This window comes from Comamonas sediminis, assembly GCF_041107495.1.
In the GTDB taxonomy this organism is placed as follows: Bacteria; Pseudomonadota; Gammaproteobacteria; order Burkholderiales; family Burkholderiaceae_C; genus Comamonas; species Comamonas sediminis.
Genome location: NZ_JBGBDC010000001.1, coordinates 1 through 230,686 on the forward strand (window position 1 = coordinate 1; position 230,686 = coordinate 230,686).

Annotated in this window: 193 protein-coding genes, 5 tRNA genes and 3 riboswitches (1 of these 201 cut by a window edge); of the genes, 103 read left to right on the plus strand and 95 right to left on the minus strand. The window is 63.7% G+C overall.

Going from position 1 to position 230,686, the window contains the following annotated elements; genetic code table 11:
* Position 1: 1 nt before the first annotated feature.
* The 7 genes from AB7A72_RS00005 to folC form a co-directional block, all read right to left on the minus strand.
* Positions 2-77: transfer RNA gene (locus AB7A72_RS00005), tRNA-Ala, on the minus strand.
* A gap of 63 nt (positions 78-140) precedes the next feature.
* Positions 141-1,541, minus strand: coding sequence for a glutamate--tRNA ligase (gene gltX, locus AB7A72_RS00010; protein ID WP_369458634.1), 1,401 nt, complete (start codon positions 1,539-1,541; stop codon positions 141-143).
* Positions 1,538-2,752 carry an O-succinylhomoserine sulfhydrylase gene (locus tag AB7A72_RS00015; RefSeq protein ID WP_239811681.1) on the minus strand — a complete coding sequence of 405 codons (1,215 nt, stop codon included), beginning with the start codon at positions 2,750-2,752 and terminating at the stop codon, positions 1,538-1,540. The genes gltX and AB7A72_RS00015 overlap by 4 nt, the downstream gene beginning before the upstream one ends.
* Before the next feature lie 30 nt (positions 2,753-2,782).
* The gene (gene purF, locus AB7A72_RS00020) at positions 2,783-4,294 is read right to left on the minus strand and encodes an amidophosphoribosyltransferase (protein WP_239811680.1); all 1,512 of its coding nucleotides are present in this window, start codon (positions 4,292-4,294) and stop codon (positions 2,783-2,785) included.
* A gap of 19 nt (positions 4,295-4,313) precedes the next feature.
* A complete protein-coding gene (locus AB7A72_RS00025; RefSeq protein WP_239811679.1) occupies positions 4,314-4,853 on the minus strand; it encodes a CvpA family protein in 540 nt (179 codons plus the stop codon).
* Between the two features lie 127 nt (positions 4,854-4,980).
* Positions 4,981-5,862: an SPOR domain-containing protein gene (locus AB7A72_RS00030; protein ID WP_407064937.1), complete on the minus strand. Its 882-nt coding sequence runs from the start codon at positions 5,860-5,862 to the stop codon at positions 4,981-4,983.
* Between the two features lie 165 nt (positions 5,863-6,027).
* The gene (gene folC / locus AB7A72_RS00035) at positions 6,028-7,347 is read right to left on the minus strand and encodes a bifunctional tetrahydrofolate synthase/dihydrofolate synthase (protein ID WP_369458636.1); all 1,320 of its coding nucleotides are present in this window, start codon (positions 7,345-7,347) and stop codon (positions 6,028-6,030) included.
* A gap of 46 nt (positions 7,348-7,393) precedes the next feature.
* On the opposite strand from folC, the gene AB7A72_RS00040 reads away from it, so the two are divergent.
* The 4 genes from AB7A72_RS00040 to argG all read left to right on the plus strand — a co-directional run bounded on the left by AB7A72_RS00040 (position 7,394) and on the right by argG (position 10,720).
* Positions 7,394-7,756, plus strand: a complete 363-nt coding sequence (locus AB7A72_RS00040; RefSeq protein ID WP_369458637.1) for an ArsC family reductase — start codon at positions 7,394-7,396, stop codon at positions 7,754-7,756.
* A gap of 208 nt (positions 7,757-7,964) precedes the next feature.
* Positions 7,965-8,753 carry a glycine zipper 2TM domain-containing protein gene (locus AB7A72_RS00045; protein ID WP_369458638.1) on the plus strand — a complete coding sequence of 263 codons (789 nt, stop codon included), beginning with the start codon at positions 7,965-7,967 and terminating at the stop codon, positions 8,751-8,753.
* Between the two features lie 181 nt (positions 8,754-8,934).
* Complete coding sequence (gene ppnP, locus AB7A72_RS00050) at positions 8,935-9,252, plus strand: pyrimidine/purine nucleoside phosphorylase (protein WP_369458639.1); 318 nt, start codon at positions 8,935-8,937, stop codon at positions 9,250-9,252.
* 130 nt (positions 9,253-9,382) lie between these two features.
* Complete coding sequence (gene argG, locus AB7A72_RS00055; RefSeq protein ID WP_239811673.1) at positions 9,383-10,720, plus strand: argininosuccinate synthase; 1,338 nt, start codon at positions 9,383-9,385, stop codon at positions 10,718-10,720.
* Between the two features lie 98 nt (positions 10,721-10,818).
* Here the strand turns inward: argG and AB7A72_RS00060 are convergent, their stop codons facing one another.
* Positions 10,819-11,196 (minus strand): cupin domain-containing protein, encoded by a 378-nt coding sequence (locus AB7A72_RS00060; protein ID WP_312408805.1) that lies wholly within the window; start codon positions 11,194-11,196, stop codon positions 10,819-10,821.
* 156 nt (positions 11,197-11,352) lie between these two features.
* On the minus strand, positions 11,353-12,684 hold the full coding sequence (gene aceA, locus AB7A72_RS00065) for an isocitrate lyase (protein ID WP_116924135.1): 1,332 nt from the start codon (positions 12,682-12,684) through the stop codon (positions 11,353-11,355).
* A 407-nt stretch (positions 12,685-13,091) separates the two neighbouring features.
* On the opposite strand from aceA, the gene AB7A72_RS00070 reads away from it, so the two are divergent.
* The 8 genes from AB7A72_RS00070 to hemP all read left to right on the plus strand — a co-directional run bounded on the left by AB7A72_RS00070 (position 13,092) and on the right by hemP (position 19,009).
* On the plus strand, positions 13,092-14,048 hold the full coding sequence (locus AB7A72_RS00070) for a DMT family transporter (RefSeq protein ID WP_369458640.1): 957 nt from the start codon (positions 13,092-13,094) through the stop codon (positions 14,046-14,048).
* Between the two features lie 249 nt (positions 14,049-14,297).
* Positions 14,298-14,585, plus strand: coding sequence for an SWIB/MDM2 domain-containing protein (locus AB7A72_RS00075; protein ID WP_133855525.1), 288 nt, complete (start codon positions 14,298-14,300; stop codon positions 14,583-14,585).
* Positions 14,586-15,087: 502 nt separating this feature from the next.
* Positions 15,088-15,360 carry a (2Fe-2S)-binding protein gene (locus AB7A72_RS00080; RefSeq protein WP_239811670.1) on the plus strand — a complete coding sequence of 91 codons (273 nt, stop codon included), beginning with the start codon at positions 15,088-15,090 and terminating at the stop codon, positions 15,358-15,360.
* A 102-nt stretch (positions 15,361-15,462) separates the two neighbouring features.
* Positions 15,463-16,191: an energy transducer TonB gene (locus AB7A72_RS00085; RefSeq protein ID WP_369458641.1), complete on the plus strand. Its 729-nt coding sequence runs from the start codon at positions 15,463-15,465 to the stop codon at positions 16,189-16,191.
* Positions 16,192-16,214: 23 nt separating this feature from the next.
* The gene (locus tag AB7A72_RS00090; protein ID WP_239811668.1) at positions 16,215-16,940 is read left to right on the plus strand and encodes a MotA/TolQ/ExbB proton channel family protein; all 726 of its coding nucleotides are present in this window, start codon (positions 16,215-16,217) and stop codon (positions 16,938-16,940) included.
* Positions 16,941-16,942: 2 nt separating this feature from the next.
* Positions 16,943-17,356 carry an ExbD/TolR family protein gene (locus tag AB7A72_RS00095; protein WP_239811667.1) on the plus strand — a complete coding sequence of 138 codons (414 nt, stop codon included), beginning with the start codon at positions 16,943-16,945 and terminating at the stop codon, positions 17,354-17,356.
* Positions 17,357-17,600: 244 nt separating this feature from the next.
* Positions 17,601-18,641, plus strand: coding sequence for a Bug family tripartite tricarboxylate transporter substrate binding protein (locus tag AB7A72_RS00100; RefSeq protein ID WP_369459086.1), 1,041 nt, complete (start codon positions 17,601-17,603; stop codon positions 18,639-18,641).
* A 167-nt stretch (positions 18,642-18,808) separates the two neighbouring features.
* Entirely contained in the window at positions 18,809-19,009 is a 201-nt protein-coding gene (hemP, locus tag AB7A72_RS00105) for a hemin uptake protein HemP (protein ID WP_369458642.1), read from the plus strand.
* 131 nt (positions 19,010-19,140) lie between these two features.
* Here hemP and AB7A72_RS00110 read toward each other — a convergent pair whose 3' ends face one another.
* Positions 19,141-19,602 (minus strand): Lrp/AsnC family transcriptional regulator, encoded by a 462-nt coding sequence (locus tag AB7A72_RS00110; protein WP_043341700.1) that lies wholly within the window; start codon positions 19,600-19,602, stop codon positions 19,141-19,143.
* Between the two features lie 383 nt (positions 19,603-19,985).
* Here AB7A72_RS00110 and AB7A72_RS00115 point away from each other — a divergent pair, with 383 nt between their 5' ends.
* From AB7A72_RS00115 to AB7A72_RS00160, 10 genes are all read left to right on the plus strand, one after another.
* Complete coding sequence (locus tag AB7A72_RS00115; RefSeq protein WP_239811664.1) at positions 19,986-21,110, plus strand: sterol desaturase family protein; 1,125 nt, start codon at positions 19,986-19,988, stop codon at positions 21,108-21,110.
* A gap of 48 nt (positions 21,111-21,158) precedes the next feature.
* Positions 21,159-21,914, plus strand: a complete 756-nt coding sequence (locus AB7A72_RS00120; protein ID WP_369458643.1) for a nucleotidyltransferase family protein — start codon at positions 21,159-21,161, stop codon at positions 21,912-21,914.
* Positions 21,915-22,225: 311 nt separating this feature from the next.
* Positions 22,226-23,203, plus strand: a complete 978-nt coding sequence (locus tag AB7A72_RS00125) for a TRAP transporter substrate-binding protein (RefSeq protein WP_369458644.1) — start codon at positions 22,226-22,228, stop codon at positions 23,201-23,203.
* A gap of 162 nt (positions 23,204-23,365) precedes the next feature.
* Positions 23,366-23,860: a TRAP transporter small permease gene (locus AB7A72_RS00130; RefSeq protein ID WP_313330192.1), complete on the plus strand. Its 495-nt coding sequence runs from the start codon at positions 23,366-23,368 to the stop codon at positions 23,858-23,860.
* The gene (locus tag AB7A72_RS00135) at positions 23,857-25,131 is read left to right on the plus strand and encodes a TRAP transporter large permease (RefSeq protein WP_239811660.1); all 1,275 of its coding nucleotides are present in this window, start codon (positions 23,857-23,859) and stop codon (positions 25,129-25,131) included. Before AB7A72_RS00130 ends, AB7A72_RS00135 begins: the two co-directional genes overlap by 4 nt.
* Positions 25,132-25,233: 102 nt before the next feature.
* A riboswitch (glycine riboswitch) is annotated at positions 25,234-25,353 on the plus strand.
* A 17-nt stretch (positions 25,354-25,370) separates the two neighbouring features.
* Positions 25,371-25,482: riboswitch (glycine riboswitch) on the plus strand.
* A 51-nt stretch (positions 25,483-25,533) separates the two neighbouring features.
* Positions 25,534-26,667 carry a glycine cleavage system aminomethyltransferase GcvT gene (gene gcvT, locus AB7A72_RS00140; RefSeq protein WP_369458645.1) on the plus strand — a complete coding sequence of 378 codons (1,134 nt, stop codon included), beginning with the start codon at positions 25,534-25,536 and terminating at the stop codon, positions 26,665-26,667.
* Between the two features lie 70 nt (positions 26,668-26,737).
* Positions 26,738-27,112: a glycine cleavage system protein GcvH gene (gcvH, locus tag AB7A72_RS00145; protein ID WP_239811658.1), complete on the plus strand. Its 375-nt coding sequence runs from the start codon at positions 26,738-26,740 to the stop codon at positions 27,110-27,112.
* Between the two features lie 165 nt (positions 27,113-27,277).
* The gene (gcvP, locus tag AB7A72_RS00150) at positions 27,278-30,178 is read left to right on the plus strand and encodes an aminomethyl-transferring glycine dehydrogenase (protein WP_369458646.1); all 2,901 of its coding nucleotides are present in this window, start codon (positions 27,278-27,280) and stop codon (positions 30,176-30,178) included.
* A gap of 118 nt (positions 30,179-30,296) precedes the next feature.
* Positions 30,297-31,067, plus strand: a complete 771-nt coding sequence (locus AB7A72_RS00155) for a sulfite exporter TauE/SafE family protein (RefSeq protein ID WP_239811656.1) — start codon at positions 30,297-30,299, stop codon at positions 31,065-31,067.
* Between the two features lie 183 nt (positions 31,068-31,250).
* Positions 31,251-33,269 carry a diguanylate cyclase domain-containing protein gene (locus AB7A72_RS00160; protein WP_369458647.1) on the plus strand — a complete coding sequence of 673 codons (2,019 nt, stop codon included), beginning with the start codon at positions 31,251-31,253 and terminating at the stop codon, positions 33,267-33,269.
* A 72-nt stretch (positions 33,270-33,341) separates the two neighbouring features.
* On the opposite strand, the gene mltG is transcribed toward AB7A72_RS00160, so the two are convergent.
* A complete protein-coding gene (gene mltG / locus AB7A72_RS00165) occupies positions 33,342-34,367 on the minus strand; it encodes an endolytic transglycosylase MltG (protein ID WP_369458648.1) in 1,026 nt (341 codons plus the stop codon).
* A 10-nt stretch (positions 34,368-34,377) separates the two neighbouring features.
* On the opposite strand from mltG, the gene ygfZ reads away from it, so the two are divergent.
* Positions 34,378-35,298: a CAF17-like 4Fe-4S cluster assembly/insertion protein YgfZ gene (gene ygfZ, locus AB7A72_RS00170; RefSeq protein ID WP_369458649.1), complete on the plus strand. Its 921-nt coding sequence runs from the start codon at positions 34,378-34,380 to the stop codon at positions 35,296-35,298.
* Positions 35,299-35,301: 3 nt separating this feature from the next.
* Positions 35,302-35,571 carry a hypothetical protein gene (locus tag AB7A72_RS00175; protein WP_369458650.1) on the plus strand — a complete coding sequence of 90 codons (270 nt, stop codon included), beginning with the start codon at positions 35,302-35,304 and terminating at the stop codon, positions 35,569-35,571.
* Between the two features lie 30 nt (positions 35,572-35,601).
* Here AB7A72_RS00175 and AB7A72_RS00180 read toward each other — a convergent pair whose 3' ends face one another.
* The 3 genes from AB7A72_RS00180 to AB7A72_RS00190 all read right to left on the minus strand — a co-directional run bounded on the left by AB7A72_RS00180 (position 35,602) and on the right by AB7A72_RS00190 (position 38,620).
* Positions 35,602-36,513, minus strand: a complete 912-nt coding sequence (locus AB7A72_RS00180) for a YbgC/FadM family acyl-CoA thioesterase (RefSeq protein WP_369458651.1) — start codon at positions 36,511-36,513, stop codon at positions 35,602-35,604.
* Between the two features lie 57 nt (positions 36,514-36,570).
* Entirely contained in the window at positions 36,571-37,521 is a 951-nt protein-coding gene (locus AB7A72_RS00185; protein ID WP_455423816.1) for an alpha/beta hydrolase, read from the minus strand.
* Positions 37,522-37,732: 211 nt separating this feature from the next.
* On the minus strand, positions 37,733-38,620 hold the full coding sequence (locus AB7A72_RS00190; protein WP_369458652.1) for a 2-keto-4-pentenoate hydratase: 888 nt from the start codon (positions 38,618-38,620) through the stop codon (positions 37,733-37,735).
* Between the two features lie 223 nt (positions 38,621-38,843).
* Between AB7A72_RS00190 and AB7A72_RS00195 the strand changes: the two genes are divergently transcribed.
* Both AB7A72_RS00195 and AB7A72_RS00200 read left to right on the plus strand, forming a co-directional pair.
* Complete coding sequence (locus AB7A72_RS00195) at positions 38,844-39,413, plus strand: putative signal transducing protein (protein WP_369458653.1); 570 nt, start codon at positions 38,844-38,846, stop codon at positions 39,411-39,413.
* Positions 39,414-39,660: 247 nt separating this feature from the next.
* Positions 39,661-41,517 (plus strand): AMP-dependent synthetase/ligase, encoded by a 1,857-nt coding sequence (locus tag AB7A72_RS00200; protein ID WP_369458654.1) that lies wholly within the window; start codon positions 39,661-39,663, stop codon positions 41,515-41,517.
* Positions 41,518-41,627: 110 nt separating this feature from the next.
* Here AB7A72_RS00200 and AB7A72_RS00205 read toward each other — a convergent pair whose 3' ends face one another.
* Together AB7A72_RS00205 and AB7A72_RS00210 are read right to left on the minus strand one after the other, a co-directional pair.
* Positions 41,628-42,665, minus strand: coding sequence for a TRAP transporter substrate-binding protein (locus tag AB7A72_RS00205; RefSeq protein WP_239811647.1), 1,038 nt, complete (start codon positions 42,663-42,665; stop codon positions 41,628-41,630).
* A 500-nt stretch (positions 42,666-43,165) separates the two neighbouring features.
* Entirely contained in the window at positions 43,166-44,317 is a 1,152-nt protein-coding gene (locus AB7A72_RS00210) for a saccharopine dehydrogenase family protein (RefSeq protein ID WP_369458655.1), read from the minus strand.
* Between the two features lie 245 nt (positions 44,318-44,562).
* Between AB7A72_RS00210 and AB7A72_RS00215 the strand changes: the two genes are divergently transcribed.
* Both AB7A72_RS00215 and AB7A72_RS00220 read left to right on the plus strand, forming a co-directional pair.
* On the plus strand, positions 44,563-44,922 hold the full coding sequence (locus tag AB7A72_RS00215) for a hypothetical protein (RefSeq protein ID WP_369458656.1): 360 nt from the start codon (positions 44,563-44,565) through the stop codon (positions 44,920-44,922).
* Positions 44,923-45,229: 307 nt separating this feature from the next.
* A complete protein-coding gene (locus AB7A72_RS00220) occupies positions 45,230-47,674 on the plus strand; it encodes a membrane-bound PQQ-dependent dehydrogenase, glucose/quinate/shikimate family (RefSeq protein WP_369458657.1) in 2,445 nt (814 codons plus the stop codon).
* Between the two features lie 212 nt (positions 47,675-47,886).
* On the opposite strand, the gene AB7A72_RS00225 is transcribed toward AB7A72_RS00220, so the two are convergent.
* The gene (locus AB7A72_RS00225; RefSeq protein WP_312454984.1) at positions 47,887-48,309 is read right to left on the minus strand and encodes an acyl-CoA thioesterase; all 423 of its coding nucleotides are present in this window, start codon (positions 48,307-48,309) and stop codon (positions 47,887-47,889) included.
* A 244-nt stretch (positions 48,310-48,553) separates the two neighbouring features.
* Between AB7A72_RS00225 and AB7A72_RS00230 the strand changes: the two genes are divergently transcribed.
* The 5 genes from AB7A72_RS00230 (at position 48,554) to AB7A72_RS00250 (ending at position 54,233) form a co-directional block, all read left to right on the plus strand.
* The gene (locus tag AB7A72_RS00230) at positions 48,554-50,260 is read left to right on the plus strand and encodes an electron transfer flavoprotein-ubiquinone oxidoreductase (protein ID WP_239811643.1); all 1,707 of its coding nucleotides are present in this window, start codon (positions 48,554-48,556) and stop codon (positions 50,258-50,260) included.
* A gap of 354 nt (positions 50,261-50,614) precedes the next feature.
* Positions 50,615-51,112: a lipocalin family protein gene (locus AB7A72_RS00235; protein WP_239811642.1), complete on the plus strand. Its 498-nt coding sequence runs from the start codon at positions 50,615-50,617 to the stop codon at positions 51,110-51,112.
* 343 nt (positions 51,113-51,455) lie between these two features.
* Positions 51,456-52,424 (plus strand): ABC transporter substrate-binding protein, encoded by a 969-nt coding sequence (locus AB7A72_RS00240; protein ID WP_239811641.1) that lies wholly within the window; start codon positions 51,456-51,458, stop codon positions 52,422-52,424.
* 116 nt (positions 52,425-52,540) lie between these two features.
* Entirely contained in the window at positions 52,541-53,425 is an 885-nt protein-coding gene (locus AB7A72_RS00245) for an ABC transporter permease (protein ID WP_239811640.1), read from the plus strand.
* A gap of 13 nt (positions 53,426-53,438) precedes the next feature.
* The gene (locus AB7A72_RS00250) at positions 53,439-54,233 is read left to right on the plus strand and encodes an ABC transporter ATP-binding protein (RefSeq protein WP_239811639.1); all 795 of its coding nucleotides are present in this window, start codon (positions 53,439-53,441) and stop codon (positions 54,231-54,233) included.
* A gap of 74 nt (positions 54,234-54,307) precedes the next feature.
* Here the strand turns inward: AB7A72_RS00250 and AB7A72_RS00255 are convergent, their stop codons facing one another.
* Positions 54,308-55,705, minus strand: coding sequence for an MFS transporter (locus tag AB7A72_RS00255; protein ID WP_369458658.1), 1,398 nt, complete (start codon positions 55,703-55,705; stop codon positions 54,308-54,310).
* A 133-nt stretch (positions 55,706-55,838) separates the two neighbouring features.
* Between AB7A72_RS00255 and AB7A72_RS00260 the strand changes: the two genes are divergently transcribed.
* Positions 55,839-56,477 (plus strand): helix-turn-helix transcriptional regulator, encoded by a 639-nt coding sequence (locus AB7A72_RS00260; RefSeq protein WP_312408745.1) that lies wholly within the window; start codon positions 55,839-55,841, stop codon positions 56,475-56,477.
* Between the two features lie 15 nt (positions 56,478-56,492).
* Here AB7A72_RS00260 and AB7A72_RS00265 read toward each other — a convergent pair whose 3' ends face one another.
* A complete protein-coding gene (locus tag AB7A72_RS00265) occupies positions 56,493-57,971 on the minus strand; it encodes an MFS transporter (RefSeq protein WP_369458659.1) in 1,479 nt (492 codons plus the stop codon).
* A 163-nt stretch (positions 57,972-58,134) separates the two neighbouring features.
* Here AB7A72_RS00265 and AB7A72_RS00270 point away from each other — a divergent pair, with 163 nt between their 5' ends.
* Positions 58,135-59,025, plus strand: coding sequence for a LysR family transcriptional regulator (locus tag AB7A72_RS00270; RefSeq protein ID WP_369458660.1), 891 nt, complete (start codon positions 58,135-58,137; stop codon positions 59,023-59,025).
* A 209-nt stretch (positions 59,026-59,234) separates the two neighbouring features.
* Positions 59,235-59,834, plus strand: coding sequence for an NAD(P)H:quinone oxidoreductase (wrbA, locus tag AB7A72_RS00275; RefSeq protein WP_116924166.1), 600 nt, complete (start codon positions 59,235-59,237; stop codon positions 59,832-59,834).
* Between the two features lie 136 nt (positions 59,835-59,970).
* Here wrbA and ppsA read toward each other — a convergent pair whose 3' ends face one another.
* The gene (gene ppsA, locus AB7A72_RS00280) at positions 59,971-62,364 is read right to left on the minus strand and encodes a phosphoenolpyruvate synthase (RefSeq protein WP_239811634.1); all 2,394 of its coding nucleotides are present in this window, start codon (positions 62,362-62,364) and stop codon (positions 59,971-59,973) included.
* A gap of 290 nt (positions 62,365-62,654) precedes the next feature.
* Here ppsA and ppsR point away from each other — a divergent pair, with 290 nt between their 5' ends.
* A complete protein-coding gene (gene ppsR, locus AB7A72_RS00285) occupies positions 62,655-63,467 on the plus strand; it encodes a posphoenolpyruvate synthetase regulatory kinase/phosphorylase PpsR (protein WP_239811633.1) in 813 nt (270 codons plus the stop codon).
* Positions 63,468-63,617: 150 nt separating this feature from the next.
* Positions 63,618-64,073 carry a hypothetical protein gene (locus tag AB7A72_RS00290; protein WP_239811632.1) on the plus strand — a complete coding sequence of 152 codons (456 nt, stop codon included), beginning with the start codon at positions 63,618-63,620 and terminating at the stop codon, positions 64,071-64,073.
* A 116-nt stretch (positions 64,074-64,189) separates the two neighbouring features.
* Here AB7A72_RS00290 and AB7A72_RS00295 read toward each other — a convergent pair whose 3' ends face one another.
* The 4 genes from AB7A72_RS00295 to AB7A72_RS00310 all read right to left on the minus strand — a co-directional run bounded on the left by AB7A72_RS00295 (position 64,190) and on the right by AB7A72_RS00310 (position 66,907).
* Entirely contained in the window at positions 64,190-64,978 is a 789-nt protein-coding gene (locus AB7A72_RS00295) for a transporter substrate-binding domain-containing protein (RefSeq protein ID WP_239811631.1), read from the minus strand.
* 160 nt (positions 64,979-65,138) lie between these two features.
* Positions 65,139-65,687, minus strand: coding sequence for an outer membrane lipoprotein (locus AB7A72_RS00300; RefSeq protein WP_239811630.1), 549 nt, complete (start codon positions 65,685-65,687; stop codon positions 65,139-65,141).
* Between the two features lie 80 nt (positions 65,688-65,767).
* On the minus strand, positions 65,768-66,217 hold the full coding sequence (gene dut / locus AB7A72_RS00305; RefSeq protein ID WP_239811629.1) for a dUTP diphosphatase: 450 nt from the start codon (positions 66,215-66,217) through the stop codon (positions 65,768-65,770).
* A 183-nt stretch (positions 66,218-66,400) separates the two neighbouring features.
* Positions 66,401-66,907, minus strand: coding sequence for a hypothetical protein (locus AB7A72_RS00310; protein ID WP_369458661.1), 507 nt, complete (start codon positions 66,905-66,907; stop codon positions 66,401-66,403).
* A 257-nt stretch (positions 66,908-67,164) separates the two neighbouring features.
* Between AB7A72_RS00310 and trxA the strand changes: the two genes are divergently transcribed.
* Together trxA and rho are read left to right on the plus strand one after the other, a co-directional pair.
* Positions 67,165-67,497 carry a thioredoxin TrxA gene (gene trxA, locus AB7A72_RS00315; protein WP_027010832.1) on the plus strand — a complete coding sequence of 111 codons (333 nt, stop codon included), beginning with the start codon at positions 67,165-67,167 and terminating at the stop codon, positions 67,495-67,497.
* A 354-nt stretch (positions 67,498-67,851) separates the two neighbouring features.
* Positions 67,852-69,114, plus strand: coding sequence for a transcription termination factor Rho (gene rho, locus AB7A72_RS00320; RefSeq protein ID WP_239811627.1), 1,263 nt, complete (start codon positions 67,852-67,854; stop codon positions 69,112-69,114).
* A 53-nt stretch (positions 69,115-69,167) separates the two neighbouring features.
* On the opposite strand, the gene AB7A72_RS00325 is transcribed toward rho, so the two are convergent.
* Genes AB7A72_RS00325 through AB7A72_RS00335 form a run of 3 tightly spaced genes read right to left on the minus strand, consistent with a single transcriptional unit; the run spans position 69,168 to position 73,713 of the window.
* Entirely contained in the window at positions 69,168-70,571 is a 1,404-nt protein-coding gene (locus tag AB7A72_RS00325; protein WP_369458662.1) for an efflux transporter outer membrane subunit, read from the minus strand.
* A 3-nt stretch (positions 70,572-70,574) separates the two neighbouring features.
* The gene (locus AB7A72_RS00330; protein WP_369458663.1) at positions 70,575-72,524 is read right to left on the minus strand and encodes a MacB family efflux pump subunit; all 1,950 of its coding nucleotides are present in this window, start codon (positions 72,522-72,524) and stop codon (positions 70,575-70,577) included.
* 1 nt (position 72,525) lies between these two features.
* Positions 72,526-73,713: an efflux RND transporter periplasmic adaptor subunit gene (locus tag AB7A72_RS00335; protein WP_369458664.1), complete on the minus strand. Its 1,188-nt coding sequence runs from the start codon at positions 73,711-73,713 to the stop codon at positions 72,526-72,528.
* Between the two features lie 726 nt (positions 73,714-74,439).
* On the opposite strand from AB7A72_RS00335, the gene AB7A72_RS00340 reads away from it, so the two are divergent.
* The 3 genes from AB7A72_RS00340 to AB7A72_RS00350 all read left to right on the plus strand — a co-directional run bounded on the left by AB7A72_RS00340 (position 74,440) and on the right by AB7A72_RS00350 (position 77,977).
* Positions 74,440-74,685, plus strand: a complete 246-nt coding sequence (locus tag AB7A72_RS00340) for a type B 50S ribosomal protein L31 (RefSeq protein WP_021026595.1) — start codon at positions 74,440-74,442, stop codon at positions 74,683-74,685.
* Between the two features lie 191 nt (positions 74,686-74,876).
* Positions 74,877-76,589 (plus strand): hypothetical protein, encoded by a 1,713-nt coding sequence (locus tag AB7A72_RS00345; protein WP_369458665.1) that lies wholly within the window; start codon positions 74,877-74,879, stop codon positions 76,587-76,589.
* Positions 76,590-76,597: 8 nt separating this feature from the next.
* Positions 76,598-77,977, plus strand: coding sequence for an MATE family efflux transporter (locus AB7A72_RS00350; RefSeq protein ID WP_369458666.1), 1,380 nt, complete (start codon positions 76,598-76,600; stop codon positions 77,975-77,977).
* Here AB7A72_RS00350 and phoR read toward each other — a convergent pair.
* The 7 genes from phoR to pstS all read right to left on the minus strand — a co-directional run bounded on the left by phoR (position 77,974) and on the right by pstS (position 84,704).
* On the minus strand, positions 77,974-79,323 hold the full coding sequence (gene phoR, locus AB7A72_RS00355; protein WP_312408712.1) for a phosphate regulon sensor histidine kinase PhoR: 1,350 nt from the start codon (positions 79,321-79,323) through the stop codon (positions 77,974-77,976). The genes AB7A72_RS00350 and phoR overlap by 4 nt on opposite strands.
* Before the next feature lie 105 nt (positions 79,324-79,428).
* Positions 79,429-80,136: a phosphate regulon transcriptional regulator PhoB gene (gene phoB / locus AB7A72_RS00360; protein WP_021026591.1), complete on the minus strand. Its 708-nt coding sequence runs from the start codon at positions 80,134-80,136 to the stop codon at positions 79,429-79,431.
* 10 nt (positions 80,137-80,146) lie between these two features.
* Positions 80,147-80,848: a phosphate signaling complex protein PhoU gene (gene phoU / locus AB7A72_RS00365; RefSeq protein ID WP_239811620.1), complete on the minus strand. Its 702-nt coding sequence runs from the start codon at positions 80,846-80,848 to the stop codon at positions 80,147-80,149.
* A 43-nt stretch (positions 80,849-80,891) separates the two neighbouring features.
* Complete coding sequence (gene pstB, locus AB7A72_RS00370) at positions 80,892-81,683, minus strand: phosphate ABC transporter ATP-binding protein PstB (RefSeq protein ID WP_239811619.1); 792 nt, start codon at positions 81,681-81,683, stop codon at positions 80,892-80,894.
* 19 nt (positions 81,684-81,702) lie between these two features.
* Complete coding sequence (gene pstA / locus AB7A72_RS00375) at positions 81,703-82,584, minus strand: phosphate ABC transporter permease PstA (RefSeq protein ID WP_239811618.1); 882 nt, start codon at positions 82,582-82,584, stop codon at positions 81,703-81,705.
* Positions 82,581-83,552, minus strand: coding sequence for a phosphate ABC transporter permease PstC (pstC, locus tag AB7A72_RS00380; RefSeq protein ID WP_239811617.1), 972 nt, complete (start codon positions 83,550-83,552; stop codon positions 82,581-82,583). The genes pstA and pstC overlap by 4 nt, the downstream gene beginning before the upstream one ends.
* A 114-nt stretch (positions 83,553-83,666) precedes the next feature.
* Positions 83,667-84,704 (minus strand): phosphate ABC transporter substrate-binding protein PstS, encoded by a 1,038-nt coding sequence (pstS, locus tag AB7A72_RS00385; protein WP_239811616.1) that lies wholly within the window; start codon positions 84,702-84,704, stop codon positions 83,667-83,669.
* 416 nt (positions 84,705-85,120) lie between these two features.
* Between pstS and AB7A72_RS00390 the strand changes: the two genes are divergently transcribed.
* A complete protein-coding gene (locus tag AB7A72_RS00390) occupies positions 85,121-86,629 on the plus strand; it encodes a Ppx/GppA phosphatase family protein (RefSeq protein WP_369459087.1) in 1,509 nt (502 codons plus the stop codon).
* 47 nt (positions 86,630-86,676) lie between these two features.
* Here the strand turns inward: AB7A72_RS00390 and AB7A72_RS00395 are convergent, their stop codons facing one another.
* The 6 genes from AB7A72_RS00395 to AB7A72_RS00420 all read right to left on the minus strand — a co-directional run bounded on the left by AB7A72_RS00395 (position 86,677) and on the right by AB7A72_RS00420 (position 94,012).
* Positions 86,677-87,651 carry a 2-hydroxyacid dehydrogenase gene (locus tag AB7A72_RS00395; RefSeq protein ID WP_256460966.1) on the minus strand — a complete coding sequence of 325 codons (975 nt, stop codon included), beginning with the start codon at positions 87,649-87,651 and terminating at the stop codon, positions 86,677-86,679.
* A gap of 195 nt (positions 87,652-87,846) precedes the next feature.
* Entirely contained in the window at positions 87,847-88,599 is a 753-nt protein-coding gene (locus AB7A72_RS00400) for a GNAT family N-acetyltransferase (protein ID WP_239812674.1), read from the minus strand.
* Positions 88,600-88,864: 265 nt separating this feature from the next.
* On the minus strand, positions 88,865-90,199 hold the full coding sequence (glmM, locus tag AB7A72_RS00405; protein WP_239811614.1) for a phosphoglucosamine mutase: 1,335 nt from the start codon (positions 90,197-90,199) through the stop codon (positions 88,865-88,867).
* 107 nt (positions 90,200-90,306) lie between these two features.
* The gene (folP, locus tag AB7A72_RS00410; protein WP_394680991.1) at positions 90,307-91,164 is read right to left on the minus strand and encodes a dihydropteroate synthase; all 858 of its coding nucleotides are present in this window, start codon (positions 91,162-91,164) and stop codon (positions 90,307-90,309) included.
* A gap of 67 nt (positions 91,165-91,231) precedes the next feature.
* Positions 91,232-93,154: an ATP-dependent zinc metalloprotease FtsH gene (gene ftsH / locus AB7A72_RS00415; RefSeq protein ID WP_239811613.1), complete on the minus strand. Its 1,923-nt coding sequence runs from the start codon at positions 93,152-93,154 to the stop codon at positions 91,232-91,234.
* A 189-nt stretch (positions 93,155-93,343) separates the two neighbouring features.
* Positions 93,344-94,012 carry an RlmE family RNA methyltransferase gene (locus tag AB7A72_RS00420; RefSeq protein WP_239811612.1) on the minus strand — a complete coding sequence of 223 codons (669 nt, stop codon included), beginning with the start codon at positions 94,010-94,012 and terminating at the stop codon, positions 93,344-93,346.
* A gap of 32 nt (positions 94,013-94,044) precedes the next feature.
* Between AB7A72_RS00420 and AB7A72_RS00425 the strand changes: the two genes are divergently transcribed.
* Together AB7A72_RS00425 and AB7A72_RS00430 are read left to right on the plus strand one after the other, a co-directional pair.
* Positions 94,045-94,518 (plus strand): YhbY family RNA-binding protein, encoded by a 474-nt coding sequence (locus tag AB7A72_RS00425; protein WP_369458667.1) that lies wholly within the window; start codon positions 94,045-94,047, stop codon positions 94,516-94,518.
* Positions 94,519-94,543: 25 nt separating this feature from the next.
* Positions 94,544-95,263 carry a glycosyltransferase gene (locus AB7A72_RS00430; protein ID WP_239811611.1) on the plus strand — a complete coding sequence of 240 codons (720 nt, stop codon included), beginning with the start codon at positions 94,544-94,546 and terminating at the stop codon, positions 95,261-95,263.
* Positions 95,264-95,350: 87 nt separating this feature from the next.
* Here the strand turns inward: AB7A72_RS00430 and AB7A72_RS00435 are convergent, their stop codons facing one another.
* From AB7A72_RS00435 to rpsB, 22 genes are all read right to left on the minus strand, one after another.
* Positions 95,351-96,235, minus strand: coding sequence for a Kdo hydroxylase family protein (locus AB7A72_RS00435; protein WP_312408687.1), 885 nt, complete (start codon positions 96,233-96,235; stop codon positions 95,351-95,353).
* Positions 96,236-96,281: 46 nt separating this feature from the next.
* Positions 96,282-96,701 carry a DUF4149 domain-containing protein gene (locus tag AB7A72_RS00440; RefSeq protein WP_239811609.1) on the minus strand — a complete coding sequence of 140 codons (420 nt, stop codon included), beginning with the start codon at positions 96,699-96,701 and terminating at the stop codon, positions 96,282-96,284.
* Positions 96,702-96,731: 30 nt separating this feature from the next.
* Positions 96,732-97,208 carry a transcription elongation factor GreA gene (greA, locus tag AB7A72_RS00445; protein WP_027010824.1) on the minus strand — a complete coding sequence of 159 codons (477 nt, stop codon included), beginning with the start codon at positions 97,206-97,208 and terminating at the stop codon, positions 96,732-96,734.
* Between the two features lie 180 nt (positions 97,209-97,388).
* Positions 97,389-100,637, minus strand: a complete 3,249-nt coding sequence (gene carB / locus AB7A72_RS00450; RefSeq protein ID WP_239811608.1) for a carbamoyl-phosphate synthase large subunit — start codon at positions 100,635-100,637, stop codon at positions 97,389-97,391.
* 64 nt (positions 100,638-100,701) lie between these two features.
* Positions 100,702-101,061, minus strand: coding sequence for a hypothetical protein (locus tag AB7A72_RS00455; protein WP_239811607.1), 360 nt, complete (start codon positions 101,059-101,061; stop codon positions 100,702-100,704).
* A gap of 61 nt (positions 101,062-101,122) precedes the next feature.
* Positions 101,123-102,310, minus strand: a complete 1,188-nt coding sequence (gene carA / locus AB7A72_RS00460; protein ID WP_312455453.1) for a glutamine-hydrolyzing carbamoyl-phosphate synthase small subunit — start codon at positions 102,308-102,310, stop codon at positions 101,123-101,125.
* 308 nt (positions 102,311-102,618) lie between these two features.
* Positions 102,619-103,407, minus strand: coding sequence for a TrmH family RNA methyltransferase (locus AB7A72_RS00465; RefSeq protein ID WP_369458668.1), 789 nt, complete (start codon positions 103,405-103,407; stop codon positions 102,619-102,621).
* 45 nt (positions 103,408-103,452) lie between these two features.
* Positions 103,453-104,088: a ribonuclease HII gene (gene rnhB / locus AB7A72_RS00470; protein ID WP_369458669.1), complete on the minus strand. Its 636-nt coding sequence runs from the start codon at positions 104,086-104,088 to the stop codon at positions 103,453-103,455.
* Entirely contained in the window at positions 104,060-105,241 is a 1,182-nt protein-coding gene (gene lpxB / locus AB7A72_RS00475; protein ID WP_369458670.1) for a lipid-A-disaccharide synthase, read from the minus strand. Before lpxB ends, rnhB begins: the two co-directional genes overlap by 29 nt.
* Positions 105,241-106,041 (minus strand): acyl-ACP--UDP-N-acetylglucosamine O-acyltransferase, encoded by an 801-nt coding sequence (lpxA, locus tag AB7A72_RS00480; RefSeq protein ID WP_239811602.1) that lies wholly within the window; start codon positions 106,039-106,041, stop codon positions 105,241-105,243. The genes lpxB and lpxA overlap by 1 nt, the downstream gene beginning before the upstream one ends.
* Positions 106,042-106,047: 6 nt before the next feature.
* Positions 106,048-106,488, minus strand: a complete 441-nt coding sequence (gene fabZ, locus AB7A72_RS00485) for a 3-hydroxyacyl-ACP dehydratase FabZ (protein WP_021026566.1) — start codon at positions 106,486-106,488, stop codon at positions 106,048-106,050.
* 12 nt (positions 106,489-106,500) lie between these two features.
* A complete protein-coding gene (gene lpxD, locus AB7A72_RS00490; RefSeq protein WP_312455536.1) occupies positions 106,501-107,487 on the minus strand; it encodes a UDP-3-O-(3-hydroxymyristoyl)glucosamine N-acyltransferase in 987 nt (328 codons plus the stop codon).
* A 13-nt stretch (positions 107,488-107,500) separates the two neighbouring features.
* The gene (locus tag AB7A72_RS00495) at positions 107,501-108,022 is read right to left on the minus strand and encodes an OmpH family outer membrane protein (protein WP_021026564.1); all 522 of its coding nucleotides are present in this window, start codon (positions 108,020-108,022) and stop codon (positions 107,501-107,503) included.
* Positions 108,022-110,262 carry an outer membrane protein assembly factor BamA gene (gene bamA / locus AB7A72_RS00500; RefSeq protein ID WP_373450593.1) on the minus strand — a complete coding sequence of 747 codons (2,241 nt, stop codon included), beginning with the start codon at positions 110,260-110,262 and terminating at the stop codon, positions 108,022-108,024. The genes AB7A72_RS00495 and bamA overlap by 1 nt, the downstream gene beginning before the upstream one ends.
* Positions 110,263-110,366: 104 nt before the next feature.
* A complete protein-coding gene (gene rseP, locus AB7A72_RS00505; protein ID WP_369458671.1) occupies positions 110,367-111,728 on the minus strand; it encodes an RIP metalloprotease RseP in 1,362 nt (453 codons plus the stop codon).
* A gap of 55 nt (positions 111,729-111,783) precedes the next feature.
* Positions 111,784-112,962: a 1-deoxy-D-xylulose-5-phosphate reductoisomerase gene (gene ispC / locus AB7A72_RS00510; RefSeq protein ID WP_369458672.1), complete on the minus strand. Its 1,179-nt coding sequence runs from the start codon at positions 112,960-112,962 to the stop codon at positions 111,784-111,786.
* Between the two features lie 8 nt (positions 112,963-112,970).
* Positions 112,971-113,825, minus strand: coding sequence for a phosphatidate cytidylyltransferase (locus AB7A72_RS00515; protein WP_312455593.1), 855 nt, complete (start codon positions 113,823-113,825; stop codon positions 112,971-112,973).
* A 61-nt stretch (positions 113,826-113,886) separates the two neighbouring features.
* Positions 113,887-114,600 carry a polyprenyl diphosphate synthase gene (gene uppS / locus AB7A72_RS00520; RefSeq protein ID WP_312524887.1) on the minus strand — a complete coding sequence of 238 codons (714 nt, stop codon included), beginning with the start codon at positions 114,598-114,600 and terminating at the stop codon, positions 113,887-113,889.
* A gap of 27 nt (positions 114,601-114,627) precedes the next feature.
* Complete coding sequence (gene frr / locus AB7A72_RS00525; protein WP_021026558.1) at positions 114,628-115,188, minus strand: ribosome recycling factor; 561 nt, start codon at positions 115,186-115,188, stop codon at positions 114,628-114,630.
* 49 nt (positions 115,189-115,237) lie between these two features.
* Positions 115,238-115,957 (minus strand): UMP kinase, encoded by a 720-nt coding sequence (gene pyrH / locus AB7A72_RS00530; RefSeq protein WP_230771098.1) that lies wholly within the window; start codon positions 115,955-115,957, stop codon positions 115,238-115,240.
* Between the two features lie 78 nt (positions 115,958-116,035).
* Positions 116,036-116,926, minus strand: a complete 891-nt coding sequence (gene tsf / locus AB7A72_RS00535; protein WP_239811594.1) for a translation elongation factor Ts — start codon at positions 116,924-116,926, stop codon at positions 116,036-116,038.
* 113 nt (positions 116,927-117,039) lie between these two features.
* Entirely contained in the window at positions 117,040-117,792 is a 753-nt protein-coding gene (gene rpsB / locus AB7A72_RS00540; protein WP_239811593.1) for a 30S ribosomal protein S2, read from the minus strand.
* 414 nt (positions 117,793-118,206) lie between these two features.
* Between rpsB and AB7A72_RS00545 the strand changes: the two genes are divergently transcribed.
* Positions 118,207-119,463 (plus strand): NAD(P)/FAD-dependent oxidoreductase, encoded by a 1,257-nt coding sequence (locus tag AB7A72_RS00545; protein WP_369458673.1) that lies wholly within the window; start codon positions 118,207-118,209, stop codon positions 119,461-119,463.
* Positions 119,464-119,511: 48 nt separating this feature from the next.
* Positions 119,512-121,089, plus strand: a complete 1,578-nt coding sequence (locus tag AB7A72_RS00550; protein WP_369458674.1) for an NAD(P)H-hydrate dehydratase — start codon at positions 119,512-119,514, stop codon at positions 121,087-121,089.
* Positions 121,090-121,105: 16 nt separating this feature from the next.
* Here AB7A72_RS00550 and AB7A72_RS00555 read toward each other — a convergent pair whose 3' ends face one another.
* Positions 121,106-121,864, minus strand: coding sequence for an SDR family oxidoreductase (locus AB7A72_RS00555; RefSeq protein ID WP_312524893.1), 759 nt, complete (start codon positions 121,862-121,864; stop codon positions 121,106-121,108).
* Positions 121,865-121,957: 93 nt separating this feature from the next.
* The gene (rnr, locus tag AB7A72_RS00560; protein WP_369458675.1) at positions 121,958-124,267 is read right to left on the minus strand and encodes a ribonuclease R; all 2,310 of its coding nucleotides are present in this window, start codon (positions 124,265-124,267) and stop codon (positions 121,958-121,960) included.
* A 19-nt stretch (positions 124,268-124,286) separates the two neighbouring features.
* Here rnr and AB7A72_RS00565 point away from each other — a divergent pair.
* The 4 genes from AB7A72_RS00565 (at position 124,287) to AB7A72_RS00580 (ending at position 125,297) form a co-directional block, all read left to right on the plus strand.
* Positions 124,287-124,371: transfer RNA gene (locus tag AB7A72_RS00565), tRNA-Leu, on the plus strand.
* Positions 124,372-124,486: 115 nt separating this feature from the next.
* Positions 124,487-124,571 (plus strand) — tRNA-Leu (locus AB7A72_RS00570).
* 384 nt (positions 124,572-124,955) lie between these two features.
* Positions 124,956-125,040: transfer RNA gene (locus AB7A72_RS00575), tRNA-Leu, on the plus strand.
* 172 nt (positions 125,041-125,212) lie between these two features.
* Positions 125,213-125,297, plus strand: a tRNA-Leu gene (locus AB7A72_RS00580).
* Positions 125,298-125,480: 183 nt separating this feature from the next.
* Here AB7A72_RS00580 and AB7A72_RS00585 read toward each other — a convergent pair.
* A complete protein-coding gene (locus AB7A72_RS00585) occupies positions 125,481-128,234 on the minus strand; it encodes a DUF349 domain-containing protein (RefSeq protein WP_369458676.1) in 2,754 nt (917 codons plus the stop codon).
* 390 nt (positions 128,235-128,624) lie between these two features.
* The gene (locus AB7A72_RS00590; protein WP_369458677.1) at positions 128,625-132,599 is read right to left on the minus strand and encodes a DUF748 domain-containing protein; all 3,975 of its coding nucleotides are present in this window, start codon (positions 132,597-132,599) and stop codon (positions 128,625-128,627) included.
* A gap of 1,191 nt (positions 132,600-133,790) precedes the next feature.
* On the opposite strand from AB7A72_RS00590, the gene AB7A72_RS00595 reads away from it, so the two are divergent.
* From AB7A72_RS00595 to nrdR, 3 genes are all read left to right on the plus strand, one after another.
* Positions 133,791-134,762: a lytic transglycosylase domain-containing protein gene (locus tag AB7A72_RS00595; protein ID WP_239811586.1), complete on the plus strand. Its 972-nt coding sequence runs from the start codon at positions 133,791-133,793 to the stop codon at positions 134,760-134,762.
* A gap of 126 nt (positions 134,763-134,888) precedes the next feature.
* Positions 134,889-135,051: riboswitch (ZMP/ZTP riboswitch) on the plus strand.
* Positions 135,052-135,108: 57 nt separating this feature from the next.
* The gene (gene glyA / locus AB7A72_RS00600; RefSeq protein ID WP_369458678.1) at positions 135,109-136,353 is read left to right on the plus strand and encodes a serine hydroxymethyltransferase; all 1,245 of its coding nucleotides are present in this window, start codon (positions 135,109-135,111) and stop codon (positions 136,351-136,353) included.
* A 20-nt stretch (positions 136,354-136,373) separates the two neighbouring features.
* Positions 136,374-136,865, plus strand: a complete 492-nt coding sequence (gene nrdR, locus AB7A72_RS00605) for a transcriptional regulator NrdR (RefSeq protein ID WP_313335543.1) — start codon at positions 136,374-136,376, stop codon at positions 136,863-136,865.
* Positions 136,866-136,946: 81 nt separating this feature from the next.
* Here the strand turns inward: nrdR and aroC are convergent, their stop codons facing one another.
* Entirely contained in the window at positions 136,947-138,050 is a 1,104-nt protein-coding gene (gene aroC, locus AB7A72_RS00610; RefSeq protein WP_369458679.1) for a chorismate synthase, read from the minus strand.
* Between the two features lie 48 nt (positions 138,051-138,098).
* The gene (locus AB7A72_RS00615) at positions 138,099-139,574 is read right to left on the minus strand and encodes a CoA transferase (protein ID WP_369458680.1); all 1,476 of its coding nucleotides are present in this window, start codon (positions 139,572-139,574) and stop codon (positions 138,099-138,101) included.
* 112 nt (positions 139,575-139,686) lie between these two features.
* On the opposite strand from AB7A72_RS00615, the gene AB7A72_RS00620 reads away from it, so the two are divergent.
* Positions 139,687-141,042, plus strand: a complete 1,356-nt coding sequence (locus tag AB7A72_RS00620) for a citrate/2-methylcitrate synthase (protein ID WP_369458681.1) — start codon at positions 139,687-139,689, stop codon at positions 141,040-141,042.
* A gap of 99 nt (positions 141,043-141,141) precedes the next feature.
* Here the strand turns inward: AB7A72_RS00620 and AB7A72_RS00625 are convergent, their stop codons facing one another.
* Entirely contained in the window at positions 141,142-141,594 is a 453-nt protein-coding gene (locus AB7A72_RS00625; RefSeq protein WP_230771119.1) for a CBS domain-containing protein, read from the minus strand.
* A 139-nt stretch (positions 141,595-141,733) separates the two neighbouring features.
* Here AB7A72_RS00625 and AB7A72_RS00630 point away from each other — a divergent pair, with 139 nt between their 5' ends.
* From AB7A72_RS00630 to AB7A72_RS00645, 4 genes are all read left to right on the plus strand, one after another.
* Entirely contained in the window at positions 141,734-143,032 is a 1,299-nt protein-coding gene (locus tag AB7A72_RS00630) for an O-acetylhomoserine aminocarboxypropyltransferase (RefSeq protein WP_369458682.1), read from the plus strand.
* Positions 143,032-143,454, plus strand: a complete 423-nt coding sequence (locus tag AB7A72_RS00635; protein ID WP_369459089.1) for a GNAT family acetyltransferase — start codon at positions 143,032-143,034, stop codon at positions 143,452-143,454. Before AB7A72_RS00630 ends, AB7A72_RS00635 begins: the two co-directional genes overlap by 1 nt.
* A gap of 17 nt (positions 143,455-143,471) precedes the next feature.
* Positions 143,472-144,305: an alpha/beta fold hydrolase gene (locus tag AB7A72_RS00640; RefSeq protein WP_312524911.1), complete on the plus strand. Its 834-nt coding sequence runs from the start codon at positions 143,472-143,474 to the stop codon at positions 144,303-144,305.
* A 231-nt stretch (positions 144,306-144,536) separates the two neighbouring features.
* On the plus strand, positions 144,537-145,400 hold the full coding sequence (locus AB7A72_RS00645) for a PoNe immunity protein domain-containing protein (protein WP_312524913.1): 864 nt from the start codon (positions 144,537-144,539) through the stop codon (positions 145,398-145,400).
* 106 nt (positions 145,401-145,506) lie between these two features.
* Here AB7A72_RS00645 and AB7A72_RS00650 read toward each other — a convergent pair whose 3' ends face one another.
* Positions 145,507-146,904: a YihY family inner membrane protein gene (locus AB7A72_RS00650; protein WP_369458683.1), complete on the minus strand. Its 1,398-nt coding sequence runs from the start codon at positions 146,902-146,904 to the stop codon at positions 145,507-145,509.
* A gap of 20 nt (positions 146,905-146,924) precedes the next feature.
* Here AB7A72_RS00650 and AB7A72_RS00655 point away from each other — a divergent pair, with 20 nt between their 5' ends.
* Positions 146,925-147,368 carry a DUF2069 domain-containing protein gene (locus tag AB7A72_RS00655; RefSeq protein ID WP_239811576.1) on the plus strand — a complete coding sequence of 148 codons (444 nt, stop codon included), beginning with the start codon at positions 146,925-146,927 and terminating at the stop codon, positions 147,366-147,368.
* A 32-nt stretch (positions 147,369-147,400) separates the two neighbouring features.
* Complete coding sequence (locus AB7A72_RS00660) at positions 147,401-148,822, plus strand: FAD-binding oxidoreductase (RefSeq protein ID WP_369458684.1); 1,422 nt, start codon at positions 147,401-147,403, stop codon at positions 148,820-148,822.
* 69 nt (positions 148,823-148,891) lie between these two features.
* Here the strand turns inward: AB7A72_RS00660 and AB7A72_RS00665 are convergent, their stop codons facing one another.
* Positions 148,892-149,365, minus strand: coding sequence for a hypothetical protein (locus AB7A72_RS00665; RefSeq protein WP_369458685.1), 474 nt, complete (start codon positions 149,363-149,365; stop codon positions 148,892-148,894).
* A gap of 342 nt (positions 149,366-149,707) precedes the next feature.
* On the opposite strand from AB7A72_RS00665, the gene AB7A72_RS00670 reads away from it, so the two are divergent.
* Positions 149,708-150,688: a thymidylate synthase gene (locus tag AB7A72_RS00670; RefSeq protein WP_369458686.1), complete on the plus strand. Its 981-nt coding sequence runs from the start codon at positions 149,708-149,710 to the stop codon at positions 150,686-150,688.
* Positions 150,689-150,739: 51 nt separating this feature from the next.
* Here AB7A72_RS00670 and AB7A72_RS00675 read toward each other — a convergent pair whose 3' ends face one another.
* From AB7A72_RS00675 to AB7A72_RS00725, 11 genes are all read right to left on the minus strand, one after another.
* The gene (locus AB7A72_RS00675) at positions 150,740-151,156 is read right to left on the minus strand and encodes a DUF4124 domain-containing protein (RefSeq protein ID WP_369458687.1); all 417 of its coding nucleotides are present in this window, start codon (positions 151,154-151,156) and stop codon (positions 150,740-150,742) included.
* 69 nt (positions 151,157-151,225) lie between these two features.
* Positions 151,226-152,218 (minus strand): tripartite tricarboxylate transporter substrate binding protein, encoded by a 993-nt coding sequence (locus tag AB7A72_RS00680; protein ID WP_369458688.1) that lies wholly within the window; start codon positions 152,216-152,218, stop codon positions 151,226-151,228.
* A 299-nt stretch (positions 152,219-152,517) separates the two neighbouring features.
* A complete protein-coding gene (locus AB7A72_RS00685; protein WP_369458689.1) occupies positions 152,518-153,507 on the minus strand; it encodes a Bug family tripartite tricarboxylate transporter substrate binding protein in 990 nt (329 codons plus the stop codon).
* Between the two features lie 120 nt (positions 153,508-153,627).
* Positions 153,628-154,620, minus strand: coding sequence for a Bug family tripartite tricarboxylate transporter substrate binding protein (locus AB7A72_RS00690; protein WP_369458690.1), 993 nt, complete (start codon positions 154,618-154,620; stop codon positions 153,628-153,630).
* A gap of 23 nt (positions 154,621-154,643) precedes the next feature.
* Entirely contained in the window at positions 154,644-155,342 is a 699-nt protein-coding gene (locus tag AB7A72_RS00695; RefSeq protein WP_369458691.1) for a carboxymuconolactone decarboxylase family protein, read from the minus strand.
* Positions 155,335-156,615, minus strand: a complete 1,281-nt coding sequence (locus AB7A72_RS00700) for an SDR family oxidoreductase (RefSeq protein ID WP_369458692.1) — start codon at positions 156,613-156,615, stop codon at positions 155,335-155,337. The genes AB7A72_RS00695 and AB7A72_RS00700 overlap by 8 nt, the downstream gene beginning before the upstream one ends.
* A 12-nt stretch (positions 156,616-156,627) precedes the next feature.
* Complete coding sequence (locus AB7A72_RS00705; RefSeq protein WP_369458693.1) at positions 156,628-157,398, minus strand: SDR family NAD(P)-dependent oxidoreductase; 771 nt, start codon at positions 157,396-157,398, stop codon at positions 156,628-156,630.
* Positions 157,395-158,366 (minus strand): acyl-CoA dehydrogenase family protein, encoded by a 972-nt coding sequence (locus AB7A72_RS00710; RefSeq protein ID WP_369458694.1) that lies wholly within the window; start codon positions 158,364-158,366, stop codon positions 157,395-157,397. Before AB7A72_RS00710 ends, AB7A72_RS00705 begins: the two co-directional genes overlap by 4 nt.
* Before the next feature lie 4 nt (positions 158,367-158,370).
* Entirely contained in the window at positions 158,371-159,570 is a 1,200-nt protein-coding gene (locus AB7A72_RS00715) for an acyl-CoA dehydrogenase family protein (protein WP_369458695.1), read from the minus strand.
* A gap of 37 nt (positions 159,571-159,607) precedes the next feature.
* Positions 159,608-161,743 (minus strand): acetate--CoA ligase family protein, encoded by a 2,136-nt coding sequence (locus AB7A72_RS00720; RefSeq protein WP_369458696.1) that lies wholly within the window; start codon positions 161,741-161,743, stop codon positions 159,608-159,610.
* A gap of 2 nt (positions 161,744-161,745) precedes the next feature.
* A complete protein-coding gene (locus AB7A72_RS00725) occupies positions 161,746-162,516 on the minus strand; it encodes an enoyl-CoA hydratase/isomerase family protein (RefSeq protein WP_239811537.1) in 771 nt (256 codons plus the stop codon).
* Positions 162,517-162,820: 304 nt separating this feature from the next.
* Here AB7A72_RS00725 and AB7A72_RS00730 point away from each other — a divergent pair, with 304 nt between their 5' ends.
* Positions 162,821-163,699: an SMP-30/gluconolactonase/LRE family protein gene (locus AB7A72_RS00730; RefSeq protein ID WP_369458697.1), complete on the plus strand. Its 879-nt coding sequence runs from the start codon at positions 162,821-162,823 to the stop codon at positions 163,697-163,699.
* A 9-nt stretch (positions 163,700-163,708) separates the two neighbouring features.
* Here AB7A72_RS00730 and AB7A72_RS00735 read toward each other — a convergent pair whose 3' ends face one another.
* On the minus strand, positions 163,709-164,632 hold the full coding sequence (locus tag AB7A72_RS00735) for a LysR family transcriptional regulator (protein ID WP_239811535.1): 924 nt from the start codon (positions 164,630-164,632) through the stop codon (positions 163,709-163,711).
* Between the two features lie 104 nt (positions 164,633-164,736).
* On the opposite strand from AB7A72_RS00735, the gene AB7A72_RS00740 reads away from it, so the two are divergent.
* Genes AB7A72_RS00740 through AB7A72_RS00750 form a run of 3 tightly spaced genes read left to right on the plus strand, consistent with a single transcriptional unit; the run spans position 164,737 to position 167,492 of the window.
* Positions 164,737-165,801, plus strand: a complete 1,065-nt coding sequence (locus tag AB7A72_RS00740; protein WP_239811534.1) for an LLM class flavin-dependent oxidoreductase — start codon at positions 164,737-164,739, stop codon at positions 165,799-165,801.
* Positions 165,802-165,813: 12 nt separating this feature from the next.
* A complete protein-coding gene (locus AB7A72_RS00745; RefSeq protein WP_312525043.1) occupies positions 165,814-166,608 on the plus strand; it encodes a flavin reductase family protein in 795 nt (264 codons plus the stop codon).
* Positions 166,608-167,492, plus strand: a complete 885-nt coding sequence (locus AB7A72_RS00750; protein WP_369458698.1) for an SDR family NAD(P)-dependent oxidoreductase — start codon at positions 166,608-166,610, stop codon at positions 167,490-167,492. Before AB7A72_RS00745 ends, AB7A72_RS00750 begins: the two co-directional genes overlap by 1 nt.
* Positions 167,493-167,498: 6 nt before the next feature.
* Here AB7A72_RS00750 and AB7A72_RS00755 read toward each other — a convergent pair whose 3' ends face one another.
* The 3 genes from AB7A72_RS00755 to AB7A72_RS00765 are packed head-to-tail and all read right to left on the minus strand — an operon-like array spanning position 167,499 to position 170,894.
* Positions 167,499-168,431 carry an N-carbamoyl-D-amino-acid hydrolase gene (locus tag AB7A72_RS00755; RefSeq protein ID WP_369458699.1) on the minus strand — a complete coding sequence of 311 codons (933 nt, stop codon included), beginning with the start codon at positions 168,429-168,431 and terminating at the stop codon, positions 167,499-167,501.
* Positions 168,428-169,864 carry an N-acyl-D-amino-acid deacylase family protein gene (locus AB7A72_RS00760; protein ID WP_369459090.1) on the minus strand — a complete coding sequence of 479 codons (1,437 nt, stop codon included), beginning with the start codon at positions 169,862-169,864 and terminating at the stop codon, positions 168,428-168,430. Before AB7A72_RS00760 ends, AB7A72_RS00755 begins: the two co-directional genes overlap by 4 nt.
* Before the next feature lie 46 nt (positions 169,865-169,910).
* Complete coding sequence (locus tag AB7A72_RS00765; RefSeq protein ID WP_369458700.1) at positions 169,911-170,894, minus strand: Bug family tripartite tricarboxylate transporter substrate binding protein; 984 nt, start codon at positions 170,892-170,894, stop codon at positions 169,911-169,913.
* 14 nt (positions 170,895-170,908) lie between these two features.
* On the opposite strand from AB7A72_RS00765, the gene AB7A72_RS00770 reads away from it, so the two are divergent.
* Positions 170,909-171,961 (plus strand): LysR family transcriptional regulator, encoded by a 1,053-nt coding sequence (locus AB7A72_RS00770; protein WP_369458701.1) that lies wholly within the window; start codon positions 170,909-170,911, stop codon positions 171,959-171,961.
* An 87-nt stretch (positions 171,962-172,048) separates the two neighbouring features.
* Here the strand turns inward: AB7A72_RS00770 and AB7A72_RS00775 are convergent, their stop codons facing one another.
* Positions 172,049-172,282: a hypothetical protein gene (locus AB7A72_RS00775; RefSeq protein WP_239812669.1), complete on the minus strand. Its 234-nt coding sequence runs from the start codon at positions 172,280-172,282 to the stop codon at positions 172,049-172,051.
* 281 nt (positions 172,283-172,563) lie between these two features.
* Here AB7A72_RS00775 and AB7A72_RS00780 point away from each other — a divergent pair, with 281 nt between their 5' ends.
* The 3 genes from AB7A72_RS00780 to AB7A72_RS00790 all read left to right on the plus strand — a co-directional run bounded on the left by AB7A72_RS00780 (position 172,564) and on the right by AB7A72_RS00790 (position 176,825).
* The gene (locus AB7A72_RS00780) at positions 172,564-173,955 is read left to right on the plus strand and encodes an aminotransferase-like domain-containing protein (RefSeq protein WP_369458702.1); all 1,392 of its coding nucleotides are present in this window, start codon (positions 172,564-172,566) and stop codon (positions 173,953-173,955) included.
* Between the two features lie 21 nt (positions 173,956-173,976).
* On the plus strand, positions 173,977-175,077 hold the full coding sequence (locus AB7A72_RS00785) for a GNAT family N-acetyltransferase (RefSeq protein WP_369458703.1): 1,101 nt from the start codon (positions 173,977-173,979) through the stop codon (positions 175,075-175,077).
* A gap of 218 nt (positions 175,078-175,295) precedes the next feature.
* Positions 175,296-176,825 (plus strand): FAD-dependent monooxygenase, encoded by a 1,530-nt coding sequence (locus AB7A72_RS00790; protein ID WP_407064938.1) that lies wholly within the window; start codon positions 175,296-175,298, stop codon positions 176,823-176,825.
* A 28-nt stretch (positions 176,826-176,853) separates the two neighbouring features.
* Here the strand turns inward: AB7A72_RS00790 and AB7A72_RS00795 are convergent, their stop codons facing one another.
* Positions 176,854-177,252, minus strand: coding sequence for a hypothetical protein (locus AB7A72_RS00795; protein WP_239811526.1), 399 nt, complete (start codon positions 177,250-177,252; stop codon positions 176,854-176,856).
* 35 nt (positions 177,253-177,287) lie between these two features.
* A complete protein-coding gene (locus AB7A72_RS00800; RefSeq protein ID WP_369458706.1) occupies positions 177,288-177,806 on the minus strand; it encodes an O-acetyl-ADP-ribose deacetylase in 519 nt (172 codons plus the stop codon).
* Between the two features lie 592 nt (positions 177,807-178,398).
* Between AB7A72_RS00800 and cobW the strand changes: the two genes are divergently transcribed.
* From cobW to AB7A72_RS00820, 4 genes are all read left to right on the plus strand, one after another.
* Complete coding sequence (gene cobW, locus AB7A72_RS00805) at positions 178,399-179,475, plus strand: cobalamin biosynthesis protein CobW (protein ID WP_369458707.1); 1,077 nt, start codon at positions 178,399-178,401, stop codon at positions 179,473-179,475.
* Positions 179,475-183,293, plus strand: coding sequence for a cobaltochelatase subunit CobN (gene cobN / locus AB7A72_RS00810; protein ID WP_369458708.1), 3,819 nt, complete (start codon positions 179,475-179,477; stop codon positions 183,291-183,293). Before cobW ends, cobN begins: the two co-directional genes overlap by 1 nt.
* Entirely contained in the window at positions 183,290-184,396 is a 1,107-nt protein-coding gene (locus tag AB7A72_RS00815; protein ID WP_369458709.1) for an ATP-binding protein, read from the plus strand. The genes cobN and AB7A72_RS00815 overlap by 4 nt, the downstream gene beginning before the upstream one ends.
* Positions 184,397-184,527: 131 nt before the next feature.
* Positions 184,528-185,034 (plus strand): vWA domain-containing protein, encoded by a 507-nt coding sequence (locus AB7A72_RS00820; protein ID WP_369458710.1) that lies wholly within the window; start codon positions 184,528-184,530, stop codon positions 185,032-185,034.
* Between the two features lie 327 nt (positions 185,035-185,361).
* On the opposite strand, the gene AB7A72_RS00825 is transcribed toward AB7A72_RS00820, so the two are convergent.
* Entirely contained in the window at positions 185,362-187,044 is a 1,683-nt protein-coding gene (locus tag AB7A72_RS00825; RefSeq protein ID WP_369458711.1) for a hypothetical protein, read from the minus strand.
* 480 nt (positions 187,045-187,524) lie between these two features.
* Here AB7A72_RS00825 and AB7A72_RS00830 point away from each other — a divergent pair, with 480 nt between their 5' ends.
* The 4 genes from AB7A72_RS00830 to AB7A72_RS00845 all read left to right on the plus strand — a co-directional run bounded on the left by AB7A72_RS00830 (position 187,525) and on the right by AB7A72_RS00845 (position 195,371).
* Entirely contained in the window at positions 187,525-187,860 is a 336-nt protein-coding gene (locus AB7A72_RS00830; RefSeq protein ID WP_369458712.1) for a hypothetical protein, read from the plus strand.
* Between the two features lie 373 nt (positions 187,861-188,233).
* On the plus strand, positions 188,234-190,402 hold the full coding sequence (locus tag AB7A72_RS00835) for a TonB-dependent receptor family protein (protein ID WP_369458713.1): 2,169 nt from the start codon (positions 188,234-188,236) through the stop codon (positions 190,400-190,402).
* 82 nt (positions 190,403-190,484) lie between these two features.
* Positions 190,485-192,656 (plus strand): TonB-dependent siderophore receptor, encoded by a 2,172-nt coding sequence (locus AB7A72_RS00840; RefSeq protein WP_369458714.1) that lies wholly within the window; start codon positions 190,485-190,487, stop codon positions 192,654-192,656.
* Between the two features lie 42 nt (positions 192,657-192,698).
* A complete protein-coding gene (locus tag AB7A72_RS00845) occupies positions 192,699-195,371 on the plus strand; it encodes a PepSY domain-containing protein (RefSeq protein ID WP_369458715.1) in 2,673 nt (890 codons plus the stop codon).
* Between the two features lie 151 nt (positions 195,372-195,522).
* Here the strand turns inward: AB7A72_RS00845 and AB7A72_RS00850 are convergent, their stop codons facing one another.
* Positions 195,523-196,455: a LysR family transcriptional regulator gene (locus AB7A72_RS00850; protein WP_369458716.1), complete on the minus strand. Its 933-nt coding sequence runs from the start codon at positions 196,453-196,455 to the stop codon at positions 195,523-195,525.
* A gap of 160 nt (positions 196,456-196,615) precedes the next feature.
* Here AB7A72_RS00850 and kduD point away from each other — a divergent pair, with 160 nt between their 5' ends.
* The 8 genes from kduD to AB7A72_RS00890 all read left to right on the plus strand — a co-directional run bounded on the left by kduD (position 196,616) and on the right by AB7A72_RS00890 (position 203,412).
* Entirely contained in the window at positions 196,616-197,392 is a 777-nt protein-coding gene (gene kduD / locus AB7A72_RS00855) for a 2-dehydro-3-deoxy-D-gluconate 5-dehydrogenase KduD (RefSeq protein WP_312462623.1), read from the plus strand.
* A 28-nt stretch (positions 197,393-197,420) separates the two neighbouring features.
* Complete coding sequence (locus AB7A72_RS00860) at positions 197,421-198,407, plus strand: Bug family tripartite tricarboxylate transporter substrate binding protein (RefSeq protein ID WP_369458717.1); 987 nt, start codon at positions 197,421-197,423, stop codon at positions 198,405-198,407.
* Between the two features lie 38 nt (positions 198,408-198,445).
* On the plus strand, positions 198,446-199,198 hold the full coding sequence (locus tag AB7A72_RS00865; protein ID WP_369458718.1) for an SDR family NAD(P)-dependent oxidoreductase: 753 nt from the start codon (positions 198,446-198,448) through the stop codon (positions 199,196-199,198).
* 60 nt (positions 199,199-199,258) lie between these two features.
* A complete protein-coding gene (locus AB7A72_RS00870) occupies positions 199,259-199,876 on the plus strand; it encodes a glutathione S-transferase family protein (RefSeq protein ID WP_312462627.1) in 618 nt (205 codons plus the stop codon).
* 3 nt (positions 199,877-199,879) lie between these two features.
* Positions 199,880-200,662, plus strand: coding sequence for a 3-oxoadipate enol-lactonase (gene pcaD / locus AB7A72_RS00875; protein WP_369458719.1), 783 nt, complete (start codon positions 199,880-199,882; stop codon positions 200,660-200,662).
* Between the two features lie 38 nt (positions 200,663-200,700).
* Entirely contained in the window at positions 200,701-201,468 is a 768-nt protein-coding gene (locus AB7A72_RS00880) for an enoyl-CoA hydratase/isomerase family protein (RefSeq protein ID WP_369458720.1), read from the plus strand.
* 130 nt (positions 201,469-201,598) lie between these two features.
* Entirely contained in the window at positions 201,599-202,405 is an 807-nt protein-coding gene (locus tag AB7A72_RS00885; RefSeq protein ID WP_369458721.1) for an alpha/beta fold hydrolase, read from the plus strand.
* Positions 202,406-202,443: 38 nt separating this feature from the next.
* Positions 202,444-203,412 (plus strand): Bug family tripartite tricarboxylate transporter substrate binding protein, encoded by a 969-nt coding sequence (locus AB7A72_RS00890; RefSeq protein ID WP_369458722.1) that lies wholly within the window; start codon positions 202,444-202,446, stop codon positions 203,410-203,412.
* Positions 203,413-203,859: 447 nt separating this feature from the next.
* Here the strand turns inward: AB7A72_RS00890 and AB7A72_RS00895 are convergent, their stop codons facing one another.
* Complete coding sequence (locus AB7A72_RS00895) at positions 203,860-204,054, minus strand: hypothetical protein (protein ID WP_369458723.1); 195 nt, start codon at positions 204,052-204,054, stop codon at positions 203,860-203,862.
* A 297-nt stretch (positions 204,055-204,351) separates the two neighbouring features.
* On the opposite strand from AB7A72_RS00895, the gene AB7A72_RS00900 reads away from it, so the two are divergent.
* Complete coding sequence (locus AB7A72_RS00900; protein WP_369458724.1) at positions 204,352-204,540, plus strand: DUF3606 domain-containing protein; 189 nt, start codon at positions 204,352-204,354, stop codon at positions 204,538-204,540.
* Positions 204,541-205,105: 565 nt separating this feature from the next.
* Here AB7A72_RS00900 and AB7A72_RS00905 read toward each other — a convergent pair.
* A complete protein-coding gene (locus AB7A72_RS00905) occupies positions 205,106-205,696 on the minus strand; it encodes a hypothetical protein (protein ID WP_369458725.1) in 591 nt (196 codons plus the stop codon).
* Between the two features lie 430 nt (positions 205,697-206,126).
* Here AB7A72_RS00905 and AB7A72_RS00910 point away from each other — a divergent pair, with 430 nt between their 5' ends.
* The 7 genes from AB7A72_RS00910 (at position 206,127) to AB7A72_RS00940 (ending at position 214,308) form a co-directional block, all read left to right on the plus strand.
* On the plus strand, positions 206,127-206,300 hold the full coding sequence (locus AB7A72_RS00910; RefSeq protein ID WP_256460965.1) for a hypothetical protein: 174 nt from the start codon (positions 206,127-206,129) through the stop codon (positions 206,298-206,300).
* A gap of 39 nt (positions 206,301-206,339) precedes the next feature.
* Entirely contained in the window at positions 206,340-206,540 is a 201-nt protein-coding gene (locus tag AB7A72_RS00915; RefSeq protein ID WP_369458727.1) for a hypothetical protein, read from the plus strand.
* 212 nt (positions 206,541-206,752) lie between these two features.
* On the plus strand, positions 206,753-206,992 hold the full coding sequence (locus AB7A72_RS00920) for a hypothetical protein (RefSeq protein WP_369458728.1): 240 nt from the start codon (positions 206,753-206,755) through the stop codon (positions 206,990-206,992).
* Positions 206,993-207,348: 356 nt separating this feature from the next.
* Complete coding sequence (locus tag AB7A72_RS00925; protein ID WP_369458729.1) at positions 207,349-207,876, plus strand: sigma-70 family RNA polymerase sigma factor; 528 nt, start codon at positions 207,349-207,351, stop codon at positions 207,874-207,876.
* A gap of 1 nt (position 207,877) precedes the next feature.
* Positions 207,878-208,927, plus strand: a complete 1,050-nt coding sequence (locus AB7A72_RS00930; protein ID WP_369458730.1) for a FecR domain-containing protein — start codon at positions 207,878-207,880, stop codon at positions 208,925-208,927.
* 216 nt (positions 208,928-209,143) lie between these two features.
* Positions 209,144-211,660 (plus strand): TonB-dependent siderophore receptor, encoded by a 2,517-nt coding sequence (locus AB7A72_RS00935; protein ID WP_369458731.1) that lies wholly within the window; start codon positions 209,144-209,146, stop codon positions 211,658-211,660.
* Between the two features lie 569 nt (positions 211,661-212,229).
* Positions 212,230-214,308 carry an autotransporter outer membrane beta-barrel domain-containing protein gene (locus AB7A72_RS00940; RefSeq protein ID WP_369458732.1) on the plus strand — a complete coding sequence of 693 codons (2,079 nt, stop codon included), beginning with the start codon at positions 212,230-212,232 and terminating at the stop codon, positions 214,306-214,308.
* Between the two features lie 190 nt (positions 214,309-214,498).
* Here the strand turns inward: AB7A72_RS00940 and AB7A72_RS00945 are convergent, their stop codons facing one another.
* The gene (locus tag AB7A72_RS00945) at positions 214,499-214,855 is read right to left on the minus strand and encodes a PRC-barrel domain-containing protein (RefSeq protein ID WP_239811495.1); all 357 of its coding nucleotides are present in this window, start codon (positions 214,853-214,855) and stop codon (positions 214,499-214,501) included.
* 701 nt (positions 214,856-215,556) lie between these two features.
* Between AB7A72_RS00945 and ribA the strand changes: the two genes are divergently transcribed.
* Positions 215,557-216,234, plus strand: coding sequence for a GTP cyclohydrolase II RibA (gene ribA, locus AB7A72_RS00950; RefSeq protein ID WP_407064945.1), 678 nt, complete (start codon positions 215,557-215,559; stop codon positions 216,232-216,234).
* A complete protein-coding gene (locus AB7A72_RS00955; RefSeq protein ID WP_369458734.1) occupies positions 216,231-217,913 on the plus strand; it encodes a WD40 repeat domain-containing protein in 1,683 nt (560 codons plus the stop codon). The genes ribA and AB7A72_RS00955 overlap by 4 nt, the downstream gene beginning before the upstream one ends.
* Positions 217,914-218,109: 196 nt before the next feature.
* Here the strand turns inward: AB7A72_RS00955 and AB7A72_RS00960 are convergent, their stop codons facing one another.
* Positions 218,110-218,247 carry a hypothetical protein gene (locus AB7A72_RS00960; RefSeq protein WP_369458736.1) on the minus strand — a complete coding sequence of 46 codons (138 nt, stop codon included), beginning with the start codon at positions 218,245-218,247 and terminating at the stop codon, positions 218,110-218,112.
* A 124-nt stretch (positions 218,248-218,371) separates the two neighbouring features.
* Between AB7A72_RS00960 and AB7A72_RS00965 the strand changes: the two genes are divergently transcribed.
* From AB7A72_RS00965 to AB7A72_RS00990, 6 genes are all read left to right on the plus strand, one after another.
* Positions 218,372-218,893: a hypothetical protein gene (locus AB7A72_RS00965; RefSeq protein ID WP_369458737.1), complete on the plus strand. Its 522-nt coding sequence runs from the start codon at positions 218,372-218,374 to the stop codon at positions 218,891-218,893.
* A 1,961-nt stretch (positions 218,894-220,854) separates the two neighbouring features.
* On the plus strand, positions 220,855-221,313 hold the full coding sequence (locus tag AB7A72_RS00970; protein WP_369458738.1) for a hypothetical protein: 459 nt from the start codon (positions 220,855-220,857) through the stop codon (positions 221,311-221,313).
* A 1,353-nt stretch (positions 221,314-222,666) separates the two neighbouring features.
* Positions 222,667-224,775 carry an autotransporter outer membrane beta-barrel domain-containing protein gene (locus AB7A72_RS00975; protein WP_369458739.1) on the plus strand — a complete coding sequence of 703 codons (2,109 nt, stop codon included), beginning with the start codon at positions 222,667-222,669 and terminating at the stop codon, positions 224,773-224,775.
* 105 nt (positions 224,776-224,880) lie between these two features.
* Positions 224,881-227,040 (plus strand): autotransporter outer membrane beta-barrel domain-containing protein, encoded by a 2,160-nt coding sequence (locus AB7A72_RS00980; RefSeq protein ID WP_369458740.1) that lies wholly within the window; start codon positions 224,881-224,883, stop codon positions 227,038-227,040.
* Positions 227,041-227,215: 175 nt separating this feature from the next.
* A complete protein-coding gene (locus tag AB7A72_RS00985; RefSeq protein WP_369458741.1) occupies positions 227,216-229,078 on the plus strand; it encodes an autotransporter outer membrane beta-barrel domain-containing protein in 1,863 nt (620 codons plus the stop codon).
* Positions 229,079-230,413: 1,335 nt separating this feature from the next.
* On the plus strand, positions 230,414-230,686 hold the 5' portion of the coding sequence (locus AB7A72_RS00990) for an autotransporter outer membrane beta-barrel domain-containing protein (protein ID WP_369458742.1). It continues 1,491 nt past the right edge of the window; only the first 273 of its 1,764 coding nucleotides appear in the window; it begins with the start codon at positions 230,414-230,416; its stop codon lies off the right edge, out of view.

The window sequence follows — 230,686 nt, forward strand, 5'->3', positions numbered from 1 at the left end:
TTGGTGGAGGTAAACGGGATCGAACCGATGACCTCTTGCATGCCATGCAAGCGCTCTCCCAGCTGAGCTATACCCCCGTATCGGCAAGTTTTACAATTACTTGTTGCTGCTCACCGAAGACTCGAATTATAGGGCGTATTTCAGCGCTTTTGCAGTCTTTCGATAATTTTTTCACGACCGAGTAATGCAAGCACTGCGTCCACCGACGGCGTATGGGCGGTACCTACCGCCAAAACACGCACCGGCATCGCCAGTTGGGGCATCTTCATGCCGTGTGTCTTGAGGACTTGCTTGAAGCCGGCGCTGATCGCTTCCTTGCTCCAATCACCTGCCTGCAGCACCTGCAGCAGCTCGTCGAGCACCGGAATGATCTCGGGCGTCACATGGGCAGCCAGGTCTTCTGCGCTGGGCTGCACGTCCTTGTAGAACACTTGGGCCCATTGCGCCAGGTCTACCAGGGTGTCGCAGCGGTCTTTGAACAATGCACAGATGCGTGGCAGGCGGCCATCACCGACGGTGATGCTGTCCAGACCCAGGTTCTTCAGGAACGGGGTCAGCATGGCTGCCAGTTCGTCATCGGGCGTCAGCTTCATGTGCTGGGCATTGACCCAGCGCAGCTTGGCCTCGTCGAACTGGCCCGCGCTGCGGCCCAGGTGGTCGAGGTTGAACCACTCAAGGAACTGCTGGCGCGAGAAGATTTCGTCATCGCCGTGGCTCCAGCCCAGGCGTGCCAGGTAGTTCACCATGGCATCGGCCAGGTAGCCTTCGTCGCGGTACTGGGTGACGGCCTTGGCGCCATTGCGCTTGCTCATCTTCTCGCCCTGCTCATTGAGCACGGTGGGCAGATGGGCAAACACCGGCACATCGGCGCCCAGCGCTTCGAAGATGTGGATCTGGCGGGGCGTATTGTTGACATGGTCGTCACCCCGGATCACGTGGGTGATGGCCATGTCCATGTCATCGACGCAGACGCAGAAGTTATAGGTCGGCGTGCCATCGGGACGGGCGATGACCAGGTCATCCAGCTCCGAGTTCTGGAACTCGATGCGGCCCTTGCACTTGTCTTCCCAGGCCACCACGCCAGTCAGCGGGGTCTTGAAGCGCAGCACGGGCTTGACGCCTTCGGGCACCGGCGGCAGCACCTTGCCCTCTTCGGGGCGCCAGGTGCCGTCATAGCGGGGCTTTTCCTTGTTGGCCATCTGCTTTTCACGCAGCGCGTCCAGCTCTTCCATGCTCATGTAGCAAGGGTAGACGGCGCCCTTCTCTTGCAGGGTGGCCAGCACTTCCTTGTAGCGGTCCATGCGCTGCATCTGGTAGAACGGGCCCTCGTTGGGGTCCAGCTGCAGCCAGGCCATGCCTTCCAGAATCACATCGACGGAGGCCTGGTTGGAACGCTCCAGGTCGGTGTCTTCGATGCGCAGGATGAAATCACCCTGGTTGGCGCGTGCGAAGGCCCAGGGGTAGAGGGCCGAGCGGATGTTGCCCAGATGGATAAAGCCGGTCGGCGATGGGGCAAAACGGGTACGTACTTTGGTGCTCATGTCAGGGTATCCAGGCCGCGCAACAGGTCGGCTTTCAAATCATCCAGGTGTTCCAGGCCGACGGAAATGCGGATCAGGCCCTGGCCCACGCCTGCGGCCTGGCGCTGCTCTTCGGTCAGGCGGCCATGCGAGGTGCTGGCCGGATGGGTGATCGTGGTCTTCACATCACCCAGGTTGGCCGTGATCGAGCACAGCAAGGTGCTGTCGATCACATGGAAGGCTTGGGCGCGCAGCTGCTCCGCACCCTCACCCACCACGTCAAAGGCCAGTACCGCCCCGCCCATGCCGTTTTGCTGGCGCATCGCCAGCGCATGCTGCGGGTGGCTTTCCAAGCCAGGGTAGTACACCCGGGCAACCTTGGGATGCGACTCCAGCCAGCGTGCCAGCTCCAGCGCTGCGGCGCTTTCCGCCCTCACCCGCAGGGCCAGGGTCTCCAGCCCCTTCATTACCACCCAGGCGTTGAACGGAGAAAGGTTCAGTCCACCGCTGCGCAGAAAGGTGCCCATGACCTTGTCGACCAGCGCGACAGTGCCGCAGACGGCGCCTGCCATCACGCGGCCCTGGCCATCGAGGAACTTGGTGCCCGAATGCACCACCAGATCAGCGCCGAGCTTGGCAGGTTGCTGCAGCACGGGCGTGGCAAAGCTGTTGTCCACCGCGAGCAATGCGCCATGCGCATGGGCGATCTCGGCCAGCGCGGCGATGTCGCACAGGTCGGTCAGCGGATTGGTCGGCGTCTCGGCAAACAGCATGCGCGTATTGGGCCGGATCGCCGCCTTCCAGGCCTGCACATCGGTTTGCGGCACAAAGCTGGTCTCCACGCCAAAGCGGGCCATCTCGGTACCCAGCAGCTTGATCGTCGATCCGAACATGGACTGCGAGCAGATCACATGGTCGCCCGTCTTCAGCACGGTCAGGGCCACCAGCAAGATGGCGGACATGCCGGTCGAGGTGGCGATCGCACACTCGGTACCTTCCATCGCCGCCAGGCGGCGCTCAAAGCTGGTCACCGTCGGGTTGCCGGTGCGGGTGTAGGTGTAGCCTTCTTCGAGCGCGGCAAAGCGGCGCGCGGCCGTCTCGGCATTGGGTTGCACAAAGCTGCTGGCCAGGTACAGGGCTTCACTGTGTTCGCCCCACTGGCTGCGCTCGATCGCCTCACGGACCGCCAAGGTATCAGGGTGCAGGCCTGGCGGCAATTTCTTTTCAGTCATTCTTCTTCCCTAGCAGTGCGCAGACCGCCATCAAGCCGCATCGGTCACATCGGCATTGCGCAGCGACAGACGCGAGGTATCGAGATCGTCCTCTTCGGTGGTGACACGGCCTTCATTGACCTGCGAGATGCCTTCAGGCGTGATGCCGGTCACATAGATGCCATCGAAACACGAAGCCTCGAAGCCATGCACGCCGGTATTGAGCTTGCCCACGGCGTTCTTCATGCCATCGACGTCCTGGTAGATCAGCGCATCGCAGCCGATGTACTGGCGGATCTCTTCGAGGCTGCGGTCATGGGCCACCAGCTCCTTGGCGGTAGGCATGTCGATGCCGTAGACGTTCGGGAAGCGCACCGGTGGCGCAGCGCTGGCCAGATAAACCTTGTTGGCACCAGCGTCGCGCGCCATCTGCACGATTTCCTTGGAGGTCGTACCACGCACGATGGAGTCATCGACCAGCAGCACATTGCGGCCCTGGAACTCGCTGCCGATGGCATTGAGCTTCTGGCGCACCGATTTCTTGCGCGCACCCTGGCCCGGCATGATGAAGGTACGGCCCACATAGCGGTTCTTGACGAAGCCTTCGCGGTAGGGCTTGCCCAGCAGCTGGGCCAGCTGCATGGCGCTGGGGCGGCTCGATTCAGGGATCGGGATCACCGCATCGATTTCGTTGGGCGGCACCATCGAGATCACGCGCTTGGCCAGCGTCTCACCCAGGTTCAGACGTGCCTGGTAGACCGACATGCCATCGAGCACCGAATCCGGGCGGGCCAGGTAGACAAACTCGAAGATGCAGGGGTGCAGGCTGGGGTTTTCGGCGCACTGCTCAAAAGTCAGCGAGCCGTCGTCGCCGATGAACACGGCTTCGCCCGGCGCAATATCACGGTCCAGTTGCTGCATCGTGCCTTCCAGCGCCACCGATTCGCTGGCCACCATGACGGTGCCATCGGCGCCACGGCCAATGCACAGCGGGCGGATGCCATTCGGATCGCGGAAAGCCACCACGCCGTGACCGGCAATCAGTGCGATCACGGCATAGGAGCCCTGCACACGCTTGTGCACCGCACGGATGGCGTTGAACACATCCTGCTTTTGCAGCGGGATGCCATGCGTGGCGCGCTCGAGCTCATGGGCGAACACGTTGAGCAACACTTCCGAATCGCTCTCAGTATTGGTGTGGCGGTGGTCGGTGGAGAACAGCTCCTTGCGCAGCTGCACCGCATTGGTCAGATTGCCGTTGTGCACCAGCACGATGCCAAACGGTGCATTGACGTAGAAAGGCTGGGCTTCCTCTTCGCTGTAGGCATTGCCTGCGGTGGGGTAGCGCACCTGGCCCAGGCCGACATTGCCCGGCAATGCCCGCATATTGCGGGTACGGAACACATCCTTGACCATGCCTTTGGCCTTGTGCATGAAGAACTTGCGCCCCTGCTGGGTTGCAATGCCTGCTGCATCCTGTCCACGGTGTTGCAGCAGCAACAGCGCGTCATAGATCAATTGATTGACCGGCGTGCTACTGACGACTCCGACGATTCCACACATATTGAGCGTTCCAAAAACGTTAACGCGGCTCAGCCGCGATGCGTGCACCAGCCTCGGTGAGCTGGTCCACCAGTGAAGACCAATGTCTTCCCATTTCCTGCGGCATCCACGGCCGCAACACTGACACTGCCGACACCAGATGCGGTGCGAAGACTGAAGTGTTCCAGATTTGCGATTCCCGCATCGATGTCAGCATGAAAACCAGAGCGATCAACACAAGTAGTAACACCCCACGCAAGGCACCAAAAAGTGCGCCCAGCGTGCGGTCAAAGGGCCGCAAACCCACTATCTGAACCAGCTTGCCGATGATGCGGATCACCAGACCCAAGCTGAAGATGGCGGCAACAAAGACGATCACAAGGCCTGCGGCTATGCGCACGCCCTCGTCCATCTCCTGCATCGGCAACCACATGCCGACCTGTGCGCCCCACAGCCGTGCGGCAAAAAACGCCAGCACCCAGCTGATCAGCGACAGCACCTCGAACACCAGCCCACGCAAGGCGCCGATCAGCACCGATCCCACCAGAATCAAGACAAACACCCAGTCCAGTGCCGACATGTCAATGCTCCGTCCACAAGGACCCGGGCGCGGCGGCCAAGGCCAGCACCCGGCAAAGGGTGCTGGGCGATGGCCAGGCGCGGTAGAAAAGTGTCACAACGGAACGCAGAGGCCAGCAGCGCCAGCCTTACAGCGGCAGCAGCGCAGCTGGCAGGCCCTGGGCACGTACCTTGGCTGCGGCACTGTCGGCCTCTTCCTTGCTGTTGAAAGGACCCACGCGCACACGGATGCGGGTGCCCGATGCCGTCTTCACCGACTGGGTAAACGCGGGCACGCCGGCCATCTGCAGCTTGGCACGCACCTCGGCGGCCTTGCTCTCTTCGGCAAACGCACCCACCTGGATTGCGTAGCGGCTGGTGGCTGCTGCCGGCTTGGCTGCGGGCGCAGCCGCTGGTGCTGCTGCAGGCGCGCTGGCGGTTCGGCCCTCCATCATCGCACGCACCCGGTCGGCCTCATCATCACGCTTGGGCTTGGAGGGTTCTGCCGGCTTGGGCTTGGGCTCTTCCTTGGGCTTGGCCTCAGGTTTGGGCTCGGGCTTGGGTTCGGGTTTAGGTGCCGGCTTGGGCTCAGGTTTGGGTTCTGGCTTGGCAGCGGGCTCTGGTTTGGCCGCTGGCTCGGGCTTGCTGGTCGTAGTGGCAGGCTTGTCGGCGGGTTTGCTGGCGGCAGCCGTTGCTGCGGCGGCGGTCGCGGCTGCTGCTGCGGTGGCGCCAGCCGCTGCAGAGGCCGTGGGGGCCGTGGCAGCGGAGCTGGCCGCATTGTTTCTCGCGCCAACGATCTCTTCGCCGGCATCCAGGCCATTGTCATTGCCCGAATGGCTGCCATGCGGCGCTGCAGCGTTCGACGCAGGCGGCACAGCCAGCGCAGCGACACGCTCGCGGTCCGGAATCTCAATCGAGGCATTGACCGGCACAGGGCGTGGTTGCGTGTCAAACAGCATCGGAAAACCGATGATGGCCGCCAGCACCAGCACCGTGGCACCGATCAGGCGATGGCGCGCGCGGCGTCGCATGGCCTCCACGCTTTCGGCAGGATTGCTGCGCGGCGCACGAATGACGCGCGGGCTCTCCGCTTCCTGTTGCTTTTTACCGGGCCATCGAAGATTGAAAATTGCCATGGACGATTGGAGGTCGAGCTTGAAAAATGCGGCTGCGGAGCGCCCCACCTGGGGCCGCCATCAGTTCAGGTGCTTGGCATCGAGCCGTGGCACCCCATCCTTCAACACCCCGCCTACCGTGTAGAACGAGCCGAAAACGACGATTCTATCAGCGGGCCCCGCCGCTTCGACAGCCGCCTGGAATGCGGCCATCGGGTCAGGGTAACAAGCTGTAGCCACTTCGCGGCGCTGGTCCGACAGCAGGTGCACCGCATTCCATTTGGACTGCAGATCCACCGCTTTCTCGGCGCGGTCGGTGGGCAGGTCGCAGAAATACCAGCGGTCCACCAGAGGGCCAACCTTGCGCAGCATCGGCGTCAGGTCCTTGTCATGCATGGCGCCAAAGACGGCATGGGTGGTGGGGAAGTAGCCCATCGCATCGAGGTTGGCGGTCAGCGCAGCAATCGCATGCGGATTGTGCGCCACATCCAGCACCAGGGCCGGCTGGCCGGGCACGATCTGAAAGCGGCCTGGCAGCTCGACCATCGCCAGGCCATTGCGCACGGCCTGGGCGGTGACCGGCAGCACCTGGCGCAGCGCCTCATAGGCGGCCAGCACGCCGGAGGCATTGACCAGCTGGTTGGCCCCGCGCAGCGCCGGGTAAGCCATGCCAGCATAGCGGCGGCCCCGCCCTGCCCAGCTCCACTGCTGCTTGTCGCCTTCATAGTTGAAATCGCGGCCAAAGCGCCACAGGTCTGCGCCAATGCTTTGCGCATAGTCGATCACGCTTTGCGGCGGCACCGGGTCGCTGACGATGGCCGGTTTGCCCGGGCGCATGATGCCGGCTTTTTCGCGGCCGATCGATTCGCGGTCAGGGCCCAGCAGGTCCATATGGTCCAGATCGATGCTGGTGATGATCGCGCAGTCCGTGTCGATCATATTGGTGGCGTCGAGCCGGCCGCCCAGGCCAACCTCCAGAATCGCCACATCCAGCCTGGCCTGGCTCAGCAGGCGCAGGATCGCCAAGGTGGTGAACTCGAAATAGCTCAGCGAGATCTCGGGTGCCTGCAGGCGGACCGCTTCAACCGCCTCGAAATGCGGCAGCAGATCGGCCGCCGAGACAATCTCGCCATGCACACGGCAGCGCTCTTCGAAATGCACCAGGTGCGGCGAGGTGAACACGCCAGGGCGGTAGCCGGCCTCCAGCGCCACCGCTTCCAGCATGGCGCAGGTCGACCCCTTGCCGTTGGTGCCCGCCACCGTGATCACTGGGCAGGCAAAGCGCAGCGCCAGGCGCTCGGCCACCGCCTTGACGCGGGTCAGCCCCATGTCAATGGTTTTGGGATGAATCTGCTCGCAGTGGCTCAGCCACTGGTCCAAGGTATCGAAACGGGTTTGCATGGGACCAGATTGTCGCGTAATTGCGGCTGTGTCATCATTGTTGCCCATGAGTAACCACACCATCGCCGTCTACGGCATTCCCAACTGCAGCACCGTCAAAAAAGCCCGCACCTGGCTCGATGCGCACGGCGTTGCGTACCAGTTCCACGATTTCAAGAAAGCCGGCGTACCGGCCAGCCATTTGCCCGACTGGATCGCGAAGGCCAGCTGGGAAAAATTGGTCAACCGCCAAGGCACCACCTGGCGCAAGCTGGAACCTGCGGTGCAGCAGACCGTGGCGGATGCCGAAAGCGCCAGTGCGCTGATGATTGCCAATCCCAGCGTCATCAAGCGCCCCGTGGTGGAATGGGCTGATGGCTCCGTCACCGTGGGCATTGATGAGGCGGTCTGGAGCAGCAAGATCGCGTAGCGGATGCAGATGGGGACTTTGCCGCGTTGACAGGCGCTTTACGCTGCGACATGGCGCAGATACACGGCAGGGGCAGCATCTGCGCATGCTGAACTAAATGCCTGCGGCGCAGTCTTAGATATTTGTGCATGTGGTGTAAAGCGTGTCGCCGAGTCCTGGCACTCGCGCGTTGAGCACCCAGCTACTTATTGCTTTTTTGGAGGCATTCATGCCACATCTGCTCTCGGCCCGCCTGCTTGTGCTGGCTGCCCTGTCCACCATGGCGGCAACCAGCCCGTCGGTCTGGGCCCAAAATTACGCGCCTTCGCCTGATCCCTTCTTGCCCCAGCAAGCGCCTGGCGCACAGCCACCGCTGCCTGCGGGCGAGCAGCCTTATGGCCGCGTGCTGTCGGTCACGCCAGCCTACCGCCAGGTCAATACGCCGCAAACCGTCTGCAATGACCAGCAGGTGTATGCGGGCCAACGCACCTCCGGCGTTGGCGCCATCACCGGCGCCGTCGTTGGCGGCCTGCTGGGCAATGGCATTGGCCATGGTTTTGGCCGCGCTGCGGCCACCGGCGCGGGCGTGATCGCCGGCTCGGCCATTGGCAACCAGCTCGAAGGCGGCACCCCCAGCTACCAAACGGTACGGCAATGCGCCAACCAGTACACCACGCAGAACCAGCCCGATGGCTACAACGTGGAGTATGAATATGCAGGCCGCCGCTACAGCACGCGCACGGCCACGGCCCCCGGCGAATGGCTGCCGCTGAGCGTGCAGCCGGCCGCAGCAGCCTACGACAACCCACCGCCCCAGGACTATGCCAACACGGCACCCGAGCCCGGCGTCGTCGTCAGCAGCCAGCCGGTCTACCAGCAGCCGGTGTATGCGGCGCCGCCTCCTGTCTATGTGGCACCGGCGCCTGTGTACTATGCGCCACCCCCCGTCCTGCTGCAGCCCTCGGTGCAGATTGGCGTGGGCGGCTACTGGGGCGGCCATCGCGGCCACTGGCGCTGAGCGGGCGCGCTGCAGCGCAGCTGCCACCCGGCCCGAACTCACCACCCACTACCAGCAGCAGTGCAGACGCCCTGCTGCTTTTTTATGCCTGCCATGCCGCTCAACTGCCCCACCATGTTCCAGAGACGGGCAAAGGCCTCGCCTACAATGGCGGTTTTCCTCCTTTTACCTGTTGTCCTCCATGATCACTGAGAGCATTGACGGCGTACGCCTCACCACCAAGGCCAATGTTTATTTTGATGGCAAGTGCGTCAGCCACAGCTACCAGCTGGCCGATGGCACCAAGCAATCGGTCGGTGTGGTGCTTGCAGCCACCTTGACCTTTGGCACGGCCGCCGCCGAGGTCATGGAGTGTGTGGCCGGCGCCTGCGAGTACAAGCTCGACGGCAGCGACGCATGGCAAAAGTCCGGCCCTGGCGAGAAGTTCAGCGTTCCGGCCAACAGCAAGTTCGATATCCGCGTGGCCGAGGCCTACCACTACATCTGCCACTACGCCTGATTTTTGGGGGCCGGCGCAGTGCTACCGAGCGCATGCCTCCCACTGCACGGCGCTGGCCGGGCTGACCGCTGAACCAGCCCATACCCGGACAGCACCGCAGCAGCGCCTGTTTTTAGAGAAAAGCCACACCATGGAAACCATCCTGCAACATGTTCCCGTCGGCCAGAAGGTCGGCATCGCCTTCTCCGGCGGCCTCGACACCAGCGCAGCGCTGCGCTGGATGAAGAACAAGGGCGCCCTGCCCTATGCCTACACGGCCAACCTGGGCCAGCCCGATGAGTCCGATTACGACGAAATCCCGCGCAAGGCCATGGAATACGGTGCCGAGAAGGCCCGCCTGATCGACTGCCGCAGCCAGCTGGCCAACGAAGGTATCGCCGCCATCCAGGCCGGCGCCTTCCACATCTCCACCGGTGGCATCACCTACTTCAACACCACGCCGCTGGGCCGTGCCGTGACCGGCACCATGCTGGTGGCCGCGATGAAGGAAGACGACGTCAACATCTGGGGCGATGGCTCGACCTTCAAGGGCAATGACATCGAGCGTTTCTACCGCTACGGCCTGCTCACCAACCCCGCGCTGAAGATCTACAAGCCCTGGCTGGACCAGACCTTCATCGACGAGCTGGGCGGTCGCGCCGAGATGTCGGCCTTCATGACCAAGGAAGGTTTTGGCTACAAGATGAGCGCGGAGAAGGCCTACTCGACCGACTCCAACATGCTGGGCGCCACCCATGAAGCCAAGGACCTGGAGTTCCTCAACAGCGGCATCCGCATCGTCAACCCCATCATGGGCGTGGCGTTCTGGAAGCCCGAAGTCGAAGTCAAGGCCGAGGAAGTCTCCGTCACCTTCGAAGAAGGCCGCCCTGTGGCCCTGAACGGCCAGCGCATCGAAGACCCTGTGGCTTTCTTCCTGGAAGCCAACCGCATCGGCGGCCGCCACGGCCTGGGCATGAGCGACCAGATCGAGAACCGCATCATCGAAGCCAAGAGCCGCGGCATCTACGAAGCCCCCGGCATGGCACTGCTGCACATCGCCTATGAGCGCCTGGTGACCGGCATCCACAACGAAGACACCATCGAGCAGTACCGCATCAACGGTCTGCGCCTGGGCCGTCTGCTGTACCAGGGCCGCTGGTTCGATCCACAGGCCATCATGCTGCGCGAAACCGCCCAGCGCTGGGTAGCCCGCGCCATCACCGGCACGGTGACCCTGGAGCTGCGCCGTGGCAATGACTACTCGCTGCTGAACACCGAATCCGCCAACCTGACCTACAAGCCCGAGCGCCTGTCGATGGAAAAGGTCGAGGACGCGCCATTCAGCCCTGCCGACCGCATTGGCCAGCTGACCATGCGCAATCTGGACCTGATGGACACCCGCGACAAGCTGGCCATCTACACCCAGACCGGCCTGCTGACCGCCAGCGGCAGCCACGCGCTGCCGCAGCTGGGCAACGACAAGAAGTAATTCCCCCGGCGGAGTACTTCCCATCAGCAAAACCGCTGTGCGCCTGCCAAGGCCACAGCGGTTTTTTACCGTCTGAATGCGCGGGGGAAGAACGGCGCTCAGGCCTCGGCCACCAGGTAGACCTTCTTCACAAAGTGATCCACCTCCCAGTGGCCGGTCCAGCCCTCGGGCATGATGAAATGGTCGCCCACGCCAAAGCGGTGCACGGTGCCGTCGGGGTCGACCAGGCGGCAGTCGCCTTCGACAATGAAGCAAAACTCGATGTAGCCCTGCACATTGGAGCTGAAGTGGCCGGCGCTGGACTGCCAGGTGCCCGAGCTCACCTTGCCGCCCAGGCCCTCAAATACGTTCATCGTCTGGTATTCGGTGTTGCCGCTGATCGGGCGGCTGGGCTTGCCGATGACGGGATTGACCAGGGTCTTGGCGGGCCAATGGATGATGGAGATCTTGGAGTCGGCAGAGGTGGGGTGGGACATGGCGGAAATCGGGGAGCTGGGCAAATGCGCAGGCAGGCATTATCTGGCAGCGCGGCGGCGCAGCGCCTTGCACCTGATGAAAAGCCCAGGAAAAGGCGGCTCCGTTGGAGCCGCCTGCTTGTATCTGGCACGCCTGCAGGCGCTTTAGATGAAAGATCAGTGGAACTGCTCTTCTTCGGTCGAGCCGGTCAGCGCCTTGACGCTGGACGAGCCGCCCTGGATCACCGTGGTCACATCGTCGAAGTAGCCTGCGCCCACTTCCTGCTGGTGCGACACAAAGGTGTAGCCTTGCTCACGGGCAGCGAATTCGGGCTCCTGGATCATCTCCACATAGTGCTTCATGCCTTCGCCACGGGCATAGGCATGGGCAAACTTGAAGGTGTTGTACCAGTTGCTGTGGATGCCGGCCAAGGTGATGAACTGGTACTTGTAGCCCAGCGCTGCCAGCTCGTCCTGGAACTTGGCAATCGTTGCATCGTCAAGGTTCTTCTTCCAGTTGAAGGACGGCGAGCAGTTGTAGCTCAGCAGCTTGCCGGGGCTTGCGGCATGCACCGCCTGGGCAAACTCACGGGCAAAGCCCAGGTCCGGCGTGCCGGTCTCGCACCACACCAGATCGGCATAGGGGGCATAGGCCACGCCACGGCTGATCGCCTGCTCCAGACCGTTCTTGACGCGGTAGAAGCCTTCCTGCGTGCGCTCGCCCACCAGGAAGGGCTTGTCATTGGCGTCGTGGTCGCTGGTGATCAGGTTGGCCGCTTCGGCATCGGTGCGGGCCAGCACGATGGTGGGCACGCCCATCACGTCAGCTGCAAAGCGCGCGGCAATCAGCTTCTCGCAGGCTTCATGCGTAGGCACCAGTACCTTGCCACCCATGTGGCCGCACTTCTTGACGGCGGCCAGTTGGTCTTCAAAGTGCACGCCGGCGGCGCCCGAGGCAATCATATTCTTCATCAGCTCGAAGGCATTGAGCACGCCGCCAAAGCCCGCTTCTGCATCGGCCACGATCGGCAGGAAGTAGTCGATGAATTCCTTGTCGCCGGGATTCACACCCTTGGCCCACTGGATTTCGTCAGCGCGCTTGAAGGTGTTGTTGATGCGGCGCACCATGGTCGGCACCGAGTCGTAGGCGTAGAGCGATTGGTCGGGATACATGGTCTCGGACGTGTTGCCGTCGGCAGCCACCTGCCAGCCCGACAGGTAGACCGCTTCCAGACCCGCCTTGGCCTGCTGCATGGCCTGGCCGGCGGTAATCGCGCCGAAGGCATTCACATAGCCCTTCTTGGCCCCCCCATTGATCTTGTCCCACAGCACCTGGGCACCGCGCTGGGCCAGGGTGTACTCGGGCTGCACGCTGCCACGCAGACGCACCACATCAGCGGCCGAGTAACCGCGCTTGACGCCCTTCCAGCGGGGGTTTTGCGCCCAATCCAGTTCAAGGGCGGCAATTTGCTGTTCGCGGCTGAGTTGCTGGTTCAGTTTCTGGGACATGGGAAGCTCCTGTGGTCAAGTTGGATGAACTAACGGATCGAAAACCGGTGGACAGATACCGTCTGTCCATGGCTTCAACTGTACGCCCGTGCCAGCGAATTTTTTTGTCTTATGTCTTATATAAGACTAAATTTTTATTATTAAAAATCAACAATCTTAACTATGTATTCCGCATTAAGAAAAGACATTTCTCATATTGAGAAATATTGATGCACTGCAATAATCTCATATTTCACAATATGAGAATTCATTTTCACAGAGAGCATGGCCACCGCGTCGGCCCGCTCTGCGCCAACCAGGGGCCAATTGCGGCATGATGCAGCAGGCCCATTGTGCAAAGCGGATGTGACAGCTTTCTTGCGCAGGGGGCCGAGTGACCGGCTCACCGTTTCATCGCCTTGCTCCCCATGCGCATCCATAGCAAACCCCTCGCTTTTTTCTATCTGGCACTCAGCATGTCGCTGGTGGGTGCCTATGTGGCGTTGTCCAAACCCCTGGCAGCCACCTTTCCTGTCTTGCTGCTGGCCTGGCTGCGTTTTGGCATCGGCGGGGTGGCTATGCTCGGGTGGATCAGGCGGCCAGCAGCAGAGCCGCCGTTGCCCGCGCGAGCCAAGGGCCTGCTGTTTCTGGAGTCCTTTTTTGGCAACTTTCTCTTCACGCTGTGCATGATCACGGGGGTGTCGTTGTCCAGCGCCGTCACCGCCAGCGTGACGATGGCCACGATCCCCGCAGCCATTGCGCTGCTGAGTTGGCTGGTGCTCAAGGAGCGCATCAGCCTGCGGGTGATGATCGCGATCAGCCTGGCGGTGCTGGGCATTGTGCTGCTGGCTTTTGCCAAACCGGAGGCCAGCGCGCACCCCGGCGCGGCGGCATCGGCAGATCCTGTCAGGCATGGGCTGGGCCAGTTGCTGCTCGTGGGCGCGGTGCTGTGCGAAGCGATCTATGCCGTCATCGGTAAAAAACTGACCAGCAGCCTGAGTCCCAAGCGGATTGCGGCACTGATCAACCTGTGGGGCTTTGTGCTCACCCTGCCTTTCGGGCTGTACCTGGCCTGGCATTTCGACTTTGCGCAGGTACCGGTGGCCACCTGGCTGCTGCTGGTGGGCTACGCGCTGGCGGCCTGCATGGTCACCGTCTGGTTGTGGATGACGGGCCTTCAGGTAGTCCCCGCATCGCAAAGCGCCGTGTTCACCGTGATGCTGCCGCTGTCTACCGCACTGGTGGGCGTGGTCTTCCTCGGCGAAACCCTCAACGGCCTGCAGATGCTGGCCTTTGCGATTGCCGTCTCCAGTCTGGCCCTGGCGACCTTGCCCCTGCCCCAGCGTGGCAGAGGGCAGACAGTTTTGCAACGCGACGCGGATTGACACCGCCCCGCGAGCCAGTACCATGCGTCGAGGGGCGCAAGCTCCAAACTGACAAGAATCAACGCGCTACGCTGCTTGCTGATAGCTTTGATCCATCAACAAAGGTTAGCAAAGCTAAAACAAGCAACATTTCGAGGCAAAAAAATGCGCCTCTCCCTTGGAAAGCCGATTTTTTGCCGTTAGCATGGCTGTAACCAGCGGAGCACAGCTCTGGCTGGCATAGAGATATTGACACAAGGAAACCAAAACATGGCAACCGCATCCAAGACCGCAGCGCCTGCAAAGAAGCGCACCCCGAACGCAGCTTTCATGAAGCCTCTGACCCCTAGCGCCGAACTGGGCGCTGTGGTGGGCACCGCTCCGCTGCCACGCACCGAGATCATCAGCAAGCTGTGGGTCTACATCAAGGCCCACAACCTGCAAGACGCTGCCAACAAGCGCATGATCAACGCCGATGACAAGCTCAAGAAAGTGTTCGGCAAGCCCCAGGTGTCGATGTTCGAGATGGCGGGTCTGATCGGCAAGCACGTCAAGTAAGCCAGCCCGGTATTTGCAGCGCCGCTCTTGGCGCCGCACGAAGAACCAGCATCTCCCATGCTGGTTTTTTTACGTCTGTCCGCAGGCATCGCACAGGAGTCCATCGCAGCGTCCCTGACGCTCAGGTATCGGCCCCAGCGGCACTGGCCCGTCCGCGCACACCACGGCGCGGCAAACACCGCCCCGCCCATCGCATTCGCGGCTCCGTCACGCGTCTGGAGCTCACCATCTGGCGGCGCCATGCCCCAAGACCCAGGCTGCCGAACGGCGCTGCTGCCGATTTGTCACCAGACCTTTCTGACTGAACAGTGTTCACCCGACCCTCAGAACATTGATCTATAACAATAAATTCGTTCAATGGGGCAAAAAACCATAGGCTATCAGCAGGCTGCCGCACACAGCACCCCTATTGCGGTCAGGAGATTATTGCGAATGCGACAAATTCTTATTTATAATTCCCTTCAATTATTCACTAGCCAGCCACCACGCTGTTCATCTGACCATGATCGTTTGTGTATGCCGCAGAGTCTCGGACAAAGAGATCGCTCGCCACGCGCATGCGGGGATGTCTTTCGATGAGATCCAGTTCGAACTGGGTGTTGGACTGCAATGCGGCTGCTGCGAAGGTTGTGCCCGCGATGTGGTCGAACAGTGCAGCGCGTCGCGTCCGGTTGCAGCTCTGCGCAATGAAGCTGCAGTGCACCCGGTCCAGCTTGCCACCCCCATCCTGGAAAGCAAAGCATGGAACTCTTCGCCGCTGTCTTCGGTAGCCTGATTCTGGTTGCCGCCTCTCTCTGGTGGGTCTTTCGGAAATAAGCCACCAACGCATTGATATGCCGTGCTGCGGCTTGAGGCTGCAGCATTTTTTATTGCCCTTATGCTTTCACCAGACCCTTACAGCCCCGCCAACAAACTGGGGCGCAATATCGTGGTTACGGGTTCGGTGCTGGCAGCGCACGTCGCAGGTCTTTGGGCCTTGCAGGCGGGCCTGCTCAAGAGTGCGGCCATCGAGATGCCCAAGCCCGAGCCGGTCATGGTGCAGCTGATTGCGCCCGAGCCCATGCCCGTGGTTGCGCCGCCGCCTCCTCCGACCCCCAAGCCGCCGCCCCCGGCGCCGGCACCACCGCCAAAACCCACGCCCAAGCCCGTGCCCAAACCTGCACCCAAGCCACAGGCGATCAAGGATCCGACGCCTGCGCCCAATGCAGTGACCGGTACGACGGAGGCCCAGCCACCGGTACCGCCCATCGAGGCGCCGCCGCCCGCTCCGCCCTCGCCTCCCCCGGCTCCGCCCGCACCGCCAGCGCCCCCACCTCCACCGGTGATACAGCTGCCGTCGAGCAACGCCGCCTACCTGAACAATCCCGCCCCGCAGTACCCGGCCATCAGCCGCCGCATGGGCGAGACAGGGACCACGATCGTTCGCGCCTACATTGATGAAGAAGGCAAGCCCCAGGAGCTGCAGCTCAAGCAGTCCAGCGGGTATGACCGCCTTGACCAGGCCGCGCTCGATACGGTGCGCAAATGGCGCTTCAAGGCAGGCACCTCCAACGGAACTCCCCGGCCCATGTGGGTCAACGTGCCCATCAAGTGGGAACTCAATTAAATCGTACGGAAATAGGATCAGTTATGGACTCGCAATTCGGCATCGCCCACGTCTGGGCTCAGGGAGATTTCGTGACCAAGACGGTCGCAGTCATTCTGGTGGCCATGTCTCTCGCCTCCTGGATCGTGATCGTCATCAAGGCGCTCGATATCATGCGTTTCAAGAAGTACGCCCGCAATGCCCAGGATTTCTGGCACAGCGCGGACTTCGCTGCCGGCCTGAGCAAGCTTGGCGAGCAAGGTGACAACCCGTTCCGCCAGCTGGCTATTGAGGGCCGCGAAGCCACCGCCCACCACCGCAAAACTGCCGAGCACCTGCATGACTCGCTGGATGTCAGCGACTGGATCACACGCTGCCTGCGCAATGGCATCGATGAGTTCACGGCCCGCGCCCAGTCGGGTCTGGCCGTGCTCGCATCGGTGGGCTCCACCGCTCCCTTCATCGGTCTGTTCGGCACCGTCTGGGGCATCTACCATGCACTGGTCGCCATCGGCATGTCGGGCCAGTCTTCGATCGACAAGGTCGCCGGCCCCATCGGCGAGGCACTGATCATGACCGCACTGGGCCTGGCCGTTGCGATTCCCGCCGTGCTGGGTTACAACGCGCTGGTGCGTGGCAACAAGTCGGTGCTCAACCGCCTCAACAGCTTCGCCCATGACCTGCATGCCTTCTTCGTCACCGGCACGCGCCTGAACGTCGATGCCAGCAAGCCCGGTGCCGTCGTCACGCCGCTGAAGAAAGGTGCCTGATCATGGCTTTTGGAACGCAAGACGATGCCGATGAGGTCATGAATGAGATCAACATGACGCCGCTGGTCGACGTCATGCTGGTGCTGCTCATCATCTTCATCATCACCGTGCCGGTGATGAAGCACTCGGTCAACATCGACCTGCCGCGCGCCGTCAACACGCCCGAAGATGCCAAGCCGGACACCATCCAGCTGGCCATCCTGCCCGACGGCAGCTACAACTGGAATGGCAAGGCCGTGACCGACGCCGAGCTCGAAGCCAACATGCAGACCGAGGCCAGCAAGGAGCCCCAGCCTGAACTGCACATCCGCGGCGCGCGCGATGTGAAGTACGAGAAGGTGGCCCAGGCCATGGCTGCGGCCCAGCGCAGCAACCTCAAGAAGATCGGTTTCATCACCGACCAGGTGGGCGAATAGACTGCGCCCTTCCTCTCCCCCCAAGGGCTCCGGCAGGAGCCCTTTTTGCTGCCCGAACGCCGGCCCGGCGCCGCTCCCGGTTTACCCGCAGTGACACCTCAGCGACGCGACAACGCTGCCGGCCCTGCCTAAACTGGACCGCAGGACAAGCGCCGTGGCGACCTGTACTGGCCGAAGCAGCGGCGGGCAAACCGACCATCACCAGCGCCTCCCCCAACTATCCATAGTGAGGAGACACCGATTGATGCAGACGTCCCGCAACCCGACATTTCCCGCGTCTTTGCGCCGGCGCCACATGCTGCGCATGGCCGTCGCCAGCGCCGCTGCTAGCGGACTGCCGCTGGCCTCCGTCGCCCATGCGGCCAGCGACAAGGCGGCCTTCCCGACCAAGGCCCTGCGCGTGGTCGTTCCCTTTGCGCCGGGGGGTGCCACCGATGTGCTGGCGCGCAGCGTCAGCGACCGGCTCGGCCAGCAGCTGGGACAGCCGGCCATCGTGGACAACCGCCCAGGCGCCGCGGGTTTGCTCGCCTGCGATGCGGTCGCCAAGGCAGCGGCCGATGGCCATACGCTCACACTGGGCACGACCAGCACCATGCTGTCGAACCAGTTCATGTTCAAAAAGCTCTCCTATGATCCGCAAAAGGACCTGGTGCCCGTCATGCGCATCTGCTGGGCACCCATTGTGCTGGTGACCAATGCCCAGATTCCGGTGCGCAATCTGCAGGAGCTGATGGCCTATATCAGCGCCAACAAAGGCAAGCTCTCGTATGGCAGTTATGGCATTGGCTCGCAGGGCCATCTGGTGCTGGCCAGTCTAAGCAACCTGACCCAGGCCGACATGAGCCACATCGCCTACAAGGGCGAGGCGCCGATGGTGCAGGACCTCGTCGGTGGCCAGCTGATGATGGGTATTGGCAGCATCCTCTCACTCAAGCAGCATATCGACAGCGGCAAGCTGCGCGCGATCAGCTTTACCGGGCCCAACCGCGTGCCCGCGCTGCCCGACGTGCCCACCTTCGCCGAGCAGGGCCACCGGGAAGATGCATTCACGATCTCTGGCTGGCTCGGCATAGCGGCCACGGGTGGCACCCCTGCCGCTGTCGTCGAGCAGTTGGGTGCCGAGGTACGCAAGGCGCTGCTGACCCGCGAGGTGAATGCCCGGGTGTTGGTGGCGGGCTTTGTGCCCTTCACCGACGACAGCCCCGCACGCTTTCAGGCCGATTGGAAGCGGGAGCTGCCGATCTGGAAAAAGCTGCTCGCCGATGCCGGCGTACAGCCCACCTGAGCCCCGCTGCGGCTCCGGCTCCGCACACACCAGGGCGCGCAACCACGGCACAGTGCTTCTGTGCCGTGGTTTTTTGCCTTTTACCACGGCAAATTTCAAATTAACACTGGACTTCACGAATACGAATCGTTATCATTTGCTTCAGTTTTATCCCTGTGAGCACCGCCATGCAAACCATCGCCCGACCCGCCACCCCGCTCGCCGCCGCCAGCAAGAGTGCCAGTGCGTCCCTAGGCCATGCCACGCCATCGGCCGCGCTGGAAAGCAGTACGCTGCTGCAAGGCGCCAAAGCGGTGTCCATCGTTCACAACGGCGCCATCTACCGTCTGCAGACCACCAAGCTCGGCAAGCTGATCCTGACGAAATAAGCCCCAGGCTCTGGCAGCCGCTTGCCGCGCTGCCCGCTTGCGCGCCAGTGCAAGGCTCCGCGTCCGGTAAAAAGCCAACTTCTTGAAGTTGGCTTTTTTATGCCTGTGGGGATGGGCGTGCCGGGGGCTTGCTACACACCCAGCGGCAAATCCGCATGCTTGAGGGTGCGCAGCACAAAGCTCGACTGGCTGTGGCGTATGCCTTTGATCTTGTAGAGCTTCTCGCGCAGCAGGCGCTCATAGTCGCGGGTGTCCTTGACGACAACGCGCAGCAGGTAATCGTACTCGCCGGAGACCAGATGCGCCTCCACCACCTCCGGGATAGTGGCTAGCAACTCCCCAAATTTCTCCAGCGTGTTGTCACTGTGGCTGTCGAGCGTGACCATCACCAGCACCGTATCGCCCAGCCCCAGCGCCTGCGGCGACAGCCGCACCGAATAGCCCTGGATGACCCCGGCCTCTTCCATCTTCTTGATGCGGCCCCAGCACGGTGACGCGCTCAGTCCCACCGCCTGGCCAATCTCCTGCAGGCTGGCGCGGCTGTTGTGTTGCAGCTGGCGCAGAATTTTGCGGTCTAGCGTGTCAAGAAGCATGATTTTCTGCCAGAGTGTTAAATATGGAATATTTTTCTATATTAATGGGTTAATAACAGAAAAACAAAATATTTTTTGCGATGCAAACCCGCATACTTTCTGCATCGAAACACTTTTACCGAAGCCTCTTTCTGGCAGAGCCTGCTTACCGGCAGCCCCTCTCTCCATCAGCCCCCAGGCGGTTACCGCTGCCATGGGGGCTGTTGCATTGCGCCGCCGGCTCGCCCTTTATGTAACAAAACTATTGCATTTGTGCCTCCGCTCCTGTGCATGCCCTGGACCTGCGCCATGGCATAGTGGCGCCCTGGAACAACGACAACAGACCGCCCGCCATGCGTTGAAGAGTTGGGAAATCAGCGCGTGCGAATGGTCAATAAGCAGCTATGTTTAAGCGACTCAACGAACTGTCTGAAAGCCATGGCGCCCTGCGTGCTGGTAAAGGCATGGTGGCCGGCGTCATTGCACTGATCCTGGCCGCCCTGTGCTTTTTGGGCGTGCTGGCTTTTCATTTTCCGCAGTACCTGACCACGCCCGAGCTGCGCCGCAGCTACAACGTCGATGTCATGCGCCAGCTGCTGTTTTGGAGCATGGTGATCGCAGGCGGCCTGTCCGTGGCCCTGATGGTGCTCGGCCGGGTGCGCTGGCTGGCGGCATCTGCCTTTGGTCTGGTGCTGCTGTCGGCGCTGCTCGGTGGCCACAAGGTGCCCGTCGGCAGCTTCGCCACCGATACGCCCTATATCGGTCTGGATTGGTTCATCCTCGATCTGCTGGGCAGCGCGCTGATTTTCATCTTTATCGAGAAGCTGTTTGCGTTGCGCAAGGACCAGCCCGTCTTCCGCCCCGAATGGCAAACCGATTTCCACCACTTTCTGGTCAACCACATGGTGGTGGGCTTTGTGCTGCTGGCCACCAACCTGATGGTGCACCAGTTCTTCGGCTGGGCGGCCAATGACGGCATCCGGGGCTGGGTGGCCAACCTGAACTTCTGGGTCGCGCTGTTCCTGATCATCCTGGTGGCCGATCTGGTGCAGTACTGGACGCACCGCGCCTACCATGAAGTGCCGTTGCTGTGGCGCATCCACGCGGTGCACCACAGCGTCAAGAGCATGGACTGGCTGGCCGGCTCGCGCCAGCACATTCTGGAGCTGCTGATCACCCGCACCCTGGTGCTCGCTCCGATCTACGTGCTGGGATTCAGCAAGGAAGTGATCGATGCCTACATCATCATCGTCGGCTTCCAGGCGGTCTTCAACCACGCCAACGTCAGCGTGCGCCTGGGCCCGTTGCGCTATGTCATCGTCACGCCCAATTTCCACCACTGGCACCACAGCCAGGATGCCGAGGCGCTCGACAAGAACTACGCCGCGCATTTTGCATTTCTGGACTACCTGTTTGGCACCGCCGTCAAAAGCGACAAGCTCTGGCCCACCAACTATGGTGTGCTCGGTGACTATGTGCCCAATGGCTTTTTCAAGCAGCTGAAGTTTCCCTTCACCTGGAAAGGCTGAGCGCCGCTTGTGCCGCCGGGATGCCCTGCTCTATCGCTTTGATCAACCATGTCACTTCCTTCTGATTTTCGCGCCCAGGCGATGGTGCTGGCCGCTGGCCGTGGCGAGCGCATGCGGCCCCTGACGGACTACACCCCCAAGCCACTGCTTCCCGTGCAAGGCAAGCCGCTGATGCAGCACAGCATGGAGCAACTGGCCCGCGCCGGCGTCCAGCGCCTGCTCATCAATACCGGCTGGCTGGGCCAGCAGGTAGCCGACGCCTGGCCGGCTGCGCCTGCGCTGGCCCAGTTGGGCGGCGAGCAGCTGCAGATTGTCTATTCCCGCGAGGACCTGGATTTCGGCGGCGGCATCGAGACCAGCGGCGCCATCAGCCGCGCACTGCCGGCGCTCGACGATGCGTTCTGGCTGGTCTCGGGCGATGTCTTCATTCCCGGCTTTCCCTTTGATGAGGCCCTGCGCCAGCGCTTTGCCGACAGCGGCGACCTGGCCCATCTGTGGCTCGTGCCCAATGCACCGCACCACCCCCGGGGAGACTTTGTACTGACGGCCGAAGGCCGGGCCGAGAACCCGGCTGCGGACGACCCGCGCCCGCGCCTGACCTACTGCTCGGTCGCGCTGCTCAAAAGGGACTTGTTCCGCGCGCCCTACTGCGATATTCCAGCTGGCAACCCGCAGGGCACGAAGATGCCGCTGGTGCAGCAACTGCGTGCGGCGATGCAGGCGGGCCGCTGCAGCGCCAGCCGCTATGACGGCCACTGGGTCGATGTAGGCACGGTGGAGCGCCTGCAAATGCTCAACCCCTGAGCCGCAGGAGCAGCACCAGGGCCCAGGCCGGCCCTGACGCCACGCCCTGGCAGGGTGGCGGGGATTGCAGCCAGCCCCACTACTCTGTCGACACGGTGACAGAGGCGGCGACATTGGCGAATGATCTTACTTGCCAACATGATTTATTTATCAATCACTTAGATATAAATCCACCCAGAAGGGCAAGGCCTGAACGTCCGACATCATAAAAACCCCAATACCGAATCACCCCGGCTTGCCCACAATGCAAGGCGCAAGCGGGCATCCGCAGGCGCCTATAAAACCATTCGGCACAGCCGGGGAGACAAGTCATGCAGATGAAAAAATTGGCCTGGGGTATGGGGTTGGCAATGGGCCTGGTGGCCGCAGGCCCCGTGTTGGCGCAGACGACGATGCGCATCAGCATCTCCGTGGCCCAGAACTCGCACCAGGGCGTGGCCATTGACACCTTTGCCAAAGAGGTTGAGCAGCGCACCGGCGGCCGCTACAAGATCCAGACTTTCTACAACGGCGCGCTGGGCGGCGAGCGCGAATCGATCGAAGCAGTGCAATTGGGCACGCAGGAGCTGGCCTTCAGCTCCAGCGGCCCGGTGCCCAATTTTGTGCCCGAGACCAAGATCCTGGACGTTCCCTTTCTGTTCCGCGACAAGGCCCATGCGCGTGCGGTGCTCGATGGGCCCATCGGCAACGAACTGCTGGCCAAGTTCGACAGCAAGGGCTTCAAGGCACTGGCCTGGGCGGAGAACGGCTTCCGCCATATGACGAACTCCAAGCGCGCGATCAACAGCCCCGACGACACAAAGGGCCTGAAGATGCGCACGATGGAGAACCCGGTGCACATTCAGGCCTACAAGGCGCTGGGCATCATCACCACGCCGATGGCCTTCCCCGAGGTGTTCACCGCACTGCAGCAGGGCACGGTCGATGGCCAGGAGAACCCACTGCCCGTCATCACCTCAGCCAAGTTTGACCAGGTGCAAAAACACCTGAGCCTCACCGGCCACGTCTACTCGCCCTGCATTCTGGTGATGAACAAGGCCGCGTACGACAAGCTCAGCGCCGACGACAAGACCGCCTTTGTGCAAGCCGCCCAGGCCGCCACCAAGGCCAACCGCGCCCGTGTGGACCTGGATGACACCAATGGCGTGGCCGAGCTGCGCGCCAAGGGCATGCAGGTGGTGGAGAACGTCGACAAGGCCAAGTTTGTAGCGACCTTGACGAAGACCAATGCCGACTTCGAGAAGCAGTTCGGCAAGGCCAACCTCGACCGCATCCGCAACTTCCAATAAGTGCTGCACCCGGAAAGCTGCCTGCAGCTTTCCATCGCAAGCCCCCCCCCTCGCCTCCCGCCTCACTGCTGACGCCCACCCGGCGCCAGCAGTTGCTGTGTCAACCCGCGCAAGGACGGTGGCGCCAGGCGGCATTGCATGCGCCTGCCCACCCCGGTCACCATGAAAAACGCATTTCTTGCTTTCGAGCGCTGGACATCAGGCATCGCCATGGCCGGCGCCTGCCTGATGCTGGCCATCGCATCCACGCTGGGCATGTTCCAGATCATCACCCGCTTTGTGCTCGAAGAGCCCGCCGAATGGACGGAGGTGCTGATCCGCTTCAGCCTGATCTGGATGGTGTTCCTCGCGATTCCGATGGCCTTCCGCCAAGGCGCGATGGTCAGCGTCGATGTGCTCAAGCGCTGGGCACCGCCGGCGATGCGCCGCCTGCTCAGCGGCTTTGTCTGCATCGCCACGCTGGTGCTGCTGGCCGTGCTGATCTGGTGGGGCTGGGACTATGCCCGCCGTGGCGGCGTGCAGACGATGGCCGGGCTGGAATCGCTGTCCATGTTCTGGGCCTACCTGGCCGTCCCCGTGGGTGCACTGTTTGCCGTGTTTGGCGTCATCGGCAACCTGCTCGAACCCCAAAATACCGAACTGGAGAACGCGCAATGACCGCCGTGATGCTTTCCACGATGGTGCTGTGCTTTGCGCTCACCGTCTCTGTCGCCGTTTCCATCGGCCTGGCGTCGGTCCTGGGCATCCAGGCCAGCAATGCCAACATGCTCATCTCGGTCAAGGAGATGTTTGGTGCGATCAACAAATTCCCGCTCGCGGCCATCCCGTTTTTCATTCTGGCCGGCAACCTGATGGAGACCGGTGGTATCTCGCGCCGCCTGGTCGAGTTTGCCAAGAGCATTGTGGGCGGCGTCCAGGGCGGCCTGCCAATGACCTGCGTGCTGACCTGCATGATCTTTGCCGCCGTCTCCGGCTCCTCGGTGGCCACCACCTTTGCGATTGGCGCCATCTTGATTCCGGCGCTGATCAAGCATGGCTACCCCAAGAGCTATGCGGCCGCGCTGCAAGCGACCAGCGCCGAGCTGGGGGTCATCATTCCGCCGTCGATTCCGATGATTCTCTATGGCGTCAGCGCCGAGGTGTCGATTGGTGAGCTGTTCATTGCCGGCTTTGGCCCCGGGCTGCTGATCAGTGCGGCGCTGATGGTCTTTGTCTGGGCCTACTGCAAATACAAGGGCTGGGGCAAGAACGATGGCGAAGGCCGGCTGGGCTTTGGCAAAGCCTTTCTGCAGGCAGGCTGGGCACTGTTGATGCCGGTGATCATCCTGGGCGGCATTTACGGCGGTGTGTTCACCCCGACCGAGGCCTCGGCCGTGGCCGTGTTCTATGCACTGATCGTGGGCATGCTGATCTACCGCGAGATCCGGATCCGGGACCTGTATGCGATTCTCCGCAAATCGGCGATCTCCTCGTCGATCATCATGTTCATCATTGCCAATGCGGGTCTGTTCGCGTTCCTGATCACCCGCGCCGGTGTGCCCGATGCCATCGGCCACTGGCTGGAACAGGTGCTGCAGAGCCCGGCCATGTTCCTGCTGGGCGTGAACGCGGCGCTGTTCATCATCGGCATGTTCATCGAGACCAGCGCGGCGATCATCGTGCTGGCCCCGATCCTGGCGCCGGTGGCGATGCACTTTGGCATCGACCCGGTGCATTTCGGGCTGATCATGGTGGTGAACCTGGCGCTGGGCATGATCACACCGCCGTTTGGCGTCAACCTGTTTGCCGCCTGCACGGTGGCCCGCATATCGCTGGACCAGATCATCAAACACCTGCTGCCCTTTGTCGGGGTGATCTTGCTGTGCCTGATGGTGATCACCTATGTGCCGGGCATCTCGCTGGGGCTGCGGGATCTGGTCTACCGCTGATCCGGTTTTCCCCGTTTGCATCGCTGAGCCACCACCCGCCGGTGGCTTTTTTGCGTGTTGGCCAACCCTTTTGCGGGCGCAAGCGGCCAGTTGCCGCTAAAATCGCCGCAGTCAGGAGAGAGTCGCCCCCGTTGTACCCCAACGCGCAGCGCGGCCGCCGAAGGCGCAGGCTACTGCAGATGCAGCTGCTGAACGCTCAGGCAAAAGGACTGGCCCCGCCGCGCAGCTTAGGCCTGCCGGCGTTCCCAGCTGGAGAGAGGTGGCGCCTGGACGCCATCCACCGAAGGAGCAAGCCCCCAGGCCTCACAGCGGCGGGTGAATCTCTCAGGTAAAGCGGACAGCAGGGCAAACAGCATGCAACCGGCAACGGCTGCATGCCTTGATATTTGCCCTGGAGAGTCCATGTCCGCCAACGCATCCGCCCTGCTGTCCACCCCTTTGAACGCGCTGCACATCGCGCTCGGCGCCCGCATGGTGCCCTTTGCCGGCTATTCCATGCCCGTGCAGTACCCGCAGGGCCTGATGGCCGAACACAAGCACACCCGCACGGCAGCGGGCCTCTTTGATGTCTCCCACATGGGCCAGCTGCGCCTGGTCGGCCCCGACGCCGCAGCCGCCTTTGAAACCCTGGTGCCCGTCGATGTGGTCGACCTGGCCATTGGCAAGCAGCGCTACGGCCTGCTGCTCAATGAGGACGGCGGCATTGTCGATGACCTGATGTTCTTCCGCGTCTCGGAGCAGGAGCTGTTCGTCATCGTCAATGGCGCCTGCAAGGTGGCCGATATTGCGCTGATCCGCGAACGCATCGGCCAGCGCTGCCAGGTGCTGCCGCTGCCCGACCAGGGCCTGCTGGCATTGCAAGGCCCCCAGGCCGCTACCGCGCTGGCCCGCCTGGCGCCCGGTGTTGACAAGCTGGTGTTCATGACCGGCGGCGATTTTGATGTTGACGGCATCGCCTGCTTCATCACCCGCAGCGGCTATACCGGCGAAGACGGCTTCGAGATTTCGGTGGCCGGCCACGAGGCCGAGGCGCTGGCACGCAAGCTGCTGGCCCAGCCCGAAGTGCAGCCCATTGGCCTGGGCGCGCGCAACTCGCTGCGCCTGGAAGCCGGTCTGTGCCTCTACGGCAGCGATCTCGATGCCGCCACCACCCCACCCGAAGCCGGCCTGAACTGGGCCATCCAGAAGGTGCGCCGCACCGGCGGCGCGCGCGCAGGCGGTTTTCCCGGTGCCGACAAGGTGCTCGCGCAGATCGACAACCCCGCCACCCTGACCCGCAAGCGGGTTGGCCTGGTGGCGCAAGAGCGCATTCCGGTGCGCGAGCAGGTCGAGATCCGCAACCTCGATGGCCAGGTCGTCGGCGTGACCACCAGCGGCCTGCTGGCCCCGACCATCGACAAGCCCATTGCGATGGCCTATGTCGAGCCCGCGTTGGCGGCCATCGGCACGCAGCTGCATGCGATGGTGCGCGGCAAAGCAGTGCCTGTCGAGGTGGTGGCCATGCCTTTTGTCCCTCCCCGCTATTTCCGCGGCTAAAGTAGCTGCTGGGTGCGGCTGTCCGCACCCGCCTGAGCACAATTCACACCTACAAAACTGGAGTATTCCTATGACGATCAAGTTCTCCCGCGACCACGAATGGATCAACAGCGCCGACACCAATGCTGCCATCGTCGGCATCACCGTCCACGCGCAAGACGCGCTGGGCGACGTGGTGTTTGTCGATCTGCCTGAAGTGGGCGCCACGTTCAACCAGGGCGATGTCGCCGGTGTGGTGGAGTCCGTCAAGGCGGCCGCTGATGTCTTCATGCCTGTGACCGGCGAGATCGTCGAAGTCAACGAAGCATTGCGCAACGACCCGTCGCTGGCCAACTCCGACCCGCTCAACGCCGGCTGGTTCTTCAAGGTCAAGCTCAGCGATGTGGCCCAGCTTGACGCACTGCTGGACGAAACCGCCTACAACGACTTCGCCGCCAACGCCTGATGGCCCGACCCTGCTGCTGGCCTGCCACGGAAGATTTTGCAGGCCGCCAGCAGGATTAACAGGCCCAGGAGGCTCCGGCCTCCTCCCCTTTTTAGCTTTTCCCCGCTGCCAGCGCTCTTTGATACCGCGCCAGCCCCAACCCCTCCATTTACACCGATCCGGACCATGCTGATGCCCTCCAAAGAGCCCCTTGCCGCGCTGGAAAACGCCAGTGAATTCATCGCCCGCCACATTGGACCGGACCCCGCCGATGAGGCCCGGATGCTGGCAGCCCTGGACCTGCCCTCGCTCGATGCGCTGATCGACAAGGTGCTGCCCGCCTCCATCGTGCGCAGCAAGCCGATGGACCTGCCCGAGCCGGTGACCGAGGCGGCTGCGCTGGCCGAGCTCAAGGCCCTGGCCAGCAAGAACCAGGTGCTCAAGAGCTTTATCGGCCAGGGCTACTACGGCACCCTCACGCCCGGCGTGATTCTGCGCAACATTCTCGAGAACCCCGCCTGGTACACCGCCTACACGCCTTACCAGGCTGAAATCTCGCAAGGCCGCATGGAGGCGCTGGTCAACTTCCAGACCATGGTCTGCGACCTGACCGGCATGCCCATCGCCAACGCCTCGATGCTGGACGAAGCCACGGCCGCTGCCGAGGCCATGACCCTGGCCAAGCGCTCGGTCAAGTCCAAGAGCAACCGCATTGTGCTGGCAGGCGATCTGCATCCCCAGACCATTGAAGTCATCCAGACCCGCGCGCAGCCGTTGGGCCTGGAGGTGCTGGTGGCCAACAGCAAGGACGCATGGGAATCTGCGCTGGCGGGTGAACTGTTTGCCGCCGTCATCCAGTACCCGGCTTCGAGCGGCTGGATCGTGGACTGGAAGGCCGACGTCGATGCGATTCATGCCAAGCAGGCTGCGGCCATCGTGGCGACCGACCTGCTGGCGCTGACCCTGCTCACGCCCCCCGGCGAATGGGGTGCCGACATCGTCGTCGGCAACAGCCAGCGCTTTGGCATGCCGATGGGCGCCGGCGGCCCGCACGCCGCCTTCATGGCCTGCCGCGATGACTACAAGCGCTCCCTGCCAGGCCGCCTGGTCGGCGTCAGCGTCGATGTGCATGGCAACCCGGCCTACCGCCTGGCGCTGCAGACGCGCGAGCAGCACATCCGCCGCGAAAAAGCCACCTCCAACATCTGCACCGCCCAGGTGCTGCCGGCCGTCATCGCCAGCATGTACGCGGTCTACCATGGCCCGGCCGGCCTCAAGCGCATTGCCCAGCGCGTGGCGCGCCTCACCGCCATTCTCAGCCGTGGCCTGACGCAGCTGGGCTTTGCGGCCCGCCACCATGACAGCGCTTTCGATACCTTGTCGCTGCACACCAAGGACGCCACCGACGCCATCCTGGCCCGTGCGCTGGACCAGGGCGTCAACCTGCGCAAGGCCTGGAACGACTACCTGTGCATCAGCCTGGACGAAACCTCCAGCCGCGCCGATGTGGAGCTGCTGTGGCGCATCTTTGCCCAACCCGGCCAGGCACTGCCCAACATCGAGGCAATGGACGAAGGCAGCACCTCGCTGATTCCCGAAGGCCTGCAGCGCAGCAGCGCCTACCTGACCCACCCGGTCTTCAACACCCACCATTCCGAAACCGCGATGCTGCGCTACATCCGCAGCCTGTCGGACAAGGACCTGGCGCTGGACCGCAGCATGATCCCGCTGGGCAGCTGCACGATGAAGCTCAACGCGACCAGCGAGATGATCCCCATCACCTGGCCCGAGTTTGCCAACATGCACCCCTTTGCACCGGCCGACCAGCTGCAAGGCTATGCGCTGCTCGATGCCCAGCTGCGCGAATGGCTGTGCCAGGCCACCGGTTATGCTGGCATCAGCCTGCAGCCCAATGCCGGCTCGCAAGGCGAGTACGCCGGCCTGCTGGCCATCAAGGCCTACCACGCCTCCAAGGGCGAGTCGCACCGCAATATCTGCCTGATCCCCAGCAGCGCCCACGGCACCAACCCGGCCAGCGCGCAGATGGTGGGCCTGCAGGTGGTCGTCACCAAGTGCGATGAGAACGGCAACGTGGACATGGCAGACCTGAAGCTGGCCTGCGAAAAGCACAGCGCCAACCTGGCCTGCATCATGATCACCTACCCCAGCACGCACGGCGTGTTCGAGACCCAGGTGAAGGAGCTGTGCCAGCTGGTACACAGCCATGGCGGCCGCGTCTATGTGGACGGCGCCAACATGAATGCCCAGGTCGGCCTGGCCGCACCGGGCGAGTTCGGCGGCGATGTCAGCCACCTGAACCTGCACAAGACCTTCTGCATCCCCCACGGCGGTGGCGGCCCTGGTGTCGGCCCCGTCTGCGTGGTCGAGGACCTGGTGCCCTTCCTGCCCGGCCATGCCACCGCTGGCGTGCCCGGCAAGGTGGGCGCGGTCAGCGCCGCGCCGCTGGGCAATGCCGCCGTGCTGCCGATCAGCTGGATGTACATCCGCATGATGGGCGAGCCCGGTCTCAAGCGCGCCACCGAGACGGCGATCCTGAACGCCAACTACATCAGCAAGCGCCTGGAACCTCACTTCCCGACCCTGTACGCCGGTGAGCACGGCCATGTCGCACACGAGTGCATTCTGGACCTGCGCCACTTCAAGGACAGCTGCGGCGTGATGGCCGAAGACGTCGCCAAGCGCCTGATCGACTATGGCTTCCACGCGCCGACCTTGTCGTTCCCGGTGCCCAACACCTTGATGGTGGAGCCCACCGAGAGCGAGAGCCTGTACGAGCTGGACCGCTTCATCGATGCGATGATCGCCATCCGTGGCGAGATCGCCGAGATCGAAGCGGGCCGTGCGGCGCAGGATGACAACCTGCTCAAGAACGCCCCCCACACGGCCGAAACCCTGCTGGCCAGCGAGTGGAGCCATGGCTACAGCCGCGAGGCTGCCGCCTACCCCGTGCCTGCGCTGCGCCGCGCCAAGTACTGGAGCCCCGTGGGCCGTGTCGACAACGTCTATGGCGACCGCAACCTGTTTTGCAGCTGCGTGCCGCTGGAAAGCTACGGCACCTCGGCTTAGGTCTTAAGATAGCCTTCGGGCTTCTTCCGAAGCGACCCACCGGGTCGCTTTTTTACGCCTTGGCAACTATCAGCAAAAATCAGCCCGGGACTGCACCCGAGCCCGGAGACTTCTCGGCATGGACACCCTTCTCATCATCGCCATCGGCGCGGCCCTTGCCGGCTTTGTGCAGGGCCTCTCGGGCTTTGGCTACAGCATGACCGCCATGGCCTTGTGGGCCTGGACTCTGGAGCCGACACTGGCGGCGGTGCTCGCCGTGTTTGGCGGTCTGTGCGGGCAGCTCATCCAGGCGTTCAAGGTGCGGCGTGGCTTTGACTGGCGCATGCTCTGGCCCTTCCTGCTGGGGGGGCTGTGCGGCCTGCCGCTGGGCTTGCGGCTGCTGCCGATGCTCGACGCCCAGCTGTTCAAGACGGTGCTGGGCGCGATGCTGGTCATCTTCTGCCCGCTGATGGCCTTCTCCCACCGGCTGGGCGGCATCGCGTCCGGGCCGCTGAGCCAGGGCTCTGGGCGCTCGCTGGCCAATGGCCTGGCGGGCCTGGCCGGTGGCGCCATGGCAGCGCTGGGCGGCTTCTCGGGCGTGGTTCCCACGTTGTGGTGCCAGATCACCGGCATGGCCCGGGACACCCAGCGCCAGGTGATCCAGAACTTCAACCTCACGATGCTGGCCGTCACCTTTGCCAGCTATGTGGGCACGGGCCTGGTGAGCCAGCACATGCTGCCGCAGCTGGCGGTCGCACTGCCCGCCATGGTGCTGCCCTCGCTGTGGGGCGCACGGCTCTATGAGCGCATCAGCGATGTGGCCTTCAAACGCGTCGTGCTGGGCCTGCTGACCCTGGCCGGCCTGGCCATGCTGGCCTCCAGCTGGGCTGGAGCTGTTGCATCGAGGTGACAGTCGCACCCGGCTGTTCGGGAGACGAACAGACCCACTCCTATAACAATTGTCAGAGTGTCTCCGTTGCGCTGAGAATCCCCCCCGCCAGCCCCCGATAATCCAGTCGGCCCCTTTCCCGCCCAGGCAGCCCCAATCCCTGCGCACCCGGCCGTGCGCCTGGAACCGGGCACACCTCTGCCCATGCCCGCACCGCACACCCAGACCCTTTTGCCCGCTGAAGGAATGGACTCCAATGGCCCTGCCCTGGAGTCCATGGCTGCGGGTGCGCGCGGGCTCAGTACCTACCTGGTGATGCTGATGCTGGCAGCAGCCCTGCCGATTCTGGCCGCTGGCATCTACACGGTGCAGCATGTCGCGCAGTCCTACCGGGACAGCAGCCTCAACCGCATGCTCGACATCACCAGCAACCTGGGCCAGGCAGCCGAGTCGGACCTGTTGGGCCGGGCAGCGATGCTGCAGTCGTTTGCAGCGGACGGCAACTTCTCCTCTGCGCAGAGCCTGGACCGGTGGTTGCACCTGACAGGCATGGGCACGGCCAGCAGCCTGGCGCTGCTGCGCGAAGGCCAGGCCCAGCCGGTCTTGGCGTCCTCCGGAGCGCCAGCGCCCCTGCCGGCCCAGCAGGCGCTGGCCGAGCGGGCCCTGCACAGCAGTGCACCGGTGTTCTCGCAACTCTTCTTTCAGAACGGCATGCCCGCCGTATCGATGGCCGTGCGCGCCGGACCCGCCTCTGCCCAGGTGCTGGTGCTGACCATGCCACCGGCCGAGGCGGTGAGCATCGCCCCCAGCCAGACCAGCGACGGTGTGCTGATCGCCATCACCGATGGTGAAGGCCGGATTCTGGCGCGCTCGGCGCAGGCAGAGCGGTTTATCGGCACCACCGTTCCGGACTGGGCGCGGCTGCAGGCCGTCCATGCCCGCCGCGGCAGCTTCGAAGCCCAGCGTGCCGACGGCGGAGAAGTGATCTTCAGCTTTTACCAATTGCCCAGGACGCCAGGCTGGGTGGTCGTTGCCGGTGAGCCGCTGGAGGACTTCAATGCCCGCTGGCAAACGCCGGTCACCCACATCGTGCTGGCCAGTCTGATGGCGCTGGCCATTGCCGGCCTGCTATGCGCCTGGGTCTCGCGCCAGCTGCTGCGCCCCATCCGGCAGCTGACGGTCAGCACGCGCACCGGCGCCTCCTACGCTGCCGCGACCGGCGGTGGCCAGGTACTGGTGGTGCAGGAATACGAAATCCTGCGCCAGAGTCTCAGCCGTGCGCGTGCGCGTCTGGAATCGGCACTGGCCGCACAAAAGCAGGTGGCAGCCGCGCTGGCCGCCAGTGAGCAGCGGGCCCGCACCTTGGCCCATGCCGGCGCCTCGGTACAGTGGAGCCTGGATGCCAAGGGCCGTGCGCTGTCGATCGTCGGCTGGGAGGCGCTGGGTGGCGCGCCCGATGCACAAGCACTGCAACTGGGCTGGCTGCGCCAGGTCCACCCCGAGGATGCCGAGCAGCTGCAGCGCCAGGCAGCGCAACTGCTGACGGACCATGGCCACACCTTGGATGTGGAGCTGCGTTTGCGCACCCGCGATGGCACCTGGCGCTGGATGCGCGCACGGGGAGCGGCGATCCTGGATCCGCAGCAGCGCATCAGCGAATGGCTGGGCGTGCTGGAAGACGTCGACGACCGCAAGCGTGCGCAGGCCGAAGTGGCCTATCTGGCGCTGCACGACCCGCTCACCGGTCTGCCCAACCGCAGCCTGCTGCAAAAGCCGATCCGCACCCAAGGTGGCACGGCAGGGGCCTTGCTCTACCTGGACCTGGACCGCTTCAAGCAGGTCAACGACACGCTCGGCCACGCCACCGGAGACGCACTGCTCTGCGCAGTGGCAGAGCGCCTGCGCGAGCTGCTGCGTGACACCGACCTGGTGGTGCGCATGGGTGGTGATGAATTCTGCATCGTGCAAAACGCCTCGTCGGCGCAGGCGGCCGCAGGCCTGGCGCAGCGTGTCATTGACCGGCTCAGCGCCGACTATGAGATCGAGGGACAGCGGGTGAGCATCGGCGTGTCCGTGGGCATTGCCTTGTTGACCCAGCCTTCTGACACCCAGGATCCCGACAGCCTGCTGCGCAAGGCGGACATGGCGCTCTACCAGGCCAAGCAGCAGGGCCGGGGCCGCTATGCGTTCTACACCGAGGCGCTGGGCAGCGGCAGCCGATAACACGCCCGCCCCCTGCGCGCTGAAACGAAAAAGCCAGCACTGCGGCTGGCTTCTCAGTGCAACGCGCGCAGACTACCGGCCTCGGATATAGGTGTTCACCGCGCGGTTGTGTTCATCCAGGCTCTCGCTGAAGTGGCTGCTGCCATCGCCCCTGGCCACAAAGTACAGCGCCTTGGTGTTTTCCGGCTGGATGGCGGCCATCAGCGAGGCCTTGCCGGGCATCGCGATGGGGGTGGGCGGCAGGCCAACGCGGGTGTAGGTGTTCCAGGGCGTATCGGTCTGCAGATCGCGCTTGCGCAGATTGCCGTCGAATTTCTCACCCAGGCCATAGATGACGGTGGGATCGGTCTGCAGCAGCATGCCGATGCGCAGCCGGTTGATGAACACCCCTGCCACCATCGCCCGGTCTTCGGCCTTGCCGGTTTCCTTCTCGACAATGCTCGCCAGGGTCAGCAGGTCCTGCGGCGTTTTGAGAGGGCTGTCGGGCGGGTTCAGCGACCAGACCGCTTCGAGCCGCTTGTCCATCGCCAGCATCGCGCGGCGCATCAGCGCCAGATCGCTGCTGCCTTTCGAAAATGCATAGGTGTCCGGGAAAAACCGGCCTTCGGCGGGCAGATCAGGGCGGCCCAGCGCAGCCATGATCTCCTCGGGCGTCATCGCTGCACTGTCGTGGCGCAGATGCTCTTCCCTGGCGATGGCCGCGCGCATCTGGCGCAGGTTCCAGCCCTCGACAATGGTCAGCACGCGCTGGCTGTCTTCGCCGCGCACCAGGCGTGCGAGCAGGCTGCGCGGTGAGGTGCCGGCAGGTATCTCATAGTTGCCGGCGCGGATCTTGCGGTCCTGGCCCGAAAGGCGGAACCACCAGTACAGCAGATCGGGGTTGACCTCGATGCCCACCGCTTGCACCGCCTGGGCCACCGCACGCGGCGAGGTGCCGGGCTCAATCTCCAGCTCTACCGTCTGGCCGCCCTTGCCCAGCACCAGCGGGTGGTTCAACCAGAAATAGGCAGCGCCGGCTGTCGCCAGCACCACCACCACGATCAATGTCAATAAACGCTTCACAACCCTACCGCCTCCGTGCCATGGATCGAGCATCATAATTCACCCCATGACTCAAGCATTACAGGGACACCTTTCGCTGCAGCATTTGGGCGTGATCCGCGCCGAGGGCGCCGATGCTGCCAGCTTTTTGCAGGGCCAGCTCAGCCATGATGTGCAGTTGCTGCCCGTGGGCCAGGCCCGGCTGGCGGCCTTTCTGTCGGCCAAGGGCCGCATGCAGGCCAGCTTCATCGTCATCAAGCGCAGCGCCGAAGAGTTCTGGCTCATCACCAGCCGAGATGTGCTGCCCGCCACGCTCAAGCGCCTGTCGATGTTTGTGCTGCGCGCCAAGTGCAAGCTCAGCGATGCCACCGAGGCCGTGCAACTGCTGGGCCTGGCCGGCGATGCCGTTCCCGCCGAGGCACGCAAGCTGGCGCCCTGGCAAGTGCTGGCGCTGGACGATGCCTCCATCGTGCGGCTTTACGCCGCCGAAGGCGAAAGCCGCGCTTTGCTCGCGGCGCCCGCAGCCAGCGCCCTGCCCGCACAGATCACTGGCAGCCCCACGATCACCGCTGCGGCCTGGCAACTGTCCATCGTGCAAGCCGGCGTGCCGCTGATCACAGCGACCGTGGTCGATGCCTTTGTGCCGCAGATGCTGAACTTTGAATCGGTCGATGGCGTGAGTTTCAAGAAGGGCTGCTACCCCGGCCAGGAAGTGGTGGCACGCAGCCAGTTCAGAGGTACGCTCAAGCGCCGCATGTACCGCCTGGCCTCGGCTGCGCAGCCCCAGCCCGGCCAGGAGGTCTTTGCCGCCAACGACGACAGCCAGCCGGTGGGCACCGTGGTGCAATCGGCCGCCAGCGCATCGGGCTTTGAGGCGCTGGTGTCGATGCAGATTGCGGCGGCCAGCGCGCCTCTGCACCTGGGAAGCAGCACCGGCGCGGCTTTGCAGCTGCTCAGCCTGCCTTATGCGCTCAAGGAAGACATCTGATTTGTGATCGCTTATGACAGCGGTAACCGTCTGCTTCATCACAAATACGACAATTTCTCAGGCAAAAACGCCGCCACTGCAGCCGTTACAGAATTTTTATGGCATTTGCGCCGTAATTTGCTAAAATTGAGTGACTTTGCGAGCAGGAGCCTTCCAAAAAGCCCTGTGAGCCTGACGGAACAACTACTCAAGCGCATCTTGACCATCACACTTGCCGGGTCTGGGAAACCAGACCCGGCTTTTTATTGGCCAAGTTATCAGGCCTCTGCATAGGGCCATTGGCGCTATGCAGGGATCGGTCCGTCAGCGCAGGGTTTTCTGCATCGAGATGTGGGCAATGCCCGCTTCCTCATAGGGCTCGCCCACCACACTGAATCCCGCACGCAGGTAGAAGCTCTCGGCCGTGCGCTGCGCATGCAGCTCGACCTGCCGCTTGCCCTGGCGATCGGCGGCATCCACCAAGGCATCGAGCACCTGGCGGCCCAGGCGGCCACCGCGCAGCGGCTTGGCCACGGCCATGCGGCCAATGCGCATCACATCGGCACGGTGTTCGTTCTGCGCGCTGGGCAACATGCGGCCGGTGGCCACGCACATGTCCAGACCATTGAGCGCCACCGCATGCAACGCGCTGACATCAAAGGCATCGGCCTCGATCTCGGCGGGAATGCCCTGCTCTCGCACAAAGACCTGCATGCGCAGGCGCATCGCCTCCTGGCCCAGCACATTCCAGCTGCCGGTTTTCAGCGTCACCATGTCGTCGCCCGCTTCAAAGCGCTGCACCATGCTGCGGTAAGCCTGGGGCAGTGGCTGGGGCTGCTGCGCAGCATCGGCAAACACATAGACCATGGTCGCCGTGGCCAGCAGCTTGTCGGCGCAATAGATCGCCGCCTCGTACTGCACCGAGGTGTGGCCCAGCTTGGCCACGCGCAGGCCGATATCGATCACATCATCCAGGCGGGCCGAGGCATGGAACTCGAGCTGCGTGGCACGCAGGAACAGCTCGCCACCCAGGCGCTGCATCCCTTCCTCGTAGGGCACGGCCAGCTGGCGCCAGTACTCGGACATCGCAATGTCCACATAGCTCAGGTAGTGGGCGTTGAAGACCACCTTCTGCAGATCGACCTCGGACCAGCGCACGCGCTGGCGGCTGCGGCAGCGAAAATCGGAAAGGCTTCGGGCGGGGGTCTCGAACAGGATCTGGGAAGAGGAGCTCATGGTCTTTTCTGGATTCAACATAGGGGCAATCTGGCGGCGGTCTGGCAGCGGTCCTGCTCAGTCAAACGCAGCCCGCAGCGCCTGGGCCATCTGCGCATGGCAGGCCCGCGCTTCCTTGAGCGCGCGGCCCATTTTCACAAACTCATGGGCCACGCCGGCATAGGTGTGCAGGTCCACCTCGATGCCGGCTGCGCGCAAGCGATCGGCATACATGACGCCCTCGTCCACCAGCGAATCGCATTGCGCCAGGTGGATGCTGGCCGGCGCCAGGCCGCGCAGATCCGGCGCCAGCAAGGGCGCAAAGCGCCAATCTTCGCGGTCGGCGAGCGAGCGCAGGTAGTTGCTGAACATCCAGCTGATCATCGGCTTGGTCAGGATCGGGCCCTCGCTGTAGCGGGCATGCGAAGGCGTATCTTGGTGGGCTGCGCAACCGGGATAGATCAGCAGCTGCAAGGCCAGGTCGATACCGGCATCGCGTGCCAGGATCGCGTTGACCGCCGCCAGGGTGCCACCTGCACTGTCGCCCCCCACCGCCACACGGCCGGTATCGGCCCCCAGCGCCATGCCTTCGGCCACCAGCCACTGCAACGCATCCCAGGCATCGTTGCTAGCGGTGGGAAAGCGGTGCTCGGGCGCCAGGCGGTAGTCCACCGAGACGACCATGCAGCCCGCTTGGTGCGCCAACTCGCGGCACAGCGTGTCATGCGTGTCCACGCTGCCGATCGTAAAGCCGCCACCATGGGTGAACAGCAGCACCGGTTGCAGCGGATCCCAGCTGGCGGCATAGAGCCGCGCCGGTATCTGAAAACCATCGCGCGCAGGGATGTGCAGATCCTCGACGCGGGCCAGCGCGGGCTTGGCAATCTCCAGCACCCCTGCGCCGATGCCGTAGGCCTGGCGCGCCTGCTCCACCGTCATCTCCCACAGGGGGGTGTGCTGGGCGCGGGCCATGCGCTCGACCACGCTGCGCATCGTGGGGGTCAGCTCTGCGACCACATCGGCAGGCATCGGCAGTTCGGCGGGAAGATGGGCTTTGGAGCGAGGTGAAGCGTCAGACATACATCGTTGCCCGGCCAGCAGGCAAGGGCGCAATTCAGGGACAAGGCCGGATGATTATCGGCCATTGCCCATTCACGACGGGGCATCTCGGTCACCCATGTTTTAAGGTCCTGCCAACGCGGCAGAGCCCTGCTTCACCGCTGCCCAAGGCCGCCCGGATTTACTCGAAACGCAGCTCCACCGGCTGCGCACCCTCCAAGCCCTTGTACTCCACCCGGATCTGCTGGCCGGGCTGCGGCGGCATCAGCGCCGAGTAGGACCCCAGGCTGATCCAGTCGCCCACCTTGAGCCGCTGGCCTTCGGCCTGAAGGGCCTGCGCCAGCCAGACCACGGCGTTGAGCGGCTGGCCCATCAGATCGCCGCCACGGCCGCCGCCCAGCCGCGCGCCGCTCTGGTCGGTGATGTCGACCTGCATGCTCTGCAGCGCATTCAACAGCGCGTAACGCTCGGCCCGGAATTGCGGCACCGCCAGTGCCTGGCCCATCACACCCATGCGCGCACCCACGTTGATGGCCTCAACGGCCGCGCCATCGAGCTGGGCGGGGTTCTCCACCACCAGGTCAGGCAGCTCCACAAACGGGACGATGCGGTCAATGTGGTTGAGCACCTGCAGCGGCGTTGTCGCGCGGTTGATGGCGCTGCTGGAGACGCGTACCAGCATGTCCGCCTCAAACATCGGCCGCGCGCCAAAGGCGGCGGGCACCGCACTGCGGTTGGGCAGCAAGGCCCCCTCGTACAGCACACCCCATACCGGCTTGTCGGTCTGAAAGCGTTTTTGCATGGCCGCGCTGGTCAGCCCCGCCTTGTAGCCAATGGGCTTCTTGCCCTGGGCTGCCCAGGCGGCATGGAGCTTGTTGCGGCTGCATTTGCCATCGGCCTCGGTCATCGCACCCGCCGACGGCACGGGCTGCTTGGCCTCATAGGCCTGCAGCCACTGCGCGACCTGTGCGTCATCCAGGCAAGCGGCCTGGGCCAGGCTGCTGCAGGCAGCCAGGCAGGCGGCCAGCCAAAGTGGGGAGCGGCGAATACGCAAAGCTGGGTGCATCATCCAAAGTCTCCTGTTCCAAGAACCTGTTCCGAATGCGGTTTTGTAGACCGCCCCGGGCACCAACATACCACCCGCATCGACAGGACTGACTAGGGAAAGCGCGCAGCCTGCGCGGCCCACCGACCCTCCGCCTGCTTTTGCTTGATGCAGGTCATGCCGCCATAGCCACAAAGCAACAGACGCTATAGTATTTGCGTAACCACCCGGCGACAGGAGACCCAAGATGCGCAGCGTGTATGAGCCCGCCAATGCCGTGCAAGCCCATGTTCTGCAGGACGTGCTGCGCCAGCACGGCATAGCCAGTTTTGTCAGCGGTGAGCATCTGCAAGGCGCAATCGGCGAGCTGCCAGCGGGCAGCCTGCTGCGTTTGTGGGTCGATGAGGCCGACTGGTCCGCTGCTCGCCGCGCGTTGGAGGAGTGGGAGCGTGCCCCGCTGATCGATGACGCCGAGCTGGCCCGGGCCGACCCCAGCCTGGGTGAGCAGCCGCCGTCTGCGCCCGCGCACGATGGTCGGTTGGATTCGCGCTTTGACCTGGCCTGCGACCCAGGTGTGCGTGCCGCTTCGCAGCGGGACGGCGAACAAGAAGCCTACAGCGACGCCCGGCGCTGGTATCCCTGCTGGTGGGCCGGCGGCGCGGCGCTGTTGGCGCTGTGTCTGCACTACCTGCTCGGCGGCGTGCCTCAGGCGGATACCACGGGCGATGCGGGTGCTACGGAGCAGACCCGGCAAGCCCCCGATACCGCATCCGCCCACAGTGAACGCGGGCAAGCAGCACCCACAGGCAGCCGATGAACGGCAGCGGTTGCAATGCGCCTCAAGCGGGCTGTCCCGGCCTCCGCTGACGTTGCAAAGTATCAAATACCGATACCAATCCGGCATAAAAACCTAGCAAGCAACCAAATATTGGCATCTGCTGCAGCGCGATGCCGACAATCGCGCCATCGCAAATCGCAGCAAGCCCGCATGCATTCTGGGTCACCAATGGCCAAAACGGCAGCGCGCCAATGCGATGATGGCGACCGAGGAGAACGAGAGAGATATGACCGCCCCCATTCCAGCGCCCCTGGCCCCTGAGTTCAGCGCCCTGTCCACACTGCCGGACTTGTTTGCCTACCGTTGCAACAACACCCCCGAGCGCGAAGCCTACCGCTGGTTCGATACCGCGACGAATGCCTGGCAATCCTTCAGCTGGGCCGATATGCAAACCAAGGTGGCCCTGTGGAGCCAGGCGCTGCACGGCCTGCAGCTGGCGCGTGGCGCACGCATTGCCACCTTGCTGACCCACAGCGTGCATGCCATCTGCATCGACCAGGCCGGTATGGCCCAGGCCTGCGCCACCGTGCCGCTGCATGCCAATGACAACCCCGGCAATATCGCCTTTATCCTGGCCGATGCCGGCGCCTCGCTGCTGCTCATCAACCGCCTGGAGACCTGGGAGCAGATCGTGGCCACCGGCACGCCGCTGCCGGCACTGCGCTGCGTGGTGATCGACGACCCCGAGCAAGCAGCCATCCCCGTCCAGGCCGGCAGCGATGGCCTGGCGCGCGTGGTGCGCTTGCAGGACTGGCTGGCCGAGGCCGATGGCAGCAGCCCCCGCGCGCAGGCCCCACAACCCCCCCAGGCTGAGGACATGGCCGCCATCGTCTACACCAGCGGCACCACCGGCAAGCCCAAAGGGGTGATGCTCAGCCACCGCAATGTGCTGAGCGACGTCAAAGCCGTGCTGGGCCGTGTGGTGCCCACGCAGGACGATGTCTTTCTGTCCTTTCTGCCGGTCTCGCACACCTTTGAGCGCAGCTGCGGCTACTACCTGCCGATGGCAGTCGCGAGCACGGTGGTCTATGCCCGCTCGGTTGCGCTGCTGGCCGAGGACATGCTCAGCATCCGCCCGACCATCCTCGTGTCGGTGCCTCGCATCTACGAACGCATCTACGCGAAGATCCAGGAAAAGCTGGCCAAGTCGGCGTTCAAGCGCGCGCTGTTTGCGGCCGCCGTTTCCAAAGGCTGGGCCCGCCACTGCGCGGCCCATGGTCTGGTGAACACCGACCCCCCGCAAGGCGGTTGGGCGCGCTGGCTGCCCTGGCCGCTGCTGCAGAAAAAAGTGGCCCAACCCATCCTCGATTTGTTTGGCGGCCGGCTGCGCATCGCGGTGACTGGAGGCGCGGCCATTCCCTCGGTGGTATCGCACAGCTTTTTGGGCCTGGGGCTGAATGTGCTGCAAGGCTTTGGCATGACCGAAACCTCGCCGGTGCTGACCGCCAACTCGTTGCAGCACAACGACCCCTCCACCGTGGGCAAGCCGCTCGACGGTATGGAAGTGCGCATTGGCGAGAACAAGGAGCTGCAGGCACGCGGCCCCAACATCATGATGGGCTACTGGGGCCGTCCGGAAGACACACGCCAGGCCTTCACCGAAGATGGCTGGCTGCGCACCGGTGACCAGGCTGAGCTGGTCGGTGGCGAGGTGCGCATTGTGGGCCGCATCAAGGAGATCATCGTCACCGCCACTGGCGAGAAGGTGCCGCCCTCGGACATCGAGCAGGCGCTTTGCGCCGACCCGCTGTTCGAACAGAGCTTTGTCGTCGGTGAGCACCAGCCCTTTATCGCCTGTGTGGCCGTGGTCAACCGCGAAGAATGGAAGCAACTGGCCGGCAGCCTCGGCCTGGACCCGGACAACAGCGTCAGCCTGCAGGCCAGCGCCGTGCGCAAGATCGCGCTCGAGCGCATTGCTGCGCAATGCCAGGGCCTGGCCAAATATGCGGTGCCGCGTGCGGTCTACCTGGTCACCGAGCCCTGGACCATCGACAACGGCCTGATGACCCCGACCCTGAAGCTGCGCCGCCCCCAGCTGATGCAGAAGTTCGCCGCCGAGATCGCGAACCTCTACGCGAAGTAAATCGCAGCGCCGAAATGCAAAACCGCCGATGCCCTCTGCAGGCATTGGCGGTTTTTGTATCTCTGCTGCAGAGGGGTCTGGGTTGCAGAGCTGCTGGTACGGTCCGGCGCTTACTTCTTGGGGAAGTAGTAGTTCAGCAATGCGCCGGCACCATCGACACCTGCCTTGGACGACCATTCACGGGCGAACTTCTCGCCCATCAGATCCAGCGCGCGGCGCAGTTCGTAGGAAGGCTGGCTGATCTTGGTGCCATGCTCGACCAGCACCTTCTGCGCCGCATCGTCGGCATCCTTGGCCAACTGCCAGCCGCGCGCTTCGGCCTGTTTGGCGGCAGTGTCCAGCGCCGTCTTGGCGCTGTCGGACAAGCCCGTCCAGCTCTTCTCGCTCATCAGGATCAGGTTCTTCGGAATCCAGGCGCGCATGTCGATGAAAATGCCCATTGCGTTCCAGGACTGGCTGTCCACGCCGGTGGTACTGGATGTCAGCATCACATCGACCTTGCCTGCCTGGATGGCCTTGGCCAGATCGTTGGCAGGGGTGTCCACCGGGGTTGCGCCCGCCACCTCCGCGATGTACTTGGAGGCAACATTGTTGACGCGGAATTTCTGGCCCTTGACGTCTTCGAGCTTGTTCACCGGCGCGCGCGAGAACAGGCCCTGGCCCGGCCATGGCGCGGTGTAGAGCAGGCGAATGCCTTGCTTTTTCAGCAGTGCCTCAATCGGTTCACGCGTGGCTGCCCACAGGCGCTTGGCATCGTCAAAGCTGCGCACGATAAACGGCAGCGAATCGATCGCGAAAGCCGGGTACTGGTCGCTGAAGTTCGACATGAAGATCTCACCGATCGCCAGATCGCCCTTGCTGAGCGCAGGCATCACCTGGTTCATCGGCATCAGCTTGGCGTTGGTGACCACCTCGATCTGCAGCCCGCCCTGGCTCAGGCCATTGGCTTCACGGGCGAACTGCGTCAGGTTGCGGGTGTGGAACAACGCGTCGGTGTAGGCGCCAGCGCATTTGAGCGGCGTGGCAGCCGCTCTGGCCATATGGGGAAGCGACCCGACCAGCCCGGAGCCTGCCGCCAGGCCCATGCGGGCGAGCACTTTGCGCCGGGACGGACTGGCAAGCGTTTCGTTGGTGTTGTGATCTGCCATATGACGATTCCTTGGTATCTGAGCCAGGCATCCCCCATTCCGGTGGATGCTGCAGGCCGCATGTGTACTGAAAAGCCCCACAAAGAGCAAACGCTGCCCGCAGCCCCATGGCGAGCCATGCGACGCATTCAGCAACCGTGCCATTCGATTTATTTGGTCACTAACGTCACAAATTTTGTGAGGAGGCGACGCAATCTATCTTGGCCTGCGCAACAAAGCAATCGCTATCGATCACCGGTGAGACATTGCTTGATGCAAGTCAGTTGTTGCCGCGCCAGAAGTTGGCGATGACTAGCATTTAGTCACAGCACACACTTTCTGAAACTACAAAAATAATAGCTGCTTTCCTCCCCTCCGAGGGACGAAAGCAGCCATTTTTTAGCGGATAGATGTATGCGCCCCACAGCGGGACTTCAACGGCAGCGGCCGCTCTGTGCATCGCCACCCCGGCAGGTTGGCAGCTGCTCGCCTGCCGCGCCGCGAGGCATGCGGCTCAGGCTTCAGGCTGCCAGCGCGGCATTCAGATCCTGCGCGCGGTAGTACTGGCCAAAGCGGTTGGCGATGAAGTCGGACAGCGCGATCGATTCTTGCGCAATGAAGCCCTTCTGTGGCAGCACCCCGCTCGCGACCAGATCGAGCGCGCAGCAGATACCGGCAGCGGTGGTCAGCTGGATGGCAGTGAGTGCATGGCCGGCCACCGTGGTGCCCACAATACGGGCCGAGTAGGACTCCTGCATCAGCCGCTCACCCTTGTAGCCCGTGGCGCTGGCAAAGATCACGATCACATCCTGGCGCGTGGCAGCAATCGCGTTGTCAAAAATCTCGTTGAGCAGTTCGCGCTTGTCGCGCAGCTTGAGCTCGTTGAGCAGGATCTTCAGGATCGCGCAGTGGCCGGGGTAGCGGATGGACTTGTAGTCCACATTGCGCGCCTTGCCGGCCCAGGTTTCCGTCAAGGTGCCCAGGCCGCCGCTGGTGTTGAAGGCTTCGTACTCGATGCCATCCAGCGCAAAGGTCTCCAGCCCTTCGAGGGCATGCACCGTCAGAGGCTGGCCATCGACCAGCGCCTCGCAGGGGTTGATGTACTCGTTGATCAGGCCCTCGGTGCTCCAGGTCAGGTTGTAGCGCAGGCTGCCTTGCGGGTAACGGGGCAGCGCACCGACGCGCATCTTCAGGTCATGCAAGGTGTCGAAATGCTTGGCCACGTCGTTGCCCACAATGCCGATAAAGCCAGGAGCCAGGCCGCACTGGGGCATCAGCACGCTGCCGGCCTTGGCGGCGATCTTGCGGATCGCATGGGTGGACTGCACATCTTCGGTCAGGTCAAAGTAATGCACGCCATGTGCAGCGGCAACGCCGGCGACTTCGATCGCCATGTGGAAGGGCAGCGCATTGAGCACCGCGAACTGGCCTTGCACGGCCGGCAACAGATCACCGCCCTTGCCAATCTGCACCGTCTCCAGACCCAACGCGGCAGCGGCCTTGAGCTGTGCCTTGGACTGGTCGGCAATGCGCAGCTGGTAGCCGCCCGCCGCCTGCAGCAGCACGGCCATCGCAAAGCCGATTTTGCCGGCGCCCAGGATGGTCACTTTCTTGTCGGCGGCGGCCTTGGTGGAATTGGCTTGGACGGACTTTTTGCTGGTTTTGTCGTTCATGGTTGGCTCTCTGATCAGGGTGAATGATGGAGAAATGTTACAACCAGGAATTGTCAAAATGAACATATTAAAGCGTCATATTATTTGTTTTTGCTAGCCATTTCGGCAATATTTCACGACACATCAACCAAAATAATGGTTAACCCGTAGGTTAATGTGTCGCAAATCAGGGGTTTCGTTGCCCCAGGCACAATGGGCGGCTCGCACTCACTCCATCCTCTTTTTCCGCTATCCGTATCCAAACCATGGCCGATTCCGCATCCAACAAAGTTCTTCGTTTTCTGCTGGCACGCGACATCCTCAAGGGCAAGTCGCGCGAAGATCTGTTGGCCAAGCTGGAGGCTGCGGGTTTCAATGGCGAACATGCCGAGCTGTTCATCGCCCAGGCAGAAAAGCGTGTGCTGTCACGTAACCGGCGTTGCGCCGTCATTTCGGCGGTGGTCGTGGCCGTGTTGCTGGGCCGCGTGGTCTGGGGGCCTTATGCCAACAACCCCGACATGCTGCTGCTGCTGGGCGTGATGGCCGCCATCTTTGCGGCGGCCGGTTTTTACTTCTGGTTTGTCGCGCGCTGGCAGGCGCCGCTGCCCAAGGCCAGCGCTTCATAGCATCTACATGCATTCAGTTACAGCATAGGCGCACCTGAACGCTAGCTCCCGCTGGTATGTCAGGCCGATAAAGCAGCGCATCGGGTGGTGTACGTTGGTGTTGGCGTGCGCTCGCTTGCTGCCAAAAATTGCACCCACCACCCTCCCCGGCTTTGTTCTGCGCCGATAATGCGCTGTCGCGGACATGACATAGATCAAGCCGTGCCTCTCCCCAGCCCATGCGATGGGTCTGCCGGGCTTTACGGCCCCAGGCCCGCCATCCGCCCGCCCACGGCGATGCAGCGATTCGCATAACTCAATAGTTACAATGGATAAACACAACACGCGACCCGGCTTGGTTTCCAAGGCCTGGCTGCTTCTTCTGGGCCTGTGCCTGCTGGCCTCGGGCCTGTTCTTTGCTGTCTATGGCTACCAGTTGGTGGCGCTGCAAGGCAGTTGGTATTTTCTGATCAGCGGCATGGCGCTGGTCCTCTCGGGCCTGCTGATTGCCGCCGCGCACCCCGGTGGCGCCTGGCTGTATGCACTGACCTTGCTGGCAACGGCGGTCTGGGCCGTAGCCGATGTGGGCCTGGATTTCTGGCCGCTGGTCTCGCGCCTGCTGCTGCTGGCCGGCATCGGCATTCTGGTCGCGCTGTCCTTCCCGGTGCTGCGCCGTGCACGCGGCCAAGCGGCTGGCAAGACGGGCTCCACCGTGGTGGCCGGCCTGCTGCTGCTGGGTTGCCTGGCGACCGTGGGCGGCATGTTCCTGCCCCATGCCTCGGTGTCGGCCAAGTCGGATGCGACCGTGCTGCAACCGGTGGCCAAGGGCCAGGCGCCTGCTGACTGGGCGCACTATGGCAGCACGCCAGGCGGTACCCGCTTTGCGGCGCTGGACCAGATCACGCGCAGCAATGTCAAGGATCTGCAGCTGGCCTGGAGCTACCAGACCGGTGATGTGCCGGTGAGCCCTGGCGGCGGCGGTGCCGAAGACCAGCTGACCCCGCTGCAGATTGGCAACCAGGTCTTTGTCTGCACCCCGCACAACAATGTGATCGCGCTGGACGCGACCACCGGCAAGGAACTCTGGAAGACCGAGATCAATGCCAAGCAGAAAAAGTGGATGCGCTGCCGTGGCCTGGCCTATTTTGATGCCGCCCAGCCGCTGAGCCAGCCCACGGTGGCCGGCGCAACGCCGGTGCAGGCCGTGAGCGTGGCGCCTGGCGCCGCCTGCCAACGCCGCATTCTGATGAACAGCGTGGCGCCTGAGCTGATCGCCCTGGACGCCGACACCGGCGCCTTCTGCGAAGACTTTGGTACCCACGGCCGCGTGGACCTGCGCAATGGCATGGGCAAGGGCGCTGACAAGGGCGAGTACTACCCGACCTCCGCCCCCACCCTGGCCGGCACCACCATCGTGATTGGTGGCCGCGTGGCCGACAATGTCAGCACCGACATGCCTGGCGGCGTGGTGCGTGGCTTTGATGTGGTGAGCGGCGCGCTGCGCTGGGCCTTTGACCCGGGCAACCCTGACGACCAGACCGCCCCCGCTGACGGCAAGACCTATGTGCGCTCGACCCCCAACGTCTGGGCACCGATGTCCTACGACCCGCAATCCAACACCGTGTTCATGCCTGTGGGCAGCGCGGCGGTGGACCTCTGGGGTGTGAAGCACACCGCGCTGGACCGCAAGTACGGCGCCTCGATGCTGGCCGTGGATGCCAGCACCGGCAAGGAAAAATGGGTCTACCAGACCGTGCACGATGACCTCTGGGACTTCGATGTGCCGATGCAGCCTTCGTTGGTGGACTTCCCCGGCGCCGCCGGCGGCAAGAACACGCCTGCGCTGGTGTTCGGCACCAAGGCCGGCCAGATCTTTGTGCTGGACCGCGCGACCGGCCAGCCCCTGACCCAGGTGGAAGAGCGCCGCGTGCCTGCCGGCAAGATCGAGGGCGAAACCTACTCGCCCACCCAGCTCTTCTCGGTCGGCATGCCCAACATCGGCGCTGACGACATGCGCGAATCCGACATGTGGGGTGCAACGCCGTTTGACCAGCTGCTCTGCCGCCTGAAGTTCAAGTCCAAGCGCTACACCGGCCTGTTCACGCCGCCGGGCACCGATGCATCCTTGAACCTGCCCGGCTCGCTGGGTGGCATGAACTGGGGTGGCATCTCGGTCGATCCGACCAACAACTACCTGTTCATCAACGACATGCGCGTGGGCCTGGAAGTGCAGCTGATCAAGGCCGACCCGGCCGATGCCGGCGCCAAGTCCGACGGCAACGAAGCCGCTGCGATCACCAAGCCTGTGCCGCTGGATGGCACGCCTTATGCGATCAATGCCAAGGTGCGCTTCATGTCGCCACTGGAGATCCCTTGCCAGAAGCCGCCTTTTGGCACACTGACCGCCGTGGACCTGAAGACCCAGCAGATCGCCTGGCAAGTGCCGGTCGGCACCGTCAAGGACACGGGGCCCTTCGGCATCAAGATGGGCCTGCCTATCCCCATTGGCATGCCCACCATTGGTGGCACCATGGCCACGCAAGGCGGTCTGGTCTTTATCGCCGCCACGCAGGATTACTACCTGCGCGCCTATGAAACCGGCACCGGCCAGGAAGTGTGGAAAGCACGCCTGCCCGTGGGCAGCCAGGGCACGCCCATCAGCTACCAGTCGCCGGTGACGGGCCAGCAGTTTGTGCTGGTCTCGGCAGGCGGTGCACGCAACTCGCCTGACCGTGGCGACTATGTGATCGCCTACGCGCTGCCACGCCGCTGATCCGCTTCGGCCTCAGCCGCCCGGTGCAAGACTTCCCGCCAGGGAAGGCCTTCACCGGGCTTTTTCATGCCTGCGCGCAACGCAGGGCATGGAGGCCGTGCGCCGACCCACCCCAAAACTGCCACAGGCTTCGATTTGCTATACTTTGCATAGCAACACTGCATCGCGGCAATGCATCACAAATCAGCCAACCTCAGCAAAATCTGGTGTTCTCAGCCTTCCACCATGCCACGCATCCAGGCGGGCAGATCCACCGCCTTCTGGCGCGCAAAATCCACCCACAGCACAGTGGCGCCACCGCTGGCGTAGACCTCGCCGGGCGCGTCCTGCTTTTCGATCTGGTACCAGGTCTCGAACGCGGTGCGCGCCGCGTCGCTGACATACATCTTCACCACCAGCCGGGCCGGGTACTCGATCTGCCGCAGGTAGTTGCAAAAGCAGTTCACCACCACCGGGCCCTGACCCGCGCCATGGGGGGTGTCGCGTGTCGAGCGCAGCCACTCCACCCGCGCACTTTCCATGTAGCGAAAATACACCGTGTTATTGACATGGCCCAGACTGTCCATATCCCCCCAGCGAACATCCATCAGCGAGTCATGAACCCAGCGTTTGTGGTCAGGCAGCAAGATTTTCATAGACTGGCATATTACGGCCAAGCAGCGGGCGCCAGCGGCCAGGCCTTGTCGCCGACTTTCACTGGCACAAAGCCCCTGTCTCAAAAATCAGAGCGAAGATCGCCGCAAATCTAGGGCTAACCCTAGGATCAAGGCGGTTACCGCACTGCAACATCGCCCTAAAATCCATGGCACTGCATGCAACCCAGACACAGATCTGCCACATGCCTGCCCATCGCTTGAAAAGAATTTGTACGGAGCCCCGATGACCAACGAAGAAATACTGGCCCAATATGGCCCCCGCGAGTCAATGGAATACGACGTTGTCATCGTTGGCGGCGGCCCAGGCGGGCTGGCCACGGCCATCCGTTTGAAGCAGCTGGCAGCGGAAAAAGGCAGCGATGTCTCCGTCGTCGTGCTGGAAAAAGGCTCCGAGCCGGGCGCGCACACCTTGTCGGGCGCCATCATGGATCCCCGCGCGCTGACCGAGCTGATCCCCGACTGGAAAGCCAAGGGCGCACCTTTGACGCAGCCGGTGACCGAGGACGCGATGGTCTTCCTGAGCGAAAAATCCGGTCTGCGCACCCCCAACTGGCTGCTGCCGCCCTGCTTCCACAACGAAGGCAACTACATCGTGCAGCTGGGCTTTGTCGTCAAATGGCTGGCCGAGCAGGCCGAGGCCCTGGGCGTCGAGATTTTCCCCGGCTTTGCCGCCGCGGAAGTGGTCTACCACGAAGACGGCTCGGTCAAGGGCGTGGCCACCGGCAACATGGGCGTTGGCAAGAACGGCGAACCCACCGGCGAGTTCCAGCTCGGCATGGAACTGCACGGCAAGTACACGATCTTTGCCGAAGGCTCGCGTGGGAACCTGGGCAAGCAGCTGATCGCCAAGTTCAAGCTCGACGAAGGCAAGGATCCGCAGACCTACGGCCTGGGTGTGAAGGAGCTGTGGGAGATCGATCCGCAGCGCCACCAACCCGGCTTTGTGATGCATACCGCCGGCTGGCCGATGAACAACGACACCTACGGTGGCGCCTTCCTCTACCACCTGGACGACAACAAGGTCACCCTGGGCTTCATCACCGGTCTGGATTACTCCAACCCCTACCTGTCTCCGTTCGAGGAGATGCAGCGCTGGAAGACCCACCCCAACATCCGCTACTACCTGGAAGGCGACGAGTCCAAGGGCATCAAGCCGGCCAAGCGCATCGGTTATGGCGCCCGCGCGATCACTGCCGGCGGCCTGATGAGCCTGCCCAAGACCGTGTTCCCCGGTGGCGCGCTGGTGGGCTGCGATGCCGGTTTCCTGAACGTCAGCCGCATCAAGGGCAGCCACGCGGCCATCAAGACCGGCATGCTGGCCGCAGAAGCCGCCTTTGAAGCGATTGCCGCTGGCCGCCAGGGTGATGAGCTCAGCGCCTACCCCGCCGCGTTTGAGAAGAGCTGGCTCTACGAAGAGCTCAACAAGAGCCGCAACTTCAAGAGCTGGTTCAAGAAGGGCCTGGTGACCGCCTCGATCATGAACGGCCTGGAGCAGTTCGTGCTGCGCGGCAACATGCCCTGGACCCTGCACCGCGACAAGCCGGACCACGCCTACCTCAAGCCCGCGTCGGAATGCAAACCGATCCAGTACCCCAAGCCCGATGGCAAGCTGACGTTTGACCGTCTCTCCAGCGTCTTCATCAGCGGCACCAACCATGCCGAAGACCAGCCTGCCCACCTGACCTTGAAAGATGCCAGCGTGCCGGTGCAGATCAACCTGGCCAAGTACGCCGGCCCCGAGCAGCGCTACTGTCCAGCGGGGGTCTACGAGTTCGTGGCGGACGAAAGCCAGGGCGGGGATGCCCAGCGCCTGCAGATCAATGCGCAAAACTGCGTGCACTGCAAAACCTGTGACATCAAGGATCCGACCCAGAACATTGTCTGGGTGACGCCGGAAGGCGGTGGCGGACCGAACTACACCGGCATGTAAGCAAGCGGCGCCGGTTCGGGAATCGATGCCAGGGCAAACACCGGTTGCCCGGCTATGGATTGCCGAATTTGGCCGACAAGCGCACGCCTGCAGGCGTGCAGACAATGGCCCATGTTTGTCTGGTTTTGCCTTCCACGCTGTTCCGCCCGAGCCCTGGCTGGCAACGCCTGTGCTCCGCTCCGGACTGCCCGTGCCCACCTGTACCGCCAGTGGCTGTGTGTGCTACTGGGCATGCTGCTGGGTGCAAGCGCGGCTTTGGCAACCCCTGCCACGCTGCCCAAACGCGGCAAGCGCGCAGCCGCGCCCGTGGCTGCCAAGCCAGCAGATGCAGTTCCTGCTGCGGCCCCTGCGCCGTTGAGCTCAGCCACCTCTCTCGATCTCGAGCGCTTCATGGGCCTGTGGTACAAGGTCGCCAAGGTCGATGAGCCGCAGGATGCGCTACGCACCCGTGAGCGCTATGAGTTCCTGCAACGCTATGACGGCGGCGTGCGCGTGATTGCCACGTCCTACGACCCGCTCTCCAACCGCTGGGACCGGCGGCAGGACTACATGGCCCCGGTGGACGCGAAAGGCGCGGCATTGGCGAGCCATTACCAGCTCACAATGCCGGTGCATTTCAGCATCAGCCGCTTCGGGCCTTTCGGGGTCAGCTACTACGTCGTGGCACTCGACCCCTACTACCAATGGGCCATGGTAGCCGGGCCCGGGCCGAAATCGCTTTTCATCCTGAGCCGCCGCAGCGATCTGGAGCCGGAGTTGCGCGCATCGCTGGAGCAGTTGGCCAGCAGCACCAGCCGCCTGAAGGCACCCCTGCACTGGGCCGCTCCGGACCAGGATCCGCCACCTCGGTAGATACCCGGGGTAGGCGCGATCGGACTTCTCATGCAGGGCATCGGGACCCGGGCAGCGCGCACAGTTTTATTGTCACAGCGCTGCAAAATTATCGGCTGCGCACAGCTTTTTTGACCAAAAATACTATTAAAAGAAATATTATTGTGAGACCGCGCCCCCTTGCGCAACCCAACACAGGTTTCGCCCTGGCAGGGTAACTAGGGCAATCCCATAGATCACAAATGTGTCATCCCGTGGGTAGTGGGGTGTAGACTGCTGCTACCTGTTTGCCACCTGTTGTTACAGGGCATACAACGCAGCAGTTCTGCTGACGCTATTCAACAAACCTGGCGGAGATATACGCATGAAGAAATTGGCTTGGGCCCCTCTGGGCGCTGTGGCACTGGCAATCGCGGCGATTGCGCCCGCGCAGGCTGCAGACCAGAAGTCTGTGGCAGTGACGGCCATCGTGGAACACCCTGCGCTGGATGCAGTGCGCGACGGCGTCAAGGCGGCACTGAAGGCCGAAGGCTTTGAAGACGGCAAGAACCTGAAGTGGCAGTACCAGAGTGCCCAGGGCAACCCTGGCACCGCCGCGCAGATCGCCCGCAAGTTTGTCGGTGACAAGCCCGATGCCATCGTCGCCATTGCTACGCCATCGGCGCAGGCCGTGGTGGCTGCCACCAAGACCGTGCCGGTGGTCTTCTCTGCCGTGACCGATCCGGTGGCCGCCAAGCTGGTACCCAGCTGGGAGCCATCGAAGAACAACGTGACCGGCGTGTCCGACCTGCTGGCGCTCGACAAGCAGATGGAACTGCTGAAGAAAGTCGTGCCCAACGCCAAGCGCGTGGGTATGGTCTACAACCCTGGCGAGGCCAACTCCGCCGTGGTCGTCAAGGAACTCAAGGAACTGCTGCCCAAGCTGGGCATGACCCTGGTCGAAGCCGCTGCCCCGCGCTCAGTGGACGTCTCCAGCGCAGCGCGCTCGCTGGTGGGCAAGGCCGATGTGATCTACACCAACACCGACAACAACGTCGTGTCTTCCTATGAAGCGCTCGTCAAGGTCGGCCAGGACTCCAAGCTGCCGCTGGTCGCATCGGACACCGACTCGGTGGCCCGTGGTGCCGTGGCTGCGCTGGGCATCAACTACCGCGACCTGGGCGAGCAGACCGGTCGCATGGTGGCACGCATCCTCAAGGGTGAAAAGCCGGGCGACATCAAGACCGAAGTCTCGACCAAGATGGAGCTGTACGTGAACCCCGGTGCCGCCGAGAAGCAAGGCATCAAGCTGTCCGACGAGCTGGTCAAGTCGGCTGCCAAAGTCATTCAGTGATGGATGCCGCCTCGCCTGCTGCTGTGCAACCCGCGCAGCGCAGGGGGTGACAAGACGCAGCCCCGCCAGAAGCGGGGCTTGTTTGTTATCCGGACTACCTCTGACAAGAAAACTCCATGACCTTATTTTCCTTTTTGGGAGCCATCGAGATCGGCCTGATCTTTGCGCTGGTGGCGCTCGGTGTGTTCATCTCCTTTCGCTTGCTGCGCTTTCCTGACCTCACGGTCGACGGCAGCTTTCCGTTGGGCGCTGCCGTCTGCGCGGTGCTGATCACCCATGGCTACAGCCCCTTTGTCGCCACCATTGGCGCCACGCTCGCAGGTGCCGTTGCTGGCCTGATCACCGGCTGGCTCAATGTCAAGCTCAAGATCATGGACCTGCTTGCCTCGATCCTGATGATGATCGCGCTGTACTCGATCAATCTGCGCATCATGGGTGGCCCCAACATTCCGCTGATCAACGACCCCACGCTTTTTAACCAGTTGCAGCCCGCAGGCATGGAAGACTATGTGTTCCGTCCGTTGCTGATGTGCGCCATCGTGGTGCTCGCCAAGCTGGCGATGGACTGGTTCTTCCTGACCGAGCGTGGCCTGGCCATCCGTGCCACCGGCACCAACGCCCGCATGGCGCGCGCCCAGGGCGTCAACACCGGCGGCATGATCCTGCTGGGCATGGCCGTATCGAACGCGCTGGTGGGTCTGGCCGGTGCGCTGTTTGCGCAAACCCAGGGCGGCGCCGACAGCTCGATGGGCATCGGCACCATCGTGATCGGCCTGGCTGCGGTGATTGTTGGTGAGTCCATCCTGCCGTCGCGCAGGCTGATTCTGGCGACCTTGGCCGTGGTCATCGGCGCCATCGTCTACCGCTTCTTCATTGCGCTGGCGCTGAATGTGGATTTCATCGGCCTCAAAGCCCAGGATCTGAACCTGGTCACCGCGTTGCTGGTCACGATCGCGCTGGTCATCCCCCAGCTCAAACGTCGTTTTGCGAAAAAGCACTGACAAGGAGAGAGACATGCTGAGCGCAAAAGACCTCAAGATCACCTTCAATCCCGGCACCCCGATCGAAACCCGCGCGCTGCGCGGCATGGCGCTGGATATTCCCGCTGGCCAGTTCGTCACCGTGATCGGCTCCAACGGCGCGGGCAAATCAACCTTTTTGAACGCGATCTCCGGCGACCTGATGGTCGACTCGGGCAGCATCGTTATCGATGGGGAAGACATGACCCGCAAGCCTGTGTGGGACCGTGCGCACAAGGTGGCCCGCGTGTTCCAGGACCCGATGGCTGGCACCTGCGAAGACCTGTCCATCGAGGAGAACATGGCCCTGGCGCATGAGCGCGGCAATTTTCGCGGCCTGTCCAAGGCTGTCAAAAACGCCAACCGCGCGCTGTACCGCGAGAAACTCGCCACCCTGGGCCTGGGCCTGGAAAACCGCCTCAGCGACCGTATCGGCCTGCTGTCGGGCGGGCAGCGCCAGGCCGTCAGCCTGCTGATGGCAGCGCTGCAGCCTTCGCGCATCCTGCTGCTCGATGAGCATACCGCCGCGCTCGATCCCCGCACCGCCGATTTCGTGCTCAAGCTCACCGCCCGCATCGTTGACGAAGGCAAGCTCACGACGATGATGGTCACCCACAGCATGCGCCAGGCGCTGGATGTGGGCGACCGTACGGTGATGCTGCACCAGGGCCAGGTGGTGCTCGACGTCAGTGGTGAGGAGCGCGCCCGGATGGACGTGCCCGATCTGCTGCAGATGTTCGAGAAGGTGCGCGGTGAAAAGCTTGCCGATGATGCGTTGCTGCTGAGCTGAGCCGCACCGGTCTCAACCCCAAAGACAGCGGAGCCACCGAGGTGGCATCCGCTGTTTTTTTAGGCCTGCTGCTATCAGCCGCGCAAAAAGCGCCGCAGCGACCAGGCCGCCAGTGCGGGGAACAGCGCAAACACCGCAAACAGCCAGAGCGCCGAGCGGCCCAGCGTTGCCGGGTCGGACAGCGCGGTCAGCCCCAGTGCATTGGCTACCAGGCCGACCAGCGCGGCACCGACGGCCATGCCGTAGAGCTGCACAGTCGTGATGCCCGAGGCAGCACTGTCGGCCTCCTGCGCACTGGCGCTGTGCATGATCGCGTTGAGCACATGGGGCCAGGCCATGCCCACGCCCAGGCCCAGCAGCGCCAGCGCCAGGCCACAGACCACCAGCGCGGCCCTCCCTTGCCAGGGCATCGCCAGCGCCAACGCCAGCAAGCCCAAGGTGCACAGCACGGGACCGATCAGCATCAGCGCCCGGCCCGCCCGGCCGCTTTTGCCAGAGAACAGTACCGAGGCCACCGACCAGCCACCCGCGAGCAAGGCCGTCACATAGCCCGCCGTCAAAGGCTGCAGGCCATGCAGGTGTTGCAGCAGATAGGGCACAAACACCTCCGTCATCGTCCCCATCAGCAGCAAGGCCACAGCGGCATACAGCATCCCCAGTGGTTGGCCCAAGGCCGTGCCGCCCTGGGGCAGCAAGCGGCGGCTGGCGCGGCGTTCATGGCGAACCGCCGCCGCACCGGCCAGCAAACCTGCCGCGCCCAGCCCCCATTGCCAAAGCGGCTCCGTCACCACGCTGGCGGCTGCCACCATCAGCACCGACAGCGCCAGCATCGCGATCTGCGGGCCGGCAATGCCGCTGTCCTGCGCCGGCGTGCTGCGCAGCAGGCGCTGCGGCGCCAGCTGGCGGTGCACCAGCAGCATTTGCAGCAGCAGCAAGGGCAGCAGGGCCCCAAAGGCCAGCCGCCAATGGCCGGCCTGGGCAAACAGGCCGCCTACCGCCGGGCCGCTCAGGGTGGCCACGCCCCACATCGCCGAGATCAGCCCAATCGCACGCGGCCACAGCGCGGGCGGAAACACCAGCCGGATCAAGGTGTAGCTCAGCGCACCCACTGCCCCGCCCCCCAGGCCCTGAACTGCCCGGCCCAGCAGCAGCATCGGCATGGACGGCGCCATCGCGCACAGCAGGCTGCCCAGGCTGAACACCAGCAGGCCTGCGAGCATGGCACCCCGCGCGCCCCAGCCGGCCAGCATGCGCACCGCCAGCGCAGCACCGATGATGGAGGCCACGACAAACAAGGTGGTGCTCCAGGCATACCAGGCCAGGCCACCGATCTCCTGCACCACCGAAGGCAGGATCGTGGTGACGATGTGCACATTGATCGCATGCATGGCGACTGCGCCCGTCAGTGCCAGCGCCTTGAGGCCATGGGGCCGGCCCAGCAGCTGGGCCCAGCCTGCAGGGGGCTCTGCCATAGGCACTGCGGCCGTAGTCGTGGGTGATGAAGAGGACGATGCCATGCCATTCCTTGTTGTGAAATAATGCAAGCATTGTCTTTGATAATTCCCCCACCCCAGGAATAAAACAAGCTATTGCTTGTATAAATAAATGCCATCGCCCTCCCTCGATCACTCGGCCACCATGCGCATGCTGGAGGCACTCAAGCGCCAGGCACCCGCCAGCACCGCCGATCTGGCGCGCGCGCTGCAGATGACGGCCGAGGCCGCCCGCCAGCAGATCAACAAGCTGGCCGACCAGGGCCTCGTGCAGGCCGATCTGCAAAAGCCGGCGGGCGCGGGCCGGCCGCGCCAGTTGTGGACCTTGACCCCAGCGGGCCAGCGTTACTTTCCCGATGCCCATGCCCAGCTCACGGTGCAGCTGATTGGCGCGATCGAAAAGCTGTTTGGCCAGCAAGGCATGGAGGGTTTGATCAGCGAGCGCGAAGCACAATCACGCAGCCGCTACCGCCAGGCCTGCACCGCCCCCGGCCTGCCTGAGCGCCTGGCCCAGCTGGCCCAGGTCCGCACCCAGGAGGGCTATATGGCCCATGTCGAGCCCCACCCGCAAGGCTGGCTGCTGGTGGAGCACCACTGCCCCATCTGCGCGGCTGCGCAAAGCTGCCGGGGCTTTTGCCGTTCCGAGCAAGCACTGTTCCAGGAGGTGGTCCGGGATCTGGCCACGCTGGAGCGCAGCGAGTACCTGCTTGACGGCGGCCAGCGCTGCGTCTACCTGGTACAGCCGCTATAGCAGCTCAGAGCCCGCTCAGACGGAGACGCCCCGGCCTTCGCCCACCGGCGGGGTATCCGTACGCGACAGGGCCTGCGGCCTGGCCATGCGCAGGCAGACCAGCCAGGCCAGCAAGGCCAGGCACGCCGCGCCCCATTGCGCATGCTGCAGGCCGCGGGCATTGGCCTGGCGCAAGGTCTCGGCGCTGACCCCCTCCAGGCCGGCCAGCGGCGCGGCCGCCAGCATCACCAGCAAGGCCAGGCCCAGCGCGGCACCCACCTGCTGCGCGGTCGCCGCCACCCCCGATGCCACGCCCTGGCGCGCCGGCGCAATGCCCTGGCCCACGAGGACCCACATGCCGGTCCAGCTCGCGCCCTGGCCCAGGCTCATCACCACAAAGCCGGGTACCAGCCAGGCATAGTTGCCGGCCAGCGGCAGCACCGCAGCTATCCAGACCATGCCCAGCACACCGGCGGCCCATCCCCGCAGCAGCACCGTACGCACACCGTGCTGTGCCAGGCCGCGCTCGGCCAGCCGGATGCCCCAGGTGCAGACGGCCGTCGGCAGCACAAAGGCCATGCCGGCCTGCAGCGGGCTCCAACCCAGCACCTGCTGAAAATACAAGCCCAGAAAGTAGTACTGCACGCCGTAGCTGCTCATGAACAGCATGGCCAGCAGCATGCTGGTCTGCAAGCTGCCCACCCGCAGCATGGCCAGCGGCATCAAGGGCGCTGCCACCCGCGCCTCGGTGCGCCAGAACAGGCCCAGCGCCGCCAGCGCCAGCAGCAACAGGCTGGCAGTGCGCAGATCGCCCCACCCCCATTGCGGGCCCTGCACCAGCACGGCCACCAAGGCACTTGCACCCACGGTCACGCTGATACAGCCCAGCAGGTCAAAACGGCGCTGCGCAGCGGGCACGGCAGGCATCGCCGGCAGGTAGCGGCCTGCGGCCAGCGCGCAGGGCCAGGCAATCGGCACCAGCACCCAGAGCACCCAGTTCCAGCCCAGGGTCTGGGTCAGCAGGCCACCCAGCAAGGCGCCAGCCGCCAGCCCGCCGGCACTGGCCATGCTCCAGACGGCCAGCGCGCGGTTGCGCTCGGCGCCGGCGGCGTACAAGGTATTGATCATCGACAACGTGGCCGGGAACAGCAGCGCCGCTGCCACGCCCTGCCCGGCGCGCGCCGCCACCAACTGCCAGGGCAGATGCGCAAAGCCGCCAGCCAAGGAGGCCAGGCCAAACAGCGCCATCGCCGCCACATACATGCGGCGCTGGCCCAGCAGATCAGCGCAGCGCCCGCCCAACAGCAGGCAGCCGCCAAAGGCCACGCTGTAGCCGCTGATGACCCATTGCAGGTGGCGGGCATCGAGCTGCAGCTGCTGGCCCATGGCATCCAGCGCGACAAAGACAATCGTGGCATCAAGCGCAATCAGCAGTTGCGCCAACGACAGCAGCGCCAGCGCGGCGCGCGGATGGCGCAGCACCCCAGCGGGGTGCACAGGTTTCTCAAGGGTCACTTCATCACTCCAAAACATACGAACCTGCAAGTGCTGGGGCAGCGCCTGCAGGCGGGTGATGACCGGTCATGGCGACATGGTATTCAAACCAATAACGAAGATAAACAGAAAAAATATCTTTTACTTATGCAAAAATGAATCAATAGTGGGGCAGGAGCAGCCGATGGATTTGAACGCGGTCAACATGCTGATCAAGGTGGCCGAACACAAGAGCTTTACCCAGGCCGCCCACAGCCTGGGCACGACGCAGTCGCGCATCTCCCGCGCCATTGCGCAGTTGGAAGCTGATCTGGGCACCCGCCTGCTCCACCGCAATACCCGCAATGTGTCGCTGACCCCCGATGGCTGCCTGCTGGTGGACCGCAGTGCCGACTTGATTGCCGGGCTGGACGATGCCAGGCAGCAGCTGCTGGACCGGCGCTGCGAGCCTACCGGCGTGCTGCGCATGACGGCGCCATCAGTGCTGGGCCGGGTGGTGCTGACGCCCTTGCTGGGCCAGCTGCTGCTGCAGCACCCAGGCCTGCAGATCGAGGCCAGCTTCACCGATCGGCTGGTGGACATGGTGGACGAGGGTTTTGACGCTGCAGTGCGCATCGGCCCCTTGCTCGACAGCCGGATGATCGGCCGGCCGCTGCCGCCGCTGCACTGGGTGACGGTCGCCTCGCCCGCCTATACGGCCCGCCACGGCCGGCCGCAAAACCTGCAAGAGCTGGCCACGCACCGCTGCCTGTCGGTCTACAACCACTACCGGGGATTTGCCGTGCCGTGGCAGTTTCGCCACCCCGACGGCAGCACCATTGACTGGCCCGCGCCCCACGCAATCCGGTTCGACAGTGGTGACCCGTTGATCGAAGGCGCGATCGCCGGCCTGGGCGTGGCCCAGGTGATGGGGTTTGCGGTGCGCGATGCGCTGGCCGACGGCCGGCTGGAGCGGCTGCTGCCCGCGCTGGAAGGCCGCAGCCGTGCGCTGTCCCTGGTCTACCCGCGCACGCGCCATGCCTCACCCAAGGTGCAGGCGCTGTGCCAGCTGCTCTTGGCGCGCAGCGCCTGGTGATCGCACCAGCCCAGGAAGGCTCTGGCGCGCCATGCTGGCCGACGGCGATTGTTCAAATCCATGCAACGCTGCGTTCAAACCCGAGGCACCCCAAACAGGCGCAGACGCCCTACAGTAGATCCAGGCGCCAAGAACGGATCGCATACCGGTTCTGGAGACGCTCCCACCGCTGTAGCGGTCCCTCTTCATCGAAAAAGGAAATATTCACCATGGCTAAAGTTCTGGTTCTCTACCATTCCATGTACGGTCACATCGAGACCATGGCCGGCAAGATCGCCGAAGGCGCACGCAGTGTCGCCGGCACCGAGGTGGTCATCAAGCGCGTACCCGAGACCATGCCGCAAGAGGCCTTCCAGGCCGCTGGCGGCAAGGTGGACCAGGCAGCCGCCGTCGCCACGCCTGCCGAGCTGGCAGAGTACGACGCCATCATCTTTGGCACCCCCACCCGTTTTGGCAATATGAGCGGCCAGATGCGCAGCTTCCTCGACCAGACCGGCGGCCTCTGGGCCAAGGGCGCACTGTCGGGCAAGGTGGGCAGCGTGTTCACGTCGACCGGCACCTTGGGCGGCCAGGAAACCACCGTGACTTCGTTCTGGAACACCCTGGCCCACCACGGCATGGTGATCGTGCCCGCTGGCTTTGGTCTGCCTTCGCAGTTCGACCTGTCGCAGGCCAAGGGCGGCTCGCCCTACGGCGCTGCCACCCTGGCCGGCGCCGATGGCTCGCGCCAGCCTTCCGCCCCCGAGCTGGAACTGGCCTTTGCCCAGGGCGCCAAGGTCGCTGCATTGGCCGCCAAGCTGAGCGCCTGAGTCTGCGCCTCTAGCCGGCCTGGCCGGCTGCAGCAGCCTTAAGACGCAAAAAAGCCAGTCAGAATGTCTGACTGGCTTTTTGGTTTTGGCGCCTTGTCCGGTACCTGCCACCGTCGCGGTGGCAGGGCAGTGCCGCTTACTTGGCGGCCAGGCGCTGCCAGGTGTCGATGACGCTGTCAGGGTTCAGCGAGATCGAGGCAATGCCCTTGTCCGCCAGCCACTGCGCAAAGTCCGGATGGTCCGAAGGGCCCTGGCCGCAGATACCGACGTACTTGTTCTGTGCCAGGCAGGCCGTGATGGCGCGCTCGAGCATCTTCTTGACGGCAGGGTCGCGCTCGTCAAAGTCGGCAGCCAGCAGCTCCAGACCAGAGTCACGGTCCAGGCCCAGGGTCAGCTGGGTCAGGTCGTTCGAGCCGATCGAGAAGCCGTCGAAGTACTCCAGGAACTCATCGGCCAGGATGGCGTTCGACGGCACTTCGCACATCATGATGACTTCCAGGCCGTTCTCGCCGCGCTTCAAGCCATTGGCCGCCAGCAGCTCGGTCACGCGCTTGGCCTGGTCCAGGGTGCGCACGAAGGGGATCATGATCTTGACATTGGTCAGGCCCATGTCGTTGCGCACGCGCTTGAGCGCCTCGCACTCCATCTTGAAGGCTTCGCCGAAATCCTTGGAGATGTAGCGCGCCGCACCACGGAAGCCCAGCATCGGGTTTTCCTCATCGGGCTCGTAACGGCTGCCGCCGATCAGCTTGCGGTATTCGTTGGACTTGAAGTCCGACATGCGCACGATGACCGGCTTGGGGTAGAACGCCGCAGCGATCGTCGCCACACCTTCGGTGATCTTGTCCACGTAGAAAGCGCGTGGCGAGGCATGGCCACGGGCCACCGATTCGACGGCCTTCTTCAGGTCGGCATCGACAGCAGGGTAGTCCAGGATGGCCTTGGGGTGCACGCCGATGTTGTTGTTGATGATGAATTCCAGACGCGCCAGACCCACGCCCTCATTGGGCAGCTGGGCAAAGTCAAACGCCAGTTGGGGGTTGCCCACGTTCATCATGATCTTGGTCTTGATCGGTGGCATCTCGCCACGCTTGACCTCGGTCACCTCGGTTTCGAGCAGGCCGTCATAGATGCGGCCGGTGTCGCCTTCGGCGCAGCTGACCGTCACCAGGGTGCCGTCCTTCAGCAAGTCGGTGGCGTTGCCGCAGCCCACGACCGCAGGAATGCCCAGCTCGCGCGCAATGATGGCGGCGTGGCAGGTACGGCCACCCCGGTTGGTGACGATGGCAGCTGCCTTCTTCATCACCGGCTCCCAGTTCGGGTCGGTCATGTCGGTCACCAGCACATCACCGGCTTCGACCTGGTCCATCTGCGAGATGTCGGACACCAGGCGCACGCGGCCGGTGCCGATCTTCTGGCCGATCGCGCGGCCTTCGGCCAGCACGGTGCCACTGCCCTTGAGCTTGTAGCGCTGCTCGGCCTGGCCCTTGGACTGGCTCTTCACCGTCTCAGGGCGTGCCTGCAGGATGTAGAGCTTGCCGTCGGTGCCGTCCTTGCCCCATTCGATATCCATCGGGCGGCCATAGTGCTTCTCGATCACCAGCGCGTACTGCGCCAGCTCCTGCACTTCGGCGTCGGTCAGCGAATAGCGGTTGCGCAGCTCGGGGCTCACATCGGTGGTGGCCACCAGCTTGCCCGATGCGGCTTTTTCTTCGGGCGTTGCAAACACCATCTGCACCAGCTTGGAGCCCAGATTGCGGCGGATCAGTGCCTGCTTGCCCGCTTCGAGCATGGGCTTGTGCACATAGAACTCGTCCGGGTTCACGGCGCCCTGCACCACGGTCTCGCCCAGGCCGTAGCTGGAGGTGATGAAGACCACCTGGTCAAAGCCCGACTCGGTGTCGATCGTGAACATCACGCCTGCGGCGCCCTTGTCCGAGCGCACCATGCGCTGCACACCGGCCGACAGGGCCACCACGTCGTGGGCAAAGCCCTTGTGCACGCGGTAGGAGATGGCGCGGTCGTTGTAGAGCGAGGCGAACACTTCCTTCATCTTGTGCAGCACATCGTCGATGCCCACCACGTTCAGGAAGGTTTCTTGCTGGCCGGCGAACGAGGCGTCCGGCAGGTCTTCTGCGGTGGCCGACGAGCGCACCGCAAACGAGGCCTCGGTGTTGCCCGCCTGCAAGGTCACAAAGGCCTCGGCAATCGCTTTTTGCAGATCCAGTGGAAAAGGCTGGGCCTCGACCATCGCACGGATCTCGGCGCCGACCTGGGCCAGCGCGCGCACATCGTCCACATCCAGCGCCGCGAGCTTGGCGCTGATCTTGCCAGCCAGGCCTTCGTGGGCCAGGAACTCACGGAATGCGTGGGCCGTCGTGGCAAAGCCGGTCGGCACGCGCACGCCTTGCGGCAGCTGCGAGATCATTTCGCCGAGCGAGGCGTTCTTGCCGCCTACGACCTCGACATCGGTCATTCTCAGGTTCTCAAACGGTACGACCAGGGCGGTCGCGCTGTAGAGGTTGGACATGGTGAAGCTCCGGAAGTTAAAAACTGGCTCGGGCGCCCATGGCCGCAGTGGGGGCAATGGCACGCAGGCATAGACTCCTGTCCGGCCGCTGCGGGCTCGGACATCTGGCTTTGTATTTGTACTGGTAGGCCGGAGTACATGCGGGAAATGTGAATAATGGGCGTCATTGTAGGCGTGCTGCCGCCGTTTTGCTTGCGACTTGCTGAACACCGTGGTCAACAATGACAAAGCCCGCACGCAGCGGTGCACCGCCTGCGACAGAATTCGCCCGTTACCGCCGATGTACCCCCATGCACCAACGCACCATTTTCTTTATCTCTGATGGCACCGGCGTGACAGCCGAGACCTTTGGCCGCGCCATCATGAAGCAGTTCGACATCACCACCCGTGCGGTGCGCCTGCCGTTTGTGGACACGGTCGACAAGGCCCATCAGGCCGTGCACCAGATCAACCACACAGCCGAAAAGGAAGGCAAAAAGCCCATTGTCTTCACGACCCTGGTCGAGCCCGAGACGGTCAAGGTGGTGCATGCGCACTGCAAGGGCCTGGTGATGGACATGTTTGCCACGTTTGTGCAGCCGCTGGAAGACGAGCTGGGCGCCAAGTCGCACCACCGCATCGGCCGCTTCACCGATATCAGCGAGAGCAAGGAATACTTTGACCGCATGGAGGCGATCAACTTCAGCCTGGCGCACGATGACGGCCAGACCCACCATGACCTGGCCGGCGCCGACGTGATCCTGGTGGGGGTCAGCCGCAGCGGCAAGACGCCTACCAGCCTGTACCTGGCGATGCAGTTCGGCCTGAAGGTGGCCAATTACCCGCTGATCCCCGAGGATTTCGAGCGCCAGCAATTGCCCCCGGCGCTGCTGCCTTATAAAAAGAAGATCTTTGGCCTGACCATTGCGCCCGAGCGCCTGTCCCAGATCCGCAACGAGCGCCGCCCGGACTCGCGCTATGCGAGCCTGCAGAACTGCCGCATGGAGGTGGCCGAGGCCGAATCGATGATGCGCCGCGCCGGCATCCAGTGGCTCTCGACCACGCACAAGTCCATCGAAGAGATTGCAGCCGTGGTGCTGCAGGACCTCAAGCAGGACGAGTGAGCGCCAGGCTGCCGTGACCTGCACGCTGCGCAACATGGATGCGCAGCGTTACCGTTGCTTCGCACAGCTTTACAGCAAGCCGCATGCCGGCCTGCTATAACCAAGTGATAGCGGCCCCGTGTGGATGGGCCGCCGCTCAGGAGTTCTCCGATGAACGCAACATTGACCTGGATCGCCAGCGCAGGCCTGTGTGCCATGCTGCTGGCTGCCCTGCCCGCCCATGCCGCCCAACCGGGCGCTTTTTCCGTCACCGAGACCAAATCGGCCATCGGCAACAAGGCGGCCAAGCCCCCCCGCACCAAGGACCGCTGCATCGGCCCCGAGCTGGTGGACAAGGAAGGCTTTCTCTACCCCGACCTGATCCTGTCCAAGCACTTCAGCCAATGCCGTATCAAGGACAGCAAGCTACTGGACAAGAACAACAAGAGCTGGACGGTGACCTGCGGCAAGATGCTGACCGCCCAGGCCAAGCAAACCAATACCGGCGACAACTTTCATCTGCATATCGACGCAGCCCTGCTTGGCGGCGCGATGAAGCAGACATTGGACTATGAGGCGCAGAGCCTCAAGCGCCAGTGCACACCTGAAGACGAGCCGCTGGAATAAGCCCACCCGCACCGCCAAAGAATCAGCGGGCTTGGGCCCGCTCAGTGTTGCGCCAACAGCGGCCGGGCCCTGCCATGCGCTGCCTTGCCGGCGGGCGTCGATGGTGACCTAGCGGATCACTTCAGCCATTTCTGCGCCTCTTGCTGCAGCACACCGCGCAGCGCGAGCACATCCCAGGTGTACTGCATCACGCGCTGGTAGTCGGCATCGTCCACCGGCAGCATGAAGCCCAGCTGGTTGACGGGGGTCAGCGGCTTGTCCAGGTAGGCGGCGTAGAGGCGCGGATCGGCCTTGCTGTAGTGCAGCGCCTCATAGGTCTCGGTGATCATCGCGTCGCCCTTGCCTTCGGCGATCAGGCCCGGAATCTCGGCGTTCTTGTCATGCGTGCTCACCTGGGCGTTCTTCAGGTTCTGCAGCACATAGGCTTCATTGGTGCCGCCGGGATTCTTGATCACGCGCACGCTGGCCTGGTTCAGACTCTCGGGTGTGGTGAACTTGTCCTTGTCGGCTGCCCGCACCAGGGCCACCTTGCCGAACGGCGCATAGCCGGGCAGCATCTGCACCTTGCTCAGGCGCGCCACATTGCGGGTGATGCCGCCCACGGCCACATCGAACCTGTTGTCCTGCAGGTCCTGCATCAGCTTGGGCCAGGTGGTATCCACATACTCGACCTTGACACCCAGTTCCTTGGCCATCGCTTCCACCACCTCGATGTCATGGCCGGCATATTTGCCATCGGCCTTCATCGCAAACGGACGGTAGTCGCCCGGCGTGCCTACGCGCAGCACCTTGGCCTGCAGGATGGCATCGAGCCGGGGGCCCGCCTGGGCAGGCAGAGACAGCGCAGCAAGCGCGGTCGCGCTGACAGCCATCGCGGCGAGAACATGGGTTTTCTTCTGGAACATGGGGCACCTTGGTGTTTCGACAATCGGGAGGGAATATCTCGCAAAAAAGCGTGCACACCGTTGCGGTGTACACGCTTTTTGAGACACGCGGCGCCATTGTCTCCCGGCGCCCGCCGCCTGCCCATCGGGGTTCACCCAAGCGCGGCAGGTGCAGCGGCGATCAATAACGCGAGATCTGGCCCTGGTTGATCTGCACGCGGTCACCCGGGCGCAGGTCGCCGGGGTTGGGCACATCAAAAATGCGCTGGCCGCCGTTTTGCAGGTTGATATGGATGCGGTAGCCGCTGACGGTGCTGCGGCCGCCATTGGACGACTGCTCCAGCGCATTGCCTGCTGCTGCACCACCGGCCACACCGGCGGCGGTAGCGGCCATACGGCCAAAGCCGCCACCGACCTGGTTGCCCAGCACGCCGCCCACCACCGCGCCCAGGATGGCGCCGACGCCGGAGGTGCTGCGCGACTGCGAGCGCAGCTCTTCAATATTGGCCACGGTGCCATATTCCATGCCGTAAGGCGCTTGCTGCTGCGGGTAGCCGCCCTGCTGCGGGTAGCTGCCCTGTTGCTGGGGCGCGGGGCCTTGCGGGTAGCGGTTGTCATAACGCGGAGGTGCCTGCACACAGGCCGCCAGCACCGAGGTGGCCGCCAGGGCCAGGCCCAGCTTGCCTGCGCGTTGCAGCATGCTGCGCGAGCTTGGATTGGTTTGAGACATTGCGCTCTCCTTTCAGATCACAAAAATGGCTTGGGGGTCAGGGCATCCGCGCCCTGCCAGGTTCAATACGGTGCGGCGGCTTATCGCGTGCCGGTGGAGCCATAGCCCCCGGCACCGCGTTCGGACACATCGCCAAAATCTTCCACCACCTGAAAGCTCGCCTGCACGACGGGCACGATCACCATCTGCGCCAGGCGCTCCATCGGCTGCAGCACAAAGGGCTGGGTGCTGCGGTTCCAGGCGCTGACCATCAGCTGGCCCTGGTAGTCGCTGTCGATCAGACCGACGAGGTTGCCCAGCACGATGCCGTGCTTGTGGCCCAGGCCCGAGCGCGGCAGGATCATGGCGGCATAACCGGGGTCGCGCAGATGGATGGCCAGCCCGGTGGGCACCAGTTGCCAGGCATTGGGCTCCAGGGTCAGCGGTGCATCCAGGCAGGCACGCAAATCCAGGCCAGCGCTACCGGGGGTGGCGTACTGGGGCAACTGGTCTTGCATGCGGGGGTCGAGAATCTTCAGGTCAACAATCATGGTGGTGGTTCAACTAGCAATGCAGCGAAGGCTAGCATATACACAACGCCCGGCGCCCCAGTTGGTGCACAGGCCTACAAGCATTTACCGTATGCATACAAATGCGCCGGCCCGCGCCTGCGCTGTCTGCTGCCCCGGCCCGGCGCTGCCGCAGCCGCCCCACCGCTGGGACTTTGCCCAGCGCTAACCCTTCTGGGACCAGCCTTTTCTGAATGCCGCAATCAGCATCACGATGCCCAGCGGCGGGAACATGATGCCGAGGATCGCGGCAATCAGCAGCCCGATGAGCTTGAAGCCGCTGAAAGACTTTTGAGGGGCCGCGCCATCGCCAGCCGGAGCAAAGATGGATGTGCTGGGTGCGCCCGAGGTGCTGCGCGCAGTGGTGGTCACTGTCTGCGCCGCGCCTGGGCGCTTGTCCTTGCGCGTCTGGTCCATCTGGCGGATGCGGTCAAGCAGCTCCTGGGCCTGGTCGGCAATCGGGTTGTGGCTTGCCTTTTGGCCGGATGCCCCCGATAGCGCCTGTCCCTGTCCCTGTCCCTGTCCCTGGCGCGGCCGCACCGGGCGCTGCGTGCTGCCGGCCGCATGGGCGGCGCCCGTGTTCTGCCGGGCGATGAGCTGCTCCACATAGCGCACAAAGTCGCCGTGGGGCGGTGTGTCGTAGACAGAGGCTGTGTCCCTGTTCAGTGCCAATTGCATCTCCTCCTGGCGCGTCCGCCTGCAAGTGGCGGCAGCGATTGATAGTTTCAAACTCCGGCATAGCAGCCTTGCATGCCCGGGACGCTTTCCCTCTGAGAGCGCATTGTGCTTGACATCCAGCGCCCCTACAACGCGTCAGATGCGGCGTCCGTTGCCTGCGCCCGGCCTTGCTTTCTGTCACAATGGCCTCAACTTTTGTCCATGGCGCATCCCCGCTGCCTAGAAACCCGATATTTAACAAGGAACCTGCCATGTCGGAATCCCTGATCAAGCACACCAACGAAGCCAGCTTTGAAGGCGATGTACTGCAACCCAACACCAATGTTCTGGTGGACTTCTGGGCTGAATGGTGCGGCCCTTGCAAGCAGATCGCTCCGGTGCTGGAAGAAGTGTCGGTCAGCTACAAGGACAAGCTGCAGATCGCCAAGGTCAATGTGGACGAGAACCGGGCCATTTCGGCCAAGTTCGGCATCCGCGGCATCCCCACGCTGATGCTGTTCAAGAATGGCGAACTGGCCGCGACCAAGGTCGGCGCGTTGAACAAGGCCCAACTGACGGCCTTCCTGGACGAGCAACTCGCCTAAATTCAGCCCCGGGATGCCAGCGCAACATCCGCATCAGCATCCCGCCAGAGCGGCTATGGCCACCAAAAGCACGGTTTGCGCCGTGCTTTTTGCTTTTTCAAGCTTTTGATTTATCTATAATTTTTATAAGAAAATCGAAAACCCTAGCCGCTCGCTGTCCCGCTTGATACATATAGTTGATAATTCAAGCGGGATGTTCGTACAGCAACCTGTCTATAATCTTCATTCAGATCACCGATCGTATTCCGACCAAGAATAGATCACGCATGGTCTCCGGCTTCGCGGTCTCCCGCTTATTGCACCGGCTCTGCATTCCCCCTACCTCTAACAGTTACTCCGTTCTGGAGTCCATCCATGCACTTAAATGAGCTCAAGGCACTGCACGTGTCTGAAGTCCTCAAGCTGGCAGAAGAGCTTGAAATTGAAAATACTGGCCGCATGCGCAAACAGGAGTTGATGTTTGCGATCATCAAGAAGCGGGCCAAGGCCGGTGAACAGGTTTTTGCCGATGGCGTTCTGGAAATCCTCCCTGATGGATTTGGCTTTCTGCGAAGCCTCGATACCAGCTTCACCGCCAGCACCGACGACATCTACATCTCCCCCAGCCAGGTGCGCCGCTTCAATCTGCACACCGGCGACATGATTGAAGGCGAAGTGCGCACCCCCAAGGATGGCGAGCGCTACTTTGCCCTGACCAAGCTCGACAAGGTCAATGGTCTGCCCCCTGAGCAGAACAAGCACAAGATGATGTTCGAGAACCTGACCCCGCTGTTCCCCAAGGAACAGCTGCGTCTGGAGCGTGACATCAAGGCCGAGGAAAACATCACCGGCCGCCTGATCGACATCATTGCGCCTGTGGGCCGTGGCCAGCGCGCACTGATCGTCGCGCCTCCCAAGAGCGGCAAGACGATGATGATGCAAAGCATTGCACACGCCATCACCGCCAACTACCCCGATGTGCACATGATGGTGCTGCTCATCGACGAGCGCCCTGAAGAAGTGACGGAAATGCAGCGCTCGGTCAAGGGCGAGATCATTGCATCGACCTTTGACGAACCCGCCGCCCGCCACGTGCACGTGGCCGAGATGGTCATCGAGCGCGCCAAGCGCCTGGTGGAAATGGGCCAGGACGTCGTCATCATGCTGGACTCCATCACCCGCCTGGCCCGCGCCTACAACAACGTCGTGCCCTCGTCGGGCAAGGTGCTCTCCGGTGGTGTGGACGCCAATGCCCTGCAGCGCCCCAAGCGCTTCTTTGGCGCGGCCCGCAATGTCGAAGAAGGTGGCTCGCTCACCATCATCGCCACCGCCCTGGTCGACACCGGCAGCCGCATGGACGAAGTGATCTTTGAAGAATTCAAGGGCACCGGCAACAGCGAACTGCACCTGAGCCGCCGCCTGTACGAAAAGCGCGTCTTCCCCGCCATCGAGCTCAACAAGAGCGGAACCCGCCGCGAAGAGATGCTGCTGGCCCCCGAGATCCTGCAAAAGACCCGCATCCTGCGGCAGTTCATGTACAACATGGACGAGATCGAGTCGATGGAGCTGATGATCAAGAACATGAAGCAGACCAAGAGCAATGTCGAGTTCTTCGACATGATGCGCCGAGGCGGCTAACCCCCTTCAGCGCCCTCCCGCCTGCCAACCCTCCGCCCACACGGAGGGTTTTTTCATGGCGCAGCGCTCAGGACCCCGGCCACGCCGCCCGCGCCACCGCCCAAGGCCTGCTGCAAAGCCAGATGGCTTTGCAGCAGCGCCAGGCGTGCCGACCCATGGGCCAATTCACTGCTGCGCAGGCGCTCCTGGGCATCGAGCCATTCACGCAGCGGCGCCTGCCCTGCCCGGTAGCGCATGGCGTAGAGGCGCTCGATCTGTTGGCTCTCTTCAAGCGCCTGGCGCAACCAGTCCAGTTGGCGGCTCAGTTGCGCGCGCGCCGACAGCGCCTTGTCGACTTCGGCCAGCGCACCATAGAGGGTCTTGCCAAAATTCAGTACCGCCTCCTCATGGCGCGTGCGGGCGATGTCGGCAGCCAGGCCAAGCTCCCGTGCGTTGAGGAAGGGCAAGCTCAGGTTGGCGCCCAAGCTGGCCACAGGGTTGGCCAGCACCTGCAACAGTGCCTGGCTGGATGTGCCCAGCGACCCCGTCAACGACAGCGTCGGATACAGGCGCGCTGCAGCGGCATCGCTGGACGCCAGTGCGGCCCGCAGCCGCAGCTCGGCCGCGCGCAGGTCCGGCCGGCGGCCCAGCAGTTCGGCTGGCAGCCCTGCACTGACAGGCGGTAGGGCGGTGGCCGGCAAGCGCTGTGGCTCCGCCTCAAGACCGGGGGGCGCGCCATTGAAGAGCACCATCAATGTCAGGCGCAGCTCTGCCCTGCTCTGCACCAACTGGCTGAGCGCCACCTGCTGCTGCGCCACCGCCTGCTCCGCCTCGCGCAAGGCCAGACGAGGATCTGCGCCACTGCGGTAACGCAAAGCCACCAAGGCCTGTACCCGCTGGGCATAGGCCAGGCTGTGCTGCGCATGGCCGATGCGTTCGTTCGCCCATCCGATCTGCCAGTAAAGATTGGCCACAGAGCCGACCATGGACAGGGCCACCGCATCCAGGTCCTCACGGCTGGCCTGCGCCTCCCATGCAGCAGCATCGCGCTGCGCGCCAAGACGGTCAAAAAGATCGAGCTCCCAGCTCAGCCCCAGCTGGGCATTGGCGTTTGTCGTGAGGCCCCGGGCATCACCCGACAAAGGCTGCGTGGCAGTGCCAGCCAGCGATAGTGACGGCGTCGGCGCAAGCGCACGCGCTGCCAGCTGCGCCTCCAGCGCAGCCCGCCGCACGCGAATCGCGGCTGCAGCCAAGTCGCTGTTGCGCGCCAGCGCGAGATCGATCCAGGCATTGAGCTGAGGGTCAGCGAATGCGCGCCACCAGCTCGGCTCCTGCGGAACGGCCGCCTCTTGTTCGGCATGCACAAACTGCGCGGGCAAGGCCACTGCTGGCGGCACATAGGGCGTGCGGACAGGCGCTGCACAGCCTGCCAGCGCACTGCCTGCCAACACGGTGATCCATAACGTAGTACGCCGCATAGGTCAGTCCCTTGCCAGTGCCTGGACAGGATCGAGCCGCGCTGCCGCACGCGCGGGCAAAAAACCAAAGCCGATGCCGATCAGCGACGCACTGGCCACTGCCCCCGCGATGGAGGTGGTGCTGAACGACAGCTGCCACGGCGTATGCAGCAAGCTGACCAGCGCACCCACACCCAGCGCCAGCCCGATGCCCAGCAGACCGCCCACCAGGCATACGAGCACGGCCTCGATCAGAAACTGCTGCAGGATGTCCGACTGGCGGGCACCTATGGCCATGCGTACGCCGATCTCGCGTGTGCGCTCCGTCACCGACACCAGCATGATGTTCATCACCCCCACGCCGCCGACCAGCAGCGCAATCGCCGCGATGGATGAAATCAGCAAGGTCAGCACCCGGCCGGTGCGGCTCACCGCTTCGCGGATCTGGTCGGCGTTGAAAATAGAGAAATCCTGGCTGCCATGGCGCGCGGTCAGCAAGGCCGTCACCGCCTGTTCGGCCGCCTCGAGGGGCACCGTGTCGGCAATGCGCAAGCGAATGCTGTCAAGGTGGTGTTTCCCTCCCAGGCGTGCATACACGGCGGTGTAGGGCACCAGAAAGTTCGGCGTGGGGCCTGCGGAGCTGTGGGTCTCCGGTGCCAGTACGCCAATGACCTCGGCCGGCATGCGGCCCAGCAGCACAGTCTCCCCCAACGGCGACGGCTGATGCGGAAACAGCGCACGCGCAGCCCGCTGGTCGATGACCGTGACCTGCGCATTGCGCTCGACCTCACCCTCGTTGAAGAAACGTCCAGCGGCCAGCCGAAGCCCGAGCACGCGCAAGTGGTCCGCGCCCACGCCGTTGATCTGGGCCGACGCGGCACGCTCCCTGTAAAGGGCAGTGACTGGCACCGACAGGCTGGGAGAGGCACTGTCCACATAGGTTTGTGCAGCCAGCGCCTGCACATCGCCAGCGACCAAGGTGTTCACCGATCCGGCGCTGAGGTCGCCAAAATCCCGGCCGGGGTAGATCTCCAAGGTGCTGGTGCCCAGGCTATCGATTTGGGCCAGCACCTGGTCCTGCGCGCCGCGCCCCAACGCCACGACAAAGACCACCGCCGCAATACCGATGATGATGCCCAGCATCGTCAGAAAGCTGCGCAGGCGATGGGCTGCCAGCGCACGCATCGCCATATGCATCGCCTCAAACAGGCGATGACTCCAGGCTGGCAGCGCTGAGTTGCCACGTTGGGCAGCGATGGCCTTGGCCTGCTGCTTTGGCTGCGCCTGGCGCAGTTGCCGGTCGGCTACCACTTCACCGTCACTGAGCTCGATGATGCGCTCGGCATGGGCGGCCACGCCCATGTCATGGGTCACCAGAATCACGGTGTGGCCGTCGGCATGGAGCTCCTGCAGAATACGCATGACCTCCTGGCCGCTGGCCTTGTCCAACGCACCGGTGGGCTCGTCCGCCAAAATCACGGTGCCGCCGTTCATCAGCGCCCGGGCAATCGACACACGCTGCTGCTGGCCTCCGGAGAGCTGCGCTGGCCGATGCTGCATGCGGTCTGCCAGACCCAGGCGCTCGAGCAGCGCCTGGGCCCGCGCCTGGCGGTCCGCCGTCGCCAGGCCCGCATAGACCGCTGGCAGCACGACATTTCCCTGGGCCGATAGATCAGCCAGCAGGTGGTAGCGCTGAAAGATGAAGCCAAAGCTCTCGCGGCGCAGCGCTGCCAGCGCATCGGGCGCCAGTGCCGATACATCGCGCCCGGCAATGCAGTAACTGCCGCTCGTGGCACGGTCCAGACAGCCCAGGATATTCATCAGGCTCGACTTGCCCGAACCCGAGGCACCGACGATGGCCACCATCTCTCCGGCATCAATGCGCAGGTTGATGTCCTTGAGCACCGCCACCGCGCCATCGCCGGCCGGGAACTCGCGCCGCAGCCAGCGCATCTCCAGAAGTGCAGTGCGCATATCAGAACCCCAGCAGCCCGCTGGCCGGCCACTCACTGGGCAAGGCCTCGCCCAGCACCACCTCTTCGCCTGGCGCCAGCCCCTCCAGCACCTGCGTCTGCGAATGGGTCTGCAAGCCGATGCGCACCTGCCGGCTGGCCACACCGCCTGCCGCATCGCGCACCCGCACGCTGTACAAACCCTCCGCATCTCGTGCCCCCAGTGCGGCATTGGGCACCTGCAGCGCCTGTAGCGCCTCATCCACCAGAATGCTCACCTGTACCGTCATCGACGGTCGCAATTGCCCATCCGGGTTGGCCACATCGAACAGCGCGTTGTAGTAAACCGCCCGTGTCGCGGCACCCTCGTTGCCGCCGGGGCTGACGCCTGCACCCACATCGTTGACGATGGATTCCGGCGCGGGCTCGACCCGGTCAACCGTCGCCTGGTGGGCCACTCCGGGCTGGCCCAGGGTGGTAAATGTCACCGCCTGGCCGGGCGCAATCTTGTGCACGTCGGCCTCCGATATTTCCGCCCTCACGGTCATCACATCGAGCTTGGCCAGCATCACGATATTGGGCGTGGTCTGGAAGGCGTTGAGGGTCTGGCCCTGCTTGGTGACCACCGCCACCACCATGCCGTCCATCGGCGCAACGATGCGCGTGTAGCCCAGGTTGATGCGTGCCGTCTCCACCTGCAACCGTGCCTGCTCGATCTGCGCGCCGAGCGAACGCACCTCCGCCTGGGCAGTCACCAACGCGGCCTTGGCAGCCTCGTATGTGGCCTGGGCGGTCGCCTCGCCTTGCAGCAGCATTTGCTCGCGCTGGTAACCCAGTTGCGCCTGCAGCCTGGCAGCCTCGCGGGCCGCCAACTGCGCCTGCAGCGATGCCAGCGCCGCCCGGGCATTGCTCAGCGCCACCTGCTGGGGCTGTGCATCGACCTCGGCAATCAAGTCGCCGGCCTTGACCTGCTGGCCTAGCGCCACATGCAGATGCTGAACCTGGCCGGAAACCTGCGCACCGACGGCCACCAGCTCCTTCGCACGCAGACGGCCCACGGCCAACACGGTCTGGCGCAGGTCTGCGGTGGTCACCATTGCCGTAGCGTACAACGGCGCAGTCGCCGACCTGGCCGACAACCAGAAGCAGCCCGCCACCAGCACACCTGCGGCAACCAGCGCTGCCACTAACACCCCTTTGCGTTTGGACACCCCTGCTCCCTCCCTGTCTAGGGCCCCCGCTAGCGCAGCCATCGCCGCGCAAGCAGGAGTCTTGAAACAAGCCTGCAGTCTGGTGGCAAATATTGGGATTAGTTTGTAATTTCTATGGACATTCGATGACCAGATCAAAACACCTACTTATAAAACGATAAGCGCAAGTTACTGGTCGCAAACCTGCACTGACCCGCTGAGCCCTCCCAGTGGCCACCGCCCCCTGTTATCGGCGTCCGGCCAAAGGGGTCCTCAGAATCCGCGGGACATGCGGCTAGTCGGTGGCTACGGTACGCGCAGTCCGTTGTCCGCTGGATCCATTCCTCGACGCCCGGTGCCCCGCCGGTGGCTGCCTGCGTTGTGCCCTTTCGCGCCGGCTGGGTGCTGCGCCGCCACCACCTGCCCCGCCCGGGCGACAGAGCCCGCCAAAGCACGATCGCCGGTTCTGAACAGATTCGTGTGCCCGACTGCTGTTTTTTCCGGTGGCGCCGGGCAGCCATCGTGTGGGGCGCCAGCAGGCCTCAAGCCCTGTCAATCCGAGCGCTGCAATGCTTCGGCCTCAGGCCGGCCACCCATCAGCCGACTGAAACCAGAGGTTTTGCAGCACACAAAGCCACCATATGCAATAATGGAGGGCTTTTATTGCGGAAAGTACGCCCAGTTTACTGGGATGCAGAGGTTGCATCCGGCTTGGCACGGCTCCCGCACTTGACCTAAGGAAGAATCATGAAAGAAGGCATTCACCCAGACTACCGCGAAGTGTTGTTCGTGGACCTGTCCAACGGCTTCAAGTTTGTGACCCGCTCCTGCGTGAACACCAAGGAAACCGAAACCTTCGAAGGCAAGGAATACCCGCTGTTCAAGCTGGATACCTCGTCTGAGTCGCACCCTTTCTACACCGGCACCCAAAAGTCGGTGGACAACATGGGCGGCCGTGTGGAGCGTTTCCGCAACCGTTTCGGCAAGAAGTAATTTGCAGGCTCCAAAGGGTGCGGCTGCAAAGCCCAGCGCCCTTTTGTCTTGCAAAGCAAAAGGCAGTGCGAAAACGTGCTGCCTTTTTTTATTTGCCCCGTTGATTGACCCGCAGGCGATGCGCGGTTCTCCTACATTTCTGGCGCAGGGCCTGATAAGCTGCTGAGCCTTGCCACCTCTGGTACCCCGGTGTGAATTTTCCGACCCCTGCCATCGTCTCCCAAGCCGCTGTCCGTCCGCTGCCGCGTGCACTCCTGCTGCTGCTGTGCCTGGCCTATGTGGTGCCCGGCTTTGTGGCCCGCGCGCCCTGGAAGACCTTGGACATCACCAGCTATGGCTACGCGCTGGCCTTGGCGGAGGGGCGGACACCGTGGCTGGCACCAGAGATTCTGGGCTTGAGCCCGGACACCGAAGGCCTGATTCCCTACTGGCTGGGCGCCTGGGCGATCCAGGCTTTTGGCGACGTCATGTCGCCCGAGCTGGCCAGCCGCCTGCCGTTTGCCGCGCTGCTCTGGCTGGCGCTGATGGCCACCTGGTATGCGGTGTACTACCTGGCGCGCAGCCCGGGCGCTGGCCCGGTGGCCTTTGCCTTTGGTGGCGAAGCCAACGAGATTGACTATGCGCGCGCCATGGCCGATGGCGGCCTGCTCGCACTGATTGCCTGCCTGGGTCTGGCACAGCCTTCGCATGAAGCCAGCAGCTACGTGGTGCAACTGTCGGGCGTCTGTTTCGTGTTCTACGCGGCCGCCTGCATTCCGATCCGCTTTGCCACGCCGCTGTGCGTCGGTGCGATAGGCCTGGTGATGCTGGCGCTGAGTGGCGCGCCCACCTACGCGGTCTGTCTGGGTCTGGGTGTGGCCCTGATTCTGGCATTGACCCCAGTGGATGCCAAGCTGCGCGCGCGCAGCCTGCAGGCTGCGGGCGTGTTCGCCATCCTGGGCGTGGCTGCGTTGCTGCTCGCGGTCTATCTGCACCAGTGGCAGTGGCGCATTCTGCCGGCCGAGAACTTCCGCCAGCTGCGCCCGCTGTTCGAACTGGTGGTCTGGTATGTCTGGCCGGCCTGGCCGCTGGCGCTGTGGTCCCTGTGGATCTGGCGCCGCCAGGTGGCTGACTGGCGCTTTGTGCACCGCCATCTTTGGCTGCCGATCCTGCTGGGCGCCCTGGCGCTGGTCAATACCGTCATCACCACGCCTTCGGACCGCGCGCTGCTGCTGGGCCTGCCCGCGTTTGCCGCGCTGGCCGCCTTTGCGCTGCCTACCTTCCGCCGCGCAATGGCAGCGCTTATCGACTGGTTCACCCTGCTCTTTTTCAGCGCAGCGGCCATCACTATCTGGGTGATCTGGTTGGCGGTCTACACCGGTACGCCGGCCAAGCCAGCGGCCAACGTGGCGCGCATTGCCCCCGATTTCGTCGCCCAGTTCTCGCTGCTCCAGTTTGTCATGGCCGTGCTGGCCACCCTGGCCTGGTGCGCGCTGGCCTTTTGGCGTGCCCGCCGCAACCGGCCCGAGATCTGGCGCAGCCTGGTGCTGCCGGCCGGCGGCACCGTGCTCAGCTGGATCTTGCTGATGAGCATCTGGATGCCGATGCTGGACTATGGCCGCAGCTACACCGCCCAGGTGCAGGCCTTGGCCAAGGTGCTGCCGCCGCCCGCATCGGCGGGCTGTGTGGCCGCCTGGGGCCTGAGCCGTTCGCAGATTGTGGCCCTGCAGGCCCAGGGCGGCTGGCAGCTCAAGACCTTGACCGACCCGACCAGCGCATCCTGCAACTGGCTGGCGATGCCGCTGGAGTCACAGCGCACCCCGAGCAACGAGGTGCTGGGCCCTGAGTGGCAGCGCCTGGCTGCGGTGGCCCGTCCGACCGACAAGAACGCGGAGATCGTCATCTACCGTCGTCAAGCGAATTGACGGTGCCTATGCGGGAGAGATTGACGCGCCTGCTGGCAGGCCGCGATATGCGGGTGCTGGCCAAGCATGCGGGGACGGTGTTTGTCGGCCAGATTGCCGTGATGGGCTTTGGCGTCGTCGACACCATCGTCGCCGGCCGCCATGCCGAGGCCTCGCTGGCGGCGCTGTCGGTGGGCTCGGCCATCTTTGTGACGGTCTACGTCTCGCTGATGGGCCTGCTGCAGGCGCTGATGCCGATCTGGTCGGAGATGCACGGTGCGCGCCGCCATGCCGAGATTGGCGCCTCGCTGCGCCAGTCGCTCTACATCTGCCTGGCCGCCACCTTGCTGGGCTGGGCCGTGCTGTTCAACCCCGCACCGATCCTGCGCTGGACCGAGGTGCCGCAAGAGCTGCAATCGCTGGTCCGGAGCTACCTGGCCATCATCGGCTGGAGCCTGCCGGCTGCGCTGCTGTTCCGCATCTTCAGCACGCTGAGCCAGTCGCTGGGCAAGCCCAAGATGGTCACCTGGCTGCAGGCCATGTCCTTGCTCGTCAAGCTGCCACTGTCCGTCTGGTTCACCTTTGGTGGCCTGGGCCTGGCGCCAATGGGCGTGCTGGGCTGCGCCTGGGCCACCTTTGTGGTCAATTTTCTGCTCTGCGCGCTGGGCTGGTGGTTGCTGCGCAGCCAGTCCGTCTATGCACCGGCCGATATCTGGCGCCACCTGGAGCGGCCGCACTGGCCCACCTTGGCGCAGTTTGCGCAATTGGGCGTGCCCGCCAGCCTGTCGATCCTCGTCGAGATCACCTCGTTCACCCTGATGGCGCTCTACGTGGCGCGCATGGGCACGGCCTCATCGGCCGCGCACCAGATTGCGGCCAATGTCACCGCGCTGATGTACATGGTGCCGCTGTCGCTGGCCATTGCGACCAGCGCGCGCGCCAGCTACTGGCGCGGCGCCGGCGATGAGGCGCGGGCACGCCAGGTGGTGTTTCTGGGCCTGTTCAGCGCCATGGGCCTGGCGGCTACGCTGGCACTGCTGGTCTGGCTGACCAAGGGCTGGATCGTGCCGATCTACACCGCAACGCCAGAGGTGGCCGCCATTGCGCTGGGCCTGCTGGGCTGGGTCAGCCTCTACCACCTGGCCGATGCCAGCCAGACGGTGTCGATCTTTGTGCTGCGCAGCTACCGCATCACCGTCACCCCTTTGCTGGTGTACTGCAGCCTGCTCTGGGGTGTGGGCCTGTGGGGCGGCTTTCAGCTGGCCTACCACGGCATCGCCGGCCACGCGGCGATGGGATCGCCGATCGCCTTCTGGATGTGCGCTGCCAGTGCGCTGATGCTGGCTGCGGCCTGCTTCCTGGTCCTGCTGCACCGGGTGACCGCTCGCGCGGTGCGCCAGGGCCGTTAAACCAGCTCTTCTGCGAGCTGCTTGCGCACGCGCGACGGCGGAAACACCACGCTGAATTCCGAACCCTTGCCGATCGTGCTGCGGATCTGCAGCTGCGCGCCATGGCGCTGCAGCACATGCTTGACAATCGCCAGGCCCAGGCCGGTACCGCCGGTGTCGCGCGAGCGGCTGCGGTCCAGGCGGTAGAAACGCTCGGTCAGGCGCGGGATATGCTCGGGCGCAATGCCAGGGCCGGTGTCGGTGACGCTGACCCGGCCCGAGCCATCGGGCTGGCGGCTGAACTGCACCCGGATCTCACCGCCCGCCGGCGTGTAGCGCACGGCATTGTTGACCAGGTTGGACAGCGCGCTTTGCAGCTCGTTGCCCGCGCCTGCCAACTCATAGTCGCCCGCCTCCGCGTTCGCATCTGGAAAAAACAGTTGCAAAGGCTTGTCGCCCTCTTTGGCAATCATGCGTGCCAGACCATGGGCGTCTTCCTCACAGCGCTTGAGCAGGCTGCCGACGCTGACCCATTCGTTGAGGCTGGGGGGCGGATTGCCTTCCAGGCGTGACAGGGTCAGCAGATCGACCACAAGCCCCTGCATACGGTGGGCCTGGTTGGACATCAAGCCCAGATACTGGGTGCGCTCTTCGGCGCTCAGCGGCAGGGTCTGCAGGGTCTCGATGAAGCCGGTCAGCACGGTCAGCGGCGTGCGTATTTCATGCGAGACATTGGCCACGAAGTCACGCCGCATCGCATCGGCCAGCTCCAGGGAGGTGACATCGCGCGACAGCAGCAGCTTGCGGTTGCCGCCGTAGGGAAACATCTGCACCGAAATGCGCATCGGGCTGGCAGCACGCACGACCGGGCTGACCATCACCACATCCTTGCTGAAATTGTTGGCGTTGAAATAGCCGATGAATTCCGGCGCGCGCACCAGGTTGGTAATCACCTGCATGTGGTCACGCTCCAGGTTGAAGCCAAAGTGGTCGCATGCAGTCTGGTTGCACCATTCGATATGGCTGTGCTCATCGAGCAGCACCACGCCGTTGGGTGACGCCTGGATGGCCGTCAGCACCTGGTGCAGCCGGTCATCGGCCTGGGCCTCGTTCTTCTGCAGCTGGCGCACCAGCCGGCGCGCCCGGTCGGCCGCCTCGCCCCACTGGCCCAGCAACTGGGGCGCCGCATCGACATCCCCATGCCGCAGCCAGCCCACCACCTTGTTGGCCCGCCACATATCGATCAGGAACCAGCACCATGCGCCAATGATGGCCAGCAACAGCGCGCCGGGCAGCTGGCCCAGCCACCACCCCAGCGCTGCGCCCAGGCCCTGAAACACCAAAAAACTGACAATGCGAAACAGCATGCAAGCCTAACGCTCAAAAACAAAAAAAGCTGCGACCAGCGCAGCCTACGAATCCCAAGGTGCCCGGATGCGGCAGTATCTCCGCATCGCCGGCACGGTGCAAGGCTATGCGCGCTGCAGCGCCTGGGGCTGGCCGGTGATACGGTAGCCGGCACCGCGCACGGTCTCCACCATCACATTGGCAGCGCCCAGGGCCTCACGCAGCCGCTTGACGTGGACGTCCACGGTGCGCTCCTCGATGAACACATGGTCGCCCCAGACCTTGTCCAACAACTGCGAACGCGAGTGGACACGCTCGGCATGCTTCATCAGAAAGTGCAGCAGCTTGAACTCGGTGGGCCCCAGCTTCAGCAGCTCACCCTGGAAGGTCACGCGGTGCGTGGCCGCATCCAGCACCAACTCGCCAATCGTCACACTGTCGTTGACCTGCTCGGGAATGCGCCGGCGCAGCACCGCACGGATGCGGGCCAGCAACTCCTGCGTGGAGAACGGCTTTGTAATGTAGTCATCGGCACCGGCATCGAGACCGGCAATCTTGTCGGGCTCATCGCCGCGCGCTGTCAGCATGATGATCGGAATACCCTTGACGCGCGCATCGGCACGCCATTTGCGCGCCAGCGACAGGCCGCTTTGGCCCGGCAGCATCCAGTCCAGCAAGATCACATCGGGCAGCACCGCGTCCAGTTCGCGCTGTGCAGCATCACCATCCTCTGCCCAGATGGGCAGGCAGCCGTTGTGCCGCAGGTTCACCGCGATCAGCTCGGCAATCGCGGGCTCGTCTTCGACAATGAGTACGCGTGGCAGTTTTTTCATAACTCAGGCTTTACAAAACACTCGATTCAATTTCGTCCATCGTGGTGTGGCGCACATCAATGCCCTTGACCAGGTAGATGATGAGCTCGGCCACATTCTTGGAGTGGTCACCGATGCGCTCGATGGCCTTGGCCAGGAACAGCAGGTCCAGGCTCGGGGATATCTTGCGCGGATCTTCCATCATGTAGGTGATCAGCTTGCGCACAAAGCCATCGAACTCGGCATCGATCAGGTCGTCCTCCTTGAGGATCGATACGGCCGCTGCCGTGTCCAGGCGGGCAAAGGCGTCCAAGGTCTTGCGCAGCAGGCCCGAAGCCAGCTCGGCGGCCACGCGCAGGTCCGACGTCGGCAGCGAGCGGGCCGCACCGCTGTCGATGATGGATCCCACCATGCGCGCCATCTTGTGGGCTTCGTCGCCCATGCGCTCGAGGTTGGCCGTGGCCTTGGAAAACGCGATCAGCAGGCGCAGGTCGCGGGCCGTGGGCTGGCGGCGCGCAATGATCGTCGACAGCTCGTAGTCGATGTCCACTTCCAGCTGGTTGACGCGCTTTTCCTGCTCTTCCACCCGTGCGACGGCCTCGGTGCTGAACTGCGACAGCGCATAGATGGCCTGCTGGATCTGGGATTCGACCAGACCGCCCAGTTCCATCACGCGTGAGGAGATGCTGTTGAGCTCGCTGTCGAACTGCGATGAGAGGTGCTTTTCTGTCATATCAGACCCTTTTCGTTGTTGGGGTTGGCATCGCCGCGCCGGCTCAGCCGAAGCGACCGGTGATGTAGTCTTCGGTCTCTTTGCGCTGGGGCTTGAAGAACATCTGTTCGGTCGCACCGAACTCCATCAGGCTGCCCAGGTACATGTAGGCCGTGAAGTCGCTGCAACGCGCGGCTTGCTGCATGTTGTGGGTCACGATCACCACGGTGTAGTCGTCCTTGAGCTCGGCAATCAGCTCCTCGACCTTCGCGGTCGAGATCGGATCGAGCGCCGAGCAGGGCTCGTCAAGCAGCAGCACCTCGGGCTTGATCGCAATGCCGCGGGCAATGCACAGACGCTGCTGCTGGCCACCGGACAGGCCCGATCCGCTTTGACCCAGCTTGTCCTTGACCTCGGTCCACAGTGCGGCCTTGCGCAGCGCCCATTCCACGCGCTCTTCCATGTCGCTCTTGCCCAGGTCTTCGAACAGCTTCACGCCAAAGGCGATGTTGTCGTAGATCGACATCGGGAACGGCGTGGGCTTTTGGAAGACCATGCCGACCTTGGCGCGGATCAGCGCCACGTCCTGCTTGCTGGTCAGCAGGTTCTCGCCATCCAGCACGATCTGGCCTTCGGCGCGCTGCTCGGGGTAGAGCTCGAACATGCGGTTGAAGGTGCGCAGCAAGGTCGACTTGCCGCAGCCCGATGGGCCGATGAAGGCCGTCACCTTGTTTTCCGGGATTTCCAGGTTGATGTTCTTGAGCGCGTGGAACTTGCCGTAGTAGAAGTTCAGGTCCCGCACCGAGATCTTGGAGTTCAGTGCACTGGCATTTGCCGCATTGGTTTTCGTCAACATAGGGTTCACCTGTGAATGCTTATTTTTGGCGCGCCATGCTGCGCGCAAGAATGTTCAGACCCAGCACGGCCAGCGTGATCAGGAAGACGCCTGCCCAGGCCAGTTGCTGCCAGTTTTCATAAGGGCTCATCGCAAACTTGAAGATGGTGACCGGCAGGCTCGCCATCGGCTTGGACAGGTCGGTGTTCCAGAACTGGTTGTTCAGGGCGGTGAACAGCAGCGGAGCGGTTTCACCGGCGATGCGGGCCACGGCCAGCAGCACACCGGTGATCACCCCTGCGCGGGCTGCACGCAGGGTCACCATGCTGATGACCTTCCACTTCGGCGTACCGAGCGCGTAGGCGGCTTCGCGCAAGCTCGATGGCACGAGGATCAGCATGTTCTCGGTGGTGCGGATGACCACCGGAATCACGATCAGCGCCAACGCCACCACGCCGGCATAACCGGAGAAGCTCTTGAAGCGGATGACGATCATCGTGTAGACAAACAGACCGATCACGATCGACGGCGCCGACAGCAGAATGTCGTTGACAAAGCGCGTCACCGACGCGAGCCAGCCGGTCTTGTTGTACTCGGCCAGGTAGATACCGGCCATCACGCCGATCGGCGTGCCGACGAAGGTGGCCAAGGTCACCATCACCAGCGAGCCCCAGATGGCGTTGGCGATACCGCCGATTTCATTGGGGGCAGGCGTCATCTGGGTGAGCAGTGCCACACTCAGCCCGCCCACGCCCAGGCGCAGGGTTTCCCACAAAATCCAAACCAGCCAGAACACACCGAACGCCATGGCTGCCAGCGACAGCGCGATGGCGATCTTGTTGACGCGGTTGCGCACGCGGTACTTGGCGGCGCGCTGGGCGGCCAGGTCCGAGGCCTGGATCAAGCTTTCTCCGGTGGTCATGCGCGGGCTCCTTCGTTCTTTTGCAGGCGGCTCAGCAGCAGTTTGGAGCATGCCAGCACGATGAATGTAATGAAGAACAGCGCCAGGCCCAGGTAGATCAGCGATGCCTGGTGCAGGCCTTCACCGGCCTCGGCGAACTCGTTGGCCAGGGCCGAGGTGATGCTGTTGGCCGCTTCGAAGACCGACAGCGAGTTGAGCTGGTTCATGTTGCCGATCACGAACGTGACGGCCATGGTCTCGCCCAGCGCGCGGCCCAGGCCCAGCATCACGCCACCGAACACACCGGTCTTGGTGTAGGGCAGCACGACCTTCCACATCACTTCCCAGGTGGTCGAGCCCAGGCCATAGGCCGACTCCTTGAGCAGCGCAGGGGTGACCTCGAACACATCGCGCATCACCGATGCAATGAAGGGGATGACCATGATGGCCAGGATGACACCGGCCGAGAAAATACCGATACCGACCGGCGGGCCGGAGAAAAAGGCTTCCAGATAAGGAACGCCTTGAAACAGGTTTTGCAGCGGCTGCTGCACATAGGTGGCCAGCAAGGGGCCAAATACCATCAGGCCCCACATGCCGTAGACGATCGATGGCACGGCAGCGAGCAGTTCAATGGCGGTACCCAGCGGGCGCTTGAGCCAGACGGGCGACAGCTCGGTCAGGAACAGCGCAATGCCAAAGCTGACAGGCACTGCAATCAGCAGCGCGATAAACGAGGTGGCCAAGGTGCCGTAGATCATCACCAGACCGCCATAGCGGTTCTGGACAGGATCCCATTCACTGCTGAAGAAAAATCCGATGCCGTATTCGCGGATGGCTGGCCAGGCGCCAACGATCAGCGAGACCATGATGGCCAGCAGCAGACCCAGGGTCAGCACCGCTGCACCGCGTGCCAGGAACGCAAAAAAGCCGTCAGCGACGGAGTTGGAAAGCCATGGCTTGCGCGATGGAGGTTGGCTCGATTGCATCTGCGCTTTGCCGGCGGCAACCGTTTTGTTTTGAACAGGAAAGGATGTCGACACTTGTGATTCCATTCAGTGTGGGAAAGGGCCGCTACCCGAGCGGCCCCTCCTATTTTCGACTTACTTCGCGAACACAGCCTTGCCGCTGGCGTCCTTGATCTCGCCCCAGGACTTGTAGATGATGTCCTTGACGCTGGCAGGCATTGGCACGTAGTCCAGGCCGTCCGCCGTGCCGTCACCGGAGGTATAGGCCCACTCGAAGAACTTCAGCGAAGTGGTGCCCTGGGCTGGCTTTTCCTGCAGCTTGCGCATCAGGATGAAGGTCGCCGAGGTGATGGGCCATGCATCCTTGCCAGGCTGGTTGTTCAAAATCTGGTAGAAGCTCTTGTTCCAGTCCGCACCGGCAGCAGCGGCCTTGAAGTTGGCGCTCTCCGGGCTGACAAAGTGGCCGTCGGCGTTTTGCAGCTGGGCGAACACCATCTTGTTTTGCTTGACGTAGGCGTACTCGACATAGCCGATGGAGTTGGGCAGGCGGCCCACATACGCGGCCACGCCTTCGTTGCCCTTGCCACCGGCACCGGTAGGCCAGTTCACGGCAGCGCCCTCACCCACTTTTTCCTTCCACTCGGTGTTGACCTTGGACAGGTAGTTGGTGAAGCCAAAGGTCGTGCCCGAGCCGTCAGCACGGCGCACGGGAGCGATGGTGGCGTCTGGCAGAGCCACGCCTGGGTTCAGCGCGGTGATCGCTGGGTCATTCCACTTGGTGATCTTGCCCAGGTAGATGTCGCCCAGCACCTGACCGTTGAGCTTGAGCTGACCGGGCGCAATGCCCTTGATGTTGACCACGGGCACAATGCCGCCGATCACGGTGGGGAACTGCACCAGACCCTTTTGTGCCAGCTCTTCGTCCTTCAAAGGCATGTCGGAGGCACCAAAGTCCACCGTCTTGGCATCGATCTGCTTGATGCCTGCGCTCGAACCCACCGATTGGTAGTTGATCTTGACGCCCGTCGCCTTGTTGTAGTCAGCTGCCCACTTGGAATACAGGGGCGCTGGGAAGCTTGCGCCGGCACCGGTAGCCTCCTGGGCGTGAACCTGGGCAAATGCACCGGCGGCAACCAGACCGGCAACCAGCACTCGAATCGCGGACACTTTCATGAAAACTCCTGTTGGTGATGAAACGCAATGGAGTGAACTGTAAAAAAGGTATGTGACATTGATATGACATTTTTCGTCATCTTTGCCTCGTACGGAGGTCGATGTCACACAACAACGCCGCACAGGATTGTCATATTAGAGTCACGCGAAAGACTTACTTTTAAGTTTTGTCAGCATGCCGCTGTACAACGCAGGTACAGGAGCCGAGGGATCCCGTACACAGCCATCGCCTAGCGGGATGGACGCGGATCGGGATGAGAGGCAAGCCGCCTTTTGCAGTCCATCGTGAACTATGGGCAAGAAAGACAATGCAGCGAATCGCCCGAGGCCTCGTTCGGACCATGGCAGCCCTTGCAGACGGTCCCCTGGTGCTATGCTGCCTGCCTGGACTGCAGAACCGATAGATGACGACACTTATGCTTGATGGCACCTTGCTTGCCGCCGTGGATCTGGGATCCAATAGTTTCCGCCTCGAAGTGGGCCGCTATGCAGCGGGCCATATTGAACGCGTGCAATATTTCAAGGAAATGGTACGCCAGGGCGCCGGGCTGGATGAGCAAGGCATGTTGACCGCCGAGGCAATGCAGCGCGGCTGGGACTGCCTGGCGCGCTTTGCCGAGCGGCTGGCCGGCTTTCCCGCCGCACATGTGCGCGCCGTAGCCACGCAGACCTTGCGCGAGGCGCGCAACAGCGACGTCTTCATCCAGCGCGCCAACCAGATTCTGGGTTACCCGATCAGCATCATCTCCGGGCCCGAGGAAGCGCGCCTGATCTACCAGGGCGCGGCCCATTCCCTGCCCCCGTCCGACGAGCGGCGTCTGGTCGTCGACATTGGTGGCCGCTCCACCGAGCTGATTCTGGGCCAGCGCTATACCTCGCAGCGTGTCGCCTCGTTTCCGGTCGGCAGCGTTGCCTGGTCGCTGCGCTATTTTCCGCAAGGCGAGTTCAGCAAATCAGCGCTGAAGACCGCGCAGATTGCGGCCCAGGCCGTCATGGAAGAAGCAGCCCACCATTTTGTGCCCGGCAGTTGGGACAGCGCCTATGGCACCTCGGGCACCGCCAACGCCATTGCCGATGTGCTTGCACTGTACGGCGGCCACCCCGATGTGGTGACGCGCGAGCAGTTGCACTGGCTGTGCGAGCAATTGTTGGCAGCGGGCAACGCCAGCCAGCTGCGGCTGGAAGGCCTCAAGGAAGAGCGCCGTGCAGTCATTGGCGGCGGCGTGACCGTGCTTTGCGCAGTGTTTGACCTGCTGCAGATCCAGGAGCTGCGCATTGCCAGCGGCGCGCTGCGCCAGGGCCTGCTGCGCGACATGGTGCAGCACGAGGAGTTCAGCGATATCCGCCACCGCACGATTGCCGCGCTCAAGGAACGCTACCAGGTGGACCGCACGCAGGCAGGCCGCGTGCAGCGCACTGCGGCAGCCTTGTACGAACAGGCGCGCCGCTACGCCGGTGCGACCGAGCCGGCAGAGCTGCAATCGCCGATGCTGGACTGGGCCAGCCAGCTCCATGAGATCGGTTGCCTGATCTCCCATACCGACTACCACCACCACGGCGCCTATGTGCTGGGCCACAGCGATGTGCCCGGCTTTATGCAGACCGAGCTGTCCCATCTGGCAGCGCTGGTGCTGGCCCAACATGGCAAGCTGCGCAAGGTCGAGGCCTTTCTGCAAGACCGCGATTTTGCGTTGGAGCTGCTGTGCCTGCGCCTGGCCACCCTGCTGTGCCATGCGCGCCGCGACCCGGCGCTCGACCAGGTTTGTCTGCGCGACAAGACCGAAAAATGGTCGCTCAAGGTGGCCGCAGGCTGGGCCGAGCAGTTCCCCCAATCGGCCTATCTGCTGGAAGAGGAAGTGCTGGCCTGGCAGAAGACGCCGTACGCCTTCCAGTTCAAGCAGGCGCTGGGCATCGCCGCCAAATAAATGCGCTGTACACCCAGGCCGGCAACGGCCCGGGTGTTTTTTGCCGCTCAAGCGCCCAGGTCGACAGGCGCTACGGCGCCTTTGCCGGAGAACACCCCGGTCAGGTTGCCGATGAACTGCTCCAGGCTCGCCTGCGTGGCCTCGGGTGACCAGCCGGCCACATGGGGCGTGATGAGGATATTGGGCAGATCGACCAGCGGCTCAGGGCGGTGCGGCTCGCTTTCGTACACATCGATGCCGGCGCCTGCGATGGTGCCGTCCTTCAAGGCGGCAGCCAGTGCCAGCGTGTCGACCACCGAGCCGCGCGCAATATTGATCAGGTAACCGTTGGGGCCCAGCGCCTGCAGAATCTGGGCATTGACCAGATGCTTGGTGCCGGGGCCGCCCGGAGTGGCGCAGACCAGGATATCCGCCCAGCTGGCCAGCGCATGGAGCGAGTCGAAATAGCGGTGGGCCACGCCCGCCTTGGGCTGGCGGTTGTGGTAGCCCACCGGCATGTCAAAACCTTCGGCCCGCCTGGCGATCTTCAGACCAATATGGCCCAGACCCAGAATCCCCAGCTTCTTGCCCGACACGCTGGGCGGATGGGCCAGGCTGTAGCGGTCCACACCGGCACGGGCTTGCTGGTCCAATGTGCGGAAATTGCGCACCGATGCCAGGATCAGACCAAAGCTGTGGTCGGCCACACTGGTGTCATTGGTGCCCGCCCCGGTCGCCAGCACAATGCCGCGTGCGCGCAATGCGTCCAGCGCCAATCCCTCATAGCCTGCACCCAAGGTGCAGGCCAGGCGGAGCTGCGGCATCTGGGCGATCTCTTCGGCCGTGAGCCCAATCGAGCCAATGGTCAGCACCGCCTGTGCCTGGCTGCCGTGCGAAGCCACCGCGCTGGCACGCAGTTCGGGCGTTGGCGCATACACCACCTGGGCATGCGCACGGATCTGCTCGAGCAGCGGCTCAGCCATGGGATTGAATACCAGCAAGGTAATCGGCGATTGTGGGGATTGCGAGAGAGAGCTCACCATAAGTCCTTTGGATAGCAAAAAACACTGCCTGTACCACCAGCAGTGTTTTGATTATGAGGACTTTCCACTAGGCTTATTTACATCGCGTCAGTAGGCCTACGTTGCCACCGTGGTATGGCCCCACAACGTGAACCGTCACTTGCACCAGGCGTCCGGTGCTACAGGCTTGGGAGCGCCCGCAAGCGGCTACCGCCATCAACCCAGGAAGTGCTTGCGGTAGCGTGGAGGCAGGCGGTCCAGCTGCATCAGCATCGGCAGATCGGCGGTGTTGAAGTCCGGATCCCAGGCAGGGGCGCCAATCACCTCGGTGCCCACCCGCAGGTAGCCTTTGATCAACGCTGGCGGCTCGACATCCACCCGGTCGTTGAGCTGCTCCAGCGGCAGCGGCAGGTGCGGCACCACACGGTACTCGCTCGAAATCTGGCCCTTGGCCAGCAGCTGGCGCCAGATGCTGGCGGCGGCGTCACCGCTGACAATGCCGTTGTGCCACATCGGAATGCTGGCGCAGCCCATCATCACATCGAGCTTGTTGCGCAGCATGAAGCTGGCCAGCGCACCCCACAGCGCCATGATCACGCCGCCCTGGCGGTAGTCCGGATGCACGCAGCTGCGGCCCAGCTCGACCATGCGCGTGCGCAATGCATCAATGGCGCTGAGGTCAAACTCGCCGTCTGAATAGGTGCGGCCGGCCCGCAGCGCCTGGGCGGGCGTCAGCAGGCGGTAGGTGCCGATCACCTGCCTGCTCTGGCATTGGCGCACCAGCAGGTGTTCGCAGTAGTCGTCAAAGGCGTCTACATCATGGCCTTCCAGGCTGGTTTGCAACTGCGCCCCCATCTCGCCGGCAAAGATCTGGTGGCGCAGGCGCTGGGCTTCGCGCACCTCGTCGAGGTGGCAGGCCCAGGAAACCTCGATCTCCAGTGGCTGGGGCGCTGCTGCGGGCGCCGGCATGGGCGCCTGCTGCGGGGGCGCCGGGGTCGTGACAAGGGCGGTCTCGGATGCGCTGAAAAAGCTGTGTTTGTTGTGCATGGCAGAGCTCCTGTAGCGCCCTGCCACCCGGCGATGCTGACCGGCCTCCTTGCGGGGCCTGTGCTTACGGGCTGATACAGAGCGACTTCAGTGTCATATCCACACATGACAGCAAGATGTTCAGCGCATTACACATTTATTAAAAATGTCACAACTGCACACCACTGGGCCCTTCGCCCAACGGGGCTCAGGACTGCCGCGCCACTTCTGCCAGCTGCTCGGCGCAGCGGCTGGCCCGGGCCGCATCAAAAGCCTCCACCATCACCCGCAGCAGCGGCTCGGTGCCACTGGGGCGGATCAGCACCCGGCCCTGACCGGCAAAATCGGCGGTGATGCTGCGTTCCAGCTCGGCCAGCTGGGTGTTGCCGCGCCAGTCCTGCCCCGGCTGCAAGCGCACATTGAGCAGCACCTGGGGGCACAGGCTCACACCGTCGAGCTGCTCGGCCACGCTCTGGTTGCGGCTCACACAGGCCTGCAGCACCTGCAATGCACTGACAAGGCCGTCGCCGGTGGTGTGCTTGTCCAGCGCCAGCAGGTGGCCCGAACTCTCACCGCCCAGCACCCAGTTGCGGCGCTGCAGCTCTTCGAGCACATAGCGGTCACCCACCTTGGCACGCACCAGCTCCACGCCTTGCTTTTGCAACGCTGCCTCGACCGCCAGGTTGGTCATCAAGGTGCCTACCACGCCAGGTACCTTCTTGCCACGGCGCAGACGGTCCATCGCCATCAGATACAGCAGCTCGTCGCCGTTGTACAGCCGCCCCTTGGCATCGACCAGTTGCAACCGGTCGGCATCGCCATCCAGTGCCACCCCCAGATCGGCGCCATTGGAGCGCACCGAGCGCACCAGCGCATCGGGGTGGGTCGCTCCGACATCGTGGTTGATGTTGAGGCCGTCGGGATGGCAGCCGATGGTGATGACCTCCGCCCCCAGCTCGTGGAACACCTTGGGGGCAATATGGTAGGCGGCGCCGTGCGCGGCATCGACGACGATCTTCAGCCCGCGCAAGGTCAGGCGGTGGTCAAAGGTGCTCTTGCAGAACTCGATGTAGCGGCCAGGCGCATCGTCCAGACGGCGGGCCTTGCCCAGCGCTGCCGAAGGCACCCAGTCAAAACCCTCCATCAGCGCCGCTTCCACCGACTCTTCCCAGCTGTCGGGCAGCTTGGCGCCTTCGGCGCTGAAGAACTTGATGCCGTTGTCGTCAAAGGGGTTGTGGCTGGCGCTGATGACGACACCCAGGCTGGCGCGCTGGGCGCGTGTCAGGTAGGCCACGCCGGGGGTCGGTAAAGGCCCCAGCAGCACCACATCGACGCCGGCCGAATTGAGACCCGACTCCAGCGCGCTTTCGAGCATATAGCCCGAGATGCGGGTGTCCTTGCCAATCAGCACGGTGGGCCGCTCCTGCTCGCGGCGCAGCACCCGGCCCACCGCATGGCCCAGGCGCAATACAAAATCAGGGGTGATCGGCGGCTTGCCTACCGTGCCACGGATGCCATCGGTTCCAAAATACTGTCGTGCCATAGTGTTCTTTGTTGTGGAGGGCGAGGGAGAAAGTCAAACGGTGCCATCGGCGGTGCATGGCGCTTAGCAGTGTAGCGCCTGGCCCACTGTGTCATCTGCAAACCGGGTCAGCCCTGTGCATCGAGCGCATGCGGTGCGCGCATGGCCTGCAGCACGGCCAGCGCATCGCAGGTCTCGCGCACGTCATGGACGCGCACAATGGCGGCGCCATGCTCCACGGACAACAGCGCGGCCGCAATGCTGGCGGGCATGCGCTCGCCCACCACACGCCCCGTCACCTTGCCCAGCGACCCCTTGCGCGACCATCCTGCCAGCAGCGGGTAGCCGGCCGCAGCCAGGCGCGGCTGCTGCTGCAGCAGCGCAAAGTTCTGGCCCGGGCTTTTACCAAAGCCGGTGCCGGCATCCCAGACGATGCGCTCGGCCTGCACGCCCAGTGCCTCCAGGCTGCGGGTATGGGTGTGCAAAAAGTCCAGCACCTCGGCTGTCACATCACCCTCTTGCGCCATGTGCTGCTGGTGCATGGTCTGGGGGTTGGCATGCATGTGCATCAGGCAGACGCCGCACTGCGCATGGCGGGCCACCACGGCCTGCGCGCCTGGCTGGCGCAGCGCCCAGATGTCGTTGATGATGTCGGCGCCCAGGTCCAGCACCGCCTGCATCACCTCGGGCTTGTAGGTATCGACAGAGACCGGCACCTGCAGGGCCACGGCCGCCTTCACCACCGGCAGCACCCGGCGCAACTCTTCCTCCAGCGGCACCGCAGGGCTGCCAGGGCGGGTCGATTCACCGCCGATATCCAGAATATGTGCGCCATCGGCCAGCAGCTTTTCCGCATGGATCATCGCGGCAGAGACGCCCTCGTGGCTGCCGCCGTCAGAGAACGAATCCGGCGTGACATTGACGATGCCCATCACCTGCGGCTGGGTCAGATCGATACGAAAGCGGGTGGTTTGCCAGTGGCGCATCAGAAGGTCCTTGTGTCAATAAAAAAAGCGCTCGGTGAGAGCGCTTTTCGGTACGGGTCTGCCGCGGTTAGACGGCGTTGTGTGCAGGCTCGGTCACCACCGTGGGGCTGCCGCCTGCGCCGCCGTCATTGCTGCTCGACGGGGGGTTGCGTGGCGTCCAATCCTTCGGTGGACGGGGCGCCTTGCCAGCCATGATGTCGTCCAGCTGCTCGGCGTCGATGGTTTCCCACTCCAGCATGGCCTTGGCCATCGCATGCATCTTGTCGCTGTGCTCTTCGATCAGTTTACGTGCCAGGCTGTACTGCTCGTCGATGATGCGGCGCACTTCGGCATCCACCTTCTGCATCGTCTCTTCGCTGATGTTGCTCGGCTTGCTCATCGAACGGCCCAGGAAAGGCTCGCCTTCCTGCTCCGCATAGACCATTGGGCCCAGCGCATCGGTCATGCCGTAGCGGGTGACCATGTCACGTGCCAACTGGGTGGCCTTGTTGAAGTCATCCGATGCACCCGTGGTCATCTGGTTCATGAACACTTCTTCGGCAATCCGGCCACCAAACAGCATGGCGATGCGGCTCAGCGCCCATTCCTTGTCGTAACCGTAGCGGTCCTTCTCAGGCAGGGTGAACGTCACGCCCAGCGCACGGCCACGCGGCACGATGGTGACCTTGTGCACCGGATCGCACTTGGGCAGCAACTTGCCGATCAGCGCATGGCCGGCTTCGTGGTAGGCCGTGTTCTTCAGCTCTTCGGGGTCCATCACCGCAGACTTGCGCTCCGGGCCCATGAAAATCTTGTCCTTGGCCTTTTCGAAATCCTGCATCTCCACGGTACGTGCATTGCGGCGGGCCGCCATCAGCGCAGCTTCGTTGCACAGGTTGGCCAGATCGGCACCGGACATGCCGGGCGTGCCACGGGCGATGATGTTGGGGTTCACATCCTGACCCACGGGGATCTTGCGCATGTGCACGTTCAGGATCTGTTCGCGGCCACGCACATCAGGCAGGGTCACATAGACCTGGCGGTCGAAACGGCCGGGACGCAGCAAGGCGGCATCGAGGATGTCGGGACGGTTGGTGGCAGCCACCACGATCACGCCCATGTTGGTCTCGAAACCATCCATCTCGACCAGCATCTGGTTCAAGGTCTGCTCGCGCTCGTCATTGCCACCGCCCATGCCGGCGCCACGCTGGCGGCCGACGGCGTCGATTTCATCGATGAAGATGATGCAAGGCGCATTCTTCTTCGCGTTCTCGAACATGTCACGCACACGGGCAGCACCGACGCCGACGAACATTTCCACGAAGTCGGAGCCGGAGATCGAGAAGAACGGCACCTTCGCTTCGCCGGCAATGGACTTGGCCAGCAAGGTCTTGCCGGTACCGGGAGGGCCGACCAGCAGCAGACCACGGGGAATGCGGCCGCCCAGCTTCTGGAACTTGTTGGGGTCCTTCAGGAAATCGACGACTTCCTTGACTTCTTCCTTGGCCTCGTCGCAACCGGCCACATCGGCAAAGGTGACGCTGTTGTTGTTTTCGTCGAGCATGCGCGCCTTGGACTTGCCAAAACTGAACGCCCCGCCCTTGCCGCCGCCTTGCATCTGGCGCATGAAGTACACCCACACCCCGATCAGCAGCAGCATCGGGCCCCAGCTGATCAGCAGGCTCATCAGCAGCGAGCCCTCTTCGCGCTCCTTCACGTCGAACTTGACGTTGTTGTTGATCAGGTCGCCAACCAGGCCACGGTCCATGTAGGTCGCCGTGGTCTGGAGCTTGCGATCGTCACCGGTCGTCGCCGTGATCACCGTGCCGGCAGGGCTCTCCTGCAGGGTCGCGGTCTTGATGCGGCCATTGCGGACGTCTTGCAAAAACTCGGAATACGGGATCTTGTTCGCGCTGGCGCCTGCACGGTTGTCCAATTGCTTGAACACGGTGAACAGCACCATGGCAATGACAAGCCATACGGCGATCTTAGAAAACCACTGATTGTTCAAGGGGGCTCCAGTAGTAGGAAATCAGAAAAGACACAGAATCTGCTGTGTCAGATATGCACTATTTTAGGACTTTCAAGGGTAAATGCTTGCGCTATCCCCTTGGTGGCACGCAGGATTGCTCAGTAAGCCTATTGTCTCAGTGTTTAAGCAACCTCAAAACATCCCGTCTCGGGCGCTGCCGCATCCGGCTCAACGCTGCGCCTCGGGTTTGAGACGGATGCCGATCAAATAGGTTTCCGAGGATTTGTCACGCGAGGCCTTGGGTTTGTAAGGTTTGACGACCTGGAAGGTCTGCTTGAACAAATCCACCAGTTGCGAGTAGCCACTGCCATGGAACAGCTTGACCACCAAGGTGCCCTCGGGCTTCATATGCTGGCAGGTAAAGTCCACGGCCAGCTCGATCAGGTGGGCGATACGGGCGGCGTCCACGTTTTCCACGCCCGACAGATTGGGCGCCATGTCCGAGATCACCACATCGACGCGGCGCTTGGCGAGCGTCGCCTCCAGCTGGTCCAGCACTTCCTGCTCGCGAAAATCGCCCAGGATGAAATCCACACCTTCGATGGGCTCCATCGGCAGCATGTCCAGCCCGATGATGGCGCCGTTGAGCTCACCCACGGCAGCGCCCTCGGGCGAGAGGCGGCGGCGCACGTACTGGCTCCAGGCGCCCGGCGTGGAGCCCAGATCGACCACCACATCACCCGGCCGGATCAGCTTGAAGTGCTCGTCGATTTCCTTGAGCTTGTAGACCGCACGGGCGCGGTAGCCGTCTTTTTGCGCTGCCCGCACATAGGGGTCATTGATGTGCTGATTGAGCCAAGTCTTGTTGACCTTCTTGGTTTTAGTACTAACTTTCATGTTTTCTCCCGGGAGCCCCGATAATACGGGCTATGCCCCAAATACAACTTACTCCCGCCCAACGTCGCGAGCACCGCGCCGAAGCCCACCACCTTGACCCCGTGGTTCTGATTGGCGGTGACGGCTTGACCGAAGCCGTCGAAAAAGAGGTCGACCTGGCCCTGAATGCCCATGGCCTGATCAAGATCCGTGTTTTCTCCGATGACCGCGCCAACCGCGAGGCCATCTTGCTGAAGCTGACCGACTCGCTCAATGCAGCGCCTATCCAGCACATCGGCAAGCTGCTGGTGCTGTGGCGCCCAATGCCCGAGAAGGAAAAGCAACTCGATGAAGACCGCAAGGCCGGTCCGCGCGAGGTGAAAGTGCTCAAGTTCAGCAAGAACGTCTGGCAAAAGCCCGAGGTCAAGCAGATCCGCATCCTCGGCAACCAGCGCCTGACGGCGGGCGGCCAGGTCAAGCGTGCCAAGCCCAAGCAAAAGTCGATCAAAAAGCAGCAGGGCAGCTAGTGTGACCGATCGCCACATCCTTTGCATGAAATGGGGTACCAAATATGGCCCCGACTATGTCAATCGGCTGTACGCCATGGTTCGCCGCCATCTGAGTGGCGATTTTCGCTTTGTCTGCCTGACCGACGACACGCAAGGGATTCGCAGCGAAGTGGAATGCCACCCGATTCCGGACCTGAACATCCAGCTGGCCCCCGGCCAGCGCGATGGGGCCTGGAAAAAGCTCACCACCTTCGAGCAGGATCTGTATGGCCTCCAGGGCCAGGCGCTGTTCCTGGACCTGGATGTGGTGATCGTCGGCAGCCTGGACGAGTTCTTTACCCTGCCAGGTGAATTTCGCATCATCCACGACTACCCGCGTTTTTGGCGCTTTGGCAAACGCATTGTCGGCAACTCCTCGGTCTACCGCTTTACCTTGGGCGCTCACGCCGATGTGCTGGCCAACTTCCGCGCCAACACCGAGCAGCTGCGCGCCCAGTACCGCAATGAGCAGGAGTACCTGTCGCATTTCCTGCACCAGCAGGGCAAGCTCGATTACTGGCCTGCCGCCTGGTGCCCGAGCTTCAAGTACTACTGCATCCCCACCTGGCCCAGCAACTACTGGAAAGAGCCGGTACCGCCTGCCGATGCGCGCATCGTCATCTTCCACGGTGAGGTCAATCCGCCCGATGCCTTGCAAGGCCTGCGCAACAAACGCTTCCACCATATCCAGCCAGCCCGCTGGATTGAAAAGGCCTGGGGCTGAACCAGCCTACCCCTAACAACCAAAGGCGTTGATCTCTGTGATCAACGCCTTTTTTTGTGGCCCGCCCTGGGCTTTGGTTCAGCAGGATCAGCGCTGGTCCGCCGCCACCAGCGCATGGCCTTGCATGCGCGTCAAGATCGCCAGCGGGCTCGCATCCGGGTTGTACTCCTTGCCCGGAGGCAGGAAGAAAGTCTGCTCCAGCATGTACTGGCCCGACATGACGGCATGCACCGCCTGGTCCGAGAAGCAGACCCAGCTGGAGCCGGCGGCAAAGGGCACGGTCTCCTGCGGCGCATTGCGCTGGTAGTCCATGTCGCCTTTCATGCCATCGTGCAGCTGCAGCATCAGGTGGTCATACTCGCTGCGCAGCGACTTGGTCACATGCAGCAGCGCCAGCGCCCTGGCCTGCCATGCCACATAGGGCTTGGCACGGGGCAGAAACTTGCGCGCCACATCCTCGAAAGGCTCGCCCACGCGCCAGACCCGGGGCTGGCCATCGGGGTTCACATTGCTGAACACGCGCAGGATACGCTCGCCGTAGTTGGGCCGCGACGGAAAGGCGTCCACATGCATGCGCTTGTCGTCAGCACGCCAGGACTGGGCACGGGTCTCCACCTGCGATGGCCGGTAGCTCGTGGGCGCCATGCGCACCAGCGGCATGTAGTCGGGGAACAGGCCGGCAATCAGCGCGGTCGCCTGCGCACGAAAGCGCGTGACCATGGCCGCAACGGCCGCCTGTGTGGCCGCGTCTCCGGCAACACCCTTGATGCTGCCATCCACATTCAGGCTGATGTTGCGCGACTTGGGGTCGCGCACATCGGGGCGCAGCAGCGTCTTTTCCTGGTCGGAGAGCGCAAACGCGAGTTGGGGGAAATACAGCACCTTGCCGGATTCCACGGCGGCCGTCCATTCCGGACGGCCCGGTGTGTTGCGCCAGTCATTGGCGTCTATGGAAACGATGGGAGATTGCATGGCACACCCAGTGTAGCGCGGCGGCGGGCGATCGCCTTGGGCCAGATCAAGCCCGTGGTGCGGGTGCGGATGTCCGCCACAGCACCAGCGCCGCACACAGCCACTGCAGCGCATACAGCAAGGTGCCCAGGCCGTGCCAGAGCTTGAGGTTCTCGCGCTGCACGATCTTGGGCGATATGCCGTATTGCACGACCAGCGCCATCAGCATGCCCGCCAGCACAAAGCCCAAAGCCGCACGGGCCCAGGGCTGGATGGTGTTGCTGGCCTTGTCCTTGGCCAGCACCAGCAGCACCAGACCACAGGCCAGCGACACCCAGGTCTGCGCCGCAAACAGCTTGGCAGCCATGAAGCCCGCCATCGATGCCTGCGGCAGGTTGGCAAACAGCATCGGCACGGCCATGAAGCCAATGGCCGACAGACTGCCCCACCACAGCGCGGCAGCGAAAACGGGCAGGCGGTGTTTCATCGCGGGCTCGGTACGCAGTGGCCAATGGCTTTAGAGGTAGCGCACGGCCACGACTTCGTAGCGGCGCTCGCCACCGGGGGCTTGAACGACGGCGGTGTCGCCCTCTTCCTTGCCGATCAGTGCGCGTGCAATGGGGCTGGAGACGTTGATCAGACCTTGCTTGAGGTCGGCCTCGTCTTCACCCACGATCTGGTAGGTCACAGGGTCGCCGCTGTCCTCATCGGCCAGGTCCACCGTGGCACCAAACACCACCTTGCCGCCCGCATCGAGCTGCGAGGGGTCAATGATCTGGGCGGCCGACAGCTTGGCCTCCACTTCCTGGATGCGGCCTTCAATAAAGCCCTGGCGGTCTTTGGCCGCATCGTATTCGGCGTTTTCGCTCAGATCGCCATGCGAGCGGGCTTCCGCAATGGCCGCAATGACGCCTGGGCGGTCCACGGTCTTGAGGCGTTGCAGCTCTTCCTTGAGCTTTTCTGCACCGCGCTTGGTAATGGGGATAGTGGCCATCTCGGTCTCCACAAACAGTCAAGATGCCAGCACTGTGGCTGGCATCTGGTAGACATCCGCCTGCTAAGCGGCGGGGGTTCAAAAGCAAACCGCCGCGCTGGGGAGCGCGGCGGTTGCGAGGCAGTCTCTATTATGCCGATTTTTGAGCCTGGCAACAAAAATCGGCGAACGGCGCTGCGATCAGCGCTGCAGGCTGGCGTGCAGCTCCTGCACCGAGTACACCTCCAGATCATCCATGTTGCGCAGGCCTTCGACCGCCGCCTCGGCACCAAAGATGGTCGTGAACGTGGTCACCCGGGCCAGCAAGGCGCTGGTACGGATGGCCCGGGAGTCGGCAATCGCGTTGCGGCGCTCTTCCACGGTGTTGATGACCATCGCAATTTCATTGTTCTTGATCATGTCCACGATGTGCGGGCGGCCCTCGGTCACCTTGTTGACCGTCTGCACCTCGATACCGGCATCGGCAATCGCAGCGGCCGTGCCACGGGTGGCGCAGAGCTGGAAGCCCATGCTCGCCAGTTCCTTGGCAATCTGCACGGCGCGTGGCTTGTCGGCGTTCTTCACGGTCAGGAACACCTTGCCCGAGCGCGGCAGCTTGGTGCCTGCACCCAGCTGGCTCTTCACATAGGCTTCGCCAAAGGTCTTGCCCACCCCCATCACTTCACCGGTGGACTTCATCTCGGGGCCGAGGATGGTGTCCACACCAGGGAACTTGACGAACGGGAACACGGCCTCCTTGACGCTGAAGTAAGGCGGGGTCACCTCTTCGGTGATGCCCTGCTCTTCGAGCGTATCGCCAACCATGCAACGTGCCGCGACCTTGGCCAGCTGGATGCCGGTGGCCTTGGAGACAAAAGGCACGGTACGCGAAGCACGCGGGTTCACTTCCAGCACATAGATGATGTCCTTGCCGTCGCGCTCCTGGATCGCGAACTGCACGTTCATCAGGCCCACCACGTTCAGACCTTCGGCCATCGCTGCGGTCTGGCGCTTGATCTCGTCCACCGTCGCCTTGCTCAGGTAGTAAGGGGGCAGCGAGCAGGCCGAGTCACCGGAGTGCACGCCCGCTTGCTCGATGTGCTCCATCACGCCGCCGATGAAGACCTTGCCCGTGCGGTCACGCACGCAGTCCACATCGCACTCGATCGCGTTGGACAGGAAGTGGTCCAGCAGCACCGGCGAATCGTTGGAGACCTTGACCGCCTCGCGCATGTAGCGCTCCAGGTCGCGCTCCTCGTGCACGATCTCCATCGCGCGGCCACCCAGCACATAGCTGGGGCGCACCACCAGCGGGTAGCCCAGCTCGCGGGCGTGTTCCATCGCCTGCGTCTCGGTACGCGCGGTGGCGTTCGGTGGTTGGCGCAGGTTCAAGGTCTGCAGCATCTGCTGGAAACGCTCACGGTCTTCGGCCGCGTCGATCATGTCGGGGGTTGTGCCGACGATCGGCACACCGGCCTCTTCCAGCGCCAGCGCCAGCTTCAGCGGGGTCTGGCCACCGTACTGCACGATCACGCCGACAGGCTTTTCGACGGCGACGATTTCCAGCACGTCTTCCAGGGTCACGGGCTCGAAGTACAGGCGGTCCGAGGTGTCGTAGTCGGTCGATACGGTTTCGGGGTTGCAGTTGACCATGATGGTTTCATAACCATCCTCGCGCATCGCGAGCGCGGCATGCACGCAGCAGTAGTCGAACTCGATGCCCTGGCCGATGCGGTTGGGGCCGCCGCCGAGCACCATGATCTTCTTCTTGTCGCTGGGCTGGGCTTCGCACTCTTCGTCGTAGGTCGAGTACATGTAGGCCGTGTTGGTCGAGAACTCGGCCGCACAGGTATCGACGCGCTTGAACACGGGGCGCACATTCAGCGCATGGCGCGCTTCGCGCACGGCCTTGTCGGTCGTGTGCAGCAGCTTGGCCAGACGGCGGTCCGAGAAGCCCTTTTGCTTGAGGCTGCGCAGATCGTCGGCCGACAGCGCGGCCAGCGCCTTGTCATCGCCCTGGGCTTCGGTGTGCTTGTCCAGTGCCAGTTCCAGCTTGACGATCTCTTCGATCTGCACCAGGAACCACTTGTCGATCTTGGTGATATTGTGCACTTCGTCCAGCGACCAGCCGGCCGCAAACGCATCACCCACATACCAGATGCGGTCGGGACCGGGCTCGCCCAGTTCCTTTTCCAGGATCTCGCGGTCCTGGGTCTTTTCGTTCATGCCATCCACGCCCACTTCCAGGCCGCGCAGCGCTTTCTGGAACGACTCCTGGAAGGTACGGCCCATGGCCATCACTTCGCCCACGGACTTCATCTGCGTGGTCAGGCGGTTGTCGGCGGTCGGGAACTTCTCGAACGCAAAACGCGGAATCTTCGTGACCACGTAGTCGATGGTCGGCTCGAACGACGCGGGGGTCTTGCCACCGGTGATGTCGTTCTTCAGCTCGTCGAGGGTGAAACCCACGGCCAGCTTGGCAGCGATCTTGGCAATCGGGAAGCCCGTGGCCTTGGAGGCCAGCGCCGACGAGCGCGAGACGCGCGGGTTCATCTCGATGACGACCATGCGGCCATCCTTGGGGTTGATCGAGAACTGCACGTTGGAGCCACCGGTGTCCACACCGATCTCGCGCAGCACGGCCAGCGAGGCATTGCGCAGGATCTGGTATTCCTTGTCGGTCAGGGTCTGCGCAGGGGCCACGGTGATCGAGTCACCGGTGTGCACGCCCATCGGGTCCAGGTTCTCGATCGAGCAGACGATGATGCAGTTGTCGGCGGTGTCGCGCACCACTTCCATCTCGTACTCTTTCCAGCCCAGCAGCGATTCCTCGATCAGCAGCTCGTTGGTCGGCGACGCCTCCAGACCGCGCTTGCAGATGACTTCGAATTCTTCGGGGTTGTAGGCAATACCGCCGCCGGTGCCGCCCAGGGTGAAGCTGGGGCGGATCACGGTGGGGAAGCCCACCTGGCGTTGCACATCCCAGGCCTCGTCCATGCTGTGTGCGATACCCGAGCGGGCCGAGCCCAGCCCGATCTTGGTCATCGCGTCCTTGAACTTGAGGCGGTCTTCGGCCTTGTCGATGGCTTCGGGCTTCGCACCGATCAGCTCGACCTTGTACTTGTCGAGCACGCCGTTCTTCCACAGGTCCAGCGCGCAGTTCAGCGCGGTCTGGCCACCCATGGTGGGCAGGATCGCATCGGGACGCTCCTTGGCGATGATCTTCTCGACCGTCTGCCAGGTGATGGGCTCGATATAGGTGACATCGGCTGTCGCCGGGTCGGTCATGATCGTCGCAGGGTTGCTGTTGATCAGGATGACCTTGTAGCCCTCCTCGCGCAGCGCCTTGCAGGCTTGCACGCCGGAGTAGTCGAATTCGCAGGCCTGGCCGATGATGATCGGGCCGGCGCCAATGATGAGAATGCTTTTGAGATCGGTGCGTTTAGACATGAGGCTCGCCTTGCAGTCGCGCGCGCTGGCTGGCTGCATCGTGGGCAGCCGCCGAGCGCTGGGTTTATACGCGGTCGGTATCTAATTTGTTCAAAATGGCCAGGACACGGGCCTCGGGCAGGTTCTTCTGCATCAGTTGCAGCAGACCATCCCCTTGCACCATGGGGCGCAGTACCTGCGCCTCGGCTTCGTAGAACTTGGCGTCCCACTCGGCCATCACCTGGTCGAAGTCCTCGTCCGACATGGACTTGCACTTGGACACGATGGTCACCAGCGGCAAGGCCTTGTTGTCGAGGAATGATTTTTTATAGGGCTTTTGCTGCCAGCGCGCCATGAACCACTCCTTGTGTTCGGGCGGCAAGGTCATGATGCGCTTGCTGATCGCTTTTTCTAGGGTGGCAACAGGAAAAGAAAAAAGTTTCACGGCAGCATATTCCTTGGGTTCATCGTGCGCAGGCGCGGGCGGCGGCAGAAGGCGCCTGGCATCAGGCCTTCTTGTGCTCGCGCATCAGTTTCACAAAACGGTCGAACAGGTACGACACATCATGCGGGCCTGGCGAGGCTTCGGGGTGACCCTGGAAGCAGAAGGCCGGCCGGTCGGTACGCTCCATGCCTTGCAAGGTGCCATCGAACAGGCTCACATGCGTGGCGCGGGTGTTGGCCGGCAAGGTGTCCAGGTCCACCGCAAAGCCATGGTTCTGGCTGGTGATGCAGACGCGGCCCGAGTCCAGGTCCTTCACAGGGTGGTTGGCACCGTGGTGGCTGTTTTGCATCTTGAAGGTCTTGGCACCGCAGGCCAGCGCCATGATCTGGTGGCCCAGGCAGATACCGAAGGTCGGCACGCCGCTGTCCATAATGGTGCGCGCAGCGTCGATCGCATAGTCGCAAGGCTCTGGATCGCCGGGGCCGTTCGACAGGAACACGCCATCGGGCTGGTACTTCAGCACTTCAGCGGCAGGCGTCTGGGCCGGCACCACCGTCACACGGCAGCCGCGCTCGGCCAGCATGCGCAGGATGTTCTTCTTGACGCCGTAGTCATAGGCGACCACGTGGAAGCTATGGTCCTGCAGCTTGCCGTAGCCGGGCGTGCCATCGGCACGCGCCAGTTGCCATTCGGTCTGCACCCATTCATAGGACTGCGACACGCTGACCACCTTGGCCAGGTCCAGACCCTTCATGCTGGGCGCGGCCTGGGCGGCGGCAATGGCTTCATCGATGCGTGCTTGCGAGACCTGCTCGCCTGCGGCCAAGCCGACGATGGCGCCGTTTTGCGCACCCTTGTCGCGCAGCAGGCGGGTGAGCTTGCGGGTATCGATGTTGGCGATGGAGACCGTCTTGCTGCGAATCAGGTATTCCGACAGGGTTTCCGTGCTGCGGAAATTGCTGGCCAGCAGTGGCAGATTCTTGATGATCAGGCCAGCAGCAAAGACTTTGTCGGACTCAATATCTTCCGCATTGATCCCGTAGTTGCCGATATGCGGATACGTGAGTGTCACGATCTGCTGGCAGTAGCTGGGGTCGGTGAGGATTTCCTGGTAACCGGTCATCGCGGTGTTGAACACCACTTCGCCGGTCGTGGTGCCTTGCGCACCAATTGAGTTGCCAATAAAGACCGTGCCGTCTGCGAGCGCCAGGATGGCGGGAGGAAACGCGCTCTGTTGAGACAAAAACACTGGGTTCTCCGGATGGTTACGGGTCGCCCGGAGTCTGTGGTGTCCCGGAGGATCACCGCGAAGACTGTGCTTATGAGAGATTGCTTTGAGTGCAGCCGGGCGACGTGATTACTTGAAAGCCACCCATTGTAGCGTGCAAGCTGCAATCTGAGTGGGTGCAGGGGATGATTTGCGGGCTAAATCGCCAAAAATTACACACTCTGCGCAGCATCACACCAACGCAGAGCGTAGAAATACCAGATAAAACACGCAAAGCGCATACTCGTTAGCCCTGAATCATCCGGCCCGCCCGGGTCCGGGGTGGCGCGTTAATCCGCGCGTGCAGCGGCGCTGGCATGCAGGCAAATCGCCGCTGCAGCACCTACATTGAGCGACTCTTCACCACCGGGCTGGGTGATACGGATATGGTGCTGTGCCACCGCCTGCAGCGGCTCGGACACGCCCTGCCCCTCGTGCCCCATGACCCAGGTGCAGGGCCAGGGCAGCGCGGCGCGGTGCAGCCAGTCACCCTGGTGCGAGCTGGTGACCAACAGCGGTTGCTGCAAGGCTAGCACGTCCTCCTGGGAGGCATTCTCGACCAGGTGCAACGCAAAATGCGCGCCCATGCCGGCGCGCAGCACCTTGCCGCTCCACAGTGCTGCCGATCCCTTGAGTGCAATCACCTGGCCAAAACCAAAGGCCGAGGCGCTGCGCAGGATGGAGCCCACATTGCCCGCATCCTGGACCCGGTCAAGCACCACGGCCGCGACGCCGGGCTGGATGCCCACCTGCTGAGCCGGCAGGTCCATCAGAAAGCCAAAGGGCGCAGGCGATGGCAGCGGACTGAGGCTGGCCAGCAAGGCCGTGTCGATGACGATGTTGCGCGCGGCCGCATGGGCATACACGTTCTCGGGCGACTGCCAGAATTTCTCGGAGAACACGGCCACGGCCGGCTTGACGCCGCGCGTCAGCGCTGCGCGGCAGAGGTGGTCGCCCTCGATCCAGTAGCGCCCCTGCTTGCGGTAGGCCGCGCCTTCTTCCATCAGACGGCGCAGATCCTTGACCAGCGCATTGTCACGCGACTGGATAAAAACGGGTGGGTGCTCAGCAGGGGACACAGAGAATTCCTTTGCGCAGGCAGGCGCCCGCAACAGCGAGGGCGGTCAGGCGCCGGTCTTGACGACGGCCAGGGCCTGGGCCACGGGTGAGAACGAACGGCGGTGCTCCGGGCAGGCGCCAAAGCTCTGCAACGCAGCCAGGTGCACCGCAGTGCCATACCCCTTGTGAGCGGCAAAGCCGTATTGCGGGTACAGCCGGTCAATGTCCTGGCACCAGCGATCGCGATGCACCTTGGCCAGAATCGATGCCGCCGAGATGGCCTGCACCAATGCATCGCCTTTGACAATCGCCTCGGCGGGCATCTCCAGACGCGGAATGCGGTTGCCATCGACCAGCACACGCACGGGCTTGAGGCGCAGGCCGTGGACCGCGCGCTGCATCGCCAGCATCGTGGCCTGCAGGATATTTAGACCATCGACCTCTTCAACGGTCGCCATCGCAATCGAGCAGCACAGCGCCTTGCCACAGATCTCGTCATACAGGCGCTCGCGGGTGCGCGCGGTGAGCTTCTTCGAATCCGCCAGCCCGGCAATGGGTGAGCGCTCATCGAGAATGACGGCCGCAGCCACTACCGGCCCTGCCAGCGGGCCGCGCCCTGCCTCATCGACGCCCGCCACCAGGCCCGGCGGATGCCAGGGCAAGGTGGCCTGGTCAGGCAGAGAGAATTTTTTGGATGGCATCGGCAGCAAGCTTTGGGGTATCCCTGCGCAGTTCCAGGTGCAGGTCATGAAAACGCTGCTCCAGCTGGGCCAGGCGTGCGGGATCGAGTCGCGGCGCGTCCAACCATTGCGCCGCCGCCTCGGCCAAGGCTTCAGGCGTCGCCGCCTCTTGCAAAAGCTCGGGCACGACAAAGTCTTGGCACAGGATATTGGGCAAGCCCACCCAGGGCTGCAACTGCTTTCTGCGCATCAGGCGCCAGCTGATGGCGTGCATGTGGTAGCTGATGACCATCGGCCGCTTGAACAGCGCCGCCTCCAAGGTGGCGGTACCGCTGGCGATCAACGTACAGTCACAGGCCTCCAGCGCCAGATGCGACTGGCCATCGAGCACACGGATGCGCTCCAATATCCCGCATTCAGCAGCCAGCGCATCAATGCGTGCGCGCAAAGCCGGAACGGCAGGGACGACGATTGTAAGCGAAGGTCGCGCCTGCAAAAGGCGCGCAGCGGCCAGAAAGAATGGCTTGGCGATGTAGCTGACTTCCGAGGCACGGCTGCCGGGCAGCACGGCCAGCACCTCGCCCTCCAGCGGCAAGCCAAGCTGCTGGCGTGCTGCAGCGCGATTGGGCTGCAGCGGAATCACATTGGCCAGCGGATGGCCCACATAGGTGCCGGCAATACCGTGCTGGGCCAGCAAGGCCGGCTCAAACGGAAAAATGCACAGCACATGGTCTGCCGAGCGGCGGATCTTCTCGACCCGCTCAGGGCGCCAGGCCCAGATCGAGGGGCAGACAAAATGCACCGTCTTGATACCTTGGGCGCGCAAGCGCTCTTCGACACCCAGGTTGAAATCAGGCGCATCGACGCCGACAAACAGCCGGGGCGGCTCAGCCGTCAAACGCTGCACCAACTGCTTGCGGATGCGCAAAATACCCCAGATGCGGCGTACCAGCTCGGCGCTGTAGCCATGCACGGCCAGGCGCTCGCTGGGCCACCAGGCATTAAAGCCGGCCTGGGCCATGCGCGGGCCGCCAATACCGGCCGAGCGCATACCGGGAAAATCGGCAGCCAAGCCCTGCAGCACCAGGCCTGCAAGCAGGTCACCAGAGGTCTCGCCGGCTACCATCGCCAAAAACAGGTCCTGGGGCTTGTCCATTGCGGCAGGGGCAGCCATCAGCGCACAATGCCGCGCTTGGATTGCTGCAGAAAGTCGAGCATCAACTGAACATCGGCCTGGGCTTCAGCCTCGCAGCTGCCCTGCAGGTTGTCCAGCGCTTCAACCGCCGCCTGCAAGGTCAGGCCGCTGCGGTACAGCAGCCGGTAGGCCTGCTTGATGACCGCCAGCCGCTCGGCGCTGAAACCGCGCCGGCGCAAGCCTTCGAGGTTCAGGCCGCGCACAGCCAGCGGGTGGCCATCGACCATGCAGAATGGGGGCACATCCTGGCTGATATGGCTGGCAAAACCGGCCATCACATGGGCGCCGACCTTGGTGAACTGGTGCACGCCCGACAGGCCTCCAATAATGGCCCAGTCAGCCACATGCACGTGACCGGCCAGGGTGGCATTGTTGGCCAGAATGGTCTGGTTGCCGACCTGGCAGTCATGCGCAATGTGCACATAGGCCATGATCCAGTTATCGTCGCCGACACGGGTCACGCCGCCGTCCTGGGCGGTGCCGGTATTGAAGGTGCAGAACTCGCGGATGGTGTTGCGGTCACCGATCACCAGCCGGGTCGGTTCGCCTGCGTATTTCTTGTCTTGCGGCATGCCGCCCAACGCGGCATGCGAATGGATCACGTTGGACTCACCGATCGTGGTAATGCCCTCGATCACCGTGTGCGCCCCCACCTTCGTGTGGGCGCCAATGCAAACCTGGGGGCCAATAACTGCGTACGGCCCAACTGACACCGTAGGGTGCAACTGGGCCGCAGGGTCAACGATCGCTGTGGGGTGGATGGAACTGACCGCCGTCATCTACCGTTATTCCACGTGGCGCATCGTGCACATCAGCTGTGCTTCAGCAGCAACTTCGCCTTCGACACTGGCCACCGCATTGAACTTCCAGATACCGCCGCGCACGCGGTCAATGGTGATCTCCAGCACCAGCTGGTCTCCCGGCACCACCGGACGCTTGAAGCGGGCAGAGTCGATACCGACGAAATAGTAGATGTTGTTTTCATCGGGCACCTGGCCCATCGCGTCAAACGCCAGCAAGCCCGCTGCCTGGGCCAGGGCTTCGAGGATCAGCACGCCAGGCATCACAGGGCGGCCCGGGAAGTGGCCGGTGAAGAACGGCTCGTTGAACGTGACGTTCTTGATCGCCTTGATGCGGGTGTTGCGCTCAAGCTCTTGCACACGATCCACCAGCAAAAAGGGGTAGCGGTGAGGCAGCTGCTTGAGAATTGCTTGAATATCCATCATTGTGAACTCGGCTTAGCCGTTTTTCTGAGTTTGCTCCAAGGCCTTGATTCGGTCCCTCAACGCATGGAGATGTTTTAGGGTAGCGGCGTTCTTTTCCCAGCTGCCATTGTCGTCGATAGGGAAGAAGCCGGTGTACTGACCCGGCTGCCTGATCGAACGACTGACCACGGTGGCCGCCGAGATGTGTACATTGTCGGCGATTTCCAGGTGGCCCAGAATCATTCCAGCGCCTCCAATCGTGCATTGGCGCCCGATTTTGGCACTTCCGGCGATGCCGACGCAGCCAGCCATCGCCGAATGCTCGCCAATCTCGACGTTATGGCCGATCTGGACCTGGTTGTCGATCTTCACGCCATTGGCAATGATGGTGTCCCGCAGTGCGCCGCGATCGATGCAGGTATTGGATCCGATCTCGACATCGTCACCGATCTGCACCCCACCGAGCTGCTCGATCTTGATCCAGCGCCCACGCTCGTTGGCAAAGCCAAAGCCGTCGCCACCGATGACCGCGCCTGGCTGCACCAGCACCCGCTCGCCCAGCACACAGTCCGCCCCTACGGTCACGCGCGAGGTCAGCACCGAATCGGCACCGATGACGGCACCACTGGCCACATGGCAAAGCGGCCCAATGGACGCAGAAGGGTGCACGATGGCACCCTCTTCCACCACCGCAGACGGGTGGATACCGGCGGGCACCGGGCGTATCGCATGGTGCTTGCGCCACAGCTGCGTCAGCCGCGCAAAGTACAGATAGGGGTTGTCAACCACCAGGTAGGCACCACCACGCTGGCGGGCCTGCTCCTGCATCTGCGCACTGACCGCAATGCAACCGGCCTTGGAGGCCAGCATCTGGGCTTGCAGCTTGGGGTTGCTGAGGAAACTGAAATCCTGGGGACCGGCATCTTCCAGCGAGGCAATGGCCTGGATCTCCATCGCTGGATCTCCTTGCTCAAGCGTCCCTCCCAGGACCTCCATGATCTGAACAAGCTGCAGGCTCACGCGTAACCCCGTCTTACTTGGCGGGGGCAGAGGCGTTCAGGGCCTTGAGAACCTTTTCGGTGATGTCGAACTTGGGGTTGATGTAGACCGCTTCTTGCAGCACCACATCGTACTTTTCCTGCTCGGCCACTTGCTTGACGACCTTGTTGGCGCGCTCGAGCACCTGCGACAGCTCTTCGCTCTTGCGGGCGCTGAGGTCTTCCTGGAACTCGCGGCGCTTGCGCTGGAACTCACGGTCCTGGTCCACCAGCTGACGCTGGCGCGTCACGCGCTGGCTTTCGGACAGCGTAGGCGCGTCGCGCTCAAACTTTTCGCCGGCGGTCTTCAGGGCGTTGCCCTGGTCCAGCAGATCCTTTTCACGCTTGGAGAACTCGGCCTCCAGCTTGGTTTGCGCAGCCTTGGCAGCATTGGCTTCGCGGAAGATGCGATCCGTATTGACGAAACCTGCCTTGAACTCTTGGGCCTGCGCTGCAGCGCCAAAAGACAGCGCTGCTGCCAACACCAGCAATGGGAAAGAACGAGATACGGTTTTCATTAGAAAGATGTTCCGATTTGGAATTGCAATTTCTGGATTTTATCGCCTGCGAATTTGCGAATTGGCTGAGCATAAGCCAAACGCAGCGGTCCCAGTGGGGAAATCCAGCTCAACCCGATACCTGCAGACGCACGCATTTCATTCAGTTTCAAATCCTGCTCATCACCCCAGACATTGCCCGCATCCACAAAGGCAAACCAGCGGAAGGTGCGGTCGTTTCCGGTGCCCGGCATGGGCCCGATGAACTCGGCGTTCAGCGTCACCTTCTTCGCGCCGCCCAGGGTGGCGCCCGTCACGTCACGGGGGCCGAGCGTATTTTGCTCGAAGCCGCGCACCGAACCCAGGCCACCCGAGAAGTAGTTCTTGAACACCGGGAAGGCCTTGCCGCCCATGCCCTTGCCCCAACCGGCTTCACCGTTGAGCGCAATCGTGTAGCGCTTGTTCAGCGGCAGGTACTGCTGGATCTGGTAGTTGCCCTTCAGGTAGCGGGCATCACCGAACAGCGACCATTCGGAGTTCAGCTTCTGGAACCGGCCCGAGTTGGGCGCCAGCGCGCTGTCGCGGCTGTCGCGCGACCAGCCCAGGGTCAGCGGGAAGTTCAGGCTGGTATCGCCATAGCGCGTTGCATAGTCCAGGTAGGCCGCCGGCATGTTGGTGCCCAGCTTGATGCGGGTGTTCTCCAGACCGCCGCCGACATAGATGGTATCGAGTTCGCTGAACGGAATGCCGAAGCGCACGCTGGCACCAGTGGTCACGATCTGGTAGTTGCCGCCCTGCTCGTCATAAGGACGGTCGGTGCGGTAGTACATGTCGTAGGTACGCGAGATACCATCGGGCGTGAAATACGGGTCGGTCGTGCTCACCACCAGGGTGCGGTGGTACTTGCTGGTGTTGACATCAATGCCCAGGTAGTTGCCCGAGCCGAACACGTTTTCCTGCTTGATGCCGAAGGTCAGCGAGACCTTTTCAGCGCTGGAGTAACCGGCACCCAGCTGCAGCGAACCGGTGGGCTTTTCCTGCACGGTCACATTGACATCGACCTGGTCCGGCGCGCCAGGCACTTCTTGCGTGTCGATCGCGACATCGTTGAAGAAACCCAGGCGGTCCACACGGTCACGCGAGAGCTTGATCTTGTCCGAGTCGTACCAGGAGGCTTCGTACTGGCGCACCTCGCGGCGCACGACTTCATCCCGTGTGCGGTTGTTGCCGGCCACGTTCACGCGGCGCACATAGGCGCGGCGCGAAGGCTCGGCCTTCAGCACCAGCTCGACACGGTTGTTTTCACGGTCGATCTCGGGCACGGCTTCGACGCGCGAGAACGCATAGCCAAAGCTGCCGAAGTGGTCGGTGAAGCGCTTGGTGGTTTCGGTCACGCGGTCGGCGTTGTAGGGCTCACCGGGCTTGATCGAGATCAGCGACTTGAACTCGTCCTCACGCTCCAGGTAATTGCCTTCGAGTTTGACACCCGAGACCACGTACTTGGGGCCTTCGTAGATCTGCAGATTGATCGAGATACGTTCCTTGTCCGGCGAGATCGACACTTCGGTCGAGTCGATGCGGAACTCCAGGTAGCCGCGCGACAGGTAATAGGATTTGAGCGTCTCCAGGTCGGCATTGAACTTGGTGCTGGAGTAGCGGTCGCTCTTGGTATACCAGCTCAGCCAGCCACCGGTGTCCTGGTCGAACAGGTCGGTCAAGGTCGATTCCTTGAAGTCCTTGTTGCCGGAGATATGGATTTCCTTGATCTTGGCTGCATCGCCTTCGGTCACGGTGAACGTCAGGTTCACACGGTTGCGCTCGATAGGCGTCACCGTGGTCACCACCTCGGCCGCATACAGGCTCTTGTTGATGTACTGGCGCTTGAGCTCCTGCTCGGCGCGGTCGGTCAGCGCCTTGTCGTAAGGGCGGCCTTCGGTCAGACCCACATCACGCATGGCCTTTTTCATCGCGTCCTTGTCGAACTCCTTGGTGCCCAGGAAGTCGACATTGGCGATGGTGGGACGCTCTTCAACGACGACGACCAGCACATTGCCATTGGCCTCCAGACGCACGTCCTTGAACAGACCCAGCGCAAACAAGGAGCGAATGGCTGCCGATCCCTTTTCGTCGTTGTAGTCGTCGCCGACATGCAGCGGCATGGAGGCGAAGATGGTGCCGGGCTCCACACGCTGCAGGCCTTCCACACGAATGTCCTGGATGGTGAACGGGTCCAAAGCCCACGACAGCTTGGCAAGCAGCATCAAGGCAGCTGCAGCCGTGGTCTTGCGAAGAAGCGAAGAAGGGATGGAATATGTCATTTGTGATAGCAACCAGAGCCGCTCATTATGCAGCAGGGCCAAGAAAGTCAGCCCAAGAGCCGAGACAAATCGTTAAAGAACGCAATGCACATCATGAGCAGCAAAACGGCGACACCGCCTTTTTGCAAGCGCTCCATCCATTGCAGGGTGGGTGGCTTGCCAGTGACAGCCTCCCAAAGATAATACATCAGGTGACCGCCATCGAGCACCGGCAGCGGCAGCAGATTGAGCACGCCCAGACTGACGCTGATCAGCGCCAAAAAGGCCAGGTATTGGGTGATGCCGACCTCGGCGGACTTGCCTGCGTATTCGGCGATCGTCAGCGGTCCGCTGATGTTCTGCAGCGAGGCCTGGCCAATGACCATCTTGGCCATCATCTTGACCGTCAGCGCCGAGACCTCCCAGGTCTTTTGCACACCCCGGGCAAAACCTCCCCAGAGGCCGTAGCGCACATCGACCATCGCTGGCGGCGAACCGATAAAGGCGCCCAGACGGCCAATCTTGCTGCCCTTGTCCTCGCTTTGCGTCAGTTGCACCGGTACATGCAGCTGCGCGCCATTGCGCGACACCAGCCAGTCCTGCAAGGCAGGCACGCCCTGCTCGCCCGATGCACGGATCATGCGGCGCAGCTCGCCGCCATCGCCCACGCGCACGCCGTCGATGGACAGCACCTTGTCCCCCTTGCGCAGCGCCGATTGTGCGGCGGCACTGCCGGCTTCAAAATCGCTGAGCACCGCATCGGACCAGGGGTGGGTCAGACCAATCTTTTCGACGAGCTTGGCGTCGGCCTCGCGGGCATCGATGCTGGACAGCGGCAAGCGGTAGCTGCGCTCTGCAGTACCTGCACCGGGGCGCGCACTGAGCACCACATCCTTGCCGCCCAGCGCGGCCTGGGCCACAAACCAGCGCAGGTCGTCCAGCGAGCGCACGGCTTCAGGCTCCGCATCCGGGTAACCCATGGACACGATTTCTTCACCGCCTTGCATGCCAGCCTGGGCCAGCAGGCTGGCAGCCGGCGGCGTGCCGACAATGGCGGCCGGCTCGCGCACGCCCACCCAGTTCACGCAGGCGTACAGCAGCACAGCCAGCAGCAGATTGGCCAGCGGCCCGGCGGCAACGATGGCCGCACGCGCGCGCAGCGGCTGCACATTGAAGGCCAGGTGGCGCTCGTGCGCAGCAACCGGTGCCTCACGCTCGTCGAGCATGCGCACATAGCCGCCCAGCGGAATCGCGCTGATGACAAATTCGGTGTCCGCGCCCTTTTTCTTCCAGCGCAGCAGCGGGCGGCCAAACCCCAGCGAAAAACGCAGCACCTTCACCCCGCAGGCCACCGCCACACGGTAGTGGCCATATTCGTGCACGGCGATCAAAATGGCCAGCGCAACGACAAATGCAACAACGGTCAACATTGCTCAAGCCCTTGCTTTGAAAAACGCGATTCTACTGAGCCGGGCAATAGCCCTGTCAAACGGCCAGCTCTGCAATGCGCGCTTCGGCGTAGCAACGCACCTCGGCATCCAGCGCAAGCAGTGCGTCGATGCTGCCGGGCGCCTCCGGCAGCACGCCGTCGAGTGCCTGTGCATTGATCTGATAGATCTGGTCAAAGCGCATGCGGCCATCCAAAAACGCGGCCACCGCCACCTCGTTGGCCGCATTGAGCACCGTCGTGGTGCCTTCCGCCGCGCGCAGCGCCTGCCATGACAGGTGCAAGCCGGGAAAACGCCGCGCATCGGCCTCTTCAAAGGTCAGCGCCGAGAGCTTGGCGAAATCCAGTGGCGCAGCCCCGCTGGCCACACGCTCGGGCCAGGCCAGGCCACAGGCGATTGGTACGCGCATATCGGGCGTACCGAGTTGGGCCAGTACCGAGGCATCGCGGAACTGCACCATCGAATGCACGATCTGCTGCGGATGGATGACCACCTGGATCTGCTCGGGCTGCAGGTTGAACAGCCAGCGCGCCTCGATCACCTCCAGCGCCTTGTTCATCATCGTGGCCGAGTCGATCGAGATCTTGCGGCCCATCGCAAAGTTGGGGTGGTTGCCGGCTTGCTGCGGCGTCACATCGCGCAAGCTCGATGGCTCGCGGGTGCGGAACGGACCGCCCGAGGCCGTCAGGATGATGTGGTCCACCCGTTGAGGCCAGACCGCAGGGTCTTCCGGCAGGCACTGGAAGATCGCCGAGTGCTCGCTGTCGATGGGCAGCAGGGTTGCGCCACCATCGGCGACGGCATCCATGAAGAGCTTGCCGCCCACGACCAGCGCTTCCTTGTTGGCCAGCATCAGGCGCTTGCCGGCCTTGGCTGCGGCCATTGCAGGGCGCAGGCCTGCGGCGCCGACGATGGCGGCCATCACCGCATGCACATCGCTGTGGGAAGCCACCATTTCCAGCGCTGCCTCACCTTCCAGCACGTCGACCCGGCTGCCCGCGGCCCGCAGGCCTTCGCGCAATGCCGAGGCGGCCGCGGCACTGGTCATCACCGCATAGCGTGGCTGGAACTGCAGGCACTGCGCGAGCATCAGGTCCACGCGCGAATGCGCGCTCAGCGCAAAGACGCGGTACAGATCGGGGTGGCGCGCCACCACATCCAACGTATTGGTTCCAATCGAGCCCGTCGATCCGAGCACGGTAACTTGCATGGTCATCGCGAGGTTCACTTATCCAAAAATTGCAGCAGCATCAGCGCCAACGGCACGGTGGGCAGGATCGCATCGATGCGGTCGAGCACACCGCCATGGCCGGGCAGCAGCTGGCTGCTGTCCTTCATGCCCGCGCTGCGCTTGACCAGCGACTCCACCAGGTCACCTGCAACGCTCATGCCGGCCAGAAACACGCAGGACAGCACCATCAGCCATGGCGAAAAATCCCACAGCCGGCTGTAGAGGCTGGGCACCTGCGCGCCAAAATGGCGGTCCGCCCAGCTCCACACCAGGGCCATCAGCAGCACACCCAGTGCGCCGCCCCAGACCCCTTCCCAGCTTTTGCCCGGGCTGATGGCAGGCGCCAGCTTGCTCTTGGTGAAACGCAGCCCGAACTGGCGGCCTGCAAAATAGGCACCGATGTCGGCCATCCACACCAGCGCAAACAGCGACAGCAGGAAGTTGACGCCGATCCACTTGGCCTGCGCGATGGCCAGCCAGGCCACCCACAGCGCCAGCACACCGACCACCAGGCGCAGCGCGCGCGGAATGGGCGCCCAGCCCGGCACCCCGGCCTTGAGCAGATAGGCGGCCAGCAGCACCCAGGCAGCACCGGCCACCAGCCACACGCCAGGCAGCGAAGCCTGCGTCCACCCGAGGGCCCAGGCGGCGCCACACAGCACCAGCGCAACAGCGCCCAGGCCGTAGGCAGCCATACCCTGCAGACCATTGAGACGCCCCCACTCCCAGGCAGCGGCGACCACGGCCAACAGCATCAGCGCCGCAAACGGAACGGGATTGCCCGCAGCAATCGCGGGCACCAGGATCAGCAGGAGAACAATGGCCGTAATGATGCGTTGTTTGAGCAAATTGATCTCCTGGAAAAAAGAAAACTGATGCCCGGGGTGCCAGGCATCAGCAGTAGGCGTACTACGAGGGGGACTGGACCAGCTGCTCGGAGATCTTGCCAAAGCGGCGCTCACGCCGCTGGAATTCACCAATCGCCTCGTCCAAGGCCTGCTCGTCAAAATCAGGCCACCACTTGTCACTGAAATACAGCTCCGAATAGGCCGATTGCCACAGCAGAAAATTGCTGATGCGCATCTCTCCACCCGTTCGGATCAGCAGATCGGGGTCAGGCACATGGGCCAGCGCCATCGCATCGTTGAGCGCCCCTTCGGTGATCGGCTGGCCCGCTGCAGCCAGCTTGGCTGCCGCCTGGGCAATGTCCCAGCGCCCACCATAGTTGAAGCAGACATTGAGCACCATGCGGTCATTGTGGGCCGTCGCCTGCTCGGCCTGCGCCAGGCCCGCCTGCACCTTGGCAGACAGGGAGGCCCGGTCGCCGACAAAGAACAGGCGGATGCCGTCCCGGGCCAGCGATGGCACTTCCTTGGCCAGCGCGCCGGCCAGCAGGTTCATCAGGCCATCGACCTCGTCGGTGGGACGGTTCCAGTTCTCGGAAGAAAAGGCAAACACGGTCAGCACCTTGACGCCGCGCTCGGCACAGGCCTTGGCGCAGCGGCGCAGCGAGTCCACCCCTTGCTTGTGGCCCGCCAGGCGAGGCAGAAAACGGCGTTTTGCCCACCGGCCATTGCCATCCATCACGATGGCAATGTGGTGCGGTAATACAGCAGCAGTCATGCGCGGAAAAGCAGATCCAGATCTGGATCAGACCGCCATGATGTCTTTTTCTTTTTCGACCACCAGCTGGTCGATCAGCTGGATGTGCTTGTCGGTGATCTTCTGCACCTCGGCTTCGGAGCGCTTTTGGTCGTCTTCCGATGCTTCCTTGTCCTTGACCAGCTTCTTGACGCCTTCGTTGGCATCGCGGCGCAGGTTGCGGATGGCGATCTTGGCGTTTTCGCCTTCGGCCTTGACCAGCTTGGTCATCTCCTTGCGGCGCTCCTCGCTCATCGGAGGCATCGGCACGCGGATCAGGTCGCCCATCGAGGCGGGGTTCAGGCCCAGGTCGCTTTCGCGGATGGCCTTTTCCACCTTGGCAGCCATCGCCTTCTCCCAAGGCGTCACGCTGATGGTGCGGCTGTCGATCAAGGCCACATTGGCCACCTGCGACAGCGGCATCATCGAGCCGTAGTAGTCAACCTGGATGGTGTCCAGCAGCGCGGGATTGGCGCGGCCGGTGCGGATCTTGGTCAGGTTGTTCTTGAACGCGGCAATCGATTGGTCCATCTTGCCTTCGAGATTCTTCTTGATTTCTGCGACTGTCATTGTCAACTCCTAACTACCACATTCTGCACTTGCACACGCCAGCCGCCGGTCAGGCGTACACCAGCGTGCCCTCTTCTTCGCCCATCACCACGCGCTTGAGCGCGCCGCTCTTGATGATCGAGAATACACGGATAGGCAGTTTCTGATCACGGCACAGGGCAAAGGCCGTGGCATCCATGATGCCCAGGTTGCGGTTCATGGCTTCATCGAAACTCAGCTTGGTGTAGAGCGTGGCATTGGGATCCTTCATCGGATCGGCCGTGTAGACGCCATCGACCTTGGTGGCCTTGAGCACCAATTCTGCGCCAATTTCAGCGCCGCGCAGCGCCGCTGCGGTATCGGTGGTGAAGAAGGGGTTGCCGGTTCCAGCGGCAAACACCACGACCTTGCCCTCTTCGAGGTACTGCAGCGCCTTGGGGCGCACATAGGGCTCCACCACCTGCTCGATACCGATGGCCGACATCACGCGGGCGGTCAGGCCCTGCTTGTCCATCGCATCGGCCAGCGCCAGCGCATTCATCACTGTCGCGAGCATGCCCATGTAATCGGCAGTGGCACGGTCCATGCCGACCGAGCCGCCGGCCACACCACGGAAAATATTGCCGCCGCCGATCACGACAGCGACTTCCACGCCCAGCCGCGTCACCTCGGCAATCTCCTCGACCATGCGCACGATGGTGGCGCGGTTGATGCCGAAAGCATCATCCCCCATCAGAGCTTCACCGGAGAGTTTGAGAAGAATGCGCTTGTGGGCAGGGCTTTGGGACATGGTGGAGAGCTCCAGGTGTGGGGATGGGGAAAAAACGATAGGTGAAACAAAGGGGCCGTAGCCCCTTTGTCAGGATGATTACTGGCCCTTGGCGGCCGCAACCTGCGCGGCGACCTCGGCAGCGAAGTCATCCACCTTCTTCTCAATGCCCTCACCCACCACGTAGAGCGTGAAGCCCTTGATCGAGGTGTTGGCGGCCTTGAGCATTTGCTCAACGGTCTGCTTGCCGTCAGCGGCCTTCACGAAGACCTGGTTGAACAGCGAGACTTCCTTGAGGTACTTCTGCACAGCGCCGTCCACCATCTTGGCAGCGATGTCAGCAGGCTTGCCCGACTCTTCAGCCTTGGCGGCAGCGACGGTGCGTTCCTTTTCGATCAGCTCGGCAGGCACATCAGCGCTGGTCAGCGCCACGGGCTTCATCGCAGCCACGTGCATTGCCACGTCCTTGGCCGCTTGTGCGTCGCCTTCGAACTCCACCACCACACCGATGCGGGTGCCGTGCAGGTACAGCGCCAGGTTGCTGCCTTCGAAGCGCTTGAAGCGGCGGAACGACATGTTCTCGCCGATCTTGCCGACCAGGCCCTTGCGCACGTCTTCCAGGGTGGGGCCAAAGCCGTCTTGCTCGTAAGCCAGTGCGCTCAGCGCTGCCACGTCGGCAGGGTTCTTTTCGGACACCAGCTTGGCCGCTGCATTGGCCAGAGCGATGAAGCTGTCGTTCTTGGAGACGAAGTCGGTTTCGCTGTTGACTTCGATGATCGCGCCGGTGTTGCCTTCCACCACTGCGGCGATCACGCCTTCAGCGGCAATACGCGATGCTGCCTTGCCGGCCTTGGTGCCCAGCTTGACGCGCAGCAGCTCTTCAGCCTTGGCCATGTCGCCATCAGCCTCGGTCAGTGCCTTCTTGCATTCCATCATGGGCGCGTCGGTCTTAGCGCGCAGTTCTGCCACCATGCTTGCGGTAATTGCCATTTTCTCTCTCCGTATTCAGTTCAGTTGGGGTGATTGTGGAAACGTAGGTAAAAAAAACGGGGCTGATGTGGAGCCCCGCTTTTCATTCGCGGCCCAATGGGCAGCCCTGTGGATTAAGCAGCGGTGTTTTCCACTTCCACAAACTCGTCGCCTTCTTCGCCGGAAGCAGCCTTGACCACGTCGTTCACGGCGTTGGCACGGCCTTCCAGGATGGCGTCGGCGATACCGCGAGCATACAGCTCCACAGCCTTGGCCGAGTCATCGTTACCAGGGATCACGTAGTCGATACCTTCTGGGTTGTGGTTGGTGTCAACCACGCCGATCAGAGGAATGCCCAGCTTCTTGGCTTCAGCGATGGCAATCTTGTGGTAGCCCACGTCGATCACGAAAATGGCGTCAGGCAGCGCGTTCATGTCTTGAATGCCGCCGATGTCCTTTTCCAGCTTTTCCAGCTCACGAGCAAACATCAGCTGCTCTTTCTTGCTCATCGATTCCAGACCGGCTTCTTGCTGCGCCTTCATGTCCTTCAGACGCTTGATCGAGGTCTTGACGGTCTTGAAGTTGGTCAGCATGCCGCCCAACCAGCGCTGGTCGACGTAAGGCACGCCAGCACGTTGTGCTTCGGTGGCCAGGATTTCGCGCGCTTGGCGCTTGGTGCCAACCATCAGGATCGTGCCGCGGTTGGCCGACAGCTGCTTGATGAACTTTTGTGCGTCCTGGAACAGAGGCAGGGTCTTTTCCAGGTTGATGATGTGAATCTTGTTGCGGCTACCGAAAATGTACTGGCCCATTTTGGGGTTCCAGAAACGGGTTTGGTGGCCAAAGTGGACGCCGGCTTCCAGCATCTCGCGCATCGTAACGGACATATATCTTCTCCGAAGGTTAGGTCTAAAATTCTGCCCAACTATCACGGCCGCCGTGCCTGCGCACCGCATGCCGCAACACCTTAGGTAGGCAGGTTTGCGATTTCGTTTTGAACCGATGCAGCAAGCTACACTCGGCAAAACCCTAGGATTCTAACATAGTCTGAAGTGGGCCGCGAAGAAGTCGCACCCGCCTCCCACGGCAGCTGGCGATCTGCCCGCGCCGCCCACATCCCATGAACCACCAGCCAGGCGCACTCAGCTTGACGATTGCTTGCGTTTTTTGAGCCACAGTGGCTACCCTTACAACGGGCATTGCAAAAAACTGGGCACAATCTGGCACTCGAACGCACGGCTTTTGCAAATGCTTGCAAGCGCCGTGCCCCACTCTATGAACGGCCCCCTGTTTTTGTTGTTATGAAGATTGCGATCGTTGGAGCAGGCATTGCAGGTATAGCAACTGCGTTCGAGCTGATGGAAGCCGGCAACGAGGTCAGTGTTTTCGAACAGCACCGGGCAGCCGGCGAGGAAGCCAGCTTTGCCCCTTCAGGGCTGATGTGGCCCTGCGCGATCAATCCATGGGGCGCAACGGCGTTTCAGCAGGTGCTGCAACTGGGCCTGGCGCGCCCGGCATTTTCGGAATTGCAGATCCAGGGCGGCGTGCTGTCTTCACCGCGCCGCTGGGCGCGCCGGCAGCAGGCGGTGGCCAAGAAGCTGCGCGACAGCGAAGTCCTTCCTGCGCTGCAGTCGCTGGAACTGCTGGCCATGCAGCGCATGCAACACCTGCAGGAAATGCTGGACATCAACGGCCAGTTCAGCCAAGGGCTGCTGCTGCCGCTGCGCAAGGAGCCCAGCGCAGCAGCACTGTACGAGCTGACCCGCCGCCTGTCGGCCGCGCACATTGACTACCAGCGCTGCAACGAGGCAGAGACCCGCGCGATCGAGCCGGGCCTGGCCACCGAGATACAGATCGCCGGCGCCCTGTACCTGCCTGAAGCCTGGTCGGGCAACGGGCGCCTGTTTTCACAAGGGCTGCTGCAGGCGCTGCAAACGCATGGGCTGCAGCTGCACACCCAGCACGCCATCAGCGGCATCCAGAGCACGGGCAGTGGCGTGCGCCTGCAATGGGCGAGCGGCTCGCAGGATTTTGATGCCGTGGTGCTCTGCGCCGGCACCCACACCAACCAGTTGCTGCGCCCGCACCATGTGCAGCTGCCCAGCGCCCCTATCCATAGCTACAGTGCCAGCATCCAGATCAGCGAGGAGTCCCTGGCTCCCCGCCGCGCGGTCATCGATCTGGAAAACAACATGATCCTGACCCGCCAGGGTTCACGCCTGCGCATCAGCGGCGGTGCCGAACTGGGCTACCCCGACAGCCCGGAGCGCAGCGATGACGCACGCCACGCGCTCATCAGCGTGCTGTTGGAGTGGTTCCCGGGCTGCATCCAGCCCAGCCAATCCATCTTGCAGATGTGGCGCGGCGCACGTTTGACCGTTCCCGACGGCCTGCCGGTGGTGGGCGCGTCCGGCATTCCGGGCATCTGGCTCAATACCGCCCATGGCGGCTTTGGCTGGGGCTTGTCGATGGGCTGCGCCCACCATGTGCGCCAGTTGATGACCGGGCAGAGCACCAGCACCGACCCCGCTGCGCTGGACCTGCAACGCCTGCGCTGACGCGCCGCGCCGGCCATCGGCGGCCCGTGCCTGCGCTACGATAGCGCCATGCCTGCTACTGCCGCACTGCCCTACCCCGCCCTGCTATCCAGCGACCAGGTGCGCGAGCGCGAGCAAGCGCTGGCCCGCACGCTGCCCCACTACAGCCTGATGGCCCGCGCCGGCGCAGCCACGGCACGCCTGGCACTGGCGATCGCGCCACATGCCCGTCATATATGGGTGGTGTGCGGTGCCGGCAACAACGGCGGCGACGGCTTGGAGGCCGCCATCCATCTGCAGGCCGCCGGCAAGACCGTGCACATCAGCTTGCAGCCCAGCGCCGGCAAGGCCCTGCCCACCGATGCCGCCCATGCGCTGCAACGCGCCCAGGCAGCAGGCGTGCCCATCAGCGACCAGCCACCCGCGCATTTCGACCTGGCGATCGATGCGCTATGGGGGATGGGCCTGCGCGCTGACCGCAGCACCCCCGCCGAAGGCCCCGTGCGGGCCTGGCTGCAACGCCTGCTGGACACCGATCGCGATGTGCTGTGCATCGACACCCCCTCGGGCCTGCTGGCCGATACCGGCGCCTGGCTGCCCTGGCTGGCGCCGCTGGCACCGCAAGCACCCCGAGGGCGCCGCGTCACGCTCAGCATGCTGGCACTCAAGCCCGGGCTCTTTACTTTGCAGGGGCGCGACTGGGCGGGCGAGGTCTGGCTGGCACCGCTGCTGGCGCAGAACCCGGTTTGGCGCTGTGACCAGATGCCTGCCGCTGGCATCGATGCCCCCTCAGGCACCGGTCAACTGGTCACCCAAGCTCAAACGCCATTACCCACCCACAACAGCCACAAAGGCCTGTTTGGCGATGTCGCGGTGATCGGCGGCCAAAGCGCCAGCCACGATGGCCAGGGCATGGAAGGCGCCGCCATGCTGGCCGCCAGCGCGGCGCTGCATGCGGGCGCTGGCAGGGTCATGCTGCACCTGCTGGGCAGCACCCCCGCATCACCCAGACCTGCGGGCATTGCAGCGGACATCATGCTCCGGTCGCTGGAGGCCACGCGCGCCTTGCGCGGCAGCCTGGTGTGCGGCTGCGGTGGCGGCAGCCTGGTGGCCGGGGTGCTCCCCCAGGTCTTGCAGCATGCGGGCAGCCTGGTGCTGGATGCCGATGCGCTCAACGCCCTTGCCGCGCAACCAGCGCTGCAACAAATGCTACAACGAAGGGCAGCCCAAGCCAGTTCGACCGGGCCCACGGTACTCACTCCCCATCCGCTGGAGCTGGCGCGCCTGTTGGACAGCAGCACCGAACAGGTTCAGCGTGACCGCATTGGCGCCGCACGCCAGGCGGCACAGCAATGGCAGTGCCTGGTGGTGCTCAAGGGCAGTGGATCGATAGTGGCAGCGCCGGATGGGCGCTATGCGATCAACCACAGCGGCAATGCCCGCCTGTCGATAGGCGGCACCGGCGATGTGCTGGCCGGCTGCATTGGCGCGCACCTGGCAGCCCTTCCGCCCGGCAGCAGCTGGGCAGAGGCGTGGCAGCCGCTGCTCAATGCCGTCTGGCTGCACGGCCATGCCGCCGACACCTGGCCGCCAGCGCGGATGCTGACGGCATCACGCCTGGCGCGCAGCCTGCAACGGCCCGGCTGACCAACCACCGACCGGCTCAGCCACGCCCGACAAAGGGCATCTTGGTGGCCATCACCGTGTGGAACAGCACATTGCATTCCGGCGGCAGATTGGCCATGTAGAGCACCGACTGGCCCACCACGTCCACATCCATCAATGGCTCGGGCGCTATCTCGCCATGCGCCTGCATGACGCCCTGGGTCATGCGCATCGCCAGCTCGGTGCCGGCATTGCCCACGTCGATCTGGCCCACGGCGATGTCGTACTTGCGGCCATCGAGCGCGGCGGTCTTGGTCAGGCCCATCACGGCATGCTTGGTGGCCGTATAGGCAATCGACATGGGCCGGGGCGCATGGGCCGAGATCGAGCCATTGTTGATGATGCGGCCGCCCATCGGCGACTGCTGGCGCATCACGCGGAAGGCCTGCTGCAGGCAATAGAACATGCCATTGAGGTTCACATTGACGACATCCTGCCAGGTCTCCACCGGCAGCTCATCGATCGGCACCGCAGGCGCGCCGCGCCCGGCGTTGTTGAACAGCATGTCCACCCGGCCAAACCGGGCCACCGCTGCATCGAACAAGGCCTTGACGGCAACCGGGTCGGCCACGTCGGTGGGCACCACCAAGGCCTGGCCTGCATCTGCCGCATGGCTGGCCACCTCCTGCAAAGGCTGCTCGCGGCGGCCCGCCAGCACGACGGACCAGCCATCCTTCATCAATGCCAGCGCCGCTGCGCGGCCAATCCCGGTGCCCGCACCGGTCACCACTGCAATCTTGCGCGTCTTCTCGGTCATCCGTACTCCTTGGAAAGTTCTCAGCTCAGTGAACAAAAAAGCCAGGCCATCGCTGGGATGGCCTGGCTTCGATCATAGTGAATTCACAGCAGATCAGCGGCGTTTGCGCGGGGTCTTCTGTCCCGGTTGTTTGCTGGCGCCTGCGCCCCGGTCATTGCCACGCGGCTTGCCGGCACCGTGCGCGGCGCCCTTGGCCTTGCGCTTGAGGCTGGCGCGCTGGGCGTCATAGGCTTCATCGCGGCCCTCGCGCTGGCGGCTCGAAGGTGACGATGCCACCTTGTTCGCCGCACGGGCGTTGGAGGCCGGGGCACGGGCCGCATCCTCGCCCTCGCGCACCAGGCGGAAGTCGATCTTGCGCGCATCCAGATCCACACGGCTGACCTGGATCTGCAGGCGCGTACCGATCGTGTAGCGGATGCCCGTACGCTCGCCGCGCAGCTCCTGGCGCATCTCGTCAAAGCGGAAATAATCGCCACCCAGCTCGGTGATATGGATCAGACCCTCGACATAGAGCTGGTCCAAGGTCACGAACAGGCCGAACGAGGTAACCGCAGACACCATGCCGCTGTATTCCTCGCCCAGGTGCTCGCGCATGTACTTGCACTTGAGCCAGGCCTCGACATCGCGGCTGGCCTCATCGGCACGGCGCTCATTGGCACTGCAATGCAGGCCGGCCGCCTCCCAGGCCTGCACTTCGCGTGACACGCGTTGCACGCGCTCGGCCTGCAGCTTCTGCTTGGGGGCCGCCACCCGGCTGGCCAGGCGCTTGGCCAGCTTGGCCTCCGCCTCACCCGGCGTGGGCAGCAGCGGCAACTGGTAGCGCTTGCCCAGCAACGCGGCCTTGATGACGCGGTGCACCAGCAAATCGGGGTAACGGCGGATCGGGCTGGTGAAGTGGGTATATGCCTCGTAGCCCAAGCCAAAGTGGCCACTGTTGATCGGCGTGTAGATCGCCTGCTGCATCGAGCGCAGCAGCATGGTGTGGATCTGCTGGGCGTCAGGCCGGTCCTTGGTGGCCTGGGCAATGGCCTGGAACTCGGCCGGGCTCGGGTCGTCACTGATCGACAGGCCCACCCCCATGGCCTTGAGGTAGCCACGCAGAATGTCCTGCTTCTCGGGCGTGGGGCCTTCGTGCACCCGGAAGAGCCCGGGCTGGCCGCTTTGCTGGATGAAATCTGCCGCGCAGACATTGGCTGCCAGCATGGCCTCCTCAATCAGGCGGTGGGCCTCGGTGCGCGTGCGCGGCACGATTTTCTCGATGCGGCCGTTCTCGTCGCAGATGATCTGGGTTTCGGTGGTTTCGAAATCCACCGCGCCGCGGCGGCCGCGCGCCGACAGCAGCGCCTTGTACACGTCATGCAGGTTCAGCAGGTCGGCCACGCGCTCCTTGCGCTTGATCGCGTCCTGGCCCCGGGTGTTGGCCAGGATGGCTGCCACCTCGGTATAGGTAAAACGGGCATGGCTGTGCATCACGGCGGGGTAGAACTGGTAGGCCTGCAGCTCGCCATCGGCGGTGACCAGCATATCGGCCACCATGCACAGGCGGTCCACATTCGGGTTCAGCGAGCACAGGCCATTGGAGAGCTTTTCCGGCAGCATGGGGATCACGCGGCGCGGAAAGTAGACGCTGGTCGCACGGTCGTAGGCATCGACGTCGATGGCATTGCCGTTTTGCACATAGTGGCTCACATCGGCAATCGCCACCAACAGGCGCCAGCCCTTGGTGCGGCCGATTTTGGCGGGTTCGCAGTACACAGCATCGTCAAAGTCGCGCGCATCCTCGCCGTCGATGGTGACCAGCGGGATATCGGTCAGGTCGATGCGGGCCTTGCGGTCGACCAGGCGTACCTTGTCGGGAAGCTTCTTGGCCAAGGCCAGGCACTCGTCCGAGAACTCATGGGGCACGCCATATTTGCGCACCGCAATCTCGATTTCCATGCCGGGGTCGTCGATCTCGCCCAGCACCTCGACCACGCGGCCCACAGGCTGGCCAAACAAGGCCGGCGGCTCGGTCAATTCGACCACGACGACCTGGCCGGTCTTGGCGGCGCCGATCGCGCCATTGGGGATCAGCACATCCTGGCCGTAGCGCTTGTCTTCCGGAGCCACGAGCCAGACGCCGCTTTCCTGCAGCAGGCGGCCAATGATGGGCTGCGCAGAGCGCTCGATGATTTCAACAATGCGACCTTCGGGACGTCCCCGGCGGTCGGTGCGCACGATGCGGGCACGGACCCGATCGCGGTGCAGTACGGCGCGCATTTCATTGGCCGGGATGTAGATGTCGCTCTCGTTGTCATCCCGGATCACAAAGCCGTGGCCTTCACGGTGGCCTTGGACTACACCTTCAATTTCTTCTGACAAATTATCTGCTCCTGTTTTGGAAGCCGTTTTTTTGATATACAATCTGATTCTTTCCTGAAATGCCCAGGTGGCGGAATTGGTAGACGCACTAGTTTCAGGTACTAGCGGGTAACTCCGTGGAGGTTCGAGTCCTCTCCTGGGCACCAAGTTTAACGACAAGTACAACTTGTTTTGTGAAAACGGTGAAAAATCAGTCTTAACGGGCTGGTCCTACAGTGGTATTTCAGGAAAGCCGATAAGGGGCATCGCCCTGCATCATCAGCCCAGGTGGCGGAATTGGTAGACGCACTAGTTTCAGGTACTAGCGGGTAACTCCGTGGAGGTTCGAGTCCTCTCCTGGGCACCAGACATAAGCCGCTGCACTTTTTGTGCAGCGGCTTTTTCTTTGCCTGTACGGCGCTCCAACGCACCCCGCCCTGCGCACAGCGCCCAATGCCTCCTGGTCCACCAGCAAAGGCGGCTGTTGAGCGCCAGCGCTCCATCCACCTGCCCACACCGTCGGCGCATAGCACCCTCCAACCACACGCGCTGCGACGGCATCTCTCCCCGCCATCGGAGCCAAGCGCTGCGTGCGCAGCACCGGCAAAGGCCACGGGCTTCCTCATACAGCACTCCGGCTTCCCGCTCCTTGTCAGCACCGCACCCCCCCCCAACCAGAGCTTCTGAAAAATTTTTTGCATTTGCTCGAAAGCTGCGAAAAATCACCCCTATAATTGCGGCTTCCCTGAAAGCCCAGGTGGCGGAATTGGTAGACGCACTAGTTTCAGGTACTAGCGGGTAACTCCGTGGAGGTTCGAGTCCTCTCCTGGGCACCAAACAGCAAAAGCTGCTGCATACACGATGTGCAGCAGCTTTTTTGCTTTGGGCCTGCCATGCATCGCGGCAGCGCCTAACCACTCACACTCTCTCGCTATCTTTTTTGAAAAATTTTTAGCACTTTCGCCAAAACCGCCTCCAACACCGCCCTATAATTGCACCATCCTGAAAGCCCAGGTGGCGGAATTGGTAGACGCACTAGTTTCAGGTACTAGCGGGTAACTCCGTGGAGGTTCGAGTCCTCTCCTGGGCACCAAACATCAAGCCATTGCACACCGTGCAATGGCTTTTTTGTTGCCCGCGCGCCAGCATGCAGGCGGGCGCGCTGCACAGCCCCCACCCCTCCCAGCCACCCCTGCCTCTCCGCCGATAACGCTAGGCCCATAAAAAAACGCCCTGGCGTTTCAGCACAGGGCGTTGTGGGATCGCTGCGGGAGCTTTACTTCTTCAGCAAAGCCTTCAAGGCGTTTTGCAGACGGCGGGCCGAGGCCTCGTCGCTGCTGGTGGCCAGTACCTTGGCCACATCCTGCTGCCAGGTCTCTTGCGGCGAAGGGTCATTGCGGCGCGTCAGCAACTGCAATTGCAGCGCACGGCGGGCATTGATGTGCTCAGCCGGGGTGGGCACCTCGGCGGCCATCTCCAGGCGCAGCATCGCTTCGCTGCCATCACCGGCGGCAGGCGCCGCAATGGCCTGGCTCCAGCTGTTGCGCGAGCCGCCGGCCAAGCGGCCCAGATCCTGCGCCTGGGGCAGCAGCGCAGCATCGCGCTTGCTCCAGGCCTCCATCATCTGCGTCAGTGCCTGGCCGTGGGCCTGGGTGGCCAGCTTGCGCAGCGCTGCCTGGGCGTGCTCCACCGCATCGCGCTGGGCGCGGAAGGCGGCATCGCCCAGACGCGGGCCACGGTCTTCACGCGGCGCGCGGTCCATGCGGTCACCACGGCCAAAGCGGTCGTCGCCACCACGGCGCTCCTGGCCCCGGTCGCTGCGCGGGCCACGGCTGTCGCGTCCATCCCGGCCGTCACGGCGGTCGCCGCCGGGCTTGCCCGTGCGGCCAGCAGCTGCGGGTGCATCACGGCGCATGCCAGGGCGGTCATCGCCGCTGCGCTGGGCAATCACGGGCTTGGGCGGCACAGGTGCGGGGGCCGGAGCCGCCACTTCTGCACCGCCCGCATCACCACCGTCTTCAGCGGCCGCTTCCTCTGCCGGAGCCGCCTCAGCAGCAGCGTCCTTGTCCGTTGCAGGTACGGCTGCTGGAGCGGGTGCAGCGGCTGCCGGCTCCGCCGACACCGGCGCTTGCTGGGCCTGCAGCGCTTGCTGCAAGCCGTCCAGCGCAGCCTGGATCCATGCGGCATCGCCGCTGTGGTTGGCCGCTTCCAGCGCCTTGGAGGCATCGAGTACGGCCTGATCGCGGGCGCTCAGCTGGTGCTGCACGCGCTCGCGCTGCTGCGTCTTGCGGGCAAAGGCTTCATCGAGCGGCTTGCGGAAGGCATCCCAGAGCTTTTGCTCATGGCGGCGGTCCATCGGCACGGACTGGGCCTCGGTCTGCCATTGGCGCTGCAGCTCACGCACGGCGTCAATGTTCAGGTTGGGCGCAGCGGCCAGTTCCACCGCCTGGGCCACCATGGCTTCGCGGCGGGCAATGCTCTGCTTCTGGGCCGCATGCAAAGGCGCAGAGGCCTCGTGCAGCGCAGCCTTCCAGGCCTCTTGCAGTTCGGCATAGGCCTTTTCGCCCACATGGCCGCTGGCGCGCCAGCGGTCACCAAACTGGAACAGGTCCCGCTGAATGCGCTTCCAGTCGGTCGAAGGCTTGTGCGCTTCCACCCAGGCCTTGAGTTCGGCGATCAGCGCTTCGCGCTCGGCGCGGTGCTTGGCGCCCTCTTCGCGCACCTTGGCCAACCAGACCTCGACATGCTTGTAGGCGGCGTTGCAGGCTTCATCAAACTTTTTCCACAGCGCATGGTTGGTGGGGCCGCTTTGGTCGGCCTTCTTCCAATCCTCGCGCAGCTGGCGCAGCGCTTCTTGCAGCTTGCGGCCACCGAGCTCCTGGCCTTCGGGGCGGGCGAGCAGACCCTGGGCCTTGGCCAGCAACTCTTCGCGCACCTTGTCGGCGCTCCAGCGTTGCCAGCCTTCCAGTTCACCGGCAGCAATCAGCGCGGTATTGACCTGGGATTCAAGATCCTGGTCGATCAGCTTGCCATGCTGCTTGAGGGCAGCGCGCAGCTGCTGCGCCGCGCTGGACGCACCCTTGCCATGGCCTTCGGCCGTGTGGGCCTGCAAGGCTTTCAGTGCTTCCTGCACCACTTGCTTGGCGCGCTTGGATTCCTGCGGATCGGCAGCGGGCTTGGCAGCAGCCGCACGGGCGGCGGCCTGCTCCACTTCGGTCGGCAGACCGCGGCCGGCGCGGATCTCGTCCGCCCAGACGGGCACCGTGGGCAGCGGCGCCTGCGCATCGTCAGCGGCGGCCAGCGTTTGCTTGAGGGCCGACTGGAAAGCATCCCAGACCAGCAGCAGCTGCGACTTGGAGGCCTCCAGCATGCTGGGGTAGCGCGCTTCCACACTGCCCCAGCTGGCATCGCCTTCCAGCACCGCAGCCTGGTCCTGCCAATGCTGCACATCGGTGGCCAGTGCCGCCTCGGCAGACTGCGCATCCTTGTAGGATTTGGTGGAGAGCACTTCGACGCGCTGGGCCAGCAGCACTGCCGCCTCACGCTGCACCTGCACGCGGTGCTGTAGGTCTTCAATCGTCTTGACACGGTCGGCCAGCTGGGTCTTGAGCGCAGACAGCGGCTCGCGCGACAGCGGCGCACCGGCCTTGGCGGCGTCGCGCTGCCAAGCCAGGGCGTCGGCAATGTTCAGCTTGGAGGCGCCCAGCAGTTTGTCGGCCTTTTCAGCCCATTCCGCAGCGATGGCTTCCTGCCCCTTGGCGCGGCGCATCTCGTCCATGCGCTCACGGATGGCCTTGGCGGCACCCTTGTCGCGGGCAGACAGCTCCTTGAACACTTCCTGCAGCTGCTCGGCACCGGGATTGGTGGCCAGCCATTCGCGCACCTTGGCTGCACGCTCGCCCGAGGTGGCAGCCGAAAAAGCACCACCGGTGACACCATCGAGGGGATGGGGGGCAGCGGCCGCCTTGGCGGGTGCGGGTGCGGGCTCAGGGGTTTCGGGCGTCTTGTTGCGCGAGATAAAGGGGAACATGGAGTCAGTTCAGTCGTAAATACGGCCTGCATCGCGGGGCAATGCAGCCATTGGCACATAAAAAAGAGGGCAGCAGGCATGGGCCTACCGCCAGGAATCCTCTGCATCCCCCCTCGCCCAGCGGCATGGACGGGGATCGGCATGCGACTAAGCGTCATTTGCAATCCATAGCCAGACGTTGACAACAAAGCCAACGCAGCGGATCGCCCGAGTCCGGTTTCAGGCCGAGGCAGGGAGTGGTGCAGAGGGTCCCTAGGTGCTATTTTGACCCGGTTTGGCGAGGACTCCAAGCACACGGGGCATCGCTATAAGGTAATTCAACCGCAGTATGGCCAAAAACAAAGGGCTGGCACCCTGCGGCCCAGCCCTTGATCGGTGGCGTGTCAGCGCTCAGCGCGGTGCCAGACTCAGCTCGGCATGCGGCGTCCAGTCCTTGTCATCGCCAAAGCCCTCGGTTTTGGCATTGCCCAGGAACAAGCGTTCCAGCTTCACGCCCTTGCCGGCCAGGTAGTCGCGCACGGTCACGCCGCGGGCCAGCGCCAGCTCGCGCATCGCGTTGTCGGGCACGCTGATGCTGGTCAGCAGCAAGGTTTCCATCTCGGCCACGGGGATGTCGCTGGCCATGCCGACCAGGTTGCGCGGCTTCTGGATATCGGCACGTTTGTACACATCCTTGAGCAAGGCGGGGTACTCGGCAGCGCTCACTGCCTGCACGTCTTCGGGCTTGCCGCCGGCGCGTACCGTGGCACGGCGCTTTTGCGCCAGCACCAGGTCATCGATGCGGGCCTTGCGCCAGCCGTCCTTCTCGCGCTCCAGGTCGGCCTGGCCGGAGACGGTCAGCTGCAGTGCCGGGCGCTCTTCCAGCGCCTTGGCCACCTTGTCCAGGCTTTGCTTGCTGTCCGCATCCAGCACCGCGCTGCCGGGGGCAAAAGGCACATGGCTGGCCTCGCTGCTGCCACCGAAGGCGCCCGACAGCAGCGCGAACGGCGAAGTCACCGCCTTCATGATCAGGTTGCCAATGACCTTGAAGATGATCGGCGCGAGACGGAACTGCGGATCGTTGAGCGAGCCACTGATCGGCAGGTCCAGATCGATCACCCCATTGCGGTCGGCCAGCAAGGCCACGGCCAGCTTGACCGGCAGGCTCGCCGGCGCACCTTGCACGGCATCACCAAAGGTCAGCTGGTTCAGCACCAGCTTGTTGCTCGCCGTCAGCATGCCTTCGGGCGTCACGTCGTACTGCACATCGACGCTCATCTTGCCGCGCTCGATGCCGTGGCCGGCGTACTTGATGCTGTAGGGCGTCAGCGGCGAGAGCTCCAGATCGCGCACCTTGCCATGGATATTGAGCGCCAGTGGCTTGACCAGCGGATTGAGCTTGCCGGTGATCTCCAGCGACGCGGTGCCCTCGGCCTTGCCGCGCAGCTCCAGCTCCGCCAATTGCAACTGGCCAGCGGTGGGCTCGGACGAGAAGGCGCCCATGCGGCCGGCCAGCTCGGACAGGTCGGCCGAGTAGTTGGGCCGCACAAACTGGTCGCTGAACTTGACGGTACCACCTGCCAAGGTGATCGGCCCCATGTCGATGATCGGCCCGGTGGCCGGCTCCGGGCTGGCTGGCGAGGCCGGAGCGCTCACCGCTGCACCGCCCGACGCTTCGACCACCACGCCTTCAGGCGCTGCCGCCTCACCCGCTGCAGCCGCAGCACGGCTTGCGCCCAGATCCTGGAGGTTGAGCTTGCCGTTCTCCTGCACCACCAGACGGGCGTAGAAATCGGTCAAGGCCGTCTCGCCGACCTGCACCTTCATGCGCTGGCCGGGCACCATGTCCACCGCCAGCGCGCGCAGACTCAGCAGCTTCCAGTTCAGCAGGTCGTCGCCTGCGCCCATCAGCCCCATGCGCAGCGTTCCGGCACCCCGGCTGGCGGCCGGGGCAGCTGCTTTACGCCCTGCGTCGCCTGCGCCATTGCCATTGCCATCGTCGTCGCCCGCATCGTCTGCAGGCGCCGGGGATGCGGCGGCCACCAAGGGGCGCACACGCACATCATCGAGCCCGGCATCACCTTTGACATGCACCACCGGCCCCTTGTCCGTTTGCGCAAAATCCACCGTGCCCCGGAAATTGGCATCCGCCCGCATCAGCCGCACCGGCAGCAAGGCCGCCGCATAGGGCTCAAACGCATGGATGGGCAGCTGGCTCACATTCAGCCGCCCCGCCGCCGACAGCGGCGTCATACCCAGGCTGCCTTCATAGGCGACCCGGCCCGGCTCGGCCCGGCCGCTGCCAATGCGGCCCGAGAGCTTCAGTGGCGAGGGCTTGGCCTTGGCCGCCAAAGGCGCATAGTCGCGCAGCTCCAGATCCCAGCCGGTCAGGCGAAAGGCCACCTTGCGGGCCGTGGACTCGTCCTGGAAAGCCAATTGGGCACCCTTGATGCTGACCAGGCCCAGCTGCACATCCCAGGGTTTGCCGGTGGTCGCCTGGGCGGCCGGCTTGCGGTCATCGGCTTTGCGGGCCTGCGAGGCCACCAGCCAGTCCTCAAACATCATGCGGCCGTCCTTGGCCCGCGAGACGCCCAGCACCGGCTCCACCAGCTGCACCGATCCCAGCTTGACCTGCTGGGCCTCTGTGTCCAGCACGGCATCCTGGACCAGCAACTGGCGCAGCTCCAGCAGGCTGTTCTTGCCCTTGAGGCCGATGGCCGCGCCATGGGGCGGCGCACAGTTGGCCTTGCTATTGCACTGCAGCGCCACATCGGACACGCGCATCTGCGCGAGCGTCACCTTGAGGGCGGTGCCCTGGCGGCTCAGCTGCATCTCGCTGTCTATCGTGCCCAGCAGGCCCGGCTCGATCACGCCGGTCAGATAAGAAGCGCCCAGCTGCAGCGGCAGGCCCGTGGTGCGCACATCCACCTCCGCCATCTGGTCTGTCGCCTTGCCCGAGAACACCAGACGGCCGGTGGACGGCACGCCCTGGGCGCCCGAGAGCCCTGATGAACCCTCAAACTGGAAAGGCTCCTTGAAGGGCCAGGCGATGTGCTGCGCCTCCATGCTGAAGTCATCGAGCTGCACGCGCGCTGGCAGCGGCACGCTTTCATCGACCCACACGCCTTTGAGGCGGCTGAGCTTGAGCGCATCGATCCGCACCGACCAGCTGGGCTGGCCAGTACTGGCTTTGCCTGCGGACGCGCCAGAGTCGGCCATTGGCACCTGCGGCTCTGCCTGGTCTTCCTTGGCGTCGCTGCTTGCAGCGTCTGCACGGGCGACGGAAGGACCAGGCTCCGCCTTTTCCGTGGCAGCGGCTGCTTCAGTCCGCCCCGGCAACGCCTGGCCCTGGGCATCGAGCAGGCTCAGTTGGCCATTCTTGCCCCGTTTGAGCGACAGCTGCGCTCCATCCAGCGCCAGTTGGGCGATATGCACCTGCCCCAACAAAGGCTGCACATCGGCCAGTTGCACATCCAGCCGCTCCCAGCCCAGCAATTCACCGTTGGCCGCATCACGCACCTGCACGCCGCTGGCATGCACTTCGCCGCTCAGGCGCACCTGGGTCTTTTCTTGCTGCTCAAAGGCGAGCGCCAGATCGGCATTGAGCACACCGGCAGCCAGCTTGACCGGCAAGGACGCGGGGAGATAGGCCAGATAAGGCTGGAGGTCGAGGTCCTTGATCGCAAACTGGGCTTCTGCCTTTCGGTCGTCGGCAAACGGCGTGGCCTCGGCATGGCTCGCAAACTGGCTGCCATTGAGCACAAAGGCCAGTTGGGGCAGCACCTTGATCTCGCGCTTGGACTCCAGATTGCTCAGAAAGGGAATGCCCAGTTGCAGATCCTTCAGTTCATGGGTCTGGCCCACGGTGTCGTCGCGAAAGGCCACCTGCCCGTCCTTGAGCTCGATGTTGTAGAGCGCAAAATGCGCCGTCTTGCCGTCATCGGGCTGGGGTTGCGGGCTGCGCAGCTTTTGCAGCACCTCGTCAACATCAAACTCGCCGGGTGCGGTTTGCGCCAGGTGCAGCACCGGCTTGTCGACCTGGATCGCGTCGAGCACCGGCGCCAGCCGGAAAACGGACTGGATATCGGCATCCACATAGAGGCGCTCGACCGCGAGCATGGCCGGGCTGTCGGGCTGGGGGCCCGCGATCTGCAGGTCGCGCACCGTCAGCTCCAGCGACCAGGGCTTGAACTCCACCGCGCCGATATGCACCGCCCGCCCCAGCTTTTCGGTGCCCAGCTTCTCACCCTGGGTGCGCAGCAGCCAAGGCAGCAGCAGCCACGACAGCGCCCACAGCAGCAGCAGCGCCAGCAGACACCATCCCAGCCGGCGCAACCAGCGCACCGCTGCGGTCTTTTTCTTGTTTGTTTCTTGCGTTTCGCTCACGGCGACGTTCCTCAATCAGCGCCCATACGGCCACAACAAGGCCGGTTGGCAGTACCAAGAGCCATTGTGCCCAAATAAGCTGCCGCAGCGGCATTGGCTTAGCACACAAAAGCGCGATCTGTGGCGGGTTCACAATCGTTCAAAACTGGCCGGCCTGTCCCAGAAGAATGCAAGCCTGCATATATATAGAGGAAAGGCCTGGTTTCCATGGAGACCTGCAAGGGCTGCAGCGCGCCGGAGCGGGCGGCGCCCTGCCCTGCCGAACGCGAAGAAGCTTGGCGGTGTGACCTGGCCGGTCCGGGCGCGACCGACCGGCCTTCCCGCCCGAGCTGGCTGCGTGCTGCCGCACGCGGCGCGGCCCAAATGGGTCGGCAAAAACACCACGCCGATGAGGAATTTAGGCGTTTGCACTATTTTTACCCAGGTACAAATACCAAAAACCTGATGGGGTTCTAGGTTATTGTGGCTTTTAACCTGGTTTTTATACAGTTTTTTGGCAATTTACTGTGAAACCGGTGGCCGCTGCGATGACCGTTTGATGACGCGAGGCCCCTGACCCAAATCAAGTCAGCAATCGCCTTGTCGGCGCGGGTCCGACAACGTTGTCAGTTCGCCGCTTCGGCTGGGCGGCTGTCACCGCTGATACGCGAATGGAACCGCAGCTTTGCATAAAAACAGAGCAGAAAAGCTGCGCGGCATTTGATAAAGATTGACTTTTCATCGAATCCTTTATATCAATCACGTTATTAAAAACATTAAATATAGACTATCAAGACCTATGCCTTACGCCGCGATGGACCCCAAGCGGCGGTGCTTTTTCTGCCGGACATCCGGCGCGCTGCGGCCCGGTCGCCACCGACCGGATCCGCGCCGGCGACGCACCGCTATACACGTTTTTTTATTACTTTTTTTTCTAATTTCGCCATTCAATAGTGTTGACTGTGTATTAAGCAAGCTTCTAGAATTCAGCCCATTGCATTGATTGCTGATTTTTTAGTCAACACCCTCCCGGTGTTTTGATCGTAGCCCCTGACACGCAAGAGCGTGCATGAAACGACAAGGGCCGTCTGCTGCGCAGATGGCCTGCCGGTGGCCGCACAGGACAGTGCGGCCCCACCCTGCCAGACCCCCGCCCGATGTAAAACCTACCGGGCGCTTGGAGGTGGTGGGACTTTGAAAGGAAAAATCCCTATGACGGCTCCCGCGCAAGTGGATGCCGGTGTGCGCTCGTTGAGCGCCACCATCAGCCGTGGTCTGATGACCATGGCACACAACAGTTTTGCTTTGATCGGTCTGGTGGTGGCGTTCTGCGCCCTCACCCTGGTGTCGCGTGACGACCTTCGCCATGCGGGCGAAGCGCAGTTGCGCAGCTGGTTGCAGGCACGCACGCAGGCGCCGGCGGCTGATGCCGCTATTGCCGACGCGGACGTCAGCGCCGCCGATGACGCGGCAATGATGGCCGCCGTGGACCGCGCCACTGCCAGCAATCCCCAGCAGTTGCCCCGCAACCAGGCCAATGTCGCCTACTGGCTGGCCAAGAAATACCGGGTCGCACCCGAGCCACTGGCCGTGCTCGTCTCTGAAGCCTACCAGGTCGGCAAGGACACCAAGCTCGACCCCACCTTGATCCTGGCGATCATGGCTGTGGAATCGAGCTTCAACCCCTTCGCCCAGAGCTCGGTGGGTGCGCAAGGCCTGATGCAGGTCATGACCAAGATCCACACCGACAAGTACGAGCACTTCGGCGGCCACTTTGCGGCCTTTGACCCGGTGACCAATCTGCGGGTGGGTGTCAAGGTGCTGCAAGAGTGCATTGAACGCGCTGGCTCGCTCGAAGGTGGTCTCAAGTACTATGTGGGCGCTGCCAACCTGCCCACCGATGGCGGTTACGCCGCCAAGGTGATGGCCGAGCATTTCCGCATCAAGCAAGTCGCCGAAGGCCGCAGCAACACCCCCAAGGCACCGGTGGCTCCCGCCGCCAAGCCATCGCTGTCTGCCCAGGCAGATATGCCGGCAGCGGCCGCTACCGTGGCCGACAAGGCCAAGGCGGCCAGCAACAGCGCTGCTGCCGCGGCCGCCGAGACGGTGGCGCTGGCTGACAAGCCCGCTGCGCTGCCTGCCGCTGCCAAGGCCGAGGCCACCGCCGTGGCCATGGGCTCCTGAGCGCAGGCTTTCCTCTCACCCCCTGGCAAAGCACCCCTTGAGGGTGCTTTTTGCTTGGGGGCCTGGTCTTTACTGGCGAACGCGATAAACCCATTGCCTCCAGCGCGCTGTGGCCTCGGCTACACTAGCCGGGTACGCGACTGGCGATAGACATCTGTATGACCGGATTGTTGACGTGGAATGCAGGCCCGGCCTGCAGCAACCACCGGGGAGCGTACCGTGCAGTGCCAGGGCGGGCCCACCGTCCCCCGCACCCGCCACGTGTTAGCCGTGCGCCTGGGCAGCCCCTGTTTTTGCCACCCTCAACGTTGGCAGGCAGGGCTCACTTCTGACTCCAACGACCGCCATGTACCAACGCAACATCCTTGTCGAACAGACCGACGCAGAACTCTTTGCAGCCATCCAGGCCGAAAACCAGCGTCAAGAGCAGCACATCGAGCTGATCGCCAGCGAGAACTATGCCTCCCCTGCCGTGATGTGGGCCCAGGGCACCCAGCTGACCAACAAGTACGCCGAAGGCTACCCCGGCAAGCGCTACTACGGCGGCTGCGAATTTGTCGATATCGCCGAGCAACTGGCGATCGACCGCGTCAAGCAGCTGTTTGGCGCTGAAGCGGCCAACGTGCAGCCCCATTGCGGCGCCTCCGCCAACGAGGCAGTCTTCCTGGCCTTCCTCAAGCCCGGCGACACCATCATGGGCATGAGCCTGGCCGAAGGCGGTCACCTGACCCACGGCATGCCGCTGAACATCTCCGGCAAGTGGTTCAACGTCGTCTCCTACGGCCTGAACGCGAAGGAAGAGCTGGACTACGACGCCATGGAAAAGAAGGCGCACGAGACCAAGCCCAAGCTGATCATCGCTGGCGCTTCGGCCTACTCGCTGGAAATCGACTTCGCCCGCTTTGCCAAGGTGGCCAAGGATGTCGGCGCGATCTTCATGGTGGACATGGCCCACTATGCCGGTCTGATCGCCGCAGGCGAGTACCCCAACCCCGTGCCCCACGCTGATGTGGTGACGACGACGACCCACAAGAGCCTGCGCGGCCCACGTGGCGGCGTCATCCTGATGAAGGCCGAGCACGAAAAGGCCATCAACTCGGCCGTGTTCCCCGGCCTGCAAGGCGGCCCGCTGATGCATGTGATCGCTGCCAAGGCTGTGGCTTTCAAGGAAGCGCTGTCGCCCGAGTTCAAGACCTATGCCCAGCAGATCAAGACCAACGCCCGCATCGTGGCCGAGACCCTGACCGAGCGCGGCCTGCGCATCATCTCCGGTGGCACGCAAAGCCACGTGATGCTGGTGGACCTGCGCGCCAAGGGCATCACCGGCAAGGAAGCCGAAGCCGTGCTGGGCGCTGCCCACATGACGATCAACAAGAACTCCATCCCCAACGACCCGGAAAAGCCGATGGTCACCAGCGGCATCCGTATCGGTACGCCTGCGATGACCACCCGTGGTTTCAAGGACGAAGAAGCGCGCCTGACCGCCAACCTGATCGCCGACGTGCTGGACAACCCCCGTGACGAGGCCAACATCGCCGCCGTGCGCGCAAAGGTCAACGCCCTGACCGCACGTTTCCCCGTCTACCGTTGATCTGAGCAGCGCCCGCGCCTATGAAATGCCCCTTCTGCAGCCATCCCGATACCCAGGTGGTGGAGACCCGTGTTGCAGAAGACGGCGGCTTTGTACGGCGCAGGCGCCAATGCGGCCATTGCGAAAAGCGCTTCACCACCTACGAGCGGCCCGAAGTCAGCCTGCCGGTCATCGTCAAGAAGGACGGCCGGCGCATCGACTACGACCGCAGCAAGCTGCGCGGCTCCTTCAGCCTGGCGCTGCGCAAGCGCCCGGTAAGCATCGACAAGGTGGACATGGCACTCGAGCATGTCGAAGACAAGCTGCGCACCCTGGGTGCGCGCGAGGTGCAGACCCATCTGATCGGGGAGCTGGTCATGGCCGAGCTGCAAAAGCTCGATAAGGTGGCTTACATCCGCTACGCCAGCGTGTATCGCAGCTTTGAGGACATTGACCAGTTCAAGTCCATCGTCGACGAGGTAACCACCCCGCCGCCGGCTGCCAAAAAAGACGGCGCCCGTAAAAAGGACTGAGCCAACGAAAAAATGCGAACCCCAGGGTTCGCATTTTTATTTGGGGAGGCCAGCCATGGAGCCAGCCCGGGCTGCGCCTCGTCAGTCCCGCGGCGCCTCGGCGGCGATCGGGCCCACGGCCTGCACCACATCACTGTTCTGGGCGCGGTGGCGCAGCGCATGGTCCATCAGCACCATGGCCAGCAAGGCCTCGGCAATCGGTGCGGCGCGGATGCCCACGCAGGGGTCGTGCCGGCCCTTGGTGATGACTTCGGTGCTGTTGCCCTCGGTATCGATGGACTCGCGGGGGCTGATGATCGAGCTGGTCGGCTTGATGGCGATGCGGATCTCGATGTCCTGCCCGGTGCTGATGCCGCCCAGAATGCCGCCGGCATTGTTGCTGCGAAAGCCCTGGGGGCTGAGCGAATCACCGTGCGTGGTGCCACGCTGGCCCACGCTGTCAAAACCAGCGCCGATCTCCACCGCCTTGACGGCATTGAGGCCCATCATCGCGTAGGCGATATCGGCATCGAGCTTGTCATACAGCGGCTCGCCCAGGCCCACCGGCACACCGCTGGCCTGCACGCGGATCAGCGCGCCGCAGGAGTCGCCCGCCTTGCGCAGCGCATCCATATAGTCTTCATAGCGGCTGACATCGGCCACCGGTGCAAAAAACGGGTTGTTGGGCACATGCGCCCAGTCCTCGAACGGCAGGGCCACCTCGCCCACCTGCAGCATGCAGGCGCGGAACGCGGTGCCGAACTTCTCTTTCAGCCACTTCTTGGCCACGGCGCCGGCCGCCACGGTAGGCGCCGTCAGCCGGGCCGACGAGCGGCCGCCACCACGCGGGTCGCGGATGCCGTACTTGTGCCAGTAGGCATAGTCGGCATGGCCCGGGCGAAAGCTCTGCGCAATATTGGAGTAGTCCTTGCTGCGCTGGTCGGTATTGCGGATCAGCAGCGCAATCGGCGTGCCCGTGGTCTTGCCCTCGTAAACGCCCGACAGAATCTCCACGCTGTCGGGCTCATTGCGCTGGGTGACAAATTTGCTGGTGCCGGGGCGGCGGCGGTCCAGATCCTGCTGGATGTCTGCCTCGCTCAACGCCATGCCCGGTGGGCAGCCGTCAATCACGCAGCCAATCGCCGGGCCATGGGATTCGCCAAAGTTGGTAACAGTAAATAGGGTGCCGAAGGTATTGCCGCTCATAGCCCGCCATTATCACTGATGCCAGTGCCCCGCACAGCCCCGCAGGGCTCACCAGCAGGGCTGCTCACCCCCGGGCGGCTGGCCGGCATGGGGCCAGCCACTGGGCAGGCCCTGCAGCACCGCGCTGTGGCGCACCGCGCGCAGGCGGCCAAAGCCGGTGTCCATGGTTTCCAGATAGGCCGCTGGCGGCACGCTGGCGGGTGCCGGCGCAGCCGATACCGGCCGCTGCCCCATGGATTGCAGCCACTGCGCCACGCGCGCCAGCGATACCTGCACATGCCAGCTGCCGCCTTGCGTCACCTGGCGGTACAAGGCCGCCTGGATGCCAAAGGCCAGCATAAAGCCCGCGCTGTAATCCAGAATCTGCAGCGGCAGCGCCCGCAGCCCCGCGCTGCCAAAAGCCTGGCCCTCGGCCCAGTTGATGCCGCAAACCGTCTGCACCAGCGAATCGAAGCCACGCCGGTCGGCCCAGGGGCCGCTGCGCCCGTAGGCCGACAAGCTGGCATACACGATACCGGGCCGCAGCCGGGCGACAGACTGCGGCTCCAGCCCCAGCGCATCCAGCGCGCCAGGCCGGTAACCCTGCAGCAGCACATGGGCCTGGCCCAGCAACGCGGCCATGTTGCGCTGGCCTGTCTGCGTTTTCAGGTCCAGCAACACCGAGCGCTTGCCCCGGCTCATATCGGCAATGGCGTCGATATTGGGCAGGCCCGGGCCATTGACCATCAGCACATCGGCCCCTTGCGCGGCCAGGCTGCGGGCGGCCACGGGTCCGGCCAGAATGCGGGTCAGGTCCAGCACGCGCAGGCCATCCAGCGGCCGGTGCCGGGCAGGCGCAGGCCAGTCACGGGCTGCGGCGGGCTGGCCGCTGTCCAGTTGCGTGATGGACACCAGGGGCTGCGCTGCCACCGCCGCACTTTGGGGGTGGGCCTGCCAGGCCTGCGGGCTGCGGGCGGCTGCGACCACCAGACCGAGCGCTGCGGCCCGCTCTTCCACCGCCTGCGCCGTCCAGCCTTTGAGCGCATCGGCCACCGCCTGGCGCGGAGTGGCTGCGCCGGTGGGCAGGCCCAGCAGCCGCAGCAAGCCATCGCGGTGGTGGTCAAAATTGGCATGGATGCGCAGCCAGCCCGGCTCGCCCAGATCGGCGCCGCAGGCATACAGGCCCGAAATGGGGGCCCACAGGTTGGGCTGCTCACCGTCTATCGTGAAATAACCGCTGCATTCGGCCAGCACATGGCCCACATCCACATTGACCGGGGGCATGGGCAGCTGCTGGCGGTGCTGGTCGATCCAGGCGCTGGCCAGGCCGCTGGCAGCCACTGCAGCCGGGGCCGCCACATCGATGCAAAAGCTCGACGGGTAGGCTGTGCCGTCGCCGCTGAGCGCCAAAGCGCCTGGCTGCAAAGCCTGCGCTGGCAGACCCGCTTGCTGCCACAGCGTGTGCACGCTGGTCTGGATGGCGGCATGCAGCGGCAGCTGCGTCAGGGTTTGGGTGGCGGCGGTGTTGTGGTCAGTGGTTGGCAAGGCGTTCTCCTGGTGGGCACATGGCCGCCATTGCATACCTGCCGCCCGCTCGGGTCAATCTTGATTGGCTCGGTACACCTGACTTATGTCCCGCACTGCATTAGCATGGCACATGGTTCCTGCACGCCCCGCCCCCACCCCGCCTGCCGACAACGACAGCCCCTGGCTCACCAGCCAGCAGGCCGCCGCGATGCTGGGCGTGCAGCGCGCCAGCCTCTATGCCTATGTGAGCCGGGGGCTGCTGCGGGCGCACAGCCAACCGGGCACGCGCAGCCATGTCTACGCCCGTATCGATGTGCAGCGCCTGGCGCGCCAGCGGCAAGCGGTACGCAACCCCGCGCAGTTGGCCCGCTCCACGCTGGATTGGGGCACACCGGTGCTGCGCTCGGCTATCACCCAGGTCAGCCAGGGCCAGCTGTATTACCGGGGCCGCCATGCGCTGCAATGGGCGCAGCATGCCAGCCTGGAGGACACGGCTGCGCTGCTGCTGGACCAGCCCCTCGCGGCAGCACCCCCCAGCGCCCGCAGCGCCCCCATGCCAGCCACTGCAGGCGCTGCAGGCACCGCAGGCATGGCAGCCGCCTCACAGCCCGTGCTACAACCCCGCACAGCCGACCAGGTACTGCGCGCCTGGCACAGCCTGCCCGCCAACGATCCCAACCTGGCCCATCCCGGCTGGCCTCGGCCGCTACTGCAGCAGATGCTGGAGGTGCTGGCCGGATTGCCGTCCTCTGACGACGCGCCGTCCTGGGCCGGACCGCTCATCCACCAGCAGCTCGCAGCCCTTTGGCAAGTGGATGCAGCGGGCGAAGACACCCTGCGCCAGGCCTTGGTGCTTTGCGCCGACCATGAGCTCAATGCCTCCAGCTTTGCGGCCCGCGTGGTGGCCTCCACAGGCGCCAGCCTGCATGCCAGCCTCGGCGCCGGCCTGGCGGCGCTCAGCGGCCCGCTGCACGGCGGCATGACGGCGGTGATCGACCGGCACTGGGACGACTGGCATGCGGCGCCGCAGGCCGACGGCACGCTGCCGCCCTCGCTCGCACAGTTGCTGGCCGGCACCCGCATCCACGGCAGCCCCCACTACTGCGCAGGCTTTGGCCACCCGCTCTACCCGGCCGGCGACCCGCGCAGCGAGCGGCTGCTGCGCCTGCTGCCTGCCGATGCGGCCCGCAGCGCCTTGCTGGCCAGCGTCCACCGCCACACCGGCCTGCACCCCAGTCTGGACTACGCGCTGGTGGCCATCCAGCGCGGCCTGGGCCTGCCAGCGGGCGCCGCCTTTGTGCTGTTTGCGCTGGGCCGCACGGCAGGCTGGCTGGCCCATGCGCTCGAGCAGCGCGCCAGCGGCCAGCTGATCCGGCCCCGCGCGCAGTATGTGGGCCTGCCGGCTGACACCGCGCCCCCGCCTGCGGATCCTGGCTCCACCGGCAGCCCCGTCAGCAGCATCCCGGGGCGGATCATCCGTTTCTGAGCGGCACCCAAGCCCAGGCGCAAAAAAGCGGCCTCGCAGGCCGCCCGTGTTGCAGGTGTTGAGCAGAACCGGCACACCGCAAGCTGCGCCGGCGGTGCATCAGGAATCGGTCTCGCCTTCCACCGGCCAGTCGCGGATATAAGCCTTGAGCATCTTGTTCTCGAAGTTCTGGCTGTCGACGACGGCCTTGGCCACGTCGTAGAAGCTGATCACCCCCATCAGCATCTTCTTGTCCATCACCGGCATATAGCGCGCATGGCGGTCCAGCATCATGCGGCGCACCTCGTCCATGTCGGTCTCCATCGTGCAGGTCAAAGGTGCGTCATCCATCACGCTGCGCACCAGGATGCTGCCGGCGGTACCGCCGTTGTTGACGATGGCGACGATCACCTCGCGGAACGTCAACATGCCCACGACGTCGCCGTGCTCCATCACCACCAGCGAGCCAATGTCCTTCTCTGCCATGGTCTGGATCGCGTCGCCCAGAGGGTCATTCACGCTGGCCGTGTAGAGGGTGTTGCCTTTGAGGCGGAGGATATCGCTGACTTTCATGGGTGTCTCCTTGTACCGTTCTCCGATGCGGGTGGGACCCGTCTGCATGCAAACGCATCGGCGACAGGCCTGCCAGTCCGGGTCTGCTAAATATAGCCGACAATGCCCGTCCAGAACGACAACATCGCGGAGATACGCCATGCCCGGTTATACCGATCCCGGCTTTGACACCCTGAGTCTGCACGCCGGCGCCCAGCCGGACCCTGCCACCGGCGCCCGTGCCGTCCCCATCCACCTGACCACGTCCTTCGTCTTCGAGTCGAGCGACCACGCGGCCAGCCTCTTCAATCTGGAGCGGCCCGGCCATGTCTACAGCCGCATCAGCAACCCCACCAATGCGGTGCTCGAGCAGCGCGTTTCCGCACTCGAAGGGGGCGTCGGTGCGATCGCGGTGGCCAGCGGCCAAGCCGCGTTGCACCTGTCGATTGCGACCTTGATGGGTGCGGGCAGCCATATCGTCGCCAGTACCGCGCTCTACGGTGGCAGCCAGAACCTGCTGCACTACACGCTGGCCCGCTTTGGCATCGAGACGACTTTCGTCAAACCCGGCGATATCGACGGCTGGCGCGCTGCGGTGCGGCCCAACACCAAGCTGTTCTTTGGCGAGACCGTCGGCAACCCCGGCCTCGATGTGCTGGACATCCCCACGGTCTCGGCCATCGCCCATGAGGCCGGCGTACCCTTGCTGGTCGACTCCACCCTGACCTCGCCGTGGCTGATCAAGCCCTTTGCGCATGGCGCCGACATCGTCTACCACTCGGCCACCAAGTTCCTCTCCGGCCACGGCACCGTCATCGGCGGCATCGTGGTCGATGGGGGCAGTTTTGACTGGGAGAAGTCTGGCCGCTTCCCCGAGCTGACCGAGCCCTATGACGGCTTTCACAACATGGTGTTCAGCGAGGAATCGACGACCGGCGCCTTCTTGCTGCGCGCGCGGCGTGAGGGCCTGCGTGACTTTGGTGCCTGCATGAGCCCGCACAGCGCCTGGCTGATTCTGCAAGGCATCGAAACCTTGCCGCTGCGCATGGAGCGCCATATGCGCAATACCGAAAAGGTGGTGCAGTTCCTGGCCAGCCACCCGCTGGTCAGCCGCGTGGGCCACCCCCTGCTCGACAGCCACCCCTCCCACGCGCTGGCCCAGAAGCTGCTGCCGCGCGGCGCGGGCTCGGTGTTCAGCTTTGACATTGCCGGCAACCGCAACCAGGGCAAGAAGTTCATTGAGACGCTCAAGGTCTTCAGCCACCTGGCCAATGTCGGTGACTGCCGCTCGCTGGTCATCCACCCGGCCAGCACCACGCACTTTCGCATGCACGACGACGCGCTGGCGCAAGCGGGCATCAGCCAGGGCACGATCCGCCTGTCCATCGGCCTCGAAGATGCCGACGACCTGATCGACGACCTCAAGCGCGCGCTCAAGGCCGCAGAGAAGGCCGCATGATGCAAATCCGTGTCTATGCATCGCAGGATGCGCCAGCGGTGGTGCAGCTGTGGAACGACTGTGGCCTGACCCGCCCCTGGAACGATCCGCACAAGGACATCGCGCGCAAGCTGAGCGTCTCGCCCGAGCTGTTCTGGGTCGGTGTCGATGACCAGGGCGAAGTGGTGGCCAGCATCATGGTCGGCTACGACGGCCACCGGGGCTGGATCAACTACCTGGCCGTGCACCCCAGGCACCAGCGCCAGGGCCATGCGCGCCAGTTGATGCAGCGCGCCGAGGCCGAGCTGACCGCGCTGGGCTGCCCCAAGCTCAACCTGCAGGTGCGTGCCGGCAACGAGGCCGTCATCGCCTTCTATGAAAGCCTGGGTTACAGCGACGACCACACCGTGAGCCTGGGCAAGCGGCTGATTGCAGACATCTAGACCATCGGAGCACAGACATGCGAATCCAAGTTCAAGGTGCCGACCTGTATGCCTACACCGGCGGCAAGGCGCTCAATGCCAACCAGCCCACTGCCATCTTCATCCACGGCGTGCTGTGCGACCACAGTGTCTGGGCGCTGCAAAGCCGCTACCTGGCCAACCATGGCTGGAATGTGCTGGCCATCGACCTGCCGGGGCACTGCAAGAGCGGTGGCGCCGCGCCGCAGACTGTGGAGCAGGCCGCCGGCACCATCGCCCAGCTGCTCGATGCCGCCGGGCTGGAGCGCGCCGCCCTCATCGGCCACAGCTGGGGCAGCCTGATTGCGATGGAAGCGGCCGCACGCCTGGGCGAACGCATCAGCCACCTGGTGCTGGTCGGCACTGCCGATCCGATGAAGGTTGCGCCCGCCTTGCTGGAGCAAGCGTTGAACGCCACTGACCAGGCCATTGGCATGGTGCAGACCTTCTCGCGCGCGACTTTGGCCCCCCCTTCGGGCGCCGGCAGCTGGGTGTTTGGCGCAGGCATGGCGCTGGCCCGCCGCGTGCAGGCGAGCAACAGCGATACCAACCTGCTGCACACCGGTTTTGTCGCCTGTGACAGTTACCGCAACGGCCAGGCCGCCATGGCCGCGCTGGCCTGCCCGGTGCTGTTCGTGCTGGGCGAGCAGGACCAGATGACCCCGGCCCGCGCCGCGCGCAGCCTCGTGGATGCAGCCCAGGCGGCCGGCAAGCAGGTGCAGGTCCGCATGGTGCCCTGCGGTCATAACCAGATGACCGAGTCGCCCGATGAGACCTTGTTCGCCATCCATGATTTTCTCAAGGCCCGGCCCGCCTCCCAGCGCGCCGCCTGAGGAAATGCTGCGGCGCAACAAGAGCCGCTCCCGATGGCGCCACCAGTGTTGCTATGGTGTGATTGCTTTTGTTTTTATAGCAGTCTATCCCGTATGTATCTGGCGTAAGAAGGCGTAAGCCTCCGCAGAAAATGCCGCAATCTAGGCAGCAAATGCGTTAGCCTATCCACTAGGCCGATGGAGGCCCAGACAGCTGCATCTGAAAAGCTGCAGACCGGATACATACGACTTATGCAATACAAGGCCCTTCCCTGTTTGCTGCAGCACTGCCAGGCGCAACCCTGGCACCTGTTGCGGCCACGCGTGGACATGGACCTGGAGCGTTGGGCGGAGACCTGGGCGGACCAGTTGTCAAGCCTGCATGAATTCTCCAGCCATGGCTACTATGGTCTGGACGTGCAGGATCTGGACGCCGACAGCCAGCGCGCAGCGCGCGCCGGCTGGTGCCGGGCTGCGCTGCAGTCGCTGGCGCTGCTGGACCTGGCCTACAGCCGTGGCCTGCCCCCGCGTGCGATGGAAGGTCTGTTCGAGCACGTGTTGCACTGGTGCAATGAATACGCGGATTTCATGCGCAGCGCTGCGGCCACGCCTGCGCAGGCGGTGCAGCCGTTCAACCCCGCCTCCAACAACTACCCGGCTGCTGTGCAACTGCTCGCTTTGCCGATCCTGCTGGAGCGCCAGGAACTGATCCCGGGCATCGTCAAACGGCTGCTGGGCAACCGCTGTGACTGCCTGCTCGACTACCTGAGCGCCGTCGCCTGCGACAAGGACGAGGCCTCCGCCCAGGTGTTCTGTCCCAAACCTTATGCCGATCTGGCCGCCTTCTTCGAGCAGACCGAGCTGGGCACCGCGCCACTGCAGCACTATCTAGAAGAACACTACAGCAGCCAGCCCCACCCGACGCTGGCGGCCATTGGCCGGCTGATCGGCATGGGCGAACACCATCCGCGTTGGGCCTGGGAGGTCGCCGCGCTGGTGGTGCTGTATGAACTCGACGACAGCGCACTGACCGCCTTCAGCTGCTACCCCGCCGACATGGTGGCGCTGGCGCGCCAGCGGCTGGCATTCAACGAGGCCAGCTTCGCCGTCCACTGAAGGGCGTGTAGCGCCCCTCCGCGCAAGCGGGTGCAGGTGGCGGCCGGCGCAGCCAAGCCAGCAAGCGGTCTGAAGGACGCAGCACCTCCGGCCCCTGAAACAACGCTCAGGCCTTGGCTGGCACGGCCTGATCCCCCTCATCACCCGGCCCCGGCCCCAGCGCCTGCGCTGGCGCTTGCAGCTCGGGTTCCGGTGCCGCATCAGGCAGCCGCTGGCGGCGCTCCAGCAACGCAATCAGCACCATCTGGTCCAGGCCGCTGTGCCACCACAGCGGCTCGGTGGCTTCATTGCGATCAAGCATCAGCGCAGCCACCAGCGGCGCGGCCAGGGTCTGCGCAGGCTCGATCAGCAGCACATAGCGCATGTCATGCTGGCTCTCGGGCGCACCGGTGCCGGTTCGGCGTTCATCGACATCCACCACAGCGCCCACCCAGTCGAGCTGGCACAGCACATCGAGTGCGCGATGCAGCTGCACATCCTCCACCTGCAGGCGGGTCGCAAGCTGGTGCAGGTACAGGCCCTTTTCGGGTTGGTAGCGCATCAGGTTGAGCGCGCGCAGGCATTCCAGCGCCAACTGAAAATCCCAGCTCTGCGCCAGCGGCAGCCGCGCCACGCCGGCCAGCAGGCTGGGCAGGTAGGCAGCGACCACCGCGCCCAGCAGCACGATCACCCAGGCCACATAGATCCAGATCAGCAAGATTGGCAAGGTGGCAAAGGTGCCATAGATCGTCGAATAGGTCGGCACATGCACGAGGTACAAGGTCAGCACCTTCTTGGCCACCTCGATGCCCACGGCCACGAAAAGGCCGCCGGCCAGCGCATCACGCCAGCGCACATGGGTGTTGGGCACATAGCGGTACATGGCAGTCACGCCCGATGCCAGCAGCACAAACTCCAGCGAATCAAAAGCCAGCCGGATCAGGTACGGCAGCTCGCCAAAGGCACTGCGCGAGGCCGCCACCACCGACGACGTCAGCACCAGGCTGGAGGCCAGCACCAGCGGGCCCAGCGACATGGCCGCCCAGTAGATCAGCACGCGCTGGCCCAGCGGCCGCAGCTGGCGCACGCGCCAGATGTTGTTCAGGGTACGGTCCATCGTCAGGATCAGCGCCAGCGCTGTCACCAGCAGAAAGCTCAGGCCGGCCAGGCCCAGGCGGCTGGCCTTGGACGCAAACTGCGTGATGTAGCCCAGCACCTGGCTCGCAATGGTGCTGGGGATCAGGCTCTCGATCAGCCAGCGCTGCAACTGCGCCTCGACCGTCGCAAACATCGGAAAGGCGGTGAGCAAGGCCAGCGCCACCGTGAAAAAGGGCACCAGTGCCAGCATCGTGGTAAAGGTCAGGCTGCTGGCCGTCAGGCCCAGGCGGTCCTCACCGAAGCGCGTGCGCAAGGTGTTGACGGTATTGCGCCACGGAAACGCCGCAAACTGCTGCCACCACAGCGCCCATCCCTGGCGCCGATGCACCTGCAAAGATGCCGCGTTTTTCTCATCACTTACGTACATACCGATATGATGCCATTTCCATGCCTGTATCCACCCCTGATCCTGCGGCAAATCTGCCTGAATTGGTAACGCCTGCGCCGGCCGGCGCCGCTGCGCAATACTCGCGCTGGCTGGCGGTGGCGGCGCTGCTGGGCCTCGTGGTGCTGTGCCTGGCCTGGGAGCTGTGGCTCGCTCCGCTGCGGCCGGGCGGCTCCTGGCTGGTGCTCAAGGCCTTGCCGCTGTGCCTTCCGCTGGCCGGCCTGCTCAAGCACCGCATGTATACCTACCGCTGGCTGAGCCTGCTGGTGTGGCTGTATTTTGTCGAAGGCGTGGTGCGCGCCTGGGGCGATGCCGCGCCCAGCCGCTGGTGCGCGCTGGCCGAGATCGCACTGTGCCTGCTGCTGTTTGCCGCCTGCGTGGTGCATATCCGGGGCCGCCAACGCGCCGTGGCCCCGGCGCCCAAGCCGGCCGCTGCCGCCTCCTAGATTCTTTTTCTTTTCATTTGCTGAGACCTCCAATGACCGACCTGATAGCGAGCTTGCGCCAGATAGTGGGCGATGCCCATGTGCTTACCGAGGGCGACCTGAGCGCCTACGAACAGGACTGGCGCCGCCGCGTCCACGGCAAGGCGCTGGCGGTGGTACGCCCTGCCACGACCGAGCAAGTGGCGGCCGTCGTCAAGGCCTGCGCGGCCAACGGCACCTCCATCGTGCCCCAGGGCGGCAACACCGGCCTGGTCGTGGGCTCCACGCCCGACACCTCGGGCCAGCAGGTGGTGCTGAACCTGGGCCGCATGCAGGCCATCCGTGCGATCGACAAGGACAACCTCACCGTCACAGTCGAGGCCGGCTGCATTCTGCAAACCCTGCAGGAGCGCTGCGAAAGCCAGGGCTACCTGTTCCCGCTGTCGCTGGCGGCCGAAGGCAGTTGCACCATCGGCGGCAACCTGGGCACCAATGCCGGCGGCACCCAGGTCGTGCGCTATGGCAATACCCGCGAGCTCTGCCTGGGCCTCGAAGTCGTCAATGCGCAGGGCGAGATCTGGAACGGCCTCAAGGGCCTGCGCAAGGACAACACCGGCTACGACCTGCGCAACCTCTTCATCGGCAGCGAAGGCACCTTGGGCGTGATCACCGCCGCAACGATGAAGATCTACCCGATGCCGGCGAGCCAGCTCACCGCCTGGGCGGCTCTGCCGTCGTTCGATGCCGCCGTGCGCCTGCTGGCGCTGGCCCACCAGTACCTGGGCGCGGGCCTGACCGGCTTCGAAGTGATGAACCGCTTTGCGCTGACCTTGGTGGACAAGCACATGCCCCAGCTGCGCGTGCCCTTTATCGACAACCCCGCCTTCCCCTACGCCGTCGTGCTGGAAAACTCCGACAGCGAATCGGAAGAACATGCCCGCAGCCGCTTTGAGGCGCTGATGGAAGCCGCCTTCGAGCAGGAGATCGTGCTCGACGCCGTCGTGGCCGAGAACCTGGGCCAGGCCCACAACCTCTGGCATATCCGCGAGAGCATTCCGCTCGCACAGGTCGAGGAAGGCCTCAACATCAAGCACGACATCTCGGTGCCCATCTCGCGCATCCCCGAGTTTGTCGAGCATGCCACGCAGGTGCTCAACGACCAGGTGCCGGGCATGCGCCTGGTCAATTTCGGCCACCTGGGCGACGGCAATCTGCACTTCAATGTGCAGGCGCCCGAGGGCGTCGACGCCAAGCAGTTTCTCGATGAGCGTGAGCACGAGGTCAACCACATCGTCTATGACGCAGTCGCCGCCTTCGGCGGCTCCATCTCGGCCGAGCACGGCATCGGCACGCTCAAGGTCGACACCCTGCCGCAGTACCAGTCGCCGGTGGCCTTGTCGATGATGCGTGCGGTCAAGGCCGCGCTGGACCCGCAGAACATCATGAACCCGCATGCGATGGTCACACGCGGCTAAATAAGCTGCACACCACCAAACAGGGCGGCCCTCGATGAGGTGCCGCCCTGTTTTTTTCGCGCCGAAGGATCAGGACGCCGGCGTGCCCACCGCGTTGCTGATCATCTGGTTCACATCCTTGGGCCAGGAGAAGGCCGCGCCCGGGTCCTGCACCACGCGGGGCTGGCCGTCCTGCAGCCACCAGATGCGCATGGTGTTGCTCTTGGCATCCAGGGCCACGGCGGCGGCATTCTGGCCACCATCGTGCTGGCGGTTGCCGGTGATGTAGTAGACGGAGCCCTGTTTGCTCAGCGGCCCGGTCACCTGCAGGTTCTGCATGAAGGCCGCACGGTGCTCACCCAGCAGGTGCTGCATGCGCGCGGCCATCACACCCTGCTGCAGGAAAGCGGCATCGTGCGGATACTGGCCCACCTGGGCCTGCAGCTGGTTCCAGGCCTGCTGGCCGTGGGGGTCCATGCCAGCGGGCGCCGTCTGGCAGCCGGCCAGCGCCAGCGCCGCAGCAGCGCCCAGGGCCAGGCCCCATTTCTTCGTCATCGTCCACATATCGGTGTCCTTGTCAGCGTTTGCAGCGCCCTCTCCTGCGCCCGGCAAACTGTCGATGTCCCGGCGCCCACCGGCTTGGGCCACGGCGGTGTGCCGCCGGCTCCGGTGGGCCCGGGCGCCAAAGCCGACACCCTACACCAATTTTTGCGCGCCAATGGCCATCGCAGGTATCTCCCACAGGCGCTTATCCTTACGGCCTACGCAAGCAACGCGGCCGTCGTACAGTACATCCTTTGGGCCTTGCCACCTGCCCCGCCGCCTTGGCACGCATGCCCGCGCCGGGCCAGGCGCCCGCCCCCCGGCGGCGATGCGGCCAGGCCCCCCGAACAGCCCCAGAAGAACATGAAGCAATACCTCCAACTCGTCCAGAACATCCTGGACCAAGGCTCCTGGCAGACCAACCGCACAGGCATCCGCACGCTCAGCATGCCCGGTGCCATGCTCAAGTTTGATCTGCAGCAAGGCTTTCCGGCCGTCACCACCAAGAAGCTAGCTTTCAAATCCGCCATCGGCGAGATGGTCGGTTTTCTGCGCGCCGCGCGCAGCGCCGCCGATTTCCGCGCGCTGGGCTGCAAGGTCTGGGACCAGAACGCCAATGAAAACCAGGCCTGGCTGGCCAACCCCTACCGCCTCGAGGCCGATGACCTGGGCCCCGTCTACGGCGTGCAATGGCGCCAGTGGCCGGCCTACAAGCTGATCGACCTGGCCCGGCCCCACAGCCAGGCCCAGGTGGCCGACGCGCTCGCCAAGGGCTACACCCAGATCGGCGAAGTGGCCGAAGGCGGCAAGCGCCAGATCGTGCTCTACAAGGCCATCGACCAGCTGCGCCAGTGCCTGGACACCATCATGACCGACCCGGGCAGCCGCCGCATCCTCTTCCACGGCTGGAACTGGGCCCAGCTCGAAGAAATGGCCCTGCCCCCCTGCCACCTGCTCTACCAGTTCCTCGTCGACCAGAGCAAGCGCGAGATCTCGCTGTGCCTGTATATCCGCAGCAATGATGTGGGCCTGGGCACCCCCTTCAACCTGACCGAAGGCGCCGCGCTGCTGCACCTGATGGGGCGCCTGAGTGGCTACACCCCCCGCTGGTTCACCTACTTCATCGGTGATGCCCACATCTACGAAAACCACCTGGACATGCTGCAGGAGCAGCTCAAGCGCGAGCCCTTTGAATCCCCCAAGCTGGTGCTGTCGGACCGCATCCCCGACTACGCGGTGACCGGCCAGTACCAGCCCGAATGGCTGGAAAAGGTCGAGCCCTCGGACTTCTGGCTGGAAGGCTACCAGCACCATGCGCCGTTGACGGCGCCGATGGCGGTATAAACAGAAACGCCCGCTATCGCGGGCGTTTGCTTAGGTGGGAGCCATAGGGCCTCAGCCCCCGCAACGCGCCTTCAGCGCCTCGAACGACGCCCGCTTTTGCTTGCGGATCGGCAGCGGCAGCGCAATCGATTCGGCTTCGATCTGCATGCTCTTCATGCGCTCCGGGTCGGGGCAATCGGCCGGACGCGGCTCGGGGGCATCCGCGGGTGCTGCTGCCGGTGCTGTGGATGGCGGTGGGTTATCCGCCGGGCGGCTGGTGACCGGGCGGTCATGCTCGCGTGGGTTGATGCCCTGGCTGGACGGTGTCACGGTGATGGTCTCGGCCTTCTGCCCGGCCGCGCAGGGCTCGTCCTGAAAGCTGGTGCGGCCCTGGGCATCAACGCATTTGTTGATGGCCCATGCCGGTGCGCTCAAGCAGCACGCTGCCGCGAGCAATCCGGCAGCAAAGGTGGGGCGGGCGTAGGGCATGGGGCAGTCCAGACAAATGGCAAAAGCCCATTATGCGGCAGGCCACCACGGCGCCCTGTAGTCCCATCCTCAATTCAACTCGATGCGCACGCCGCTCTTGACCAGGGCCTGCAGCTTTTTGGTTTCGGCCTGCAGGTACTGGCCAAAGGCCTCGGGGGTGGACAGCGCTACCAGCAAACCGGTCTTGGCAATCTGCGCGCGCACCGCAGGGTCTCCCACGGCGCGGTGCAGATCGGCATTGATCTGCTGCACCACCGCATCGGGTGTGGCGGCCGGTGCCAGCATGCCAAACCAGCTGCCGCTGACAAAGTCCATGCCCAGCTCCTTGAAGGTCGGAATCTCGGGCGCGTCCGGGTGGCGCTGCTCGGAGGCCATGGCCACCGCCGCCACCTTGCCGGATTTGACCAGTGCGTACGACGACATGCCGTCAAACATGCCATCGACCACACCGGCCATCAGATCGGTCATCGCCGGGCCCTGCCCCTTGTAAGGCACATGGGTAAAGCGGATACCCGCCTTCGTCGCAAACAGCTCGGCGCCCAGATGCGGGCTCGACCCGGGGCCGGATGAAGCCAGCTTCAGCGATCCGGGCTCGGCCTTGGCGCGGTCGATCAACTGCTGCAGCGACTGCCCGCGCAAGCGGTTGGTGACCAGCAGCACATTGTGGCTGGAGCCCAGCAGGCCCACGGGCCGGAAGGCATCGGGCCCATAGGGCAGCTGGCGGCGCAGCACCGGGTTGGAGGTGTAGGCATAGCTGGTGAACAGCAGCGTATAGCCATCGGCCGGGGTGCGTGCCACTGCGCTGGTTCCTATGATGGTGCCCGCGCCGTCGCGGTTCTCCACCACCACCGGCTGGCCCCAGAGCGTAGCGAGCTTGGCCGCCAGCGACCGGGCCAGCGTATCGGTCAGGCCGCCGGCCGAATACGGCACCACGATCGTCACGCGTTTGTTGGGGAAAGCGGCCGTCGCCTCGGCCGCGGACGCGGACGCGGACGCGGCTGCAGCGCAAAAAGCCAGACCCAGCCCCAGGGCTGTAGTGCGCAAAGAAATCCATGAAGACATAAGACCTCCTTAGGGATCCTCTGCAAGACTCCCTGCCGTGGTCTGAACGCGGGCTCGGGCGATTCGCTGCGTTGTCTTCCTTGTCAATAGCTACGGCTATTGACTGCGAAAGACGCCTTGCGCCTCATCCCGATCCGCGCCCATCCCGCTTGGCGAGGGTCTTGCAGAGGATCCCTTACCCAGCCTGTCTGCCGGGCAATTGCCAGACCATTGCAAAAGTGGGCTGTGCCGTTGCGGCACAGAGCGTTCCTGAGCAGGGCTGCAGCGCCTTTAGCCCCGCAGCCTGCCCATGGCGCCGCTCAATCGACCTTGAGCTTGGCCACCTTGGCCAGCTGCTGCCACAGCGCCATGTCGCGCTTGACGACCTGGCTGAACTCGGCGGCCGACTTGTGCGCAGGGATCAGCATGTTCTGCTCGGCAAACTTGGCCTTCATCTCGGGGCTGCCCAGCGCCTGGCCCAGATCGGCATTGAGGCGGTCGATGATCTTGGGGTCCGTCTTGGCGGGCGCGAACACGCCGTACCAGCCGTCGGCGTCGAAGCTGTAGCCCTGCTCGGTCAGGGTCGGCACATCCTGCAATGCAGGGCCGCGCGCCGATCCGGAGGCGCCCAGCGCACGCAGCTTGCCGCTGCGCACATGGGGAATCGGCGAGGCAATGTCCATAAAGCCCACGCCAATCGTATTGGCCAGCAGATCGCCCAGCTCCACGGCGGTGCCCTTGTAGGGCACATGGGGCATGTCCAGCCCGTAATGGGCCTTGATGCCTTCCATCACCAGGTGGCCGGTCGAGCCGCTGCCCCAGGAGCCATAGGCCAGGCGGCCCGGGTGGGCCTTGGCGTACTGCACCATGTCGGCCAGGTTCTTGAAGCCGGTCGCCGGGTTGGCCACCAGCAGCACGCCCGCTGCACCCACCTGCGCCACGGGCGCCAGGTCGCGCATCGCGTCATAGGGCATCTTGGGCTGGATGATGGGGTTGATCGCAATCGACGACGACGGCGAGAACAGCAAGGTATAGCCATCGGCCTGGGCCTTGGCCACATGGTCATTGCCGATGATGCCGTTGGCGCCGGCCTTGTTCTCGACGTAGAGGCTTTCCTTTAGCGAGGTCTGCAGCGGCGGCAGCAGCATGCGCGCAAAGATGTCGCCGCCCGATCCGGCCGGCCCCGGCACAATCATCCGGATCGCCTTGTTGGGCCAGGCGGTGTTGGCCCACGTTGTGCCGGCGCCCGCTGCGGCGAGCAGGCCCAGCAGCATCTGCCGGCGGTTGAAGTCTGCGCATGAATCGGTCATTTTTTGTCTCCTGTTGACTGCGGATAGCCGGCCCTTGCCACAGCTACCCCCTGGTTCTATCGCTGGCCATGTCAGCGCTGCCCGGGCTTGTCGCGCCCGGTGCAGCGGCCAGCGCGCTCGTTACGGCATCTTCAGATCGGCCAGTTTGGCCAGACCCCCCCAGATCTTCATATCGGACTGGATGGAGCGGGCAAACTCGGCCGCCGGTTTGACGGCAGGCAGCGCCATGTTCTGGTCTTCAAACTTTTTGCGGATATCGGCGCTCTGCGCCACCTGCACCAGGGCCTGGTTCAGCCGCTCCACCATCTCGGGGTTCGATGTGCCAGCCGGCAAAAACACGCCATACCAGCCGTCCGCATCAAACTTGAAGCCCTGATCGGTAAACGTGGGCACCTGCGGCGTGGCCGGTGCGCGCTGCGTGCCGGTCACACCCACGGCCAGCAGCTTGCCATTGCGGATATGCGGCACGGGTGACGCGATGTCCATGAAGCCCATCGGAATGTTGTTGCCGATGATGTCGGACAGTTCGGTGGACAGTGCCTTGTAGGGCACATGGTGGATGTCGATGCCGTAATGGGCCTTGAGGCCCTCCAGCGCCAGATGGCCCGACGAGCCATTGCCCCAGGAGCCGCAGGACAGCTTGCCCGGGTTGGCCTTGGCATAGCGCACCAGGTCGGCCAAGGATGCAATGCCAGTCTCCGGATTGGCCACCAGAAAAATGCCCGACAGCCCAATCTGGCCCACCGGCAGCAGATCGCGCTGCGTGTCATAGGGCAGCTTGGGCTGGATAAAGGGGTTGATCACGATGGCCGACGACGGCGCAAACAACACCGTATGCGCATCATTGCTTTTGACAACAAAGTCATTGGCGATGATGCCGTTGGCGCCCACCTTGTTTTCCACATAGAAGGGCTGGCCCAGCGCCGCCTGCAGGCCGGGCGCCAGCAAGCGGGCAAACACATCGCCGCCCGATCCCGGCGAGCTGGTCACCACCAGGCGCACCGGCTTGCTCGGCCACGGCGCGGCCGCCCGCGCCAGGGGAAGGGCGGCAGGCAGAGCGGCAGCCATGGCCGCCATCAGCAGGGTGCGGCGTTCGCTACGCAGCTGGTTCATGGTTGTCTCCTTGTCGTTTGGTGTCATGCGGCGTCCAGCTCGGCCAGCACCGTGATGCCCAGCGCCGTGCCATGTACCGCCAGGTGTGCACCCATCTGGACGACCTGCACCACGGCATCGCGCGCCACGCCCAGGCCATGGGCCTGCTGCAAGGCTGCGCGCAAGGCCTCGGGCTGGTTGGCGGTAAAGCAGGCATGCAGCGCAATCGTGACCAGGCAGCGCTCGCCAGCGCTCAGGCCCTGGCCGCTTTCTGCCGTGCGGGCCAGCGCCTGCAGATGGCCAAAATAGGCGGGGTCCAGCACCTGCAGCCGCGCCCACAGGTCGGGCGGCAGGTCTTCCGCCGTGGTCTCTGCGCCGGGCAGCAGACCATACACCTGGGCCACCTCGTTCAGCGCCGCCGCAGTCGCGCCTGCGCCTTGCAGGCAGACGAGGGTCAGCACATCGAGCAAGTCGTCATCGCTGGCGCCGCAGGCCAGCGCCTTTTGCATGTGCAGCTTCAAGCCGCTGGCAAACAAATGGCTGGCGGAGGCATCGAGCGCCACATAGACCAGTTCCACCATGCGCTCGCTCAGGCCGCCGCTGCGCGCCGGGTAGCCGGCATAGTGCGCATAGGCCTGCAAAAATGCCGGGCGGCGCGCCAGCAGCTGCGCATTCCAGGGCCGCCAGTAGCCACGCTCCTGGCGGTACAAGGCTTCAACGGCGGCGGTGTCCCATTCAGCCATGGTGGCTCTCCTTGGTGCCTGAGATATCCAGGCTCTGCCCGGTCACAAACTGCGCCTGCGCCCCGGCCAGAAAACGGACCAGCGGCAGCAGTTGCGCCACAGCCGCCTCCGTGGCCTGTTCAGGCGACAGCAGCAGCGCATTGATACGCAGGCCCTGGGTGGCCAATTCGCAGGCCAGGGTCGCCACCAGCATGCGCGCGGCAGCCAGCGCCGTCTGGTGCTGCCACGCCGGTACATCGCCGGGAGCGCTAGCCGGCAGCAACAGCAGCAGGCTGGCATCGCGTGCATGGGCGGCTGCAAACTGCTGGCCGGCGCTCAGCACGGCCTCCAGCAGATCGCTGACAGCAGGCGCCAGCGCCTGGGTGCTGACCACCCCTTGGCATGGCGCGCCTGTGGCAGCCGCATGCGCAGGCGCATCCGCCTGCAGCGCTTGCAACCAGGCACCATCACAGGCGGCATTGCTGCCCGCTTGCAGCTGCAGATGCAGTGGCGTCTGCAACGCTGCAGGCACAGCGGTGCTCAACGCGCAGCGGCTGCTGCCGCCATAAATGCCCGATCCGCCATCCACCGAGATGACCTGGCCCGACAGCACATGCGCCTGCGGCTGCGCCAAAAACACCAGCGCTGCGGCCATTTCTTCGGGTTCGGCCAGGCGGCCCAGCGGAATCTTCGCAACGGCATCGGCCAGCGCCAGGCGGCCTGCATCCATCAGCCCTTGCACCAGCTCGGTACGTACAAAACCGGGGCACAAGGTGGTCACCCCCAGCTGCGGGTAGCGCTGCGCCAGGCTGTGCGACCAGGCAATCAGCCCGGCCTTGCTGGGGCTGTAGAGGCCGCGCCAGGGAATGGCCTTCTGCCCCGCGCCGGAGGACACATTGACAATGCGCGCATCCGGCTTCAAGCGCGGAAGGCAGGTGTCGAACAAGGCCTGCGGTGCCTGCAGGTTCAGCCGCAGCAGGCGCTGCCACTGCGCGGGCGCCTGCTCGGCCAACGGCCGGCCGCTGCTGTCCGAGATACCGGCGTTGTTGACCAGCGCATCGAGCGCTGGCAGCGCAGCCAGTTGGCGGCCCAGCTGGGCCAGCGCCTGCGCATCGGTCAGGTCCAGCGCAAAGGCCTGCGCACTGGCGGCGCCCTGCGCCAGGCAGTGCGCAGGCAGCGCGGCAATCGCGGGGCTGATGTCCACCAGCAGGCAGTCCCAGCCCTGCTGCGCAAACTGCAGCGCGGCAGCGCGGCCAATGCCAGAGGCAGCACCGGTGATCAAGACAGCGGGCATGGAGCGGGCGCCTCAGATGTTGGTGAAGGTAATGCCGCCGTCCACCACCAGCGCCTGCGCGGTGGTGAACTGCGCAGCATCGCTGGCGAGAAAGCAGATGGTGCCGGCAATGTCGTCCACCGTGCCCAGGCGCCCCATCGGCGTCTTGGCCACGCGGCCCGCATCGCGCTCGGCATTGCGGTTGCGTTGCGTGCCCTCGGTCGGCACGGCCGAGGGGCAGACCGCATTCACGCGGATGTTGCGCTCACCCAGCTCCGCCGCCGCAGCGCGGGAAATGCCCAGCACACCCGCCTTGATGCCTGAATACACCATCGAGCTGCCGGCAGAGCGCAGCGCCGCGACCGAGGCCACATTGATGATGGCGCCACCGCGCTCGGCATCCATACGGGCCGCAGCGGCCTGGATGCCCCAGAGCACGGCCTTGAAGCCGATGTCCAGCATGCGGTCCACCGTCTCGGGCATGATCTCGCTCACCGATTGGTAGCGCACCCAGGCGGCGTTGTTGACCAGAATGTCCAGCCGCTGGTGGCGGGCATGGGCCTCGTCCACGGCGGCGGTCATCTCTTCGCGCGTGGCCACGTTCTTCACCACACCAAAGGCCTTGCCGCCCTGCGCGGTGATAGCGGCCACGGTTTCTTCCACCAGCGCCTCCTTCAAATCATTCACCGCCACCACCGCACCGCGCGCGGCCAGTTGCAGCGCGGTGGCGCGGCCAATACCGGCACCGGCGCCGGTGATCAGGGCCACGCGGCCTTCCATGTCTCTCGCGATGGCCCTTGTCATGGCGTCACCTCACAACGGTCGATAAAGTCAGCGCCCACGGCGCGCATCAGCGCACCGGCACCCAGGCTGGCGTCCAGCTTTTTGTGCTCGCGCAGGCTGCGGTGCAGCCCCAGCTCCCAGGTAAAGCCCATGCCGCCATGCAGGTGGATGGCTTTTTCCAGCACCCAGGCGCCCTGGCTCAACGCAGCGGCCAACGCGCTGTCCGCCTCGCGCGGGGCATCGCATGCGTCCGCACGCAGCGCACGCCAGGCCTGAGCGCTGGACGCCTCCAGCAGCAGGCGCATGCGCGCCAGGTGGTGGCGCACCGCCTGTTTGGCCGACAGCGGCCGGCCAAACTGCACGCGCGCCTGCAGGTAATCGGCGGTACGCTCCAGCGCGCCGGCGCACAGGCCGTTCACATACTCGGCCCAGAGCAGCTTGGTGTCGGCACAAAAGGCCTGCGACTGCTGCGCATCCAGGCTCAGCAGCGGCGTGGCACCGGCGGTCGACACCCACAGCTGGGGCACTTCCGGGTCCAGCATCTCCTCGGCCTGGCAGCGCAAGTCCGCCTTGTCGTAGAGCGCAAAACCGGCACCGGTCTGCACCAGCGCATAGTCGGCCTGCTGGCCATTGCGCGCCACCCCGCTCCAGCCGCCAGCGGCCTGCGCAGCCATCACCACGCACAGCGATTTCTCACCGCGCAGCAGCTGGCCACCGGCTTCCGTGCCCTGCAGCGCCTTGCAGGCGGCCATCTGCTCGGGCAAGGGGTAGGACAGTTGCATCTGCCCGGCTACCCGCACCACCGGCATCGCAAATGCCAGTGGCAGGCCCAGGCCGCCCTGCTCCTCATCGGCGCAGATTCCAAACAGGCCGGCATCGGCCATGGCGGCAGCCGCCTCGGACGGGCCCTGCCCTTGCAGCGCCGCGATGACCGCCTGCGCCGCCTGCCCAAACTCCTCGGGCTGCAGCTCTTCACTTTGCATCGTCATCCCCTCAGTCCTTGGTCAGCTGTTGAATGCGCTGGGCAATGACATCCAGCTGCACTTCGGTGGTCCCGGCATAGATGCTCTCGGCGCGCGAGAACAGGTAGGCCTGTGTGAAATGGGCCTTGGCGCGTTGCGCCAGTGCGCTGTGGCCAGGGTTGATATCGGCCACCAGCGCCAGCGCCAGCGACGCAAAGGCCTGGTGGCATTCCGACCAGTACAGCTTGGTGAGCGATCCGCGCGCACCAATCGGCTCGCCGGCCTGCAGCTGTTCCACACTGCGCTCGACCAGGCCCTTGAGGCCATCGATCTGGCTGACCACCTGGCCCACCGCCTGGCGCAGGCCCGGCTCTTGCAGGCGGCCACGCAGTGCCGGCTCGGACTGGTAGGCCCGCACCAGCTGGCGCAGCTCGCACTCAAAGCGCCAGGCGCGGTACATGCGGTTGGTGGCACGCTCGATCGACAGCACGCGAATCGCAGCGCTCCAGCCTTCATCGGCAGCGCCCAGGCGGGCCGAATCGGGCACGCGCACCTGGTCAAAAAACACCTCGGCAAACGACTGCTTGTTGTCGATGGAGCGGATCGGCACCACGCGGATGCCGGGCGTGTCCATCGGCACCGCAAACATCAGCAGGCCCCGGTGCTTGTCGGCCACCGTGCCGGTGCGGGTCAACAGCAGGCAGTAATGGGCCTTGGCGGCGCCGCTGGTCCAGATCTTCTGGCCCTGGATCAGCCAGCCATCGCCGTCGGGCGTGGCCTTGGTGCGCAGCCGCGCCAGGTCCGACCCGGCCTCTGGCTCGGAAAAGCCCTGGCACCAGTACTCGCGCATCTCCAGAATCGCGGGCAGAAAGGCCTGTTTTTGCGCCTCGGTACCCACGGCCATGATGATGGGGCCGGCCAGCTCCTTGCCGATCGAGCTGACGCTCTCAGGCATGGCCAGCGCGCCCACTTCCTGGTTCACCGCCAGATGCTCGCGCAGGCTCAGGCCATGGCCGCCATAGGCGGCCGGCCAGGTCATGCCGGCCAGGCCCGCCTGGTACATGCGCGCTTCCCAGTCGCGGCACTCGTCCAGGCTGGGCGTGCGGTAGTCCACGCTGTCGGCGCGCATATGGGTGGGCAAATGGCTGTGCAGCCATTCACGCGCATATTGCCGGTAGGCGCCCGGGCCCGATGCGGCATCGGGGCGGGCGAAATTCTCTTCCTGTTTCATCGCATAGTTCCGATCAAAGTCTCCGTGGCGCTGTGCATCAGGCCTGCGGCGGGGCGGCCACCATCAGCGCATCGACCGCAATCACGCCCTCGCCGGCAGGCTGGACCAGCACCGGGTTCAGGTCGATCTCGGCGATCTCGCCGGCATAGGCCAGCGCCAGCTCCGACAGGCGCGCCACCGTCGCTGCCATGGCCTGCACATCGGCAGCGGGCTGGCCGCGCACCCCTTGCAGCAGCGGGTAGAGCTTGAGCGAGGCAATCATCTGCAGCGCCTCGGCCTGCGTCACCGGTGCCACCTGCACCGCCACGTCCTTCAGCACCTCGGCATAGATACCGCCCATGCCCACCATCACCACCGGGCCAAAGGCCGCGTCCTGCGAGATGCCGGTGATCATCTCCACACCGCCACCCACCATCGGCGCCACCAGCACTCCATCGATCTGCGCCTGCGGCGCGCGCGCTGCCACCCGCGCCAGCAGCTGTGCATGGGCCGTGCGGGCCTGCGCAGCGCTGCGGATGTTGAGCTCGACACCACCGACTTCGGTCTTGTGGGCAATGTCGGGCGAGACAATCTTGAACACCACCGGGAAGCCGATCTGCTCGGCCGCAGCCACCGCCGCATCGGCGGACTGCACCACCTGCTCCTGCGTCACTGGCACACCCGCCCGCGCCAAAAAGGCCTTGGCATGGAACTCGTTGCGGAAGACCTGCGCATCCAGCGCCTCCCAGTTCTGCGCGGCAGCGGGCGCGGCTGGCGGCCGGCCCAGCGTCTGGCCCAGGCGCACCATACCGGCCAGCCCACGGGCTGCCGCATCGATGGTAGGAAAGATCGCAATGCCCGCGTTGGCGATGCGCTCGGTCACCTCGGCAGGGCCCTGGCCAATCAGCACGATCAGGCGGTCGGGGTAGTCGCGCCGGATCTGTGCCAGGGCCTCCTGGTACACACCGCTCAAACGCGGGTTGTGCAAGGACAGCGACAGCAGCAGCACCAGGGTGCTGCGCGATGCGTCTTCCAGCAAGGCGGTCAGCAGCTTGTACAAAATATCGGGCCGGCTGGACATCTGCGCCGTCGCATCGACCGGGTTGCGGGTGCCGGCCACCGGCACGGCTTCCTGGATACGGGCACGCGTCGCGTCGGACAGCTCGGGCAGGTCCAGGCCTGCCTGCACCATCGCATCGGCCATCATCACGCCAAAGCCGCCCGATGCCGCCACCAGGGTCACGCCCCGGTTGCGCGGCAGCAGTGCCTGCGGCACCACTGACAGCGCCGCCGTCAGCTCCACCATGTCTTCGATGGATTGCACCGTCAGCGCACCGGCACGGGTCAGCGCCGCCTCGATCACCGCGTTCGATCCGGTCAGCGCGCCGGTGTGCGAGGCGGCAGCCGCCTGGCCTTGCTCGGTCGCACCAATCTTGAGTACCACCACCGCCTTGCCGGCAGCGCGGGCCGCCTCCAATGCCTGCAGCAGCTGGCTGCCATCGCGGCAGGTTTCCATGCAGCACAGGATGATGCGGGTCTGGCTGTCGCGGGCCAGCGCGGCAATGCCGTCGGCAATGTCCACATCCGCCTCGTTGCCCGTTGCCATGAAGCGGCTGATGCCCAGGCCCCGGCGCACCACCGACTGCATCGTGAAGCTGCCCAGGTTGCCCGACTGCGAGACGATGCCCACATGGCCTGCGGCGGGCAGCTTCTCTTCCAGCGCCACCGAGAACGAGCCAATCACCCGCTCCTCGATGCCCACCGCACCCAGGCAATTGGGGCCCAGCACGCGGATCTGGCGCTCCCGCGCAATCTGGCTCAGCTGGCGCTGCAGTGCGGCGCCCTCTTCACTGGCCTCGATAAAGCCTGACGACAGCACAATCGCTGCCTGCACGCCTTTGTCAGCGCATTCGCTCAGCGCAGCGGGCGCCATGGCGGCCGGCACCGCGATGATGGCCAGCTCTGGCACCTGCGGCACATCGCGCACGCTGGTGTAGGCGGGCAGCGACTGGATGCTGCCGCCCTTGGGGTTGATGGGAAACACCGCGCCGGCAAAGCCATGCTTTTGGAGCAGGTGGACCGGCCGCCCACCAATCTTGGTGGGGTCGTCAGAAGCCCCAATGATAGCAATCGCGCTTGCACTAAAAAACGGATCAAGGCCTGCACCGGGCTGCAGGCGGGTGGTCTGCAGCATGCTCAGCGTCCTTTGAAAACAGGGGCGCGCTTTTCCAGGAAGGCCATGCGCGCTTCCTTGGCGTCGTCGGTCTTGGCCAGCGCCATCGTGAACTCCTGCTCAAAACGGTAGGCATCGCGCTGGGGCATCAGGTCCACCATGTTGGCGGCACGCTTGGCGTAGATCACCGCCAGCGGTGCCTTCGACGCAATCTCGCGCGCCATCTCCATGGCCTTGGGCAGCAGCGCTTCGGGCGCCAGCACCTCTTCAACCACATTGCGCTGCAGCATCTCCTGGGCCGTCAGGCGCTGGCCGGTAAAGAACATGCGGCGCATCGTCGAGCGCCCCAGCAAGGTCTTGAGCATCGATGCCCCGCCTGCCAGGCCCACATTGATCTCGGGCATGCCAAAGGTCGCGTTCGACGAGGCATAGAGAATGTCGCAGGCCGCAGCCAGGCCCATGCCTGCGCCCAGGGCCGTGCCATTCACCGCTGCAATCACCGGCTTGGCGCATTCCTTGATCGCATTGCCGGTTTCGCGGGTGATGCGGTTGTGCTCCAGAAAGTCGCCCGGCACATCAGCGCTGGGGCGGTCCTTCAGATCGGCGCCGGCGCAGAACACCGAGCCGGCGCCGGTCAGCACCGCGCAGCGCACATCGTCACGCTCGGAGATGGCATCAAAAATCGCCACCAGCTCGCGCCGCATCGCCCGGTTGAGGGCATTGACGGGTGGGCGGTTCAAGGTCACCAGGGCCACGCCATCGGCGACTTCCAGCAAAACGGAGGGCTCAGACATGGCGGCCTCCCCGGGTGTGGGCCGCTACAGCAGTAGCCAGGGGGCGGGCGGCGGCGCAGCGCGCAGCCTGCGCAATAGGCGCTATCACTTGCATGTTGTCTCCTTGGATCTTGGCCGCTCATGGCGAGCGCCTGTTTCGAATCTGTGTTTGATTCTAGGAAGGAACCCTGCAAATGATTTCCCCCCGATTGGTTGAATCTGTTCTGCGTTCCCCGGGGTAGTGGCGCCCTGGGGCAACCCTATGATGGACAGCAACCTACGTGCAGCGCGGCTCCATCCCCGGAGCCCCAACCTGAAGCCACCCATGCATATCCAGCCCCTGATCCCGCAACGCCTGGCCCTGGGTGAATGCCCCAACTGGGATGCCGCCACCGGCCAGCTCTGGGCCATGGACTGCCGGCGCGGCCATCTGCTGCGCATTGATCCGGCCAGCGGCCAGACCGAGCAGCACCTGCTGCCAGCGCCCACGGGATCCTTCGCGCTGAATGCCGATGGCAGGATCGTCATCGCGATGAAGGAGGCGCTGGGCCTGTACGACCCTGCCAGCCGCCAGTTGCACACCCTCGCCGAGCTGGACGAGCACCTGCCCCATTTGCGCCTGAACGATGGCTGCGCGCTGCCCGATGGCCGCTTTCTGGTCGGCAGCATGCATCTGCATCTGGAAGCAGGCGAAGCGCCCAAGGGCGGCATCTATGTGTTGGAGCGGGATGGCCAGCTGGCGCGCATAGGCCCCGCCCTCAAAACTGCCAATGGACCGCTGATCCACCCCCACAACGGCCGCCTCTTCATTGCCGACAGCGCCGCGCAAAGCATTTATTCGTTTGATATCAGCAGCGGGCAAGCACAAGACCAGCAGCTGTTCATCAGCACCCAGCCCCAGCAATCGGCCCCCGATGGCTGCTGCTGGGACCGCGATGGCGGCCTGTGGACCGCCCTGGTGCGTACCGGCCAACTCGCCCGCTACGATGCCCAAGGGGCGCTGAGCGAGCTGATCAGCCTGCCGGTGGCCCACCCCAGCGCGCTCTGCTTTGGCGGGCCGGATCTGGCGGAACTGTATGTCACCAGCATCTCGGACAGCGGCCGCCTGCGCGCCAGCGGCCCACTGGACGGCGCCATCCTGCGCATCACCGGCCTGGGCTACCGGGGGCTGGCCAAGCCCCAGGCGCGCATCCTGAGCGATTAAAGCGACCAGTCACTGGGGCAGCGCAAAGCGCTGCGCCTCCCCCGCCACCTGGCTGGCAACAAAATCCAAAAACAGCTTGACCTTGGCCGGGATAATCGCTGAATCCACAATCGTGGCAAACATGCCCTCTTCAAAGGTGGTATTGCTCACCACATAATCCGGCAAAAGCCGCACAAGATGGCCGGCAGCCAAATCGGGATAGACGGTGTAATCATCGAGCAGTGCAATCCCCTCACCCAATTTGGCCAATTCCAGCAACGCAATGCCATTATTGGTCAAATGCCGGGGCGAGAATTGGATATCTTCCATGCCCGCATCATTCTTGAAATGCCAGATATGGTCCCGGCCCGGCAAATAATAGGCCAGGCATTGCGCCTGCAATAAATCAGCCGGCTTCTGGATGGCAGGTATCTTATCGACATAGGCAGGCGATGCCACCAAATAGCGCTGGCTGTGAAACAGCATGCGCCGTTTGACCCCCGCCTCGACCGGCGGCGATATTCTGAAATCAATATCGATATTGTTCTTGACCAGGTCCACCTTGGTCTCGGACAGCAGCAGCTCCACCAGAATTTCCGGGTGGGCCTGGCGGAAGCGGGCGATCAGGCCGGGCAGCACGCGCTGGCCGAACATCGTGCGGGCGTGCACGCGCAGGCGCCCCTGCGGGGCCGAGCTGATGGCGGTGATGCGGGTGTGCGCCTGGTTGATGGTCCAGAGAATGCCTTCCAGCTGGGCCGCATACTCCTGTCCCGATTCGGTCAGCGACACCTGGCGCGTGGAGCGCAGCAGGAGCTTGACCTGCAGCCCGTCTTCAAACTCGGTAATCATTCTCGACACGGCGGTGGCCGAGATGCCAAACAGCCGCGCCGTCTCAGAAAAACTGCGGGTCTGCGACACCGACAGGAACAGCTCCATCGCTCTCAGACGGTCCATGATTCCTCCAGTTTGCGCAGTACTGAATCTCGAATTTCACGCATACAGATCTCCTGACCCCACCCCTAGAATGATTCCATATTGCCCATCATCAAGGAGACATCATGGAATTTGGCGTATTCATTCTGGCGCAGCAGCGCGGCTACCACCAGCGCTCCCAGGACGTTATCAACAACTCCATCGAACAAACCGTGGTGGCAGAACAAGCGGGTTTCAATACCGCCTGGTATGCCGAACACCATTTCAATAATTATTCGCTGTCGCCATCGCCATTAATGACCGTGGCCCATGCAGCTGCGAAAACCAAAACCATTCGTCTGGGCACAGCGGTGTGTATTTTGCCACTCTACCACCCGGCCCGCTTCCTGGCCGAGGTCGGCTTTGTCGACACCGTGTCCAATGGGCGACTCGAACTGGGCGTGGGCTCGGGCTACCAGCAATTTGAATTTGAACGCTTTGGCGTCGAGATCGCCAATTCCGGCGCGATCTTCAACGAGTTTCTCGACATTATTCCCAAGGCCCTCACGCAAAAAATATTCGAATACCAAGGCGAGTTCCTGAATATCCCCCCCAGCTCCATCGCGGTGCGCTGCGTACAAGACCCGATGCCCCCGCTGTGGGTCACCTCGGGCAACCCGGTCACCCTGGGCCGGGGCGTGCGCGAAGGCCACAATCTGTTTGTCACCGCGCTGCTCAACGGCAACGACGCCATTGCCGGCCTGCGCACCAAGCTGGAGAACATCGCGACGGCCGAAGGCAAGGACCTGGACAACGATGTGAAGTTCGGCTTTCTGCGCTGCGGCTATGCCTCGGACAATGCATCGGAAATCAACGCCTACCTGGATTGCGCACGCTTTCAGCGCCGCATCTCGGAGAGCCTCAAATTCCGCCGCGCCCAGTCCGAAGACGGCTACATGGTCAAGGAAGTGCCGACCGACACCGACCCGACCTTCGAGCAGCTGCGCAAGAACCTGCCCGTCGGCTCGGTCAACGAAGTGATCGACAAGCTGCTCGAAGAGATCAGCATCCTCAAGCCCAAGCACATTGCACTGCAGACCCAGCTGGGCGACTTCGACCAGAAGACCATGCTCAAGCAGATCGAGCTGTGGGGCGACAAGATCATTCCCGCCGTGAAAAAAGAAGTGGGCCAAGCTGTAGCGCTGGCTTGAGGAGACAGGGCCATGCGCGTTCACCTCAGCAACTGCGGCTCCATCAGCCTGATGGATGCCCACAATTTTCGGGCACTCGATGTGCTGATCGACCCCCAGCCCGAGCCCCAGCTCGCGCAGGCCCTGACCCGCATCGGCACGCGCGACGGCGACAGCCATGTCTGGCTCTTCCCCCAGGTGCTGCGCTTTTTGGCCGGCCAAGCTGCAGACAGCGCATGGGACACGGGCTTTGCCGCGATGCTGGCCTATGCGCAGCAGCACGGCTGGGTCAACGGCCAGGGCCAGGTGCGTGCGCATATCACGTTGGCTGCGGAAGACCAGGTCGTCTCGGTCGCCGACTTCAAGGCCGCAATGCGCGCGCTGCCCGCCGGCATCAGCGCCGTGACCACCGGCCAGGGCAAGGATGTCGCCGGCATGATCGTCTCCAGCCTCACCTCCATCTCGGCCGAGCCGCCGATGGTCGGCTTTTTTGCACACAGCGCCTCGTCGATGGGCGACACCTTGCTGCAAACCGGCAAGTTTGTGGCCAATGTGCTGGGTGAGGAGCACAGCCAGATCATCGCCAGCTTTCTGAGCCAGCCGCAGGGCGAAGCCCGCTTCAAGGAAGGCCGCTGGCACAGCAGCGAACACCAGTTGCCCGTGCTGAGCGATGCGCTGGCCAGCATGGAATGCGACATCGTCTGCACCCACACCCTGGGCACGCACAAGCTGGTGGTCGGCAAGATCCGCAAGTCGTCGTGCAACAGCGCGAGCCCGGTGGTCAACTTCAACGCCAGCACCCACAAGCTGGTGCCCTTGGCGGCCTGATGCAGACCAGAAAGGCCCACGACATGGACTGGTTGCAATTGGACCAACGCATCTGCATCGTCACCGGCGGCGCCAAAGGCCTCGGCGCCGGCATCGTGCAAGCGCTGCTGGCCTGCGGTTGCCGTGTGGCCGTGCTCGACCACGACAGCGATGCGCTGGCGCAGCTCGCCGCCACCCATCCCGATGCCCAGCGCCTGCTGCCTATCCGCGCCGATGTCTCCTCGCCCGCTGCGGTAGAGGCCGCCTTTCAAACGCTGCAGCAGCACTGGGGCGCCGGCCCCAGCGTGCTGGTCAACAACGCCGCCATCACCAGCGCCGCGCCGCTGGCCGAGCTGGACCCCGCTGTCTGGGAGCGCCAGCTGCAGATCAACCTGGGCGGCTACCTGCGCATGGGCCAGGCCTTCCACCGCCACTCCGACGCCAGCCTGCCGCGCGCGATCATCAACATCGCCTCGATCTCCGCCCAGAACGCCCAGCCGCTGAGCGGCGGCTACAGCATGAGCAAAGCAGGTATCCGCATGCTGACTGCGCAAATGTGCCTGGAATGGGGCCCGGAAGGCATCCGCTGCAACACCGTCAGCCCAGGCCTGTTTGTGACCCCGCTGAGCGAGCGCTTCTACCGCAACCCCGACGACCGCGCCCGCCGCGAGCAGGTGGTGCCGCTGCGCCGCATCGGCCAGATCGACGAACTTGCCCAGGCGGTGGTCTTCCTGGCCAGCCCCCGGGCCAGCTATATCCATGGCGCCGATCTGGTGGTCGATGGCGGCTTCAGCCATTCGCTGATGACGCATATTCCTCGGGCTTATGGGCAAGGGGAGTGGAGCGCTGGGAAGGCGCAGCCTGGCTTGGAGCAAGCCACCAGTCCAGGTGTCAGCAACAGGTGATACCGGTCAGGGCAGCGGGTCGCCCGCACCCACCCGGTCCACAATCAGGCGGTAGTGCTCAGGCCTGCGGTGCTTGGCAAAATTGAAGACATGCTGGCGGAAATGTTCACCCAGCGACAGATCGGCGCTGACGCAAATCACCTCATCCTCTTCCGTCAACGTGCGCGCCACGATCTCACCGGTGGGAGCAACGACCACAGAGCTGCCAATCATGTGGTGGCCATCTTCCGAACCGCATTTAGCGGCCGCCGCCACCCAGATCCCATTTTGGTAGGCATTGGCCTGCAATGAAACCAAATGGGTGGTTGTGCGCAAATGCACCGGCTCATTCCAATGGATATTGAGCGACGGCGTGTTGTAGCCCAGCATGACCACCTCTGCACTTTGCAAAGCCATCACGCGGTAGGTCTCCGGCCAGCGGCGGTCGTTGCACAGGCACATGCCGTACTTCACGGATTCGGACTCGAACACCCTGAATCCCAGGTTGCCCACATCGAAGTACTTTTTCTCCAGATGCTGGAATGGCGCCTCCGGCTTGTGCTCCGCATGGCCTGGCAAATGGATCTTGCGGTACTTGCCGGTGATTTCTCCCTTCCGGTTGACCAGTACCGCTGTGTTGTAGGGTCGCCCGTCTTCTGCCAATTCCGCATAGCCCAGATAGAAGCCCACGCCCCACTCACGGGCGGCATCAAACAGCGGCTGTACCTCCGCGTTGGGCATCTGCGCTTCGAAGAATCTCGCTTGTGCTTCCGCTTCTTCCATCCAGTAACGCGGGAAGAATGTCGTCAGTGCCAATTCAGGAAACACCACCATCTCAGCGCCACGGGCCTTGGCCTCGCGCAGCATGGCCACCAAGCGCCGGACCACGGCGCCTCGGCCATCCGACAAATGCACTGGCCCCATCTGAGCCACAGCCAAACCTAGTTTTCTCGTTGTCATTGCACGCACTCCTTTTGCGTTTTCTCTTGAGGCTCTGTTCGGCGGAGTACTTGCCCTGGGCGCGCACCTGTGGGTTGGTGACCATCCCACACCTGGCGGCCATTGACCCAGACTTGTTCGATGCCCTGGCTGGCCTGCACTGGCGCTTCAAAGGTGGCCTTATCCGTCACACGCTGAGGATCGAACACCACCAGGTCGGCAAACCAGCCGGGGGCCAACCGCCCGCGTTGCGCCAGCCCGTATTGCTCTGCTGCCAGACCCGTCATGCGATGGATGCCTTCCTCCAGCGACAGCAATCCACATTCGCGCACCATGCGCCGCAGCACACGGGTAAAGGTGCCCCACTGGCGTGGATGGGGATGCGGATCAAAAGGCAGGCCATCGGATCCGACCATCGTGAGTGGGAACGCAAAGATGCGGTCCACATCGTCCTGGTCCATCAAGAAATAGATGGCCCCGGCCGGTGACAGCCGCGTCAGCAGCGCTTCATCGTCCAAGTCCCATTCCTTCTGCAGGTCGGCAAAGTCCCGCCCTTTCGCTTCAGGACAAGCGCTGGACCAGGTGATCATCGTGCGGCTTGCCAGGCGAACCCGGTCGAGCCGCAGCATGGTGGACGTGGCGGGATAAGGATGGCAGTCCACACAAACGGGCTGTTTGCTGCTGGCCTCCCGGATCAGCGCCAGCGTCTCCTCCGACCGGCCGTGGTTGCGCTCCCCGGCCAGTTTGTGGTGGGAGAAAACCACCCGGCAGTCCGCCTCGCGTCCCACCGCCAATGCTTCTTGCATCGCGGGGACGATGTCATCCGCCTCATCCCGCAGATGGGTGGCATACACGGCCTGCCGACCTCGCAGCGGCTGGCAGACCTCCAACAGTTCTCGTGTTGAGGCGTGGCGTGCTGGCGGGTAGAAGGTACCGGTCGAGATGCCGAAAGCGCCCTCATCCAGCGCTTCCGTCAGCAGGTCACGCATCTGCGCACATTCGTCATCGGTGGCTTCACGCTGGTGGTCGCCCATCACCTTGACGCGCAAGGTCGTATGGCCCACCAAGGGAACCACGTTCACTGCAGCCGGCTGCGCTTGCAAAGCTTGCAGCCACTCCCCAAAACGCCCAAAGCGAAACAGCTCGGGAGGTCCCAGCAAGTCCAGGGGCTGCGGCAGGCTTTGCTGCACCAGCGGCGCGAGGCTGATGCCACAGTTGCCGGTGACCACGGTCGTAATGCCCTGCGAGACCTTGGGCACCATATCGCGGTGTACCAGCAGGTAGCCATCGTCATGGGTGTGAGAATCGATAAAGCCTGGAGCAATGGCCAGCCCCTGCAGGTCGATAACGGTATCACCGGCTTGGGCCTTTACCGCTCCCACCTGGGCAATCCGCTCCCCATCGACCGCAAGGTCTCCGCTGAACGCCCGTTGGCCAGTCCCGTCGATCACCATCGCATTCTTGAATATCAGCACGTTTGCCTTCTCTTTCAGGGGCTGGTCAGTTCAGCTTCTCGATCTTGCTGGACTGGATGATGTCCGTCCATTTCTTCGTCTCGCGGGCAATCAGTTGCTTGAAATCTTCGGGCGTGCCCCCTACCGGCTGGGCTCCCAGGCTATTCAGGCTTTCCCGCACGTTGGATGTTTTCAACACCTTGTCCAGGTCGGCCGCCAGCGCCTTGGCTTGCTCGGTTGTCATCTTGCGATTGCCCACCACGCCGCCCCAGGAAACAATCTCGTAGCCCTTGACGCCCGCCTCGTCCATCGTCGGAACATCGGGCAGTTGCTCGATACGCTTGCCCAGTTGGGTGACCGCCAACGCACGGACCTTGCCCGACTTGATGAGCGGCACTGCTTCAGAGCTATTGATGAACATATAGTCCAAGCGCCCGCCCATCAGATCCTGCAAGGCAGCCGGCCCACCTTGGTAGGGAACAAAAACCGTGTTCAGCTTTTCCAGGTGGTTGAGCAGCTCACCGCTCATGTGGCCAGTGGTGCCGACGCCCGATGCGCCGTAAGAAAGCTTGCCAGGGTTCTTGCGCGCTTCTGTCAGCAAATCCTTGACGGATTGGGCGCTGGATGCCGCTGGAACGATCAGTACGTTGTAGAGGTTGAAGAGGTGCGACACCGGGACCACGTCCTTGTCCACGTCATAAGGCAAGGTGGAGAACAGCGCGCGATTCACCGCGAGGGTGTTGATATTTCCGTAGCCAACGGTAAGCTCATTCCCCTTGATCACCTGCACCATGCCGATATTGCCTGCTGCTCCAGGCTTGTTTTCGACAATCACGGGACGGTGGGCGTTCTGCGACCATTGGTTGGTGATGATGCGGCTCAGCACGTCCGGAGAGCCGCCGGCAGCGGAGGGCACGACAAAGGTGATGGCTTGGCCAGCGTTACCCTGGGCAGCGCTAGGGCCAGACTGCACAGCCCATAAAACAAGGGGCAACAGGAGGGCAAAACGGTTCAGAAGGCGGCGGTTCATGGCTTGGTTCTTTCATGGGTCTGAATATTGCTTGCAGCGTAAAGGACAAGCCGAACGCGCCCAAATTGAAAAATGTCGGTGCATTCACAAACAAAGTTATATCGACCAGGGGTTTACACCACATGCCAAGCCATTCGCCGGAAGCCAGCACGCCCGCCATCCGCGCCCGCGCACTCAACATGCGGCAGCTGGAGGTGTTCCACGCCATCATGACCACGGGCACCATCAGCGGTGCAGCCTTGGCCTTGCATGTTTCGCAGCCGGCCCTGAGTCGCGCGCTCGCACACTGCGAAGCCCGCCTGGGGTACTTGCTGTTTGAGCGGCAAGGAAGGCGGCTGCAACCCACGCCCGAAGCCCAGCGCCTGCACGAGGAGGCACGCGATCTGTACCGAGGTCTGGACCGCCTCAATACCCTGGCCCAGCGCATCGGTCAGGCGGGTGTGGACACCTTGCACCTGGCGTGCAGCGCCACGTTTGCCAACACCTTGATTCCGCAGGCACTGCAGCAGCTGATGCGCTACAGCCCACAGTTGCGCGTCGACTTTCGCACCGCGACCTATGACGAATTGCCGGAGTATTTGCTGTCTGGGCAGGCCGATGTCGGCGTTTCCCTCGTGGAGTCTAACCATCCAGGCTTGAAATCCCGCTTGATCGGGCGCCAGCACCTGGTATGCGTACTTCCGCCACAGCATCCGCTTGCGGACAGGGCGCTGGTTGATCCCGTGGAGCTGTGCGAGACGGCATGGATCGGATACCCCCCAGACACCCCGCTGGGACGGCTTTGTGCCTCAGCGCTAACTATGGATGTCAGCTCGGCGAGTATTCAGGTACGGTCGCCCGCCATTGCACTCAGCTGCGTTCAGACCGGCTTGGGGGCCGCCATCGTGGACGCTTCGTGCATCCCACCCATTCCCCGAGACGACATCGTCGTCAGGCCGTTGACGGCTGACGTGTACTCCGACATCTGGGCCATCACCTCCGCCCGGCAGCCTTGCGCGGCAGCAGGCCAGCAGTTCATCGACGCGCTGCATGCGGTACTCAGGCAGTTGAGTGCCTCTGCACCTTAACCGCCCGCAGCCAGGAGGCCGGGCACTGCCTGAGGATTTTTTCAGGCCCCCGCGCCCGGGATCGAAGGAGAGGCTCGGGGCCGGCCTTCAAGAAAACGTCAAATCCAAGCCCATCGTTCGTACCAGCGTGAAAGTCAGCAGCCCCAGCAACATCAATGCCGCCATGAAAATGGCCGCCACCTTGCCACCAGCGCGCAGCACCGCGCGCGGGTTGCCGCCTTTTTTGCCCTGGTCGTAATGCCACTTGATGGCAAAGAACATGCAGGTGCTGAACATGCCCAGCTTGAAGATCACGAAGACTACGGGGATCCAATCGATCATTTTGCGAATTTCCAGCCAATGACTTGGCACTGTCCGGGCCTCTGCGAAGCAAGAGGCCACCACGCCAGCGATTGCCATACCAGCATGGGCCGCTGCACGTTCTGGTGCATATTACGCAAAAGCAATTTCCATACATGCGGACAAATTGTCCCAGGGACCGTTTGCAGTACCCTCGCCCAACGGGATGGAGGCGGATCGCCGAAACCGCATTCAGACCGGGGCGGTGCGTTTTGCAGAGGATTCCAGCCGTCCGTACATCCATACATTCCCAGAGCAAAACCATGCAAGAAGATGAGACCCTCCGCTGGCTGCCGCGATTGGCTGCGCGTGGCGGGCCGCGCTTTTTGCAGATTGCCGATGCCTTGCAGAGCGCCGTGGCCGATGGACTGCTGAAACCCGGGGACCGGCTGCCGCCGCAGCGCCACCTGGCAGCCTTGCTGGATGTGGACCTGACCACCATCACCCGTGCTTACGACGAGGCCAGGCGCCGCCATCTGCTTGAAGGGCGTGGCGCCCGGGGTACCTATGTGGCGGCTCCCAAGGTCGAACTGACGGCGGTGCTCGACCTGGGCATGAACACCCCGCCGCCGCCAGCGGGCCTGGATTTCGACGACCTCCTCAAGCAAGGCCTGTCGCAGGTGCTGATGGGCGCGGATGCAGCCCTGCTGATGACCTACCACCTGGGCGGCGGCAGCGATGTGGACCGCCAGGCCGGCGCCCAGTGGCTCCAGCCGATGTTTGGGCCGGTCGATGCCGAGCAACTGGTCGTCTGCCCCGGCGCGCAAGCGGCGATTGCTGCGTCCATCCTGGCGCTGACCGAGCCCGGCGATGTGATCCTGGCCGAGCCCGTGGGTTACCCGGGTCTGCGCTCGGCTGCCACGCAGTTGGGCCGGCAGCTCGTCGCCGTGCCCGCTGACCAGCATGGCATGCGGCCCGATAGCCTGGAACAGGCCTGCCGCCAGCACCAGCCGGCACTGCTCTACCTCAATCCCACGTTGCAGAACCCCACCGCCATCACGATGCCGCTGGCCCGCCGCCAGGCGCTGCTTGCCATCGCGCAGCGCTGCAAGGTGCGCATCGTTGAAGACGATCCCTACTGGCTGCTGGCCGAGGCGCCACCGCCGCCGCTGGCACGCCTGGCACCAGAGCAGGTGCTCTATATCTCCACCTTGTCCAAATGCCTGACCCCTGGGCTGCGCGTGGCCTTTGTGCTGGTGCGCGATCCTGTGCTGCGCGAGCGCTTTCAGGCCGCCTTGCGCTCCTTTGCGCTGATGGTCTCGCCGCTGTCGGCCGCGCTGGCCACACAGTGGATTCTGGGCGGCTCGGCCTACGGGCTGATGGAGGGGGTGCGCAAGGAAGCCCGCCTGCGCCACCGCATGGCGCGCGATCTTCTCGCCGGCCGCTACAGCGGCGCGGGCGATGGCTTGCACGTCTGGCTGGAACTGCCCAGGTATTGGAGCCCTTCCCAGCTCGCGCAAGCGGCGCACAGCGAGGGCATCGCCATCACCCCGGCAGAGGCCTTCGCCACCGATCCAACCGGCACCCACACGGTCCATGCCATACGCATCTCGCTGGGCAGCATCAAAGACAGGAGCCGCCTCCAGGCCGGGCTGCAGCGCCTGTCGCAGCTGCTGGCACGGCGGCCGGATGCGTTCAGCGCTGCCGTGGTTTAACGGCCTATCCAACCCAATCCCATGAACCTGCGCCCCGCCGATCACAGCGATCTTCCCACGCTCTTTGCCATCCACCGGTCGGTGCTCCGCGCGCGCATCGAGCAGCTCTGGGGCTGGGATGAAGCCTGGCAGCGCCAGAACTTTTCGGCCGAGTGCGCGGCTGCCGTCACCTCGGTGGTCGAGGTCGATGGCCAGACCATCGGTTACCTGCAGGTCCTGGAGCAGGAAAGCCACCTCTATGTGCAGAACATCGCCTTGTCTGCGGACCACCAGGGCCAAGGCATCGGCAGCCAGTTGTTGAAAGACCTGCAATTGCAGGCCGCAGCCCGGCGCCTGCCGCTTCGTTTGGGCGCCTTCCGCAGCAATGCTGCGGCGCTCAGCCTGTACCAGCGCCTGGGCTTCAGGCAGACAGGCGAGACACCGACGCATACGGAGATGGAGTGGACCGCAGACGAGCCAGACATGCCCGCAGCGGAAGACAACAACGCCGTGCTCCAGCACTACTTCAACGCCTCTGCACCGCTGCTTGCACGCCACCCCCAGCTGCTTGCACCCAGTGAAGTGCTGGAACAAACCGCGCAACTCGGCTTCCACCCGCTGGTCCAACAGCTGGGCTGCTACGTGCTGGACGATGCAAACACCAGTGACCACCACCTTCTGGCCACCCGCTCACCACTGGCAGGCTGTGTGGTCTTCCTCAGCCACGATGGCGATACGCGTGCCGTCTTCGATTCTGCGGCGAGCTTTCTGGTGGCGGTGCAGGAAGCACAGCCAAGCGACCAGGAAGTTCCGGACCTGCATCCCCTGCTATCCCCGCTGGCCCAGGACCAGGCAGCATTGGCTGCATTCATGCACCAGCTGCTGGATGACCAAACGTTGAATGAAGTGTTGGTTGCGCTAATCCCCTCTCTCAATCTGCAAGACACAGCATTGCTGCGCAGGCTGCTGGACGATGAGGACTTCTACCTCGGCGAGGCCGTGGCGATGGCCATCGAAAAACGCCCTAGCCCAGCACTGCTACCACTGGCCCAACAGGCCGCAGCGCATGCACATCCACAGGTTGCTCGGGCGGGAAAGCTTGCCGTTCAACGGATCCATCAGCTGGGCCAGCGCCCTCGGTAAATCGCCTCTGCACTGCCAACGCTATAATCTGCCCGTCGAAAAAGGCAGACTTGGTTTGGTAAGCCCAAGTCCTTCCGCACGGAAGCGCTGACTCTGCCCGCGCATGGGTCCCCGCGACGAACTTGCACCGCATCTTGATGCGGCCATCGGTTCGTTCCAGGGGTTCTCAAGACAAGGAATCACTCCGGCCGAACGGTCAACCGAGCGAGGACATGTCCATGCCTACGATCTCCCATTACGACGTCATCATTGTTGGCGCAGGCCGCGTGGGTCTGCTGCTCAGCTGCGAGCTGCGGCTCGCCCATTGCTCCGTGCTGGTGCTGGAGCAGGCTCCCGATGCGCACGCCGCCCTCAAGCAAGCGCCCTTTGGCATTCGCGGCCTCAATATCCCTTCGCTGGAGGCGCTGCAGCGCCGGGGCTTGCTGGATGCCGTTACCGCGCCCGTGCACAGCGACAGCGCCCTTGCTGCATCGCGCCCCCACTGGATGCAGCATGCGCGCCGGCCCGGCGGGCACTTTGCGGGCATGCAGTTCTTCCAGGACCAGATCGACACCGCCGCCTGGCCCTACCGCCTGCCCAGCCGCGCCAGCGAAAGCATGCCCACAACGATGGAGCGCCTCGAATCGGTGCTGGCGCAGCGTGCGGCAGAGCTGGGCGTGGAAGTGCGCCGAGGGGTGCGCGTGACCGATATGGCGCAGTGGCCCGACGGCGTGCAGGTGCAAGCCGGTGGTGCGCAGCTGCAAGGCCACTGGCTGGTCGGCTGCGATGGTGGCCGCAGCCTGGTCCGCAAAGCCGCCGGTTTTGACTTTGCCGGCACCGGGCCCGAGTTCACCGGTTACTCGGTAGAAGCCACGCTGGAGAACAGCACCGGCCTCAGGCCCGGCCGCCATTACACGGCCACGGGCATGTACACCTTCCAGCCGCCCGGCACCATCGCGATGGTCGATTTTGATGGCGGCGCGTTCCACGGCAGCACCCCCATCACTGCCGAGCATGTGCAAACGGTGCTGCGCCGGGTCAGCGGCACGGATGTCCGGGTCCCATCGCTGCAACTCGCATCCACCTGGACCGACCGCGCCCGCCAGGCCACCCGCTACCGCCAGGGCCGCGTGCTGCTGGCGGGAGATGCCGCCCATATCCACTCGCCGTTGGGCGGCCAGGGCCTCAACCTCGGTATTGGCGATGCGATGAACCTGGGCTGGAAGCTCGCCGCCACCGTCCGTGGCGGTGCGCCAGCAGGCTTGCTGGACAGCTATACCGCCGAGCGCCACCCCGTTGGCGCCCAGGTGCTGGACTGGTCCCGCGCCCAGGTCGCGCTGATGCGCCCCAGCCCCGCCACACGCGCCCTTGCCGATATCGTGCGCGACCTGATCGCCACCCGCGATGGCGCCACCTATTTCGCCGACCGCGTCTGGGGCGCCACCCTGCGCTATGACCTGGGCGACCCCCACCCCTTGGTCGGCCGCAGCGCGCCAGACTTTGCGCTGGCCGATGGCTCGACCCTTGCGAGCCATCTGCAGACTGGTCAAGGGCTGCTGCTGGACTTTGATACCGCTGCACCTTTGCGTGGCCTGGCGATGGGATGGCAGGGCCGGCTCCGCTATATCGCCAGCCCTGCAGCTGATGAACTGGGCTTGACATCGCTGCTGGTCCGCCCGGACGGTATTGTGGTCTGGGTGGCTGACGGTGTGGCGCAGTCGGAACCAGCCTCAGCAGCTATCCAGCGCTGGTTTGGCACCACCCCATAGCGCTACTGCACTGGCTGTGAGCCGGACCTCAATCCGGCTCCGGCCAGAACATCTTTCTGACTTTGTCGTTGAAGTAAGGCAGCATCAAGGTCAACCCACCCAAGGCATTGGCCAGAAAGTCCAGCACCTGGGCCCAGGACGACTCCACCGACAGCCAGTTGTTGCCGACGATGAACAGCAAGCCGCAGGCGGTCGTGACCAGGTTGAGCGCAGGCGCCCAGGGGCGAAAGCGCATGCAGCCATAAAAGCCGGCCGTCCAGCCCACGATGATCAGGCACAGCAGCACCACCATCTCCCCCTCCAGCGCCATCGGGTCCCGCAGCGGGTGTTGTGAGGACAGCAGCTCGGTGCGGAAATCCATGCGGATCGACAGCACCAACAGGAGGACGGTGGCGATGACGAGCAGGCGGTAGCGGTTTTGGGTCATGGGGTTCCAGCCAATAGAGCAGGTTGGCCCGTGCCTCAGGCGGAGGGCGCATTCAACACCGCTTCATACTGCAGCAGATCCGCTGGCGAGAAGCAGCAGAAGACCACCTCTGCAATGGAGGTCTGTGGCGGCAGGCTTTCCCGAACCGTGCGCACAGCCACTTGGGCAGCCAACGCCAACGGATAGCCATAAATGCCCGTGCTGATGCTTGGAAAAGCGATGGAAGTCACCGACTTTTCTTCGGCCAGTGCCATACAACGGCGGTAGCAAGCGGCCAGCAGCTCTGGCTCGCCATGGTCCCCGCCGCGCCACACGGGCCCCACCGTGTGGATGATGTAGTCCGCATGCAGCCGGTAGGCCTGGGTCAGCTTGGCGTCTCCCGTTTTGCAGCCACCCAGCAGCCGGCATTCGTGCACCAGCTCCGGGCCTGCTGCCCGGTGGATGGCGCCATCCACCCCGCCGCCGCCCAGCAGCGATGAGTTGGCGGCGTTCACCACCGCTCCCACATGGAGCGGGGTGATATCGGATTGGACGGCGTGCAGACGTGTGGACATGGGCGTGCAGTTCAAAGGGGGAAAATCAACGGCCTGGCAAAGGACAGAAGGCCCTGCAACAGAACAAGCCTCCTTTATAGCAATAGGCGGGGGCAGGCTGGCGCTTCGTGCCAGCGCGTGTCCCGGATCAGCGAGAAGCCATGCCCGCCACCATGCTGGCGGCCGCTATCCACGCCCCATACGCAGTAGAATGGCCCGCACTTGTTGCAAAGAAGCCGGTGACAATCCGGCACGGTCGCGCCACTGTATCGCTGCCGCAGGCCCTGGGCTCGCCCCAGGTCTGCGCTGCCAAGTCAGACCTTTGTGCCAAGCCACCCCCTGAACCAGCTCCCACCGGCATCCGCCCGCTGGTTTGCCTAGGACGCGTTTTTCCTGGAGTTCCGATGCAGACACCTGCCCCCAGCCGCCGCTTGGCGCTGCCCCTTCCCCCTGCGCTTTGGCGCACCAGCCTGGCCTTGCCGTTGGCCCCGCGCTGCGGCCGCTAGGCCATCCGCGCCTCCCTTTTTGTTCCAGACTGCCGCACGCACCACGCCCACCGGCCCCGCCCCAGGCTTGCCCGGCAGCCCGCCCCCCTTTCCTTGGAGACCTCCCCATGCGCACCAGCCAGAAGATCCCAGCCACCATCGTCACCGGCTTTCTGGGCAGCGGCAAAACCACCTTGCTGCGCCACATCCTGTCCAACGCCAATGGCCGCCGCATCGCGGTGATCGTCAATGAGTTCGGCGAGCTGGGCATCGATGGCGAGATTCTGCGCGGCTGCGGCATTGGCTGCGATGACGACGGCGCCGAGCAGGCCGGCCAGCTCTATGAACTGGCCAATGGCTGCATGTGCTGCACCGTGCAGGAAGAGTTCTACCCGGTGATGCGCAAGCTCATCGAGCGCCGTGGCGATATCGACCACATCCTCATCGAGACCAGCGGCCTGGCGCTGCCCAAGCCCCTGGTGCAGGCCTTCAACTGGCCAGAGATCAAGAATGCATGCACGGTCGATGCAGTGATCACCGTCGTCGATGTGCCCGCCGCCGCAGCCGGCCAGTTCGCCGCCAACCCCGCTGCGGTCGATCTGCAGCGCAAGCAGGACCCGAACCTCGACCACGAATCGCCGCTGCACGAGCTGTTCGAAGACCAGCTCATCTCCGCCGACCTGGTGGTGCTGAGCAAGCTCGACCAGGCCAGCGCCGCCGACCGCGCCGCCGTCGAGGCGCTGGTGCGCGAAGACATTCCGCCCGCTGTCAAGATCGTCGCTGCCGACCATGGCCGCATCGACCTGGATGTGGTGCTGGGCCTGTCCAGCGCGTCCGAGGAAAGCATCGAGTCGCGCAAGGGCCACCATGAGCACGAAGCCGGCCATGTGCATGACGAGCACGACCATGACGATTTCGACTCTGTGGTTGTGCAGCTGGGCGAAGTGGACCGCGAAGCACTGCTGGCCCAGCTGGCCGAGGTGGTTGCCGAGCAGACCGTCTACCGTATCAAAGGCTTTGTGGCCCTGCCCAGCAAGCCGATGCGCCTGGTGGTGCATGGCGTGGGCAAGCGCTTTGACAGCTACTTTGACCGCCCCTGGCGCGCCGATGAAAAGCGTGGCAGCCACCTGGTCTTCATCGGCCATGACCTGGACGAGGCCGCCATCCGCGCCCAGCTCGCCGCCAGCCCGGTCGGAGCGCGCTGATGCATTTGCTCGCGGTCCAGCCCGGTGGTTTTGTCGACGACGAGGCCTTTGTCTCCAGCCTGGGGCAAAGCCCGGCCGACATCGTGGTCCTGAGCGCCGCAGACACCACCCTGGCCCTGCTCGCGCAAGCCTATGCGCAGTTGCGGGCCGGCATGGATGGCGAGCAACTGCCCAGCGTGCGGCTGGCCAATCTGATGTACCTGCGCCAGCCCGCATCGGTCGATCTGTATGCCGATGAGGTGCTGCAGCATGCCAAGCTCATCATCATCGACCACCTCGGCGGCGAGAGTTACTGGCCCTATGGCACCGAGCGGGTCATGTCGCTGTGCCGCGCCCACAAGATTGCGCTGGCCATGTTCTCGGGCGACAGCAGCGAGGATGTAAACCTGCTGCAAAAAAGCACGGTGCCCCAGCAAGACTGCCGCACCTTGTGGCGCTACCTGCGCGAAGGCGGCCTGGCCAATGCGCGCGAGCTGTTCCGCTTTGTCTGGCACGGCCTGCTGGGTGGCCCGCATGCGGCACTGCCGCCGCGCCCCTTGCCAGCGGTGGCTGTGTACCACCCCAGCAGTGATGAGGCCACGGTCGCCACCTGGCAGCAGCCGGGCCCGCTGCAGTGGCAGCCCGGCGCGCCGGTGGTCATGGTGCTGTTCTACAAGGCACACCTGCAGTCGGGCAACACCCAGGTGTTTGCCGACCTGTGCCAGGCCTTGCTCGCCCAGGGCATGAACCCGCTGCCGCTGGCCTTGCAATCGCTCAAGGATGCCGGCTGCCTGGCGGCCTTGCAGGCGCTGTGCACCAGCGAAGAGGTCGCGCTGATCCTCAACACCACCGCCTTCTCGCAGGCTTCGCTCGATACCCCCGGCGACCATGCACTGGCCGGCGATATCCCCGTGCTGCAGCTGATCCTGTCGGGCAGCAACGAGCAGACCTGGCTGGACAGCACCCATGGCCTGCAGCCGCGCGATATTGCGATGCATGTGGCAATGCCCGAGGTCGACGGCCGCATCATCACGCGGGCCATCAGCTTCAAGGGCCTGTCGCACCGCAGCGATCTGACGCAATCGGACGTCGTGCAGTACCAGGCCCATCCCGAGCGCATGGGCTTTGTGGTGGAACTGGCCCAGCGCTGGTGCCAGCTGCGCCGCAAACCCAATGCCGACAAGCGCCTGGCCCTGGTGCTGGCCAACTACCCCAGCAGCGAAGGCCGTATCGGCAATGGCGTGGGGCTGGATACCCCCGCCTCCGTGATCGAAATCCTGCGCGCGCTGGCGGCCGATGGCTATGCCGTCGATGCCATGCCCGCCGACAGCCAGGCGCTGATGGAGCTGCTGCAGCAAGGCATCACCAATGCGCCCGACTCCTGGGCCACGCGCGCCGCCTGGCAAAGCCTGAGCCTGGACGACTACCTGCAGTACTTCAGCACCCTGCCAGCGGCCAACCAGCAAGCCATCACCGAGCGCTGGGGCGCGCCCGCGCAAGACCCGATGCTGCGCGAAGACCGCTTCATGGTGTCCGGTCTGCGCCTGGGCCAGGTCTTTGTCGGCGTGCAGCCAGCACGCGGCTACCAGCTCGATGCGCTGGCCGCCTACCACGACCCGGATTTGGTGCCACCGCATTACTACCTGGCCTTCTACCACTGGCTGCGCAGCCAGTGGCAGGCCGATGCAATGGTGCATGTCGGCAAGCACGGCAACCTCGAATGGCTGCCCGGCAAGAGCGTGGCGCTGTCAGCCAACTGCTGGCCCGATCTGGTGCTGGGCCCCCTGCCCCACCTCTACCCCTTTATCGTCAACGACCCCGGCGAAGGCACGCAGGCCAAGCGCCGTGCGCAGGCCGTGATCATTGACCACCTGATGCCCCCGCTCACCCGTGCCGAGAGCTATGGGCCCACGCGCGATCTGGAGCGCATGGTGGACGAGTACTACGAGGCTGCGACGCTGGACCACAAGCGTGCGCAAATCCTGCGCCAGCAGATCCTCGCCCACATCGTGCAGCACGACCTGCACCAGGATCTGGGCCTGCAGGCCCCCGGCAGCGACGAGGAGGAGCAGCAGCTGCTCAACCGCACCGATGCCTACCTCTGCGAGCTGAAAGAAAGCCAGATCCGCGACGGCCTGCATATCTTCGGCGTCTCGCCCGCCGGCCGGCTGGAGACCGACACCCTGCTCGCGTTGGCACGCCACCCGGTGGGCGGTGGCAAGGGCGCGAACCAAAGCCTGGTGCGCGCACTGGCCCGCGACCTGGGCCTGGACTTTGACCCGCTCGATGCCGACTGGGCCGCAGCCTGGACCGGCCCGCGCCCCGCCCTGCTTCAAGACCTTCAAGACCTGCACGACCAACCCTGGCGCCACCATGGCGACACGCGCGAGCGCCTGGAGCTGCTGGCCTTGCAGATCCTGGCCCCAGGCGCCGCCTTGCCGCCCGCACTGGCCGAGCTGGCCGACGGCCACACCCAGGCCGTGCTGCGCCGGGTGCAGCAGGATCTGCGCCCGCGCCTGGCCGCCTGTGGCCCGCAAGAGCTGCAGCAACTGCTGCGCGGCCTGGCGGGGCGCTTTGTGCCCGCCGGCCCCAGCGGCGCGCCCACACGCGGCAGGCCCGATGTGCTGCCCACCGGCCGCAATTTCTTCTCGGTCGATACCCGGGCCATCCCCACGCAAACCAGCTGGGGCATGGGATTCAAATCTGCGCAACTGCTGGTCGAGCGCTATACCCAGGAGCATGGCGAATACCCCGTCACCATCGGCCTGTCGGTGTGGGGCACGGCAACGATGCGCACCGGCGGCGACGATATCTCGCAGGCCTTTGCGCTGATGGGCGTACGCCCCACCTGGGCCGATGGCAGCTGGCGGGTCAGCGATTTTGAAGTGCTGCCGCTGCATGTGCTGGGCCGCCCCCGGGTGGATGTGACCCTGCGCGTCTCGGGCTTTTTCCGGGATGCGTTCAGCAATGTGATTCGCCTGTTTGACGCCGCCGTGCAAAAAGTGGCGGCGCTGGAGGATGAAGACGCCACGCAGAACCCGATCCGCGCCCGCGTGCTGGCCGAGGCCGCACAGCTGCAGCAGCAGGGGCTGGATGCCAAAGAGGCGCGCCACCAGGCCGGCCTGCGCGTGTTTGGCGCCAAGCCCGGCAGCTATGGCGCCGGCCTGCAGGGCCTGATCGACAGCGGCCAGTGGCAAAGCGATGAAGACCTGGCCACCGCCTACCGCAACTGGGGCGCCTATGCCTACGGCCAGCACGACGAAGGCAGCCAGGTGCCCGAGACCTTTGTGCGCCGCCTATCCGAGATGCAGCTGGTGCTGCACAACCAGGACAACCGCGAGCACGATGTGCTCGACTCCGGCGACTACTACCAGTTCCAGGGCGGCATGGCCGCTGCCGTGCGCCACTACAGCGGCCAGCAGCCGGCCATGTACTTTGGCGACCACAGCAATCCCGAGTCGCCACGCATGCGCAGCCTGCAAGAAGAGATCAGCCGCGTGGTGCGCGCGCGTGCCACCAACCCCAAGTGGATCGAGGGCGTGCAGCGCCATGGCTACAAGGGCGCGTTCGAGATTGCCGCAACCGTGGACTATCTCTTTGCCTTTGATGCCACCGCACGCGTGGTGCGCGATGACCAATACGCCCGCGTCACCGATGCCTTTGTCGCCAATGACACCACGCGCGCCTTTATGCAGCAGCACAATCCGCAGGCCTTCCACGGCATGTGCGAGCGCCTGCTTGAAGCGATACAGCGCGGCCTGTGGCAAGAGCCCGGCGACTACCCCCAATTGCTGGAGACCCATTTGCTCGACACCGAACACCTGCTGGAGATGCGATGAGCGCCCCCACCGATCTGCATTTTCCGTTCAGCGCCATTGAGGGCCAGGCCGCGCTGCAGCAGGCCTTGCTGCTGCTGGCGGTCGATCCGCAACTGGGCGGCGTACTGGTCGAAGGCCCGCGCGGCACCGCCAAATCCACCAGCGCCCGCGCGCTGGCCGAGCTGCTGCCCAGCGGCCATTTTGTCAACCTGCCGCTGGGCACCACGGAAGAACAACTGCAAGGCGCGCTGGATCTGGAAGCCGCCTTGCAATCGTCTGCCGTGCAGTTCCGCCCCGGCCTGCTGGCCCAGGCGCACCAGGGTATTCTGTATGTGGACGAGGTCAACCTGCTGCCCGATGGCCTGGTGGACTTGCTGCTCGATGTCAGCGCCAGCGGCACCAACCGTATCGAGCGCGATGGCGTATCGCACCAGCATGCCGCACGCATTGCACTGATCGGCACGATGAACCCCGAAGAAGGCCAACTGCGCCCGCAGCTGCTGGACCGCTTTGGCCTGTTTGTGCGCCTGCCCAATGTGCCCGATGTGGACACGCGCAAACGCATCGTGCGTGCCCGCATGGCCTTTGATGCCGACCCGGCCCAGTTCTGCGCCCAGCATGCGCAGGCACAAGCCCAACTGCGTGAGCAGATTGCGGCCGCACGCACACAGTTGCCCCAGGTCGTCTGGCCCGATGCGGTGTTTGATGCCGTTGCGCAGCGGTGCCAGCAATCCGGTGCCGAAGGCGTGCGCGCCGACCTGGTGATGCTGCGCGCAGCCCGCGCCCAGGCAGCGCTGGCGGGCCATGACCAGGTGAGTCTGGCGGATGTGCAGGCCGTGGCTGAACTGGCACTGGCCCACCGCCGCAGTGCCGATGCGGCGCAACCGCCATCGCCCAGTGGTCAGGCCAACGATCCCAACGATCAACCAGCCCAACAGCAGCCGCAGCCGCAGCCGCAACGGCAACAGCCCAACCAGGCACCAGCCAGCAATACGGAGGCCGCCAGCAGCAGTAATAACGCCCACCACAGCCAGCCCGATGGCTGGGGCGGCATGGCCGCGCCGCGCCACACCGGTATCGAGCCCGTCAAGGCCCTGCGGCCCTTTACCGCAAAAAAAGCCTGACGCGCCTCAGCCTGGCCGGCCAGGCCAAGCTGGGGCGCGCGCAGAGCACGCAGCGTGCCGGCCGCCTGCTGGCAACGGCCAGCCAGCGCATTGACTGGCCCCGCAGCCTGGCCGCCAAAGGCCAGGCGCCATTGGCGCGCCCGCACCTGTGCTACCGCAAGCAGCCGGCCGGTGCGCAGCTGATGCACTGCGTGCTGCTCGACACCTCCGCCTCCATGCTGCGCGGCCAGCAGCTCGCCCGCGCCAAGGGCTACCTGCAGGCCATTGCCCAGCAGGCCTACCGCCAGCGCGACCAGCTCTGCGTGCTGGGCTTTAGCGGCGACAGCGCCTATGTGATCCAGGCAGGGGCCAAGGCGCAAGCCTTTAATGACAGCTGGATCCGCCCGATTGCGGGCGGCGGCGGCAGCCCGCTGGCCAGCGCCATCAGCTTGCTGGAGCGCCTGCTGCAGCACACCCGCCGCCAAGGCCCCGTGCATGCCTGCGTCTGGCTGCTGACCGATGGCCGTTTTGCCCAGGTGCCCGAGCGCCCCAACGGTGCCGGGCAGATCACCGTGGTGGGTTTTGACCAGGGCGGCCTGCCCTTGCAGCTGAGCCAGCGCCTGGCAGCGCGCTGGCAGGCCGATTGGGTGCCAGCCTGAGCCAGTGCGTTGCACCGCCGTAGCATCTCATTGACCTTACAAATCCTCTTGCTGCATGCAAATGGAGCACCGACCTCGCCCTGTTGTCGGTTCTCCGTGCGTTTTGAATTTTTCTCACTGAAGTTTGAACTTGGGGCGCTCTGAGCTCACCCAGAGGGCATGCCGGGGCGACTTTCAGCTTGTCGCGGCCCGTGTGGTTGCAGCGAGGCTGCTGTTTCGCTTGGTCAATTTGAAGATAGGATGGCTGCTATCGGCCACTACCGGACGCTCGCAAAATGTGGCTTCTGGATCGGCCAACCCAGAAGTCCTGCCGCGCTTCGATGGAGCTCAATGGCGCTTAACGTGCCTGAACAGAAGACCGGTAGGCGACTCGCGACGGGCCTTGTCCTCAGCCGCAATCTGTTTGAACTTGGTCTTGATTTCCCTTAGGTTCGGTAATCCCGCCACGCCGAGAACGCCTGAGATCGCGCCAAGGGTCACGTTTCCCGTCAAGGCCGCAGCAACTGCCACAACCCCAGTCGCCGTGCATGCACCAACGTCAATGCCATAAAGCTTGAGTTTCTTGTTTCTGGCTTCTCTCAGCGCCTCCTGATGCTTGCGGAACGCTGCGTCGAGGTTCTCCACAACCTGATCAGCGGTGCGGAAGTAGTTGTCAGGATTTAGTCCAATCAGATTCGAGACGCCTTGTCCTAACAGCTCGCGCAGGTCGTTCGCCAAGCCGCGCTTTCGAATCTCCAGCACGGTTTGGGGGGGGACGTTACCGAGCCATTCGAGGTTGTTGTGTGCTTCAGCAACCAAAGCGCGTACGACGTGCATGCTATGGCGGCCTGTCAGGTCATTCTCCGACCGCCCCCCCTGATACTCCAACATCCAAGTGTAGTGAAGCCACGAGGTCTCAGCATTGATGAGGGGCGATCCGCGAAAGTGATGTGCAGCCTGTTGAGCACCGACTGCCTGTGGCATCTGGCCTATGCTGGATGCGAAGAGGTGGTAGCCCGCGTTCGGCACATCCATTCCCGGAAGATGAGCGTTTTCCTTCATGGAGCGTGCAAGCTGCTCGCGGGGATTACCACCCCAGTCCGTGTCAAATATCAGGCGGTCTGGACGCTTCACCTCCTTCAACACTTGCTCAATAGTCTTGAGGTGAACGCAGAATTCATGAAGCTCCTCAATGCTCTCGAAGGTGCGATCGAACAGGTATTGCGCGTGCGCGCAAATGGCAGGTGTGGCCCTAACAATCAGCTCATTTCGATCATTGTCATCGGAATCATCGGGATTCGGGACAATCATTGCGATTGGTGGATCGACATCGGCAAGGGCAATATCTCTGTACGTCATTGCGGTGAGCACGTGCTTGATGACCAGCTTTATCAACTGATCGGAAGGCGCAGCCTTCAGCATCGCGCCCAGCCGTGTGATGGGGCAAGGCAGGATGATCGTATCGACATACAACCCCGCTGTTGAAACTGCGTTCTCCCAATGGGCCGGGAAGATATCGCCTGCGAACACAGCTTTGAGTTGCTGACTATCTTGAAGGTGATAACCAGCCGCGTCGCCTACAGATGACCAAAACTCTCGAACTACGTCGACCATCTCCGGCAGTGCTTTAGCGAGGCTCCGTATCATGTCATCATGTTGAGATGTGATTTCAGCCGCAGCAGCCGGCGTTGCTTCAGCATTCGTCATCACGTCATAGAGCCAGCCAAATTCGCGAAAGAGGAAACCAAAGTACTCCTCTTGAACTCGAGCCAGACTGATTGACTTCTTAGCATCGTCACGTTGCTTCATCGCAATGATCGCAAGGGTCATTGCGCGGACGCGACCATCCAGTGACATCGGGTCGACCTTTCCATCAGGCCGCAGACGAATCGCCTCGTAGCTACGACGGAAGCCGTCCGCCAACTCCTGGCTGGCGAACTTCATCTTCCCCGCTTCCAACTGCTCCCTCAGAAGGAAGACCCGGTCTGTAAGGTCTTGAACTTCGTCTTCGGTGTACGTTCTGGATGTCATGTAACTCGTGTGCATAGCGGAGAATCAGACGATCCTACCCGAAAGATGCAGATGGCTGCCCAGGGGAACGATCAAGACCTATCGTCCACTTTTCGACGACTCGATCACCAGCTAATTGCCGTCCAAACTTGGGAGGCCGATGACAACTTAGGGTCGCAAGCCGCCATCGGAACCAGCCCGGCCAACTGGCCAGGTGGGTAGGATATTTACGCAAGCTGACATCGACCAGTTCGTTCGCAGAGCACGCTTGGATTGGCCTTTAGGAACTTTGCAAGAGTGTGAGAATGGCTGGAGCAACCGTTATCACTGATGCTGCAAATGTCCATGATCTACAAGGACACGAATTGGCAAGACCAATGAGACCCTAGAGCTGGATGGCGCCGACAACCGCCAAGTTGCCATTGACGCTGCAATACATCCTGCATTCGGTGCGCTGAACATCCCTCTCGTACATCGTCTCCATCCAATCAGGCCCATTGCATGCGACCCAACACCCACTTCCAGATTGAGGTTGAGCGCTGCGGCGTTGAGCCGTTTCAGCTGGAGGCAAACGCCGCCTGCGAAGCCTCTGCCTTTGCCATCACGGAGGCCCATCTCAGACCTGGACATGTGATCACCATCGCGTGCCTGGGTGAAGGAGTAGATTACGGAAACCTCATCATGGAGGTCTCCGCAGACGGCGATATCAACCTGGTTGCGCATGAGCATCGAGGCTTCCAAGTAAATGGGGTGTCGCTGGCGCAAGCCTTGGCGGCATTGCGATTCTGGTTGCCGCTGCAGGAGCGAGATGCCTGTCTCGCCTGGGAGGATCAGTGAACCCAAGCCATGCTTCCAACGGATCGCCTCTGGCCGATGCTGAACTTAGCAGTGGGCGAATAACCGCAATGCGCTGGTGGCGGCCCTCAAAGCAAGGATGAGACCCGTTGCCGCCCTGCCCGGCACCCTGCTACGAGTAGGGAGATGCCGCGCTTAGTTGCCCCAAAGCAACATACCGGCATAGGCCGCAAGTAGGTATTCACACGGGATCGCGGCTTTTTAGGGCGCCACCGGAGCCGGACGTGTAGGACAAGCCCCGCTTTTAAATACAATTCGTTCTCATTCCTAACACCACCCCCTTGGCAAAACTCACTACGGCGCCACCGGCTATCGGCGTTGCGTTGTGTGTGCCTCGTTGTTCGCTGCCCTCACCATGTCCGCATTCACCCGCACCTCGTGCACACCATCGGGCGCCCGTCCAGCGCTGAGCCAGATAACAGCAGCCATCCTGATCAGCCTGCTGCCGGCCGCCAGCGCGCTGGCCCAGACGGCCGATGCAGCGGCTCCCGACGCAGCGGCTGCCGATGCAGCGGCTGCCGACGCAGCGCCAGCCGCAGAAAGCACGTTGGAGACCATCCAGGTCTCGGGCGACCTGCTGGGCAGCGGTCTGCAAAACCAGCTCAAGACCTTTGCCGGTGCCCGCACCATCGTCGACAAGGACGTGATCGAGAACAGCGGCGCCTCCAGCATTGGCGACGTGATGCGCCGCATCCCCGGTGTGCAGAGCAGCGACAACTCCGGCACCGCAGGCAGCGCAGTGTCGCTCAGCATCGGCGTGCGCGGTTTGACCGGCCGCTACTCGCCCCGCTCCACCGTGCTGCTCGATGGCGTGCCGCTGGCCGTGGCGCCCTATGGCCAGCCCCAGCTGTCGTTTGCCCCGGTGAGCCTGGCCAATATCGAATCCATCGACGTGGTGCGCAGCGGCGGCGCGGTGCGCTATGGCCCGCAAAACGTGGGCGGCATCATCAACTTCAACACCCGCGCCATCCCCACCAGCAAGGACATCACCGGCGATGTGACCTTGCGCTACAACGGCTTTGGCAAGGGGGGAGAGAACAACACGCTCTACAGCACCTTCCTGGGCTCGCAGCTGGACAACGGCCTGGGCTGGGCGCTGCTGTACTCGGGCATGACCGGCTCCGAATGGCGCAAGGACAGCGATGAGCGCTTGAACGACGTGGCGCTGAAGTTCCGCTATGCGCTGTCGGGCAGCTCCGAGGTCTACGGCAAGCTGTCTTACTACGATGTGCGCTCCAATACGCCTGGCGGCCTGACGGTGGCCCAGTACAACGCCAACCCCTTCCAAAACACCCGCCCCACCGACATGTGGGATGGCGAGCGCAAGGGCCTGGACCTGGGCTATATCAACACCTTGTCGGACACGCAGGAGTTCGAGATCCGCGCCTACTACAACGACAGCGCGCGCTCCAGCCGCCTGATCAATGCCGCGCAGACCCAGATCAACTACCAGCCGCGCAACTACCAGACCCTGGGCATCGAGCCGCGCTACACCCAGCGTTTTGCGCTGGGCAGCAGCACGCATGATGTGACCGTGGGCTACCGCTTCATCCGCGAGCGCGGTGACGACAACAGCAGCCTGCTGAACCTTGCCACCGGCGTGATGGGTGCCACTACCTCGTTCGACAATGCCACCGATGCCCATGCCGGCTACATCGATGACCGCATCGCCATCGGCGCCTGGCGCATCACCCCCGGCGTGCGCTTTGAGCACATCCAATCCGAGCGCGATGACCGCAGTGCCGGGCAGAGCTTTGACACGCGCAACAACAAGTGGCTGCCCTCGGTCAGCGTGTCCTACCTGGTCAATCCCGCCCTCACGCTGTTTGCCAACTACACCACCTCGTTCGGCCCGGTGCAGAACCTCCAGCTGAACTCGCAAACCGCCGCCAACCCGCTGCGCCCCGAAGTCGCCAAGACCAAGGAAATCGGTGCCCGCTGGCAAGACAAGCAGTGGCGTGCCGAGGCCACAGTGTTTGACCTGCGCTTTGACAACCAGATCCTGCAGACGCCGGGCGTTGTGCCCGTCACCTTTGCCAATATTGGCGCTACCAAGCACCAGGGCCTGGAGCTGGCTCTGGAATACCGCTTTGACAAGGCCGGCGCGCTGGCAGGCACCACCGTCTACGGCAACTACACCTATACCAAGGCGATCCAGCAATCCGGCACCACCGCGGGCCTGGACGTGCCGTTCTACGCACGCAATACCGACACCGTCGGCGTGCGCTACGAGCGCGATGCCTGGGGCTTCAACCTGTCGACCACGCACCAGAGCAAGCAGTACGCGGACCTGGCCAACACCGAGGCCGAATCGGCCAATGCCAACGTGGGCCGCATCCCCGGCTTCCGGCTGTGGAACGCCCAGGTCAGCTGGAAGGTGCCGCAGTACAAGGGCAGCGAAATCATGGTCGGCGTGAACAACATCGCCGACCACCGCTACTACACCCGCAATGTCGACGGCAACCCCGGCCGCATGGTCGGCGCGCCGCGCACCTTCTATGTCCAGGGCCGCTACGCGTTCTGATCCACCTATACCTGGCCTCTGCAAAACAAGACCCTCGATACGGGTCTTTTTGCCGGCGGCCCCGCCTGTTTGTGACCCTGTGATGACCCTTTCCCGCACCTCCGCCCGCTCCGTTTCCACCCACCCGCTGAGCTGCCTCAGCGCCATCCCGCTGGCGATCTCGCTGGCCATCGCCGCCTGGCCTGCAGCCGCCCAAACCGTGCCCGATGCCGCAGCCCCCGCCCCGGCCGCTGAGGCCGTGCTGCCCCAGGTCATCGTGCAAGAAAAAGCGCAGGAAGTGGGCTACCAGCCCAAGCGCGCCACCACCGCCACCCGCAGCGATGCGGCGCTGCGCGATGTGCCCCAGGCCATTGCCGTGGTGCCCGCGCAGGTGCTGCAGGACCAGCAGGTGCGCTCCATCGACGAGGCGCTCTACAACGTCAGCGGCATCACCCAGGCCAACACCCTGGGCGGCACGCAGGATGCGGTGATCAAGCGCGGCTTTGGCTTCAACCGCGATGGCTCCATCCTGCGCGATGGCATCCGCACCGTGCTGGCCCGCAACCTCACCTTCACGACCGAGCGGGTCGAAGTGCTCAAGGGCCCCAGCTCGGTGCTCTACGGCACGATGGACCCGGGCGGCGTGATCAACATGGTCACCAAAAAGCCCCAGCTCAGCTTTGCCGGCCAGGTGGGCGCCTCGCTGTCGAGCTACGGCGGCGGCGGTGCCTCGGTCGATCTGACCGGCCCCCTCGGCGAGCAAGGCCTGGCCTACCGCTTCATCGCCGACACCAGCGATGTCGACTACTGGCGCAACTTCGGCAAGAACCGCCAGACCGTCATCGCCCCATCGCTGGCCTGGTATGGGCGCGACACCTATGTGCGCATGTCCTACGAGCACACCGACTACGAGCAGCCCTTTGACCGGGGCACCGTAATCGACAGCCGCACCGGCCGCCCGGTGGCCACCGGCCGCCGCGAGCGCTTTGACGAGGCCTACAACCGCACCCTGGGCGATTCGGACTTCTTCACCGTGCAGGCCCAGCACCGCCTGAACACGCAGTGGAAGCTCAATGCCGCCTACAGCTACAACCGCAACGGCTATGACGACTACCAGGCCCGGCCGGTATCGCTCAACCCCACGACCGGCCTCCTCACGCGCCGCCCTGATGGCACGCGCGGCGCACTCAGCCAGCAGCATGTAGGCCAGATCAACCTCGAAGGCCAACTGCAGGCGGGCGGCATGGCGCACGAGATCCTGGCTGGCTTCGACGCCGAAGACAGCAATATCTTCCGCCGCGACATCATCCGGGGCAGCAACAGCGGCGGCTTCAATGTCTACGACCCGGTCTACGGCAACCTGCCCAACGCCACCAGCATCGACGAAGCGCAAAGCGCCCAGAGCGACAAGATCCGCCAGCAGGCGCTGTTTGCGCAGGATTCGATCCGCCTGTCGCCGCAGTGGCTGCTGCAGCTGGCCGGGCGCTGGCAGCACTATGACCAGATAGCAGGCAAGGGCCGGCCGTTTGTGGTGGGCAGCGAATCGGATGGCAGCAAGTTCGTGCCGCGCGCCGGCCTGGTCTGGCAGCCCAGTACCGAATGGTCGGTCTATGGCAGTTACAGCGAATCCTTCAAGCCGCAAAGCAGCATTGGCAATGTCATTGGCACCTTGCCGCCAGAGACCGCCAAGGCCTGGGAGCTGGGCACCAAGTGGGAGTCGCCCGCCGGCATCACCGCCACTGCGGCGCTCTACGACATCCGCAAGCGCAACGTGGTGGTCAGCGAGACCATCGACGGCCAAAGCTATGCCCGCGCCGTCGGCGGTGCCCGCTCACGCGGCCTGGAGCTCGATGCCGCCGGCCGCCTGGGCAAGCAGTGGCAGTTGATCGGCACCTATGCCTATACCGATGCCGCCGTCACCGACGACCCGCAATACCAGGACAACCGCCTGGCCAATGTGGCCCGCCACACTGCCTCGCTCTTTGCCGCCTATGATTTTGCCGCCAGCAGCAGTGGCCGCTGGCGTGCCGGCGCCGGCCTGCGCCATGTGGGCCGCCGCGCGGGCGATGCCGCCAACAGCTTCAACAACGCCGGCTACACGGTGGCCGACAGCTTTGTAAGCTGGGAGCGCCCCTGGAGCGGCCGCATCGTCAAGCTGCAGCTCAACATCAAGAACCTGTTCGACAAGAACTATGTCAGCTCCTCGGGCAGCCCCATCTATGTGTCACTCGGCGAGCGCCGCCAGGCCCTGCTGCGCGCCGTCGTCGATTTCTGATCCATCGCCGACAATCAGCAGCTATTGATAACAAAGACAGGCATGTGGAGTTTTAAAAATATCTGGTTCCAGATCCACTGGCTGATCGGCATCACCGCAGGCACGGTGCTGATCGTCATAGGCCTCACCGGCGCGGCCTATTCCTTTCAGGAGGAGGTGCTGGACTGGGCCAACCCCGGCACCGCCAGCGTGCCGCTGCAGCCCGGCCCGGCACTGACGCCGCCCCAGCTGGTGGCAGCGCTGCAGGCCGCAGGCGAGCAGCGCCGCATCGACCGCATCACCTTGTATGCCGAGCCCGGGCGCAGCGCCCAACTGGCCTTTGTGCCGGAAAAAGGCGAGCGCCGGGGCCAGAGCGTCTACCTCAACCCCTACACCGGCGCGCTGCTGCCGGCCCAGCGCGGCCGCGAATTCTTTGAATGGAACGAGCGCCTGCACCGCTGGCTGCTGCTGCCGCGCGACGATGGCAAGCCGATCACCGGCAGCCTCTCGCTGTGCCTGCTGCTGCTGTCGCTGTCGGGCCTGTACCTGCGCTGGCCGGCCAGGCCGCTGTCCTGGCGCAGCTGGCTCACCTTCAACGTGCGGCGCAAGGGCCGGCCGTTTCTCTGGGGCCTGCATTCGGTGGCCGGCACCTGGGTGCTGGTCGTCTATGTGATGCTGACCCTCACCGGCATGTACTGGGCCTTTGATGCCGTGCGCACGCCGGTCGACCGCTGGATGGGCGCACCGTCCCGCGCGGCCGCCCGCGCCGAGCAATCGGCCGCGCAAGAAGCCGCCCGCAAGGCCCCGCCGCTGGAGCTGGCGCCAGCCACCCTGGAGCCTGCCTGGCAAGGCTTTGCGCAGCTGGCCAGTGGCTGGCAGTTCGTGCAGATGCGCCTGCCCCAGCGGGCCGACCAGCCGCTGCAGTTCAGCTGGTGGGCGGCCAACGCCCCGCATGACCGCGCCCGCAACCAGCTCAGCCTGAACCTCGATGGCGCGGTGCTGCGCGATGACCGCTTTGCCGACCTGCCCGCAGGCCGCCGTGCGCTGGCGGCCATCTTCCCGCTGCACACCGGCACCTATTTTGGGATCACCGGCCGCATCATCGTCACCGTTGCGGCGCTGATGATGCCGCTGTTCGCCATCACCGGCTGGCTGCTCTACCTGCAGCGGCGCCGCAGCTCGCGCGCCGCCGGCCAGGCCCAGCGCGCGCTGCTGGCGGGCGATGGCCCGCAGCCGGGTCCCGCCACCGGTGCCAACACAGGCGCCAGCATTGCCGTGGTCTACGCCAGCCAGGCAGGCCATGCCCAGCAACTGGCGGTGCGCACTGTCGCGCGCCTGCGCAGCGCAGGGCTTGCCGCGCAGCTGCTGCCTGCTGCCAGCCTGGACATGGCCCAGCTGCAGCCACAACGCCAGCTGCTGTGGGTAGCCAGCACCTTTGGCGAAGGCCAACCGCCCGACAGCGCCCGCCGCCTGGCCCGCCTGCTGCAACAGACCGAAGGCAAGCCCCTGACCCACCAGCGCTTTGGCATGCTGGCCCTGGGAGACCGCCAGTACAGCCAGTTCTGCGGCTTTGGCCTGGCACTGGCTGCGCAGCTCGAACGCCTGGGCGCCCAGCCGGTGTTCGCCCCGATCACGATGGACGCCGAAGACGACGCCGCCTGGCAAGCCTGGCTGCAGGCGCTGGCTGCGCATTGGGGCGTGAACGCCGCGCCCGCGACTGCGGCAGACAACGCCGCGGCCAGCGTCGCCGACTCCGATGCGCCCGATGCCCTCTTCCTGCCCGCCCAGCTGATCAGCCGCCACCACCTCAACCCCGGCAGCAGCGGCCAGCCGCTCTACCAGGTGGAGCTGGCCTTGGCGCCCGGGCAATCCTGGCAGTGGCAGGCCGGTGCGCTGGTCGAGGTCAAGGCTGCGCACGCGCCCGCCCAGGTCGATGCCTGGCTGCAGGCCCACCAGCTCGACGGCAGCGCCGCCGTGCAGTGGCGCGGCAGCGCCAGCAGTTTGCGCGATGCGCTCAGCGCCTCCGAACTGCCCACGCTCGCGGCCCCTGCAGCATCTGCCCAGGCCGTCGCCGACCAGCTGCACCCGCTGGCCCCGCGCAGCTACTCGCTGGCCTCCCTGCCCGCCGATGGCCGCATTCGCCTCTATGTGCGCCAAACCCTGCGCGCGCAGCCAGGCGCCGCCCCGCAGCTGGGCCTGGCCTCGGGCTGGCTCACCGCGCATGCGCCGCTGGGCAGCAGCATCGCGCTGCGCCTGGTCGACAACCCGGGTTTTGCGCCATTGCCCGGCGATGCGCGGCCTGCGATCTTCATGGGCAATGGCTCGGGTTACGCCGGCCTGCGCGGCCACCTGCGCCACCGTATCGCCCAGGGCCAGTTCGACAACTGGCTGGTCTTTGGCGAACGCCGCCGCGCCCACGACTCCTATGCCGAAGACGAGGTCTGCGTCTGGCAGGCCCATGGCCAGATCGCGCGTGCCGACTATGCCTACTCGCGCGACGCACGCGATGCCAGCCACCAGGCCCCCGGCCAAGGCCCGCACCGCTATGTGCAAGATGCCCTGCGCGCCGCCGCCGAGCCCCTCAAAGACTGGCTGGCCCAGGGCGCCGTCATCTACGTCTGCGGCAGCTATGACGGCATGGCCACCGGCGTGGACCAGGCGCTGACCGAGCTGCTCGGTGAGGACGGGCTGAATGCCTTGATCGACGAGGGGCGGTACCGGCGGGATGTGTACTGAGCCGGATACGGCAGCAGACGGACTGCAGCGTAGATAAAAAGGCGTGGGCCCTCAGGTCCACGCCTTTGTGCTTTATGCGTACAGGTGCGTGCATGGTGCAGCGCCCACCCCGGTGCGCAGTTCAACAGCGCCGCAAGACACACATCCGTTTTCAGGTGTTTTCCCGGCCCGTCGTCCCCCAGGCGCCTTGCTCTGCCAGGTCTTCCACAATGCCGCGTAGCGCGCGCGCCACTTCTCTGGTCGCCAAGGTGGACGGCCGCTGCGTCGTCAGCTGCAACGTCAGCCAACGCTCAATGGAAGGCCGGGTGATCACACTGGCCTGCAGCTGCCCGTTTTGCAGCTGCGGCACAACCGCATGAAACGGAATGATCGTGTAGCAGCCTCCGCTGGCCACCAGCTGGAGCTGCACCTGTATCGAGTTGGCCTCGATGACAGGGTTGAGCCGTATGCGCCTGCGGTGGGCCAGGGCTTCCAATGCGACGCGCAGCGCACTCGGTGCCGAAGGGAGCACCAGCGGCAGGCCGTCGAGGCTGTCAAACGGCAGCTGCGCGCTGCTGGTAAGCGGGTCGCCGTGGCAGGCAATCAAACAGGCATCCACCGGCGCGAGCAGGTCCTGGTTCTGGGGGATACCCTTGCCGTAGTGAAACACCACGGCCACGTCGATCTTGCCTTGGTCCAGCCACTCCTCCAGTTGCCCGGTATAGCCCTCATACAACGCCAGCTTGACCTGCGGAAAGCGGGACTTGACCTCGTGGAACAGCTGGTTGGCAATGACCATGGCCACTGTGGGCAGCAGGCCCAAGCGGACCTCGCCCGAGGGGATACCCGCCATCGACTGCGCCTCCGCCCGCATGCCATCGGCTTCGGCCAGTATGCGCTGCGCGCGGGGCACCAGGCGCCGCCCCAGCTCACTGGGCACGACGCCACGGCCCGTGCGGTGGAACAAGCTCCCCGCGCATTCACGCTCGAGCTGCGCAATTCTTCTGCTCAGCAGCGAGGCGCTGGTGTCCATCACCGCAGCAGCCCGCGTCAGGCTGCCCTGCTCCAAAACCGTAAGAAAAAGTTTGAGTCCCTCCGTGTCCATCTGCCTCCCTCCTTAGTAGGTGGATTCAAGCAGTCTCAGGTGTGCAAATTGTGCAAATCTGATTGACGTTTCATTGCGTTGCTCGCTCTGCGCGGTTGGTTAAGACTGCGTCTATCCATCTGACGCCAGATGCAGATATCTCTACCAAGCAAGGGACTCCATGAACACAGCCGCATCGCCCGCATCCGCTTTTAGCCTCCACGGCAAAGTCGCCATCGTCACCGGTTGCGGCGGTGGCCTGGGCCAGGGCATTGCCCAGGGGCTTGCCCATGCCGGTTGCGACGTGGTGGGTGTCGATCTGAAAGACATCACCGAGACGCAGCACCTGGTCGAATCCGAAGGCAGACGGTTTCTGGGGCTGAGCAACGATATCTCCCAACTGCCCGAGATCGACGCCGTCATCGCACAGGCGGTTCAGGCCTTCGGCCACATCGATGTGCTGGTCAACAACGCCGGCGCCATCCGGCGCGGCGATGCGCTCAGCTTCTCGCAAGCCGACTGGGACGAGGTGATGGATCTCAACATCCGCACGGTGTTCTTCTTTTGCCAGGCCGCTGCCAAGCAATTCATCGCGCAAAAGACCGGCGGCAAGATCATCAACATCGCCTCCATGCTGTCGTTCCAGGGCGGCATCCAGGTGCCGTCCTATACCGCCTCCAAAAGCGCGGTAATGGGCCTGACGCGTTTGCTGGCCAACGAATGGGCAGGCATGAACATCAATGTCAACGCGCTGGCGCCCGGCTACATGGCCACCCCGATGAGTGCCGACCTGCGCAGCGATACGGCGCGCAACCAGGCCATCGTCGAGCGCATTCCCGCCGGCCGCTGGGGCACTCCGCACGACATGGCCGGGCCGGCTGTGTTCCTCGCCTCCAGCGCGGCCGACTATGTACAGGGCTATACCATTGCCGTCGATGGCGGCTGGCTGTCCCGCTAATCCACGCTGTGCACAGCAAAAGCCCAGCATGCCCATACCAAAGCCGCTCCGCCTCGCACCCTTCATCCTCGCCTGCATCATGGCCAACACCTGCCTGCCGGCGCTGGCCAGTGATTTCCCGGCGCGCCCGGTGCGCATCGTCGTGCCAGTACCTGCAGGCGGGCCGATGGACGCGATGGCACGCGCGCTGGCGACCGAGCTGGCGGCTACCTGGCAACAGCAAGTAGTGGTGGACAACCGCCCCGGCGGCAACGAGATCATTGCGGCCAACCTCGTGGCCCATGCACCCGGCGATGGCCACACCCTGATGCTCGCCAGCGACTCCACGCTGTCGCTCAACCCACAGCTCTACACCCAGCTGCCTTATGACCCCGTCAACGGCTTCACACCCGTCGGCCGGGTGGCCGTCTCACACATGGTGCTGGTGGTGCCGCCCTCGCTAGGCGTGCGGAGCCTGGATGCGTTCATTGCACACGCCAAAGCCCATCGTGGCGAAATCGCCTATGGCTCAACCGGGCTGGGCAATATCACCCACCTGTCGATGGAATGGTGGGCGCAGCAAGCAAGGATCCAAGTCCTCAACGCCCCGTACCAAGGCCTGGCGCCCGTCATCACCGGGCTGCTGGGCAACCAGGTGCAAGCGGCATTCGGCGCCGTGTCGGTCCTCGCCCCCTATATCGACAGCGGCAAGCTGGTCGCACTCGCAGTGTCCGGGCCGAACCGCGCCCAATCCTTGCCCCACGTTCCGACCTTCAAGGACTCAGGCTTTGCCGATTTCGAAGCCAGTTTCTACATGGCCATCCTGGCGCCGGGCAAGTTGCCCGCACAGCTCAGAGACAAGATCAGCCGGGACATCCAGGCCATCACCGCCAGAGGCGATTTCCAGCAACAGCACATGGCCCCGTACGCGCTCCATGCGGTCAGCGAAACGCCAGCCCAGTTCAAGCACTACCTGCAGCAGGAGCGCGCTGTCGTGCACAACAAGGTGAGGCTCTCGGGCGTGAAGCTGAACTGAGCCCACCCACCGATTACCCCACAACAACCAGGAGCAGCATGATCGATTTCCATGGAAAAACCGTTCTGATTACCGGCGCGGGCGGGGGCATTGGCGCAGCCACTGCCCAGCTCCTGCACCGGGCGGGCGCCCAGCTGGTGCTGACGGACCTGAGCGCAGAGATGCTCAAGCCCACGCTGCAGGCCTTGGCAGAGCAAGGCGCATCCACCGACCGCATCCTGGCCTTGCCGCTGGATGTCTGCGACGCCAAAGCATGCGCCTCTGTGCTGGCCCAGACGGCTGCCCGGTTCGCCGGTATCGACAGTGTCATCCACTGCGCCGGCATCTACATCTACCGCGAAGGCCTCGTGGCCGACTTGAGCACGGAGCAATGGCAGCGCATGCTGCGCGTCAACCTCGATGGCTGCTTTCATCTGTGCCAGGCCGCCATCCCGCACCTGCGGCCCCACAGCGCCATCGTTTTGGTGGCATCCGTTGCCGCCAGCCGTGGCAGCGCCATGCATGCCGGTTATGCCGCCGCCAAAAGCGGTGTCATCGGCCTGGCCAAAAGCCTGGCGTTGGAGCTGGCCCCTGCCACCCGCGTCAACGTCATCTCTCCCGGCTTGATCAACACCGCCATGGCCAGCGCCATGGTGGCGCACCGGGGCAGTGCCGTCAAAGACGCCATCCCGCTGCAACGCTTTGGTGAGCCTGAAGAAGCCGCCTCGGTCATCGCCTTCCTCTGCTCCGGCATGGCCAGCTATGTGACGGGCGAAACCATCAACGTCAATGGCGGCATGTACATCGGCTGAATCGCCAGCCGCGCCGCCGCCTGCCCCTTGGTTCAGTTGCTCCCTACTCTGCTTTATTCCATGCCACTCCAACTCATTGGCTCCCATGCCAGCCCCTACACCCGCAAGGTCCGGGTGGTACTCGCTGAAAAAAACATCCCCTTCGAATTCACGATCGGCGACGTCATGGCGGAGGATTCCCCCATCTTCCAGTTCAACCCCTTGGGCAAGATCCCCTGCCTGGTGCTTGAAGACGGCACTCCGCTCTACGACTCTGCGGTGATCGCCGAGTACCTCGACGCCCTCTCCGACCGGTGCCCGCTCATTCCCGCGCATCCGCGCCTGCGCGCCGACGTTCGCTGCTGGGAGGCGCTGGCCAATGGCGTGCTCGATGCCGGCATCCTCGTGCGCTGGGAGGCCCATGTCCGTGAAGCGCATTTGCGCGACGCCAGTTGGACCCAGCGGCAAAACACCAAGATATCCCACGCGCTGGCCACCATGTCCGAGCAGCTGGGCGAGCAGCGCTTTTGCATGGGTGATGTCTTCACCCTGGCTGATATTGCCGTGGGATCCACGCTGGGCTGGCTGCTGTTCCGTTTCCCTGAGCTGGACTGGCCCAGCCAGCTGCCCAACCTGGCATCGCTGCACCAGCGGCTGCTGCGGCGCCCCTCGTTCTCCAACACCTTGCCCCGAGTCTGAAACATGCCCACTGTCCACCTGAACCACAGCCACATCCATTACGCGTTTGACGAGACGGCCGGCGCAGACAAGCCGGTACTCGTGCTCTCCAACTCGCTGGGCACCAGCATGGCCATGTGGGAGCCGCAGCGCCCGCTCTTCGCCCACTACCGTGTGCTGCGCTATGACACCCGGGGCCACGGCGCCTCGTCGGGCGAGCCGGGGCCTTACACGATGGCGCAACTGGGCCAGGACGTCATCGCGCTGATGGACCATCTCGGTATTGCCAAGGCGCATTTTTGCGGGCTGTCAATGGGCGGCATGGTCGGCATACACCTGGCCATCCACGCAGCCGATCGCTTTGACAAGCTGGTGCTGGCCAACACCAATGCCCATACCGCCTCGCCGCAGTTTTGGCAAGCGCGCATCACCATCCTGCGCAGCGAGGGCGGCATTGCCAACATTGCCGATGGCGTGATGGCACGGTTCTTCTCGCCCGAATTCACCCTCTTGCATCCCGACACCGTCGCACGTTTCAAGGCCGACATGCTCGCTACTTCTCTTGCGGGCTACACCGCCTGCTGCGCCGCTATTCGCGACATGGATTTTCGCGCCAACCTGCCCAACATTGCCCATCCCGTGCTGGTCATCGTGGGCAACAAAGACCAAGCTGCCCCACCAGAGCACGGCCAGTTCCTCGCAAACCAGGTGCAAAGCGGCGCAGTGCTGGCGCTGGATGCCGCGCATATCTCCAACGTCGAAGCCGCTGACGCGTTCTCGCAGGCGGTGCAACGGTTTCTGGGTTGACACGCACCGCTGCCCCCCACCAGGAAAGGCCCACGACCATGAGCAAATTTGCGTCTTATGCGGATCAGTATTCGATGATCAAGATGCGTCGCGAAGATGGCATCCTCGAGATGCGCTTCCACACCGATGAGGGCCCGCTGCACTGGAGCCTGGAGCCCCATGCGCAACTGGAGCAGGCCTTTCTGGATGTAGGGCGCGACCCGGACAACGAGGTCATCATCCTCACCGGCACCGGTGATACGTTCAGCGGCCCGCGCGTGGGCGCCGAAGGCCACAACCACAAGCGCAAACCAGTCACCCCTGCGCAGTGGTACCCGATTGGTTGGGAAGGCAAGCACCTGCAGATGAACCTGCTCAACATCGAGGTGCCCGTCATCAGTGCCATCAACGGCCCCGCCTACCGCCATGCCGAAATCCCGCTGCTGAGCGACATCACCATTGCCTCAGACACCGCTGCGTTCCAGGACTCGGCCCACTTCACCGCCGGCCTGCTGCCCGGTGATGGCGTGCATGTCGTCTTTCCCCACCTGATGGGTGCCAACCGAGGGCGCTATTTTCTGCTCACCGGGCAGACGCTGAACGCCGAGCAGGCGCTGGCCTGGGGCCTCGTCAATGAGGTCGTCGCGCCGCAGCAGGTCTTGCCGCGCGCCTGGGAGCACGCGCGCTTGCTGATGCAGCAAACCCCGTTGCTGCGGCGGCATGCCCGCGTGCTGCTGACGCATGGCCTGAAAAAAAAGATGCACGACCTGCTGGCCTACGGCCTGGCCCTGGAAGGCTTTGCCGCATCACAGCAAAAAACTGCCTAGCCTGCAGGCCCAGCGTGCTTTCTACAACGGCGCGTTGAAACCGGCACCCACGCAGGCCCTCCGCCAAGGCCCCGCTGGTCCCCCTTCTGCCAACGGCGCTGCCCTTTCACCACGGTCCACCACAAGCCCTATGCCATTCCACGCCACCACCGCCAAAGTCATCCATCCCGGCCCCACCACGCTTGCCTACTTCGACGAAGGCAGTGGCCCGGCGCTGGTTCTGCTGCCATCGGTGGGGCGCGGCCCGGCGGATTTCGACCAGTTGACCTGCCTGCTGGCCGCAGAGGGCTTGCGCATCATTCGCCCGCTGCCGCGCGGCATTGGCGCGAGCCAAGGGCCCATGCAGGGGCTCAACCTGCATGACCTGGCAGCCGATGTTGCAGCAGTGATCGAGGCCGAGGCCCTGGCACCTGTGGCGGTGGCGGGCCATGCCTTTGGCAACTTTGTCGCCCGCACCCTGGCCACTGACCGGCCCGAGCTGGTGCGCGGTGTCGCCCTGCTCGCAGCATCTACCGGCAAGACGCCCGATGGCGGCTCTCCGTTCGACCCCGACGTGCTGCGCTCGGTCTACGCGAGCGGCGACCTGTCGTTGCCCCCGGTGCAACGCCTCGAACACCTCCGCCATGCGTTTTTTGCGCCAGGCCATGACCCATCGGTATGGCTGGAAGGCTGGCATCCCCAGACCAAGGCCATGCAGCGGGAAGCCGAGACGGCCACACCGGTCGATGACTTCTTTGCCTGTGGCAGCGCACCCATTCTGGATCTGCAGGCCGCGCAGGACACTGTTGCGCCGCGCCACCTGGCGCAGTTTCTCCGGCAAAGCCTGGGCGAGCGGGTGACCATCCAGGTCATAGACAGCGCCGGCCACGCATTGGTGCCCGAACAACCCGAGCAGGTCTGCCAGGCGCTGGCAGCCTGGATCAAACGCTTGCACTGAAGCGGCTGCACCAATCCACCGTCCCCAGGAGACCACCGATGAAGACCATCCCGACATTGATTCTCAGCGCTGCATTGGCGGCGATGGCCGGCTCCGCCCTGGCGCAGGCATGGCCCGCCAAGCCTGTGAGGCTGGTTGTATCCCAGCCTCCCGGCGGCACGATGGACATCGTCTCGCGCCAGATCGCCGATCAGCTCGGCAAGGTGCTGGGCCAACCCGTCGTGGTCGACAACAGGCCCGGCGCGAACGGCATCATCGCCACCCAGCAGGTTGCCCGCGCTCCCGCTGACGGCTATCTGCTGATGATGGGCACCGGGGCTACCCACACGATCAACCCCTATATCTACCCGAAGGTAGGTTATGACCCGGTCAAGGACTTCACACCCGTCGCCAACCTGGTGAGCGCGCCCAACGTGATTGCTGTCCATAGCCGTGTACCTGTCACCGGTCTCCAGGCCCTGATTGATGCGGCCAAAACCAAGCCAGGCGCACTGAACTACGCCTCCCCGGGTGTCGGCGGCACGGGCCAGCTGACGATGGAGCTGCTCAAGGCATCGGCGGGCATCGACATCACGCATATTCCCTACCCCGGCATTGCCGCATCCGTGCAAGACACCATCGCCGGCCGCACCGAGATGGTGGCACTGCCCCCCACCGCGTTGCTGGCGCATTTCCAGTCGGGGGCGCTGCGCCCCCTAGCGGTCACCAGCCCGCAGCGAACGGCCTTGCTGCCCGATGTTCCCACCGTGGCAGAGTCTGGGTTCCAAGGCTTTGAGGGGGTCGCCTGGTTCGGTATCCTGGGCCCCGCCGAGCTGCCGCCAGAGGTTGTCAACACCCTGCAGCAAGGCCTGCGACAGGTGATGAACATGCCCGCGCTGCGCGAACGCCTGGCATCCCAGGGCCTGGACATCATCTACTCGGAGGGCGCCGCCTTCGCCAGCTATATGCAAAAAGATGCAGACCGCTGGAAAGAAGTCATCCGCCTGTCTGGCGCGAAGGTCGAATAGACAGCGGCGATGGCTTCCCATTCACCCGCGCCGCCAAAGCCACATTGCGCGCATCGCCATACAGGCCAACGCCGGTGCAGGCCGGCAGATAGCGCTTGTGGGACAGCTACTTTAGCTTCAGCACAACTGGGAGGAGCCCATTATTCGGCTATGACTTAACAAACCGTTGGCGGGTTTGTCGAAAGCAGAGACGCGCTTGCTGGCTGCCGCCGGACAGGTGCATGCCGGAGCCCATCCAGCGTGGATGCGTGGATACTTGGCCGGTGCTGAAGGCCATGGCGGGAAAAACGTAACAAACGTGGGTTCGGCCTAGCCCTGTGTTGTCCACCATCAGCCATGGCGGCTCCTCTTTGAGCCATTAGCCCACACTGAGCACCTCGGCTTCAACCTCCATGGCAAGGTACCAGCAACCCATCGGCGCCGGACCTGCCCAAGGCCTCACAGAGCTCAAACCTGACGCGCTCCCCCATACCCACCCGTCATGGGGCGGGTCAGCTGGTCGATCTTCGCATCAATCACCGACAGCCTTGCTCTTGCATGCACATCGTCCTTGCCCGCATGCATCAACAGCTCGGCGCCTTCCGCCTTCAACGCCTTTAAATAGGAGTCCGGCGTTCCCTCATCTTCAGCAGAATCTGACATGCTTATCTCCCAGGTCCCATGGTCAGAAATGTTAACGGGCCTGCAACAAAATACAAGCATTACGCACACGAAATTTAAGCTAAATCAATAACTTATTTCATCCCTGATTGCTCGACAATCGCTACCGTTTGTCCGGTCGAAATCACTTGCTTGCGCAACAATCTGCAACGTCCACAGGTCCCTCTGTAGGTATCTGCTGGCAATGGAATAGTGGCCCCTCTGGCCGCTGCAGCCCTGCACACCGTGGACGATGTGATGGCGCATGGCATCCCAAGCCATGGACAAAGGAGACCCTTCATGTCCGATGACAAGACCAAGCCCGGCGGCCAAGACCGCACGCGAATCAATGTGAACGAAGACTACGAACTGCGCGACTGGTCGAAAAAATTCAACGTCAGCGCTGAGCAGCTGAAGGCAGCCGTCCAGGCAGTGGGAACCAGCGCAGCGGCGGTGGAGCAGCATCTGAAGCAACCCAGCAAGGGATGACCCCCTGAAGATGGCCGGTGGCCCGATGGCCGCTGGCACGCGAACGCGCATCCCCGCCCGCATCCGCCCATACTTCTGGCGCACGCCGTCCGTTGCCGCCAGGCGGCCGCGCAGCTGGCTTCCAGCGGGCAGCGGACGCAGGCATCAGCGCCCTGAAATGGGCAAGGATTCAGGCGTCAAAACAGCTTCAGCTGCCGCCATGCCCATGGGAACATGGGCTTTTTCAGGAGCATTCACCTAATGAAGGCTGTGCGGCTCATTGCTGTGGTGCTAGGTGCTGTTGCGCTGGTGGTCGTGTCTGTGGTCCTGGTGAACGGACTGTATTCCGCATGGGCTTTGCTGGAGCTGGCCTGGTCGGCGGTTGTGCATTTCGTCAATCTCTTGTGAGGGGAAGGCCCACAGCGGCCCGCCCTCCCGGCCCAACGCTGCCGTAGCGCACCACTGCCGTTCAACAAACCCTCGGCACATTGCCTGGCGAGCCCCTTTACTCGGCGGCAGCGCGCGCCGGCCAGGGGCACACATTCGCGAATTAGCCCACGTAAGTATTGCGCTCTGGGCCTCCCTGTCACTCGCTTCGACGGCGATAGGCGACGACACCGAACAATGCCATCAGCAGACCGATGCCCCAGGTGCCCAATGCCGGCACGGCCTTTACACCGCTGACGCTGGGCGTTTGCGCAGCGGTGATGGTAATGCGCTGCACCACCTGGCTGGCTGCCGGGAACGTGACGCCCGCTACTATTCCTCCGGGTTGGTCGGCCGCCACCGTGCAGGTGCCTGCGGCCAATGGGGTCACGATGTTGCCTGCGACGGTGCAAATGTCAGGGCTGAGGCTGGTGTAGCTGACAGGCAATCCCGCGTTGGATGTGGCGGCAAATTCGATCGGAAATGGGCCACCGTCTGTCTGGTGAGCAGTGGGTTGCGGCGGAAAAGTAAGGGTCTGGGCGCCAGCAAAGCTGATCTTCACCAGGCCCGGCTGACCCGGCTGGCCGCCCGCGCCGCCGCTGCCGGCGTCCGCACTGGGGCCTCCCGCACTGCCTCCATTGGCGCCAGCACCATCGGCGCCGCCCAGTCCTTCACCGCTGCATGCCTCCACCGCCAGCGGCCCTGCCAGGGTCTCGCCGTCAGCGCCTGCGGTGCCAGGTGTGCCGTCCATACCTGGATTGCCGTTGGGCCCCCACCCCTCTCCTGGGGAGCCTTCACCCCCTGTCCCCCCCGATCCGCCAAATCCGGCTGTTCCTCCGGCACCGCCTGCGCCGGGAACGGTACCAGCGCCCCCTGGGCCCCCATCGCCGCCATCGCTACCGTCTCCTCCATCCCCACCCGCAATACCTGGGCCTATAAACACCCCATCCCAAGGTCCGCCGTCAGACCCCTGGCCACCATTGATTCCCACGCCACCCCTGCCCCCTGCCCCTCCGGTAGCGCCTGCTCCGCCGCCCCCGCCAGGAGCCGATTTGTACGGACCGTTGTTGCCTCCATCACCTCCTGCGCCTCCGCTCACTGCAGTTGCACCGCGTCCTGGTTGGCCTCTCCCAAAATCGTAGTCGCTCCAAACCGTGCTTCCACCACCGCCACCTCCCCCATTGGCTGTCACACCACTGACACCCACACCGGTAACGGCGGAAAGCCCGCCACCGGTACTGGAGGTGCCAGGGCGCATCCAATCACCCGTGCTGGGCATACCGGCAGTGCCGCCCGTGCCTACCCGCACCGTCAACGTGCTCCCCGGCGTGACCTGGGATGTCACCTTGCAGTAGGAGCCCCCTCCACCGCCAACACCATTGCTTGGCTGGCCAATGGAATTAGCGTCCTTCGATCCGCCCCCGCCGCCGCCGCCCCAAACCTCAAAGACGGCTGTGGTGGCGCCCGCAGGCACGGTGCAGGTGCCCTCGGCGTTCATGCCGACCACGCAATCGGCAGCCCATGCCTGGGAAACAAATCCCAAAGAAAGCAATATCAAAACCCCTGAGAAACTGGTATTCATCATTTTTTCCTAGCATTTGAGTTTCGCGGCAACGAAAACCATTCCACTGCTGGCGCGCTGGCCAAGCCTACCGATGGAGTGATATATATCAAATGCGTAGAAATTTGCAACAATCATTTAATAAATGTTGAAAAACCCCTGCCTCTGCGGGAATAAATACAAAGATTTTTTAATAAAAGCAAATATTTTCCTACCACCGGGTGGTCACCTCCATGGCGTGCATGCATGGTCACGGTTGGTGCCACCGGACGCAGCGAAGCTGGCGGGGGCATCAACCTCGCTATATGCCATGCCGATCGAGCAGGCCAGTACGGTCGCGGTCAAGCTTTGCAGGAACGGCTTTTATCATTTGCTTTTTTAAATTTCTCATTGATTTATGAAAAATTCTGGAAAAAAGGATCTATCGAGGGAATGAAGTGCCATTTCTACCTGTTTGTTTTGGTTAACGGAAAGAATCCATGGTAGGGAGTGGCGCGCGGCAAAATGCAGCGCGCCCATGCGCAGTAATCGCTTGCGCCATCGCCAAGCCCTGGCAAGCACTGCAAATCCGTTGCAAGGCCTGGCTATCTGATGAGGCGGCTTCAAACCATCGAGCCCACCGCCTGCGATTGATGGCGATGTCGGTTGGGGAGGATTCAGCCAGCCGCACGGTTGAGCGGACGGACAGCCACCAGCAGCAGGCCGTCACCTCCCAGTATTCCCGTGATCCCCATCCGCCGCCGCCGCGCACCCGGTGCAGACCGCCATCGACGCGTGTGCAGGCCAAACCTGGAGATGCCTATAATAAGAACCATTCTCATTTCGTAACCACCCGCCCCACCATGCCCTCCCGCAGCGGCCACCCGCCCTCTCCTTCCGTCGATCCGGTGCAGGCCCTGTACGAGGCGCACCACAGCTGGCTGGTCGCCAGGCTGCGGCGCAAGCTGGGCTGCGCCTGGGATGCGGCCGATCTGGCCCAAAACACCTTTGTGCGCGTGCTGGGCACCCAGCGCCAGCCATTGCAAGCGCTGCTGGAGCCGCGCGCTTACCTCACCACCATTGCGCAGCGCCTGCTATCCAACCACCTGCGGCGCCGGCAGATCGAGCGAGCCTACCTGGATGCACTGGCGCTGCTGCCCGAGCCCGTGGCCCCGCCGCCCGATGCGCAGCTGATGGTGCTGGAGACCCTGGTGGCGATCGACCGCCTGCTCGGCGGCCTGCCGGTGGTCGCCCGCAAGGCCTTTTTGCTGTGGCGGCTGGAGGATTTGACGCAGGAAGAAATTGCCCAGCAGCTGGGCATCTCGCGCACCAGCGTGCGCCGCCACCTGGCCGCAGCCGCAGAGCGCTGCTATTTTGCGGACCAGGACTGAGATGGCCCCACCCAACGACCTGCCCGGCGCGCTGCCGCTGGGCGCAACCCCGCTGGCCGCTGCCATGCCCTCCGCCATCCCCCCAGCGGTCGCCCAGGCCGCCGTGCGCTGGCTGCTGGATCTGGAGCCCGGCGACAGCACCACCGCCCGCCGCAAGCGCCAGCAATGGCAAAGCTGGCTGGATGCCGACCCGCTGCACGCCCAGGCCTGGCAGCGCATCGCGCAGGTCGATGGCCAATTGCGCGGCGTGCCCACTTCAGTGGCGGTGCAGACTTTGGCCTCGCCCGCCTTGTCGCGCCGCCATGCAGTGCGTTTGGCGGTGGCGATCGGTGCCGGTGCCGGCGGCTTGCTGGCCCTGGGCCAGAGCCCGCTGGGCCAGCAGGCCTGGCGCAGCGCCAGCGCTGATCTGGCAACCGCCACTGGCGAGCAGCAGCGCACCGTGCTGGCCGATGGCACGCGCCTGCTGCTCAACACCGCCTCGGCGGTGGACCTGCGCTACAGCAGCAGCGAACGCCTGATCGTGCTGCGCGCCGGTGAGATCCAGATTGAAAGCGCTGCCGACCCCAGCCCCGACCCGGCCACCGGCCAGGCCCGCCCTTTGCGCGTGCGCAGCCGCCAAGGCTGGGCACGCGCCATTGGCACCCGCTTTACCGTGCGCCAGTATGCGGACGACACCCTGGTGCAGGTGCAAGAGGGCCAGGTCGAGCTGCAACTGCGCAACGACACCAGCCAGACCTTGCGCCTGGCTGCCGGCGAGCAAGGCCGCATCGCCGCGCAGCAGCTGCTGCACGAAGCCGCCGCCCCCGCTGCCGGCCTGGCCTGGACCCAGGGCATGCTGGTAGCCGACGATATGCGCCTGGGCGACTTCATCGCCGAGCTGGCCCGCTACCGCCCGGGCCGCCTGCACTGCACGCCCGAAGCCGCCGCGCTGCGCGTATCGGGCAGCTACCCCTTGGCGGATACCGGCCAGGTGCTGGCAGCGCTCAGCCGCACCTTGCCGCTGCGCATCAGCAGCCGCACGCGCTGGTGGGTGACGGTCGACAAAAGTTAGGGACCCTCTGCAAAAATCCCTGCCGTGGTCTGAACGCGGGCTCGGGCGATTCGCGTCCATCCCGCTTGGCGAGGGTCCCTAGTTTTCATACGCATCACCAAGCGCTTCCAAAAAAAGGTGGCCAATTGGCCCAACCCGCGTGTCAAGCCCTGCAGAAGTGCCGCAAAACCCTTTGCGGCGCGCTGCAACCAGCTTGTACCAACCGGGACTCTCCGCATGCTCCGCTCTCGTTTCTCCGCCCCCGCCACGCCTCGTGGCACCGCGCTCTCCGCCCACCTGCTGTGCCTCAGCCTCGGGCTGGCCTCCGGTGCCAGCCTGGCGGCATTGCCGCACAGCGCGCAGGCCCAGCCCTCCGCCAGCGCCTCTGCCAGCACCCCTGCAATCCCAGTAGCCCCAGCCGCCCGCAGCTATTCCATCCCCGCCGGCCCGCTGGCTGCAGCGCTCAACCGCCTGGGGCAAGAATCGGGCACCTTGATCTCCTTCGCGCCCGATACCGTCGCCGGCCTGCACAGCCCCGGCGTGCAAGGCGCCGCCGATGTGGGCGAGGCACTCGGCAGCCTGCTGGCGGGCTTGCCGCTGCAGGCCCAGCGCGATGCCAGTGGCAGCTATCTGGTGCGCCGCGTGGCACAAGCCGCACCCCAGGCCGCAGCGGCAACAAGCGCCGCAGAGGGCGCAGAAGGCGCGCCCAGCACCACCTTGCCCGAGCTGCGCGTCACCGCCCAGGCCGAGCGCAGCGCCACCACCGAGGGCACCGGCAACTACACCATCCGCAGCACGGCGGCGGCTACCGGCCTGCAGCTGTCGCCGCGCGAAACGCCGCAATCGGTCAGCGTGCTCACGCGCCAGCAAATCGAGGACCAGGGCATCACCAGCCTGGGCGAGGCCGCGCGCCACATCACCGGCATCTCGGCCATCAGCTCCGACAGCGACCGCACCGATCTGGATGCGCGCGGCTTCTACATCGACAACTACCAGTACGACGGCGTACCCACCTATGTCGCCAATGACTTCTTTGGCGCCTCGATGCTCGACCCCATCCTGTATGACCGCATCGAGGTGGTGCGCGGCGCCACGGGGCTGATGACCGGCGCGGGCAACCCCGGCGCCTCGGTCAACCTGGTGCGCAAGCGCGCCAGCAGCAAAACCTTCACCGGCTCGGCCACCGTCAGCCTGGGCTCCTGGAACGAGCGCCGCGCCACCCTGGACCTGAGCACCCCCTTGACCGACGACGGCCGCATCCGCGCCCGCGTGACGGCGATGGCCGACGCGCGCGACTCGCACCTGGACCGCTACCACACCCGCAACCGCGCCTTGTTGGCCACCGCCGAGGCCGATCTGACCCCCGACACCACCGCCTGGGTCGGGCTGGAGCACCAGGCCAAGCGCCCCACTGGCGTTACCTGGGGCGGCCTGCCGATGGTCTACCAGGATGGCAGCGCCACGCACTGGCCACGCTCCTTCAGCATTGGCGCGGATTGGACCGAGTGGAACACCACCAGCAACACCACCTACGCCGGGCTGGAGCAGCGCTTTGACAATGGCTGGTCCATCAAGGCCAACGCCAGCCGGCTGGATGCGGACTACACCTCCAAGCTCTTCTACCTGCTGAACGAGCCCGACAAGAACACCGGCCTCGGCCTGGGCCCCTACCCCAACTACTCGCGCCAAAGCTTTGCGCAAAACAGTGGCAGCCTGCAGGCCAGCGGGCCGTTTGGTCTGCTGGGCCGCCAGCATGAGGCTGTGGTGGGCCTCACCGGCAGCCAGTCCAACTACGCCTACGGCAACCATGCCTACACCGCCACACCGGTCGGCAATATCTTTGAATGGGATGGTTCCTACCCCGAGCCGGTCTGGGGCGCCTTCCGCCCGCTGGGCGATGACCGCACCCGGCAGACCGCTGTCTACGGCGCGCTGCGCCTGTCGCTGGCCGATGGCCTCAAGCTCATCATCGGCGGGCGCGAGACCCGCTGGCAAAGCCAGAGCCTGACGGAGACGCGCAAGCACAATGTCTTCACGCCCTACGCCGGCCTGCTGTATGACCTCAACCCGACTTACACCGTCTACGCCAGCTATACCGACATCTTCCAGCCGCAGAACTACCAGGACAGCCAGGGCCGCTACCTGGACCCTGTCACCGGCAAGTCGTACGAGGCCGGCATCAAGGCCGCCTACCTGGACGGCAAGGTCAACGCCTCGCTGGCCGTGTTCCGCATCGCCCAGGACAATGTCGCCGTGCAAGACGGCGACAACATGATTGGCGGCACCGGCAACCCCGCCTACCGGGGCGAGAAAGGCGTCACCAGCAAGGGCTTTGAGGCAGAAGTATCTAGCGAGCTGGCCCGGGGCTGGCAGCTGATAGCAGGATTTGCCCGGGCCGACGCCCGCGCGGCCGACGGCTCGCGCCTGCAATCGCAGCGCCCCAACAACATGGCCCACCTCTACACCACCTACCGCCTGCCAGGCCACTGGAACCCCCTCAAGGTCGGCGGCGGCCTTACCTGGAAGGGCGGCACCTATGCCACCACCACCACCTCGACCGATGTACAAGCACGCCGCGACCAGGGCGCCATCACCCTGGCCAGCCTGATGGCCAGCTACGACATCTCGCGCCAGCTCTCGGTACAGCTCAATGTCAGCAACCTGTTCGACAAGACCTACTTTGACTTTGCCGGCAGCCAGATCTACTACGGCGCGCCGCGCAAGTTCACGTTAATGGCGAAGTACGAGTTTTAAAGGCCCTGCAGCCACACAACTGCCCGCAGAGAAACCAGGGGCTGACCCATCAGCGGGCTGTTGTTTATTGGTGCCGTGGCGCGGCTTATGCCAAGCATGAGACTACGCATTTTTTGATATCTGGTGCTGTCCACCAGGCGCTCTGAGGCGGGGTTTTCTGGTGACGGGCCAACGGCCAAGCGGCGCAGTGCCTCGCAAACCAGGTTTTCAAGCCCCGCCCTTTACGCCATTATCCAAAACCCGTCGCCAGTTTTTACTGGAAATTGCGTGTTCGGCACACACCGCAGCCCCACCCTTCCCCGTTCGGGGGCCACCCATATTGCGTCATTTTCGCCATAGGGCGTAGCACCTTCATATACACATCTAAAACATCAGCCCATATTGGTTATTTATAACCGTCATCATTACCAGCCTCATATTGCTCAAACACCTATCCATAAAATAGTTTCTATTAAAAAATATCGAGTAGTGATAGTCTGTGCCGGTGCTATTCACTGAGCACTTAAGCCACCCTATCTTTTTAGAAGGTTCTCGCATCCGATGCGCCACGGCAGGAGCCTGAACGTTGGATGTTTTATTACCACTTGGAAATAAAGATAAACATGAAGACTCCACTACTCTCTCACAGCGCAGCTGCGGCCCTGATTTTCTGCTGGATGGCAGGTGCCGTGCATGCCCAGTCCATCACGCTCACAGGTGACACGATGCCATCGGGCAACTTAGGAGCCGACTACGCAGGCACGACCATCTTGGTGGGTAATACCGACATGGGGACACTGGATGTGTTAAATGGCGGCAGCCTGTTTAACTCAGAGGCTGGCATCCTGGGCGCAGCTGCGGGCGCTTTAGGCACCGCCACAGTATCCGGCGGTTCCATTTGGGGGCCTCACCAACTTGTCGTGGGCCAAAACGGCACCGGCGTGCTCAATATAAGCAGCGGCAGCCGGTTAAATGCGAACGATATTTATATAGCCCTGGAGGCAGGCAGCGTCGGTACCATGACGGTGGATGGTGCCGGCACCAATGTGGAATTACCGCCCGATATCGAGAGAGGCCTACTGATTGCCAATAACCAAGGATCCGGCACATTGAAAGTACTCAATGGCGCTCGGCTGCTTGCTCGCAATAGCATACATACGGCTACCGGCACTCCGGGATCCAACGCATCGATTCAAATTGATGGGCCAAATTCGTTTATTCAGGTCATGAATGAGTGCAATCTGGGCATGACGGGTATGTCGACGATTGAAATCACCCACGGAGGCCGGCTTGAATGTCGACAAACGCAAATGGGTTTCGGGAGCATATCCTTGAGCGGAACGGACTCAAGGCTCAACGTGCTGACAAACAGCTTGTCAATCGGAACCGCTGAGCCGCAGAGCAATGCCACTTTGACCATTGGCGAAGGCAGCAGTGTGCTGGTTCACGCGGGGATCCGCCTACCATCGGTTTCAGGCAATATCAATGCCACCAGTGTCGGCACGCTCAATATTGAGGGGAGTGCCAACCCTGGCACGCTGGAGGCAGGCATTTTTTTTGGCGAGAACGGTCTGGGCGTGGTGAACATTAACCATACCAATGCCACAGGGGATTACCGCCTCTTGGCATCGATGGCTGGCCGCGGCACGGTCAATGTCACGGCCGGAGGAATAACTACCCTGGCCAATCACCACGCTTACAGAGGCAACACGAATATCCATGCAGGTGTGTTACGCGCTGGTATCGAACGGAGCTTGAGCGGAAACTCCGATTTTGCGGTGGCCGGTAGTGGCACGCTGGATACCCATACGTTCGACGCTACGGTCAATAGTTTGACCAACGCAGGTACCGTGACGATGCTGGCTGGCGGCACCAGCAGCCTGTTGACCGTGCAGGGCAATTACATTGGCGGTGGCGGCGTAATTGCGATGAACACGGTTTTAGGGGCCGATGATTCTGCCACGCAAGCGTTGGTCGTCAACGGTGATACCAGCGGAACTACAACGCTGAACATTCACAACGCTGGCGGCGTGGGGGCGCCCACCTCAGGCGATGGCATCCTCGTGGTGGAAGTGGCAGGTGCATCCAACGGAGTCTTCAGCCTTCCCGCACCAGGCTATCTGGACGTGGGTACAGTGCGCTACTTCCTCGCCAAGTCCGGCAACCACTGGTATTTACAGACCCGTTCACGAGAGGGCGTTCCAGCCCCGCAGGCCAGCGTCACTTGCACACCCACCGAACTACTCGATTCAGACCACCAGGTTGCTACTTGCACTGTCACGCTGAGTGCGCCGCTGGATACAGACCTGCCCATCAACCTGAACCTGCCCGACGAAAGCCCGCGCTACACCAGCACCTGCGCATCGCCGCTCGTTATCGCCGCCAATACCACGGCTGCTTCCTGCAGCATCACTGCTGTGGCAAACATCACGCCCAATGATGGCGATGTGACCGCACAACTCTCCGTGGCACCGCCATCGGTTCCCGATGCCTATGTGGTGTCTGGCGCCCCTGCACAGATTGTGATCAAGGATGCAACAATACAGCGCCCCAACGGCAAGCGGCCTGCCATACCCACGCTGAGCAGCTTCGGGCTGGTAGCAATGGCATTGCTGCTTGGCGTCATCGGCCTGGGCCGCAGCCGCAAGCTGCGCAGCAAGCAAAGCTAACTACAGCCCCCCAACAAAAACAGCCCGCTGGTAAACCAGCAGGCTGTTTTGAATTGGAAAGCGGACTCAGCCGCCTCACCATTCAAGGGGCTAAGACAGGCCCGGAGACGAGGCGCAGAACCGCAGACAGTACTGCAGGTACGGCAAGGTTCTGCAACGACGTATCAGGGTCTGTATTAGGCCCGCTACCTTAAATCCAAGGCACGCCGTAGTACTCATTGACCTTGCGGCCGTACTCGTCGTTGTAATCCTGCGTGGTTTCACGCGCATAGCGGGGGGCGCCTTCCAACTGTTCCTTGGTCAGCGACACGACGTAGCCACCCAGGCCGGTGTCGTACTTCAGGGTTTCCCATGGCAGCGGGTAAACATCGGTGCCCATGCCCAGAAAGCCGCCAAACTCCATCACCGCGTAGCGGACCTTGCCGGTCAGCTTGTCCAGCAGCAGGCTTTCCACCGAGCCCAGCTTGTCGCCATTGGGGTTGTAGACCTTGGTGCCTTGCACCTTGTCCGAAGAGATCACGCTCGATGCAGTGTTTACGGTGTTCATATCGTTCTCCTGTGTTGGAAAGAGTGATTGCAAAAGGGGCCGGCTGGGGATGCTTCATGAAGCGGTTCCGCTGTGTACCGGCCTTGGAATCAATGCTAAACAGCTGCCTCGGCGTGGCAGGTAGTCATCGCCGTCCGATAGCCGTAGGACGGGCCGCACCCGGTTTGCAGGACGGCCAAATCCACCCGGTGCACAGTGGTGGGGATAGACGCAGAACACCTGGATGCCGGTCAATGCAGCCTTCGCTGAAGCTGCAAAGCCGACACGCTTGCACGCCCCATGGACCAGGCAAGCCGTGTGCCTGCGATGCTTCACGCGCCTCAGGGCAAGCGCCTGCGCACCGCCAAGGCTGCCGTTGCCCACTGCGCCAGCCGCTGCCCTCTCGGCCTGACCGCCACCCCACAACGCATGGCACCACCCGCTGGATGGCCGGCTGCCCGCTCCCTACACCCCCTCCCATCTCCTGCGATGGTGAAAGTTCGGTGGTGAATGGTCAGTGGCCGTAGGTTATCGATCCGCAGAATATCCAACCCGCTGACTGTTAATTCCACTGCATATATAAAAGCAGACGCCAACAATATTATTAATTCGCAGCAGAAATAATTTAACGGTAGCCCATTAAATCCGCTGGTGTTATCTTGGCATTTCACGATTTCCCCACCCGGTTCATAACCCCACCCACTTCAAGAAAGAAGGTTATTATGAATTCATACGGATTAGAGAAGAAGCGCCCGGATAAACCCGAGCGCCCCAAAAATACCGCCGTCATTCGCAGCGTTGCACGCCTGCCCATTTTGCTCACCAATGGCGCAGCAGCCCATGCCAAAATCATCAGCTTTCGCCATTTAAGCGATAACGGCGAGCATTTTGCACTGCAGTTTGAGCGCTTGACCACCGATGTACCGCTGGTACGCCTGCATTCCGAATGCCTGACGGGTGACGCGCTCGGCTCTGCACGCTGTGACTGCGGGCCGCAACTGAATGAAGCACTGCAGCGCCTGCACCAGGAGGGCGGCCTGCTGCTGTACCTGCGGCAAGAGGGCCGGGGCATCGGCCTCTACCGCAAGCTCGAGGCCTACTGCCTGCAGGAGCAAGGGCTCGATACCTTCAGCGCCAACCGTGCGCTCGGCCACAAAGACGATGAACGCAGCTACCAGGTGGCGGCCGACATGCTCTACGCGCTGGATATTCCCAAAATACGCCTGTTAAGCAATAACCCCGACAAGGCCAACCAGTTAATGGATGCCGGCATCCATATCGCCGCCTGCCTGCCCACCGGCGTTTACTGCAATGCCGACAACAGCGATTACCTGTCCTCCAAAGTCAGGTTCACATCGCATGCGATGGAATTACCCCGCATTTACAAGGACACGCCATGATTGCCCACCAATCCCCGATCAGCGGCGTTGCCGCCTATAACGGCCAATGGGTGGCCACCGCCGGTTATGACAACCAGATCATCCTGTGGGATGCAGCGCACAAAATCGCGCTGGCACGGGTGTGGCATGACCACCTCGCCAACCAGCTGGCTTTCAGCCCCGGCGGCCAATACCTCGTCAGCGCCTCCAGCGATACCAGCGCCCGGTTATGGTCGGTACCCAGCCTCAAACTCATGGCAGTACTCTCCGACCATGACGACGATGTCGAAATGGCCGCTTTCCACCCCACCGCAGCGCTGATTGCCACCGCGTCAAGGGACCACCTGGTGCGCGTATTCGACTTTGAAGGCCGGGTGGTGGCCCGCTTTGCGGGCCACACCGCCGATGTGATCTCCATCGCCTGGACCCAGGCCGGTGATGCGCTGATGTCATCGAGCGACGACGGCACGCTCAAACAGTGGTCACTGGCAACGCAAACGCTGGTCAGCGACATCGACCTGGGCGGCATCGAGACCGACACCATCGCGATCGCCAGCGGCGGCACCATCTACGCCGGCAATGACGAAGGCCAGATCATCGTGCTGCAGGGCTCCGGCACCCAAAGCATCGCCGCGCACGACTCCGGCATCAAACAGCTCACCTATGACGAAGGCGAGAAACTGCTGGTCAGCCTGAGCTATGACCGCTTGCTGAAGCTATGGCACTGCGATGCGGGCCGCATCGAACCGGTCACGCAGTCGGCCATTCCGCCACAGATATGGCCCCGGTCCTGTGCGTTCCTCGACAGAGACACCCTGGTCTTCGCCACCTTCGGCTCGTCCTACGCCAGTTTTGACATAGGCAGCGGCACCTGGGACCTGCGTCTGGTCGAACCCACCCAGGGTGTCAATGCGGTGATCGCGCAGCAGGCTGACTGCATCAGCATTGGCGATGCGGGCATCCTGCGCATCAACGGTGAGCCCAGCAGCCACACCGGCAGCCTGTGCAACTTCCTCACCGCTGCCGGCGGCATGCTGTTTACCGGCGGCCAAACGGGGCAGCTGTTCAATGCCCGCACCGGTGAGGTCGTGCACCAGCACAAGTCGCCGTTGAACTGCGGCGCCGCCTTCACCCGCCACGGCGTGCCCCATATCGTCGTCGGCACCTACACCGGCGAAGGGCTGGTTTTTTCGGTATCCGAGCAAGGCAGCGCATCGCTGGTGGCCCGCTTGCAGCTGCATGACAATGCCGTCAAGGCCGTCGCCGCCTCCGACAGCCTGCTTTTCTCGGTCTGCGCCGATACCAGCGCCGCCTGGTTCCAGATCGGTGATCTGCAGGAAAAAGCCAGAAAAAACCAGGCCCATGGCCGCATTGCGAACGGCTGCGCGGCCTTGCCGGGCGACCGCTTCATCAGCATCAGCCGCGACCGGCAACTGCGCATCTGGGAGGACTTCACCGCCACCGCCATCCCCACACCCCACAGCCATTCGATCAAGTGCGTGGCCGCATCGGCCGATGGCCGGTACATTGCATCGGGCTCCTACGGCGGCTGCGTAGCCATTTTTGACAGGCAGCACCTGCACTGGCTGCCCTATTCCCGCCCCACCGCCGCCGGTATATCGTCATTGTGTTTTGATGCCGAGGGGCGGCAGTTTCTGGCAGGCTCGTATGACGGGCAGATTTACAAGCTCAAGATTTAACCAGGGCCAGCATTAGGACCAGGACCGCATCCAGGGCCAGCACCGCCACCCAGGCCAGGACCGCAGCTGCAACCCATCGTGGCCGCCCGCGCCCTGCCATCCCTCACTTCCACATCAGCACCCCACAACACCACCCACAACACAACGGGCAGCCCACAGCTGCCCGTGTTGTTGAACGGTCGTGCTGCCGGCGCGATCAATACGGCACAAAGATCGCTATCAGCAGAAAAGCCAAAATCACCGCGCCAATAATGGCAAAACGCTTGTTGGCGAATCGCCCAGCGCGGGTGTGGGAATTGGTAGGCTTGGTAGGTTTGGGGTCTGGTGGGTTCATAGCTGTGAATCTATCCAAGCGCCTGGCGCGCGTGCGTCAGACAAGGGGCAGAAAACATGCCAGCCCGGCAGGGGCAGGGCATGTCGGCAGCGGGGCCGTACACACCGGGCAGAGGACAGAGAGAATGCGCAGTTGGACGATAGCGGCAGCACTGCTGCTGGGCTTGGCAGCACAGGCAGGCATGGCGGTTGCCAGCGATGCGGCGGGCCAGCGCGGCCGGCAGCCTGAAAAGCCCGCTGCAGGCTCCGCGCCTGCGTCCGGCGCTACCCGCAGCTCTACCCCCAGCTCCACTGCCCATTCGCGCTCGGATTCCCCATCCCGCCCCGATTCCGCGTCCACATCCCCGTCACATGCCGCCAGCGGCGAAACAGAGCCCGAGGCCGATGGTGCCGATGGCGCCGATGGCGCCGATAGGGCCGATGGCCGGCGGGCGCCGCGCACCGAGCGCTCCAGCCCCGCGGCCAGCCCGGCCACCGCTGCACCGCCCCCAGCGGTGTTCATCATCAGCTGCAATGCCAGTGGCTGCAATGACAACCAAGGCCGGTTTCTGACCCGCTCCGGCCCCCAGCGCCTGGTGGGGCCCAACGGCCTCAGCTGCCAGCTGATGGGCGGCAACTGGCAATGCAGCCCCGGCACCGCGCCTTGACGCCGCCAGCCTGGCAAGCGTGCGGGGGATAGCCGCCAGGCGCCCCCCGGCCGCCCTGCGCGCACAGTCCGGCGCTTGGCGCAAACCACCAACCCATTGCCCAGGTCACGGCGCCACCCCTCGGCGGCCCCGCCCCGGCCCACGGGCCAGTACCAGCCCCTGCCCCCCTTTCAGCCCCTCTCAGCCCGGTTAGCGCCTGCCCGCCGCAACGGTGGCAACGGTGGCAACGGTGGCAACGGTGGCAACGGTGGCAACGGTGGCAGCGGTGGCAGCGGTGGCAGCGGTGGCAACGGTCGCAGCGCCCCATGCTGCAGCAGCACTGCAGCGCTCTGAATTACTTCATATGCTCGGCTTTGTCTGTGGCTGTTACAGGCATTTTCATCAGCGCCTTCGCCACCACGCCTGCCCACCCAGCTGGGTGGTAGCGCATCGCATCACGCGGTGGCACCAACCGCTGCCTGGCCTGGCCTCACCCAGTTACTGGCACAACCAAGCCTTCCGTGGCGGGTCCCGCCATCGCACCAACGCAGGTGTAGGCCTATCCCCCCACGTTATAAACGGCCCTGTTTATCGGGATTAACGAAAATTAATCCTTACAAAACAGAGACTTATAAACCAATACTCATCGATAGTGATAGTCTATGCCCATCCACTTGGTTGCATACAGTTGGTGCACACAGTAACTGCCGCCCGGGGCAGGTGCCGGTAACGGCGTGCCACCGCTGGTAGCAGCCTGAATGCCTCCAAACAGGCCCCCTTTTTTGAGGACTGCCAGGTACGGCTATCGCCAGCATCGAGCCCCCACGCCATGCTGCACTTGTTCCACATAGGCGTGACGCGTTCATTCAATAGCCACTGGCAAAGTAAATTTCAGTTTTCTATAAATTCACACTATTTATAGAACGTCGTTAACACCCTTATCGCGCCCCATTTTTACCCTCGCACCATCGGTGCCCCCACATAAAAAATACATCCCCTCCGAGTAATGAAACATAGTGAAACAAAATACCTGCTATCCCTGCAGCATCACTCCCGCTGTTATCGGCGCCCTACCGCCCTCTTCTGCAATGCATTGCCTGGCCTTAATGCGCATGGTTTTGACACTCCGCAATACATAGCAAAAAATCCAGAAAAACAGTCCAGCATCGCCCAAAGCTATCAATCTAAATAATCCCATATCTACAACATTTGACATTTGCAAATGACATTAATTATTAATTAACGTTTATTGTTGATTCACAGCCATTTTGCCTGGGAGCTGAAGCTGTAGGCCTCTTATAGTTCGTGCATCGATGCGATCAAATCCATAGTTTTTATTTTAAATGGAGAGAAAAATGCCAATTCCGACCTTCAACGTATTGCGCCGATATGCGGTTATCGGTTTTATGGCCTGTGCTGCATCTTGGGCGCCTTTGGCGTCGGCGCAGAGCCAGCCGCCTGTCGTGGTTATCAATAGCCTGCCAATTGATTCGCCAGCCTCTTACCAATTCACGGGTACTGCGCAGCGTGGCCCGGCCTTCCAAACGGGCACCGTGCCCACACTGATACGAGAGGTTGTATTCGGCCTCGATGTACAGACTCTTCCCACAACTGCCACTCTGAGTCTGTACTCACTGGACGGTACAACAAACTATCCCTCCGGTGCGGCTCTGGCTTCCATTAGCATCAATATGCTGGGGTCGGGCGAAGCAACCACTGAGCACACCTACGGCATAGCGCAATTGGGCGCCATTGCCACCACTACCCTTGAGGCCGGGCAGAGGTACGCACTCATTTTGTCCAATGCAAGCGACTATGCCGGATTGACCGACGGCGATTCAGACCCATCCTATGTTTTAACGTATAGCCAAGGTTTCAGCGCTGCTGGTGTTGGCGTTATCAACAGCAATGACAGCGGAGCAACTTGGGCTGACCAACCCACAACGCCCGCATTCCGTCTGACTATCGTGCCCGTTGACCCCGTGACTCCCCCCACCGCCACCCTCACCTGCACCCCCACCGAGCTGCTCGCCGTTGCCGGCCAGGTCTCCACCTGCACCGTCACCCTCAGCGCCCCCTCCACAACCGACACCCCCATCAACCTGACCTTGCCAGCCACCAACCCAGGCTATACGACCACCTGCACCTCGCCGCTGGTGGTGCCCGCCAATGCCACGCAAGCCTCTTGCACGATCACGGCCGTGGCCAACACGACGCCGGGCGCACCCGATGTGACCGCTGACTTGGCGATTGCCCCGCCCACGACGCCGGATGCCTACACGGTCGAAGGCCCTGCCGCACAGATCACCATCCGCAGCAACGGCACCGTCGTGCCTCCCGCCAACCCTACGCCCGTTCCTACCTTGGGCGCTGCAGCGTTGGTATCGCTGGTCTCCGTGATGGGCCTGCTGGGCCTGCGCCGCACGCGCAAATCGGCCTGATAAGGCAGAACCCCAATACCCCAGGCGCATGGCGGTTGCCATGCCCCTGGGATTTTTTTTTGGCGCTGCACAGGCGGCGTGGCAGCGGATTTGCGGGCTAGCGTAACTGCCGGGCAGCACATGCCAGGCGGCGTATCCGCCGGGCAGCGTAACTGCTAGGCAGCATTCGCCGCTCGCTGCAACGCGCTCAGCGCGCAGATGCGCCACCTGCCAGTCCTTTCCCTTCTACAGGCGGGCGCCCAGCAAGCCGCCTTGCCGGGGGCGTAAAGCCCGTCCGGGCATCCCTGTCTTTTCTTCTGGGTCTACAGATACCGCTGCGTGGCAAAACCGCCTGCGCCCCGGCGCGCGCTGGCTTGAGGCCGCCGGGCGGCGCTGGTGCAGAAGCGCGCCCGGCATCGCGCGCCCCGCCACCCGTGGTAGGCGGCTCTCCCTTAAGTGCGCGCTCGCTTAACGCACCACTCGCGGCTGTGTCGCGTGCTGTTACCTGCGTTTTCATCTACGCCGTTGAAGTGCGTCCCAACTTGCTGCCAATGTCGCCAGCACCCGGCGCTGCCGGTACCAACCAGCAAGGGCGGGTGCGCAGGCGCCTTGCCCAGAACCTCTGGCCAGCAACGCGTTCTGCACGTCACTGCAAATCAGTCCATTTCATAAAACTATAAGCACGGCCCTTAAAGAACGTTCAGCGAAAGCAATATCCTATTCAAAAATCTGTTTTTATAAAAAATAACAATTCATAGTGATAGCCTATGCGAGACTTTGGTCAGCTTGCATACATCAGTTGTCCGCATGTCGCCTTGTGCTGGCGCATGGCAAGGTTTGATAAATACCCAAACGCCGCCGGTATCTGCATCCGATTTGATTTATAGCAATCATTCTCAATCAGCGCTTGGTCTGCGGCGGGTGCGCCCACTTGCGCAACCACCAACGTTTTCTACCGAGGAGGTCCATTGGCATTCTTAATCTCAGTAATAGCTTCGGCATAGCAACACTGGCCACTAGATACACGTTTGTTATCAATCACATATAGGTAATTGCCCTAATCTATACACCTCACTGCTTTACATGGGCCTGCGGGGAATGGTGATTCCGCCGCAGCACACCTCGATAGGAAACATCATGAAGAAACAATTTCTCGATAACGCCTGGCGCCCCGCCAAGGGGAGAGCGCGCATTAAAGGCTGGGTATGCGCCCTAGCTGGCGCTACTGCGCCGCGCTCGTAGAACATCTTTTAGCGTGGGCGCGCCAGCGCTCTTCTTTCAACGACTACTCCTCCCTCCAGATGAGTGAGCGATGCAACCAGAGAAGGCATAAGCCTCCGGCTGCATAGCTTTCAACAACAGAAGAACCAAAACATGATTAAAAACCCGATCCTCCCTCTCAGCCCCTGTGCGCTGCTGGTCGCCTGCTTTATCGCTGGCCCTGCACAGGCCCAAAGCATTAACTTCAGTGGCGATTCCACACCGGTAGGCAGCATGGCTGACCAGTACATCACCGCCGATATCACGGTCGGCAACACCGGTACAGGCGCACTCGATGCAAATGCCAATGCCCGCTTCAACAACACCGGGCTGGCGGTCATCGGCGCAAGCGCAGGCAGCACAGGAACCGCTACATTGAGCAACGGAGTGAGCTGGGGCGCCCGGGAAATCACCGTGGGCCAGTCCGGCACCGGCACCGTCAATGTCAAAGACTCGAACATCTATGCCTCCCAAACCACCATTGGTCAAAACGCCGGCAGCATCGGCACGGTGACCGTGGACGGCGCCAATGCGAGTTGGAACATCCCACCGCTTTACCAATCGGACTTGTCCATTGGCAGCAATGGCGGCTCTGGCACGCTCAATGTGCGCAATGGCGGTTCGGTAGCCACCACCGCCAGCATTACCACAGCGGCAACGGCAGGCTCTGCAGCCACCGTGCTCGTGGATGGAGCCAACTCCCGGCTGACGGCCGTTTACCAGTGTTCCCTAGGCATGAAAGATGTGTCCTCGGTACAGATCACCAACGGAGGCCAGGTGCAGTGCTACCAAGGCGCCTACCTGGGCTTTGGCAGCGTTTCGCTCCATGGCGCCGGCTCCAAGTGGGTCGTGGGTTCGGACCTCGACATTGGGTATACCGAAAACGCCAGCCAGGCCGTGTTGAACATTGGCGAGGGGAGCCTGGTGGAGGTTGCAGCCCATCTGCGGCTGCCGAACGCCAGCAGCGCTTCTGCAGACAGCAGCGGCACGATCAATATCGAAGGCAGTACCACCCCAGGCGCACTCACCGTTGGCAGCTTTGAATTTGGCGCCAATGGTCTGGGCGTGATCAACTTCAACCATACCGATGCATCCGGCAACTACCAGTTCGCCATGCCTCTGACGGGGACCGGCACGGTGAATGTCAGCAACGCCGGCACGACGGTCATCACCGGCAACAATAGCTACGCAGGCAACACCGCTGTGAACGCTGGCACCTTGCGCGCAGGCTCGGCCACCGGCTTGAGCGCTGCCTCCGACTTTGTTGTGGCCAGCGGCGGCACGCTCGACACCAACACCTACAGCCCCACCGTCAACAGCCTGCGCAACGATGGCCTGGTGACGATGCTGGCAGGCGGCACCACCGGGGTGTTGACGGTAGCGGGCAACTACGCCGGCAATGGCGGCAGCGTGGCGCTGAACACCGCCCTGGGCGGCAGCAACTCTGCCACGGAGAAGCTCATCGTCAACGGCGATACCAGCGGCACCACGACGTTGAACATCACCAACCTGGGCGGCGCGGGCGCCGCCACCACCGGTGAAGGCATTCTGGTCGTGCAGGTCAATGGCGCATCGAACGGCAGCTTCAGCCTGCCCGCGCCAGGCTATGTGCAAGCGGGCAGCTTCCGCTACGACCTCGTCAAGACCGGCAGCAACTGGTACCTGGTCAGCGAATCGCGTGCCGAAAGCGCACCCACTGTCAGCGTGGTCTGCAGCCCGGCCGAGCTGAGCGATGCAGCCGCCGAGACTGCCACCTGCAAGGTCACGCTGAGCGCTGCGCTGACGGCCGACCTGGGCGTGAACCTGACCCTGCCCGCCACGAGCGGACGCTACACCACCACTTGCACGTCGCCGATCGTCATTGCCGCGAACGCGACCGAAGCATCGTGCACGATCACCTCGGTGCCCAACAACACCGCCAACGATGGTGATGTGATCGCAGAACTGGGCATTGCACCGCCCACCACCGCAGATGCCTACACGCCAGGCCCTGCTGCCCAGGTTCTCATCAAGGACAAGGACAAAACCGGTGGCGACAACGGCGGCGGTGACAACGGCGGCGGAAACGGCGGTGGCGACAACGGTGGCGGCACTGCGGTGCCGCACAAGGTGCCAACGATGGGCGCCATGGGCCTGATGGCGATGGCATCGGTCCTGGGCCTGCTCGGTGTGCGCCGCACGCGAGCCTCTGGTTCGCGCCGCTCGCCAGGCACCTCGGCCTAAAAGGCCCTCCTCTCTCCTCCCTCCAGAAGAGCCTGAGCTTCCGGTGCACAGAAGGCACAAGCCTCGCACCGGATAGCTTCTTGCAGCCCATACAACCAAAACACCATGAAAAATCCAATCCTCCCTCTCAGCCCCTGTGCGTGGCTGGTGGCCTGCTTTATCGCAGGCGCCGCGCAGGCCCAAAGCATTGACTTCAGCGGCGACACCCTGCCGACCGGCAATATGGGCGCCGAACTCAGCACCCGCATTGTCCTTGTCGGCGAAAACAGCACAGGCACGATGGCGATGTCCTCGGGCGCCGTGCTGAACGATACAGACGGCGGATTCATTGGCTCCAGAGGCGGTTCGGGGTCGGTAACGCTGTCGTCCCGTTCCGTCTGGAACTCGCAGGCAACCATCGTGGGCAGTATTGGCACGGGCGAGCTGCGCATTGAAAGCGGCGCCAAGCTGGTCACCCGTGGTGCGGTACTGAGTGCCAATGCCGGTGGCAAGGGAAGCGTGACGGTCGATGGCCCCGATTCTTCATGGGAAGTGGCAACCGCCAGTGCGACGCGGCTGACCGTGGGATATGCTGAATCTGGATCGCTGCGCGTGACCAATGGCGCCAAGGTGTCAAGCCGCCACCAGTTCCGCACGGCGGAGCTGCCGGGTTCCACCGGCTTGGTCGAGGTGGACGGCGCCAACTCGTCGGTGAACGCAGACAGCTGCCACCTCAGCGGCGCCGGGCTCTCTACGATCCGCATCACCAATGCGGGCCTGGTCCACTGCGCAGGCAGCGGCACGCTGCGGCATGGCACGATGGTATTGAGCGGCGCGGACTCCAAATGGTCCGTAGGCAATGATCTCTATGTGGAGGTCAGCGATGCGCCGGTGGATGCCACGATCCACCTCGGCGACGGCACGGTGATGGAAGCCGGCAGAAGGCTGCTGCTGGCATCGGCCGTGCAGCCTGAATACCGCAGCGCAGCGACGATCAATATTGCGGGCAGCACCAACCCGGGTGCCGTGCTCGCGCCCACCCTGGTCTTCGGCCGGTCCCAGCGTGGGGTGATCAACTTCAACCACACCGACGCTTCGGGCAACTATGTCTTTGCCCCATCGATGACGGGCACGGGTACGGTCAACATCAACGAGGCAGGGACGACGCGCTTTGCAGGCAACAACGTCTACAGCGGTACCACCAGCGTCAACGCAGGCGTGCTGCGTGCCGGCTCCGATACGGGATTCAGTGCGGCATCGGACTTTGTCGTGGCCAGCGGCGCCACGCTCGACACCGATACCTTCAGCAACCTAGTTGGCAGCCTCAGCAACGCGGGCACGGTCACGATGGCCGCTGGCGGTACCAGCGGAGTGCTGACCGTCGCCGGCAACTACAGCAGCAACGGTGGCAGCCTGGCGCTGAACACCACGCTGGGTGACAGCAATTCGCCCAGCGAGTTGCTGGTCGTCAACGGAGACACCAGCGGCACCACCACCTTGAACATCACCAACCTCGGCGGCACGGGCGCGCCCACCGCCGGCCTGGGCATCATGGTGGTGCAGGTCAACGGCGCATCGAACGGCACGTTCCGCCTGCCCGCACCGGGCTACCTGCAGGTGGGCAGCTTCCGCTATGACCTGGTCAAAACCGGCAACCACTGGTACCTGGTCAACGAATCGCGCGCCGAAAGCGCACCTGCGGTGGGTGTCGTCTGCACCCCTGCCGAGCTGAGCGATGCAGCCGGCCAGGTCGCCACCTGCAAGGTGTCGCTGAACGCCGCGTTGACGAGCGACCTGAGCGTCAACCTGGCCTTGCCGGCGGCCAGCGCCCGCTACACGACGACTTGCAGCTCGCCCATCGTCGTGCCCGCCAATGCGACCGAGGCATCGTGCACGATCACCGCCGTGCCCAACAACACCGCCAATGATGGTGATGTGACGGCCACCTTGGCGATTGCGCCGCCCACGTTGGCGGATGCCTATACCGTCAACGGACCGGCCGCGCAGGTGCTGATCAAGGACAAGGACAAGACCGGTGGCGACAACGGTGGTGGTGATAACGGCGGCGGTGATAACGGCGGCGGAAATGGTGGCGGCGGTGACAACGGCGGCGGAAACGGTGGCGGCGACGGTGGCGGCACTGCGGTGCCGCACAAGGTGCCGACGATGGGCGCCGTGGGCCTGATGGCGATGGCATCGGTCCTGGGCCTGCTCGGTGTGCGCCGCACGCGCCAGTCAGGGACGCCTCAGTCGAGTGCACGCCGCGCATCAGGCACCTCGGCTTAAAAGGCCCCTGCTCTCCCTCTCTCCTCCCTCCAGAAGAGCCCTGCTATCCGGCGCACAGAAGGCACCAGCCTCGCACCGGATAGCTTTTTACAACTTTTAAAACGTACCAATGATGAAAAAGGCGATCCTCCCTCTGCGCCCTTGCGCGCTGCTTGTTTCTTGTTTTATCGCTGGTTTGGCGCAGGCGCAAACCATCTCGATCACCGGTGATTCCACGCCGGCGGGTGAGATGGGCGCCAGCTATGACACGGCCCGCATCATTGTGGGCAACACCAGCGCGGGGGCCTTGGATGTGCGCGGTGGCGGCAAGCTGACGTCTACCGATGTATTTCTCGGCCCGGCGCCCGGCGGCAATGGCACGGCTACGGTGGATGGCACCGGCTCCTCGTGGGTGATCAATGCACCCTTTACCGTAGGTTTGATTATCGGCCAGGGACAGGGCTCAGGCACCTTGAGGGTCACGAACGGCGGCTCCATAACCAACAACAAAAATCTAACGGCATCGAATGCTCCCAACTCCATCGCGTTGATTGAAGTGGATGGCGCCAATTCCACACTGACCAATGGAGGGCTTTGCGCCATGGGCGGATCGGATACGTCGACCATGCGTATCAGCAATGGCGGCATGGTTCGCTGCGGCGGAATTGGCCGTATTGGATTTGGCAGCGCAACCTTGGCGGGCGCCGGTTCAAAGTGGGTGATCGGCACCGATCTGTATATGGCGGCCGCCACCGATATGCATTCCACACTGAATATCGGCGAAGGCAGCGTGGTAGAAATTGGCGGCACGGCGGAAGTGCCAAGTTTCGCGGACGCAACGATATCGACCAGCGCCACCGTCAATATTGAAGGCAGCACCACACCCGGCGCGCTGGCCGCAGCCAGCCTTTTGTTTGGCCCCAATGAAGCAGGCGTTCTCAATTTCAACCACAGCGACACATCCGGCAACTACCAATTTGCCACGCCAATGACAGGCCCGGGCAGGGTCTATGTGCTGAATGGTGGCGCAACCACATTGACCGGCAATAACAGCTACACAGGCCCCACCAGCGTGACCGAGGGCACATTGCGCGCGGGCTCTGCCACCGCACTGAGCAGTGCAACGGCCTTCTCCATTAGCACCAACGGCACGCTCGATACGGGCACCTTCAGCCCGACGTTGAGCAGCCTGCACAACGCCGGAGCGGTAACGATGCTGGCGGGCGGCACCAGCAGCACCTTGACCATCAGCGGCGAATACTATGGCCACCTGGGCAGCATTGCGCTGAACACCGTGCTGGGCGACAGCAGCGCTGCGTCGCAAAAGCTGATCGTTAACGGCAATGCAATGGGCGTGACGACATTGAACATCACCAACCTGGGCGGCGCGGGCGCACAGACCACCGGCAATGGCATTTTGGTGGTGCAGGTGGCGGGTACGTCATTTGGCAATTTCGAGCTGCCCGAGCCCGGTTATATCCAGGCGGGCGGCTTCCGCTACAGCCTGGCCAAGGTGGGCAACAACTGGTACTTGCAGTCAGAGGAGCAGCTCGAAGCCGCCGCACCGGCCGCCAGCGTCGTCTGCGACCCTTCCGAGCTGAACGGTGCAGACACCCTGGTCGCCACCTGCAAGGTGTCGCTGAGCGTGGCCGCCACGGCCGACCTGCCCATCAACCTGACCTTGCCTGCCACCCACCCGCGTTACACGACGACCTGCAGCTCGCCGATCACTGTGCCGGCCAACGCCACCGAGGCATCGTGCACGATCACCGCCGCCGCCAGCGCTGGCGCCGATGGTGCCGATGTAACGGCGGTGCTGGCCATCGCCCCACCCACCGTGGCCGATGCCTACACCATCACCGGCCCCGCAGCGGAGGTGCTGATCAAGGCCGTAGAAGGCAGAGATGGCGGTGGCGGCGACAACGGCGGTGGTGACAACGGCGGTGGCGCCGTGCCGCACAAGGTGCCGACGATGGGCGCCGCAGGCCTGATGGCGATGGCCTCGATCCTCAGTCTGTTGGGCCTGCGCCGCATGCGCAAGGATCGCACACTGGTGTAATCGCTGCGGTGGCTTTGTCACTGAACCGCCCTGGCGCTGTGGCTGGCTGGTATATAGCCAGCCGCTATAGCCCGCTTTTGAGCCCCGTTGGATACGGGGCTTTTCTTTTGCTTGCGCCTTGATGTCCGCCCTCACCCCTGCCCTCTCCCGCCAACGGGAGAGGGAGCTTTGGGGAGATCTGGGCTGGTTTTTTACTCTCACCCCCGCCCTCTCCCGCAAGCGGGAGAAGGAGTTTGGGGATGGGGTTGGTTTTGTCCCCTCTCCCGCGAGCGGGAGAGGGCTAGGGTGAGGGTGAGTGCAAGCGTGAGCGCAAGACAGAGCAAGTCTCTTCGCACCAGTTCAGGCTTTGGCGCGCTGTCCATTTATCGCACTTTCCCCACAGCAAGCACCCCGGCTGTTGCGGCCCTGCCCCATGCAGCCGGTTGACGCGGTTACAGCCTTTTGCAGAGATGTAAGTAATTCGCGTCGCTCCCTAGCGGTGAATCCAACATTCTTGGCCACAGAAGTAGCAAATTCTCTGCAACGCCGATCCAACGATTCCAGCAATGCCCTCTACAGAGGGCACATACGCGCCAAGCCATATCCATTGACACCCCTCAATTGATCAATATTGAATCATTTGATTTGCGCTATTTATTAGCACCAGAACGGCCAATCTTTGTACTGCGCATTAGTCCATCAAATTAGTAAAATTTATAATTTTTATCAATAACGAGTGTTAATCTTTGTCCCCATGCATGACTTGCATAGAAATGTGCATGACATGCATCAAAGATGTCTATATTTCCATTCAAGAAATAGAACTTTTATGATGAAAAACAAATATGTGGATGTGAGGGAAAAGGCGGTGATGGCCGGTGCAATGCACCTGAGGAGAAGGTTGAAGTTAAGTTATTTATAAATTTATCTTAACTTTCTATAACTACTCGATAGACCATTGGACTGAGCTTATCGAACCACCTTCAGCAACTGTCCTAGAAAAACAGATTCCCGCGACGCTTTGCCGAGATCGAGGTTCTTTGACCTGGATGCTTAATGCGTAGTGTTATCCAATATGCCTTGCCAGTGGAGTCCTTTTTTAGATATCTCCGCTAAATCGGTTTATTCACATTTGAGATGCAACAAAACCCCTTATATCAAGGGCTATGTCAAATGCATCGATAGCTTTTTACAACATTCAAATTAAATACGATGAGAAATTACCTATTCACCCCAACACCTATCCTGCTCGCTTGCTGGTTGATGGCCGGCAGCGCCAATGCGCAGAGTGCTCACTTCACGGGGGACACGGTTCCCACGGGAGACTTTAGAGGCGGGCAAGATTTCAATGCCAAGGTGTTCATTGGAGATTTGGGAGAGGGATCCCTGGATATCGTGTCCGACACTTTTTCCAATAGAAGGCAAGCATCTGAAATCGCGCGATCTGCAGGAAGTACTGGGACTGTTAATGTATCGTCAGGTGGCCAATGGAATACAGGACCGTTATATGTCGGCCGGGCAGGCACCGCAGTTTTTAATGTCACCAACGGGGGGAAAATAACCTCTGATCACACCTTTCTAGGGCAGTTGATGGGTGGGGTTGGAATTGCAACCGTGGATGGGCCAGGA

Bases quoted from the DNA above. Each gene is read 5' to 3' on its own strand.
- AB7A72_RS00295 (WP_239811631.1), bottom strand. From the start codon at position 64,978: ATGTTCCAGAAGAAAACCCATGTTCTCGCCGCGATGGCTGTCAGCGCG.
- AB7A72_RS00550 (WP_369458674.1), top strand. From the start codon at position 119,512: ATGCCTGCTACTGCCGCACTGCCCTACCCCGCCCTGCTATCCAGCGAC.
- AB7A72_RS00115 (WP_239811664.1), top strand. From the start codon at position 19,986: ATGTTTAAGCGACTCAACGAACTGTCTGAAAGCCATGGCGCCCTGCGT.
- AB7A72_RS00915 (WP_369458727.1), top strand. From the start codon at position 206,340: ATGGAATTAGCGTCCTTCGATCCGCCCCCGCCGCCGCCGCCCCAAACC.
- AB7A72_RS00730 (WP_369458697.1), top strand. From the start codon at position 162,821: ATGCATATCCAGCCCCTGATCCCGCAACGCCTGGCCCTGGGTGAATGC.
- AB7A72_RS00695 (WP_369458691.1), bottom strand. From the start codon at position 155,342: ATGGCTGAATGGGACACCGCCGCCGTTGAAGCCTTGTACCGCCAGGAG.
- AB7A72_RS00625 (WP_230771119.1), bottom strand. From the start codon at position 141,594: ATGAAAGTCAGCGATATCCTCCGCCTCAAAGGCAACACCCTCTACACG.
- AB7A72_RS00945 (WP_239811495.1), bottom strand. From the start codon at position 214,855: ATGAACACCGTAAACACTGCATCGAGCGTGATCTCTTCGGACAAGGTG.
- phoR (WP_312408712.1), bottom strand. From the start codon at position 79,323: ATGCTGTTTCGCATTGTCAGTTTTTTGGTGTTTCAGGGCCTGGGCGCA.
- ppsA (WP_239811634.1), bottom strand. From the start codon at position 62,364: ATGTCCAACCTCTACAGCGCGACCGCCCTGGTCGTACCGTTTGAGAAC.
- AB7A72_RS00690 (WP_369458690.1), bottom strand. From the start codon at position 154,620: ATGAACCAGCTGCGTAGCGAACGCCGCACCCTGCTGATGGCGGCCATG.
- AB7A72_RS00790 (WP_407064938.1), top strand. From the start codon at position 175,296: ATGCCTACGATCTCCCATTACGACGTCATCATTGTTGGCGCAGGCCGC.
- folP (WP_394680991.1), bottom strand. From the start codon at position 91,164: ATGCGCCACTGGCAAACCACCCGCTTTCGTATCGATCTGACCCAGCCG.
- AB7A72_RS00715 (WP_369458695.1), bottom strand. From the start codon at position 159,570: ATGAAACAGGAAGAGAATTTCGCCCGCCCCGATGCCGCATCGGGCCCG.
- AB7A72_RS00965 (WP_369458737.1), top strand. From the start codon at position 218,372: ATGCGCAGTTGGACGATAGCGGCAGCACTGCTGCTGGGCTTGGCAGCA.
- AB7A72_RS00495 (WP_021026564.1), bottom strand. From the start codon at position 108,022: ATGAAAACCGTATCTCGTTCTTTCCCATTGCTGGTGTTGGCAGCAGCG.
- AB7A72_RS00240 (WP_239811641.1), top strand. From the start codon at position 51,456: ATGAAGAAATTGGCTTGGGCCCCTCTGGGCGCTGTGGCACTGGCAATC.
- AB7A72_RS00060 (WP_312408805.1), bottom strand. From the start codon at position 11,196: ATGTCCCACCCCACCTCTGCCGACTCCAAGATCTCCATCATCCATTGG.
- AB7A72_RS00750 (WP_369458698.1), top strand. From the start codon at position 166,608: ATGCAGACCAGAAAGGCCCACGACATGGACTGGTTGCAATTGGACCAA.
- AB7A72_RS00800 (WP_369458706.1), bottom strand. From the start codon at position 177,806: ATGTCCACACGTCTGCACGCCGTCCAATCCGATATCACCCCGCTCCAT.
- gltX (WP_369458634.1), bottom strand. From the start codon at position 1,541: ATGAGCACCAAAGTACGTACCCGTTTTGCCCCATCGCCGACCGGCTTT.
- AB7A72_RS00825 (WP_369458711.1), bottom strand. From the start codon at position 187,044: ATGACATCCAGAACGTACACCGAAGACGAAGTTCAAGACCTTACAGAC.
- AB7A72_RS00895 (WP_369458723.1), bottom strand. From the start codon at position 204,054: ATGTCAGATTCTGCTGAAGATGAGGGAACGCCGGACTCCTATTTAAAG.
- AB7A72_RS00595 (WP_239811586.1), top strand. From the start codon at position 133,791: ATGACGGCTCCCGCGCAAGTGGATGCCGGTGTGCGCTCGTTGAGCGCC.
- AB7A72_RS00755 (WP_369458699.1), bottom strand. From the start codon at position 168,431: ATGACAACGAGAAAACTAGGTTTGGCTGTGGCTCAGATGGGGCCAGTG.
- AB7A72_RS00025 (WP_239811679.1), bottom strand. From the start codon at position 4,853: ATGTCGGCACTGGACTGGGTGTTTGTCTTGATTCTGGTGGGATCGGTG.
- AB7A72_RS00420 (WP_239811612.1), bottom strand. From the start codon at position 94,012: ATGAAAGTTAGTACTAAAACCAAGAAGGTCAACAAGACTTGGCTCAAT.
- AB7A72_RS00155 (WP_239811656.1), top strand. From the start codon at position 30,297: ATGGACACCCTTCTCATCATCGCCATCGGCGCGGCCCTTGCCGGCTTT.
- AB7A72_RS00640 (WP_312524911.1), top strand. From the start codon at position 143,472: ATGCGAATCCAAGTTCAAGGTGCCGACCTGTATGCCTACACCGGCGGC.
- AB7A72_RS00245 (WP_239811640.1), top strand. From the start codon at position 52,541: ATGACCTTATTTTCCTTTTTGGGAGCCATCGAGATCGGCCTGATCTTT.
- AB7A72_RS00395 (WP_256460966.1), bottom strand. From the start codon at position 87,651: ATGGTGAGCTCTCTCTCGCAATCCCCACAATCGCCGATTACCTTGCTG.
- AB7A72_RS00785 (WP_369458703.1), top strand. From the start codon at position 173,977: ATGAACCTGCGCCCCGCCGATCACAGCGATCTTCCCACGCTCTTTGCC.
- AB7A72_RS00745 (WP_312525043.1), top strand. From the start codon at position 165,814: ATGCGCGTTCACCTCAGCAACTGCGGCTCCATCAGCCTGATGGATGCC.
- AB7A72_RS00815 (WP_369458709.1), top strand. From the start codon at position 183,290: ATGAGCGCCCCCACCGATCTGCATTTTCCGTTCAGCGCCATTGAGGGC.
- rpsB (WP_239811593.1), bottom strand. From the start codon at position 117,792: ATGTCCGTTACGATGCGCGAGATGCTGGAAGCCGGCGTCCACTTTGGC.
- AB7A72_RS00770 (WP_369458701.1), top strand. From the start codon at position 170,909: ATGGGTCTGAATATTGCTTGCAGCGTAAAGGACAAGCCGAACGCGCCC.
- purF (WP_239811680.1), bottom strand. From the start codon at position 4,294: ATGTGTGGAATCGTCGGAGTCGTCAGTAGCACGCCGGTCAATCAATTG.
- nrdR (WP_313335543.1), top strand. From the start codon at position 136,374: ATGAAATGCCCCTTCTGCAGCCATCCCGATACCCAGGTGGTGGAGACC.
- AB7A72_RS00890 (WP_369458722.1), top strand. From the start codon at position 202,444: ATGAAGACCATCCCGACATTGATTCTCAGCGCTGCATTGGCGGCGATG.
- trxA (WP_027010832.1), top strand. From the start codon at position 67,165: ATGTCGGAATCCCTGATCAAGCACACCAACGAAGCCAGCTTTGAAGGC.
- AB7A72_RS00980 (WP_369458740.1), top strand. From the start codon at position 224,881: ATGAAAAATCCAATCCTCCCTCTCAGCCCCTGTGCGTGGCTGGTGGCC.
- bamA (WP_373450593.1), bottom strand. From the start codon at position 110,262: ATGCTGCTTGCCAAGCTGTCGTGGGCTTTGGACCCGTTCACCATCCAG.
- AB7A72_RS00630 (WP_369458682.1), top strand. From the start codon at position 141,734: ATGCCCGGTTATACCGATCCCGGCTTTGACACCCTGAGTCTGCACGCC.
- ppnP (WP_369458639.1), top strand. From the start codon at position 8,935: ATGATCACTGAGAGCATTGACGGCGTACGCCTCACCACCAAGGCCAAT.
- tsf (WP_239811594.1), bottom strand. From the start codon at position 116,926: ATGGCAATTACCGCAAGCATGGTGGCAGAACTGCGCGCTAAGACCGAC.
- AB7A72_RS00835 (WP_369458713.1), top strand. From the start codon at position 188,234: ATGTCCGCATTCACCCGCACCTCGTGCACACCATCGGGCGCCCGTCCA.
- cobN (WP_369458708.1), top strand. From the start codon at position 179,475: ATGCATTTGCTCGCGGTCCAGCCCGGTGGTTTTGTCGACGACGAGGCC.
- AB7A72_RS00160 (WP_369458647.1), top strand. From the start codon at position 31,251: ATGCCCGCACCGCACACCCAGACCCTTTTGCCCGCTGAAGGAATGGAC.
- AB7A72_RS00635 (WP_369459089.1), top strand. From the start codon at position 143,032: ATGCAAATCCGTGTCTATGCATCGCAGGATGCGCCAGCGGTGGTGCAG.
- ispC (WP_369458672.1), bottom strand. From the start codon at position 112,962: ATGACCATGCAAGTTACCGTGCTCGGATCGACGGGCTCGATTGGAACC.
- AB7A72_RS00675 (WP_369458687.1), bottom strand. From the start codon at position 151,156: ATGCCCTACGCCCGCCCCACCTTTGCTGCCGGATTGCTCGCGGCAGCG.
- AB7A72_RS00390 (WP_369459087.1), top strand. From the start codon at position 85,121: ATGCTTGATGGCACCTTGCTTGCCGCCGTGGATCTGGGATCCAATAGT.
- pstA (WP_239811618.1), bottom strand. From the start codon at position 82,584: ATGACCACCGGAGAAAGCTTGATCCAGGCCTCGGACCTGGCCGCCCAG.
- AB7A72_RS00775 (WP_239812669.1), bottom strand. From the start codon at position 172,282: ATGATCGATTGGATCCCCGTAGTCTTCGTGATCTTCAAGCTGGGCATG.
- AB7A72_RS00400 (WP_239812674.1), bottom strand. From the start codon at position 88,599: ATGCCGGCGCCCGCAGCAGCGCCCCAGCCACTGGAGATCGAGGTTTCC.
- AB7A72_RS00290 (WP_239811632.1), top strand. From the start codon at position 63,618: ATGAACGCAACATTGACCTGGATCGCCAGCGCAGGCCTGTGTGCCATG.
- AB7A72_RS00655 (WP_239811576.1), top strand. From the start codon at position 146,925: ATGCCTGTATCCACCCCTGATCCTGCGGCAAATCTGCCTGAATTGGTA.
- AB7A72_RS00090 (WP_239811668.1), top strand. From the start codon at position 16,215: ATGGACTCGCAATTCGGCATCGCCCACGTCTGGGCTCAGGGAGATTTC.
- AB7A72_RS00685 (WP_369458689.1), bottom strand. From the start codon at position 153,507: ATGACCGATTCATGCGCAGACTTCAACCGCCGGCAGATGCTGCTGGGC.
- AB7A72_RS00185 (WP_455423816.1), bottom strand. From the start codon at position 37,521: ATGCCTGCCGATGTGGTCGCAGAGCTGACCCCCACGATGCGCAGCGTG.
- AB7A72_RS00435 (WP_312408687.1), bottom strand. From the start codon at position 96,235: ATGCAATCTCCCATCGTTTCCATAGACGCCAATGACTGGCGCAACACA.
- AB7A72_RS00180 (WP_369458651.1), bottom strand. From the start codon at position 36,513: ATGAGCTCCTCTTCCCAGATCCTGTTCGAGACCCCCGCCCGAAGCCTT.
- folC (WP_369458636.1), bottom strand. From the start codon at position 7,347: ATGCAAACCCGTTTCGATACCTTGGACCAGTGGCTGAGCCACTGCGAG.
- AB7A72_RS00110 (WP_043341700.1), bottom strand. From the start codon at position 19,602: ATGCTTCTTGACACGCTAGACCGCAAAATTCTGCGCCAGCTGCAACAC.
- phoB (WP_021026591.1), bottom strand. From the start codon at position 80,136: ATGAAAAAACTGCCACGCGTACTCATTGTCGAAGACGAGCCCGCGATT.
- AB7A72_RS00700 (WP_369458692.1), bottom strand. From the start codon at position 156,615: ATGCCCGCTGTCTTGATCACCGGTGCTGCCTCTGGCATTGGCCGCGCT.
- AB7A72_RS00620 (WP_369458681.1), top strand. From the start codon at position 139,687: ATGGTTCCTGCACGCCCCGCCCCCACCCCGCCTGCCGACAACGACAGC.
- AB7A72_RS00645 (WP_312524913.1), top strand. From the start codon at position 144,537: ATGCAATACAAGGCCCTTCCCTGTTTGCTGCAGCACTGCCAGGCGCAA.
- gcvH (WP_239811658.1), top strand. From the start codon at position 26,738: ATGACGATCAAGTTCTCCCGCGACCACGAATGGATCAACAGCGCCGAC.
- AB7A72_RS00710 (WP_369458694.1), bottom strand. From the start codon at position 158,366: ATGACGATGCAAAGTGAAGAGCTGCAGCCCGAGGAGTTTGGGCAGGCG.
- AB7A72_RS00080 (WP_239811670.1), top strand. From the start codon at position 15,088: ATGATCGTTTGTGTATGCCGCAGAGTCTCGGACAAAGAGATCGCTCGC.
- AB7A72_RS00780 (WP_369458702.1), top strand. From the start codon at position 172,564: ATGCAAGAAGATGAGACCCTCCGCTGGCTGCCGCGATTGGCTGCGCGT.
- AB7A72_RS00680 (WP_369458688.1), bottom strand. From the start codon at position 152,218: ATGTCTTCATGGATTTCTTTGCGCACTACAGCCCTGGGGCTGGGTCTG.
- AB7A72_RS00865 (WP_369458718.1), top strand. From the start codon at position 198,446: ATGATCGATTTCCATGGAAAAACCGTTCTGATTACCGGCGCGGGCGGG.
- AB7A72_RS00225 (WP_312454984.1), bottom strand. From the start codon at position 48,309: ATGAAAATCTTGCTGCCTGACCACAAACGCTGGGTTCATGACTCGCTG.
- AB7A72_RS00230 (WP_239811643.1), top strand. From the start codon at position 48,554: ATGACCAACGAAGAAATACTGGCCCAATATGGCCCCCGCGAGTCAATG.
- AB7A72_RS00130 (WP_313330192.1), top strand. From the start codon at position 23,366: ATGAAAAACGCATTTCTTGCTTTCGAGCGCTGGACATCAGGCATCGCC.
- AB7A72_RS00725 (WP_239811537.1), bottom strand. From the start codon at position 162,516: ATGTCTGAGCCCTCCGTTTTGCTGGAAGTCGCCGATGGCGTGGCCCTG.
- AB7A72_RS00260 (WP_312408745.1), top strand. From the start codon at position 55,839: ATGCCATCGCCCTCCCTCGATCACTCGGCCACCATGCGCATGCTGGAG.
- AB7A72_RS00430 (WP_239811611.1), top strand. From the start codon at position 94,544: ATGAAATGGGGTACCAAATATGGCCCCGACTATGTCAATCGGCTGTAC.
- AB7A72_RS00850 (WP_369458716.1), bottom strand. From the start codon at position 196,455: ATGGACACGGAGGGACTCAAACTTTTTCTTACGGTTTTGGAGCAGGGC.
- AB7A72_RS00270 (WP_369458660.1), top strand. From the start codon at position 58,135: ATGGATTTGAACGCGGTCAACATGCTGATCAAGGTGGCCGAACACAAG.
- AB7A72_RS00720 (WP_369458696.1), bottom strand. From the start codon at position 161,743: ATGCTGCAGACCACCCGCCTGCAGCCCGGTGCAGGCCTTGATCCGTTT.
- AB7A72_RS00190 (WP_369458652.1), bottom strand. From the start codon at position 38,620: ATGATGCACCCAGCTTTGCGTATTCGCCGCTCCCCACTTTGGCTGGCC.
- ppsR (WP_239811633.1), top strand. From the start codon at position 62,655: ATGCACCAACGCACCATTTTCTTTATCTCTGATGGCACCGGCGTGACA.
- phoU (WP_239811620.1), bottom strand. From the start codon at position 80,848: ATGACAGAAAAGCACCTCTCATCGCAGTTCGACAGCGAGCTCAACAGC.
- pstC (WP_239811617.1), bottom strand. From the start codon at position 83,552: ATGCAATCGAGCCAACCTCCATCGCGCAAGCCATGGCTTTCCAACTCC.
- AB7A72_RS00660 (WP_369458684.1), top strand. From the start codon at position 147,401: ATGACCGACCTGATAGCGAGCTTGCGCCAGATAGTGGGCGATGCCCAT.
- aroC (WP_369458679.1), bottom strand. From the start codon at position 138,050: ATGAGCGGCAATACCTTCGGCACCCTATTTACTGTTACCAACTTTGGC.
- AB7A72_RS00650 (WP_369458683.1), bottom strand. From the start codon at position 146,904: ATGTACGTAAGTGATGAGAAAAACGCGGCATCTTTGCAGGTGCATCGG.
- AB7A72_RS00120 (WP_369458643.1), top strand. From the start codon at position 21,159: ATGTCACTTCCTTCTGATTTTCGCGCCCAGGCGATGGTGCTGGCCGCT.
- AB7A72_RS00880 (WP_369458720.1), top strand. From the start codon at position 200,701: ATGAGCAAATTTGCGTCTTATGCGGATCAGTATTCGATGATCAAGATG.
- pcaD (WP_369458719.1), top strand. From the start codon at position 199,880: ATGCCCACTGTCCACCTGAACCACAGCCACATCCATTACGCGTTTGAC.
- AB7A72_RS00200 (WP_369458654.1), top strand. From the start codon at position 39,661: ATGACCGCCCCCATTCCAGCGCCCCTGGCCCCTGAGTTCAGCGCCCTG.
- AB7A72_RS00760 (WP_369459090.1), bottom strand. From the start codon at position 169,864: ATGGTGATCGACGGGACTGGCCAACGGGCGTTCAGCGGAGACCTTGCG.
- rnhB (WP_369458669.1), bottom strand. From the start codon at position 104,088: ATGCCATCCAAAAAATTCTCTCTGCCTGACCAGGCCACCTTGCCCTGG.
- AB7A72_RS00940 (WP_369458732.1), top strand. From the start codon at position 212,230: ATGTTTTATTACCACTTGGAAATAAAGATAAACATGAAGACTCCACTA.
- mltG (WP_369458648.1), bottom strand. From the start codon at position 34,367: ATGATGCTCGATCCATGGCACGGAGGCGGTAGGGTTGTGAAGCGTTTA.
- glyA (WP_369458678.1), top strand. From the start codon at position 135,109: ATGTACCAACGCAACATCCTTGTCGAACAGACCGACGCAGAACTCTTT.
- ygfZ (WP_369458649.1), top strand. From the start codon at position 34,378: ATGACTCAAGCATTACAGGGACACCTTTCGCTGCAGCATTTGGGCGTG.
- AB7A72_RS00705 (WP_369458693.1), bottom strand. From the start codon at position 157,398: ATGACAAGGGCCATCGCGAGAGACATGGAAGGCCGCGTGGCCCTGATC.
- glmM (WP_239811614.1), bottom strand. From the start codon at position 90,199: ATGGCACGACAGTATTTTGGAACCGATGGCATCCGTGGCACGGTAGGC.
- AB7A72_RS00220 (WP_369458657.1), top strand. From the start codon at position 45,230: ATGGATAAACACAACACGCGACCCGGCTTGGTTTCCAAGGCCTGGCTG.
- greA (WP_027010824.1), bottom strand. From the start codon at position 97,208: ATGGCCACTATCCCCATTACCAAGCGCGGTGCAGAAAAGCTCAAGGAA.
- AB7A72_RS00935 (WP_369458731.1), top strand. From the start codon at position 209,144: ATGCTCCGCTCTCGTTTCTCCGCCCCCGCCACGCCTCGTGGCACCGCG.
- cobW (WP_369458707.1), top strand. From the start codon at position 178,399: ATGCGCACCAGCCAGAAGATCCCAGCCACCATCGTCACCGGCTTTCTG.
- rho (WP_239811627.1), top strand. From the start codon at position 67,852: ATGCACTTAAATGAGCTCAAGGCACTGCACGTGTCTGAAGTCCTCAAG.
- AB7A72_RS00015 (WP_239811681.1), bottom strand. From the start codon at position 2,752: ATGACTGAAAAGAAATTGCCGCCAGGCCTGCACCCTGATACCTTGGCG.
- AB7A72_RS00350 (WP_369458666.1), top strand. From the start codon at position 76,598: ATGCGGGAGAGATTGACGCGCCTGCTGGCAGGCCGCGATATGCGGGTG.
- AB7A72_RS00885 (WP_369458721.1), top strand. From the start codon at position 201,599: ATGCCATTCCACGCCACCACCGCCAAAGTCATCCATCCCGGCCCCACC.
- AB7A72_RS00215 (WP_369458656.1), top strand. From the start codon at position 44,563: ATGGCCGATTCCGCATCCAACAAAGTTCTTCGTTTTCTGCTGGCACGC.
- AB7A72_RS00765 (WP_369458700.1), bottom strand. From the start codon at position 170,894: ATGAACCGCCGCCTTCTGAACCGTTTTGCCCTCCTGTTGCCCCTTGTT.
- AB7A72_RS00900 (WP_369458724.1), top strand. From the start codon at position 204,352: ATGTCCGATGACAAGACCAAGCCCGGCGGCCAAGACCGCACGCGAATC.
- lpxA (WP_239811602.1), bottom strand. From the start codon at position 106,041: ATGACGGCGGTCAGTTCCATCCACCCCACAGCGATCGTTGACCCTGCG.
- pstS (WP_239811616.1), bottom strand. From the start codon at position 84,704: ATGAAAGTGTCCGCGATTCGAGTGCTGGTTGCCGGTCTGGTTGCCGCC.
- AB7A72_RS00135 (WP_239811660.1), top strand. From the start codon at position 23,857: ATGACCGCCGTGATGCTTTCCACGATGGTGCTGTGCTTTGCGCTCACC.
- AB7A72_RS00300 (WP_239811630.1), bottom strand. From the start codon at position 65,687: ATGTCTCAAACCAATCCAAGCTCGCGCAGCATGCTGCAACGCGCAGGC.
- rseP (WP_369458671.1), bottom strand. From the start codon at position 111,728: ATGTTGACCGTTGTTGCATTTGTCGTTGCGCTGGCCATTTTGATCGCC.
- AB7A72_RS00205 (WP_239811647.1), bottom strand. From the start codon at position 42,665: ATGGCAGATCACAACACCAACGAAACGCTTGCCAGTCCGTCCCGGCGC.
- AB7A72_RS00735 (WP_239811535.1), bottom strand. From the start codon at position 164,632: ATGGACCGTCTGAGAGCGATGGAGCTGTTCCTGTCGGTGTCGCAGACC.
- AB7A72_RS00925 (WP_369458729.1), top strand. From the start codon at position 207,349: ATGCCCTCCCGCAGCGGCCACCCGCCCTCTCCTTCCGTCGATCCGGTG.
- AB7A72_RS00845 (WP_369458715.1), top strand. From the start codon at position 192,699: ATGTGGAGTTTTAAAAATATCTGGTTCCAGATCCACTGGCTGATCGGC.
- AB7A72_RS00330 (WP_369458663.1), bottom strand. From the start codon at position 72,524: ATGCGCACTGCACTTCTGGAGATGCGCTGGCTGCGGCGCGAGTTCCCG.
- AB7A72_RS00975 (WP_369458739.1), top strand. From the start codon at position 222,667: ATGATTAAAAACCCGATCCTCCCTCTCAGCCCCTGTGCGCTGCTGGTC.
- kduD (WP_312462623.1), top strand. From the start codon at position 196,616: ATGAACACAGCCGCATCGCCCGCATCCGCTTTTAGCCTCCACGGCAAA.
- gcvP (WP_369458646.1), top strand. From the start codon at position 27,278: ATGCTGATGCCCTCCAAAGAGCCCCTTGCCGCGCTGGAAAACGCCAGT.
- hemP (WP_369458642.1), top strand. From the start codon at position 18,809: ATGCAAACCATCGCCCGACCCGCCACCCCGCTCGCCGCCGCCAGCAAG.
- AB7A72_RS00870 (WP_312462627.1), top strand. From the start codon at position 199,259: ATGCCACTCCAACTCATTGGCTCCCATGCCAGCCCCTACACCCGCAAG.
- argG (WP_239811673.1), top strand. From the start codon at position 9,383: ATGGAAACCATCCTGCAACATGTTCCCGTCGGCCAGAAGGTCGGCATC.
- AB7A72_RS00545 (WP_369458673.1), top strand. From the start codon at position 118,207: ATGAAGATTGCGATCGTTGGAGCAGGCATTGCAGGTATAGCAACTGCG.
- AB7A72_RS00840 (WP_369458714.1), top strand. From the start codon at position 190,485: ATGACCCTTTCCCGCACCTCCGCCCGCTCCGTTTCCACCCACCCGCTG.
- AB7A72_RS00930 (WP_369458730.1), top strand. From the start codon at position 207,878: ATGGCCCCACCCAACGACCTGCCCGGCGCGCTGCCGCTGGGCGCAACC.
- AB7A72_RS00670 (WP_369458686.1), top strand. From the start codon at position 149,708: ATGAAGCAATACCTCCAACTCGTCCAGAACATCCTGGACCAAGGCTCC.
- AB7A72_RS00250 (WP_239811639.1), top strand. From the start codon at position 53,439: ATGCTGAGCGCAAAAGACCTCAAGATCACCTTCAATCCCGGCACCCCG.
- AB7A72_RS00030 (WP_407064937.1), bottom strand. From the start codon at position 5,862: ATGCGACGCCGCGCGCGCCATCGCCTGATCGGTGCCACGGTGCTGGTG.
- AB7A72_RS00795 (WP_239811526.1), bottom strand. From the start codon at position 177,252: ATGACCCAAAACCGCTACCGCCTGCTCGTCATCGCCACCGTCCTCCTG.
- dut (WP_239811629.1), bottom strand. From the start codon at position 66,217: ATGATTGTTGACCTGAAGATTCTCGACCCCCGCATGCAAGACCAGTTG.
- AB7A72_RS00955 (WP_369458734.1), top strand. From the start codon at position 216,231: ATGATTGCCCACCAATCCCCGATCAGCGGCGTTGCCGCCTATAACGGC.
- AB7A72_RS00095 (WP_239811667.1), top strand. From the start codon at position 16,943: ATGGCTTTTGGAACGCAAGACGATGCCGATGAGGTCATGAATGAGATC.
- AB7A72_RS00425 (WP_369458667.1), top strand. From the start codon at position 94,045: ATGCCCCAAATACAACTTACTCCCGCCCAACGTCGCGAGCACCGCGCC.
- AB7A72_RS00905 (WP_369458725.1), bottom strand. From the start codon at position 205,696: ATGGACGGCACACCTGGCACCGCAGGCGCTGACGGCGAGACCCTGGCA.
- pstB (WP_239811619.1), bottom strand. From the start codon at position 81,683: ATGTTGACGAAAACCAATGCGGCAAATGCCAGTGCACTGAACTCCAAG.
- aceA (WP_116924135.1), bottom strand. From the start codon at position 12,684: ATGTCCCAGAAACTGAACCAGCAACTCAGCCGCGAACAGCAAATTGCC.
- AB7A72_RS00665 (WP_369458685.1), bottom strand. From the start codon at position 149,365: ATGTGGACGATGACGAAGAAATGGGGCCTGGCCCTGGGCGCTGCTGCG.
- AB7A72_RS00555 (WP_312524893.1), bottom strand. From the start codon at position 121,864: ATGACCGAGAAGACGCGCAAGATTGCAGTGGTGACCGGTGCGGGCACC.
- wrbA (WP_116924166.1), top strand. From the start codon at position 59,235: ATGGCTAAAGTTCTGGTTCTCTACCATTCCATGTACGGTCACATCGAG.
- AB7A72_RS00325 (WP_369458662.1), bottom strand. From the start codon at position 70,571: ATGCGGCGTACTACGTTATGGATCACCGTGTTGGCAGGCAGTGCGCTG.
- AB7A72_RS00740 (WP_239811534.1), top strand. From the start codon at position 164,737: ATGGAATTTGGCGTATTCATTCTGGCGCAGCAGCGCGGCTACCACCAG.
- AB7A72_RS00860 (WP_369458717.1), top strand. From the start codon at position 197,421: ATGCCCATACCAAAGCCGCTCCGCCTCGCACCCTTCATCCTCGCCTGC.
- AB7A72_RS00585 (WP_369458676.1), bottom strand. From the start codon at position 128,234: ATGTTCCCCTTTATCTCGCGCAACAAGACGCCCGAAACCCCTGAGCCC.
- AB7A72_RS00340 (WP_021026595.1), top strand. From the start codon at position 74,440: ATGAAAGAAGGCATTCACCCAGACTACCGCGAAGTGTTGTTCGTGGAC.
- AB7A72_RS00960 (WP_369458736.1), bottom strand. From the start codon at position 218,247: ATGAACCCACCAGACCCCAAACCTACCAAGCCTACCAATTCCCACACC.
- lpxB (WP_369458670.1), bottom strand. From the start codon at position 105,241: ATGGCTGCCCCTGCCGCAATGGACAAGCCCCAGGACCTGTTTTTGGCG.
- uppS (WP_312524887.1), bottom strand. From the start codon at position 114,600: ATGACTGCTGCTGTATTACCGCACCACATTGCCATCGTGATGGATGGC.
- AB7A72_RS00070 (WP_369458640.1), top strand. From the start codon at position 13,092: ATGCGCATCCATAGCAAACCCCTCGCTTTTTTCTATCTGGCACTCAGC.
- gcvT (WP_369458645.1), top strand. From the start codon at position 25,534: ATGTCCGCCAACGCATCCGCCCTGCTGTCCACCCCTTTGAACGCGCTG.
- fabZ (WP_021026566.1), bottom strand. From the start codon at position 106,488: ATGATGGATATTCAAGCAATTCTCAAGCAGCTGCCTCACCGCTACCCC.
- AB7A72_RS00075 (WP_133855525.1), top strand. From the start codon at position 14,298: ATGGCAACCGCATCCAAGACCGCAGCGCCTGCAAAGAAGCGCACCCCG.
- AB7A72_RS00125 (WP_369458644.1), top strand. From the start codon at position 22,226: ATGCAGATGAAAAAATTGGCCTGGGGTATGGGGTTGGCAATGGGCCTG.
- carB (WP_239811608.1), bottom strand. From the start codon at position 100,637: ATGTCTAAACGCACCGATCTCAAAAGCATTCTCATCATTGGCGCCGGC.
- AB7A72_RS00040 (WP_369458637.1), top strand. From the start codon at position 7,394: ATGAGTAACCACACCATCGCCGTCTACGGCATTCCCAACTGCAGCACC.
- pyrH (WP_230771098.1), bottom strand. From the start codon at position 115,957: ATGTCCCAAAGCCCTGCCCACAAGCGCATTCTTCTCAAACTCTCCGGT.
- AB7A72_RS00830 (WP_369458712.1), top strand. From the start codon at position 187,525: ATGCGACCCAACACCCACTTCCAGATTGAGGTTGAGCGCTGCGGCGTT.
- AB7A72_RS00085 (WP_369458641.1), top strand. From the start codon at position 15,463: ATGCTTTCACCAGACCCTTACAGCCCCGCCAACAAACTGGGGCGCAAT.
- AB7A72_RS00920 (WP_369458728.1), top strand. From the start codon at position 206,753: ATGGTCACGGTTGGTGCCACCGGACGCAGCGAAGCTGGCGGGGGCATC.
- AB7A72_RS00210 (WP_369458655.1), bottom strand. From the start codon at position 44,317: ATGAACGACAAAACCAGCAAAAAGTCCGTCCAAGCCAATTCCACCAAG.
- AB7A72_RS00440 (WP_239811609.1), bottom strand. From the start codon at position 96,701: ATGAAACACCGCCTGCCCGTTTTCGCTGCCGCGCTGTGGTGGGGCAGT.
- AB7A72_RS00045 (WP_369458638.1), top strand. From the start codon at position 7,965: ATGCCACATCTGCTCTCGGCCCGCCTGCTTGTGCTGGCTGCCCTGTCC.
- AB7A72_RS00195 (WP_369458653.1), top strand. From the start codon at position 38,844: ATGCGCAGCGTGTATGAGCCCGCCAATGCCGTGCAAGCCCATGTTCTG.
- ribA (WP_407064945.1), top strand. From the start codon at position 215,557: ATGAATTCATACGGATTAGAGAAGAAGCGCCCGGATAAACCCGAGCGC.
- frr (WP_021026558.1), bottom strand. From the start codon at position 115,188: ATGACAGTCGCAGAAATCAAGAAGAATCTCGAAGGCAAGATGGACCAA.
- AB7A72_RS00100 (WP_369459086.1), top strand. From the start codon at position 17,601: ATGCAGACGTCCCGCAACCCGACATTTCCCGCGTCTTTGCGCCGGCGC.
- AB7A72_RS00255 (WP_369458658.1), bottom strand. From the start codon at position 55,705: ATGGCAGAGCCCCCTGCAGGCTGGGCCCAGCTGCTGGGCCGGCCCCAT.